Origin of the sequence: Solemya velum gill symbiont (assembly GCF_002020255.1) — a bacterium.
Taxonomy (GTDB): Bacteria; Pseudomonadota; Gammaproteobacteria; order Chromatiales; family Chromatiaceae.
Genome location: NZ_MPQG01000001.1, coordinates 57672 through 288357 on the forward strand (window position 1 = coordinate 57672; position 230686 = coordinate 288357).

General features: G+C 51.2%; 205 protein-coding genes, 4 tRNA genes, 3 rRNA genes, 1 other RNA gene, 3 pseudogenes and 2 riboswitches (2 of these 218 only partly in view). Of the genes and pseudogenes, 86 read left to right on the plus strand and 130 right to left on the minus strand.

Annotated elements, in window-relative coordinates; all coding sequences use genetic code 11:
- On the minus strand, positions 1-226 hold the start of the coding sequence (locus BOW06_RS00270; RefSeq protein WP_078454339.1) for a Re/Si-specific NAD(P)(+) transhydrogenase subunit alpha. The gene continues 863 nt to the left of window position 1, outside the view; 226 of the gene's 1089 nt are visible here — the first part of the coding sequence; it begins with the start codon at positions 224-226; its stop codon lies off the left edge, out of view.
- Positions 227-435: 209 nt separating this feature from the next.
- Here BOW06_RS00270 and BOW06_RS00275 point away from each other — a divergent pair, with 209 nt between their 5' ends.
- From BOW06_RS00275 to soxA, 8 genes are all read left to right on the plus strand, one after another.
- Positions 436-1398 carry an SLAC1 anion channel family protein gene (locus BOW06_RS00275; RefSeq protein ID WP_043118427.1) on the plus strand — a complete coding sequence of 321 codons (963 nt, stop codon included), beginning with the start codon at positions 436-438 and terminating at the stop codon, positions 1396-1398.
- An 89-nt stretch (positions 1399-1487) separates the two neighbouring features.
- Complete coding sequence (locus tag BOW06_RS00280; RefSeq protein WP_043118426.1) at positions 1488-2531, plus strand: AAA family ATPase; 1044 nt, start codon at positions 1488-1490, stop codon at positions 2529-2531.
- Positions 2532-2543: 12 nt separating this feature from the next.
- A complete protein-coding gene (locus BOW06_RS00285; RefSeq protein WP_078454340.1) occupies positions 2544-3839 on the plus strand; it encodes a vWA domain-containing protein in 1296 nt (431 codons plus the stop codon).
- 27 nt (positions 3840-3866) lie between these two features.
- A complete protein-coding gene (locus BOW06_RS00290; protein WP_043118837.1) occupies positions 3867-5309 on the plus strand; it encodes a M48 family metalloprotease in 1443 nt (480 codons plus the stop codon).
- A 215-nt stretch (positions 5310-5524) separates the two neighbouring features.
- On the plus strand, positions 5525-5896 hold the full coding sequence (gene soxX, locus BOW06_RS00295) for a sulfur oxidation c-type cytochrome SoxX (protein ID WP_078454341.1): 372 nt from the start codon (positions 5525-5527) through the stop codon (positions 5894-5896).
- A gap of 39 nt (positions 5897-5935) precedes the next feature.
- On the plus strand, positions 5936-6409 hold the full coding sequence (soxY, locus tag BOW06_RS00300; protein ID WP_043118420.1) for a thiosulfate oxidation carrier protein SoxY: 474 nt from the start codon (positions 5936-5938) through the stop codon (positions 6407-6409).
- A gap of 59 nt (positions 6410-6468) precedes the next feature.
- On the plus strand, positions 6469-6801 hold the full coding sequence (gene soxZ / locus BOW06_RS00305; protein ID WP_078454342.1) for a thiosulfate oxidation carrier complex protein SoxZ: 333 nt from the start codon (positions 6469-6471) through the stop codon (positions 6799-6801).
- Between the two features lie 89 nt (positions 6802-6890).
- Complete coding sequence (gene soxA / locus BOW06_RS00310) at positions 6891-7742, plus strand: sulfur oxidation c-type cytochrome SoxA (RefSeq protein WP_078452920.1); 852 nt, start codon at positions 6891-6893, stop codon at positions 7740-7742.
- A 232-nt stretch (positions 7743-7974) separates the two neighbouring features.
- Here soxA and BOW06_RS00315 read toward each other — a convergent pair whose 3' ends face one another.
- Positions 7975-8871, minus strand: a complete 897-nt coding sequence (locus BOW06_RS00315; RefSeq protein ID WP_078454343.1) for a lysophospholipid acyltransferase family protein — start codon at positions 8869-8871, stop codon at positions 7975-7977.
- 64 nt (positions 8872-8935) lie between these two features.
- Here BOW06_RS00315 and BOW06_RS00320 point away from each other — a divergent pair, with 64 nt between their 5' ends.
- The 3 genes from BOW06_RS00320 to BOW06_RS00330 are packed head-to-tail and all read left to right on the plus strand — an operon-like array spanning position 8936 to position 11010.
- Positions 8936-9436, plus strand: a complete 501-nt coding sequence (locus BOW06_RS00320) for a hypothetical protein (protein WP_230209633.1) — start codon at positions 8936-8938, stop codon at positions 9434-9436.
- A gap of 15 nt (positions 9437-9451) precedes the next feature.
- Entirely contained in the window at positions 9452-10288 is an 837-nt protein-coding gene (gene galU, locus BOW06_RS00325) for a UTP--glucose-1-phosphate uridylyltransferase GalU (protein WP_078452922.1), read from the plus strand.
- 35 nt (positions 10289-10323) lie between these two features.
- A complete protein-coding gene (locus BOW06_RS00330) occupies positions 10324-11010 on the plus strand; it encodes a rhodanese-like domain-containing protein (RefSeq protein ID WP_052132320.1) in 687 nt (228 codons plus the stop codon).
- Between the two features lie 105 nt (positions 11011-11115).
- Here BOW06_RS00330 and BOW06_RS13000 read toward each other — a convergent pair whose 3' ends face one another.
- From BOW06_RS13000 to BOW06_RS00345, 3 genes are all read right to left on the minus strand, one after another.
- Positions 11116-11283: a hypothetical protein gene (locus BOW06_RS13000; protein ID WP_155276173.1), complete on the minus strand. Its 168-nt coding sequence runs from the start codon at positions 11281-11283 to the stop codon at positions 11116-11118.
- Between the two features lie 297 nt (positions 11284-11580).
- On the minus strand, positions 11581-12621 hold the full coding sequence (locus BOW06_RS00340; protein WP_078454344.1) for an NADP(H)-dependent aldo-keto reductase: 1041 nt from the start codon (positions 12619-12621) through the stop codon (positions 11581-11583).
- A gap of 36 nt (positions 12622-12657) precedes the next feature.
- Positions 12658-13608 (minus strand): AEC family transporter, encoded by a 951-nt coding sequence (locus BOW06_RS00345; RefSeq protein ID WP_043118411.1) that lies wholly within the window; start codon positions 13606-13608, stop codon positions 12658-12660.
- A gap of 139 nt (positions 13609-13747) precedes the next feature.
- Here BOW06_RS00345 and BOW06_RS00350 point away from each other — a divergent pair, with 139 nt between their 5' ends.
- From BOW06_RS00350 to BOW06_RS00370, 5 genes are all read left to right on the plus strand, one after another.
- The gene (locus BOW06_RS00350) at positions 13748-14947 is read left to right on the plus strand and encodes a BaiN/RdsA family NAD(P)/FAD-dependent oxidoreductase (RefSeq protein ID WP_043118407.1); all 1200 of its coding nucleotides are present in this window, start codon (positions 13748-13750) and stop codon (positions 14945-14947) included.
- 36 nt (positions 14948-14983) lie between these two features.
- Positions 14984-15823, plus strand: coding sequence for a penicillin-insensitive murein endopeptidase (mepA, locus tag BOW06_RS00355; RefSeq protein ID WP_043118406.1), 840 nt, complete (start codon positions 14984-14986; stop codon positions 15821-15823).
- Between the two features lie 38 nt (positions 15824-15861).
- Positions 15862-16416 (plus strand): hypothetical protein, encoded by a 555-nt coding sequence (locus BOW06_RS00360; protein WP_043118403.1) that lies wholly within the window; start codon positions 15862-15864, stop codon positions 16414-16416.
- A gap of 11 nt (positions 16417-16427) precedes the next feature.
- Positions 16428-16862 (plus strand): DUF1841 family protein, encoded by a 435-nt coding sequence (locus BOW06_RS00365; protein ID WP_043118402.1) that lies wholly within the window; start codon positions 16428-16430, stop codon positions 16860-16862.
- Between the two features lie 70 nt (positions 16863-16932).
- The gene (locus tag BOW06_RS00370) at positions 16933-17727 is read left to right on the plus strand and encodes a hypothetical protein (RefSeq protein ID WP_043118400.1); all 795 of its coding nucleotides are present in this window, start codon (positions 16933-16935) and stop codon (positions 17725-17727) included.
- Here BOW06_RS00370 and dxs read toward each other — a convergent pair whose 3' ends face one another.
- Positions 17728-19593: a 1-deoxy-D-xylulose-5-phosphate synthase gene (gene dxs, locus BOW06_RS00375; protein WP_256857543.1), complete on the minus strand. Its 1866-nt coding sequence runs from the start codon at positions 19591-19593 to the stop codon at positions 17728-17730.
- An 88-nt stretch (positions 19594-19681) separates the two neighbouring features.
- Here dxs and BOW06_RS00380 point away from each other — a divergent pair, with 88 nt between their 5' ends.
- The gene (locus tag BOW06_RS00380; RefSeq protein WP_043118396.1) at positions 19682-20242 is read left to right on the plus strand and encodes a TrmH family RNA methyltransferase; all 561 of its coding nucleotides are present in this window, start codon (positions 19682-19684) and stop codon (positions 20240-20242) included.
- 193 nt (positions 20243-20435) lie between these two features.
- Here the strand turns inward: BOW06_RS00380 and BOW06_RS00385 are convergent, their stop codons facing one another.
- The 5 genes from BOW06_RS00385 to BOW06_RS00405 form a co-directional block, all read right to left on the minus strand.
- Positions 20436-21212: a tRNA threonylcarbamoyladenosine dehydratase gene (locus BOW06_RS00385; protein ID WP_043118392.1), complete on the minus strand. Its 777-nt coding sequence runs from the start codon at positions 21210-21212 to the stop codon at positions 20436-20438.
- Positions 21205-22002: a general secretion pathway protein GspB gene (locus BOW06_RS00390; RefSeq protein WP_043118390.1), complete on the minus strand. Its 798-nt coding sequence runs from the start codon at positions 22000-22002 to the stop codon at positions 21205-21207. The genes BOW06_RS00385 and BOW06_RS00390 overlap by 8 nt, the downstream gene beginning before the upstream one ends.
- On the minus strand, positions 22002-23969 hold the full coding sequence (locus BOW06_RS00395) for an ExeA family protein (RefSeq protein WP_078459459.1): 1968 nt from the start codon (positions 23967-23969) through the stop codon (positions 22002-22004). Before BOW06_RS00395 ends, BOW06_RS00390 begins: the two co-directional genes overlap by 1 nt.
- Before the next feature lie 72 nt (positions 23970-24041).
- Complete coding sequence (locus BOW06_RS00400; RefSeq protein WP_078455153.1) at positions 24042-24644, minus strand: DUF938 domain-containing protein; 603 nt, start codon at positions 24642-24644, stop codon at positions 24042-24044.
- The gene (locus BOW06_RS00405) at positions 24644-25777 is read right to left on the minus strand and encodes a GNAT family N-acetyltransferase (RefSeq protein WP_043118386.1); all 1134 of its coding nucleotides are present in this window, start codon (positions 25775-25777) and stop codon (positions 24644-24646) included. The genes BOW06_RS00400 and BOW06_RS00405 overlap by 1 nt, the downstream gene beginning before the upstream one ends.
- A 70-nt stretch (positions 25778-25847) precedes the next feature.
- On the opposite strand from BOW06_RS00405, the gene nfo reads away from it, so the two are divergent.
- Positions 25848-26690 (plus strand): deoxyribonuclease IV, encoded by an 843-nt coding sequence (gene nfo, locus BOW06_RS00410; protein ID WP_043118384.1) that lies wholly within the window; start codon positions 25848-25850, stop codon positions 26688-26690.
- Between the two features lie 6 nt (positions 26691-26696).
- Positions 26697-27293: a histidine phosphatase family protein gene (locus tag BOW06_RS00415; RefSeq protein ID WP_043118383.1), complete on the plus strand. Its 597-nt coding sequence runs from the start codon at positions 26697-26699 to the stop codon at positions 27291-27293.
- Between the two features lie 53 nt (positions 27294-27346).
- Here BOW06_RS00415 and BOW06_RS00420 read toward each other — a convergent pair whose 3' ends face one another.
- From BOW06_RS00420 to hrcA, 15 genes are all read right to left on the minus strand, one after another.
- Entirely contained in the window at positions 27347-28006 is a 660-nt protein-coding gene (locus tag BOW06_RS00420; RefSeq protein WP_143557076.1) for a tetratricopeptide repeat protein, read from the minus strand.
- A gap of 8 nt (positions 28007-28014) precedes the next feature.
- On the minus strand, positions 28015-30474 hold the full coding sequence (gene mrcB, locus BOW06_RS00425; protein ID WP_078452932.1) for a penicillin-binding protein 1B: 2460 nt from the start codon (positions 30472-30474) through the stop codon (positions 28015-28017).
- 5 nt (positions 30475-30479) lie between these two features.
- Positions 30480-31472 (minus strand): hypothetical protein, encoded by a 993-nt coding sequence (locus tag BOW06_RS00430; protein WP_078452933.1) that lies wholly within the window; start codon positions 31470-31472, stop codon positions 30480-30482.
- 24 nt (positions 31473-31496) lie between these two features.
- Complete coding sequence (locus BOW06_RS00435; protein ID WP_078454346.1) at positions 31497-32804, minus strand: homoserine dehydrogenase; 1308 nt, start codon at positions 32802-32804, stop codon at positions 31497-31499.
- Positions 32804-34003 (minus strand): alanine transaminase, encoded by a 1200-nt coding sequence (alaC, locus tag BOW06_RS00440; protein WP_043118376.1) that lies wholly within the window; start codon positions 34001-34003, stop codon positions 32804-32806. The genes BOW06_RS00435 and alaC overlap by 1 nt, the downstream gene beginning before the upstream one ends.
- 233 nt (positions 34004-34236) lie before the next feature.
- Positions 34237-36015, minus strand: coding sequence for a thiosulfohydrolase SoxB (gene soxB / locus BOW06_RS00445; protein WP_043118375.1), 1779 nt, complete (start codon positions 36013-36015; stop codon positions 34237-34239).
- A 148-nt stretch (positions 36016-36163) separates the two neighbouring features.
- Entirely contained in the window at positions 36164-36763 is a 600-nt protein-coding gene (msrQ, locus tag BOW06_RS00450; RefSeq protein WP_043118374.1) for a protein-methionine-sulfoxide reductase heme-binding subunit MsrQ, read from the minus strand.
- Between the two features lie 4 nt (positions 36764-36767).
- Positions 36768-37730, minus strand: a complete 963-nt coding sequence (gene msrP / locus BOW06_RS00455) for a protein-methionine-sulfoxide reductase catalytic subunit MsrP (RefSeq protein WP_043118372.1) — start codon at positions 37728-37730, stop codon at positions 36768-36770.
- Positions 37731-37788: 58 nt separating this feature from the next.
- Complete coding sequence (locus tag BOW06_RS00460) at positions 37789-39846, minus strand: ATP-binding protein (RefSeq protein ID WP_078454347.1); 2058 nt, start codon at positions 39844-39846, stop codon at positions 37789-37791.
- 3 nt (positions 39847-39849) lie between these two features.
- Positions 39850-40611, minus strand: a complete 762-nt coding sequence (gene modA / locus BOW06_RS00465) for a molybdate ABC transporter substrate-binding protein (RefSeq protein WP_179115100.1) — start codon at positions 40609-40611, stop codon at positions 39850-39852.
- A gap of 252 nt (positions 40612-40863) precedes the next feature.
- Complete coding sequence (gene dapB, locus BOW06_RS00470) at positions 40864-41664, minus strand: 4-hydroxy-tetrahydrodipicolinate reductase (RefSeq protein WP_043118369.1); 801 nt, start codon at positions 41662-41664, stop codon at positions 40864-40866.
- 209 nt (positions 41665-41873) lie between these two features.
- Complete coding sequence (dnaJ, locus tag BOW06_RS00475) at positions 41874-43007, minus strand: molecular chaperone DnaJ (RefSeq protein ID WP_078452939.1); 1134 nt, start codon at positions 43005-43007, stop codon at positions 41874-41876.
- Positions 43008-43168: 161 nt separating this feature from the next.
- Complete coding sequence (gene dnaK / locus BOW06_RS00480; RefSeq protein ID WP_043118366.1) at positions 43169-45103, minus strand: molecular chaperone DnaK; 1935 nt, start codon at positions 45101-45103, stop codon at positions 43169-43171.
- A 120-nt stretch (positions 45104-45223) separates the two neighbouring features.
- Entirely contained in the window at positions 45224-45811 is a 588-nt protein-coding gene (grpE, locus tag BOW06_RS00485) for a nucleotide exchange factor GrpE (protein WP_043118364.1), read from the minus strand.
- 88 nt (positions 45812-45899) lie between these two features.
- Positions 45900-46973 carry a heat-inducible transcriptional repressor HrcA gene (gene hrcA, locus BOW06_RS00490; protein WP_078459460.1) on the minus strand — a complete coding sequence of 358 codons (1074 nt, stop codon included), beginning with the start codon at positions 46971-46973 and terminating at the stop codon, positions 45900-45902.
- A gap of 141 nt (positions 46974-47114) precedes the next feature.
- Between hrcA and smpB the strand changes: the two genes are divergently transcribed.
- Positions 47115-47597: an SsrA-binding protein SmpB gene (smpB, locus tag BOW06_RS00495; RefSeq protein WP_043118362.1), complete on the plus strand. Its 483-nt coding sequence runs from the start codon at positions 47115-47117 to the stop codon at positions 47595-47597.
- Positions 47598-47659: 62 nt separating this feature from the next.
- On the opposite strand, the gene BOW06_RS00500 is transcribed toward smpB, so the two are convergent.
- Complete coding sequence (locus tag BOW06_RS00500) at positions 47660-48157, minus strand: GlcG/HbpS family heme-binding protein (RefSeq protein ID WP_043118360.1); 498 nt, start codon at positions 48155-48157, stop codon at positions 47660-47662.
- A 132-nt stretch (positions 48158-48289) separates the two neighbouring features.
- Here BOW06_RS00500 and ssrA point away from each other — a divergent pair.
- Positions 48290-48653: a transfer-messenger RNA gene (ssrA, locus tag BOW06_RS00505) on the plus strand.
- Between the two features lie 190 nt (positions 48654-48843).
- Here ssrA and BOW06_RS00510 read toward each other — a convergent pair.
- Complete coding sequence (locus BOW06_RS00510) at positions 48844-49953, minus strand: MBL fold metallo-hydrolase (RefSeq protein WP_078453348.1); 1110 nt, start codon at positions 49951-49953, stop codon at positions 48844-48846.
- Positions 49954-50083: 130 nt separating this feature from the next.
- The gene (locus BOW06_RS00515; protein WP_043118358.1) at positions 50084-50515 is read right to left on the minus strand and encodes a hypothetical protein; all 432 of its coding nucleotides are present in this window, start codon (positions 50513-50515) and stop codon (positions 50084-50086) included.
- 363 nt (positions 50516-50878) lie between these two features.
- Between BOW06_RS00515 and BOW06_RS00520 the strand changes: the two genes are divergently transcribed.
- Positions 50879-51586 (plus strand): methyltransferase family protein, encoded by a 708-nt coding sequence (locus tag BOW06_RS00520; protein WP_078454349.1) that lies wholly within the window; start codon positions 50879-50881, stop codon positions 51584-51586.
- A gap of 100 nt (positions 51587-51686) precedes the next feature.
- Here the strand turns inward: BOW06_RS00520 and BOW06_RS00525 are convergent, their stop codons facing one another.
- Positions 51687-52532 (minus strand): sulfurtransferase, encoded by an 846-nt coding sequence (locus BOW06_RS00525; RefSeq protein ID WP_043118354.1) that lies wholly within the window; start codon positions 52530-52532, stop codon positions 51687-51689.
- Between the two features lie 328 nt (positions 52533-52860).
- Between BOW06_RS00525 and BOW06_RS00530 the strand changes: the two genes are divergently transcribed.
- Positions 52861-53367 (plus strand): Hsp20/alpha crystallin family protein, encoded by a 507-nt coding sequence (locus BOW06_RS00530; protein WP_078454350.1) that lies wholly within the window; start codon positions 52861-52863, stop codon positions 53365-53367.
- Between the two features lie 261 nt (positions 53368-53628).
- On the opposite strand, the gene BOW06_RS00535 is transcribed toward BOW06_RS00530, so the two are convergent.
- Complete coding sequence (locus tag BOW06_RS00535; RefSeq protein WP_179115101.1) at positions 53629-55545, minus strand: diguanylate cyclase domain-containing protein; 1917 nt, start codon at positions 55543-55545, stop codon at positions 53629-53631.
- 439 nt (positions 55546-55984) lie between these two features.
- On the opposite strand from BOW06_RS00535, the gene BOW06_RS00540 reads away from it, so the two are divergent.
- On the plus strand, positions 55985-56956 hold the full coding sequence (locus tag BOW06_RS00540; protein WP_078454352.1) for a porin: 972 nt from the start codon (positions 55985-55987) through the stop codon (positions 56954-56956).
- 580 nt (positions 56957-57536) lie between these two features.
- Here BOW06_RS00540 and mqo read toward each other — a convergent pair.
- A complete protein-coding gene (gene mqo / locus BOW06_RS00545) occupies positions 57537-59063 on the minus strand; it encodes a malate dehydrogenase (quinone) (protein WP_078453576.1) in 1527 nt (508 codons plus the stop codon).
- A 369-nt stretch (positions 59064-59432) separates the two neighbouring features.
- Between mqo and BOW06_RS00550 the strand changes: the two genes are divergently transcribed.
- The 4 genes from BOW06_RS00550 to BOW06_RS00565 all read left to right on the plus strand — a co-directional run bounded on the left by BOW06_RS00550 (position 59433) and on the right by BOW06_RS00565 (position 62916).
- Positions 59433-61061, plus strand: a complete 1629-nt coding sequence (locus BOW06_RS00550) for a cation:proton antiporter domain-containing protein (RefSeq protein WP_078454353.1) — start codon at positions 59433-59435, stop codon at positions 61059-61061.
- A 131-nt stretch (positions 61062-61192) separates the two neighbouring features.
- Complete coding sequence (locus BOW06_RS00555) at positions 61193-61507, plus strand: superantigen-like protein SSL4 (protein ID WP_078453574.1); 315 nt, start codon at positions 61193-61195, stop codon at positions 61505-61507.
- 179 nt (positions 61508-61686) lie between these two features.
- Positions 61687-62070 carry a DUF302 domain-containing protein gene (locus tag BOW06_RS00560; RefSeq protein WP_043118344.1) on the plus strand — a complete coding sequence of 128 codons (384 nt, stop codon included), beginning with the start codon at positions 61687-61689 and terminating at the stop codon, positions 62068-62070.
- 198 nt (positions 62071-62268) lie between these two features.
- A complete protein-coding gene (locus BOW06_RS00565) occupies positions 62269-62916 on the plus strand; it encodes an iron-containing redox enzyme family protein (protein WP_043118341.1) in 648 nt (215 codons plus the stop codon).
- A 24-nt stretch (positions 62917-62940) separates the two neighbouring features.
- Here BOW06_RS00565 and BOW06_RS00570 read toward each other — a convergent pair whose 3' ends face one another.
- From BOW06_RS00570 to BOW06_RS00620, 11 genes and pseudogenes are all read right to left on the minus strand, one after another.
- The gene (locus BOW06_RS00570; protein WP_078454920.1) at positions 62941-64083 is read right to left on the minus strand and encodes an ATP-grasp domain-containing protein; all 1143 of its coding nucleotides are present in this window, start codon (positions 64081-64083) and stop codon (positions 62941-62943) included.
- 194 nt (positions 64084-64277) lie between these two features.
- On the minus strand, positions 64278-65267 hold the full coding sequence (locus tag BOW06_RS00575; RefSeq protein WP_078454355.1) for a porin: 990 nt from the start codon (positions 65265-65267) through the stop codon (positions 64278-64280).
- A 151-nt stretch (positions 65268-65418) separates the two neighbouring features.
- Positions 65419-66006 (minus strand): hypothetical protein, encoded by a 588-nt coding sequence (locus tag BOW06_RS00580; RefSeq protein WP_143555830.1) that lies wholly within the window; start codon positions 66004-66006, stop codon positions 65419-65421.
- Positions 66007-66055: 49 nt separating this feature from the next.
- Positions 66056-68905: pseudogene (locus BOW06_RS00585) on the minus strand (cation-transporting P-type ATPase).
- Between the two features lie 244 nt (positions 68906-69149).
- Positions 69150-70274 (minus strand): HD-GYP domain-containing protein, encoded by a 1125-nt coding sequence (locus tag BOW06_RS00590; protein WP_078453564.1) that lies wholly within the window; start codon positions 70272-70274, stop codon positions 69150-69152.
- 49 nt (positions 70275-70323) lie between these two features.
- The gene (locus BOW06_RS00595) at positions 70324-71850 is read right to left on the minus strand and encodes a response regulator (protein ID WP_144077470.1); all 1527 of its coding nucleotides are present in this window, start codon (positions 71848-71850) and stop codon (positions 70324-70326) included.
- Positions 71802-73364: a PAS domain-containing protein gene (locus BOW06_RS13165; protein WP_179115102.1), complete on the minus strand. Its 1563-nt coding sequence runs from the start codon at positions 73362-73364 to the stop codon at positions 71802-71804. Before BOW06_RS13165 ends, BOW06_RS00595 begins: the two co-directional genes overlap by 49 nt.
- A gap of 13 nt (positions 73365-73377) precedes the next feature.
- A complete protein-coding gene (locus BOW06_RS00605) occupies positions 73378-75069 on the minus strand; it encodes a transporter substrate-binding domain-containing protein (protein ID WP_043118326.1) in 1692 nt (563 codons plus the stop codon).
- Between the two features lie 303 nt (positions 75070-75372).
- Positions 75373-75828 carry a DUF1499 domain-containing protein gene (locus tag BOW06_RS00610; protein ID WP_078454358.1) on the minus strand — a complete coding sequence of 152 codons (456 nt, stop codon included), beginning with the start codon at positions 75826-75828 and terminating at the stop codon, positions 75373-75375.
- Positions 75829-75852: 24 nt separating this feature from the next.
- Positions 75853-76671 carry a hypothetical protein gene (locus BOW06_RS00615; protein WP_043118324.1) on the minus strand — a complete coding sequence of 273 codons (819 nt, stop codon included), beginning with the start codon at positions 76669-76671 and terminating at the stop codon, positions 75853-75855.
- A 42-nt stretch (positions 76672-76713) separates the two neighbouring features.
- The gene (locus BOW06_RS00620) at positions 76714-76974 is read right to left on the minus strand and encodes a hypothetical protein (RefSeq protein WP_078454359.1); all 261 of its coding nucleotides are present in this window, start codon (positions 76972-76974) and stop codon (positions 76714-76716) included.
- Between the two features lie 230 nt (positions 76975-77204).
- On the opposite strand from BOW06_RS00620, the gene BOW06_RS00625 reads away from it, so the two are divergent.
- Entirely contained in the window at positions 77205-79424 is a 2220-nt protein-coding gene (locus BOW06_RS00625; protein WP_078454360.1) for a carbohydrate-binding protein, read from the plus strand.
- 24 nt (positions 79425-79448) lie between these two features.
- Here the strand turns inward: BOW06_RS00625 and BOW06_RS00630 are convergent, their stop codons facing one another.
- The 4 genes from BOW06_RS00630 to BOW06_RS00645 form a co-directional block, all read right to left on the minus strand.
- A complete protein-coding gene (locus BOW06_RS00630; protein ID WP_043118318.1) occupies positions 79449-80246 on the minus strand; it encodes an ion transporter in 798 nt (265 codons plus the stop codon).
- A gap of 83 nt (positions 80247-80329) precedes the next feature.
- Positions 80330-81199 carry an ABC transporter ATP-binding protein gene (locus BOW06_RS00635; RefSeq protein WP_078454361.1) on the minus strand — a complete coding sequence of 290 codons (870 nt, stop codon included), beginning with the start codon at positions 81197-81199 and terminating at the stop codon, positions 80330-80332.
- A gap of 12 nt (positions 81200-81211) precedes the next feature.
- Entirely contained in the window at positions 81212-82216 is a 1005-nt protein-coding gene (locus BOW06_RS00640) for an ABC transporter permease (protein ID WP_043118810.1), read from the minus strand.
- Positions 82217-82282: 66 nt separating this feature from the next.
- The gene (locus BOW06_RS00645; RefSeq protein ID WP_052132305.1) at positions 82283-83689 is read right to left on the minus strand and encodes a CmpA/NrtA family ABC transporter substrate-binding protein; all 1407 of its coding nucleotides are present in this window, start codon (positions 83687-83689) and stop codon (positions 82283-82285) included.
- A 312-nt stretch (positions 83690-84001) separates the two neighbouring features.
- Between BOW06_RS00645 and BOW06_RS00650 the strand changes: the two genes are divergently transcribed.
- Positions 84002-84373, plus strand: coding sequence for a hypothetical protein (locus BOW06_RS00650; RefSeq protein ID WP_043118315.1), 372 nt, complete (start codon positions 84002-84004; stop codon positions 84371-84373).
- Between the two features lie 120 nt (positions 84374-84493).
- On the opposite strand, the gene BOW06_RS00655 is transcribed toward BOW06_RS00650, so the two are convergent.
- On the minus strand, positions 84494-85690 hold the full coding sequence (locus BOW06_RS00655; protein ID WP_043118313.1) for a tetratricopeptide repeat protein: 1197 nt from the start codon (positions 85688-85690) through the stop codon (positions 84494-84496).
- Between the two features lie 150 nt (positions 85691-85840).
- On the opposite strand from BOW06_RS00655, the gene BOW06_RS00660 reads away from it, so the two are divergent.
- The 4 genes from BOW06_RS00660 to BOW06_RS00675 are packed head-to-tail and all read left to right on the plus strand — an operon-like array spanning position 85841 to position 90173.
- A complete protein-coding gene (locus BOW06_RS00660; protein ID WP_052132304.1) occupies positions 85841-87157 on the plus strand; it encodes a glycosyltransferase in 1317 nt (438 codons plus the stop codon).
- Positions 87158-87198: 41 nt separating this feature from the next.
- Positions 87199-88125 (plus strand): glycosyltransferase family 2 protein, encoded by a 927-nt coding sequence (locus BOW06_RS00665; RefSeq protein WP_052132303.1) that lies wholly within the window; start codon positions 87199-87201, stop codon positions 88123-88125.
- A gap of 19 nt (positions 88126-88144) precedes the next feature.
- A complete protein-coding gene (locus BOW06_RS00670; protein ID WP_043118311.1) occupies positions 88145-89302 on the plus strand; it encodes a DUF2264 domain-containing protein in 1158 nt (385 codons plus the stop codon).
- The gene (locus tag BOW06_RS00675; protein ID WP_052132301.1) at positions 89295-90173 is read left to right on the plus strand and encodes an O-fucosyltransferase family protein; all 879 of its coding nucleotides are present in this window, start codon (positions 89295-89297) and stop codon (positions 90171-90173) included. Before BOW06_RS00670 ends, BOW06_RS00675 begins: the two co-directional genes overlap by 8 nt.
- A 56-nt stretch (positions 90174-90229) precedes the next feature.
- On the opposite strand, the gene BOW06_RS00680 is transcribed toward BOW06_RS00675, so the two are convergent.
- The 3 genes from BOW06_RS00680 to BOW06_RS00690 form a co-directional block, all read right to left on the minus strand.
- The gene (locus BOW06_RS00680; RefSeq protein ID WP_078454362.1) at positions 90230-92131 is read right to left on the minus strand and encodes a histidine kinase; all 1902 of its coding nucleotides are present in this window, start codon (positions 92129-92131) and stop codon (positions 90230-90232) included.
- Between the two features lie 57 nt (positions 92132-92188).
- Positions 92189-93352 (minus strand): TIGR03032 family protein, encoded by a 1164-nt coding sequence (locus BOW06_RS00685; RefSeq protein ID WP_143555828.1) that lies wholly within the window; start codon positions 93350-93352, stop codon positions 92189-92191.
- 129 nt (positions 93353-93481) lie between these two features.
- On the minus strand, positions 93482-97636 hold the full coding sequence (locus BOW06_RS00690; protein WP_078455115.1) for an autotransporter outer membrane beta-barrel domain-containing protein: 4155 nt from the start codon (positions 97634-97636) through the stop codon (positions 93482-93484).
- Between the two features lie 127 nt (positions 97637-97763).
- Between BOW06_RS00690 and BOW06_RS00695 the strand changes: the two genes are divergently transcribed.
- Complete coding sequence (locus BOW06_RS00695; RefSeq protein WP_078453554.1) at positions 97764-97952, plus strand: hypothetical protein; 189 nt, start codon at positions 97764-97766, stop codon at positions 97950-97952.
- A 56-nt stretch (positions 97953-98008) separates the two neighbouring features.
- Here BOW06_RS00695 and BOW06_RS00700 read toward each other — a convergent pair whose 3' ends face one another.
- From BOW06_RS00700 to BOW06_RS00735, 9 genes are all read right to left on the minus strand, one after another.
- Positions 98009-99355: a porin gene (locus BOW06_RS00700; protein WP_078454364.1), complete on the minus strand. Its 1347-nt coding sequence runs from the start codon at positions 99353-99355 to the stop codon at positions 98009-98011.
- A gap of 237 nt (positions 99356-99592) precedes the next feature.
- The gene (locus tag BOW06_RS13015) at positions 99593-99760 is read right to left on the minus strand and encodes a hypothetical protein (RefSeq protein WP_179115099.1); all 168 of its coding nucleotides are present in this window, start codon (positions 99758-99760) and stop codon (positions 99593-99595) included.
- Positions 99760-101496 carry a nickel-dependent hydrogenase large subunit gene (locus BOW06_RS00705; protein WP_043118301.1) on the minus strand — a complete coding sequence of 579 codons (1737 nt, stop codon included), beginning with the start codon at positions 101494-101496 and terminating at the stop codon, positions 99760-99762. Before BOW06_RS00705 ends, BOW06_RS13015 begins: the two co-directional genes overlap by 1 nt.
- Before the next feature lie 23 nt (positions 101497-101519).
- The gene (locus BOW06_RS00710; RefSeq protein ID WP_043118298.1) at positions 101520-101978 is read right to left on the minus strand and encodes a hypothetical protein; all 459 of its coding nucleotides are present in this window, start codon (positions 101976-101978) and stop codon (positions 101520-101522) included.
- A 41-nt stretch (positions 101979-102019) separates the two neighbouring features.
- Positions 102020-103282 (minus strand): (Fe-S)-binding protein, encoded by a 1263-nt coding sequence (locus BOW06_RS00715; RefSeq protein ID WP_143556053.1) that lies wholly within the window; start codon positions 103280-103282, stop codon positions 102020-102022.
- On the minus strand, positions 103276-103935 hold the full coding sequence (locus BOW06_RS00720) for a hypothetical protein (RefSeq protein WP_043118294.1): 660 nt from the start codon (positions 103933-103935) through the stop codon (positions 103276-103278). Before BOW06_RS00720 ends, BOW06_RS00715 begins: the two co-directional genes overlap by 7 nt.
- 24 nt (positions 103936-103959) lie before the next feature.
- Positions 103960-105057 (minus strand): hydrogenase small subunit, encoded by a 1098-nt coding sequence (locus tag BOW06_RS00725; protein WP_043118293.1) that lies wholly within the window; start codon positions 105055-105057, stop codon positions 103960-103962.
- A 2-nt stretch (positions 105058-105059) separates the two neighbouring features.
- On the minus strand, positions 105060-105512 hold the full coding sequence (locus BOW06_RS00730) for a hydrogenase expression/formation C-terminal domain-containing protein (protein ID WP_052132300.1): 453 nt from the start codon (positions 105510-105512) through the stop codon (positions 105060-105062).
- A gap of 66 nt (positions 105513-105578) precedes the next feature.
- Positions 105579-106088: a HyaD/HybD family hydrogenase maturation endopeptidase gene (locus BOW06_RS00735; protein WP_043118291.1), complete on the minus strand. Its 510-nt coding sequence runs from the start codon at positions 106086-106088 to the stop codon at positions 105579-105581.
- A 141-nt stretch (positions 106089-106229) separates the two neighbouring features.
- On the opposite strand from BOW06_RS00735, the gene BOW06_RS00740 reads away from it, so the two are divergent.
- The 6 genes from BOW06_RS00740 (at position 106230) to hypE (ending at position 112238) form a co-directional block, all read left to right on the plus strand.
- Entirely contained in the window at positions 106230-106457 is a 228-nt protein-coding gene (locus BOW06_RS00740) for a HypC/HybG/HupF family hydrogenase formation chaperone (RefSeq protein ID WP_043118290.1), read from the plus strand.
- A gap of 11 nt (positions 106458-106468) precedes the next feature.
- The gene (locus BOW06_RS00745) at positions 106469-106849 is read left to right on the plus strand and encodes a hydrogenase maturation nickel metallochaperone HypA/HybF (RefSeq protein WP_043118288.1); all 381 of its coding nucleotides are present in this window, start codon (positions 106469-106471) and stop codon (positions 106847-106849) included.
- A gap of 121 nt (positions 106850-106970) precedes the next feature.
- Positions 106971-107810 carry a hydrogenase nickel incorporation protein HypB gene (gene hypB, locus BOW06_RS00750; RefSeq protein WP_043118285.1) on the plus strand — a complete coding sequence of 280 codons (840 nt, stop codon included), beginning with the start codon at positions 106971-106973 and terminating at the stop codon, positions 107808-107810.
- A gap of 3 nt (positions 107811-107813) precedes the next feature.
- Positions 107814-108950 carry a hydrogenase formation protein HypD gene (gene hypD / locus BOW06_RS00755; protein ID WP_078454366.1) on the plus strand — a complete coding sequence of 379 codons (1137 nt, stop codon included), beginning with the start codon at positions 107814-107816 and terminating at the stop codon, positions 108948-108950.
- Positions 108943-111192 carry a carbamoyltransferase HypF gene (gene hypF / locus BOW06_RS00760; RefSeq protein WP_230209779.1) on the plus strand — a complete coding sequence of 750 codons (2250 nt, stop codon included), beginning with the start codon at positions 108943-108945 and terminating at the stop codon, positions 111190-111192. The genes hypD and hypF overlap by 8 nt, the downstream gene beginning before the upstream one ends.
- Before the next feature lie 44 nt (positions 111193-111236).
- Complete coding sequence (gene hypE / locus BOW06_RS00765; RefSeq protein WP_043118281.1) at positions 111237-112238, plus strand: hydrogenase expression/formation protein HypE; 1002 nt, start codon at positions 111237-111239, stop codon at positions 112236-112238.
- Positions 112239-112274: 36 nt separating this feature from the next.
- On the opposite strand, the gene BOW06_RS00770 is transcribed toward hypE, so the two are convergent.
- Positions 112275-115595: an efflux RND transporter permease subunit gene (locus BOW06_RS00770; protein ID WP_078454367.1), complete on the minus strand. Its 3321-nt coding sequence runs from the start codon at positions 115593-115595 to the stop codon at positions 112275-112277.
- An 84-nt stretch (positions 115596-115679) separates the two neighbouring features.
- Positions 115680-116474, minus strand: a complete 795-nt coding sequence (locus BOW06_RS00775) for a pentapeptide repeat-containing protein (RefSeq protein ID WP_179115103.1) — start codon at positions 116472-116474, stop codon at positions 115680-115682.
- 523 nt (positions 116475-116997) lie between these two features.
- Between BOW06_RS00775 and BOW06_RS00780 the strand changes: the two genes are divergently transcribed.
- Complete coding sequence (locus tag BOW06_RS00780; RefSeq protein ID WP_078454369.1) at positions 116998-117858, plus strand: diguanylate cyclase; 861 nt, start codon at positions 116998-117000, stop codon at positions 117856-117858.
- Between the two features lie 34 nt (positions 117859-117892).
- Here the strand turns inward: BOW06_RS00780 and BOW06_RS00785 are convergent, their stop codons facing one another.
- Positions 117893-118105 carry a hypothetical protein gene (locus BOW06_RS00785; protein WP_052132299.1) on the minus strand — a complete coding sequence of 71 codons (213 nt, stop codon included), beginning with the start codon at positions 118103-118105 and terminating at the stop codon, positions 117893-117895.
- Between the two features lie 513 nt (positions 118106-118618).
- On the opposite strand from BOW06_RS00785, the gene BOW06_RS00790 reads away from it, so the two are divergent.
- Positions 118619-122113 carry a bifunctional diguanylate cyclase/phosphodiesterase gene (locus BOW06_RS00790; protein ID WP_179116079.1) on the plus strand — a complete coding sequence of 1165 codons (3495 nt, stop codon included), beginning with the start codon at positions 118619-118621 and terminating at the stop codon, positions 122111-122113.
- 190 nt (positions 122114-122303) lie between these two features.
- On the opposite strand, the gene BOW06_RS00795 is transcribed toward BOW06_RS00790, so the two are convergent.
- From BOW06_RS00795 to BOW06_RS00810, 5 genes are all read right to left on the minus strand, one after another.
- On the minus strand, positions 122304-123584 hold the full coding sequence (locus tag BOW06_RS00795) for an FCSD flavin-binding domain-containing protein (RefSeq protein WP_043118276.1): 1281 nt from the start codon (positions 123582-123584) through the stop codon (positions 122304-122306).
- A gap of 22 nt (positions 123585-123606) precedes the next feature.
- Complete coding sequence (locus tag BOW06_RS12870; protein WP_143556045.1) at positions 123607-123795, minus strand: hypothetical protein; 189 nt, start codon at positions 123793-123795, stop codon at positions 123607-123609.
- The gene (locus BOW06_RS00800) at positions 123758-124882 is read right to left on the minus strand and encodes a DUF1501 domain-containing protein (protein ID WP_078459462.1); all 1125 of its coding nucleotides are present in this window, start codon (positions 124880-124882) and stop codon (positions 123758-123760) included. The genes BOW06_RS12870 and BOW06_RS00800 overlap by 38 nt, the downstream gene beginning before the upstream one ends.
- A gap of 36 nt (positions 124883-124918) precedes the next feature.
- Positions 124919-130207, minus strand: a complete 5289-nt coding sequence (locus BOW06_RS00805; protein ID WP_078459463.1) for a fibronectin type III domain-containing protein — start codon at positions 130205-130207, stop codon at positions 124919-124921.
- 99 nt (positions 130208-130306) lie between these two features.
- Positions 130307-130789: a hypothetical protein gene (locus BOW06_RS00810; RefSeq protein WP_078458974.1), complete on the minus strand. Its 483-nt coding sequence runs from the start codon at positions 130787-130789 to the stop codon at positions 130307-130309.
- 158 nt (positions 130790-130947) lie between these two features.
- Positions 130948-131037: riboswitch (cyclic di-GMP riboswitch) on the minus strand.
- 314 nt (positions 131038-131351) lie between these two features.
- Between BOW06_RS00810 and BOW06_RS00815 the strand changes: the two genes are divergently transcribed.
- The 3 genes from BOW06_RS00815 to BOW06_RS00825 all read left to right on the plus strand — a co-directional run bounded on the left by BOW06_RS00815 (position 131352) and on the right by BOW06_RS00825 (position 133979).
- Positions 131352-132086: a GW dipeptide domain-containing protein gene (locus tag BOW06_RS00815; protein WP_052132296.1), complete on the plus strand. Its 735-nt coding sequence runs from the start codon at positions 131352-131354 to the stop codon at positions 132084-132086.
- A 331-nt stretch (positions 132087-132417) separates the two neighbouring features.
- Positions 132418-132930, plus strand: coding sequence for a 5-(carboxyamino)imidazole ribonucleotide mutase (purE, locus tag BOW06_RS00820; RefSeq protein WP_230208773.1), 513 nt, complete (start codon positions 132418-132420; stop codon positions 132928-132930).
- Complete coding sequence (locus tag BOW06_RS00825; protein ID WP_078459464.1) at positions 132927-133979, plus strand: 5-(carboxyamino)imidazole ribonucleotide synthase; 1053 nt, start codon at positions 132927-132929, stop codon at positions 133977-133979. Before purE ends, BOW06_RS00825 begins: the two co-directional genes overlap by 4 nt.
- Before the next feature lie 106 nt (positions 133980-134085).
- Here the strand turns inward: BOW06_RS00825 and BOW06_RS00830 are convergent.
- The 15 genes from BOW06_RS00830 to leuC all read right to left on the minus strand — a co-directional run bounded on the left by BOW06_RS00830 (position 134086) and on the right by leuC (position 149601).
- Positions 134086-134162, minus strand: a tRNA-Met gene (locus BOW06_RS00830).
- A gap of 75 nt (positions 134163-134237) precedes the next feature.
- Positions 134238-135752, minus strand: coding sequence for an amidophosphoribosyltransferase (purF, locus tag BOW06_RS00835; protein WP_043118264.1), 1515 nt, complete (start codon positions 135750-135752; stop codon positions 134238-134240).
- A gap of 2 nt (positions 135753-135754) precedes the next feature.
- Entirely contained in the window at positions 135755-136312 is a 558-nt protein-coding gene (locus BOW06_RS00840) for a CvpA family protein (RefSeq protein ID WP_043118262.1), read from the minus strand.
- 123 nt (positions 136313-136435) lie between these two features.
- Positions 136436-137071 (minus strand): SPOR domain-containing protein, encoded by a 636-nt coding sequence (locus BOW06_RS00845; protein ID WP_043118260.1) that lies wholly within the window; start codon positions 137069-137071, stop codon positions 136436-136438.
- 36 nt (positions 137072-137107) lie between these two features.
- Positions 137108-138409, minus strand: coding sequence for a bifunctional tetrahydrofolate synthase/dihydrofolate synthase (gene folC / locus BOW06_RS00850; RefSeq protein WP_078455117.1), 1302 nt, complete (start codon positions 138407-138409; stop codon positions 137108-137110).
- A gap of 30 nt (positions 138410-138439) precedes the next feature.
- A complete protein-coding gene (accD, locus tag BOW06_RS00855; RefSeq protein WP_043118259.1) occupies positions 138440-139291 on the minus strand; it encodes an acetyl-CoA carboxylase, carboxyltransferase subunit beta in 852 nt (283 codons plus the stop codon).
- A gap of 6 nt (positions 139292-139297) precedes the next feature.
- On the minus strand, positions 139298-140158 hold the full coding sequence (gene trpA, locus BOW06_RS00860; RefSeq protein WP_078454421.1) for a tryptophan synthase subunit alpha: 861 nt from the start codon (positions 140156-140158) through the stop codon (positions 139298-139300).
- Positions 140159-140246: 88 nt separating this feature from the next.
- On the minus strand, positions 140247-140870 hold the full coding sequence (locus BOW06_RS00865) for a phosphoribosylanthranilate isomerase (protein ID WP_043118255.1): 624 nt from the start codon (positions 140868-140870) through the stop codon (positions 140247-140249).
- A gap of 23 nt (positions 140871-140893) precedes the next feature.
- Positions 140894-141679 carry a tRNA pseudouridine(38-40) synthase TruA gene (truA, locus tag BOW06_RS00870; RefSeq protein ID WP_078455118.1) on the minus strand — a complete coding sequence of 262 codons (786 nt, stop codon included), beginning with the start codon at positions 141677-141679 and terminating at the stop codon, positions 140894-140896.
- Between the two features lie 18 nt (positions 141680-141697).
- Positions 141698-144943 (minus strand): FimV/HubP family polar landmark protein, encoded by a 3246-nt coding sequence (locus BOW06_RS00875; RefSeq protein ID WP_078454926.1) that lies wholly within the window; start codon positions 144941-144943, stop codon positions 141698-141700.
- A 174-nt stretch (positions 144944-145117) separates the two neighbouring features.
- Positions 145118-146242, minus strand: a complete 1125-nt coding sequence (gene asd / locus BOW06_RS00880; protein ID WP_043118250.1) for an aspartate-semialdehyde dehydrogenase — start codon at positions 146240-146242, stop codon at positions 145118-145120.
- 39 nt (positions 146243-146281) lie between these two features.
- On the minus strand, positions 146282-147358 hold the full coding sequence (leuB, locus tag BOW06_RS00885) for a 3-isopropylmalate dehydrogenase (RefSeq protein WP_043118249.1): 1077 nt from the start codon (positions 147356-147358) through the stop codon (positions 146282-146284).
- A gap of 46 nt (positions 147359-147404) precedes the next feature.
- Entirely contained in the window at positions 147405-148049 is a 645-nt protein-coding gene (leuD, locus tag BOW06_RS00890) for a 3-isopropylmalate dehydratase small subunit (protein ID WP_043118248.1), read from the minus strand.
- A 2-nt stretch (positions 148050-148051) separates the two neighbouring features.
- Entirely contained in the window at positions 148052-148186 is a 135-nt protein-coding gene (locus BOW06_RS00895) for an entericidin A/B family lipoprotein (protein WP_078452840.1), read from the minus strand.
- 14 nt (positions 148187-148200) lie between these two features.
- A complete protein-coding gene (gene leuC, locus BOW06_RS00900; protein ID WP_043118246.1) occupies positions 148201-149601 on the minus strand; it encodes a 3-isopropylmalate dehydratase large subunit in 1401 nt (466 codons plus the stop codon).
- Between the two features lie 106 nt (positions 149602-149707).
- Between leuC and BOW06_RS00905 the strand changes: the two genes are divergently transcribed.
- Positions 149708-150577 (plus strand): LysR family transcriptional regulator, encoded by an 870-nt coding sequence (locus BOW06_RS00905; protein WP_043118245.1) that lies wholly within the window; start codon positions 149708-149710, stop codon positions 150575-150577.
- A 58-nt stretch (positions 150578-150635) separates the two neighbouring features.
- Here BOW06_RS00905 and murJ read toward each other — a convergent pair whose 3' ends face one another.
- Together murJ and BOW06_RS00915 are read right to left on the minus strand one after the other, a co-directional pair.
- Positions 150636-152177 carry a murein biosynthesis integral membrane protein MurJ gene (murJ, locus tag BOW06_RS00910; protein ID WP_043118243.1) on the minus strand — a complete coding sequence of 514 codons (1542 nt, stop codon included), beginning with the start codon at positions 152175-152177 and terminating at the stop codon, positions 150636-150638.
- Between the two features lie 98 nt (positions 152178-152275).
- Positions 152276-153232 carry a porin gene (locus tag BOW06_RS00915; RefSeq protein WP_179115104.1) on the minus strand — a complete coding sequence of 319 codons (957 nt, stop codon included), beginning with the start codon at positions 153230-153232 and terminating at the stop codon, positions 152276-152278.
- Between the two features lie 285 nt (positions 153233-153517).
- Here BOW06_RS00915 and rpsT point away from each other — a divergent pair, with 285 nt between their 5' ends.
- On the plus strand, positions 153518-153778 hold the full coding sequence (gene rpsT / locus BOW06_RS00920; protein WP_043118239.1) for a 30S ribosomal protein S20: 261 nt from the start codon (positions 153518-153520) through the stop codon (positions 153776-153778).
- Between the two features lie 161 nt (positions 153779-153939).
- Here rpsT and proB read toward each other — a convergent pair whose 3' ends face one another.
- The 6 genes from proB to ychF all read right to left on the minus strand — a co-directional run bounded on the left by proB (position 153940) and on the right by ychF (position 159163).
- Positions 153940-155079 (minus strand): glutamate 5-kinase, encoded by a 1140-nt coding sequence (proB, locus tag BOW06_RS00925; RefSeq protein WP_043118238.1) that lies wholly within the window; start codon positions 155077-155079, stop codon positions 153940-153942.
- Entirely contained in the window at positions 155076-156140 is a 1065-nt protein-coding gene (gene cgtA, locus BOW06_RS00930; RefSeq protein WP_043118237.1) for an Obg family GTPase CgtA, read from the minus strand. The genes proB and cgtA overlap by 4 nt, the downstream gene beginning before the upstream one ends.
- A 121-nt stretch (positions 156141-156261) precedes the next feature.
- Complete coding sequence (gene rpmA / locus BOW06_RS00935; protein ID WP_043118235.1) at positions 156262-156519, minus strand: 50S ribosomal protein L27; 258 nt, start codon at positions 156517-156519, stop codon at positions 156262-156264.
- Between the two features lie 12 nt (positions 156520-156531).
- Complete coding sequence (gene rplU, locus BOW06_RS00940; RefSeq protein WP_043118234.1) at positions 156532-156843, minus strand: 50S ribosomal protein L21; 312 nt, start codon at positions 156841-156843, stop codon at positions 156532-156534.
- A gap of 148 nt (positions 156844-156991) precedes the next feature.
- Positions 156992-157951: a DUF3179 domain-containing protein gene (locus BOW06_RS00945; protein ID WP_078452837.1), complete on the minus strand. Its 960-nt coding sequence runs from the start codon at positions 157949-157951 to the stop codon at positions 156992-156994.
- Between the two features lie 120 nt (positions 157952-158071).
- A complete protein-coding gene (gene ychF, locus BOW06_RS00950; protein WP_078454374.1) occupies positions 158072-159163 on the minus strand; it encodes a redox-regulated ATPase YchF in 1092 nt (363 codons plus the stop codon).
- 241 nt (positions 159164-159404) lie between these two features.
- Here ychF and BOW06_RS00955 point away from each other — a divergent pair, with 241 nt between their 5' ends.
- A complete protein-coding gene (locus BOW06_RS00955; protein WP_078454375.1) occupies positions 159405-159905 on the plus strand; it encodes a methyl-accepting chemotaxis protein in 501 nt (166 codons plus the stop codon).
- Positions 159906-160114: 209 nt separating this feature from the next.
- On the opposite strand, the gene BOW06_RS00960 is transcribed toward BOW06_RS00955, so the two are convergent.
- The 12 genes from BOW06_RS00960 to tyrS form a co-directional block, all read right to left on the minus strand.
- Positions 160115-160190 (minus strand) — tRNA-Thr (locus BOW06_RS00960).
- 59 nt (positions 160191-160249) lie between these two features.
- Entirely contained in the window at positions 160250-160900 is a 651-nt protein-coding gene (locus BOW06_RS00965; protein ID WP_043118230.1) for a hypothetical protein, read from the minus strand.
- Positions 160901-161620, minus strand: coding sequence for a type III pantothenate kinase (locus tag BOW06_RS00970; protein ID WP_043118228.1), 720 nt, complete (start codon positions 161618-161620; stop codon positions 160901-160903).
- Positions 161613-162611, minus strand: coding sequence for a bifunctional biotin--[acetyl-CoA-carboxylase] ligase/biotin operon repressor BirA (birA, locus tag BOW06_RS00975; RefSeq protein WP_043118227.1), 999 nt, complete (start codon positions 162609-162611; stop codon positions 161613-161615). The genes BOW06_RS00970 and birA overlap by 8 nt, the downstream gene beginning before the upstream one ends.
- Positions 162604-164448, minus strand: a complete 1845-nt coding sequence (locus BOW06_RS00980; protein ID WP_078461649.1) for a M61 family metallopeptidase — start codon at positions 164446-164448, stop codon at positions 162604-162606. The genes birA and BOW06_RS00980 overlap by 8 nt, the downstream gene beginning before the upstream one ends.
- Before the next feature lie 51 nt (positions 164449-164499).
- Entirely contained in the window at positions 164500-165162 is a 663-nt protein-coding gene (locus tag BOW06_RS00985; RefSeq protein WP_143556046.1) for a lytic transglycosylase domain-containing protein, read from the minus strand.
- A 278-nt stretch (positions 165163-165440) separates the two neighbouring features.
- Positions 165441-165556: ribosomal RNA gene (gene rrf / locus BOW06_RS00990) — 5S ribosomal RNA — on the minus strand.
- Between the two features lie 127 nt (positions 165557-165683).
- A 23S ribosomal RNA gene (locus tag BOW06_RS00995) occupies positions 165684-168570 on the minus strand.
- 187 nt (positions 168571-168757) lie between these two features.
- Positions 168758-168833 (minus strand) — tRNA-Ala (locus BOW06_RS01000).
- Positions 168834-168882: 49 nt separating this feature from the next.
- A tRNA-Ile gene (locus BOW06_RS01005) sits at positions 168883-168959 on the minus strand.
- A gap of 107 nt (positions 168960-169066) precedes the next feature.
- A 16S ribosomal RNA gene (locus tag BOW06_RS01010) occupies positions 169067-170603 on the minus strand.
- Together the 16S, 23S and 5S rRNA genes with 2 tRNA genes alongside form the textbook arrangement of a ribosomal RNA operon.
- A 548-nt stretch (positions 170604-171151) precedes the next feature.
- Complete coding sequence (gene tyrS, locus BOW06_RS01020) at positions 171152-172354, minus strand: tyrosine--tRNA ligase (RefSeq protein WP_078454422.1); 1203 nt, start codon at positions 172352-172354, stop codon at positions 171152-171154.
- 313 nt (positions 172355-172667) lie between these two features.
- Between tyrS and BOW06_RS01025 the strand changes: the two genes are divergently transcribed.
- From BOW06_RS01025 to BOW06_RS01045, 5 genes are all read left to right on the plus strand, one after another.
- Entirely contained in the window at positions 172668-174068 is a 1401-nt protein-coding gene (locus tag BOW06_RS01025; RefSeq protein ID WP_078454378.1) for an OapA family protein, read from the plus strand.
- Between the two features lie 6 nt (positions 174069-174074).
- Positions 174075-175193, plus strand: coding sequence for an anhydro-N-acetylmuramic acid kinase (locus BOW06_RS01030; RefSeq protein ID WP_043118222.1), 1119 nt, complete (start codon positions 174075-174077; stop codon positions 175191-175193).
- Positions 175194-175202: 9 nt separating this feature from the next.
- On the plus strand, positions 175203-176345 hold the full coding sequence (locus BOW06_RS01035) for a PQQ-dependent sugar dehydrogenase (protein WP_143556047.1): 1143 nt from the start codon (positions 175203-175205) through the stop codon (positions 176343-176345).
- 102 nt (positions 176346-176447) lie between these two features.
- Positions 176448-177140, plus strand: coding sequence for a c-type cytochrome (locus BOW06_RS01040; protein ID WP_052132290.1), 693 nt, complete (start codon positions 176448-176450; stop codon positions 177138-177140).
- 21 nt (positions 177141-177161) lie between these two features.
- On the plus strand, positions 177162-178511 hold the full coding sequence (locus tag BOW06_RS01045; protein WP_078454379.1) for an FAD-dependent oxidoreductase: 1350 nt from the start codon (positions 177162-177164) through the stop codon (positions 178509-178511).
- Positions 178512-178584: 73 nt separating this feature from the next.
- Here BOW06_RS01045 and erpA read toward each other — a convergent pair whose 3' ends face one another.
- The 3 genes from erpA to argC all read right to left on the minus strand — a co-directional run bounded on the left by erpA (position 178585) and on the right by argC (position 180871).
- The gene (erpA, locus tag BOW06_RS01050) at positions 178585-178941 is read right to left on the minus strand and encodes an iron-sulfur cluster insertion protein ErpA (protein ID WP_043118220.1); all 357 of its coding nucleotides are present in this window, start codon (positions 178939-178941) and stop codon (positions 178585-178587) included.
- 149 nt (positions 178942-179090) lie between these two features.
- Positions 179091-179846 carry a DUF6776 family protein gene (locus tag BOW06_RS01055; RefSeq protein ID WP_078454380.1) on the minus strand — a complete coding sequence of 252 codons (756 nt, stop codon included), beginning with the start codon at positions 179844-179846 and terminating at the stop codon, positions 179091-179093.
- Complete coding sequence (argC, locus tag BOW06_RS01060) at positions 179846-180871, minus strand: N-acetyl-gamma-glutamyl-phosphate reductase (protein ID WP_043118217.1); 1026 nt, start codon at positions 180869-180871, stop codon at positions 179846-179848. Before argC ends, BOW06_RS01055 begins: the two co-directional genes overlap by 1 nt.
- Positions 180872-181071: 200 nt before the next feature.
- Between argC and BOW06_RS01065 the strand changes: the two genes are divergently transcribed.
- The 7 genes from BOW06_RS01065 to BOW06_RS01090 all read left to right on the plus strand — a co-directional run bounded on the left by BOW06_RS01065 (position 181072) and on the right by BOW06_RS01090 (position 188884).
- Entirely contained in the window at positions 181072-181752 is a 681-nt protein-coding gene (locus BOW06_RS01065) for a DUF4126 domain-containing protein (protein ID WP_043118216.1), read from the plus strand.
- Positions 181753-181865: 113 nt separating this feature from the next.
- Positions 181866-182288 (plus strand): CopD family protein, encoded by a 423-nt coding sequence (locus tag BOW06_RS01070; RefSeq protein ID WP_043118214.1) that lies wholly within the window; start codon positions 181866-181868, stop codon positions 182286-182288.
- Between the two features lie 422 nt (positions 182289-182710).
- Positions 182711-185569, plus strand: coding sequence for a ribonucleoside-diphosphate reductase subunit alpha (locus tag BOW06_RS01075; protein ID WP_143556048.1), 2859 nt, complete (start codon positions 182711-182713; stop codon positions 185567-185569).
- Positions 185570-185587: 18 nt separating this feature from the next.
- On the plus strand, positions 185588-186781 hold the full coding sequence (locus BOW06_RS01080) for a ribonucleotide-diphosphate reductase subunit beta (protein ID WP_043118773.1): 1194 nt from the start codon (positions 185588-185590) through the stop codon (positions 186779-186781).
- Between the two features lie 50 nt (positions 186782-186831).
- The gene (locus BOW06_RS12875; protein WP_143556176.1) at positions 186832-187020 is read left to right on the plus strand and encodes a hypothetical protein; all 189 of its coding nucleotides are present in this window, start codon (positions 186832-186834) and stop codon (positions 187018-187020) included.
- A gap of 190 nt (positions 187021-187210) precedes the next feature.
- Positions 187211-187756, plus strand: coding sequence for an EF-hand domain-containing protein (locus BOW06_RS01085; RefSeq protein ID WP_043118211.1), 546 nt, complete (start codon positions 187211-187213; stop codon positions 187754-187756).
- Between the two features lie 177 nt (positions 187757-187933).
- Positions 187934-188884 (plus strand): SH3 domain-containing protein, encoded by a 951-nt coding sequence (locus tag BOW06_RS01090; RefSeq protein WP_078454381.1) that lies wholly within the window; start codon positions 187934-187936, stop codon positions 188882-188884.
- 12 nt (positions 188885-188896) lie between these two features.
- Here the strand turns inward: BOW06_RS01090 and BOW06_RS01095 are convergent, their stop codons facing one another.
- Positions 188897-189109, minus strand: coding sequence for a SlyX family protein (locus BOW06_RS01095; protein WP_043118206.1), 213 nt, complete (start codon positions 189107-189109; stop codon positions 188897-188899).
- Between the two features lie 49 nt (positions 189110-189158).
- Between BOW06_RS01095 and BOW06_RS01100 the strand changes: the two genes are divergently transcribed.
- From BOW06_RS01100 to BOW06_RS01130, 7 genes are read left to right on the plus strand one after another with little or no spacing between them, the layout of a single operon-like run.
- Positions 189159-189464 (plus strand): GIY-YIG nuclease family protein, encoded by a 306-nt coding sequence (locus tag BOW06_RS01100; RefSeq protein WP_043118204.1) that lies wholly within the window; start codon positions 189159-189161, stop codon positions 189462-189464.
- 3 nt (positions 189465-189467) lie between these two features.
- Positions 189468-190406 carry an MBL fold metallo-hydrolase gene (locus tag BOW06_RS01105; RefSeq protein WP_052132289.1) on the plus strand — a complete coding sequence of 313 codons (939 nt, stop codon included), beginning with the start codon at positions 189468-189470 and terminating at the stop codon, positions 190404-190406.
- A gap of 20 nt (positions 190407-190426) precedes the next feature.
- Positions 190427-190822, plus strand: coding sequence for a hypothetical protein (locus BOW06_RS01110; RefSeq protein WP_052132288.1), 396 nt, complete (start codon positions 190427-190429; stop codon positions 190820-190822).
- A complete protein-coding gene (locus tag BOW06_RS01115; protein WP_078454382.1) occupies positions 190810-191142 on the plus strand; it encodes a glutaredoxin family protein in 333 nt (110 codons plus the stop codon). Before BOW06_RS01110 ends, BOW06_RS01115 begins: the two co-directional genes overlap by 13 nt.
- Positions 191143-191168: 26 nt before the next feature.
- Positions 191169-191864 carry a tRNA (guanosine(46)-N7)-methyltransferase TrmB gene (gene trmB / locus BOW06_RS01120; RefSeq protein WP_043118202.1) on the plus strand — a complete coding sequence of 232 codons (696 nt, stop codon included), beginning with the start codon at positions 191169-191171 and terminating at the stop codon, positions 191862-191864.
- Positions 191857-192474 carry an ABC transporter ATP-binding protein gene (locus tag BOW06_RS01125; RefSeq protein ID WP_043118200.1) on the plus strand — a complete coding sequence of 206 codons (618 nt, stop codon included), beginning with the start codon at positions 191857-191859 and terminating at the stop codon, positions 192472-192474. The genes trmB and BOW06_RS01125 overlap by 8 nt, the downstream gene beginning before the upstream one ends.
- On the plus strand, positions 192474-193274 hold the full coding sequence (locus tag BOW06_RS01130) for an ABC transporter permease (RefSeq protein ID WP_043118768.1): 801 nt from the start codon (positions 192474-192476) through the stop codon (positions 193272-193274). Before BOW06_RS01125 ends, BOW06_RS01130 begins: the two co-directional genes overlap by 1 nt.
- Positions 193275-193299: 25 nt before the next feature.
- Here BOW06_RS01130 and trpC read toward each other — a convergent pair whose 3' ends face one another.
- The 4 genes from trpC to trpE are packed head-to-tail and all read right to left on the minus strand — an operon-like array spanning position 193300 to position 197237.
- On the minus strand, positions 193300-194097 hold the full coding sequence (gene trpC, locus BOW06_RS01135; protein ID WP_043118199.1) for an indole-3-glycerol phosphate synthase TrpC: 798 nt from the start codon (positions 194095-194097) through the stop codon (positions 193300-193302).
- A 5-nt stretch (positions 194098-194102) separates the two neighbouring features.
- Complete coding sequence (trpD, locus tag BOW06_RS01140; protein ID WP_043118197.1) at positions 194103-195125, minus strand: anthranilate phosphoribosyltransferase; 1023 nt, start codon at positions 195123-195125, stop codon at positions 194103-194105.
- A gap of 34 nt (positions 195126-195159) precedes the next feature.
- Complete coding sequence (locus tag BOW06_RS01145; protein WP_043118196.1) at positions 195160-195741, minus strand: anthranilate synthase component II; 582 nt, start codon at positions 195739-195741, stop codon at positions 195160-195162.
- Positions 195741-197237: an anthranilate synthase component I gene (gene trpE / locus BOW06_RS01150; protein ID WP_043118194.1), complete on the minus strand. Its 1497-nt coding sequence runs from the start codon at positions 197235-197237 to the stop codon at positions 195741-195743. Before trpE ends, BOW06_RS01145 begins: the two co-directional genes overlap by 1 nt.
- Positions 197238-197511: 274 nt before the next feature.
- Here trpE and lpxL point away from each other — a divergent pair, with 274 nt between their 5' ends.
- From lpxL to BOW06_RS01180, 6 genes are all read left to right on the plus strand, one after another.
- Positions 197512-198417: an LpxL/LpxP family Kdo(2)-lipid IV(A) lauroyl/palmitoleoyl acyltransferase gene (gene lpxL / locus BOW06_RS01155; RefSeq protein ID WP_043118192.1), complete on the plus strand. Its 906-nt coding sequence runs from the start codon at positions 197512-197514 to the stop codon at positions 198415-198417.
- Between the two features lie 23 nt (positions 198418-198440).
- Positions 198441-200195: a lipid A export permease/ATP-binding protein MsbA gene (gene msbA, locus BOW06_RS01160; RefSeq protein WP_043118190.1), complete on the plus strand. Its 1755-nt coding sequence runs from the start codon at positions 198441-198443 to the stop codon at positions 200193-200195.
- A 116-nt stretch (positions 200196-200311) separates the two neighbouring features.
- Complete coding sequence (locus BOW06_RS01165) at positions 200312-201391, plus strand: galactose-1-phosphate uridylyltransferase (RefSeq protein WP_043118188.1); 1080 nt, start codon at positions 200312-200314, stop codon at positions 201389-201391.
- 109 nt (positions 201392-201500) lie between these two features.
- A complete protein-coding gene (locus BOW06_RS01170) occupies positions 201501-202040 on the plus strand; it encodes a glycine cleavage system transcriptional repressor (protein WP_043118186.1) in 540 nt (179 codons plus the stop codon).
- A gap of 22 nt (positions 202041-202062) precedes the next feature.
- On the plus strand, positions 202063-202545 hold the full coding sequence (locus BOW06_RS01175; RefSeq protein WP_043118184.1) for a peroxiredoxin: 483 nt from the start codon (positions 202063-202065) through the stop codon (positions 202543-202545).
- Positions 202546-202615: 70 nt separating this feature from the next.
- Positions 202616-203980 (plus strand): PhoH family protein, encoded by a 1365-nt coding sequence (locus tag BOW06_RS01180; RefSeq protein WP_052132342.1) that lies wholly within the window; start codon positions 202616-202618, stop codon positions 203978-203980.
- A gap of 101 nt (positions 203981-204081) precedes the next feature.
- Here BOW06_RS01180 and BOW06_RS01185 read toward each other — a convergent pair whose 3' ends face one another.
- The 5 genes from BOW06_RS01185 to BOW06_RS01205 form a co-directional block, all read right to left on the minus strand.
- Positions 204082-205146 (minus strand): AI-2E family transporter, encoded by a 1065-nt coding sequence (locus BOW06_RS01185; RefSeq protein WP_078454384.1) that lies wholly within the window; start codon positions 205144-205146, stop codon positions 204082-204084.
- A complete protein-coding gene (locus BOW06_RS01190) occupies positions 205143-205541 on the minus strand; it encodes a hypothetical protein (protein ID WP_230208756.1) in 399 nt (132 codons plus the stop codon). The genes BOW06_RS01185 and BOW06_RS01190 overlap by 4 nt, the downstream gene beginning before the upstream one ends.
- Entirely contained in the window at positions 205541-206449 is a 909-nt protein-coding gene (locus tag BOW06_RS01195; protein ID WP_043118180.1) for a LysR family transcriptional regulator, read from the minus strand. The genes BOW06_RS01190 and BOW06_RS01195 overlap by 1 nt, the downstream gene beginning before the upstream one ends.
- A gap of 138 nt (positions 206450-206587) precedes the next feature.
- The gene (gene parE / locus BOW06_RS01200; protein WP_043118179.1) at positions 206588-208474 is read right to left on the minus strand and encodes a DNA topoisomerase IV subunit B; all 1887 of its coding nucleotides are present in this window, start codon (positions 208472-208474) and stop codon (positions 206588-206590) included.
- Between the two features lie 12 nt (positions 208475-208486).
- Positions 208487-209080, minus strand: a complete 594-nt coding sequence (locus tag BOW06_RS01205; protein WP_179115105.1) for a CNP1-like family protein — start codon at positions 209078-209080, stop codon at positions 208487-208489.
- A 130-nt stretch (positions 209081-209210) separates the two neighbouring features.
- On the opposite strand from BOW06_RS01205, the gene BOW06_RS01210 reads away from it, so the two are divergent.
- The 4 genes from BOW06_RS01210 (at position 209211) to BOW06_RS01225 (ending at position 212054) form a co-directional block, all read left to right on the plus strand.
- Positions 209211-209459 carry an exodeoxyribonuclease VII small subunit gene (locus tag BOW06_RS01210; protein WP_043118175.1) on the plus strand — a complete coding sequence of 83 codons (249 nt, stop codon included), beginning with the start codon at positions 209211-209213 and terminating at the stop codon, positions 209457-209459.
- Complete coding sequence (gene ispA, locus BOW06_RS01215) at positions 209460-210353, plus strand: (2E,6E)-farnesyl diphosphate synthase (protein ID WP_078452822.1); 894 nt, start codon at positions 209460-209462, stop codon at positions 210351-210353. It abuts the gene before it with no gap.
- An 87-nt stretch (positions 210354-210440) separates the two neighbouring features.
- Positions 210441-211268 (plus strand): GTP cyclohydrolase FolE2, encoded by an 828-nt coding sequence (folE2, locus tag BOW06_RS01220; protein ID WP_052132286.1) that lies wholly within the window; start codon positions 210441-210443, stop codon positions 211266-211268.
- A 15-nt stretch (positions 211269-211283) separates the two neighbouring features.
- Entirely contained in the window at positions 211284-212054 is a 771-nt protein-coding gene (locus BOW06_RS01225; protein ID WP_078452821.1) for a fumarylacetoacetate hydrolase family protein, read from the plus strand.
- Positions 212055-212062: 8 nt separating this feature from the next.
- Here the strand turns inward: BOW06_RS01225 and BOW06_RS01230 are convergent, their stop codons facing one another.
- The 8 genes and pseudogenes from BOW06_RS01230 to thiC form a co-directional block, all read right to left on the minus strand.
- Positions 212063-212551 carry a GNAT family N-acetyltransferase gene (locus BOW06_RS01230; RefSeq protein ID WP_043118173.1) on the minus strand — a complete coding sequence of 163 codons (489 nt, stop codon included), beginning with the start codon at positions 212549-212551 and terminating at the stop codon, positions 212063-212065.
- A 95-nt stretch (positions 212552-212646) separates the two neighbouring features.
- Positions 212647-213006 carry a nuclear transport factor 2 family protein gene (locus BOW06_RS01235; RefSeq protein ID WP_052132283.1) on the minus strand — a complete coding sequence of 120 codons (360 nt, stop codon included), beginning with the start codon at positions 213004-213006 and terminating at the stop codon, positions 212647-212649.
- Between the two features lie 158 nt (positions 213007-213164).
- Positions 213165-213473, minus strand: a complete 309-nt coding sequence (ppnP, locus tag BOW06_RS01240) for a pyrimidine/purine nucleoside phosphorylase (RefSeq protein WP_043118172.1) — start codon at positions 213471-213473, stop codon at positions 213165-213167.
- 108 nt (positions 213474-213581) lie between these two features.
- Positions 213582-214397, minus strand: coding sequence for a sulfotransferase family 2 domain-containing protein (locus BOW06_RS01245; protein ID WP_043118171.1), 816 nt, complete (start codon positions 214395-214397; stop codon positions 213582-213584).
- Positions 214398-214532: 135 nt separating this feature from the next.
- Entirely contained in the window at positions 214533-214949 is a 417-nt protein-coding gene (locus BOW06_RS01250) for a VOC family protein (RefSeq protein WP_078454386.1), read from the minus strand.
- 45 nt (positions 214950-214994) lie between these two features.
- Positions 214995-215342: a carboxymuconolactone decarboxylase family protein gene (locus BOW06_RS01255; protein ID WP_043118168.1), complete on the minus strand. Its 348-nt coding sequence runs from the start codon at positions 215340-215342 to the stop codon at positions 214995-214997.
- Positions 215343-215413: 71 nt separating this feature from the next.
- Positions 215414-216167 (minus strand): annotated as a pseudogene (locus BOW06_RS01260) (SDR family oxidoreductase).
- A 68-nt stretch (positions 216168-216235) separates the two neighbouring features.
- A complete protein-coding gene (gene thiC / locus BOW06_RS01265; protein ID WP_043118166.1) occupies positions 216236-218128 on the minus strand; it encodes a phosphomethylpyrimidine synthase ThiC in 1893 nt (630 codons plus the stop codon).
- A gap of 39 nt (positions 218129-218167) precedes the next feature.
- Positions 218168-218267: riboswitch (TPP riboswitch) on the minus strand.
- A gap of 158 nt (positions 218268-218425) precedes the next feature.
- Here thiC and BOW06_RS01270 point away from each other — a divergent pair.
- The 7 genes and pseudogenes from BOW06_RS01270 (at position 218426) to BOW06_RS01300 (ending at position 225043) form a co-directional block, all read left to right on the plus strand.
- Positions 218426-218830 carry a MerR family transcriptional regulator gene (locus BOW06_RS01270; RefSeq protein WP_179115106.1) on the plus strand — a complete coding sequence of 135 codons (405 nt, stop codon included), beginning with the start codon at positions 218426-218428 and terminating at the stop codon, positions 218828-218830.
- A 170-nt stretch (positions 218831-219000) separates the two neighbouring features.
- Positions 219001-220038 (plus strand): ArsJ-associated glyceraldehyde-3-phosphate dehydrogenase, encoded by a 1038-nt coding sequence (locus BOW06_RS01275; protein ID WP_078452816.1) that lies wholly within the window; start codon positions 219001-219003, stop codon positions 220036-220038.
- Positions 220016-221221, plus strand: a complete 1206-nt coding sequence (gene arsJ, locus BOW06_RS01280; protein WP_078454388.1) for an organoarsenical effux MFS transporter ArsJ — start codon at positions 220016-220018, stop codon at positions 221219-221221. The genes BOW06_RS01275 and arsJ overlap by 23 nt, the downstream gene beginning before the upstream one ends.
- Positions 221222-221308: 87 nt before the next feature.
- Positions 221309-222354: pseudogene (locus tag BOW06_RS01285) on the plus strand (TRAP transporter substrate-binding protein).
- An 8-nt stretch (positions 222355-222362) separates the two neighbouring features.
- Positions 222363-222890 carry a TRAP transporter small permease subunit gene (locus tag BOW06_RS01290; protein WP_043118158.1) on the plus strand — a complete coding sequence of 176 codons (528 nt, stop codon included), beginning with the start codon at positions 222363-222365 and terminating at the stop codon, positions 222888-222890.
- Position 222891: 1 nt separating this feature from the next.
- Positions 222892-224244, plus strand: a complete 1353-nt coding sequence (locus tag BOW06_RS01295; protein WP_370602493.1) for a TRAP transporter large permease — start codon at positions 222892-222894, stop codon at positions 224242-224244.
- A 151-nt stretch (positions 224245-224395) separates the two neighbouring features.
- Positions 224396-225043, plus strand: coding sequence for a protein-L-isoaspartate O-methyltransferase family protein (locus tag BOW06_RS01300; RefSeq protein ID WP_043118156.1), 648 nt, complete (start codon positions 224396-224398; stop codon positions 225041-225043).
- 41 nt (positions 225044-225084) lie between these two features.
- Here BOW06_RS01300 and BOW06_RS01305 read toward each other — a convergent pair whose 3' ends face one another.
- Together BOW06_RS01305 and waaA are read right to left on the minus strand one after the other, a co-directional pair.
- Entirely contained in the window at positions 225085-225735 is a 651-nt protein-coding gene (locus BOW06_RS01305) for a lysophospholipid acyltransferase family protein (RefSeq protein ID WP_078452813.1), read from the minus strand.
- Positions 225732-227051, minus strand: coding sequence for a lipid IV(A) 3-deoxy-D-manno-octulosonic acid transferase (gene waaA, locus BOW06_RS01310; protein ID WP_230209785.1), 1320 nt, complete (start codon positions 227049-227051; stop codon positions 225732-225734). Before waaA ends, BOW06_RS01305 begins: the two co-directional genes overlap by 4 nt.
- Positions 227052-227380: 329 nt before the next feature.
- On the opposite strand from waaA, the gene BOW06_RS01315 reads away from it, so the two are divergent.
- Complete coding sequence (locus BOW06_RS01315; RefSeq protein WP_043118154.1) at positions 227381-227722, plus strand: TusE/DsrC/DsvC family sulfur relay protein; 342 nt, start codon at positions 227381-227383, stop codon at positions 227720-227722.
- Positions 227723-227947: 225 nt separating this feature from the next.
- Here BOW06_RS01315 and BOW06_RS01320 read toward each other — a convergent pair whose 3' ends face one another.
- The 4 genes from BOW06_RS01320 to trkA form a co-directional block, all read right to left on the minus strand.
- Positions 227948-228193 (minus strand): hypothetical protein, encoded by a 246-nt coding sequence (locus BOW06_RS01320; RefSeq protein ID WP_078454390.1) that lies wholly within the window; start codon positions 228191-228193, stop codon positions 227948-227950.
- Between the two features lie 81 nt (positions 228194-228274).
- Positions 228275-228709 (minus strand): hypothetical protein, encoded by a 435-nt coding sequence (locus BOW06_RS01325; protein WP_043118151.1) that lies wholly within the window; start codon positions 228707-228709, stop codon positions 228275-228277.
- 116 nt (positions 228710-228825) lie between these two features.
- A complete protein-coding gene (locus BOW06_RS01330) occupies positions 228826-230274 on the minus strand; it encodes a TrkH family potassium uptake protein (protein ID WP_043118150.1) in 1449 nt (482 codons plus the stop codon).
- Positions 230274-230686 carry the final stretch of a Trk system potassium transporter TrkA gene (trkA, locus tag BOW06_RS01335; RefSeq protein WP_043118148.1) on the minus strand. 964 nt of this gene lie beyond the right edge of the window, so the window shows 413 of its 1377 coding nt (coding positions 965-1377); its start codon lies off the right edge, out of view; its stop codon occupies positions 230274-230276. The genes BOW06_RS01330 and trkA overlap by 1 nt, the downstream gene beginning before the upstream one ends.

Here is a 230686-nt window from a genome sequence, read left to right on the forward strand (position 1 = left end):
ACGGACGACGCACGGACAGAATCAGGTCAGCAGAGAGTGCGGTCTGGCGATCAACCAGTTCCACACCCGCTTCTAGGTATTCATCATTATGGAAATGTGCAGCCTCACCGGCACCTGTCTCCACTTGCACGGTGAAGCCCTTGCCAATCAGTTTTTTTGCAATTACCGGGGTTGTAGCAACACGGCTCTCGCCGCTGCGAGTCTCTTTAATTACGCCTATTTTCATCGCGCTCTTGTCTGGTTTTAATGACAGAAAATCCGATCATTATGCGGACTCACGGCGCACGGCACAAGCGATGCAGAATCAAACAGCCTCTCATGGCTCAATTAAATGGTTTTATATCTTTGCCAGAAGCGCCCTGATAGTGCTGATGATTAGCATTATGTTAAGATGTTTTGTATTGAATCACTGCCGACAAACCGTGTAATAAACCCATGTCAGAAACCAGGCGCCTACCCTATTTTCCCATCTCCTTTTTCTCAATGATTATGGGCCTTGCCGGCTACGTGCTGGTGTGGATGCAGTGCGAGGAACTCAAGCTCTACCCGATTTATCCTTCCGAGTACCTGGCTGTTCTGGCACTTGGACTGTTTCTGCTGCTGTTATCAATTTACACTGCAAAAGCAATCAAACATCCTGACAAGGTAAAAGCCGAGTTACATCACCCGGTCATGCTGAGCTTTTTCCCGACCATATCTATCAGCCTGATCCTCATCGGTACCATGCTGTCACTGTGGTTCCCGAAAACAGCTTTCTATATCTGGACGAGCGGCGCAGTGCTGCAGTTGATACTGACACTCTATATTCTCTCGAAGTGGATTCACCACGACCATTTTGAAATACACCACATCAGTCCTGCCTGGTTTATTCCCGTGGTGGGCAACATCCTCGTACCACTGGCTGGCATTCAGTATGCACCTATCGAGCTCAACTGGTTCTTCTTCAGTATCGGCCTGCTGTTCTGGATCGTGCTGTTTACAATCATTATGTACCGCATGATCTTCCACCACCCGATGCCGGAAGCGCTGTTACCTACACTATTTATTATCATCGCACCACCAGCGGTGGGCTTTGCCGCCTATCTCAACCTGAGCCCGGAACTGGATAACTTCGCACGCATTCTTTACTACAGTGCGCTATTCCTGACCATGCTGCTGTTGTCGCAGGGCCTGCGCTTTCTGCGTCTGCCGTTTACACTCTCCTGGTGGGCCTATTCATTCCCGCTCGCCGCGATCACCATCGCAACCTTTGCGATGTACGCGGAGACAGGCACACGTGCTTTCCTCGCTATTGGCTATGCGTTGCACCTGTTGCTGACCGCGGTTATCGCCACGCTCTTGCTGCGTACTTTTCTCGCTGCACGTCGCGGAGAGATCTGCCGCCCACCACAAATGTAGGAAATTCTTATCCCGGCACGGATCATGGTTGATCTTTAAGCTGCCGGGAGTGATCCTATAGACAACTTGAATTACTTCACCTACTGCACATGCGCCCAGCCCAGCTAATAACCATTCTAGAACAGGAATTCACAAGTACCAGTGAAGGCCATCACACCCCCGTCATGTTGTGGGGTCCGCCGGGTGTCGGAAAAAGCCAGATGGTGGCGCAGATTGGCGAGAGGCACCAGGTGCCCGTCGTCGATATTCGCCTCTCGCAGATGGAGCCATCCGACCTGCGTGGCATTCCATTCAGAAATGATGACATGGTCGAGTGGGCAATTCCTGCAATTCTGCCCAGTGCAGAACGCCACGGGGAGGCAGGCATCCTGTTTCTCGACGAGATCACCTCGGCACCACCAAGTGTTTCGGCAGCAGCCTATCAGCTGATTCTCGACCGGCGCCTGGGCGAATACAAGGTACCGGATGGCTGGGCAATTTTTGCTGCAGGTAACCGCCAGGGCGACAGGGGTGTTACCTATACGATGCCGGCTCCACTTGCGAATCGGTTCTCCCACTTCGAGGTTGATGTCAACCTGGATGACTGGGTGCACTGGGCCTACGAGAACAGCATGGACGAACGTGTTATCGGCTTTTTGCGTTTTCGTCCCGAACTGCTGTTCGACTTTGATCCTGCACACAACCCGGTTGCTTTCCCCTCCCCCCGTTCGTGGGAGTTTGCGCATCGCGCTCTGCAGAAATTCGACCGTCACCCGCAACTGCTGCAAGGGTCATTACAGGCCTGTGTCGGACCTGCTGCCGGCGTTGAACTCACTGCTTTCGTCAACAGCCTGGAACAGATGCCTGATCTCGACGCCATCGTCAAAGGCGAGGAGAGCAGCGTTCCTCAAGAGATCGATCTGCAATACGCGGTTGCCGCAGCGCTGGTCGGACGTGCTATCAAGGCACAAAACTCGCCTGATGCAGCGATTGTCACCGGTCATATTCTCGATTATGCGAACCGCTTTCCACAGCGGGAAATGGGCGTCATGCTGGTTTCCGATCTGCATCGCGCCATCGGCGAACCCCTTTTCCAGGTACCCCAGTTCAGCGAGTGGGCGACGGCAATTGCCGATGTCATGCTCTACCAGTAAAGGCAGCTGAGAATGCTTGATGCCCAGGCAGTCGAAACCAAGCTTGTCGCCGCACGCACAAGGCTGATTATCGATAAGCCATTCCTAGGCGCACTGGTATTGAGACTGCCATTGAAAACTGCAAACGCCTCCTGGTGCCCAACAGCGGCAACGGATGCAAAGCACTTTTACTACAACGCTGAATATATCGATAACCTCTCTATTGAACAGACGCAGTTCATCCTTGCGCACGAGGCTTTACACTGCGCGCTGCGCCATTTTGCGCGACGCGGGCATCGTGTCATCCACCGCTGGGATCTCGCCTGCGACCTCGCCATCAATCCCCTGCTGATGACTGACGGCCTGACGCCACCGCCCGAAGCACTCTACATTCCGCAATACGAGGGCATGACAGCGGAAGAGATCTATCCACTCCTTGAGGAAGATGATGACAGGGAGACGATGGATCAGCATCTTTATGACAGTAGTGAAAATGACTCGGGTGGTGACCCGGATGGAGAGGGTATGGATAGCCCTCCTCCACCATCCCAACGCCAGCAGCAACAACAGAATGGCGGCAAACAGCACGAGAGAGATGATAACGAGGCCGGTGGTTCGACGCCGTCCGGTATGGATGACCGCCCTCAGGGAGCACCGGGTGACAGTGCAGACACACCGCCACCCCCACTGACAGAACAGGAGAAAGAGACTCTTGATGTGCAGTGGCAGCAACGTACCGCAGGTGCGGCTCAGCAAGCACTGCAGGCAGGTAAACTGGGTGGAGTGCTGGCGCGCATGATCGACCACCTGCTGCAACCGCAGCTGCCATGGCGCAATCTGCTAGCGCGTTACATGTCGATGCTGGCGCGTGATGACTTCAGCTATATGCGGCCATCAAGGCGCGAAGGTGATGCAATATTGCCGTCACTGCGAAGTGCGCAGGTCGACCTGGTTGTTGCGATCGATACAAGTGGCTCGCTCAAGGCGAAAGAGATAGCAGAATTCATATCGGAAATCGACGCCCTCAAGGGACAAGTACGCGCCCGTCTGACCCTGCTGCCGTGCGATGCGACGATTGCAGAGGGTGCGCCGTGGGAATATGAACCCTGGGAGGAATTCAAACTCCCCGAGAAAATCCATGGTGGCGGCGGAACCGACTTTCGTCCTGTTTTCAATTGGCTTGAAGAGCGTGGGCGCCAACCCGATTTGCTGCTTTACTTTACTGATGCGGATGGTGATTTCCCCTCATTGCCACCTGCCTACCCGGTGATCTGGCTGGTCAAAAACAAGACCCCTGTTCCCTGGGGAGAGCGCATCCAGTTGAACTGAGTACGCCAAACACCTGTCATAGACAACATGAAAATGATTAAACCACTTCTCACCATCCTTCTGTTCAGCTGGACATTGCATCCTGCCCTGGCACTCGACTACTCCCTGCCAGACATGGGAGAGTCATCCGGCGCCTACCTGAGCACAGTACAGGAACGCAAGCTGGGGCGTGCGTTCATGCGTTACGTCCATGCCAACGCCAACGTGGTCAAGGACACCATGCTGACCGGCTACCTGCAGTCTCTCGGAGACCGGCTTGCCAGCAAGGCACAGCTGGGTGCGGGAAGCTTCAACTTCTTTCTTGTCGATGACATGCTCATCAACGCCTTTGCCGGCCCCGGAGGCTACATTGGCGTCCATACCGGGCTGATTCTCGAGGCTGAGACTGAAGATGAGCTGGCAGCGGTGGTCGCCCACGAGATTGCCCATGTCAGCCAGCGCCATATCGCGCGCATGGTGCAGGAAGCTGAACAGATGGCTATGCCGGCAGCCGGTATGCTGCTCGCCGCAATCCTGCTTGGTGCCGCAACAGGTGGAGCCGGAGCAATGGCGATGGCAGCCGGTGGGCAGGCAGCATTAATGCAGAAACAGATCAACTTCACGCGTGCCAACGAACGCGAAGCCGATAATATCGGCATTCAGATTCTGGCAAAGTCAAAACACGACACACGTGCCATGGCAACTTTCTTCCAGCGCCTCGGACGTGCCACCAACTCGGGCGGCGTGACATTACCGGAGTTTCTACTGTCGCACCCGGTGACTGCAGACCGCACCGCTGATGCACTTGCACGTGCAGAAAAATACCCGTACCAGCAACAGCATGACGACTTTGATTTCCAGCTGTTCAGGGCAGCGATCAGGGCAGATCAATTCTCTAGCGGCAAGAGTTCCGCCAAGCACTTCAAGTCGACTCTGCGCGACGGGCGCTACCGCAGCGAGGATGCTGAACGCTATGGACTGGTGCTGGGCCTGATGCGTAGCAGAAAATATTCAGAGGCGCGCAAGGAACTTGGCAAGCTACTGTCAAAACACCCGCGCAACCCGATGATTCGCGCAACCAATGCACGCCTGTGGCTCAAGCAGGGAAACAACCAGAAAGCGGTATCAACAGCAAAACAGGCACTTGCCAGCAAGCCTGGCAATCATGCTTTAACGGTACTCACAGCGGATATCATGACTCGTGCAAGACAACCCAAATCCGCCTACAAGTTACTCAAGAAGCATGCAAAATCACACTCCGACGACCCGCAGACATTCAAGTTGCTGGCGCGCGCTGCAGCTGGTAGTAAAAAGAAAGCGGATTCACATGCAGCGCTTGCTGACTACCACTTCCTGGTAGGCGAACCGGATGTCGCCGTGCAACAACTACTGATTGCACTCAAGACGCCAGGGCTGAGCTTCTATTCGAAGTCAAAACTTGAAGCGAAAAAACGCATGATGGAAGAGGAGTCAGCCGCACTGAAGCGATAGACTCTCCACCATGCAATGCCTTAATTATACTGTGGTAAATAGCTTGGCAAACCCTTTTAAAAATTAGTTGATTTATATCAATTGCCGCTTGCACATTGTTGCAATTTAGGTATTCTAGGAAAACTCGTCGGACGATATCGCAGAATATAACTGTGAATTCACCCCGGCCATACGAGTCATAACAAATATCATAAAACTGTTGAGGAGGACTCTAAATGCGGAAACCCGCTAAGTTGACCGCTATTGCTGCATCATTTGCAGCTGTGCTCGCGGTATCCCTCGTACCTGTCAGCTCTATGGCTGAAGGCGCAAAAGAAACTATCGCCATGGGTAAAAAAGTCGCCTATGACCGCAAGCTCGGCAACTGCCTTGCATGCCACATGATGGACGACGGCGTTAGCCCTGGTGACCTTGGCCCGCCACTGGTCGCAATGAAAGCACGTTTTCCCGATCCGGCGAAACTGCGTGCCCAGCTTGAAGACCCAATGGCTGCCAATGCAAACACAATGATGCCTCCCTTTGGAAAGCATAATATTCTGACTGACGATCAACTCGATGCTGTTATCGAGTATCTCTACACATTGTAAGACGTCAAACTAGTTGTTGAATTAAGGAGAATATCCAAAATGATCGATGTAAAACGCCGAGTTTTTCTGAAAGGCTCTGCTGCTGCCGGTGCTGTTGTTGCAGCTGCTGGCGCAGGACTGATCGCGCCACAGGCCGTACTTGCCGAGTGGAATGAAGCCGCTTTCAGATCAAAAACTGTTGCGGATGCCATAAAGGCACAGACCGGAACAGATGCAACTGAAGAGAGTGCAGATATCAAGATCAAGGCGCCTGAAATCGCTGAGAATGGTGCTGTTGTACCAGTTTCAGTTTCAAGTAGCATTGCCGGTGTCACAGCCATCTCGATCCTTGCTGCAAGCAACCCATCCCCGATGGTTGCAAGTTTCGCACTGGGCGAAAGCACAGTAGCTGACGTCAGCACACGTATCAAAATGGGTAAAACCGGTGACGTCATTGCCTTGGTACAGGCTGGCGATAAGGTTTATACCGCCAAGAAAGAAGTCAAAGTCACCATCGGCGGTTGTGGCGGTTAATCTCCTCGAGATTAATCATCAACCAGTTTTGTATAGAATCTGATTAGAGGTATATTTAAATGGCTAAGGGTAAAAGCTCAATCAAACTGAGAGCTAAAGAAAAGAACGGCGTCACAACCGTTAAGGCGCTGATGTCTCACCCAATGGAAACCGGCCAGCGTAAGAACAAGAAAACCGGCGAAAACATCCCTGAGCACTTCATCCAGGAAGTTGTTGGCGAGTACAACGGCAAAGTTGTCATCACCACATCATGGTCTGGTGGTGTTTCCAAGGACCCATACCTGTCATTCTCCTTCAAAGGCGGAGCGAACGGTGAAATGGTCAAGGTCTCCTGGACTGATAACAAGGGTGGCAGCGACTCGAACGAAGTCAAGATCAAGGGCAAAAAATAAGCCAGTGACACAATAATAGATGATGCCGGTCACTCCCCGATAACCTCGGGGAATACCGATATCACACCCTACCGGGAGGAGTATAAACTATGAAAAAGACAGTTGTCGCAATAGCAACACTGTGCGTCGTCGGGCTCTCCAGCACCGTTGTCGCAAAAAATGCCGCTGATACAACACCGGCACAAGATATCGAGACCTACCGCAGCTACTTCACCAAAAAATTTCCAGGTGTGCCACTGCAGGAGTTTTCCAATGGTGTTTACGCCATTGACAAGGTTTCCCGTGACAGTTGGGAAGCTATCGAGGAATTCCCGCCATACGAACCTTTCATCGAGGAAGGTGAAGAGTTGTGGAACACACCATTTGCCAACGGCAAAGGCTACGCTGACTGCTTCAAGGATGGTCCTGCACAGCGCAAGAACTATCCACACTGGGATGCGAAACGCAAAATGGTTGTTACCTTGCCGCTCGCAATTAACGAGTGTCGTGAGGCCAATGGCGAGAAACCTCTGAAATGGAAAGTAGGCGCAATCGCTTCCCTGCTCGCATACATGGGTTACGAGTCACGCGGTCAGACAACCAACGTTGTTATACCTGAAGGCGATGCGGATGCACTGGCAGCCTACAATGAAGGCAAGAGCCAGTATTTCAGCCGTCGCGGCCAGTTGAACTTCGCTTGTGCAAGTTGTCACATGCAGAGCTCTGGCATGCACGTACGTACTGATATCCTGAGCCCTGGACTAGGACACACCACTGGCTGGCCAGTGTACCGTTCAAAGTGGGGCAACCTGGGTACACTGCACCGTCGTTTCGGTGGTTGTAACAAGCAGGTTCGTGCCAAGCCATTCAAGGCGCAGAGCAAAGAGTATCGTAATCTCGAGTACTTCCTGACTCACATGAGTAATGGAATCGAGTTCAACGGACCGTCTGCACGTAAATAAAATATAACAACAATAAAGTCTTAAACCCGGCGTAAGCCGGGTTTTTTTATGTACAGGATGTACGGTATGCCGGTCGGTAAATGCTCCTGCATAACCGACAATCCTGCCGTGCAGGGATGCACAAATGCCGTGGGCGCAGGATGCACAGGAACGGCCCACATCCCTGTGGGTCACGGTGACATGGAGCGATGAATGCACAGGAGGGGCGGTATGGCCTTAGAAAGAAGAATAATTACTCTCGTAACTTCAAAACCTTGTATGGGGAACGTGTGCCTTTCGGCTGTATGGTGAAGCGCTTGTAACCCCACTGATACTGTTCAGGACATACATTAACAGATTGCTCTACAGCCGCATTGATCGCTCGCACAGACTTTGCGAGGTCCCTGTCATAAATATCTTCGTCAACCTTGTGCAGATGAATCCTGAATCCCTCACCTTTTGGCAAACGTTCCATATAGACTGAGCGGACCGCAGCACCGGTTTTTGCTGCAAATTTGGCAGCTAGCGTCATAGTATAGGCCGGTTGCCCGAAAAACGGAGAAAACACAGCTGCTGAAGCGCTTGATTTCTTTGGTGTCTGGTCAGGCAGAATTGCGACTCCTTCGCCATTTTTCAGTGCCCCCAACAACTGCTTGATTCCTGACACGTCTGTTGGTGCTGTTTTTGATCCGGTTGCCTGGCGCCCGATTGTCATAACCTCCTCGAGCCAGCGTTGTCTCGGTGGACGGTAAAAAACGGTCATTTCAATATTTTTTACTACCTCACTGAGCCCTACTTCCCAGTTACCCTGGTGTGGAACAATAAAAATCAGACCTCGACCTTCCTGTTGAAGTTGCCGGATTTCCTCCATCTCGTCACCGAAATAAAGCTTGCTGGTAAATCGCGAAGGTGGCTGCAGCCATACCAGTGGCAACTCTGCCAGGAACTTGCCATCCTCTTGCAAAGATCGTTTTGCCAGTTGTTTGCGTTCGGCAGGATCCATTTCAGGGAAACAGTGCGCCAGGTTGATCTCCGTAATTCGTCGTTCATTCGTACGCAGATACCATGCTAAAGAGCCCAACAAACTGCCTATTCTTTGCGCTGTGCGCAATGGGACATGACTGTAGAGTGTTAGAAGATATTTAAGCAAATTTGAATCTCATACCAGCTTCGTATATGTTGTCGCCTATTGTACGCTTTTCCAATCGAAAACTGTGGAAGATCAGGAATTACAGGTCGAACGCTGTCGCGACTATGACACCTCTATCAGCGCACTTTTTTCACGCTACGGACTCAATACAGTCAGTATCGCAAATGAAGAGCCGATACCAGGCAGTTTCTGGGGAGAGTCGGAGGCCGGCCTTATCGCAAATGACCTCTATATTCGTGAAGACACCCCGGTACACTCTGCATTTCACGAGGCATGTCACTACATCTGTATGGATCAGCAGCGCCGTACCGGCCTGAATACAAATACCGGTGGTGATGTACACGAGGAAAATGCTGTTTGTTATCTGCAGATACTGCTCGCTAACCAACTTGATGGCTACAGCAGCGACCGTATGATGCAGGACATGGATAGCTGGGGATACAGCTTCAGGCTAGGCTCTGCATCTGCCTGGTTTGAGAAAGATGCCGAGGATGCACGCGACTGGCTATTGCATGCTCAACTAATCACACAAGAGAACCAACCCACGTGGAAGTTCAGAACATAGGGAAAACAGAAAATCATGACAAATACAATCACAAAATGCGTCTTTCCCGCCGCAGGCTATGGCACCCGCTTTCTGCCTGCAACCAAGGCCATGCCGAAAGAGATGTTGCCCGTTCTCGACAAGCCTCTTGTGCAATATGGAGTGGAAGAAGCCCTTGCTGCCGGGATGTCCACCATCGCGATCATCACCGGACGAGGCAAGCGAGCCATTGCTGATCATTTCGATATCAGCTATGAACTAGAACACCAGATTCAGGGGTCATCAAAAGAGAACCTGCTGCACGAAATACGCAACCTGATTGACCAGTGCACCTTCCTTTTCACACGCCAACGAGAAATGCGCGGCCTCGGTGATGCCATCCTCTGTAGTGAGCCACTAACCAATCATGAGCCATTTGGCGTCATACTTGCTGACGACCTGTGCAGTAACGAAGACGATCCTGTCATGTGTCAAATGGCCAGGCTATATGAAGAGCATCAGTGCAGCATTGTTGCCGTACAAGAGGTCCCGATCGATGAGATCAGCAAGTACGGTGTCATTGCCGGTGAAGAGATCGAAGATGGAATTTACCGTGTAACCGACATGGTGGAAAAACCCCCAGCAGACAAAGCGCCGTCAAATCTTGCGATTATCGGCAGATATATACTGACACCCGATATCTATGAGATCCTGCGCAATATCGAACCAGGTAAAAATGGTGAAATCCAGCTCACCGACGCCATACTTGAACAGGCAAAACAAGGCAAGGTTATTGGCTACAGGTTCAAGGGGCAGCGATTCGACTGCGGCAGCATTCATGGTTTTGTTGACGCAGTAAATCACTTCTTTTCAAAGTTCTCGCCAGACGAATAAATGGCTGGAGCAATATCGACATAATGAGAATTTGCATGCATCCGACACACTTGCTAATCACCATACTTCTACTTATTTCTACATCGGCATATGCCGTCGACAAGCAGGATGTACAAAAGAAGTGGCATACACCATTTGATCTCTATCTGGATCCTCAAGAGGCCTTTGACATGGTGACATCCAGGCCGCAGGAGACTCTTTTCATTGATGTACGCAGCCAGCCAGAGGTCCATTACATCGGCATGGCCGAACAGGTCGATGCCAATATACCCTACATGTTCGACTCGCTGGATTGGAAGTCCAAAAGGGATGACATACACGGGACATTCAGAAAAAAACGCAATCCTGATTTCGAAGCTGCGGTTGTCAACGCATTAGCTTCAAAAGGTCTCAACAAGGAGAGTCCTGTCATTATTATCTGCACATCAGGTTCACGCGCACCTTTTGCTGCGCGGGCACTCCACAAAACCGGGTTTACAACTGTCTATACGCAAGTAGAAGGATTTGAGGGAATCAAGGCAAAGAGTGGCGAGAACGAGGGTAAGCGACTGGTTAATGGCTGGAAGAACGCCGGCCTGCCATGGAGTTATAAGCTGCAAGCGAAAAAGATGTACTTCACTTATGACCCGAAATTAAGGGAGGCAGATGAGAAATCCATCATAGACATGCCAAAGAAAATGATGGATATGTTTGATCCGAGAGGGAAAGAGGCTGGAAAATAAGCCCACTAGTAACTGTCAGCCTGTTAGTCGCAGCTAGCATTCCAATACACAGAATCCCGGGGCCCCACTTGTCCCAACCGGAATGGATCAGCTGATCATGTCGACTCAGTTGTACCCAAGGAAGGCGATATCACGGGTCTCTTCCGGAGCCAGTTCATCATCCTTCATATAACTAAACCAACGAGTCTTTTCACTCTTTTGTGTTTTTTTCTGAACGCTCTTGGGCGCTTTCTTTTTTTGCTTTTCAGCGGTGTGCCGATTCGCATCTGACATATTTAGTTCCCCAACCAAAGTAATAACGCGATGCCCCAGTCTGCATACAATCATGCAGCCTTCATTAAAATATAGACAATAAATTAGAAAGTTACAAATTTATTATGAAAAAATAGCGTTATCGAATCAAGAGCTTAACAGCATAAATGCGGGTAAATTATTTTTGCAGCGCAGCAATATGCGCACCCACAAGGCATTATATTCCTTGTTTTTTTCTATTAATTTCAATAACTTACAAGAAACAAGCATTGATCTGAAAATATCCTTTCAGATTAATGAGTTACGTCTACTTTCTGGTTATGGGGAGGGGTTTGGGTGCTCCTCGTGGATGCCATCAATCGCCTTTACTAACTCCTTGTCGAGTGAAATCCCGAAGCTGGCGATATTAGTTTCAAGCTGCTGCATGGATGTTGCACCAATAATATTTGATGTCACGAAAGGTCGGCTGGTCACATAAGCCAATGCCATTTGAGCCGGATCAATCCCCCACTCTTTCGCCAGGCCGACATAGGCTTCAATTGCCGCAACTGCGCGCGGGTTACTGTAGCGGTCAAAATGGCTAAACAGCTTCAGACGTGATCCTTCCGGCATCCTGCCTTGAAGATATTTCCCGGACAAAACACCAAATGCCATCGGTGAATAGGCAAGCAGCCCGACAGCCTCTCGATGAGAGAATTCGGCCAGACCCACTTCAAATGTTCGGTTCAAAAGGCTGTAAGGATTCTGGACAGATTGGATACGCGGTAACTCCTGTTCACGCGAAAGGCGCAGGTATTCGGCAACTCCCCACGGGGTTTCATTAGAGACACCGACATGCCGCACCTTGCCCTCACTGACAAGTTCAGCAAGGGCTTCCAGCGTCTCTGCAATCGGCACGCCCTTCTCCTGCTGCGGGTACTTGTATCCAAGCTGACCGAAAAAATTGGATGGACGATCCGGCCAGTGCACCTGGTAAAGATCGATGTAATCCGTCTGCAAGCGCCGCAGGCTATCCTCTATTGCAATCCGAATATTTTCGCGACTCAAACAGTTCCCGGCGCCGCGGATATGATCCATCCAGTCTGCACGCCCAACCACCTTGGATGCAACAATGACCTGGTCCCTGTTGCCACGGGCAGCCAGCCAGTTGCCAATCTGCTCTTCTGTTCTACCCATGGTTTCCGCCCTGCCTGGAACAGGATAGAGCTCGGCGGTATCAATGAAGTTGATACCACACGCAATCGCATAATCGAGTTGTTCGAATGCCTCATCCTGACTGTTCTGTTCACCAAAAGTCATGGTGCCGAGACAGATTGCACTAACCTGAAGATCTGTTTTCCCGAGTTGCCGGTATTCCATACTGTTTCCTGTCAATAAATCAATGCAAGCATTCGACTATATTAAACCCAACCCACGCATCGATGCGATACCAATACTCGTAAACAACAGCGAACCCAGGGTTGTCACTACGACAATATTCGCCGCCAACGCAGGATTGCCACCCATCGCTCGTACCATCACGTAACTTGCTGCTGCAGTCGGTGCTGAAGTCATCATAAAGAGTACACCGAGTTCCATACCACGCAGACCGACAAGAATTCCACCTCCAGTCAGAAGCACAGGCACGAAGATCAATTTACAGCCACTTGCAAACATCGCATTGAAGGTTTCGTATCGTAATACTCTCAGGCTCAGAGAGGCCCCTGTGACCAACAGGGCAAATGGCAGGGTCATTTGCGCAAAATAGTCGCCTGCGCGCAACAGTACAAAAGGAATTTCTACCTCCCACCAGGCAACAGGAAGCGCTAGCAATATACCGACGATCAGGGGATTCGTCCCTATATCCCTGAAGGATTGAAGCATCGAACGATGCCTGTTGAGCGACCGGTTGAGAGTAATCACTGCCAGCACATTGAACAGGATAGTGACAATTCCAAGATAGAGAGACGCCGCAGCCAAGCCGGCTTCACCATAGCCATTAACACAATAAGCCAGCCCGATAATTCCCATATTTGAACGGAATCCGCCCTGCACCACGACCCCCCTCTCCTCTGCAGGCGTCACGAGGTAATTTGCCAGTAATTCAAGCAGGAGATACACAAACAGGGTTCCAACAATTCCAACTGTAATCAGCTTGAAATTGGCAACGCCGGAAAATCCTGTTTTACTGATAGTGATAAACAGCATGGAAGGCAGAAGTACATTGAACACCAGCTTTGAACCGGAATCGATAAAAGCATCGGTCAGAATCCCTATCCTGGCGAGGAAAATACCCAGGATCAGAATAACGATGATCGGCCCTGTCACCGTTAAGGCAAACTGAATTGTCGATAAAAAGTCTGCCATCTGTTTTTTCCGGTGTGGGAATCCTCTGAATTGTCACACCATTCTACCCGCAACTTCTGATGCTCTGTCATACAGTGTTGCAACTCTGCTTAACTCAACGGAGAATGCTGATTCTGTTTATCTGCATGACACCCATACAATGACACTGGCAGAGAATGACTATGATGTCATCATCATCGGCGGCGGGGCCTCAGGGCTTTTTTGCGCCTCTCTCATCGGCCAGTGCGGATCGCGTGTTCTGGTCATAGAGCACACCTCAAAAGTCGGCAAGAAAATTCTCATGTCCGGTGGTGGCCGCTGCAATTTCACCAACCTGCAGGTTGAGGCAGATAACTACATCTGCGCAAACCCTCATTTTTGCAAATCGGCACTCAATGGCTATACCCAATGGGATTTCATTGCGCTTGTCGACAGCTACGCAATCAAATGGCACGAACGTGACCACGGACAACTCTTTTGCGACGATTCTGCACGCGAGATTCTCGACATGTTACTCAGCGAGTGTGGCAAGGCTGGAGTAAAGATTGAAACCCGCTGTGAAGTCACACAGATAACAGCTGATGAAGGCTACACAATTGAAACCGGCAAAGGCACACTGACCTCGAACAAGCTGGTTATTGCCACCGGGGGCCTCTCCATACCTACGATGAATACCACCCCTTTTGGTTACCAGGTTGCAGAACAGTTCGGCATGCGGATCAAATCGACACGGGCCGGACTCGTGCCTTTCATGTTCAGTGACTGGTTCAGGGAGATGAGTGAAGAACTCTCCGGCATTGCAATTGAGGTCACCATTTCGACAGGCAAACACGCCTTCACAGAGAACATTCTTTTTACACACCGTGGTCTGAGTGGCCCTGCTGTACTGCAACTCTCTAACTACTGGGAGCCAGGTGAACCGGTCAGAATCGACCTGCTGCCGGGAGATAATCTCGAACACTCTTTTCTGGAAGATAAGCAGACAAATCCAAAATCGAGCCTGCGCCAGTTGCTGATACAGAAACTGCCAAAAAAGCTGGTCGATCTGCTCGCGCAGAGATACTGGAAGGATGAAACAGCCCTCTCCATTACCGAGATACCGAACCGGCGGCTTGCAGAAATTGCACAGACTCTCCACCACTGGGAACTCAAGCCCGCCTCTACCGAAGGCTACAGAACAGCCGAAGTGACACTCGGTGGAGTAGATACCGATGATCTCTCATCAAAAACCATGGAGAGTAAAACACAAAGCGGTCTCTACTTCATCGGCGAGGTTGTCGATGTCACAGGACACCTTGGTGGTTATAACTTTCAATGGGCATGGTCATCTGCCTATGCGGCAGCAAAGGATCTTTGCTAGTCTTATATACATGAGCTGTTTCAAAACGAGTTACACATGATCCGCAACCTGTCCCTGCTTGCCATATTATTTTCCGGCGCGGTCTGTGCCGCCCCGAATTCATGGGAAAAGTTCCAGTCGCCGCTGGAAAGGACACCTGAACCGATCGGCAGCTATGCCAACGGCTGCCTGATTGGCGCCGAGGCCCTGTCAGCAAAAGGAAAGGGTTACCAGGTTGTACGACTCAATCGGAAACGGAATTACGGCCATCCGAACCTTGTTGATTTCCTTGAGGATCTTGGTAAGAAAGTCAAAAAAGAGAATCTTGGATTGATGCTGGTTGCCGACATGGCAATGCCACGAGGCGGGCCATTTACCAAGGGCCACACCAGTCACCAGACAGGGCTTGATGCCGATATCTGGCTGCCGCTCAACTACAAGAATGTCGATAGCCTCAAGGGCAACCTCCAATCTGTTTCCATGGTTGATAAAAAAGCGTTTGTCGTCAACAAAAGAGTCTGGACAGACAAGCAGGCACAAATGATCAAGCTCGCGGCAGATGACAAACGTGTCGCACGTATATTTGTGCACCCTGCCATCAAGAAAGCCTTGTGCGAGAAAAAATGGAGTAGTCGCAAGTGGCTGAGTAAGATACGCCCCTGGTGGAAGCATGACTCTCATTTTCATGTACGCCTGAAATGCCCGGCTGGCGCAGTCGAATGCAAACCGCAATCCCCACCCCCGGCAGGAGATGGCTGCGGTGCAGACCTGGCTGCCTGGTATCCGGAAAACCAGCCAGACAAGCCAGCCGTTAAGAAACCACGCCCAAAACGGATACTGCCTGCAACCTGCCAGGCGTTGCTGAAAGAAGCAGCCATATCCGCCTTGAAGGATTGAGATACAATCAACGCCAGATGATTACAGGAGAGAGCACGATGAGAAAAACTGTCATCCAGTCAATATCAGTAGCTGCGTTGATCATGATTTCGGGCCAGACTGCTGCTCAGCCCTACTATCAGCCGGCATACCCGACTTATGGTGAGCGACCAACTCCGGAGTATGCCTACCCTCCTGCCTATGCACAGAATCCCTATCCTCGTGAACGTCGCTGGTCGATGTGGCGCGATGGCTGGGATTTTGACCGCCGCACCAAACCATGGGAAGGCGACTACTGGGATGGCCGTGATCGGTGGGGAAATCGCAGCGACTGGGGCCCATTTGAAGGCGTTGTCGATGGCAGCGGAGCTGGCGATTTTGATTTCAATATCTCTGCAGAAATAGAGTTCGATGTCGATGCAAATGCAGATGTCGACGGTGACAGTGATGCCGGCAGCCACGTCTACCACTACAATTACAACTACTATTACCAGGAGCCGGGATATAGCGACTACCCACCTCCTCCACCGGCTTATAGCTACTACCCCCCGGCAGAATACTATCCGCCGATGGAATACTATCCACCGGAATACGGCTACCCACAGCCCAGATAAGCGCACATAAGATGTTTGGTAACGACCGCAATGCCATCAGGCAACAGTTCATCTCTGCCTGGAAGCTTTACAGAATGCCTGGAGCTCAATTGACACCGCTGCAAAAGATGATCGGTGACATCATCGCCATGCATCCGGAATATCACCCCCTGTTCGAACAGGAGGATGAAAAACTGGTTGAGAGCGAATTTGGTGCCGACGGCGGTCCAAATCCATTTTTTCATCTCGGCATGCATATCTCCCTGCATGAACAGTTGCAGACAGACAGGCCAACGGGTATCAGGGATATCTATCAGCGCCTGCAAAAAAAATCACCCGACAAGCACCATGCCGAGCACCGCATGATGGAGTGCCTGGAAAAAAGCCTTTGGGAGGCGCAGACAAAAGGCGTTTTGCCTGATGAGAAGGCCTATCTCGAATGCCTCAGGCGGCTGCCCGGAAAATAACAGAAAAGCTGTTCAGCAAGGGTTCAGCCAGGATCAACTATATTATGGTTGTAACAGGGAGGAATTTGAGATGAAAAGCAAACTGATAATGATTCTGCTGACACCTCTACTGCTGTCAGCCTGTGTCGTCGGGACCTATTATGATGATGGGCCGTATGGCTATTATTCTGGCTATCCGGGATATATCTATGGTCATGATGACTACTATTTCTATCCTGGAGTAGGTGTCTATTTCCATATCTACAGTGGTGACTACTTCTATATCCACAATGGACGCTGGATTCGAAGACATTTCCTGCCACGCCATTACCGCCTACATCACAAGCACCGCAGGCATATTGTCCATCATGGCGGCAAGCCCTACCGTGATTTTGACAAGCACAAGCGGAAGTATCGTCGTGATGACCGTCACAGGGGTGATGCGAATAGTGACCGGAGAGAGCGTGATAATCTCCACAAAGATCACGAAAACAGCCGCAAAAAGCACCGTGAACGTCAGGAAGAGCCCAGGAGAGATCATCGGGATCGTCACGATGATGGCCCAAGGGAAAGAAGGGATCGCGATGCCAGGCGTCAGAGGAATGAAGTCGATAAAGCCGTTGTTACAAAGAAACAACGACACGATCAGCAGATTTCCAAAAGCAATAAAAAGCGGAACAAGAGTAAAGAAGCTGTTGAAGAGCACTCAGACCGCTCTGGAAAAAAATATGGACACAGTGAGAATATCCGGTCAACTAAACGTAAGGATAAAGAGGCTATTGAAGAGCGCTCGGGAAAGCGGGAGAAGAGAAGCAAAGAGCATGCTGAAGAGGAAGAGAGCACCCGGCTGGGTTACCGCCACCGGGAGGAGAACCGTTCAGATTAGTTAGCTGATTGCGCTTGATAGTCCGGCATGTGCTGCAGAGACTCTTTGGCGAATTGCCTGCAGCAAGGAATCGTCATCAAGACCCGCCTCCTGTAGCTGCTCTACCTGGGTCGCCTGCTCGATATATGTGTCGGGCAGACCCAGCTGTAGCAAATCTGTCTGGATTCCCTCGCGATTCAGATACTCTGAAACAGCCGATCCGGCACCCCCCTGGATAACATTCTCTTCGAGTGTCACCAACAGTTCATGTGAAGCAGAAATCTCACGTACGGCATCTTCATCAAGAGGCTTGACGAAGCGCATGTTAACAACAGTTGCATCGAGTTCTTCAGCAATGCGCTGTGCACTCGCAACCATGGTGCCGAAGGCAAGCAATGCGATATGTGAACCCTTGCGGCGCACTTCCGATTTTGCTATCTCGAGTGTCTCCAGGTCATCCTGCTCGGTGACATCCGGACCGCCACCACGCGGATAACGCACCATTGCCGGCCCTTCGAATTCATAGGCAGTCTGTAACATCATGCGCGCCTCGCGCGCATCGGCAGGCGCCATAACCACCATGTTCGGTATTGCACGCACATAACTCAGATCAAAACTACCCGCATGGGTTGCACCATCGGCACCCACTTCGCCGGCACGGTCCACGGCAAAGGTAACATCGAGGTTCTGGAGCGCCACGTCATGGATCAACTGATCATAACCACGCTGTAAGAATGTCGAATAGATAGCAACAACCGGTTTTACATCTTCACATGCCATGCCTGCAGCGAGCGTCAGCGCATGTTGTTCAGCTATACCGACATCGTGATAACGCTCGGGAAAGCGTTCGGAGAAAGCAACCAGACCGGAACCTTCGCACATTGCCGGAGTGATCGCATTCAGGCGTGAATCCTGCTCGGCGGCATCGCAGATCCAGTCATCGAAAACCGCAGTATAGGAACGTGATCCTGCCCCTTTCTCCATTTTTCCCGTGTTGGGGTTGAATGGAGTCACACCATGGTAGGTGATCGGCTGATCCTCTGCCGGCTCGTATCCCTTGCCCTTCTGAGTCACAAGGTGCAGAAAAAGTGGACCGTGCATCTTTTTCATATTACGCAGGGTTGAGAGAACCATTGGCAAATCATGTCCATCAACCGGCCCCAGGTAGGTAAATCCCAACTCCTCCCACAGGGTTCCAGGCAGCATCATGCCCTTCATGTGCTCTTCCCAGCGATCGGCAAATTCACCGATATTCAGACGTCTGAAAACCGAGCGTCCCTTGTCCCTGACTTCGTTATAGAATCGACTAGAAAGTACCCGTGTCAGATACCTGCTGACCGCACCGACCGGTCGCGAGATCGACATATCATTGTCATTGAGTATCACGGTCAGGTTCAGATCATCAATCGAACCACCATGATTCATGGCCTCAAAGGACATTCCGCCAGACAAGGCGCCATCGCCGATAACGGCAATCACTTCGCGCTCAATACCCTGTTGCCGCGCAGCCAGCGCCATGCCAATCGCCGCACTGATAGAAGTCGAGGAGTGGCCTGTGCCGAAAGTATCAAAGGGTGATTCAGTACGGGATGGAAAGCCGGCGATGCCATCCTTCTGGCGCAGGCTGCCCATCTGCTCTCTGCGCCCGGTCAGTATCTTGTGCGGATAGGCCTGGTGGCCGACATCCCAAACCAGGCGATCATGCGGGGTCTTGTAAATTGTATGCAGGGCAACGGTCAGTTCAACAACACCAAGACCTGCTGCCAGGTGCCCACCTGTTTGCGAAACACTTTTGATCAGAAAACGGCGCAATTCATCCGCCAGCTGTGAAAGCTGGGCATCATCCAGCTTGCGCATGTCTGACGGCGTATCAATAGTCTCCAGCAATGGGAAAGTACTATATGGCACGGGCAAAAGTTAATTTATAAGACATAACGATGTATTCTATCAGCATATCTCATTAACAGAAGAAAAAATGGAGAACCAGCGACCACGCCTGTCACCCGCAAAACGCCGCGAGAAACGCCACCAGGCGATGTTACGTTATGAAAAGCAGAAACGTCGTAATGTGATGGCTGTCCCGGGTTGCCATGACATCGTCTTGGTACTCGACCATCTCAAGGGCGGATTTAACGTACCCAAGATTTTTCGCAGTGCCGAGGCCTTTGGTGCAGCAGAAGTACACCTGGTTAATGTTCCACCATTTGATCCTGCTCCCGGTAAAGGAGCTTTCAAAAAGGTTCCGGCACGCTTTTTCGAGCAGATGTCGGATAGTCTGAACTCGCTGCGTGAGGCTGGTTACAGCCTGTTTGCTCTCAGTGCCGATGCAGACACATCACTGACACAATCTGTTCTGCCGGAAAAGTCCGCTTTCATCCTCGGCCACGAGGAGTTCGGTCATAGCTTCGATCCCGCCCAACAACCGGATATCAACTTTATTTCTATCCCGCAATTTGGACAGGTCGAGAGTCTCAATGTAAGTGTCGCCGCCTCCATCGTCCTTTACGAATATGTTCGCCAGCACGAAAAGAAGTGAAATGTACTCTGGTGCTGTATGCCTTGCATTTCCCGCCGTTAACGGAGCCCGTTCAAGCCACGGAAGAAGCAGAAGGTTGTCTGAGCGATCGTTGGATCGCGAGTTCCTTGCGCGCCGTGGCTTGAACGATCAGGCGGAGGTATGGCGGGAAATGCAAGGGGTACAGCGCTTGCCCGAAAGTACAACATTCCGGTCAGTTAGGTAAAGAAAGTCGCCTCAAAACCTCGCCAACGGCAAGCAACCCGGCGGTTGCAGTGACATGGGTAACCGAGCCCAGTCCGCCACAGTTAAGATGCGACGCCTTGTCATCAATTGAACAACTCCCCGTCCCTGCTTCCGCGATACGCGGCTCCTCAGTTGAATAGATGGCAGGCACAGAGAAACGGCGTTTCGGATTACGTGGGAAGTTGTAGTCCTGTCGCAGCTGCTTACGTACGCGGGAGAGAAGCGCATCTTTCTCGGTACGACTCAGATCAGCAATCCGCAGCAGACTTGCATCGCTCTTGCCCCCGGCGCCTCCAACAGTGATCACACATTGCTTGTTACGCCTGCACCATGCAATCAAAGCTGCCTTGTCACGAAATGAATCGATACAGTCGACCACAACATCGGCATCCGCCGGAATCCACTCTCCCGGATTGTCCGCAGTAACAAACTCCTCAACCGTCTCGACATGGCAGTGGGGATTGATCTCGTCTACACGCTGCTTCAGAACCTGAACTTTCGCTGCACCGAGCGTACTCGCAAGTGCAGGTAGCTGACGATTGATATTCGACTCGGAGACATGATCCATATCGATCAGGGTGAGCCGTCCGATAGCGCTTCTCGCGAGTGACTCAACTACCCATGAACCGACCCCGCCGACACCGATGACACACACGTGCGCAGAGAGAAAACGACGATATGCGGTCTCACCATAGAGTCGCGCAATACCGCCAAAACGCCTGCTGTTATCCGTTTCTTCAGTCATTGACCGTGAGCAGAAACTGCTCCCCATTGATACGCATAACAACACCGGTTGGAACGATCTCGATCACTTCAGCACCATTTTTCAGTCTTGCTCCTTCACTGTAGAGCCTGCCACTGATATAGACGAATCGCCTGCTTTCACGACGGTCATAGACATGCACATCGAGATGCATGGGCTTGAGACTATTGCGCAGCGAAGAAGGGAGTTGCCTGAATGTCCGCAGATCACTCTTTTCAGACACCACCTCGGGCTCTTGCGGCACTGGCTCCAACTGCACAGGTGGCTCGGGGGTTTCAATCTCTTCCACTACGGGTTCAGTTAGAGGCTCAATTACTGGTTCAATGACTTGATCAGATACTGGTTCAGTTATTTGTACCTGTTGCGGCAATTTGTCGACAACCACTTCAGCAGGCTCAGCCTGTGATGGAATCTCTACTGGCAGTTGCTGTTGCTCAACCTGGGGACGCATTTCCACTTGTGGAGGCGGAAGGGCTTGAGGTGAAGATACAGACGGCGGTTCCACAACACTTGCCTGTGGCAACTGGTCCCTGTCACCTTCCCTTGCCTGATCAAGTGGACTCATGTTGCCCTGCCTTTGTGTCAGAAGCCAGGCAGCCAGAGCAGCAACAAGCAGCAGTGCAATCATTACGACCACAAGGCGACTTTGGCGCCGTCTGCGTACATTGCGTGACCCTAACGCATGGCGTGGACGCGTGACCAGGGGCACACTTGCTGCGTTACCGAGACGCTCACGTTCCGACTTTTTCAAGGCTTCAAGGATCAGCGACATCAGTCAACTCTCCCGAGACGGGGGCCGCCAGCCAGCGGAGACTGGCTCATAATATGCTGCAGGGTCTGCTCGCCCACGTAACCATCCGCGTCCAGGTGATTCGACTCCTGGAAGAGCATCACCAACTGTACGAGTGGCTGATCAAAATCTGCAAGATCAATATCTTCTCCCATCTCATAACCGGCAATGGCAGAGAGCTGCCTGCGCAGCCATAAAACATCTGCCCCGCGACTCCCCGGTACGATCATTGCGTTGCGTACCAGTTCTGGCAGCCGCCAGATATAGCGGAACTCACCAAGCCAGTAAGGTTCAATTTCACTCTTGAAGAAACGCTGTACTTCACCATCGAAACGTAGTGCAACCGACTCTTCGTCCATACCGACAATCGTAATGTGCAGATTACCAACCAGGCCGCGATTGAGGGTCAGAATCACAGGTCGATTGAGTTGTGAGATACGTGTCCAGTTACCGGTCGAAGTGACACAGCGGATCTTATTACTCTTCTTGCCATTGCAGAGTGAATCGCTGTCGGTCCCGGCAGGCAGATCCCAGCTGAATGCCAGTTCCCGCATTGCCTGTGCTTCATCCATGCTGGCGATATTCTTATCAAGCCACTCATCGAAGGTGATCTCGTCCACACTCGTCTGCTCCTGCTCAGCAGGTTGCACAGAAACAGCCACAGGCACATCCGGACCGGCTGTAATGGCCGGCTCGTCACTTAACTCCCGGGGTGGAGCATCGCTTATTTCAGCTGATGGCTGCGGTTCTTCAACTGCACCAGGAGCTGTCACGGGCATATCTTGAGTCACCTCGAGAGACGGATTACCCTGCGGTGTTTCAACAACATCCTGCGACGTCTCCTCTACATCGACAGCCGCGGGCTCGACTACTGGCGGGCTATTCTCATCAAATGGACGGGAAACCCCGTTCTCTATCAGGATCGCTGGTGCTGCCGGAGAGGAAGGCGGTGTAGATTCCTGCTCAGGAGGTGCGGTCTCCTGCGCAGGCGGCAGAGCCTGTTGAACGGTTTCGGATGACTCGCTGATTGCCGGAGCCTGTTCATCATGCCACGACAGCAGGTAGCCTGTTAATGCGGCCAACAACAAGAGTACGGCAGCGATAGCACCCCACTGAATCAGCATTGCCTGCCTCTCATCAGTTTCACCCATCACCTGCCGCGCTGCCTCGCGCACCATGGTGTGATCAACCACCGATGCCTCCTGCACGTAAGCTGCCAGCAGGGCACGGTCGGCAATTTCGTTGATCAGACGGGGAACGCCTCCACTCGCCTTGTAGAGCGCTTTCATCGCCGCAGCGGTATAGAGATTCCTGTTACTGCCTGCGATACCCACGCGGTGCGCAACATAGGAACGTACCTCGTCAGGCAGCAGCGGCTCAAGGTGATAGCGTGCGGTAATACGCTGTGCCAGCTGTCGCAGATCCTTGCGACCGAGCTTGCTGCGCAGTTCAGGCTGACCAACGAGAATGATCTGCAGCAGCTTTTCGCGGTTGGTTTCAAGGTTTGTCAGCAGGCGCACCTGTTCCAGCACATCGATTGACAGCCCCTGGGCTTCATCGATAATCAAAACAGCGCGGCGCCCGTCAGAGAAGCTTTCAAACAGGTGCGCATTCAGTGCATCAACCAGCGTCTTCAGTGTCGCCTTGTCGGCATCATACTCAATACCGAACTCGTCACAGACACTGGCAACAAATTCTAGCGGGGAGAGTTTGGGATTAAATACCAGGGCAAGATCAACATTTTCCGGCAACTGCTCAAGGAGTGTTCGCACCAGGGTTGTTTTACCCGTGCCGACTTCACCTGTCAGCTGTACGAAGCCACCGCCCTCCTGTACACCGTACAACAGGTGCGCAAGCGCCTCTTCATGGACCACGCTAAGAAAGACATAACGGGGATCAGGAGCGATCGTAAAGGGTTTTTCGCTTAATCCGAAATAGGACTCGTACATGCTTTTTCCATCGGGGTGATGAGAGCCATCCGGTAGCGGCTCATCAATGCCGTGTAGGTCGGAATCATAGCATTATTCAGCGTCCTTCACCCAAACGAGAATACGGTTATTGGCCGGCATGGCAACGTCATCTTGCAGCTTCATACCAGCCGCTCTGGCGAGACTGTTGAGCCATTCGAATGATTTGATGCCACTGTGCGGGTCGCGTGACTTGAGCCACTCATCGAAACGCGCGTTACTTTCACTCGTATAACTGCCGTCGTAATTAAAAGGACCATAGAGCGCAAACACCCCAGCATGCGGAAGGATTTCACCGACCCCTGCAAACATCGCCTCAACCATTTTCTCATCCATGATATGAGCACTGTTCGCAGAGAAAACTGCGTCTATATCTATCTGCGGCCAATCTTCCTGCATCACGTCAAGTTGAAACGGACCATGCACATTCGGCAGAGCTGCCTCCTCGACCCACATGGAGATACCGGCATGATAATCAGACTGATCACTGGCATGCCATTGCATATGGGGCAACTGCTGTGCAAAAAAGACCGCATGCTGTCCAGTTCCGCTACCGATCTCGAGAATGCTGCCAGATTCACTGAAAAGTGGACGAATCACCTCAAGTATCGGCTCACGATTCTGATCACAGGATTCCGCCCATGGCTTATTCAACATCAACTGTTTTCTTCCCGATAGGGTGAGCGCAAGCGCAACTCATCATGGTAAGCAGCAACTGCTGCCTGTTCATGCAATGTCCATTGCCTGACAGGCTCCCGGAATTCATCATCATTAATCCAGTGTGCAGATGTCGTCGCAACAGGTAAAAAGCCTCTAGGAATCTTGTGCTCACCCTGTGCTCCCGGTTCAAAACTGGTGAGACCACGTCGGATACAAAACTCGATACCCTGGTAATAGCAGGCTTCGAAATGGAGCATGTCGACCTGTTGACTGCATCCCCAGTGGCGCCCGTAAAGCGTCGTATTGCTGCAATACATCAGGGAGCCTGCGATGCATTCACCATCCAGATCTGCAAGCACCAGGATAATATTGTCTGGCATTTTTTGTGCGACCTCTTCAAAGAAACCGAGATTAAAGGTTGCAAGCCCCCACTTCTCATCAAAGGTCTTTTCATAAAAACGCGTAAAAGCCTGCCAGTCGGCATGGCTGGCTGAGTGGCCATCAAGTTGTCGCAGGTTGACACCTGATTTGACTACCGTCTCACGCTCCTTGCGAATCATCTTGCGCTTGCGTGCCGTGAGACGACTCAGAAAATCATCGAAATCTGCGTATGCATGATTGTGCCAATGGAACTGCACATCGTGCCGACTCAACCAGCCAATAGAGTCCAGTTGCTGTTGCTGATTTTCTGTCGGGAAGAGTATGTGCACACCACTTGCATTGATACTGACGGCAAGGGCCACGGCTGTGTCAGTCAGCATTCTCTGGCTCTCCTGATCACCCGAATGAAACAGCATGCGCTGACCGGTTGCAGGGGTATAGGGTACGGCAGAGACCAATTTCGGAAAGTAGTTTCGCCCGCTACTCTCCCACGCGCTTTCCCACTGGTGATCAAAGACAAACTCGCCGTAGGAGTTGTGTTTCTCATACAAGGGCATAGCTGCCACCAGTTCATCCGCATCATAGAGTGCGATGTGACGTGGCAACCAGCCGAAACGCTCACCAACACAGCTGTGATGCTCCATAGCTGCGAGAAACTCGTGCCGGATCAACGGGTTGTTATCGTCTACCAGACGGTTCCACTGCTGCGGCTCTATCTCGTCGATTGATGTGTGAATTTCTGCTTTCAAATGCCGGGTTTTGCCTGTTCGAGTCTGCTATTCTAACCGCTGATTTGAACAATACAGCCTGTGAAAAACGATGAAATATGTCGGTGCACATGTCAGTGCCCAGGGCGGTGTCGAAAACGCCCCGCTGAATGCCATGGAGATCGGTGCAAAAGCATTTGCACTGTTTACAAAAAACCAGCGCCAGTGGAAAGCCAAGCCACTCACGCAGGAGAGTATCGATGCATTCAAAAAGAATCTGAAGTTGGCGGATATCAAGCCGGAGCACGTGCTTCCGCACGACAGTTACCTGATCAACCTCGGTCATCCTGAACAGGAGGCTCTACAGAAATCACGCGATGCCTTTGTCGACGAAATGGAGCGCTGCATGCAACTGGGCCTGCCACTGCTTAATTTCCATCCCGGCAGCCATCTGAAAAAAATCAGCGAGGATGAGAGCCTTGCGCGCGTCGCAGAGTCCATCAATATCGCACTCGAAACAACATCCGGTGTGACAGCCGTTATCGAAACGACTGCCGGACAGGGAACCAACCTGGGATACAGCTTTGAACACCTGGGGACGATCATCGAACAAATCGATGACAAGAGCCGTGTCGGTGTCTGTATCGATACCTGCCACATCTTTACTGCAGGCTATGACCTGCGTACGACTGAAGCATGCGATGAGACCTTCTCGCAATTTGATGAGATAGTCGGTTTTAATTACCTGCTTGGCATGCACCTCAATGACTCCAAACCTGATCTTGGCGCCCGTGTCGACCGCCATCAGTCATTAGGTGCCGGCAAGATCGGCTGGACTGCTTTTGAATACATCATGCAGGATGCACGTTTTGATGACATCCCGCTGGTACTTGAAACTATCGACCCGAGTATCTGGAAAGATGAAATCCTCGCCCTGTACCAGTTTGCCGCATAAAACAGTATGAAAGAGACAGTCATAGAGATGATCCGGCATGGCGAGCCTGTCGGTGGCAGCCGTTATCGTGGCCACGGTATCGACGATCCCCTTTCGGAAAAGGGCTGGCGACAGATGTGGGAGAGTGTCGGTGAACATTCCGGTTGGTCACGCATCATCTCTTCACCACTGACCAGGTGCGCAGCCTTCGCAAATGAACTGGGCAAAAACCGGCAGCTCCCGGTGACGATCCATGACGACCTCAAAGAGATCGGTTTTGGCGCATGGGAAGGTAAAACAAAGGCTCAGCTACGCGAGGAGAGACTGGAGGAATTTGACGCCTTCTACCGCGATCCTGTTGCTAACACACCTGAAAATGCAGAAAAAGTGATGAATTTCCACGCGCGCATAGGCACCGTATTTGAACATCTCAGGGAGAGATACCAGGGGGAACAGCTACTGGTTGTAGCCCATGCCGGTGTTATACGCGCCATGATAACTTATGCAGTCGGTGCCCCGGCAGATTGCATGTACAGGCTGACCATAACCAATGGCGGTATCAGTCGGCTGCGCCTGGCGCCACAGGGTGTGCTGCTCGATAAACTCAACGGGACAGCCGGATAGGTTTTTATCGCGGCGAAGGCAAACCTCCTGCAAAAAAACAGATGGGCAACCGGTTAATTACCTATCTTGGCGCGTGCGCTAGCTGCACCCGCTGAATCACCCATCGCCGCCTTGGCCTGCGCAATCACCTCGTAGTTATTACGCTTGAGAGCATAATCGCCGGAAGCGAGTGCATTTGACTTCGAAGCAAGGTCACTTGCGAGTGAATAACGTTTCTGCTGCAGACGAATGTTTGCAAGACGGTTCCACAGCAACGGATGATTTTCGATACGCAGAGCCCTTTCCAGAGTTGAAGCTGCACCGGTCAGGTTGCCTGTGGACTGCTCTCTGTCAGCCTTGAAAAGCAGTGATTTTGTCGCGGCACTCATAGAGGTAGAAGAGGTGGCAGCAGGCACCGGGGTGACCCGACTGGGCTGGTAAGTTGTAGTATCCGCATATGCAATAGTCTCAGCTGCAGGTGCCTGGGTCGGTGATGTTGCCGCCGGTACGGGCCTGCTGACATCCGGTTCATAATACTGGTCCGCAGTTGCCAGTTCCGGTGAATCAACACCGGCAGTCTCTCCGGGTGCCAGCCCTCCCCATGCCGAAGAGACACGAGAGCCCCTCTCATAGACGGGCGCGTTGGGTTCAGAGCGCGGCTTGTAGGATGAACAGCCACTCAGAAATGCACCCAGCATGAGTGCAACAAGCAGGGAGTGAGAACTGTTTCGCATCATTTTATTCAATCGAAAATACTCCTGAGAAAATCGCCAAGACCATCGCCGGACTTCCGCGGTTGCCGTTCAGACCCCGTATTATCCCACGATTCGAAATCAGGATGTCCATCTTTATCGAGCACACCCCCGTTACCACCATTCAAAAAGTCGAACAGGCCGTCGATCGACCCACCTGCGCATGGTGCCAGCCCCATTGGAGCATATCCGCGCAGAAACGGCCTGGTTTCCACCTCGTAGCAGTCATGATTAGCGAGCAGACCTGTCTCCTTGTCGACAGTAACCATTTCGATCGTTTCCGGAGGATGAAGTTCCAGCGGTCTCGGATTGAGCGGTTTCATAATATCGCCCCATACCCGCAAGGCTCCGCTCGCTCCTGTCAGACCAGCCGGGGTATTGTCGTCACGACCGACCCAGACAACTGTCACGTAATCGGAAGAGAAACCGGCAAACCAGCTATCGCGCAGATTATCTGTTGTACCTGTTTTACCTGCCAGGTTCAGATGTGCAGGCATAATGGTGTTGAGATAACGCGAGGTGCCTTCGCTGACCACCTTTTGCATTGCAGTTGTCAACAAGTAGACAGGGCCCGGCTGGCTGGCACGATTCACGGTCAACGGGTACCGCTGTACAGGGTTGCCATGTTGATCGAGCACATCGCGGATCGCTCTCAGTGGTGAGCGGAAACCTCCTGATGCAATCGACTGGTACATTTGCGCCACTTCCAGGGGCGTTAACTCAACCGCACCCAGTAGCAGTGACGGAAATGCATTCAGTTTCTGACTAACGCCGAGCGCATGCAGCTTGTCTATAACGCGGTTCAGGCCCAGTTCAAGGCCAAGATGCACGGTCGCCAGGTTATAGGACTTTGCCAGGGCTGTCTCAAGCGCTACAGCACCATGCTCCTCCTTGTCGTAATTATCCGGCTCCCATATCTTGCCATTCTGTTCGAGAGTGAGCCTGGTATCACTCAGGCGCGTGACCAACGAGAACAGTTGCGGTTTCTCCAGCGCTGTCAGATAGACCGCCGGTTTCACCAGGGAACCAATCGGCCTGGTCGCATCCAGGGCACGGTTGAAGCCTGCATACGCCGGCTGCCTGTCACCGGAGAGAGCCAGCACCTCACCATCCTGCGGGGTGACGACGACAGCCGCGGACTGTAGTTTGCCCTTGGGCAGCTTTTTCTGCTTCTCCAACCCCTGCAGGCGCTTGTCAGTTGCAGATTCAACTTGCTGCTGCACCCATGGATCGAAAGTGGTGAAGATGCGCAATCCATCTGAATTGAGGTCTTCAGGTTGGTAATCGCGGCGTAACTGGCGACGTACCAGGTCCATGAATGCAGGATAGCGACCGCTGTCGCCACCACCCTTGGCCGCAGTCACACCGAGCGGCGCCGCAGCTGCTGAACGGTACTGGCTCTCGCTGATTAACCCGGCATCGAGCAGGACTGAAAGCACCACGTTGCGGCGCTTTGTTGCAGCCTTGGGATTACGCCGCGGATTGTACTGCGAAGGCCCCTTGAGCATACCGACAAGTAGTGCTGTTCTGGGCAGGTCCAGCTCAGAAACAGGTGCTCCAAAATAGAAATAACTCGCCAGGCCAAATCCATGAATACCGCGATTGCCGTCCTGACCCAGGTAGATTTCGTTGACGTAAGCTGTGAGGATGTCCTCTTTTTCGAACTTGGCATCAAGGATCAACGCCATCACCGCTTCCTTGAGCTTGCGTTTCATGTCACGCCGCGGTGTCAGATACATGTTCTTGATCAGCTGCTGGGTAATGGTACTGCCGCCCTGCCGGTTGCCCATGAGTGTCTGAACAACCGCACGGGTAAGGCCGATCGGATCAACCCCGTGATGCTGGTAGAAGCGCTTATCCTCAACTGCCAGCAGGGTGCCGGAGAGCAGCTTGGGAATTTCACCACTCGACAGGATGACACGATCTTCGCTATGGGATGGATAGATACTGCCAATCTCCATCGGCTCAAGACGCACAATCGCCAGGTCCTTGCCGCTGGTTTTCTCCTTTAACCTGGAGATCCCTGATGATCCGAAATGCACATCAAGGTATTGTTCCGGTTCATCACCGTCCCAGAAATGGAATCCCCGGCTTCGCACCAGCAAGCGCCCGCCATTGATTGCCCATTCACCTGTGCGCCTGGGATTATCGACCTTGCGATAACCGAGTCGCGTCAATTCAGCTGTCAGTTGCTGCCTGGTAACAGGTGCGCCTACATAAAGCTCCAGGGAGCGTGAATAGACACGTGCAGGCACTCGCCAACGCTGTCCTTCGAACTGATCGGTAACAGTCGGGTAGAGATACGCCATGTAGCCGGCGAGCAGAAGTACACCAACAAGGCCGAGAGAGAATGCCAGCTTGAAAAGCGCACCGAAAAAGGAGCCACGCTTCTTTTTGCTGCGACGCTTCTTTCGTTTCGTTACGGTACGTTTTCTAACTTTTTTTGCCATCTCGGTTACATCATATCCTGTTCATTCAGCAGCCCGGCTGCAATTTCAGCCTCAAGCAGGCTGCGCCATCCGTCCTTACGCCAGAAAGGGTACACAAGCGGGCGCTTGTATACCAGTGAATCCCCTGACTCATCCGCAATCACAAGCTTGCGAACCTTACCTGCAAGCAGGTGCCCGAAAAGGGTTTCAGCTTCCGCAATGGCAGTTTCTTCAGGACTCTCAGTAAAGACAACAGCGGGGCGTGACAATTCAATCTCCTGCATGGAAACTGGCGCCTGCCCCATAAGCTGTCGCAAACCATCCAGCAGTGGCGAATCACCAACCAGCTGCAACTGATTTTGAAGAGCACCAATTGACTCAAGTGAGCCGAGACCTGAAATCCAGAAACCGTTAAACAGAGCCTGCTGCTGCCCGGGAAGCACCATTTGTGCCAGCAACATCTGCATTTCGGTGAGCAGCCGCTTCAACAACCTGGCGTCCTCACCATGCGGCATCGCCTCCTCTACACCTTTGCGGCGAGCCTCCGAGAGACTGGAGGTAACAGCGGAAAGCGGAGAATCAAAACGTACGAACCACTCACCATTGAGAGAGACAAAGTGACACCCGTCTTCTGCAAAATGGCTATTGAGGTGATCAAGCAAGCCTTGCGGCGGAATTGCTGATGCTCCTTCCAGCGGAAAAACCAGCAGGCGGTCCCGATCAGGACGAAAGTGAACCGGTTGCAGTTGAGCCCACACAGCACGCCCCGGATCACCGCCGAGCCCGGCATAGCGCAATGCACCTGACGGGAAATCATTTTTCTGATCTAAACCCAGTGCCTGCTGCAGCACCTGTCCAATACTGAGTGGCGGAGACTCCAGCCGGCGGCAAGAGCGCGCCAGCTGGTCCAGGTTAGGTGTCTGTGCTGAAGAGCTTGATATCGCCTCTACATTAAACAGGGAAGGCAGAAGACAATAGACAGAGCGAACGAAATCGACGCTGTTGCTAGCGGACGTCATACACTGTCAGCTTTGCCAGCTCTGTTAATCGAGATGTTCCATACGGATACGTGCGACTTCACCCTTGATGGTCTCGAGCGCCTCGATGCGGGCGATGGTTTCATTCATCACCTGCTCTTTGACCCTGTGCGTCAGCATCACCAGTGGTACGCAGCCATCCTCGGTATGAGACTCGTACTGGTGCATCGCTTCGATGCTGATACCTGCTTCTGCCAGCAAGCTTGAGACTTCTGCCATGACACCCGCGATATCACGTGCATACATGCGCAAGTAGAATGAAGTTGTTATCTCTTCAATCGGCAGTACTGGCAGATCCTCGATTTTTCCATCCTGGTAACCCTGGCATGGCACTGCGGTATCAATGTGATCGATAGAGCGTGCGACGTCGATGATATCTGCAACCACGGCAGATGCTGTCGGCAGGGAACCGGCACCGGCACCGTAGTAGAGTGTTGGTCCTACCATGTCACCCTTAATCAGCACAGCGTTCATGACACCGTCAACATTGGCAATTAAGCGGCCCTTGGGAACCAGTGTCGGATGCACGCGCAGCTCGACGCCCTCGTCAGTGTTGCGGGCGATACCGAGATGCTTGATGTTGTAACCCAGCTCGGATACATAAGTCACATCCCGGGGTTCGATCTTTGTGATCCCTTCAGTATAGGTTTTCTCGAAATGCAGTGGCATGCCGAATGACAGGGAGGCAAGTATTGCCAGCTTGTGCGCAGCATCGATGCCCTCGACATCAAATGTCGGATCAGCTTCCGCGTAGCCAAGTTCCTGTGCCTCTTTCAGCACATCAGCAAAGTCCCTGCCCTTGTCACGCATCTCGGTGAGAATGAAGTTTCCGGTACCGTTAATGATTCCGGCAACCCACTCGATCCTGTTACCTGCGAGACCTTCACGGATCGCCTTGAGAATCGGGATGCCGCCTGCAACAGCCGCCTCGTAGGCGAGTGTGACACCAGCCTCTCTCGCTGCCGCAAACAGCTCTTCGCCATGCATGGCAATCAATGCCTTGTTGGCAGTTACAACATGTTTGCCGTTGGCAAGCGCCTCGAGAACAAACTCACGCGCAGGTGAATATCCGCCAATCAGTTCGACGACAATATGAATATCCGGGTCACTGATGACATCAGCGGCATCATTAGACACTCTCACCTGGTCGATACCATCAAGACCTTCCGGGTCATACTCCCTGGCTGCCGCGGCAACCACCTTTATTTCACGACCAAGACGACGTGAAATCTCCTCGGCATTACGTACCAGCACATTGAGTGTGCCCCCACCGACAGTACCAAGACCCAGCAGGCCAACATTGACCGGATTCACTATTTATCTCCTTCTTTTAAAACACCATCACGACGGAACATGTCGCGAATACCCCGGACCGCCTGGCGTGTCCGGTGTTCATTTTCAATCAGTCCAAAACGCACATAGCCTTCACCATCGGCACCAAAGCCGATTCCGGGAGAGACAGCCACTCTCGCATCGGCGACAAGCTTCTTGGCAAATTCGAGCGAGTCATACTCTTTGTACGCTTCAGGTATCGGCGCCCACACAAACATGGTCGCCTTGGGTTTTTCTATTTCCCAGCCGATCGCACTGAGTCCGTCACACAGCACATCGCGACGACTCTGGTACATATCTCGAATCTCGGAAACACACTCCTGTGGTCCTTCAAGGGCAGCAATCGCAGCAACCTGGATCGGCGTGAAGGTGCCGTAGTCGAGGTAGGATTTGATTCGCGCGAGCGCACCAATCAGAGTCTTGTTGCCGCACAGGAAACCAACACGCCAACCGGGCATATTGTAGCTTTTTGAAAGCGAAAATGCCTCGACCGCGATATCCTTCGCGCCCGGCACCTGCAGGATGGACGGCGCCTGGTAGCCATCGAAGACAATATCGGCATAGGCGAGATCCTGAACAACCCAGATATTCTCTTCCTTGGCAATGGCGACGACTTTCTCAAAAAATTCGAGGTCAACACAGTGCCCTGTCGGATTTGCCGGGAAATTCAGTACCAGCATCTTCGGTTTGGGCCATGACTCGCGGATCGCCTTCTCAAGTTCCTCGAAAAAACCATCGTCAGAATTGATCGGCACGTGACGCACATCGGCACCTGCAATCACAAAACCCCACGGGTGAATCGGGTAGGCAGGGTTTGGCACCAGTACGGTGTCGCCCGGTCCGAGACAGGCAAGTGCGAGGTGCGCGAGCCCCTCTTTTGAACCGATAGTGACGATCGCCTCTTCTTCAGGATCGAGGTCAACGTCGTAGCGCTCCTTGTACCAGTTACACATCGCACGGCGCAGGCGCGGAATTCCCTTTGACTGGGAATAACGGTGCGTATCCTTGCGGTTCGCGGCCTCGGTCAGCTTATCGACAATATGTTGCGGTGTGGGCTGATCAGGATTGCCCATGCCGAAGTCGATAATATCTTCGCCGCGTGCTCGTGCCGCCATCTTCAGTTCATTGACGATGGCAAAAACATAGGGTGGCAGGCGCTTGATGCGGCGGAAATCTTCCATTTCTGGAGTTGACACTGACGACCTCGGAAAATGAGAGTATGAAAGGGGACTAAAATTACCCGACTGGTGCGAAAACTGCAATAAAAACCGCCCCGAAAGGCGGTATTTTCATCGTATTGCAGTGTATTGGAAGAGTTCCTTTTCCGTCATGCCGAATTTGAACCGGCATCCATGGGTGCGTGCACTGTTCCTGATGGACCCCGGATCAAGCCCGGAGTGACGAAATCGTATAATCAGCCGTGGACGTACTCCTCGATCCCGGGGTTGCCCTTGACGTTGACCAGTTTCGGCGTATTGAGCTTGTCGATCTTGACGGTTTTCTGATCTCTCAGGTACTCGGCCACAACTTCCCAGATCGGTTCGCCGGGCGATTGTGATCCAACCGTTGCCCAGCCGGCAACCATGTACTTCTTGGCCGCTTCGATCTTGGTTCCGTCATTCAGTGTCATATCCTGGATACGCTCACCCATTCCGGCGGTCGGATCACAGACGTAATCCATACCACCCAGACGCACCATGTCACCACCCTGCTGGTAGTAGGCGTCCTCGTTGAAAAGATTGTCACACACATCCTCGAGGATCAGCTTGATCTCTTCACCGCTCATTTCACGACGGTAGGTTTCAGGATAGGTGATACAGGTCTGATCCATGACATTGTCCATGGTGATCTTCTGACCCGGCAGTACCGTGGTACCCCAGCGGAAACCCGGTGACAGTGAAATCTGCGCATCCTTAACCGTGGTCAATGCGTCACAAATAACCTGGTCGAAGGTACCGTTGAAGTTGCCGCGACGATAGAGTGTCTCTTCTGCTGTTGCGAGTTCCTCTTCGAGTTCCTTCTTGTATGGCGCACGGACATCGTCGATGTACGTTTGCATCTCTGCGTTTGCTTCAAGCAGGTTGGAGAAGACCGGCAACAGGCGGTAGCGGAAATCCTGTACCTTGCCATTTCTGACATCGAAATCCATCACACCGAGGAACTTGCCGTTTGAACCAGCATTTGTAACCAGGGTTTTACCGGCTGCATTTTTGACCGGAATCGCAGCAGGCACGCCATCATGGGTGTGGCCACCGAAGATTGCATCGATACCTGTGACACGCGACGCCATCTTGAGGTCAACATCCATGCCGTTATGTGAGATCACGACAACCACGTCGGGGTTCTCGTTTTCACGTACGCTGTCGACAACCCCCTGCATGTGCTCATCCTGGATACCGAAAGTCCAGTCCGGGATAAAGCGCGATGGATTCGCGATTGGCGTATAGGGGAAAGCCTGGCCGATGACGGCAACACGGGCACCGCCGACATTTTTGATGGTGTATGGCTTAAAGGCCGTGCCTTCATCTTCATCAAAACCCTCAAAATCGGCAAATTTGTAATCAAACAGTGCGTCATCTGTGACCGCAACGTTCTGCGCAACAAAGTCACCTTTGAAATCATTGACGTTGGAGATAACCTCTTCATCGAGATAGGTAAACTCCCAGTGACCCGTCATGACATCGACGCCAAGCAGGTTACAGGCGCCGACCATATCCTTACCGCGTGTGTAATAAGCAGTTCCTGAACCCTGCCAGGTATCACCACCATCGAGCAGCAGGCTGTTGCCCGGGCCGCGAGAGTCGCGGATGTTGTTGACCAACGTTTTGAGATGCGCAAAACCACCGACCATGCCGTAATTGTGTGCTGCCTCGTCATAACCGAGATAGGTGAAGGCGTGTGCTTCAATACTGCCGGGCTCAAGGTTGAAATGCTTGAGAAGTGAGTTTCCTACCAGGTGTGGTGCCTTGCCATGAGCAGGGCCGAGGCCAAGATTGACATTCGGCTCACGGAAATAGATAGGATTGAGCTGTGCATGACAGTCAGTCATATGCATCAGGGTTACGTTGCCGAACTTCGGCACTTCGTACAGATCGGAAGGTTGACGGGCAGCAGCAAAAACAGAGCTTGGCATCATGCCAGCAGCTCCGGCGAGCCCCATCAGACGGATAAATTCTCGGCGTGAAATTGACATTGGGTTTTCTCCTCCAACCAGTCTTTTGTCGCAGCCAGTCGCTGCATTTTTATTTGGATTCCAACTGTCAGCAATATACTTGAAAAGCACGATAACTCAAGCCGTTCTATCACGGGCAGCTTCATAACCTGATCATTATGCCAGCAGCTCAGCGCCTTAAAAACCCTGGAATTTGTTCTCTTTTCAAACGCAGCAGCATCAAAACAACGAAAACAGCGATATAGATATAGGGTTCCAGCGTATCGGCACGTGTCAACCATAGAAAATGGAGGCAACCCAACGCAGCAGCTATGTAGGCGCCCTTATGCAGGCTTTTCCAGCGCTTGCCGAGACGCCGCTGCATCCCGCGCGTTGAAGTGACTGCCAACGGCAACAGAATCATCAGCGCTGTAAAGCCGACGGTGATATAGGAGCGCTTGATGATATCCTCAACAATCTCATCCCACAGAAATACCTGGTCAATCCATACGTAGATTGTCAGGTGAACAACTGCATAGAAAAAGCTGAACAGCCCCAGCATGCGCCTGTGACGCAGCAAGCTGTAACCGGTAGTACGACGCAAGGGTGTCACGGCGAGCGTAACCAGCAACATACGCAGCGTCCAGTCACCGCTTCGATGTGTCAGTGCCTCAACCGGGTTTGCACCAAGATTGCCATTGAATGCATCCCATAACAGGTAGAGGAAGGGCAGCAGACAGAGCAGGAACAGCAGCAGCTTGATGCCTGCCGCACGCCATCGATTACTCACGGGATCAGAAATTCTTCCTCAGGTCCATGCCGGTATAGAGTGAGGCGACTTCATCCGCATACCCATTGAACATCTCTGTTTTAACCTTGCTGGAGAAAATACCACCACCAATGACACGGTGATACTTCTGGCTCCAGCGCGGATGTTCGACGCGCGGATTCACATTGGAATAGAAGCCATACTCACGTGGGTTATTCATATTCCAGGTTGCCTGGGGCTGCTCTTCGCTAAAACGTATGCGCACGATCCCCTTGATACTCTTGAAGCCGTATTTCCACGGCACCACAAGACGCAACGGGGCACCATTCTGGTTTGGCAAAAGTTCACCATAAAGCCCGGTTGCCAGAATTGTCAGCGGATGCATTGCCTCGTCGATACGCAAGCCTTCACGATAGGGCCAGTCAAGTACAGCGCGTTTTTGACCAGGCATTCGTTCAGCGTCATGCAGGGTCTCAAATGACACGTATTTCGCCTTGGCTGTGGGTTTGAAGCGTTTCAGCAAGGTTGAAAGGGGGAAGCCAACCCAGGGAACCACCATCGACCAGGCCTCAACACAGCGTAGTCGGTAGATACGCTCCTCCTGCGTGATGCCGGTGAGAATATCCTCGATATCAATCTCACCGGGCTCTTCACACTCTCCGTCAACAACAACGTGCCAGGGACGGGACTCAAAAGCCTTCGAGTTTTCGACCGGATCACTCTTGCCGGTACCGAATTCATAGTAGTTGTTGTAACTGGTGACCAGGTCGTAAGGAGTGAGGTCCTCGTCAACACTGAAGCCTGCATCGGCAAGATTGGCGATTGCGGGATTCTTGCCGGGCGCTTTTACCAGTGCCTCTGCAATACCTGACAATCCAAGACCGGCAAAGGCATATAAACCCTTCTTGAGGAAATCCCTGCGGCGCAGGTAATCACTCTGGGTGGTGATTTCTGAAAATTTGATGTGATCCGGTTTTTTTATCAGCATGTTCAATCCTGTGTGCTGTGGCCAATATCAGTATGACACTGGAAATCGGTTTTTTCTTTCAGGATTTCTTATTTATCCACCTGGCCATGGTACTGAATAAGGCGTCATGATTGATCGGCTTGGTGATAAAACCATTCATTCCGCTGGCCAGTGCTCTCTCCCTGTCCCCTTTCATGGCATTCGCTGTCAATGCAATGATAGGCAAATCTCTGAATCGTTCCTGCTCTCGAATTCTTCGAGTTGCATCGTAACCATCCATCACCGGCATCTGGCAATCCATTAATATGCCATCAAAGGATTCTTTTCTCAGCATATCCAGCGCTTCCTGGCCATTATCCGCCACCTCGACATCAATACCGTTCATGGTGAGAATCATTGTTGCCAGCTCCTGGTTAACCTCGTTGTCTTCAACCAGCAGCAGCCGCACTCCCTTCAACTGCTCTTTCCATTCGGCAATATTTCCACCTTCATCATCACCCGGCTGGACGACTGCCACTGTTTGCTGCAGCTTGCCGAGGCGTACAGTAAAGTGAAAATCACTCCCTTTCCCAAGCTCACTATCGACCTGTAATTCACCACCCATCGCCTTGACAATCTGGCTGCAAATAACCAGGCCCAGTCCTGTACCACCATATTTTCGCGTCGTCGAACTATCTGCCTGGGTAAAGGGCTGAAACAGTTTCTCCTGTTGCTCCGTCGAAATGCCAATTCCATTATCCTTGATCGAACAGCGTATGACGCAATCCCTGTCACTCTCCGCCTGCAACGACACATCCACCTCTATCTTGCCTCCCTCACTGGTAAATTTGACCGCATTGTTAATGAGGTTCAGTAGCACCTGGCCAAGACGCATCGGGTCACCGATCAATGCATCCGGAACCTCAGCGGAAATTTTCGTTGAATAGGAAACACCTCGCTCTTCGGCGCTGCTGTGAATCATGTGGCAGGTATTGTCGAAAACCCTTTTGAGGCTGAAGTCGGTGCTTTCCATCTCAAGCTTGCCGGCTTCTATCTTTGAAAAATCGAGTATGTCATTGAGAATATGCAGTAGGGCCTCTGCCGACATATGGGCCTTGCTGATGAAATTTCTTTGCGTCTCATCAAGATCAGTATTCAAGGCCAGGTTTGTCATGCCGATGACAGCATTCATCGGGGTGCGGATTTCGTGACTCATGTTCGCGAGGAATTCCGACTTGCTGTTATTTGCCTGTACAGCAAGCTGACGCTGATGCTCAACTTCTTTAGTACGCTCAACAACCAGCTTTTCGAGGTTTTTGCGGTGTTCACTCAGCTCGTTAGTCAGATCCTGATTTTCATCCAGCTCATTTTCCAGGTCCAGGTTCAGATTCATCAGATTATTACGCATGGTCAGCAAATTGCTGGTCATGTCATTGAATGCTTCTGATAACTGACCGATCTCATCTTTTGAAGTGACCGGAATTTCAATATCCAACTGACCTGACCCAATCTTTCTTGCCGCCTCTGTCATTGATGCCAGCGGCCTGGCAAACATGGTTGCAATGAAGGCGCTGAAAAAGATTGCAAGCAACATGATGATGAGGGCGGAAATTAGCAGGACGTTGCGTGAATCCCGGTTGATATCATCAATCTGATTGATTTTTACGTAGCCTTCCCTTACATCTTCATGAAGATGAGGAATAATATCCTGCCGGTACCTGTCAAGCAGGCTGTCAATTCTGTTCCGCGCAACTTCAATCTCACCGGCAGACTTCCCTCGCTGTAGCAGCAAAATATATCCGGCCGTTGCACGGCTGAACTCCCTGACAAAAGTTTCTACGAAAGCTATAAACGACTCTCCGTCATGGTAGAGGGTATGCCCGGTTTGATGGGAACCTAATGAGGCGAGTGAGCGCTCTATATCCTCCCTGATCGAAATTTCCCGATCAGACTCGTAGCGCTCAAGAAGAAAAAGCACTTGGTAGAGGTCGGCCTCCATGCGCGATAATGCAATGACTCCCGGCAGTTTCTTGCCACCAACATCACTGATCAAGCTAGCGACTTTCTGCTGTACAGTAAGGCTGATTCCGAGGCTCACCCCCAGTGTAAGCAGGGAGACAAGCAGAAAACCTGCAAGCAGTTTGAGCCTGATCGACATCGGTTAGATTCCAAACCCATACATCTTGAAAATCGCCTGCCCCTGTTCCGAAACAACAAACTTCGCAAATGCTTTGGCCTCTTCTGGTCGCGAGCTGTCAGACAACTCCGCTATCCAGATCTCCTTGGGTTTATTTACCGTTTCGGGAATAGTAATTTCAACCAATCCAGCTGCTGCCTCCCAGGTCAGCATGTCAGTCCATACCAATGCAGCATCGACCTCCCTATCGACCACAAGGCTTAATATTTCATTCACGGTAGAACCGACAATCGCAATATTCTTCCTGAAACTCTTCTCTTCAGAGCCCCCATTCATGATCGCTTCCGCAACATTGCCGATTGCAGCCATCTCCTTGTTGGCGATAGCGATTTGAACACCATCCTCAATCAGGTCAGCATAATTCTTCAGGCCCTTTTTATTATCTTTCCTGACAGCAAAGGTGGGTACATGTTTGGCAACATAGTATGAGTTTGCGATCAGGGTACCAGCTTTTTTGATATACGACCTGGAGCCGGGAAGGAAAATATCTCCCACCCCGGTTTCCTCGATCGTTCCCAGCAGGGTATTGGAACCGGCATAAATGATTGACACCTTGACACCATGCAGCTTCTCATAAAGCCGAACAATCTCATCCATGGCTTTTTTCATGCCTTTTCCTGAATAGACAATCAGTGGATCTTTAGTTTGTACACATCCGCTTAAAACGAAGGAGATTGCCAGCAACAAGGAGAGGAGGAGCTTGAGTTGTGGAAACGGCTTGATCATACATACCTCTGAGAACACAATTTTATTATTGTTTGTACTCGGTACCATGGATTAGATACTAGCATGCACTCGAATAGTGCAACAATGAACTTATTCTTAATGAACAAGGTTGGTGAAATGGAGTTGTGAGGCGTATGACACGGAGATATCAGGGGGATAGCAGTTCAGTGCTGAAGTATGAAGGAATGCCGGCTCAAGGCCGGCATGACAATAGATCTGAACAGGAAGAAAAGTGACGCAGCGAGAAAGCCTCTACAGGCCTAGTACATCCTGCATATCATAGAGACCGGCTGGCTGTTGCATCAGCCAATCTGCAGCACGGACAGCACCACGGGCAAATGTCATACGACTGGATGCCTTGTGGACAATTTCAACACGCTCACCCTCAGTTGCAAACCAGACGCTGTGTTCGCCAACCACATCACCGGCACGAATCGTTTCAAAACCGATGGTTTTAGGATCGCGTTCACCTGTGATGCCTTCGCGCCCGTAAACTGCAACCTCCTTGAGGTCGCGTCCGAGTGCCTTGGCCACCACCTCTCCCATACCCAGTGCGGTACCGGATGGCGCATCAACCTTGTGCTTGTGATGTGCCTCGACGATTTCTATATCGGCATCATCACCCATGACGCGCGCAGCCATATCGAGCAGCTTGAAACAGAGATTAACGCCAACACTCATGTTTGGCGCAAAGACAATACCACCGGCTGAAGCGACCTCGGCAATACGTGCCTTGCCATCATCATCAAACCCGGTCGTACCGATCACCATGCGCTTGTTGTTGGCCTCGCAGACATCGAGATGAGCCAGCGTTGCATCGGGGCGGGTGAAATCAATAACAACATCAAAGTCATCAACCACGCTGGCAAGGTCGTCGACCAGGGTAACGCCCAGTTTGCCCACACCGGCAAGTTCACCGGCATCTGTACCAACCAGTGAACTGCCTGCACGTTCGGTTGCGGCCCCCAGTGTCAAACCGGGATGATTGACGACTGCCTCGATGAGGGTTTTGCCCATTCTTCCTGCGGCACCCACGACTGCGATTCTTGTCATTGTTTTATACCTGTCTGTTCGCCCCGAGGACGGGGCTCCTACAATTTAGTTTTGCCCTGCAAGAGCGGTGTCCCGCGACAGCCACGGATGGCGAGAGTGCCGGTTTTGCAGGAGCAAATAACCGGCCCGCGATCATCGCCACGAGTTCGGAGCTCCCACGTTCATTCTAAGCGAGTTTTTACTCTGACCCCAATTAGCTGTGACCCCAATTAGCTGCTTCCCATCTCGGAGAAGAATTTCTTCACCCCGTCCAGCCACGAATGCGATTGCGGACTGTGCTTTGAGCCACTATCCGACATGCTTTCGTCTAGCTCATTAAGCAACTCTTTCTGACGAGATGTCAGGTTAACCGGGGTTTCTACTATCACACGGCAAATGAGATCACCCTGCGCACCACCACGAACCGGCTTGACGCCCTTGCCGCGAACACGGAACATTTTTCCAGTCTGGGTTCCGGCAGGAATTTTCAGTTTTACCTTACCACCAAGAGTCGGCACTTCCATCTCACCGCCAAGTGCAGCACGTGTAAAACTGATCGGCATCTCGCAGTAGAGGTGCGCACCCTCGCGCTCGAAGATCAGATGCTCCTTGACCTGCACCTCGACGTAGAGATCACCCGGAGGAGCACCGTGCTCCCCGGCTTCGCCCTCACCAGAGAGACGAATGCGGTCACCATTATCAACACCTGCTGGCACCTTGACCGAGAGTGTCTTCTGTTCCTGAACACGGCCCTGGCCGCGGCAATCACCACATGGATCATCGATAACTGTTCCGCGTCCCTGGCATGCGGGACAGGTCTGTTGCACAGAGAAAAAACCCTGCTGCATACGCACCTGTCCCTGTCCATGACAGGTACCACAAGTCTTGGGGCTTGAGCCTTTCTTGGCGCCACTGCCGTTACAGGTATCACAGGCCACCCAGGTCGGCACACGAATTTTTACCTCGGTACCGTTGACTGCATCCTCAAGTGAGATCTGCAGTCCATAACGCAGGTCAGCACCGCGACTGGCACGCTGGCCGCCACCACGGCCGCCACCGAAGATATCGCCGAACACGTCACCAAAGATGTCGCTGAAATTGCCACCTTCGAAACCACCCCCGCCGCCACCCATGGACTGGTCGACACCGGCATGTCCAAACTGGTCATAGGCAGCTCGTTTCTGCTGGTCGGAGAGTATCTCGTAGGCCTCCTTGGCCTCCTTGAACCGGGTCTCTGCCTGTGCATCATCTCCGGCACGATCGGGATGATATTTCATCGCAAGACGACGATATGCCTTCTTGATATCGGCATCGCTTGCATTGCGTTCAACACCCAGTACTTCGTAATAATCGCTCTTCGACATGCTTGGTCTCGGTTGTTATTCCGTTGTCATGCAAATCCGCAACTCAACGGTTTCGCACTATCTTTTATACGGCCAAAGGGGCGTGTGAATCCACCCGCCCCCGGCCTCTGCTGTTTCAGTCTGGCATGACGGGATAATTTCCCGTCATGCCTGCGCGCTAATTACGCTTTTTTGTCGTCATCATTGACCTCTTCGAACTCGGCATCGACAACATCGTCGTCTGCCGCCTGTTCGCCGCCGGCCTGCTCACCGGCATCGCCAGCTGCACCGGCAGCACCCTGCTCTGCGTAAAGCTTCTCGGCCATCTTCGCAGATGCATCGGTGAGTGCCTTGGTCTTGGTCTCGATGAGTTCCTTGTCATCCTTGTCCATGACACCTTCAAGATCACTGATGGCAGCCTCGATATTGCCCCGCTCTGCGGCATCGAGTTTGTCACCGAGCTCTTCCATGCTCTTCTTGGTTGCATGGATCATGGTGTCAGCCGTGTTACGTGCTGCAACCAGTTCATGGAACTTCTTGTCCTCTTCCGAATGCGCTTCGGCATCCTGTACCATGCGATCGATCTCTTCATCCGACAGACCACTTGATGCAGTAATACGGATTGACTGCTCCTTGCCGGATGCCTTGTCCTTTGCAGAAACGTGCAGGATACCGTTCGAGTCAATATCGAAGGTCACCTCGACCTGTGGTACACCGCGCGGTGCTGGCGGAATATCACCGAGATCAAATCGACCCAGCGACTTGTTCGCGCCTGCCTGCTCACGCTCACCCTGGAGGACGTGAACTGTTACTGCAGTCTGGTTGTCTTCCGCAGTTGAGAAGACCTGCTCCGCCTTGGTCGGAATAGTCGTGTTCTTGTCGATCAGCTTGGTCATGACACCACCGAGTGTCTCGATACCGAGCGACAGTGGAGTAACGTCGAGCAACAGGATGTCCTTAACATCACCGCCAAGTACACCACCCTGAACCGCGGCACCTACAGCAACTGCCTCGTCAGGATTGACGTCCTTGCGTGGCGCCTTACCGAAGAACTCTTCAACTGTTGACTGAACCAGCGGCATACGTGTCTGGCCACCAACGAGAATAACGTCGTCCAGATCGCTATTTGAAAGACCGGCATCGCTCATCGCAATTTTGCATGGCTCAAGCGTACGCTTGACCAGCGACTCAACCAGGGATTCGAGCTTGGCACGAGTCAGTTTCAGCGCCAGGTGCTTGGGACCTGAGGCATCTGCCGTAACGTATGGCAGGTTGATATCTGTCTGCTGGCTTGAAGAGAGCTCGATCTTGGCTTTCTCTGCTGCTTCCTTGAGACGCTGCAGTGCAAGCGGGTCGTTCCGCAGATCAACGCCCTGCTCCTTCTGGAATTCATTGACGATGTAATCAATGATCAGCATGTCGAAATCTTCACCACCGAGGAATGTGTCACCGTTGGTCGACAGCACTTCGAACTGGTGCTCGCCGTCGATCTCGGCAATCTCGATAATGGATACGTCAAAAGTACCGCCACCGAGGTCATAAACAACAATCTTGCGATCGCCGCCTTTCTTGTCCATACCGTAGGCAAGTGCAGCTGCGGTCGGCTCGTTGATAATGCGCTTGACATCAAGACCGGCAATTCTGCCTGCGTCCTTGGTTGCCTGGCGCTGCGAGTCATTAAAGTAGGCAGGTACAGTGATAACTGCCTCGGTAACAGCTTCACCAAGATAATCTTCAGCGGTCTTCTTCATCTTCTGAAGAATCTTTGCCGAGATTTCAGGTGGCGCCATTTTCTCGCCATTGATCTCAACCCAGGCATCACCGTTGTCAGCCTTGACGATCTTGTAAGGCACGATGTCCTGGTCACGCTTGACCACGTCGTCTTCAAAACGACGGCCAATCAGGCGCTTGATTGCGAACAGTGTGTTCTGAGGATTGGTGACAGCCTGGCGCTTGGCCGACTGGCCTACCAGTACTTCGTTATCCTTGGTGTAGGCGATAATCGAGGGGGTTGTGCGATCACCCTCGGAATTTTCAATCACTTTCGGCTCACCATCTTCCATGACTGCAACGCAGGAGTTGGTGGTGCCGAGGTCGATACCGATAATCTTACCCATAATTCAATACTCTCCAGAAAACTTGTTCAATATCTAAAATTCTTTATCTAACACCCAAAATTGGGTCTTCAGGCCCATTTTCAAGCTAAAAACGGTGTTTTTTTCAAATTTTTCGGGTTTTTACTCGCCCTGCGAAACCACGACCATCGCGGGACGTACAAGACGACCGTTCAGAAGGTAGCCCTTCTGGAAAACATCGATGACGGTATTGGGTTCAATATCAGCGCTCGGCACCATGGTCATGGCTTGGTGCTGCTCGGGATCAAATGGCTGCTCACGCGGGTCGATCTGTTCAACACCAAACTTGTTCATGGCATCCGACAGCAGCTTGAGCGTCAGCTCGCTGCCCTCGCGCAGCTTATCGACATCAGCACCCTCGTCCATTGATGCCTTGACGCCCAGTTCGAGGCTGTCCCATACCTGCAGGAGCTCATTGACAAAACCTTCAAGAGCGAATTTACGTGCCTTTTCGAGCTCTTGTGCCTGGCGACGCTTCTGGTTCTCCATGTCGGCGACAGTTCTGAGAAGCTGTTCGTGTGCCTCGTCTGCCTTGGCAGTAGCTGCCTCGAGTTCCTCTTTGATGGAATCGATATCGTGCAGTGTCTCGGCAACTGATTCCTCGACTGTCTCTCCGGTCACTTCCCCGGATGGCTGCAACTCATGCGCTGCTTCTGTTTCATTCAGCGTGGGTTCCGCCTTGTCTGACATTTCATACTCTCCAAAAAATCTGTAAAAACTGCTTCATGGCCCGTTTTCGCGGACCAGTTAAATCCTGTGCGTGTGGAATTGGGGCCGATTACTCCGATTTCAAGGCGACTGACAGCAGTTTTGCGGTCACGTCTACAATCGGGATCACCTTGTCGTACGCCATGCGCGTGGGGCCGATGACCCCCAGTACACCAGCGACGGCGCCATCTACCTCATATGCTGAAGTCACCAGGCTACAGGTTTCAAGCGGGTCGTAGTGCGACTCTTCGCCGATAAAAATCTGAACGCCGTCTGCCTCCATACAACGGTCCAGCAAGTGCAGTATCTGGCGCTTCTCTGCGAAAGAGTCGAACAGCAACTTGAGGCGTTCAACGTCCGTGAGGTCGTTGTAGCCCATCAGGTTGGTTTGCCCCGAGACAACATAGTCGCCCTCTTTCTGTTCACCGCCCAATACCTCGCCTGCAAGCGACAGTGCCTTTTTCATGACGGCATCCATCTCGCTGCGTGTATTCTCCAGCTCGTTGATGAGCTGGTCCCGCATCACCTCGAGCTCTTCACCTGCGTAGTGGCGGTTGAGAAAATTTGCCGACTCGACCAATTCACTCTGACTGAATTTCTGGCTGGTCTCGATCACCCGGTTGTGCACTTCGCCGTCACTGCTGATGAGTATCACCAACACCCGGTTTGCTGACAGTGGCAGAAACTCGATTTGCCTGAAAAACAGGCTCTCGCGCTTCGGGATCATGACTAGCCCGGCCATGTGGGTCAGCTCGGAGAGTGCATTGGATGCAGTCTCGGCAATCTGCTTCTGCCCCATCTGCCCCATCTGCCCCATCTGCCCCATCTGCCCCTTCAGCTGCTCCTGCACCTGGGTCAGCAGGGTTTGTCCCGGCTGTTTCAGGGTGACTAGAAAGTCGAGGAAGAAGCGGTAACCTGAGACCGTGGGAATACGCCCTGACGACGTGTGCGGCGAGGTGATCAGGCCCATCTCTTCCAGATCTGACATCACGTTGCGGATCGTTGCCGGACTCAGGTTCATACCGCTGTCACGTGCCAGTGTGCGCGAGCCGACAGGCGTTCCATCCTGGATATAACGTTCGATCAACACTTTAAGAAAGTGCTGCGCGCGTTCATTGATTACAGATTCAGATGCTGAAGCCACACATTATCCCGGAATTATCCACTTCTCGATCGACTTGGCACTCTCAAAGCCCAAGTGCCAAAGGCGAATTATGCGCAGTTGACCCTGCCGATGCAAGGTTTCCATTTCGCAAGCGCGCGCAAGACTGTAGAATCACCCCCCATGAGCGGCAAGAGCAAGAAAAAGAAAGGTACGGACAGCAACACCATTGTGCTGAACCGCAAGGCGAGGCACGAGTTCACCATCGAGGAGAAATTCGAGGCGGGAATGCTGCTCGAGGGCTGGGAAGTCAAGGCGTTACGCGCCGGGCGCGTCAATATTGCCGAGAGCTATGTGACCGTCAAGAACGGCGAGGCATTCATATTCAACTGCACCATCAACCCGCTGCAGACTGCTTCAACCCATATCGATCCCGAACCCAAGCGAATCCGCAAACTGTTGCTCAACCGAAACGAACTGGACAAGCTGACAGGCCTGATCGAACGAAAGGGCTACACCCTCGTGGCGACTGCCATGTACTGGAAAAAAGGGCGTGCCAAGCTGGAAATTGGCGTTGCCAAGGGTAAAAAGCTGCACGACAAACGCGCTGATGAGAAAGATCGTGACTGGAAGCGAGACCAGGCACGGATAATGAAAAACCGTTAACTCCAGTCGTTGGTCGTTAGTCAGTCACTAGCCTGACAACAACCAACGACCAAATGCCCTGTTTACATCATCTCAAGGTCATCTTTGACTGCATCCAGACCCGCCTGCGCACAAGCTTCATCGGTTTCACCGGAAGGTGCACCACTGACACCCACGGCACCATAGACACTTCCACCAGCCTCTATCAGCACTGCCCCGGCTGACATCACCACACCAGGAACACGTCCGATTGGACCATCTGCACGCTCTGCCAAACCTGACGAGTTCACCATGAAATTGGCTGCAGCATAGGCTTTACCCTTGCTGATACCCAGGGTAATTACCGGTGCAACCGTATCACGTGCCTGAAACTGCACAACTCCGTTTCGATCAACAACGGTAACGCCAGCCTGAATACCCTGCTCCCTGCATGCCTCGATCGTGGCCATACCGACTCTTGCTGCAGTATCCAGTGTCAGGCGCTTGACGCTAACGACAAGATCATCATCCTGCGCCATCGCAGGCATTGATACCGCCAATGCAATAGCCGCTGCCGAAACTGTTTTTGCCAGTTTTTTCATCTCAAACCTCCACTCTTTGTTGTATTTGTCATTTCTGACCTTATTTATGTTGCATAGCAAAGTGTAATCTTACTAGTAATAAGTTCAAGTGACTTGGAACTTTTAAGCATAAGAACTACACTAACAGCTACTGGGGGCGACCTGGCTTCGACGTGGGTTGCAAAACTTCAGATGCATGTCGTGGGGCGAATACCACGTAAATACAGTCGCATAAATATAGTTGCAAACGACAACAACTACGCTCTCGCCGCTTAATACCCGGTAGGGAGCCGTCTGACTGGAGCCGTGTCTGTGCGTCCAGGTTTCAGGCGTCATATCTCACAGAATCGTGTTGAAGCTTGCCCGGGGCCGATACATTAAACCTTAACCGGAATCGTCGTATGTACAGGCCCTGATTGCCGGGTAGTCTGCGATTAAATTTAATAGGTAATCTAAACATGTAGATTCTGTAGCGGAGGACTTGCGGACGCGGGTTCGATTCCCGCCGCCTCCACCAACCATCAATGATAATGCACTGTTAATTCAGTGCTTTTTCATTTTATATGTTAGTTAATGTACGGGTTGATGTACGGCCCGACATTGAAACGTCGCTTTTTTCTATCGGCAACCCACATTATCAACGTCCGCTTTCGGCCAAAAGCGGACATTCAATATTAGTCATCAATCGTGCCTTTTGTTGAGTTTATTTATTTATCTTTTCCTTTTATAAATGGCTTCCACCATGCTTCACGGCCACCTATCTTCCCAGGAATGACGATCTCTCCAATTTTTGGAGTAAGATAATCGACACGACTTTGTTTAGCTGCAATCAAAAGCCGCTCGACTGGTTCTGACCAGGGGAACATCCCAAGATCAAAGGTAGCCCAGCCACTGGGCACCATCAGTTTACCCCTTACGGCCTGATGTGCTTTTACCGCCTCCTCAGGAGTGTAATGGATCTCCTTCCATCCTCTTATTTCACCATAAGCCCCAATCTCAAAAAAAGTCACATCGAAAGGTCCTAGTCGTTTACCAATCTCGTAGAGCCCCTTAAACCAACCCGAGTCTCCGCTAAGGTATATGTTCTGTTGGTTTCCCTGAATACCATATGAGGCCCAAAGCGTCTTGTTTTTGTCAAAAATGCCTCGCTCGGAAGTGTGCTTGGCCGGTGCTGCGGTAATCGTCAAACCATCAATGGATTTTTTCTGCCACCAGTCAAGTTCGGTTATCTTTTTATGCGATACACCCCACTCTTCCAATAATTTCCCCACGGCTAGGGGCGCGATGAAATGCCTTGTCTTAGGAATAAGCGCCTTAATAGAATCTTCGTCCAGATGGTCGGAATGATTATGAGTAATCAATACCACATCGACCACAGGCAAGCTATTCGTTGATGCAAGAGTTTTAGAATATCGTATAGGACTAAACGGTCCATAGCTGCCTGCTTGTTGTGAGAACATGGGATCGGTCAGGATCACTTTGTCATCAATCTTAATAAGGAAAGTTGTGTGCCCCAGCCAGGTGAATTGTAAATCACGCAGTTCATTCCACTGGGAAATATCAAATGGCTCCACAGGCAGTGGAGGGCTAGGTGTATATTCTTCCGGTTTATTGAAGAAATAATCCCAGAAGGTCGTCAGACTTTTTCCCCATTCAGTAGCTGGAACTCGTTCCGGATTCTGGAATTTTTCCCCATTCCATTGTGGACTTTTTGCAATGCGTTGTTGTCGGTTTAAATCTGTTGCATTTGAAACCGTCACACAACCGAACAAGGCAAGTTGTGCAAGAAGGAAACCAATAAGAAAGGTGTTTTGCATTTTATACCACCAAGATGGTTACCCTAGTAATTCTCAATGTCCGCTTTGGGTTGGTAGCAGTTATTCAGGAATCCAGCCAATTCTGAAGCACATCAAACAAATATATTTGTCTATGCCGACATCAATGAGTTCAACGTGTGACGTGCCACAACCCCCAAGCCCCTCCAAGGGTGATCAGAGGCAAGACGATCCAATAAGGTGTCTCATTAACCAGGTTCCATCCTGGAGCACTTCTTGCCGCAACAATAGCCGCTAGACACACAATAGGCCAGTATGCCGTGATTCCAAGTGCAGCACTGAGCAGGATACGCCCCCATCCCTTCCCTAACCAGTATCCAACTAATCCGGCAGCTAGAAGAGGGATATAGACCAATAGATCACCCAGTGCGAAGCCATACCAAAATGCAGTTCCGACTTCGGTAATCACATCGGCTGATTCCTGTGTACCCATTGCGACGCCCATATCATAATCAAATGCAGGAATGGCCTGAGCATAAACAAGGTAAGAAAGTAAAAGCCAGCCGAACCCTTGTAGCATCCAGAAGCCGCTGTCTCGTTTCATCGCTGATACCCTCGTAATAGAAAAATCATAGCTATCTCAGATAATCTTACAATATCACTCAGAATACTCTTTGGCAGGACATCTAGTCGGACAAAAAGTAATCACTCCAGCACACAAGGGAAATAAGTACCTCTGAATGTCCGCTGTGGGCCGTTAGCAGTCATTTAGCTTGGCTGAAGTGGTATATTCCCCAGATTTTCCGTTATCGGCCAGAAACAGACATTTAGTCTGACTACATCTCACTATCGCACCCGGTTTTCTATACTTGTAGTTACCAGTAAATTGTTGATATTTATAGTGGAGTGATAATGAGAATCACACGCGATCTCTACAATGCATTTTTGATTGAGTCTGGTGACGGGTATGGCTAAGGAGCAACAAGCAGGCATTAAGATAGGAACCTGGATTAGTCTTGTGGTGCGAACGGTACTGTTTCCGGTGTTTGTGTTGTTGCCAGCAGGCACTTGGCAATGGTGGGACACCTGGGTATTAATAGGCTTGTGGTTGATCTTCTTTGCTGTACTGACGCCATTACTTGTTATACATGATCCTGAGCTGCTTGCAGAGCGAATGAAAGTCAGCCCAGTACAGGAGGGGCAAAAAGGCTGGGATAAAGTGATTATGGTACTGATTGTTATCGTTGGTATCAGTCTCTACATAGTTCCCGGATTTGATGTAATTCGTTATGAATGGAGTGAACCATTGCCTCGCTGGATACAGATCATTGCACTGGTTGCGCATGTTCCACTGTTTTTATTACTTGGATGGGTAATGTTGGCAAATACATACCTGTCTCAAGTAGTGAAAATCGATCATCATCGCGAGCATACGGTAATAACCGGAGGGCCATATAAAATTGTCAGGCATCCAATGTACACGGTCGTGATCGTATTGTTCCTCGCTTTCCCGGTTGCGCTTGGCTCTCGAATTGGATTAATACCAGCATCACTTCTTGCAGTATTGCTGATTATTCGCACAGTACTTGAAGACAGAACCTTGCATGCAGAACTGTCAGGTTACCCTGAATATGCCAGTGTCACTCGCTACAAATTATTACCGGGTATATGGTGATTCACCTCTAAGAGGTCTGTTATTGGCTAATTGCGGTCATTAAGAACATTAGCACTATCGCTGATCATTATTATTTTTGACGGATGTTTTGGATCTGAGGTTAACCAATCTCCATTGGGTTGCTGGGATCTGTTGTCCATTCCTCCAACGAAGCCATATAAACCGCTACATTGTTATATCCCAGTCGAGTGAGAACAAATGCATCTGTCGATGCAACAATACCACCACCACAATAGGTAATTATTCGTGCATTATGATCAAATCCATGCATTGCAGCTAACTCATCTTGTGAAAGCAAGTGACCTTTGTTATCGAGTAATGACAATCCGTCAATATTCACAGCCCCCATAATATGACCAGCTCGTGGATAGATACTCATTTCACCACGATAAAATTCCTCTGGCAGCGTATCAATAAGAATAACGGTGTCATCATTAACACTGGCAGCCACTTCATCGTGATCCGCAATCACCTCAGGGCGTGGTTTGGGCGTTAATGTGTTAACAGCTCGAAGAACAGGCTCCAGGGAAAGTTCGTTGCCATTTGATGTCCATGCAGCAAGTCCGCCATCTAAAATTGCAGCATTATCGAAGCCTACCCAGCGTAGCATCCACCAGACTCGTGCTGCCCAACCGGTATAGTTCGCATCGTATAGTACGACTCTAGAATCATCTCCCACACCCAGTTCACCCATCGCAGCGCAAAATTGTTCAGGGCTCAATAAATCAAACTCTACTGGGCCATTAGCCTTGCACAACTCATTTTTAAGATCCGCAAAACCTGCATTGGGTATATGGCCAAGTTCATAATCCGGGCGGCCACTGACATTATGTAATCCGCGTGGGTCATCCGCATTTGGCATTGTGACAACCGTGCAATCTAACAACACCAGATCTTGATCATTAATATGCTGTTTTAGCCATTCTGCACTTACTAAGGTGTCCATAATGAAATCACCATATGTGAAAAAGAATTATTAATATGGTTTCACTATGTTAAATAGTAATTCAAATGATTCCGTATCAGATAACTTTTTTGGATTTGCGCAAAATATCAATGACCGCTTTGGGTCGGAGTCGGTCATTTAGTTGTCTAGGTGACCAAGAATCCATGAAGGGCTGCTTTCGGCCAGAAGCGGTCATTCGATTTTTTTCTATTATCAAGCATAACTCCCAAATTAATGCTATAGATAAAGTATAAGAGCACCTCAAGAGAGGGGCTCAACATCGCCTGATCTCTCTTGTGAAGAGTGCTCTGATATATGGAGAAAGATCATGGCTAATAAGCAAGTAACGAAGGCTCCTGAGAAGAAAACTCAGATAAGCCAACCGGCTCGCTCTTTAAGCCTTTTTGAAGAGATGGATCGTTGGTTTGATGAGGCATTTCCTAATCATTGGATGCAGCGATTCAATACGAGTTGGCCATTTCCAGAAGAAATTGACATGAAGTTACAGCGCCGCGTTCCCAAGGTTGATGTGATTGATAAGAAGAAGAAAATCGTAGTTCGGGCTGAACTGCCAGGCATTGAAAAAGACGATCTGGAGATTACTGTTTCTGACAATGCTGTCACACTTAAGGGTGAGACCAAGCATGAGAAGACTGAAGGTGAAAAGGGCGATTACTACCGAAGCGAAATTTCTCAAAGCTCCTTTATGCGCAGAGTGAGTCTGCCGTACGAGGTTGAATCGGGGGGCGCTAAAGCCAAATTCAAAAATGGTGTGCTCGAATTAAGCTTGCCGAAAGCAAAAAAGAGAAAACGTAAGACAATTAAAGTCGAATGATAAGGATTAGGTAGCGCATGTAGTCGGTGCGCTGCCTTGTTGTTACCAATATCCGCTTTGGATCGTTAGTGGTCATTTAGCCTGATTGGAGCATTTCCTTCCCCTAAGGTCTGCTTTCGGCCAGAAGCGGTCATTTAGTTACTTGAATCTCCGCCAATAAAAATCGACTAGAAATGGTAGTCATTCATCGATCTTAGCTGGAGTTATCTCAAGGATTTCAGCGTTTAATCTCTCAAGATGGATGATCGTTAACCATCTAGCTCAGAGTTCCCTCTCGGAATAGAATTCGTAACAGTTCCGCCCTCGTTGTTTTGCACGATACATGGCCTCATCTGCATTTTTAACAAGACTTGTCATATTTTCTCCATCCTCTGGGTATATGCTGATTCCGATACTCACACCGATATTGAGGGTGTTCCCCTTAATCTCAAATGGCCTGCCCAGACTTTCAATGATGTTAGAAGCTACCTTTACGGCATCTTTGGGGTGGGTTATTTTTTCAAGAATCACAGAGAATTCATCACCACCTAACCTTGCAATCGTGTCTGATTCCCGGATGTTTTCTTTTAATCGTGACGAAATCGACTGCAACATTTCATCGCCCACTGAATGTCCAAATTTATCGTTTACAGGCTTGAATTGATCGAGGTCAAGATACATTACCGCCATGATATTCTTTTCCCGCTTTGCATGTTCCAAAGCACGCTCGCAAAGTTCAGATAATAACAGCCGATTAGGTAAATCAGTTAGTGCGTCATGATTGGCGAGGTGGCGGGTACGTTCCTCTGCGTGAACTTTCTCCGAAATATCGGAAAAAATGGCGATGTACTGTGTAAGTTCACCTTTCCCATTTTTCACAGCAGTGATGCTCTCCCAGACTGGAAAGATTTCTCCGTTCTTGTGCCGATTCCAGATTTCTCCCCGCCACTGTCCTTCCTCCTCCAATGTCTGATACAAGTTGTCATAAAATGCATCATCATGTTGTCCTGAGCGAATGATGCGCGGAGACCCCCCGATAGCTTCTTGTGCCGAGTAACCAGTCATGTCGGTGAATGCTTGGTTAACTTCCTGAATTCTTCGATTAACATCCGTAATAACAACGGCCTCTTTTACCGACTCGAAAACAACAGCGTGCTGACCAAGAATCTTCTCAGTCCTCTTCATTTCGCTAATGTCCCAGTTGACACCGACCATGCGTACCGGCTGATTTAATTTATTGCGCTCTACTATGCCAGCTGCCTTTACATGGCGAACCCCTCCATCTGGTAGCACTATGCGGAACTCCATACTAAATTTGTTCTGGTTTTCCAGAGCCTCTTGCAAATGCCTCTCAGCCACAAGAATGTCATCAGGATGGACTGCAGACCTCCAAGTCTCATAAGTCACTTTTCTGTCATGTGGAATTCCATAGAGATCATAATGGAGGTCATTCCAATTCAATTTGTTCGTGGGTATATTCCATATCCAAATAGCAATATTTCCTGCTTCTGTAGCTAGGTTCAGCTGTGAATTAATCTCATTCAACTGGTCGCGAACCACCAACAACGATTTATTTGCTGAATAGGCACTGATAATTACAACCAGAAAGGCGAGTAGACCAACAATCCCACCAACTGTGAAATAAGGGGTGCTGACTTCTGAAAAATCGATCTTGGCTACTATGCCCCACCCCAAGTCAGGTAATGGATAGTAAGCAGCAAATACTCTCTTCCCCCGATAGTCAACACCCTCTAATACCCCTTTCTTTCCTTGAAGAGCGCGACGCATAGGCTCAGCCAATTTGCCGTCCATGGGTACTCGAGTAGGATCGGTGTCATTATCGTGTTGGTTACGGTGATGTAAAAGGAAGGTGATCTTCTCATCAACTATATGAGCGAGAGAGATTTCTCCTGTTTCACCTATCCCTGGAAAACTCTCTTGAGCATCACGTAACTGATCCAAGATATTTGCTTTGTTAATAGTTAAGTAATGATGCTCAGCATGTGATGCCATAGCTCTGATTAGCGCTGATTGGCCCTTGACCACATCAGCCAGCTGATGCTTTTGTTTATTTATTCCCGCGTAGTAAAAAATCCAGACTGTAATAATTGTGAACAGGGCTATAGAAAGGGCGCGGGTGCTAATGTCCCATAAAAAAAGGCGACGAAGATTCTGATGCGGCTGAAATGCAAGTGTCATTATGATTATTGTCATTTTGGACAAGAGAAACAATATAGACCAATTATTGATGCTGTCTAATATGCAGTCCTTGTATGTAATAGGGTATTTAGAAATATCAGGGAGTTCATACCGATTCCAGAAGGAAATAGTGTAGGTGTAGACATTTGTTTACACTCTGGTAAAAAACTGGAATTAGGGTCAAACTCTACAATTCTGAACGTCCGCTTTGGGTCGAAAGTGGTCATTCAGCAGAATACGGCACTATCACGTCTGCCCTCTGAAATAGCTGATCTTGCGCAGCACATGGTTGCATAAATACAGCAGCTCCTAGCTACTGTCGATAAAAAGCATATATTTCTTGACTATAAGCCCTGTCAAAGGTTAAATGTGACTGAGTAAATGGTATTTCTATTGCTAGGGAATGGCAGTTTTATAACAATTGAGGGGATTCAGTATCATGAAAAAAGCAATTCTCGCAGCAACGATCGCAACTCTGGTTGCAGCGCCTGCAGCAAGCGCGAACGTTACCATTTACGGCCAGGTCCACGTAGCGATCGAGAAATACGATGGCTTTCAGGACGCATGGGAAGTGATTCAGGATGACGTATGGGCAGTCAAGTCAATCGCTTCACGGATCGGCTTTAAGGGCACCGAGGATCTCGGTAACGGCCTGAGCGTCATCTGGAAAGCTGAAACCACTTATGACTTCGCTGACGGCAGCGCATGGGGTTCTGGTCGTAACGCCTACATCGGCCTGGCCGGTGACTGGGGTACTTTCCTTTACGGTCGTCACGACTCACCATACAAGATGGCATACTACTCTACCGGCATTGAGATGATGGGCGATACCATCCTCGATTTCAAAAGGATGGGAGACAATATGCACAACGGTAGTGATCTTGAAGATATTGAATTCTGGCGCGGCGACCGATACAATGGCGCAATTGCATATATTTCTCCCAACATGAACGGACTGACTATTGCCGGTGCAATTGTACCTGGCGCCAACTCTGGCGGCCCTGGTGGCGACGGCCTCGCTGATGCAGTCTCTCTTGCTGCCATGTATGCAAATAATGGCCTCAAGCTCGCCATGGCCTATGAGTCAAACGAAGACGGTGATGATGATTCATGGCTCGTAGGCGCAAGCTACACCATGAACAACATGACTCTTGCTGTAACCTACAATGAAGATAGTGGAATGGACGACGGCGGCGGCGATCATGAAGCACTTCTCGTTGCCGGCTCATACAGGGCAGGAAACAACAACTTTGTTGTTAAATATGGTGATGATCTGGATAGTGACTCCGACTGGGTCTGGGGAATTGGCGTAGAGCACGCGCTAAGCAAACGCTCAATGGCATATGTTGCATATGCTGATAGTCAAGACGATGACAGTGCTTTGTCTGTCGGTATGATCCACAAATTCTAATTCGACTAATACTCATTGGATCATTCAGGGGGGGGGCTTCGGCTCCCCTTTTTTATTGAAGAAAATTGAAAACATTTTCCACGTTCTTGCGGTAATTTATTGATGCACATTTCTACAAGTGGAGAGCTGGTCACGCCCCTGTAATTTACAAATCTCACCGACTGCTATAGTCGAGTAGCAGTCGTTCACAGGCAGTACCTTGATAGCCCGCTACTAGCCGAAAACCGACATACTGATGAATTCCCATTAAAGTCCCTTTTGTTTCTTATGGAGCGACTGTTGCAGGTTCCCTCTGATAATCGTCAAGTCCCTCCTTTGCCCCCGGATAGGGAAGGCTTGTAAGAATCCTTTTACACATGGCCTAAGCCATCTGGAATGTCTATGACTTCCTTTCGGTACAAAACTTTGGTACAAATACAGTACAAATCGACACAAGAAGCTTGATTCCACCTAAGTAAATCAAGCATTTGGGAGAGGAATAGGAAACGGGTTCGATTCCCGCCGCCTCCACCAATGAAATGTAAAAGGCCACCTTCGGGTGGCCTTTTTGTATTCTGCCGGGCTTCTCTCCCGAACCGGTTCAAGTACCTGTTTGCAACAACTCTTCCTGCTCCGGAACTTCTGCGAGTTTTCTATCATCCAGAGCCAGGGTTTCCAGGGTATATCGTCGTACAGAATGAACCAGGTCGAGATCATCATCCAGAGAGTGACCATAGGAAGGGATCAAAGTCTCCAGGCGCTGCCTTGCCTCACCTTCAACCAGGTCAGGCAAGCAGTTTTCTATAACTTCCAACATGGCAGACACACTGACTGAAGCTCCGGGGGAGGCGCCCAGCAAGCCCGCCAGAGAGCGATCAGCTGTCTTGATTACCTCGGTACCAAACTGCAACTTGCCACGCCCCTTCTTATCCAGCTTGATGATCTGCACTCGCTGGCCCGCGCGGCGAAGATGCCATTCACCGGGCTGCACCGAAGGGAGAAAGTCACGCAGCTGTTCGACCCGCTGGTCGCCGGAGCTCATGGCCTCTTTGATGAGATAACGCGTTAACGCCCAATGTTCTCTTGCAACTTCCAACATGGGTTTGAGATTGTGAGATCGAATCGAATTGATCAAGTCAAAAAGACTGCTCTTCTTCAGAAAGCGCGTGGTGAAACCTGCAAAGGGGCCGAAGAGTAACGCGGGCCGCCCATCGATCACGCGGGTATCGAGATGTGGTACAGACATTGGAGGTGCACCAACAGGTGGCATGCCATAAACCTTGGCATTATGTGTCGCTGCTGCTTTCATGTTTTCACTGGCAAGCCAGATGCCTGAAACAGGAAAACCGCCATAACCCCGAACCTCTTCCACGCCTGCCTTTTGCAGTAGAGGCAAAGCACATCCACCAGCGCCAACAAATACAAAACGCGCCTCGATGGTTCGCGTACCTGCAAGCGCGTGCTTGGTTGTCACATGCCAACGATCGCCAACCTTTTTTAAATCGGAAACCCATGTTGAAAGCCAATAGTCAACTGAGTCCTCATGTGACAAATGCTCCCCCATCGCACGAGTTAATTCGCCGAAGTTGATATCTGTTCCGTGTGCCACACGCGTTGCGGCCATCGGCTGTTCCATATCACGCCCAGCCATCATCAGTGGCAGCCATTCGTTGAGTGAGGCAGGATCATCCGCATATTCCATCTCTTCGAACAGGGGATGCATCACTAATGCTTTTTGACGACTCTTCAGGTAATTGACGTTTTCCTTGCCCTGAACCCAGCTCATATGCGGTACTGGATTGATAAAGTCGGTAGGTTCCGACAGTGCACCTTTATGAACCAAACCGCTCCAGAATTGCAGGGACTCCTCAAAACGGGCGTTTATCCCCAAGGCTCTTTCGATCTCGATTTCACCATTACTTTGCTGCGGGGTGTAATTAAGTTCGCAGTAACCAGCATGTCCTGTGCCTGCATTATTCCAGGCATGTGTACTCTCTGTGCCCAGCTTTGCCGCTTGCTCAACCAGGGTGACATGGCGAGAGGGATCAAGCTGCGTCACCAGCATTGCCAGTGTCTTGCTCATGATACCGCCACCAATCAACAGAACATCTGTTTTATGCATCGTCATACGGCTGCCTCCAGATCAATCAGAATCGGGTATATTGTAGAGTACATATGTTGCACTGCAATAAAAATATGAGAAATTATCGGGTTTATTCGAATTTTTCGGACTAAAGTGTCGATTTTTTTGCTTATATTCAGATGCTTACCGATTTTCAGCCATAATCTCGATGCCAGACTGCCTGTTTAGGTTGATCTCGATTGTTTAGTAATCCCGGTTCATCACACATCCACGAAGGAGCGCTTTCGTCCGGAAGCGGATAAAAAAGTGATCTGCTACCCCTGGTTATTGAAATTCCTTCCTCTGTCGTTATTCGCTTACAATATTCAAAACAGTGGGTGAGACGGGCGGACAGCCAACCGGGGTATTCAGTCTATGGATTTTCAGTGGGTAGCTATAGCACTAGGTGATGTTGCCTGGATTTCCCTGGCCTTTGTACTGGGATTTGGCTCCCGTCTGATCGGCCTGCCGCCCCTGGTGGGCTTTCTTGCCACCGGCTTCGTGCTGAACTATTTGGGCATCACCAGCGGTGAGATGCTGCAGAAACTCGCCGACCTGGGTATAACCCTGTTGTTGTTTGCAGTAGGCCTGAAGCTGAACCTGAAAATGCTGCTACGGCCCCAGGTGTGGGCAGTCACCAGCATCCATATTGGCCTGGTGATCGCAATCTTTGGCATGGGAATCTTTTCTCTCGCCCTGGTCGGCCTGCCCCTGTTCACCGGCCTGGATTTCAAGATGGCCCTGATGCTGGCGTTCGCCCTGAGCTTTTCCAGTACCGTGTTTGTGGTCAAGGCCTTGGAAGAAAAGGGTGAGATGAAGGCCCTGCATGGCCGTATTGCCATTGGCATCTTGGTCATGCAGGACCTGGCCGCAGTGGTCTTTCTGGCCGCATCCACTGGCGAGTTACCTTCTCCCTGGGCGTTACTGCTGTTCCTGTTGATCCCAATGCGTCCCCTGTTCCACCTGTTGTTACAGCGTACCGGCCACGGAGAGTTGCTGATTCTCTACGGCCTGGTGCTCGCCTTGGGCGGTGCGGAGCTGTTCGAACTCGGTGGTGTGAAGGATGACCTCGGTGCACTGATCATGGGTTTGTTGATTTCCACTCACCCGAAAGCCGCCGAGATGTCGAAAACCATGCTGGGCTTCAAAGACTTGTTCCTTGTGGGCTTCTTCCTCTCGATCGGTATGACTGGGCAACTCTCCCTGGAGGCCCTGATGATAGGTCTTCTGCTGGTGCCCTTCGTGCTCTTCAAGTCGGTACTCTTCTATGCGCTGATGACCCGCTTCAAACTGCGTGCGCGAACTTCTCTGCTGGCGACTCTGAATCTCAGCAATTACAGTGAATTTGGCCTGATTGTGGCAGCGATCGGCGTGTCCAATGGATGGATTGATGCGGAATGGCTTGTCGTCATTGCAATTGCGCTTTCACTATCGTTCGTCATTGCTGCACGCCTCAGTAGCCGGGACGACACAATCTACAGCTCCTACCGGCTTTTCTGGCTTAAGTTTCAGCGCAAGGAACGCCTCCCCGACGATCAGCAGTTGGATACCCTCAACGCAAAGATTGCCATCTTCGGAATGGGCCGGGTAGGTACTGGCGCTTATGACAAGATGCGTGAGCTCTACGGTGATACCGTCGTGGGCGTAGATTTCGATACCGAGCGAGTCCGACGACACCAGGAGGCCAGGCGCAACGTAATGCGTGGTGATCCCAGTGATGCTGACTTCTGGGATAATATCCACAAGGATCACGGCATCGTATTAGTGATGCTGGCACTACCTAACCTGGAAGCCAACATTGATGCCCTGGCACAGCTACGTGAGACTGCCTTCGAAGGCAGGGTTGCCGCTATAGCACGCTATCCGGATGAGGATTTACTCTTAAGCGAGGCCGGTGCAACCTGTGTGTTCAACATCTACGCCGAGGCTGGTGCCGGTTTTGCCGGTCACATTCAGGAGAATCTGCAAAAAAAGGGATATTGCCCTTTGCCGGAGCATGACTAAAGTTCCGCTTTGTACTGAAAACGATGTTTCACAACAGATCATCATTTCTTTGATTATCATCAAGAAAACCGGGGCATTTCTTACTAACCTTCTATTAGAGGCCATACATAAATGGTCAGGAGGTTACCGCCATGATGAAGGCAAGACAGTTTACCAAGTTAGCGGCATTTCTTATGGCAATCGCATTACTGTTTACGGCGTCATCAGCTTTTGGTGCTACTCCTATAGAAATTCCAAAAGTCGCTGAGCCTCAGAACCCGCCAGGATCACCTGTTGGAGGCCTACCTATCCCCTTACCGGAAACGACTCCACCAGAGGCAGGCCTGCCAGTACCTATTCCAAAAGTGGATGAACCTCAATCTTCTCCAGAGGAAGAGAAAGGGATTATTCTGCAAAGAAAAGCTGATGAGAGAGGCATTATTCTTCAGAGAGAAGGTGGCAGGTAAAGATTGGGTTTGGGACTTCCATGCAACCTACGGGGTCAGACTCGATTGATCCCTTGTATATAATGCCGATCGAGATCAATTCTGAATTTCAGGATAGAATAATTTGCGGACTGGATTCAGCAGCATTCGTTATAAACAATTTCTCAATTTATTATTTAACTAACTCAAGGTGATTGATGATGTATGGATTCTCAACAAAGACAAATGTTGGCTTCGAAGAGTCGATTGAGCGCACAAAAGCAGCGCTTGCTGAAGAAGGTTTTGGCGTGCTGACAACTATTGATGTCCAGGCAACGATGAAAGCCAAGCTTGATATTGATGGCAAACCTTACACAATTCTCGGGGCATGTAATCCCAAGCTGGCGCATCAGGCCATCTCAGCAGAACCGGATATTGGTCTTCTACTTCCATGCAATGTACTCGTGCGAGAAGAGGAAGATGGATCAGTCACCGTTGCCTTCATGGATCCGGTAGCCGTTCTTGGCATGGTCGATAAACCGGGTATCGAGGAGCTTGCCGGGCAAGTTCGTGCAAAGCTAATGAATGTGAGAGACTCTTTATAAGCCATTTCCGCTGACACCGCACCACCAGGTTAGTGCAGAATTTCACCTCCTGGTGGTCATTTTTCATTGTTGCTACCCTAGCTTCAAAGCTGACCGGTCGGAAGAGGAGTTCTCACGGCTGATTATGAATACCCGCTAATGATACATAGCGAATTCTTGATATAATTACATCGTTGATGGCCTCCAAGTAAAGCCCATATGAATAAAGACCAGATTACCAGTGCGATAGATGATTTTCAGCAGGATGTTGACCAGTTAGTAGAGCAAGCTTTGCTTACAGATAATCCTGATGAAATGAGGGACGTTATCAGGCGATGCGCATTAGTTCTTGAATCTAACTTCATCCCACAGATATCCGCTGCAATGATTACTGTCAAATCGAAGACGGCCAAACAGCTTCTGGAACACAACCTGGTTGAAGAGATTGGTGGTGGCCACCAGGATTTACTCGCAGACTTCCTGCGCTCTGCAGATGCTTTTCCAAGTGAAAAAACCTACGAGGAAACCAGTGCGATAGTGCGAAAAATTCGACACTATTTCAGCAATGCCATAGAGAACAATGATGCAATGAGAAGTCTCACCTTCATCACCTTTGCAGAGAATATGGCAGGCAACATCCGCTTGATGCATGAACTATCCAAGCGCCTGGGAAGCGAAGACCTGCAGTACACTGAGGTACACGCAGAAGTCGATATTGATCACGGCGAAGAGATGATTGAAGCCTTCGTTGAAGAGATGAAGCTTCATGAAGAGACCGATATCGACCAGATCATTAACGAAGTAGCGAATCTGTTACATGAAAGAAACGAGGTCTCATTTGGCGTCAAGAGAGAGAGGTTGCACTAGCAGAAGCTGCACATAAGCAATCTCTCAGTTCGTGGGGGTAGACTGACTTCCGACACCGAGAGCTGCCGCTTCTCTTAACATGGAAACTTTGGCTTTCTCCTGCTCCTGCCAATAGGCATTCTGGTAATCAAAAACATCACCGATAAGGGACTCTTTGTGGAGTGCCGTTGGATCTGTCGAAACTGCATTCATAGCGGCATTCGCCTCGAATATAACGAGATCCCCGTTTGGAAGAATGCTGAAATCCATACCACAGTAATCCAGACCAATACCTGTAAAAATCTTGTGTACTAATGCGTAGTTCCTGGCGCCTAGTGAAGATTCAGGATCTTTGTAAAAGGCAATCTCTTCGTTACGCAGTTGTTCATTATCCACCATGTGATTTTCACGGTTCTTCCCGTGAATATTCCACTTGCGGTCAAGAATCAGGTGACGGGGATAAGCTTTACCATTAATCCACATCATGCGGTACTTTCGGTAAAAGCCATCGGCGCCGCAGTAATCCTGGAACTCAATCAGGAAATAGTCGCTGCCATTAAAGGCAAAACTCTGAAGTTCGCGGATATCGTCCAGTGACTCCACTAGCAGCATGTTCTTGCCATCATGCCCTCCAGCCGGGCGCACAATCATTGGCAGAGAGATGTCACCAGCTTCTACCATCTCCCGGATATCGCTGTCGTAACGGGGCGAAACACGCAAGGTTTTAGGAATGACAACTCCCTCCAACTCTCCAAATTGCTGGTAGAGCCCATCCCGGGTCATACGTTTTACCTTGGCGGGGTGATTCAAGCAGTGGATTTGATTCTTTTCAACGAAGTCGATTGCATCATCGAGTGCCTTGCTGTTTTGATCAGGGTCACTGATGAAGTTGAATGCAAAATCCCCAGGATTGATCTCTGCAGGTTTAGGACTCAGCCCCCCAAGGATAAGGCTTGAGTGATCCAGCCCATCGAGGCGCTCATTGTCCAACAGTTTGACATTTCCGGAGCGAGCATAGATAAAAGCGCCGATATCATGATCGAAGTGCTTTACCTCGATAGTGTTACTGTCGGGAATCGCCTTGATATGCAGCATGACTGGCTTTCTCTGCACACTCTTAGGCGGCGCCTTGTTTGCAGATTTCATACTGAAATTGAGTGTCGGGAGCCCCGGTATCTTGTCGCTCATGGTGAATATCTAACCTGTTTCTGTGTCTATATACGACGTGTTCTGATTTTATCGGAATAATAGCAGTTTCGGAGAAAGTGACGTTACTCATAATTTCCTGGAGAACACCCAAACTGTTTTCAGATTTCTGGCACTCAAATGAAAAAACGGGATCCGAAGATCCCGTTTCTATAACACACAAGTTTCTAAAAAACTTAGAAGTTGTGAATCATACCGACTGAGAATCCATCCATTGAATCATCTTGATAGTTTTCGTCTGCATTGGTGTAGCCGACATAGACGCTGGAGCGCTTGCTCAGTTTGTGCTCTGCACCTAGGCTCCAGACTGTTGCTCGAGTACCATCTCTATAGCTGTCTTTTGTTCTTCCCCACTTGGCCACGAAGGTGTTATTGCCCATTGAATAACTACCAGCGAGCAGAACGGTATCAATATCCTGATCTTCAAAATCAGCATTCTGGTAGAGAGCAGCGATAGTGAAATTGTTCATTGTGTAACCGGCGGTAACAAGGAACTTGTTGTCATCGTCGCCCAGGTCTTCATAGCCTGCAGCCAGCTTCAGGCCATTGTTGCTGTACATACCAGAAATAGAAACTGCATCAGCAAGACCGGTTCCTTTGTCGAAGTTGTTGCCTTCGCCAGGAACGATAGCAGCGGCAATGGTCAGACCATTCATGTTTGGAGAAACATAGGCGATTGCGTTGCTTGCACGGACGCGAGAGTACGTGGAATCAAGATAGCCAGTTTCACCAAAATCGATAATGGTATCACCCATCATCTCAACGCCGCCGGCGTAGTAAGCCATTTTGTAAGGGGTGTCGTGACGACCATAGAGGAAAGTACCCCAGTCGCCGGTCAAACCGATATAAGCATTACGACCAGAACCCCAGGCACTGCCGTCAGCGAAATCATAAGTGGTTTCAGCTTTCCAGATCAGGCTCAGACCGTTACCGAGGTCTTCGGTGCCATTGAAACCGATGCGTGAAGCGCGTGACTTGACCTGCCATTGATCGAGATCACTTATAGAATCATCATGTCTGTAGCCGTCTTCGTCAGGCCAGTTGTACATATCACCGTCAATATTATCAACAGAGACGTGAACCTTGCCGTAAATGGTGACGTTTGCATTAACTGCCGGTGCAGCTACTGCAGCAGCGATTGCTGCAGCCAGAATACTTTTTTTCATGGTATCTCCCTTTGATCCAAGAATTGTGAATTTGTATGAGCCTGTCGAGACTTGCTCATAAGTGCACAGTTTAGATGTGTTGGCTTTATAGCACAATAGTTTTCCCCACCCAATTTGTTGCAGAAATAACACAAATCAAGCCTAAACACGCTTATTTCTGGTTACAATCCGCCTCGGTAACCTTCAATAAACCTCCAACTGTACGAAGTTTTTTGAATTTCCTATCAGTGATACGACAGCCAACGCGCTCCTCAAGATAGCCGCGTAGCGCAAGGATTCGAAAATCCATGCTTAACCTGACGGGGTCGGCAGGCTTTTTATACAGACGAGTAGATTCCTGAATCGTCTCGAGCGGGAGGGAATATATTCTGGAAACGGAGCTGAATATGATCTGGCGAAACAAGGCCTTATCGACAGGCAGGTGTGCAACAGGATCACAATCGGGTTCCCCTGCGAGTTCAACATTGAATTTCTGCGGTCCAACCCAGCCAAAGAGTCCAAGCCAGTTTTTCTTATACTCGACCAGGAATCTGTATGTGCAGTCGGCCTCTACGATATAGAGTCTTGCTGTATCAAGCTCTTCCATTCTGACACTGTAAACAACCTTCCCTTTGAGCACTTCGCTTTCTAAAACACGATTTTCTTCGCGATGCGCTTGAGCTTCAGGTGACAAAGCGGCATGAGAAACCTGCACTGAAACCAAACAGGCCAATAAAAATAGCCATGCAGTTAGAAACAATGGTGCTTTCGAATAAACCCGGCTAGATGCCTGCTTAGAACAGCATTCTTCAGCCTGTCCGTTTTTTATACATGTAGCGCACAATAGATTTCTCCAACTCGACCAGAAACAATACAGATGATGAGACTAACAGAATACGTAACCAGATATTCAGGTCGATTGCTGCTGTACCGAACAGTGACTGCATCGGTCCCAAGTAGGTAAATGCCAGCTGAAACAGGATGAGTACACCAATTGCCATCAAAACATATCGATTGCCTGACAAGCCCTCCCAGTTAAATACCGAGGCAGTGATATAGCGGGAGTTGAAGAGGTAAAATATCTCGAACATGACCAGTGTATTCACTGCGACTGTTCGCGCATACTCGACACTGGCACCTCGCTCTATTTCCAGGATAAAAAGACCGAATGTTCCTGCCATCAAAATGATGGAGACAAATGCAATACGCCAGATAAGACGACAGCATTGGTTCAGAGGCATCACGCGGTTCACGCTGCATGACATTCCGCTCAGGCGGTTCAAACGCAAGGGACAACGCCAGCGTAACCGCCGTGATCATGTTGACCCAGAGTATCTGAACCGGTGTCAGGGGCAACTGGTGAAAGCCAAACAGAATCGCGGCAAATATCACCAGCGCTTCACCACCGTTGGTCGGCAGAATAAACAGGATGGCTTTTTTAAGATTGTCGTAAACAGTGCGCCCCTCTTCCACGGCATGAATGATTGATGCGAAATTGTCATCGGCCAGTACCATTTCAGATGCTTCCTTGGCCGCCTCTGTTCCATTGCGGCCCATGGCTGTTCCAACATCAGCTCGCTTCAATGCAGGCGCATCATTCACGCCATCACCAGTCATTGCAACAATCAAACCCTCTTCCTGGAACAATCTGACCAACAACAGCTTGTGCTCAGGATTGACACGCGCATACACATCAACATCATGCACACGTTGACGCAGTTCATCTTCACTCATTGATTCAAGGTCTTCCCCGGTGAGCACATCATCGGCATTAGCGAGGCTCAGTTGTTGGGCAATGGAGCGTGCAGTAGCGCCGTGGTCGCCCGTGATCATCTTCACCTTGATACCTGCAACAGAACAGGCCTTTACTGCGTCAATTGCTTCCTCACGAGGAGGGTCAATCAAGCCGAACATGCCAAGCATGACCAGCTCATCTTCTACATCACTGAACTTTATCTCTGTCTGTTCGTAACCCACCTGCTTGGTTGCAATCGCCAAAACCCGCTGGCCTTGCTGTGCAATCTCTTCAATGCGATCCAACCAGTAAGTTTTATCCAGCGGCTGAGCTTCATCACCGGTTCTTTGGTGAGTACACATCTCAAGGACGCGCTCGGGAGCCCCTTTCAGAAAGATGAAAACTTCATCGCTGTAGCTACGATGAAGTGTCGCCATAAAACGATGTTCTGATTCAAAAGGGATATGATCGGTGCGCGGAAACTGTTTACCCTCCTCTTTTATATCTATACCGGCCTTTAAACCGGCCACCAGCAGCGCCCCTTCCATCGGGTCACCGCTAACGAACCACTCCCTCTCTCCTTGCTCCAGCGATGCATCATTACAAAGCACCGCAGCGCGAACCATCTCCTGCAAGAGCGACTGCTCATGCACAGGCATGCCCTCCCGTGCACGTGTAAATGTCTCATGAACGCCATCACCGGAGTCTTCCAGTTCAATCAGGTTACCGGCAGTTGCAATCGTACGTACAGTCATTTCATTACGCGTCAGGGTGCCTGTCTTGTCTGAACAGATAACTGTTACTGCTCCCAGCGTCTCTACTGCCGGCAGTTTACGAATAATGGCATTGCGCTTGGCCATACGCTGCACACCGATAGCCAGCGTGATTGTCATAATCGCAGGCAGCCCCTCCGGGATTGCTGCGACTGCCAGGCTGACAGCTGCAAGAAACATATCTGTGGCTGCGTAACCCCTGATCAACAAGCCAAAAGCGAAAGTAATAGCAGCAATACCCAGTATTGCCAGGGTGAGCCAGCCACCAAACTGTGCCATCTGACGTAACAGGGGCGTCGTCACAGATTCAACTTCAGATACCAGCGTGCTGATACGACCTATCTCGGTTTGCGCGCCCGTAGAAACCACCACACCACCGCCCTGCCCGTGGGTAACGAGTGTGCCCGAATAGGCCATGCAGCGTCGATCACCGATAACAGATTCGAAAGCAACAGGATCAATGGTCTTTTCTACCGCCATTGATTCACCTGTCAAGATCGACTCCTGAACCTGGAGCCCCTTCACACGAAACAAACGCAGGTCTGCCGGCACCTTATCGCCTGATTGCAACTGTACGATATCACCGGGTACGAGTTCCTCGGCGGAAATAGTCGTTTGTTGTCCGTCCCGTACAACGACGGCATTCTGGGAAAGCATCTGTCGGATTGCTTTCAGCGCATTCTCGGCCTTGCCTTCCTGGATAAATCCAATGATGGCGTTAAGGACAACAACGCCAAGTATCACGATGGAATCGACCCAGTGTCCGAGTATGGCCGTGATAACACATGCAACAAGCAGTACGTAGATCAGTACATTATGGAATTGGAAGAAAAATCGCACCAACGGGCCGTGCGCTTCTGCCTCTGGAAGCCGGTTTGGGCCGTGCTTGAGCAGCCTGTCTGCCGCCTCTTCCCTGGAGAGACCTTCTTTTTTGAGAGGAGTCGTTGTATGACTTCTGCTGCAGTTTCGGCATGCCAGCTTTCAGATACTGAATCCGGCTCACTTGCTGGAGCTGTTGGCTTACTGGATATTTTGAGTGACAGGCGCCTGGTTACCACACCACCCGCAACAGCAAGAATGGCCAGCAAAGCAAGGACAATTAACCACTCTGAAAGCGATGCCTCAAAGCCCCATGTCAGACCTTCATTCATAAGAGTTCTTCGCAAATGCAGCCATATTGTATCTTGCTGTACAACCAAGATGAAACAATAGCAATGATTGCTTCGGCTAAAAACATGATTGTTTCTCCCACGCCAAATGACAGGCTAGAAGTTACGAAGCCTCTTATTAAAAAATATACGCTTTAGACACAACCTCAGGAAGTAATAATTATTTATATTTGCTATTAACGCGTTCTTTATTCCAATGAAGGTGGCAGATTACTTTTCATCAGTTTCAGGAAAGCCCGGCCTTGGCAATAACCTCTTCCTCGGAATCTGCGTACTTCCTGGAAATTTCATAATACTGACCGGCTACTTCCATAAAGGCATCAACCATGTCGGGATCAAAATGACTGCCCTTTCCATCCTGGATGAACGCAACGGCTTTATCATGCGGATATGGTGATTTATACACTCGCCTGCTGATCATTGCATCATAAACATCTGCAATCGCCATCAATCGTGCAGAGACAGGAATATCATCCCCGGACAAGCCTTCCGGATAGCCGGAGCCATCCCATTTCTCATGGTGGTAGTATGCAATCTCCTTGGCAAAAACAAGAAAATTATCGGCCCGGCTAATAGTCAACTCTGCTGCTTCAATTGAATTCCGGCCGTATGTTGTATGTTTTTTCATCACCTCAAACTCTTCGGGCGTCAACTTGCCCGGCTTAAGGAGAATATAATCTGGAACACCAACCTTACCGATATCATGAAGTGGAGCTGATTTATAAAGTGACGTGATATTTTCAGGGGTTAGCAAGTCACTAAAGCGAGGGTTATCCTTTAGTTGTAATGCCAGCAATTTCACATATCGTTGCGTACGACGAATATGGTTGCCGGTTTCCGGATCCCGTGTCTCAGCCAGTGAACCCAATGCCACCATGGCAACATCCTGTATCTCTTCCAACTGTTGCGTGCGTTTTATCACCTTCTCTTCCAGAATTTCATTCTGCTTTTCCAGGGAATCACGTGCGAGCTTCAATTCAAGATGTGTTTTAACGCGCTCTTTCAGAATAGGAGGGCTGATTGGCTTTGCGATGAAATCTACTGCTCCTAACTCCAAGCCCCTGGCCTCATCATCAACTTCAACCTTTGCAGTTAAAAAGATGATGGGTATATCATGTGTTTCCTGATTGTCTTTGAGTCGTCGACAGACTTCATAACCATCCATATCAGGCATCATGATATCCAGCAGGATCAGATCCGGCTTTTTCCTGGCGATGATTTGCAGTGCCATTTTTCCACTGACGGCAGCTTGTACAAAATAACTCTCCGCCAGAATCCCCTTGACCACATCTATATTCGTTGGTGTGTCATCCACCACGAGAACTGTTATTTCAGAAACATCCTGCTTCATTAGTATTACTCCCTAAATCAAAAATAACATCTGACAATACCATCAGAGTCTAGCTATCGGAAAGATCCTCCACAATTTTGGTCAGCAAGGAATCAGTCACATCAAAATCATATTTACCAAGAGAATATTGTAGCTTACCAAGAGATGCGCTCAATTTTGGCTCATCGACTCTCGATATCAATTTCTCGACAGCATCTTCAACAGTGGAGTCAAACTCTTCAATTCGCTTTGCAATGCCTCTCAATTCACCCAGAAGCTCTGCCTTTGAAATCACTTCTTCATCTATCGTAATGTCTTCATCCACTTTTATACTCAATGCAGTTTTAACGATCTCCAGCGTGTTGTTATAGGTTTGCCTGACACGTGCTATTAAATCATCCGGTACAGTCTCTACTCCGGCTAAGAGCGCCTTTTCCAATTCACCCGCATCAGAACTTAAAGTGGTAGCACCAACCATAGCGGCAACACCTTTCATCGTATGTGCACCACGCATGGCATCATTGACATTTCCCTCACGCATATCGAGCAGGATTTTCTCAAATGCCCCCTCCTCGGACTCCACAAACTTTGCCAGAATCTTACGGTAAACATCATGACTACCTCCCATTCGTGCCAAGGTGTTTTCAACATCAAAACCGGGTAGTTCCAGAGGGGTTCCTGTAACAGGTTCTTCCATACCAGGGATCTCCTCATCAATAATTTTGGGAACTTCGCGCTCACCTGGCGCAATCCATCGTGCCAATGCGCCAAACAACTCTCTTGGGACAATGGGCTTGGATACATGATCAGTCATACCGGCTTGCAGACTTTTCTCACGGTCACCCATCATGGCATTAGCAGTCATGGCAATAATGGGAAGCTCTTTAAACTGTGGCTCTTTGCGGATCTCACGAGTTGCAGCGTAGCCATCCATCACCGGCATCTGCACATCCATCAATACAGCATCAAAAGCTTCTTTTTTCACTTTTTCAGCCGCAACCTGGCCATTGTCAGCGACCGTGACATTCAACCTGGCATGCTCTAACAACTCAGTGGCGACCTGCTGGTTTACGATGTTGTCCTCAACGAGAAGGATATTTGCACCGCGGATCGCTTTAACCATCTCCAGTCCAGGATCACGCTTACTAGTAATCGGTTTCTGTTCTTTGTGGCCCAAGGCCGCCATGGTTACATCCCGCAGGCCTGCAAATAAAACAGGTTTAGGTAAATGACCATCTAACTGAACATTGCCGATATGATTTAACATATCATTATCATAGGCCGTGACGATAACCACTTTCGGAGGAGTATTGAGGCTGGTATCAGACTTGATCTGTCGACACAGATCAATACCGTTCATATTCGGCATTTTCCAATCTGTGAACACAATTCTGTAGGGAGTCCCAGCTTGATCAGCATGGCGCACCTTGTCCAGCGCCTCTACGCCATCTTCAGCCAGTTCCACCTCGAGGCCGAGGCTCTCCGCCATATTCTGCATGATTTTCAATGACGCAAGACTGTCATCCACAACCAGTACCGAAAGACCGCTTAAATCCGACACCAATGATTGACTCTTGACCTCATCAGGTTTTGACAAACCGAAGTTTGCGGTAAAGGAAAAAGTACTGCCCTCTCCATGGGTGCTTTCCACCCAGATTTCCCCCCCATCATTTCTACCAGTGTTTTACTTATCGTCAGACCGAGACCTGTGCCACCATACTTTCGCGTAGTTGAAGCATCTGCCTGGCTGAATGACTGAAACAGTTTTTTCATCTGTTTATCAGTCATACCAATTCCGCTATCAATGACAGAAAATTGAACTGTGACCTTATCTTCAGTTTCCTTTACCATCTCGATGCGTAAAATGATTTCACCCTGCTCGGTGAATTTGACTGCGTTGTTCGCCAGGTTAGTCAGGACCTGGCCAAGACGAAGAGGGTCACCAACCAGTCCGTGCGGCACATCAGGATCAATGTCAATGAGCAACTCCAGTCCTTTCTCCACCGTTTTGACAGAAATCAGAGTTGCACACTTTTCCAGCGTGTCGTCTAGGCTGAAGGGAATCGTTTCCATATCAAGCTTGCCGGCTTCTATCTTGGAAAAATCGAGAATGTCATTAATCAGCCCGAGAAGAGAATCAGCAGCATGATGTATCTTGTTGACATAATCACGCTGCTTGGAATCCATGTCAGTTTGTATCGCAAGGTGACTCATGCCGATAATGGCATTCATTGGCGTGCGTATCTCATGAGACATGTTGGCGAGAAAGTCTGATTTGGCCCCGGTGGCCTCTTCCGCAGCAGTTCTTGCTTCCGATATCGCCTGGTTCGCCCGCTGCTGTTCTGTAATATCACGGAACAGCACCACGACACCTGATAACTTGCCGCCTTTAACAATCGGGACACTGGTGTATTGAGCCGGAAAACAGGAACCATCTTTTCGCCAAAGCAACTCATCCTCAACCTTGTGAAAGCTCCCTTCAGTCGCCGACTTATGCATAGGGCACTCTTCTATGGGGTAATGACTGCCATCTGCATGAGTATGGTGAATAATCGGATGAATCTTTTGGCCTATAAGCTCATCCGCTTCATAACCGAGTAACTTCAACGCCTCCTGATTAATAAAATCCACCAAACCATCTTCACCGATCCCGAAAATCCCCTCTCCAACCGACTCCAACAGCAAGCGACTACGCTCCTCCGCTGCACGCAGGGCCTCTTCTGCCCTCTTACGCTCTGTGATATCAGTACGGATGGAAATATAACGCTCCGGGCCAGAGTCGCCCATAAATGGAACAATGGATGCATTCACCCAATATAAAGTGCCATCCTTTGCCTTATTGCAGACCTCCCCGCGCCAGGTTAAACCTTTACTGATCGTGTCCCATATTTCATTGTAATAGCTTTCAGGGTGAACGCCGGATTTAAGAATGCGATGATTATTACCCAGCAGTTCTTTTTCGGAGTAGCCACTGATTTTACAAAAACGGCCATTGGTATAAGTGATCTTGCCGTCGCTGTCAGTCATGCTGACGATAGAGTGTTGGTCAAGTGCAAACTGTTGGAAATTCAACTCACGCAGCAGTTCAGCCTGCCGACGTTGAGCTTCCATACGCTCAATTACCTCAGTTTTCAACTTCCGGTTCCAGATCACGATGAAAGTAATAAACACGAGGGCAATGAGAGCAATCGGAACGGTCCATTTCACTATGGTTCCAATCTGTGTACCAAGAGTAAATGTAATCCCTATCCAGGTTTTTTTTGATCGCAGTCTTTTCCCGATCAGTAATTGAATCAAGAACTTTATTGATCATTGAAACCAGTTCGGGCCAATCTTTACGAATTCCAAAACTCAGATTATCGACAAAGGGTGTAGGTGCAGCGACCTTGATGTTATCCAGTCCCAGTCGACTACGTTCATACTCAATCACACCGAGGCTAGCAGCAAAAGCGTCTATCTCTCCTCCATCCACAGCTTCCAATCCTTCAGAAACACTTCCGTATAGAACCACTTCAATGGCCGGATACCCCACTTTCAGTCTCTTATCATTGAGATAACCATCCACTACACCCACACGTTTCCCGGAAAGATCATCCAGACTATCGATAAATGAACTATCGTTACGAGTGGCAAGTACTAGAGGAAATGAGATGACGGGCTTGGTGAAGGATAAAAATGTTTCACGCTCCTTGGTAGGAATCAGCAACGGAACCGTATCGCTTTGACGCGATTTAACTTCATCAAGAGCCTGGTCCCAGCTACGCCCAAATTTTGGCCGGAACTCGACACCAAGTCTCTCGCCAAACAGGCGAATATAGCTGGAAGCAAGACCGGCCATGTTGCCGTCCTCATCCAGAAATGTGAATGGTGGCCATGCAAAGTCATCAACAACTGAAATTACCGAATGTTGTTTTAACCATTGTTTCTCAGCCTCACTCAAGTCAATCGTCTGATCAACAGAGTCAACCTTGTCTTCCTCGGTAACCCACAGCCTGTGTATCGCCTGTTTTTCATCTTCACTGACAGCAGCCATACCTTTTCTCAGGATAGATGCAAGGTGTGGCAGCTCTTTACGTGTCGCAATGTGCAATAGAGCCAACTCCGGATCACCCATTTTCAATTCACCTGAAATCACCAAGCCGGTGGTCAGATGTTTTTTCATTAAATGTCTGATTGCAGCTGTCTCACCAAAAGCGGCATCGGCATTCAGAAAACTGACTGCTTTGATCGTTTCGAATGTGTCTGCGACTCCAAGGATATTTATCTGGGGATAATCTCTTTCAAGAACCTCCTCGTAGAACGAACCTGCTGTTACTGCAACAGTCTTGCCAAAGAGCTCTTCCACGCTCTTGTAGGCTGACGCGCTGCGACTGAGAATAACATTCGGATTGCTGACATACGGCGGCGTGTAGAGAAGATACTCTTGTCGCTCAGGTGTTTTGACGATATCGAGCATGACATCGAGCGTTCCCGCCTTCATCATCTCGAGAAATTCATTCCAGACCGGGCCAGTCACATATTTTACATTTAGCCCGACTTTTTTCGCCAACATCTCTATATAGCCGATCGAATAGCCTTGAGGGACTCCATCTTCAGAGAAATTGAATGGTGGCCATTGAATATCACCTGCAACCCTGATTTCAGGGTTGGCTTCGAGCCAGGCTGCTTCTTCTGGCGTCAGTTGGATTGAGCTATTCTTGTTGCTAGCTGAATAACCAGAAACAGGCCACAGTGATATCAGGCCCAGGCAGAGAATCGCAAGTAGCAAGAATAACTTGCCGGCAAGGAGTTTACTCTTCGAGTAGATTGGCATCATGCATACATTCCATTGGCAGCCGCTCGAGTTACGTCAATACTGGATTATGAAAACCCATATAGAGCAACTAGTGTTTATTCCTTAAACAAATGATATAAATACTCTATCAGTTCATATGCTTATAGAAAAGCGGAAATTGCTACAACGATATTATTCTTATTCCAACTGATAATGGTTAGACCTATTCCTTGCTCTATGGATAATGATTCCTATACGTCCTATAAAGATATTCAAGATACGATGATTTTATGTTTTCGCTATCGTTGGATACATCGAAATAGAGGGCTTTACTTAGTTCAAATTTTACATATCGGAAAGCAGTAGCTTCAGCTTTTCAACGCGTTGACGATTCACACCTAAATCGTTCCTTCCCACCCTGGATGAAGAGCGAAAGTGCATCATCTCCTGCTGCCTGTCAATCCTGACCTCCAGGTCATCTGTAAAACCAAACAGGCTGGATTCAAAAGTTGAAGAGAGATAGTCTTCGGTCTGCTCTTGGAGAGTTCCACCCATGCTTTGCACAATCAGTGCAATATCCGAAATATCTCTCCCTGCCAATTCAAGGTAGCCCATAGGTTCAATATAATTTGGCCCCTGGTTATATTCACTGCAAACACAATTCGAAGTGCCCGGGCATATGGCAAGTTTCCCATCAATAACTCCTGCCGGAGCGCCTGACCTCGATGACTTGCCCAGAAAGTGAAGGGCTACCACTACTGCGATTGCAAGCAATATGAGAATAATGAAGGCAGCTTTCATAACTCTGGCTAAAAATACTGCAAGTTATGTTTTTATAAGCGACTGACGCAGCATCTGTCCAATGGGAATCATTCGTGCAATCACCGTATCGGTGAACTCAAATACAGTGCTGCGAACCTGATCTGCCACGGCTCCATCAGGGCGCGGACCAAGATCAGCCGCAAGAAAAGTTGCATGCAGACGGGCAGCCTGCTGTGTCTCTTCGATCAGTTTTAGCAGAGACCCATCGCTGTGCATCTCGGCGAGTTGCACCCAGCTCAGGGAGAGATAGCCTGGCCACAGGGCAATATGTTTATAGATACTGGCAACAACGCGATTTGGACCGGGTTTGGCACCGAGATCATTCAGCACCAGCACTTGCTCACTCACTTCTCCCGAAAGGTCAACAACCTCTGGAATCGGCGGCAAAGCAATATCAGTGAATGGCAAATCAACGCGTGAACGATTCCCGACAGGCGGCATCTCAGGCTCGGCAAGCAGTGCGGAGAGGGAAACCATGTTGAGCAGGTTGCCGCGGTTATAGGTATCGAGAATCGCACCAATCATATTTCGGCCGTCATCTTCAACACCCACGAGAGAGAGTGTCGTATCACTCAAGGCGGGCAGTTTCGGGTAAGACAACTGCGCCTGCAGGTGTTCACATTCACTCTCCACCCTTCCCGAGACGAACATAGGCTTTGCCACATCCCAAGCCCAGCGCAGGCCGCCGTCTATGGTGGCAATATGCCTCCAGACATAGTTAATAGCAGTAACATTCAGCGTTTCACGAATATCGTCATAAAGCTCGGCAATCTCACCACTGGCTTCAGCTTCGCCGATCGCGGGCAGGGTATCTTTGGCCATGGAATGAACTCCTGGTGTTGCAGGCGGTAAAGAAAAACAGCTTTAGCGTAAACTGATCAGGTTGCCAAACAGGGCGTGTTTCTTTCTCTCCACCTCTTCCTTGATTTTATGAGCCATATCCGCTTCCGGGCCACAGCATAACGATGCTGCATCAACATAGTGTTTGGTCACTCCGGTGACTGCCTTGATTAATGTCTTTTCGACAATTTTCGAGACTTTCTCGGTCTCCTGGGCAGTGAGTTTCTTTGAAAACACCTCTTCAATCTGACCTACTGCGTCATTAGTCAAGCTCTCTAATGTCATTTTCAGTACCCGCTAAGTAATTAATCTATAAGGGACCATCTGAATATAGCACATGTTATCCGGCAAAATTCAGACGGATTAAACAGAGGAAATCTCCTCATACACTCATCTTTTCCCGGCAGGAAATGTATATTGGCACAGCACCAAAATCTATACTATTACTTAGTGTGTAGAGGTCATCGTTACGCAGTTACCTCATATTCGCTTCATTCATGACGGAGACCGTAACCATGAATGTTCAGGATTCCATCATTACCATAGGCTCTTGCTGCTCACCGAAACAGGATCCTGGCTTGACCAAATCCCGGCGACGCAAGCTCAAAAACTCCATCTCTCAATTCCTGCGCATCACGATTACGGCGACATTACTCCTTTTCGCAGGACCAGCCAGTGCAAAAGACCTGCTTGACTGGGTCATTGAGGCAGTCGATCCGACACTCTTGCCCGCACGTCCACTGATTGAGTGCCTGGCCGGCGGTGGCAGTGCTGCAGCCTGTGCAACCGAGGCAGCAGAGAAACAGGTCCCGGGGGTGATTCCGATTGGTCCGGAAGATGACCGCATCAAGAAGGCCGTGGCAGTTTTTGATGCTGCCCGCAAAGAACACTGGATGGATGTTGTCACAATCGGTGGTGAAGTTGTAGCCAAAACAGTTTCTTGCGCGGTACTGCCGGTACAGGGACCTGCAAAACAGCCTGCCTGCAATATAATCGGCTGGGTCATAGCCAACAACGTCAGCGTAATCGACAAGGCGTATGGGGTTCTCAAAGGCCCTGACTGGTGGGGTGTGGTAGAACTACTTGGCCCCGGGGTGTGTACATTCATCCCCGGTGATGGAGTCGCAGGTACCGCAAAAGATCTTGTTTGTGGAACATTCGGCCAGATACTGCGTGGTGCCAAGGAGATGGCAGACAAGGTGGCACAGGGCGTCGTCGCCGGTGTTGATGCACTTGAGAACCTAATCTTCGGTGATGACAGTCACATGCCGTACGACACCTACTACGCCCTTTACTGGCAACCCTGGTATCACTATGCCACGGCACTGGTACTGGTACTGAATGGGCAGAGCCTGGGACCAATATCAAGCAAAATCTGGCATCCCTGCGTTGACTATTTCGATTCTCATAACCAGTATCGTTCAACTGCACGCAAAACCTGTGATGACATGCGTGACAAGCGTTTCAATCCGGAAGTTCATGCCTTCGCAAGGGCATTGCCAATCGCAGTCGACGGCTATTTCGATACGGTCGCCCGCCCGGCCATTCGTGCCGCCGTACTGGCATCCTTCGGCAAACCGTCGGCACAGGACCTGCCTGGACAGAAGTTCTTCGTGCAAAACTGTGCTTTCCAGGTACGCAAACGCTTCCCGTTCCCGGAGCCCACTGATGCCCGCTGCAGGCTTCTGCGTGACAAGGGAAAACAAATTCCGCATTTCAAAGCGCTATTCGACCAACTCGCAGACGAGTGTTACGCCGACATCAAGACACAGGATGTTCAGCCAACTGTCTGGACTCGTGCCTGCGAGGGAATGGAGCCCCGCTATGCACAGGAGTTTGCCAGCGAGTCACTCAGGCTGATTATTCAGCTCGGCGACCTGAAAAACAGGGGCTGCGTGTCACCCGGCAAGGAAGAAGCTGCCAAGAGTGGCCTGGCGGTCACTTGTGACAACTTCCCGGGTCATACACATTGCCTCTCTATTTTCCGCAGAGATGGAAGGAAATATTGCAGGGTCGATGTGCCGCCTATCACTGTTCCCTCTTTCCCGAAGGGACCATCACAAACGATCCCCATGCCGGGTAATAAGACACCGATTACGATACCGAAACCGGGAAAGGAATTTGGCGGAAGCATCATTCCTGGTGGCAAAAAGCAACAACAGCCGCAGCAGACAATTCCGCTGCCGGCCAAACCTCCAGCCAGCATCATCCCGGTACCTGCTGCCAAACCTGAGGCAATTAAAGCCCCCAAAATTATAAAACCGGTATTTACCGGCAAACAGATTCCAAAACGGGCTACAGCAGTAACAATCGAGGCCGAGACGCTAACCATGCTTAACAAGAGCTTTTTACGCGGCGGAAAGGTCGTGGTGCAGTACATGAAAAGGTTTGGTAATAGCTGGAGTGGCGGGAAGCAACTTTTCTGGTCTGGTGGAAAAAAGAAATCAACACTTGATCTGAATGTAACAGTTCCACAAGCAGGTAAATGGAAAGTTGAGATTTACCTGACAAAGGCGCCTGACTACGGAAAACTGAAGTTTAATGTGAATGGGAAGTCTGCCAAAGTGAAATTTGATGGTTATGCCAGGCGGGTATCCGGCCCTGTCAAACTAGATCTCGGGGCATTTACACTCAAGGCAGGCAGTAATCAGATACGCTTGACGATCTCGGGTAAAAATAAGGCATCGACAGGCTATCTTGCGGGTATCGACTGGATCAGGCTTGTACAAAAATAGGGGGTTGGCCGCCAAGCATTACTGCTAATGCAGGTCTTTGCCACAGTGCGGGCATTTTGATTCAGCAGATTTAGCGTGGCTCTTGTTAATTGCCTCGACAAATCCCGCACTCAGAATACCGGTTGGCAAGGCAACAATACCTATGCCAATAACTGCGATCACTCCACCAAAAAACTTCCCCATCGCAGTTAGTGGGTAGACGTCTCCATAACCGACTGTTGTCAAGGTTACAACCGACCACCAGATTGCAGCAGGAATACTCGAAAAGACCTCTGGCTGTACTTCATGTTCGGCGTGATACATTAGTGCTGCCGATACAATCAGCATAAACATCAGCAAGATCGTTGACAGGGCCAACTCTTCTGTCTTGTCCTTGAATACCCCGCCAATGAGTGAAGAAGCACGCGAATACCGAACCAGCTTGAAGATACGGAGTATCCGCAGCAATCGGAATATACGAACAATAAGCAGATCTGCGCCAAGCAGTGGAAGGAAAAACGGAAGGATTGCGATCAAGTCGATCAGAGGCAAGGGATGAGCTGCAAATCTCAACCTGCCGAAAAATGGCTTTGCATAGCGTTCACTGACGTTGCACGACCAGATTCTTGCAATATACTCAACTGTGAAAATCGCGACAGAGAATGCCTCGAACCAGAAAAACAGATCACCGTATTTGCTGTGAATTGAGGGGACACTATCTAATATCACCATAGTCACATTGGTGATAATCAATACCATGAGGCAGATATCAAACACCCTGCTGACATGATCACCAGGCTTGGCGGACTCGACTATCTCCCAGGTGCGTTTTTTTAATTCCATACCCTTCTATTCCCACGTGCAAGTATTCATCTGCAATGAATAATGTTGCACATCTGGGAGATAGTGTCGAGTGCCACGAAGAATCAGGCAGCGTCTTCCTTGCCAACCAGTTCCAGTTCCGGGCCCTTGTCAGGCTTCTCTTCAGCAACTTCAGGTTCAACATCTGCAGGATTACGCTGACGCTCATAAAGAAACTTGAGAACTTCATGGCGGTAATGGTTGTACTCTTCCGATTCGGACATGGAGACACGTTCACGCGGTCTCTCCAGTTCAATCTTCAGGATATCGCCAATGGTCGCAGCAGGTCCGTTGGTCATCATGACGATCCGATCTGACAACAGTACTGCCTCATCGACATCATGCGTAATCATAATGACCGTGTTACCAAGATCCGCATGAATCTCCATGAGGGAGTCCTGCAGATGCGCACGCGTCAGTGCATCAAGCGCACCGAAAGGCTCATCCATTAACAGAACCTTTGGTTCCATCGCCAGTGCACGTGCGATTCCGACACGCTGCTTCATGCCTCCGGAGATTTCACCAGGGCGCTTGTCCATCGCATGTTCCATGTGAACAAGTTGCATGTTGTGTTCGATCCATTCCCGCATCTCCGCTTTTATCTTGCTTCTTTTAAAAACCTGCTTGACGGCAAGCTCGACGTTTTCATAAGCGCTCAACCATGGCAGCAGTGAATGGTTCTGAAATACAACGGCACGTTCCGGTCCCGGCTGATCAACTTCCTTTCCATCCAGCACGACACCGCCCTGGGTCGCCTGATGAAGACCGGCAACAATATTCAGCACAGTTGATTTGCCGCAGCCGGAGTGGCCGATAAGTGAAATGAATTCACCCTTATCAACATTCAGATTGACGTGATTAAGAGCACGAAAGGGACCGTTTGGTGTCGGGAAATCGATACAGACATCGGTTAGTTCCAGGTGTGAAATAGTCATGATAATTTCCTGTTAGCGCAGTACTGCAGACTTGTCCCATGAAGCGCCTTTCTGCAGCGACAACATGATGCGATCAAGAATGAAACCGATAAATCCAATCACCAGTACGGCGACCATGATGCGGCCAAGTGAATTTGAACTGCCGTTCTGGAATTCATCCCAGACGAACTTTCCGAGCCCCGGATTCTGAGCCAGCATTTCGGCTGCGATCAAAACCATCCACGCAATACCCAGCGACAGGCGCAGGCCAGTAAACATCATCGGTATTGCCGATGGCAGTACGATTTTGAATATGTGCGTCCACCAGCCAAGGCTCAGCACCTTGCTGACATTGAGAAGATCCTTGCTGATACCGGCGACGCCGACAGCAGTATTGATCATGGTGGGCCACAGGCAGCACAGCAGCACTGTCAGCATTGAAGTAATAAATGATTTTGAGAACATCGGATCACTGCTGACATAGACAGCACTGACCACCATGGTCACCAGGGGCAGCCATGCAAGCGGAGAGACCGGTTTGAACAACTGGATGAGCGGATTGATTGCACCATACAGCGTCGGACTCAGACCAATCAGAATGCCAACCGGTATCGCGATTGCCGAGGCAAGAAGAAAGCCTGTCATTACCGTGACAAGGCTTGTCACTATCTGGTCAAGAAATGTCGGCTTGCCAGTGTAAGAGCGAATCTTGACTTTCGCATCCGGGTTTTTGGCCAGCTTCTTTTCGTTACGCAGTCGCTGACGCTCGTAGAATGCCTCGGCTTTTTCCCGCTCTTCGTTATGTTCTGCAACGAGGTTGACGGATTGCTCCCAAACCTGCACAGGACCGGGAAAAGCACCCAGCGAGGTAACGATTCGTGGTGCTGTGCCTTGCCAGATCGCCAGGAACACGGCGATGCCTATCAGCGGCACAATCAGGCTGCGGCCAATAATCGTCAGCTGCTGTTTCGGGTTTTCGCCCTTGAGCAGCTTGATGACAGGTTCCAGCCAGCCGGTTGTTAATTTCAGGAGTTTCATTGTAGCCCCGTTAATCTCTTTTAAACTGTTGTGTGACTGCTCCATCCATGGAGCATGGATTTCCTTTTACTTGATGACTTCTTCGCCCTTCAGGCCAATGCTGAATTTCTCCAGGTATTCATTCGGCTTGGTTCCGTCGAATGTCACCTCGTCGATGAATTCACTCTGTGGAGCACGAAAACCGGTTTCAGTAGCAAAGTCGGGGAACTCGTCTGCAGACAGAGTGCCTTCTTCGATCAGCGCTTCAGCCGCTTTCTGGTAGATGTCTGGACGGTAAACACTCTTCGCAGTCTCCATGTACCAGTCGTCGCTCTTTGGCTCGGCAATCTGTCCCCAGCGACGCATCTGGCTGAGATACCAGACAGCATCAGAGTAGTACGGATATGTTGCGAAGTAGCGGAAGAAGACATTGAAGTCAGGCACTTCACGCTTGTCGCCCTTCTCATACTCGAATGTGCCGGTCATTGAGTTCGCGATAACATCTGCATCCGCACCAACATATTGAGATTTGGAAAGGATCTTCACAGCCTCCATACGATTGGCATTGTCGTTCTCATCAAGCCACTTGGCTGCACGCAGCATCGCCTTGACTACACGAACAGTGGTGTTCGGGTATGTCTCGGTAAACTCTTTTGTCATACCGAAAACTTTTTCAGGATTGTCTTTCCAGATTTCGTAGTCGGTGATGACAGGAACGCCGATACCCTTGAAGACAGCCTGCTGGTTCCAGGGCTCTCCAACACAATATCCGTAGATGGTTCCTGCTTCGAGTGTTGCAGGCATCTGTGGAGGTGGAGTGACCGATAGCAGTGCATCCGCATCGATCTGACCGGTGATGTCGCCTTTTGCAGGTGCATAGTAACCGGGGTGAATACCACCAGCCGCCAGCCAGTAACGCAGTTCGTAGTTATGCGTCGAAACAGGAAAAACCATACCCATGTTGAATGGCTTGCCTTCCTTTTTGTACTCCTCGACAACAGGCTTGAGGTAATCCGCCTTGATCGGATGGACAGGCTTGCCGTCCTCTCCCATCGGAACATGCGCCTTCATCTTTTCCCAGATCTCGTTTGAGACCGTGATGCCGTTACCGTTCAGATCCATCGATAGTGGCGTGACAATGTGTGCCTTGGTGCCAAAGCCGATTGTGGCAGCAAGGGGTTGACCGGCGAGCATGTGCGCACCATCGAGTTGCCCGTCAATCACGCCGTCGAGCAGGACTTTCCAGTTTGCCTGTGCTTCCAGCGTGACATAGAGGCCCTCATCCTCGAAATACCCTTTTTCATAGGCGATTGCCAACGGCGCCATGTCCGTCAGCTTGATGAAACCGAATTTCAGTTCCTCTTTTTCAGGCTCCCCTAATTCCGCCATAACACTGGCAGGAAGCAGGCTGCCGCCAAGCAACAGGGCTGAGCCCACTGCGAGTGCTGCCTTCTTAATAAAGTGCCTGCGGTTGGATTTATTACTGATAACCATGTACTGATCTCCAATATTGTGAAAATAAACTCTGTTAGAGATCTCTAATGCATGTAGCGTGCCAACATGGAAATTAACCGCTATACAAGGCTTTCTGCTGGAGTTGACAATGACTTGAGGATGGTGCGCCGCACCAGAATAAACACTGCCCATACCTGGGGCGCACACAAATTGTGCACCCACTGGAGGTATAAGTAATCGTTCCCGATTGGCCTGTGATTAGCCTGAACAAGTCATATTTCTGTCAACGCCTCGTGCGTGCTGGTGTATATTCGGCAGACACTGCCAATCAATTCTTATGGAGAGCAGCAGATGCGTTTCTTACATAAACCCATTGCGACTGCGATCATTCTGATCATGATGATGACTGCAACCGAGGCCGGGGAAGCGGACGTTGTTGATGTAAACGTCTACAAGACACCAGGCGGCTTATACACTTTCCATGTCAGCCTGCTGCACGGGGATACAGGCTGGGATCATTATGCAAACAAGTGGGATGTTATCGATAGTGACGGCAATGTTCTGGGCACCAGGGTACTGCACCATCCGCATGAGAATGAGCAGCCATTTACCCGTAGCCTGGCAGGCGTCGCGATTCCGGAAGGTGTCCGTTCGGTCACCATTCGTGGCTATGATTCAGTTCATGCTGACGGCGGCGTAACAATGAGCGTAAAACTACCATAATCTTTTTTTACTCATCATCCCGCGAATGCGGGGATCTGAATATACATAATTTACAGCACCAGGGACTCCACCAAGTTCCGTGACCGCCATGGATGGCCGAAAAATAGTGAACTCATCGAATCAATTCTTGGCTTTCCTCTCCTCAAGAATTCTCGACACCCGCAATTCAACCTCTTGCGCGGCTTTCTCTTTGCCCATCTCACGGTAAAGATCAGCCATCCCTTCCAGCGTTGAGGTAATCTCGTCATGTTGGGGTCCGAATGATGATTCGAAAATAGCCAGTGAGCGTTCGAAAAGTGGTTCCGCCCGTTTATGCTTGCCCTGGTCGACATAGAGAACGCCGAGGTTATGCAGTGTTATGGCAACCGAGGGGTGTGACTTACCGAGCTTCTTTTCCTGAATTCTCAGTGCACTTTTATATTGCGACTCCGCCTTGCGATATTTGCCTTGTTTACGATAGACAGAAGCCAGGTTACTCATAGCTGTCGCTACATCCGGGTGATTCCTGCCAAGTGCTTTTTTTCTGGTCTGCAACGCTTTTCGGAACAGCGGTTCAGCCATATCGTAACGTTCCTGGCTGAAATAGAAGAAGGCCAGGTTGCTCTGACTCGCGGCAACTGAGAGATGATTTTTACCAAGCACTTTCTGACGGATATCAAGCGCGCGTCTGAACATGGGCTCAGCCTGATCGTGCAATCCCTGGGCCTCGTAGGCAACCGCAAGGCTATTCATACTACTGGCGACTTCTGCGTGTTCAGGTCCATACGCCTTCCGATAGATCTGAAGCGCTCGCAGAGAGAGCGGCTCCGCCTTTTTAAATCGGCTCTGTTCATTGTAGAGCGCTGCGAGACTGTCCAGGGCAATCGCCACCGAAGGGTTATCAGGACCGAATAGCTTCTCTCTCATTTTGAGAGAACGCTTGCCAAACTTCTCTGCACGCTTGTAACGCCCCATGGTGCGGTAGAGACTCGATAGATTAGCGAGGCTGTTAGCTACGTCCCTGTTTTCATCATACAACTGCTTACGTAGTGACAAGGCACGCTTGAAGGCAGCTTCCGACTCACTGTATTGGCCAAGGGATTTGTGTATAAGACCGATATTGGTATGAGCACTGGCGACAGCAGGATGCTTCTTTCCCAGTTCATCTTTAGCAACAGACAAGGCTGTTTTGGCAACTGACAGGGCCTTCGGGTAATTGCCCTGGCTGTAGAGCGTGGTGACCACCTTGTTGAGTTGCTGCCACTTACCCTGCTGTGCATGGACTGCAACAGATGCAACCAGCAACATAGCGGCCACGATCATTCTGGTCATCGTCATCAAATTCTCCTGGAGAAGCCTCTCTTGAATTCTGCACAGGGTGAATCCCGTGCAGGCCACCCGTCAGGCTGAATAACAGGATTATATCACCCGTGTTTGATAGAATCCGAAGCATAAAATGATGCCCGAATGCCAAAACCGGTGAGATTGATGAATACATCAACAGATGAAAAAACTCCAACACGTAAACCGAGAATTCTTTGGGCAAATTTCTATTGCCTGATGGACAGTTCGAGCGGGGCCTCCATGGCCGTACGTGAAATGTTAATTCAGTTGGCAAAACGCGGGTATGAAATAGCCATTCTCGGCGCGACTGTTTTCGATGCAGACAAGGGCAAAAGCAAGCTTGCAAAACACGGCGTCTTCAACAAGGACAACCAGGGTAAATTTACCACCATTAGTGACGGAGATCTCAAGCATACATTGCTGATCACCCGCTCGATCGTACGGGGCCAACTTGGCACTGATGAGACCTTCAAGTGGATTTCCCGGTATACCACTGCACTGCACGAATTCAAGCCTGACCTGGTCTACTTATATGGCGGCATGATCAGCGACTGGGATATTGCGGATGAGGCACGCGCACGAGGCATCCCGGTGGCCTTCTATCTTGCCAATGGCAATTACCATGGTACACGCTGGAATCGGGATATCGACCTGATACTGACGGACAGCCGGGCGACAGCTGACATGTACCTTGAGCGCAGCGGTATTCCCGTCACACCGATAGGTGCATTTATCGATCCTGAACCCGTGATTGCGACACAACACGAACGCAAGCATGTCTTGTTCATCAATCCCTCGTGGGCCAAGGGTGTCAGCATCGTCATAATGCTTGCACTGCTGCTCGAAAAGAGTCGACCGGACATCATTTTCGAAGTGGTGGAGTCTCGCGGTAACTGGCAACTCATATTCGATGCCGTTTTAAAGGAGCTTGGCCAGGATCGCAAGAGCCTGGACAACATCGTCATTACATCTCACACGACCGACATGCGTCCCGTCTATGGCCGCGCCAGGCTGCTACTGGCACCCAGCCTGTGGTGGGAAAGTTCAGGACGCATTCTTGCCGAAGCGATGCTCAACGGTATCCCTGCGCTGATTACCGACCGTGGTGGTATGCCCGAGATGATTGATGACGCAGGCTATCAACTTCACCTGCATGACCTGATGCATGAGAAACCTTACACGCGTCTGCCTAGAAAAGAGAAGCTCGATGAAGCTGCCGACTGGATTACCAGCATGTTTGATAATGAACAGCTTTACCAGGAAGAGGTCAAAAAGGCGTATGCAGTAGGAAAACGCCTGCACAGCCTCGAGGCAAGTACAGCAAGATTCGAAGCGGCCCTGCAACCACTGCTCGAGCAGAAAGCAGGGGATGCAGATCTTGTTGAGAATCTGAAATCAACGCACCGACACGGTCTTGCTGATGTACCGGAGTCTCATCAGCAGACATCAGACCCGGCTTAACAGCTAGAATAGATGAAACACTCATAATATCCCGGATAATTATGTCAAAAGTCTCTGTTGTCATGCCAGTCTACAATCGCCAGTCAATGGTGAGTGAGGCGATTGATTCAATTCTGAAACAGGATTACGGCAATTTCGAATTCATCATAGTCAACGATGGTTCAACCGACTCCACCGCCGCGATACTCGCAAACTACAATGATCCTCGCCTGCGAGTCGTAGAGCTCCCTGTAAACAGCGGCGTATCCATCTCACGTAATATCGGAATGAATTGTGCCACCGGCGATTACATCGCGGTGATGGATTCGGATGACATCGCATTTCCAGGCCGCCTTACGGCACAGGTCTCATTCATGGAGGCGCATCCGGATGTACATATTCTTGGTACAGATGCCGTCAAAATCGTAGCCGGGGAAGAGGGCAGAATGAATCATCCGCAGGAGGATGCCGTGATCAAGTCACGCCTGCTTGCGATGGACGGCTCTTCGATGATTCATCCCACGACCATGATGCGTACCGGCTTTCTCAGAATGAACTCCATTCAATACCCCCTGTCCCGCACCGACAGCGATCATGGCCTCTGGATCGAAGCGATGGCTGCAGGTGCAAAGTTTCATCTATTGAAACAGCATCTGCTCACATACAGGCGCCATGACACCAACATCACGGCAGAAACCAATACAAACCTGCGCAGACTCCACTCTGACAAGCTGCAATATCGAATCAAACTCCTGGGGCTATTCTTCCCGGATCTGACACATGCGGAAATGACCGCCATTGCACGCCTTATGGAAAGTGGAAGGTCACTGCAAATTACCGATGCTTGTGCCGGCATAGCTGCAGCCAACAAGGCACAAAAATATACAGTTTCCCGGTATGGGGAATCACGCGAAGTTCTCAGCAATTTGATTCGGCATTTTGCTTCCGCGGGGATACAGGCACTATCCGCTATCGGACAGCGCTCGTGAACGGAAAGAAAAATTCTCTATGAACCAATCCCCCCCTCAACAACAAACACGAAATGAGTGGCTCTCCTTTTTGATCAGGATTGCATCTCCGGTCCTGGAGAATGGTGCCAACGGAACCTTGAAGAAAAATATGCCGGTCGAGGGGCCAGAGCGAGAAAAACGCATAAAGGTCTCGCACCTGGAAGCTGTCGGCAGAACACTTTCTGGTATTGCTCCCTGGCTTGAACTGAGCGGCCTGCAGGGCGACGAGGCCCTGTTACAGTCAAATGCGCGCCAACAGGCACGTTCGACAATCATCTCAATTACCGACAGGAACTCACCGGATTTTTTACCTTTCGATGTCGGGGCGCAATCACTGGTTGATGCAGCCCTTATCGCTTTGGCTATACTGCGTGCCCCACAGTCACTGTGGCTGGAACTGCCTGAAGCGAACAAAAAAAATATTATCGAGGCACTCCTTTCATCACGAAAAATAACACCCGTTTTCAATAACTGGCTGCTGTTCTCTGCAATAATCGAGGCCCTCTTCTGCAAAGCAGGTATCACGTATGATTCCATGCGCATCGAATACGCTTTCAGGCAGATGCTACAGTGGTATGTTGGAGATGGACACTACTCTGACGGTCCGGTTTTCCATGCCGATTATTACAACTCTTACGTAATACATCCGTTTTTACTCGCCACTCTCAATGCAACCTCGCATACAAGGAAGTGGAACAGTCTCGTACCGTTACAACTCAAACGTTCGCAACGCTACTGTGAATTGCTGGAACGCTCAATCTCCCCGGAGGGCGCCATGCCGGCTATGGGCAGATCTCTCTCCTATCGCTGTGGCAACCTGCATGCACTTGGAGATCTCGCATTAGCCGGTCAACTCCCCTCCAGCCTTCCCCCGGAGCAAGTACGATGTGCAATGACTTCGGTCATTAAACGCACCCTCGGGGCAGAAAACACCTTTGATAAACACGGCTGGCTTAATATCGGTTTTTGTGGACAACAGCCCAGTCTTGCAGAATTCTACATTACGACAGGCAGCCTATACTGGTCGACTCTCGCCTTTCTTCCTCTTGGCATCTCCCCGGAATCAACATTCTGGAGCAATCCTGATGTGCAGTTTACAAGCCAGAAACTCTATAGCGGGATAGATATACCCCTGGACAAGGCTGACGATGAGTAAAAAAATCATTGCCATCAGGAGTGATGGCAGGCTTGCAAACCAGATGTTCCAGCTCATGCTCGCATTTGAGCTGAAACAGCTCGTACCGGAAGCGCAAATAATGGGGTTCTCCCTGCCTGAGTGGGGTCTGGCGAGTCAGCCTTTAAAACCGCGTACAATCCAGGGCAACGCACTGCTATTACCCAGGCATCGCTTTGACTTTCACCAGGCTGCAAAAGCCCTGGCAGAAGGATTGGTCAACTCTATTGTTATCGAAGGCTGGGGAATGCGCCTTGAATATTTCGGCTCTCCTTCCCGCTACCAGCAGTTGTTTCAGACGAATACTGACTTCCAGCCACTCTCCGACAAGCAGTTACTCATCAACATCAGGGGAGAAGATATTCTGACCGGGTGGCACCCAAGCTACTACCCACTGGCATATCCATTTTATGAGCAGATAATCGATTCAACCGGCCTTGAACCTGTTTTCATGGGTCAAATCGGTCCGGACAATTACTCATTAGCGCTCAAAAAGAGATTTCGCGGTGCCCGCTTTCTCCGTCAGGGATCAGCAATTTCGGACTTTCAGACGATACGCCACTCAAAACATGTCGTTTTAGGCATCAGCTCCTTTTCATGGCTCGCTTCATGGCTGTCAGAAACAGCGATCAATATTCACCTTCCCGTGGCGGGCTTGTTTGATCCGCGTAGCGGTGAAACAGACATGTTGCCAGTAACAGACTCCCGTTATCATTTCTACGCGGTTGATTTTCCCGATATGCAACAGCGACAGTCACTTGATCTTGAAACATGGGCAAATAGTGCTGATTCAAATCGACTCCTTGCTGTGGATGAAATTAACAGGATGCACCAACTGACTCCGGGTGAATAGAACAACCAGAAGCCTGGTGGTTTTACTCCATCGTCATCAGGCTACACCGGGGCCCGTTATTCTCCTTGCCCACTCATTGCATGAAAGTTGAGCTTGACGACTGTTCCACCATGCGTTGAACGACCGACATCCAGCACCCCGTCCAGCCCACGGGCACGTTCCCGCATAATCGCCAGTCCATGATGATGTTCCAGTTGTTCAACACCGGGCATGCCGACACCGTCGTCTTCGATCAGCAGGGTGACACGGCCTTCATGATCACAATCGATCGACACACAAGCCTCGTTGGCATCAGAATGTCGCACAACGTTGGAAAGCGCCTCTCGAATGATCTGCACCAGGTTGATCTCGGCATTCGGGCTCAGGCGGCAGTTCCCGATCCGGTTTTCAAGTACCAGGTTGATTTCACCACGTTTACGGAAATCCTCTACTGTCTGCTCCAGTGCAGCCTCAAAACCACCCTCACCGAGGCGCAGGCGAAACGTGGTGAGAAGTTCACGCAACTCACCGTAGGCGCTATTAAGTCCGCTGTGCAAACGCTCAAGAATCTCGATACTCTTTTCATCGCCGGCCTGCGGCAATGCATTGCGAAGCAAACTCACCTGTATTTTCAGATATGAGAGTGTCTGTGCCAGTGAGTCGTGCAATTCGCGTGCAATGACACTGCGCTCTTCCATCAGTGCAAGTTTGCGGTTCTGCGACAGTTGCTGCTCACGCTGAATTGCGAGGCTGATATGGTATGCCACCGTATCCAGCAGGCGCTTGTGCCACTCCTCAAGCGACGAGGCCTCATCAATGTCCATCAACAGGACACCATACTGCTCTCCCTTGTCGGCTACCGGCGTAGAATAACGGTAGGCACCGTTTTCTGATTGCGGCTTTATCATGTGTGCATTGCCATCACCGAAACAGCGAACGCAATCACTGCTCTCAATGCACAGGTCATCCGCGGGAAGATCACTCAATGCAGTCGTTGCAAGCCTGAAGGCCTGCTCATCGCCCGGCTGACCCAGGCAGATAGCACCACCCCTCGCACCGATCAGGCGTCCAACCTCATCAACCAGTTGACTCAATACCTTTTCATCGAATGTCTCCACCGACAGACGCCTGCTGACGGTATAGAGCAGTTCCAGTGAACGGTTGCTTCTCTCAAGGTCGGCTGTCTTTCTGGCGACGCGCTCCTCCAACTCTTCGTAGGTATGAGACAGGTCGGCAGCCATCAGGTTGAATGCAGCGCCAAGCTGTCCCAGCTCATCATCGCGCGGGTGACTGCACCTGACAGAAAAATCACCGTGCCTCACTGCACCTGCAGTGGCCAGCAGTTCGCGCATCGGCCTATGCAGATCACGCCTGACAAACAGGAGTACGACGACGACAACCAGCGTCAGGATGAGAACAATCAACTGGATCAGTTGCAATCTCTCGATTTTTGACTCTGCCTCAACTTCCAGTGCGCGCACAAATTGGTGGATAACGTCAACAAAAGGGTCAACTTCTGCAATGTAGGCCTGGCGCAGGTTGGTTAGCCTGTCGGGCGACAGGCGGGATGGCTCGGCAGCCAGCGCCTGGCTGATATACTCGCTTATTAGCGGAGCCAGCACACTCTCCCAACGCTCTACAAGTAATCGATAGGAATCCTGAACCGGTAACGAGGGATTCTTCTGCATCACAGATTGAATTCGGTCACTCGCGAGGCGGTCGCGGAATTCCGATACCAGTGACCGGGTGCGCACACCAGGTGAGAGTACCTCCTCACCGGCAGCAGGTACAAGGCTTGCCACGATACGGTAGGACTGCATGCGTAGTGTACCGGCCTGGTTGATTGCCGCAGCAAATCCTTTCGCGGTCTGCGTTATGATGACCGAGCTACCGATGCTGACTATAGCCAGCGCCAGGATAGCTGCCATGGCAAGACCAAGTCGTGCCTGGAGAGAGTGAATCAGTTTCGAATTGAACATGGCATCAGCTTACCCGATTTGGGGCTAACTGGCATCGGCTGCAACTCCAGGTCCGGTTCAGGCAGTCTCTGGCTCAGGCTCGATTGTAATCAGGGCAAGGGCCTCGGCTGTTCCCGGCCCCACTGACTTGGCACAGATCACATCTGGCATCACTGCAACGTCATACATCTCTGCTACAGGACCATCAATGCGGAACCAGTGCACTACAGCCCCGGTATTCAGGTCAATCACCTGCACACCCGTCCATGGCTCGGAATCTGCTTCCTTCAAACGCCTGTCAAGATCCAGACCTTCAAATCGATCATAACGGGGGCGTGAAAGGCCGACAAAAGCGAAATGGCTGTGAAATGCCAGTCCGCGCACAAATCCAGGGCAGAACGCCAGGGGTTCAAAACTTTTTCTTTCAAGGTTGACGCTGCCCAGTTCACCCGTGCCGGAATTAAGCACCCAAAGCTTGCCATTGTAGAGGCGCGGTGAATGCGGCATGGACAAGCCTTCACAAACAGTCTCGTTTGTCGCCAGATCCATGACGATACCGCCATCTGCACGGCGATCACGCCAGCCATCGATGGTATCTGATTTGCATACAGCCGTGACATAACGCGCTTCGCCATTTTCCATTGCCAGTCCGTTGAGATGGCAGCGGTCTTCGGGGACCAGCTTGGAGATGAATGGTGGGCGCCACTCCTCTTTGAAGCTATGCACATCACTCACGGATGCGAGACAGTTGTACTTGGTATTGATAAACAGAATTCGTCCGTCAGCAGCAAGGCCAACATCATGCGCGTCTAGACTACCGATAAAATAATCCGTACGTGGCACAAAACACTGGGTAAAGGTTTCGTTGATCCACTGACCTTCCTGCAGGATATTCTCCATACGGAAGATATGCCCTACTCCAGCCATGTAGAGACTCTTCTCATGAACGTGCAGACCCATGGCGCGCTTGAAAAACTGCTCATTCACCATCAGGCCACCCTTGGGATTACGTCCGAGCAGGTAAAGACGGCCCGACTGATAGGATGTCATTGCAACGCTGATTTTATGTGACAAAAGGAAATCGGCAAACCCGCCGGACATTGAGTACTTGACCGGCTCCTGTTGCTGTTTTGCATTCTCATCAGCGGCTTGCGCTTTAGCATCTGCCGGTTGTTTCACTTGCTGGTACTCTGATTCCGCACCAGTCTCTTCAGCGACGCCCTCTTTGATCTCTTCAGCCATGCTCTTTATCTCTTAACCTGGTTACTACAGACAATATTCCGATTACAGGATTCTACCCGAATTCTCTCAATAAAAAGAGCGGCACATTTGCATGCGCCGCTCTCTTGCCAGTCAGTTACTGATACAGGATCAGAACTTCATATTGACACTGGCGCTTGCGCTAGCTGCATCAATATCGTCACCAACAGTGACGCTGGCATTCAGCTTCAGGGTAGTTGCCTCGTTCATCTTGTAGGCGAAACTGATACCACCATATGCCGCATCTACATCAGAGTAGTTGAATCCGACATCGTTATTATCGAGAATCATGGTGATATTCACGCTGTCATCTCCGCTTCCACTACGACTCATGTAGCCGATGGTTCCAGTCAGGGCCATTACCGAGGTCCTGTGTGTTACATCCAGGCCACCTCTCAGTTCCGTCACACCGATATCAATGTCATCGACAGTCGCATTGCTGTTCGAATCTTTTTCGGTGTAACCGTCGATTGACTGAGAAACGTAACGTGCACGCAAGTTAGGTGTAACAGTCAGGGTATCGCTCACCATGATCGGCAGCATTACACCGATCTCAGGACTGAACCAGAAACTGTCATAACTGGCATTCGCGAAATCCGTACCGTCATTCTGCAGGTTATCATTGACGAGGCGTGCCTGGTCATGTGACTGCCAGCCTGCATTGAGTGCAAGGTCAAGATAGATTGAACCCAGCTTGGCTCGTCCGTAGATACCACCGAAGATACCATCCTGTTCACTCTCGTAGGACTTGACGGTTGCGATGCCGATATTACTATCGACCTCAAGTTCAGACTTGCCATACCCGAGCATAGCGCCGACTCGCGTCTCTGGATTGAGTTTCGCAGAATAACCTGCAGCAATTCCAGTCAGGGTTGTTTCCTGGTCAAGGGTTGTCACACCGTCACCATCGTAATCGCTTTCGCCTGCTTCAATCGCCAACCAGAGACCACCATCATCCATCGAGGTCATCGGGTCACCGGAAGCCATTCCGGAATCATCTTGCCCCATGCTACCGAATTGCATGCCTGATGCCATGCCGGTAAGATCAGCAACCTGGTTGTGAGCAGCTGCGAAAGCTGTCGGATCAATGGTCGCCCATGTTGAACCACCGCTGTTGGAGTCAGTGAACCATGGTAACGGGCCGTCTGTCATCACGGGGAGGCTTGGGCCATTACTACCACTATCATCAAACGTCCATGCCACAGAGTTGCCTGCGCCTGATGTCAGTGTGACATCCACGTTGGCGTCTCCATCAAGGATGATGTCACCAGCGATGAATCCTGGTGCGCCCAGAATGAGCGTGTTGCTGCCACTGCTGCCGCTGCCACCGCTGCCATAATATTCAGCATCGCCGTAGATACCAATCGCCGTGTCTTCACCAGCAAGGATTGTACCCGTGTTGTTGATCGTGTTATCCCAGGTGTAACTGCCAGAGCCGGATGGAGCTGCTTCACCTACAATAATACCTGAGCCATTGTAGACTTCCATGGAACCTGAGTTGTCGACCGAGTTACCATGGGTGAATATAGTGTTAATAACAGAACCGCTAGCTTCACCCCTGATTGCGATACCGACATTGTCAGCAATGATCGTACCGCTGTTGGTAATCGTGTTATCAGTCAGGTATGCCTCACCACTTGGAGCGTAATTGTCTGCAAAGGCTGATGCCCTGGCTTCCAGCACGATACCTTCCCAGGCATCGATGACTCCGCTGTTATCGACACTGTTGCCAGTGATCTCTGCAATACCTGCTCGTGCTACGTCAGAACCATCAGTATCATCACTAAATCTTTCCGCCCACGCACTCGCATCGGCGTAGAGCAGAATGCCTGTCGAACTTGCACCTCGTCCACCTGCGGTAGTGATGTCACCGCTATTAGTGATGGTATTGTTGGCCACGCTGGCAAAACCGCCAGATGCAGTTGTGCCATCAGAATCTGTAGTAGAGCTACCTGAGAGATCTACATCCGCATCTGCCCATGCAAAAGCTGACAGTTCGATGCCTGATGAGTCCTCGCCATCGGTGCTAATCGTTCCGCTGTTCACAACGTTATTGTTATGCACCTCTGCGGTTCCAGCCATTGCTGTTGCACCGCCACTGGCATCTCCATTACCACCTCCAGATACTGCTGTAGCTTCAGAGTACGCAAAAGCTGAAGCGCTACTGGTCAGGAGGATACCCTGCATATACTGGCTCGGGAAATCTTCACCACTGGTCAGTATATCGCCGCTGTTAATGACGTCGTTGTTATTCACACGTGCAGTACCGCCACTGGCCATACCGAACGAATCCGCACTTGAGCTGCCGCTGGATTGCGCCGTTACGTCACTGTTTGCATATGCCCAGGCGTCAGCTGCGAGAACGATACCCTGCGAGTCTTCACCCATGTAACCGGTGACTTCTATTGAGCCACTATTTTCAACCTGGTTATTATTGACATCGGCATCGCCAGCAAAGGCTAAGCTGTCAGCACTACCTGAAGCATCGCTGAATCCGCCACTTATATCGATATAAGTCTCAGCAGAAGCACTTGCATCCGCATTCAGCTCAATTCCATCAGCGTCAAACAGTACATAACCACCGACGGCAATTGTGTCAGAGCTCGTGTTGGAAACGGTATTGTTATTGACATCAGCAGTTCCAGCAGATACGCCAATTCGCTCTTCATGATCTATGAAGCCACCACTACTAATATAATCATATTCATAAGCATCACCACCGGCATCTGCAGTAAGTTCGATACCGCCGCCAAAGTTATACTGTGCAAATGAACCGATAAAGCCGTGATTTTCTATCGAGTTTGAGTTGACTTCAGCTGATGAACTGCCGCTGAATGGTGTGTAATACCGATCACCGGTACTGGAATCAGCACGCAGGCTGACAGCTGAATCTCTAACCATCCATGCAGAGTTCACCATATCACCGGTACTACTATTAGTTATAGTGTTGCTGTTGACTTCAGTGTCATTCGCGAAAGGTAATCCGTAGCCATCATATTTGCTGAACATGTTGGCCAGGTTGCCATATGAAGCAAGCTTCACTGCACTATCTGCGAACTGATCTTCGCTAGCAAAAACCGTTCCGTCATTGGAGATCATGTTGCTATTAACAGCTACATCACCGGCATATTTAATATCTTCGCCCGCAGCACGCAGTGCGATACCGTTGTATTTGCCTTCAATATTGGCATTTTCGGCATTTGTGATCTCGTTGCTGTTCACCTCGGCATCTGCTCTGGCAAATGGCATATAACCTGAAGCCGCGATGGCATTCATTGATGCGCCACTCAGAAGAGAGTCGCCAGCATAATCATCATTGGTAATACTGTTGCCCTCAACAGACGCGTCTGCATTACCTTGTGGACCACAGCAGCTACTAGAAGTAGCAGCTATGGCTGTCATGTCAATACCGCTGAGCATTCCTCCATTAATATCGCCATCATATGCATTGCTGACGACATTATCATTGACAGTGGCTTCAGCATGAGTGCCTGAAAAGCCTCCCGCGATAGAGAGAAATTGTACGCCGGTATAGTCGGATACAATTCCACCTGAGTTATTGACGCTGTTATTGCCGACTTCAGCTGTAGCTTTGTGAGCGCTACTTCCAGAGACATATGCGAATGAGCCCAGGTGGACAGCTAATGTCCCATCGCCTGAGATAGTTCCGGAGTTTTCTATCAGGTTGTTATCAACTTCTGCATCTGCATCAGTATTATATTCAGCGGCAAATGCTGTGATATGGACAGTACCTTCATATTGAAGGTATGTTCCAGGGGGAGTAATGACACCGGCAGGTGCAACGCCGGTGCGTGCAGTCGGTACTGCTCCGCCGCCACTGCCTTCCATTCTACCGCTGTTTGTAATTGTGTTGTTATGCGCCCTTACATCATCAGGGCCTGGAATGTAACCAACTTCGATGGCTGCTGCCGAACCGGAGACATCGGCATCGTAGCCATTATTAGTGATGGTGTTGCTACTGGCTCCAGAATCACCCCAGAGAAGAACGCCGTATGAGCCGCTGATGTCATCAGCGAAGTACGCATTCACATTGACAAGATCAGAACCATCGTAGTTGTGTGCGTCGACTGGGCCAGTAATCGCAATGGTATCTCCACTACCGTAGCTGAATCCTGCGGTAGCCTGAGGGAGTGTTGCAACTGAAAGAACTGATGCAACAGCTATGGCTGTTGCAGTGCGACGCATACCCTGCAAAGAGTTCGGTTCCACTGATTTATTCTGATTCAACGAAGCTTTATGATTCATACTGACCCTCCGGAGGTCTTGACTCAACTCGTAACTTATTGATTATTCCAAATTAAATGCTTGCACGCATTCCTACCGCAAATACAGCGGCACAATTACATTCAATTTAAGCAGTACCGAACCCTAAATGCAACTACAAATTCATGAAAATCACGTGATAAAATTTGGCCCGTATTCCACCCATGAAGTGATCGAAACCAGTGACAAGCATGGTGCAGGGCAACAACTCAAACAGAAGACCGTTATCATCTTCATCCAGCGCAACGGCCGGAACCGTACTGATAGACCAAGAGAAGCAATACACACGCTGACGTAAAACAAAAACGGGACCCGAAGGTCCCGTTGATTCTTCATCAGGTTGTAAAAAACAACTTAGAAGGAGTGAATCATACCCATTGAGAAGGTATCGTTTTCAGCAGTCAAATGGGCGTCGCCACCGACATCGAAGGGGCCTGCACCATCATCAGTTCCTTGTGCAGAGCCTTTATTTCCAAGATCAGCCTCTTGCATGGTATAGAGCGCATAGACCTTGGTACGCTTGCTGAAGTTGTGCTCCAGGCCGACCGAGATCACTTCCTGCTCGCCATAACGCTCTAGTTTGGCAGCGTCGAGATCACCTGTATAACCGAACGCAGAATAAGTCTCACCAAGATTACTCTCACTCATAGCCAAGGACATATCGCCCTGGCCATAAGCCAGTTTCAGTGCACTATTGCCGAACGTATAAACAGCAGATACCTGCCAGATGTCGATATCAGCTTCCAGTTTCTGGTCATACTCGAAAATTGAGATTGAACCAAAATCCCTTGTACGGTTTTCATAGACACCATTAATGGTCAGATTGTTCATGGTGTAGCCGGCGCCCAAGCGATACTTGTCTTGCTGTCCGGAGGGCAATGTGAAAGAGGAACCATCAAATCCCCAGTTTGTTGAGTGAGTTGGGAGAGACTCATAAGCAGCGGAGAAATAGAGGCCGTTGTTTTCATACATGGCAGCAACAGAATAGGCATCTGCAAGACCATCATGGATATCTTCGTCGATATCAAAACATAAATCGTGGTCTATTATGCAATCGCTATCATCACCCGGAAAAGCACTTGGAACAAATGCAGAATATGACGCTGCACCTTCTCCAGGCACAATTGCAGCTGCGAATGTCAGGCCATTCATGTTGGGACTGACATAAGCAATCGCGTTTTCAGCACGCACATCCTGAAACGAGAACATGTTGGTGGTAAACATGCCGAAATCAGTCGGCGCATTGAAGTCTGCCGCAGTATCAGCAAATGGGTCAAGGCGACCGGTTGACATTTTGTATGGCGTGTCGTGAATACCGTAAAGGAATGTACCCCAGTCACCGGCAAGACCGATGTAGGCGTTGCGTGCACCGCCCCATGCTCCGCCGTCTGCGATGTCATAACCGGTTTCAGCTTTCCAGACCAGGCTCAGGCCGTTTCCAAGATCCTCGGTACCCTTGAAGCCAATGCGCGAGGCGCGGCTATTGACGCCCCACATCTGCTCGTCACCGAGTGGGCCAGAGTAATTATCATCATCGACACGAGTGCCATCTAAATCGACATAATAAGAAACTCCGTAACCCAGGGCTACGTCAGTGTAATCAATCGATGCATGCATCTTGCCGTAGATAGTGACACCGGCATGTGCTGCAGGAATGACCATTGCAGCAGCGATTGATGCAGCCATAATAATTTTTTTCATTTATTTTCCCCTTTGAATACAAACTTCCAAAGACACGGTCAATAAAACCGAATCTGAATAAACCTATTCACATGTGCAAGTATATGCTTAATTCATCGATTCAGTCAACATGAATTTCCCTGTTGTAATAAAACTACAAAAATCTCGGGGTCTAAGCGCTGACAAGCTTTAGATGTAAAAAAAACGGGCGCGACTGATTCAGCCGCACCCGTTTTTATCGTGTTATACGCGAATTTTTCAGCGCTTGTGCCAGGCTACCAGGCCAGCAACGACTGCAATCGCCAGCAACAGCAGAATGTGCTCTGCATGCCAGAAACCATGCATCGCTTCACCCAGGGCATGACCGGGATGCGCCATGGCAGCGCTGCTTCCAAGAGTGGATGCAAGTGTCAGAAGTTTTTTCATCATTTCACCTTTACATTAATCAGTTCATTACCATCCGAGTCACTCACGTGCACTGCGCAGGCAATGCAGGGATCGAAACTGTGAATTGTGCGCAGGATTTCAATCGGCTGCTCCGGATCGTGCAGTTCATGGTTGTCTTCCAGCGCTGCCTCGTAGGCACCAGGCTGTCCTTTTGAGTCGCGCGGGCCGGCATTCCATGTACTGGGAACAACCGCCTGGTAGTTCTTGATGGTCTCGTCCTCAATAACAATCCAGTGAGCAAGGCCACCGCGAGGCGCCTCCATGAAACCGACGCCCTGTGCGCTCTTCGGCCAGGATGAAGGCTCCCACAACACCTCGTTGAAGGTTTTTGTGTCGCCAGCCTTGATATTGGCAACCAGGTCATCGAACCAGCCCTGCATGGCATCGGCGAAGATTTTGGTCTCCAGCGTGCGTGCCGCAGTACGGCCAAGTGTTGAAAAGAGCGCTTCAACCGGCACATCGAGCTTGCTGAGCGTCATGCCGACCAGGTCCTTGGTCTGTTCATGACCTGTTGCATAGAGCATCAGGACGCGTGCCAGCGGTCCGACCTCCATTGAATGGCCTTTCCAACGCGGTGACTTGAGCCACGAGTATGCCTGGTCAACATCGAGGTGTTTATAAGGCGGTTTTGGCCCGGTGTAGTTGAAGGTGGTTTCACCATCATACGGATGCAGCCCGGTATCCTTGCCACCCTCGTAGTCATACCAGGAGTGAGAGACGTATTCATGAATCTCATCGGGGGCGTGCATATCGACCTCGTGGATTTTACTCAGGTCGCGATTGAGAATTGCTCCTGCCGGAAGCATGAAGCCGGAAGGATCTTCCATACCGTTGGACGGGAAGTCACCATAGGTCATGAAGTTGCCCAGGCCCTCGCCACGGCTGCCCCAGTCCTTGTAAAAACCGGCAATCGCCAGCGTATCAGGAATATAGACCTGCTCGACGAAGACCTTCATCTTGTTGATGATCTCCTGCACCTGCGCAAGCTTCTTGGCATTGATGGCAGAATCGGAGTTCAAATCAATCGCACAGGGCACACCGCCGACAACAAAATTGGGATGCGGATTCTTGCCGCCAAAGATCGTGTGCAGGCGTGCCACATCACGCTGCCACTCGAGTGCATCGAGGTAGTGGGAAACTGCCATCAGGTTCGCTTCAGGTGGCAACTTGTAGGCCGGGTGGCCCCAGTATGCCTTGGCAAAAATGCCCAGCTGCCCTGCCTCGACAAAGCCTTTCAGCTTCTTCTTCATATCGGAGAAGTAGCCGGGAGAGGATCGCGGGTAGTTGCTGAGTGACTGTGCCAGTTCGGAAGTCGCCTTCGGATCGGCATCCAGCGCTGATACCACGTCAACCCAGTCGAGTGCATGGAGGTGGTAGAAGTGCATGACATGGTCATGGATGTATTGCGCGCCGCTCATCAGGTTGCGGATCAGATCCGCATTCTTCGGAACCTTGTAACTCAGCGCATTCTCGACCGAACGGATCGATGCAAGCCCGTGTACCAGCGTGCACACACCACAGATACGCTGTGCAAATGCCCAGGCATCTCGCGGATCGCGTCCCTTCAGGATTGTCTCGATACCACGCACCATTGTTCCTGACGAGTAGGCGCTGCCAATCTTGTTGCCATCCATCTCCGCTTCAATGCGCAGATGGCCTTCGATTCGGGTAATCGGGTCAACTACAATTCTTTCGTTTCCGCCGGATGTACTCATGATATGTCTCTCTACTTATTCGCTTATGACTGTAAATATTCAGACAGGGTGTCGTACTGCCACTCATTTTCAGAGTGCGTTTTTCCTGCACTTTGCTCATCATCTATTAACATACTGGTGCGGGCCATGCGACTGCTCATCGCCGCACTCCATACCGGGTTCTTTTTTGCCTGTGCCTGCGGCGTAACCGCAGCAACTGCTGCGCGTGCAACAAAATAACCGGCCTGTTCGGTCCAGTCGCCTTCAGAACCACAACGCGTATGGCTTTCGATGGCTGCTGCCTTTGCTGATTTCAGTGCAGCTGCAAGCTCATCCTGCGAGGCACTTTCATCAGCAGCAACTTTTACCACGCGACCGACTCGCTCGTCAGTTGACAACGACAGAACATGCTCCACAAATTTGGCAGCAATGACTCTCTGCTGTGTTTCGTTCAGATCTTGCAAAGCCTTCCTGAACTCTTCGTCACTGGTTATTTGGTTCATTTTATCTTGCTCCAGAGTATTCGTTTTCAGCAATTAAACCGTTAATCATCGGCCAGGTGTTCAGCCAGCGTCTCTGTCAGACTCATTAACGGAATATCCATTCCATACTCCTCGAGTCCATCTTCAATATGGATACGGCAGTTGGAACAGGCACTGATAATCGCATCAGGCTGGACTTCTTCGAGCTGCGCTTTCTTGCGCTTGAATACCTGTAAACGAACTTCGTCTGCACGCTCGTTGGAACTGACGCCACCGCCAGCGCCGCAACACCAGTTCATCTTTCCGGCATCCGGCATCTCGACAAAATCATCAGCAAACAGGTCAATCAACCTGCGTGGCTGATCAATCACACCCCCACGACGTGAAATCTGACATGGGTCGTGATAGGTAACCTTCTCACTAATCTTGTCTTTAAGCTTGAGGCGTCCTTCCTCGCGAAAGGTATCAAGTACCTCGAGAATATGACGCACCTTGAAACTAAAGGCCTTACCGACCAGGTTTGGTCCATCCCAGCGAATCGCCATGTAGGCATGTCCGCATTCAGGACTGATAACAGTCTTCACTTTCAGCTTCTCGGCCGCATCAACAACTCGCTGTACCAATTCGGCAGCGAGATCACTGACACCGATTTGAATACCTGAATTGGTCGCCTCGAACGCTTCCGAAGAGATTGTCCATGTAGCACCAGCCTTGTCGAAAATTCTTGCAATCGCCTCCATGAATTCCGGGAAATTCATAATTTCCATCGACGAGAGCAGTAGCATGTATTCCGCACCCTCGACATCAACAGGAACCTTCAAACCGGTATCTTCTTCCAGGTGACGAATCTGAGCCAGCAGTGCCGGCAGTTTGACGCCCATGGGGCTGCCGATCTTGATCGAACGGTTGGTTGCACCAATCAGCCCTTCCGGCGCATGACCGGCTGCTGCCATGCCTTCACGGGTCTTACGAATCATTAACGCAATATCGTTACCCACCGGGCAGACCATTGAGCAACGGCCACACAGGGTGCAGTTGTCATACACCATGGTTTCCCACTCTGTCAGCAACTTCTCATCGACCTTCTTGCTAAGCCCGAACATTTTTCCAATGCGGCCCAGCAGGGTGTATTCCGATTTCCATACACGACGCAATGGCTCGGCCTTGGCAATTGGCGTGCTTGCCGGGTTACCGGTTTCCGTCTGGAAGAGACAGGCATCCGCACACATGCCACAGTGCACACAACTGCTGAAAAATGCTGCAACGGATGAATCGACCTGCTGCTTCAGGGCGTTGACTCCCTTCTCAAGTGATGCACTCATGATTGAACCCCCCGATAACCTGAAATGGCGCCGTTGTACCACCTTGCCATAAAGATTGTAAAAACGTGTGTGAGCTTGCTGAATGGCAACACGACCATCAACAGCTCGACACTAAGAATATGGACAGCCAGCAACATTGGACCGCTCATACCGATACGGTGAAAAGCGATGTAACCGGTAATCAGTGGCGCGATGGTCACAAACCAGATGAACAGGTCACCTGGTGTTGTCAGGTAACGCAATATCTTGTTATTGAACCTGTGAACCAGGATTGCGAGCAAGGCGATGATACTGAGAACTGCGACGGCATCAACAATCGGAGTCGGCAAAGCCGGCCAGCCAAGACCTGTCAACTCGCTAATTAACAGGATGTGTGGAGCAAACAGGAAAATAGTCACGAAGAGTCCGATATGGAATATGTATCCGGCAACAATTGTGAATGCCGAACGTTTGAAAGAATCAGACTCAGGTACAGATCGTGACACGATCGTTCGCATACCACTGGAAAATTCACTTCCCTTGGCTTCAGCAAGATTTTTCTTGCGCCCCAACATGAGGATTTCGAATATACGGATTATCACGCCCGCGACAAGAACCACTGTCGCAATCTGAAAACCAGTACCACGTACCCATTCAAGTAATGCTATTTCGTTCATGATTTCTTCTCTTCAGTAGAACCGTTATTTTTCCAGATCTTCAAGAGTAACTTTTTCGTGCGCCTTGTTCGCACTTCCCTTCGTTGCGCGGTTCAATGCACCAAGTGCTACACCTGCTGCTGCCGCACCTGCAGCCGTATAAAGCACGGTCTCTCCAACATCAGCTGTCGGAATCGAGAGTGCCTTGTAGAAACCGCCACCGTCCCAGAACTCGGGCTCAGAACAGCCAAGGCATGGGTGTCCGGACTCGATCGGGAAGCTGGTGCCGTTATTCCACTTGGTGGTTGCGCAAGCGTTGTAAGTTGTTGGCCCCCTGCAGCCCAGCTTGTAGAGACACCATCCCGCTTTCGCACCTTCATCGTCAAAAGTCTCGGCAAAGAGGCCCTTGTCGTAGAAAGGACGGCGATAGCAGCGGTCGTGGATACTCTGCCCATAAAAAGCCTTGGGGCGACCGAGATCGTCGAGTTCCGGCAGGGCTCCAAAAGTCAGGAAGTGGGTCAACACACCGGTGATAACGACCGGAATCGGCGGGCAGCCGGGTACATTGATAATCGGCTTGTCCTTGATCAGATCACTGACGGAGACTGCGCCTGTCGGATTCGGGCTCGCCTTGGGAAGACCACCGTAGGTGGCACAGGTGCCAACTGCGATAATTGCAGCAGCACCCTCGGCCGCTTCCATCAGCATGTCGTAGTTGCTGATGCCTGCAATGGTTGAATAACCGGGATTATCCATCGGGATTGAACCATCAACCACCAGCAGGTATTTACCGTGATTCTCGTGCATCGCCTCTTCTTTTGCCTCTTCAGCCCTGTGGCCCGAGGCTGCCTGCAAGGTATGGTGATAATCGAGCGAGATACTGTCGAAAATGAGGTTTTCTACAGTTGATGCTCCGGCCCTGGTCAGGGATTCTGTACAACCGGTGCACTCCTGAAACGAAAGCCAGATGACCGAGGGCTTTTTCGCATTCTCAAGTGCCTCGGCGATCATCGGAATCATTGCCGGCGACATCGCCATCATTGATGCCGTGGTCGCACAATATTTCATAAAGCTGCGTCGCGATACACCATGACTGCGCAGAACATCACCAAGGGTCTTCTCTTTATCGCTATGACTTGCCATGCTTATTTCTCCACCGCTAGCTTGTTACTTGTCTGTTTTTCCTGCTGTTCATCCTCAAGGCGAAGAGCGAGACGCTCACTTGCCTCGGCTACATCTTCTGCCTGTGAACGAAGGATTTCTGGCATCCTGGTCACTTCAATGAATCGACCGATAGTCTCCTCATTTTCGTTGTAATGGGTGACTACCCATACTCCGCTGTATTCTGTTTCGACCACATCGCTTGAACCCAGCACATTGAGTCTTGCCACCACTTCACCAAGACCGAGGATTTCCAGGATTCGATCCTCTTCACCTGGTGCAAGGGGAATGCTGCGCAGATCAATCACCGAGGTTTCATCCTCAGTCGCGAGACGCTCCAACGCATGTTTCACTTCGTGCAGCAAGGGCTCGACATTCCACGTCAGCTGATCACTGGCCTGGATGTTGAAATGAATAACTGAATCTGTTTGGTCCATTACAATTTTATCCTTGCACTGAAATCGTTATATCTATCTGTCGGAACAATCCTGATGAAAGATTCTTTAGGCAACTGTCGCCACTCTCTCTTCGCCTGATGGATGCCACTGCTCTATCAGAGTGACCGCTTCGTCCCGGGCCTTGTCGATTCCCGCGCGTACAACATCTGATGGTTCCATGCCCCATTCGATCGTCTCAGGCTGGATTCCAATCAATGCGCGATGCTCAGGCATGTGTCCGGTGAGTCGTGCGATATCAATCAGGTCAAGCAGGGCCACCTCGTGTGCACTGCGTCTCGCACGGCCCAGAAACTCATCCATCTCCTCACCGACGAAAGCGCTCACACTGCCGGCAGGCTGATGAAGTTCAGCGGCGTCAAAAACGATAAGGTTGTTGCACTCTTCTATATAGGCAGCCAGCGTGAAGCTGAGTGTTCCGCCATCAAGGAAGGTTAGATGTGGTGTATCGGGATAGAGTGATTCAAGATGGTTAAGGGCGTGGATACCTGCACCCTCATCAGTAAGGAGGGTATTGCCGACTCCGAGTATCAAGGTAGTTTCTTTGTCAATAGACATGAATTCAACTCTTGCCCTTAACTTATAGTTATATGATACTTGACTAAGCCTAATCAGCTTGTTGATAAATATCAACAAGCAATTAGCTTTTCCCTGACTGACTGAATATAAGTTCAATTATTTAACCGGATATTCCTCATTATGTGTCTTGGCATCCCAATGCAGATCAAATCGATCGAGAATTACACCGCCCGTTGTGAAGCAAAAGGGGTGAGCCGCGATGTCAGCCTTTTCATGATGCAGGAGGAAGAACTCAATGTAGATGACTTCGTTGTCGTACATGTCGGCTACGCCATCCAGAAAATTTCTGAACAAGAGGCGCAAACTGCCTGGGAACTGTACGACCAGATGCTCGCAGCAGACAGCTGAAGGAGTCTTTAGTGCATGAACTTGCAATATGCCAGTCACTGATTGACCAGGTCGAAGCGATTGCGCATGAACGGCAAGCTGAATCTGTTGTATCCATCACGATCGGGCTTGGCGCACTGTCTGGTGTTGAACCCCAGCTGCTGAAACACGCCTACCCCGTTGCCAGTGCAGGCACCGTTGCCAGGGATGCTGAATTAATGATTGACGAACTACCCACCCGCATCAGGTGTAACGCCTGCGAAACTGAAAGCGATGTCCCACCGAACAAGCTGGTTTGCCCGGCGTGTGGTGAATGGCGCACCACACTGATCAGCGGTGATGAGCTATTATTAATGAGCGTGGAACTGCAGACGGCTGAGAATCGCGGCGGGGACGCCCCTCCTACAAGCTAGGGAGAAAATCGCGGCGAAGGCGCCGCTCCTACAGGACAAGGCATGACTGATATAATAGTACTGAATTCTGTTACGCCAACTTGAAGTCATAGTGACAGGTCGAATTATTACGGAGAACACCATGTGTAACACCTGCGGTTGTAATATCACACCCGGCAATGAAGAACTGATCAGACCCGGTGGCAAGCTTGCCAAGACCGAGAGCGGCAACGAGGCAGTGACCGTACTGCACAGCCTGTTACACGAGAATGACCACACGGCCAGCCACAACCGTGAGCACTTCGACTCACACAACGTCCTCGCGATCAACCTGATGTCCTCACCCGGTGCAGGAAAGACTGCCCTGCTTGAAGCATCAATCAAGCAACTCGATCCGAAGCTGAGAATCGCAGTTATCGAGGGTGACCTGGAAACAGAGAATGATGCCGAGCGTATTCGCAAGCACGGTGTTAAAGCGATCCAGATTGCAACCGGCAGTGCCTGCCACCTTGATGCTCACATGATCCACGATGCACTGCATAATCTCGACCTCTCGGAATACGACGTTGTTTTTATCGAAAATGTCGGCAACCTTGTGTGCCCGGCGAGCTTCGATCTCGGGCAGCATCAGAATGTTGCCCTGCTGTCAGTGCCCGAAGGTGACGACAAACCGGCCAAATACCCGGTCATGTTCCGCAGCGCCGACCTTGTCATGATCAGTAAAACGGATCTGCTACCTTACCTCGACGACTTCAAAACCGAGCGTACCAGGCGCTACCTGCAGGATATCGCCAGCACTGCACCCATCATCGAACTCTCGTCAAAAAGTGGTGAGGGCATGTCTGACTGGGCCGATTGGGTCGCACAACAGGCGGCAGAGAGAAGAAGTTATCTTGAAGCACACCCGGTCGCATCAGAACACAAGCACCACACACACGAGCACGAACATCAGCACACGCACAGTCACGCCCACAGTTCATAACAGATGAGCGCAAGCGCAAAAACCTGGCTTGAGCGTATTCGTGCCCTGCCACTTGATAAAGCTGATGGACGGCCGATAAAGATCATGAACGTCTGTGGCGGTCATGAACGCTCCATCACCATGGCCGGTCTGCGCAAGGCGCTTCCCGATACAATTGAACTGGTACCGGGACCCGGCTGTCCCGTCTGCATCTGTCCGGAAGAGGATATCTTCGAGGCCATTCAGCTCGCACTGCATGAAGAGATTATCCTGGTTGCCTTTGGCGACATGCTGCGCGTCCCTGTGAATGTTGCCAAGGCCGAAGCACGCACGCTTGAACAGGCAAAGGCACAGGGCGCAGACATTCGCCCTATCGCCTCACCCACGGAAGCAATCTCCATCGCACGGGACAATCCTGGTACACAGGTGGTCTTTTTCGCTGCAGGTTTTGAAACCACCACGGCGCCGGTTGCCGCCATGCTCGCCGAAGGCGTACCTGACAACCTTTCCATCCTTCTCTCGGGCCGCCTGACATGGCCCGCTGTTGCCATGCTGCTCGATTCCGGCACGCCCGGTTTCGATGCACTGATCGCCCCAGGTCATGTCTCTACCGTAATGGGACCCGAGGAGTGGGAGTTTGTGGTCAAGGATCACAAGATTCCTGCCGCTGTTGCCGGTTTCACCCCTGAGAGCCTGCTGGCAGCCATGTACTCAACTCTGCGCCAGCTCATTGAGGGACGCTGTTTTCTCGACAACTGTTACCCGCAACTGGTACGAGCGGGAGGCAACAAGTCTGCCCAGGCGCATCTTGCTACTACCATGCAGGTCGTCGATGCCAACTGGCGCGGTATCGGCATCATCCCTGCATCCGGCTACCAGTTGGCTGAAGCCTATCGATCACACGATGCAAGAGAGAGATTTCCGACCTATGCAGATGATGCACACAAGCGCGCCGGTGAAATGCCACCGGGCTGTGACTGCGCCCAGGTCGTACTCGGCAAGCTCTATCCCAACCAGTGCCGCCTCTTCGGCACGGCGTGTAAGCCACGCAACCCGATTGGACCCTGCATGGTCTCCGACGAGGGCGCCTGTCGCATCTGGTGGTCTGCCGGCATTCGAGAACCAGCAGCACAAGAAGAGAGAGAAGAGACGCTTGCCTGATAACCGCCCTGCTGCAGGTCCTGTTGATATCTCAGCCAGGAAAATCACTCTTTCGGGCAAGGTACAGGGGGTTGGCTTTCGCCCCTTTATCTATCGACTTGCAACTCAACACCGCCTCACCGGCTGGGTCAGAAATTGTGTCGGGATAGTCGAAATCCATGTGCAGGGTCCGGTCAGTGCACAGAATGATTTCCTCAGTGCTGTTTTCACAGAACACCCACCGCTGGCGAAGCCGAAACTGGAGTCAGATACAGCTGTCGCTTGTGAACAAACAGAAAGCTTTGAAATTCTGAACAGTCTGGATGCAGGGCATCCCGAGATCAGCCTGCCAACAGACCTCTATCTGTGTGACGACTGCCTTGCAGAGATGCAAAATCCGTCTGATCTGCGCTATCGCTACCCTTTCATCAACTGCACCCAGTGCGGACCCCGCTATACCCTGATCGAAGCCCTTCCCTACGACAGGCCCAACACCACGATGAAAACGTTCCCCTTGTGTGAATCGTGCAAGGAGGAGTACGAGAATCCGAATAGTAGGCGTTTCCACGCTGAACCGATCGCCTGCCCGGTGTGCGGCCCATCTCTTCAGTTTTGCCGTGCCGGACAAACCATCGAGGGGAATGATGAGGCGATTACTGCGACAGTCGAGGCTTTAAAATCCGGAGCCGTTGTTGCAGTCAAGGGCATCGGCGGTTACCACCTGGTTTGTGATGCAACCAATGATGATGTGATCAAGCAACTGCGTAGAAACAAGCCGCGCCCAGACAAGCCACTGGCGGTCATGCTCCCTGCCGAAACCAATGGCCTGGCACTGGAACAAGATGAATCAGATTTTCTCAACCAGCCCAGTCGCCCGATCCTGCTGATCGACAAACACAAGTTACCGGCACTTTCTCCACAACTTGCACCCGGACTTGGGGAAATCGGCGTTATGCTTCCCTACAGTCCGCTGCATCACTTGTTGCTGGACAGCTTTGCTTCACCACTGGTTGCAACCTCTGCCAACATCAGTGGTGAACCGGTACTCACAGATGGTATCGAGGTCGAACGCCGCCTTGCCCATATCACTGATCGCTTCCTGCATCACAATCGCCCCATCGCACGTCCGGCGGACGACCCCGTGTTTCGCATCAGCGAGGGCATGCCAAGACCCATCCGCCTTGGCCGTGGAACCGCACCCTTTGAACTCGCCTTGCCATTCACCCTTGAACACCCCGTACTGGCAGTTGGTACGCAAATGAAGAATGTCATTACACTGGCATGGGGCAAGCGAGCTGTACTTTCACCGCACATTGGTGAGATGAATACTGCACGTGCACTGCAGGTGTTCGAAGAGACCATTGCCGATTTACAGCAACTTTACCAGGTGAAGGCAGAGGTGCTCATTTGTGATACGCATCCGGGTTACACCGCATCACGCTGGGCAGAAAAGCAAAATCTGCCTGTTCATACTGTTCTGCATCACCACGCCCATGCTGCCTCGGCCAGTTATGAATTTTACTGCCATGAGGAGGTGATCGCCTTTACATGGGATGGTATCGGTTTAGGCGCTGACGAGACGCTGTGGGGTGGTGAAACTTTTCTCGGCAAACCAGGCTCCTGGAAGCGCGTGGCAAGCTTCAGACCGTTTCGCCTGCCCGGCGGTGACAAGGCCGCCCGGGAACCATGGCGCAGCGCTGCTGCACTGTGCTGGCAATCCGGCCACCCATACCCGCAGATACCCGAGAAGGATCCATTGCTCAGAAAGGCCTGGGAACAGGGCATCAATGCACCAAGCAGCAGTTCAGTTGGCCGCCTCTTCGATGCCGCCGCTGCACTAAGTGGTGTTTGCAGCGTGGCAAGCTACGAGGGACAGGGAGCGATGCTGCTGGAGGCCCTTGCCAATCACAAGGCAACGCATGTGCCCCTTGATATCAGCGAATCAAACGATATGCTTGTTGCTGACTGGCAGCCGCTGCTTGCAGTGATGACGGACAGCTCGACTGAACAGGCACAGCGCGCCGCCACTTTTCATGCATCGCTGGCACATACCCTGCTGCGCAAGGCACAACTGATCCGTCAGCGTCATGGCGTGAGTCATGTTACCCTCAGCGGCGGCGTTTTTCAGAACCGCGTACTGACCGAACTGGCAGCCTCCCTGCTGAGAGAAGAGAACTTCACTGTTCACCTGCCGGTACGTATACCCGTCAACGATGCGGGCATCAGCTTCGGACAGGTTATCGAGTATGGATGCGGTAGATAGTTACAAGTTATAAACAGAGTGCAGCCGGACATAAGGAACAGATAATGCAGGACACCCACATCTCACTGGCACACGGCAACGGTGGCCGATACATGCGCGAACTGATCGAGGAGCTGTTTGCAAAATATCTTGCCAATCCGGATCTTGATGTAGAAGCCGATGCTGCTTCCATTACTGTTGAAAACAATGAACTGCTTTTCACAACTGACGGTTTTACCGTACAGCCACTGGAGTTTCCCGGTGGCAATATCGGCTCACTCGCAGTCCATGGCACGACCAATGATCTCGCCGTCTCCGGTGCCACACCCAAGTACCTGAGTCTCAACGCCTTCATAGAAGAGGGAACGGAAGTCGCATTACTGGAGCGCATTATCAAATCAATGGCTGAGGCAGCCGCAGAAATCGATGTGAAAATTGTAGCTGGTGATACCAAGGTATTGCGCCGAGGTGAAGGTGGTGGTGTCTACCTGGCAACAACCGGTATCGGCATCCGTAATGGCCACCTGCTATCGATGAAAAACATTCATGACGGAGATGCCATTCTTGTCAGCGGCCCGGTTGGCGATCACGGTATTGCCGTGATGCTGGCAAGGGAGGAGTTTGGCCTGCACGGAGAGATACTCTCCGATGCTGCCAGTGTTCTGAATCTCACCCGTGCAGCCCACGAGTTTCCCGGCCTACGCTTCATGCGTGACCCTACTCGTGGTGGTCTCGCTACTGTCTGTACAGAATTAAACCGGGCGACAGGCATGGGCGTAAGGCTTATAGAGACCGATATTCCTGTACGCGACCCTGTCCATGCCGTGTGTGACATGCTGGGCTATGATCCGCTTTACCTCGCCTGCGAGGGGCGCGTGGTCGCGATCATTAATCCGGAGAGTGCCGACACACTGCTGCAGACATGGCGAAATATAAAGGGCGGAGAAGAGTCTGCAATCATCGGTCACATCAGTACAGCAACTCGGCAAGTCATTATCGAAACCGAGATCGGTGGAGAACGCATACTTGAAGAACTGGAAGACGATCCACTACCGAGAATCTGCTAGGCAATATAGAGAGTCACGGTCAAAACGCTGTCAAATTCATTCTCCGTCGTTTTCCACCTCACAGATATATCCGTTATTATCATCTTCGGCTGGCCTGTCTGCTTTAAATGCATTGCAGGCCGAAATACAGCCAAGCGGAACAACAATCATGGTCAGTGGCACTGCCACGATAGGACCAAAGAGCAGTGATATCGCCATGCCTTCAAAAATTGGATCGAGAATAATCGCAGCCGCTCCTGCCATCATGGTCAAATCCGTAACCCAGATTGGCCGCATACGAATCTGCCCAGCAGTGACCACAGCCTCAACATGATGCGTACCACGATGCACCTCGTTACGTGCAAAATCGACCAACAGGATTGAATTACGCACCTCGATTCCCGCAAGCGCGATAAATCCGATCATTGATGTCGCGGTAAATTCAGCATCCATTATCCAGTGCCCCGGGATGATACCGATGAGCGTTAATGGAATCGGTGCCATAATAATGGCCGGGTGTATAAAATTGCCGAACTCCCATACCAACAGTATAATAATCAGCACAAGGGCAGCTGCAAAGGCAAGCCCCATATCTCGAAATGTTTCGTAGGTGACAACCCATTCGCCACTCCACTCGAAGCCAGACGTCATATCATCAGCAGGTGGACCCATCATGGTGCCGCTGATCGAAACACCATCCGGAGCGGTGTAATGATCCAGCAGATCCTCCACCGCCATGATGCCGTAGATCGGCGCGCCAAGCTTGCCTTCCATCTCTCCCACGACATACTCCATTGGACGCAGGTCCTTGTGATAGAGAATGGGGTCTTCGGGCAAACTGACGAAATGTCCAAGTTCAGTTAAAGGGACGGTACCACCTGCACTGGTTGGAATAGGCAGGTTGTGCAATCGGGGTAGCTGGGAACGTACGTGCAGCGGCAGTTCAATCACCAGGTGAGTCGGCTCAAGCCCTCGTCCCCGCTTGGCATCACCAAGAATGTAACCACCCATCGCCATATCAAGATTTCTGTTAATGGTTTCTACATCAACGCCCAGGCGCGTGACCTTTTCAGTATCAACCTCGAAATGCCAGCGTTCATTTGCATCCGCCATGTAGGTATCAACATCAACGAGTCCTGGCGCCTCGATAAACATCTGTTCCATATCGTGTGCAACCTGGCGCCTTGTCTCCTCATCCGGGCCATAGACCTCGGCTACCATGGTTTGCAGCACGGGTGGTCCCGGCGGCATTTCGACAACGGCGATTTTCGCACCCGCCTTCTCGGCAATAGGTGTTAACAGGGCGCGTGCAGATTCAGCAATCTCGTGGCTGCTACGTTCACGATCTCCCTTATCAAGAAGCATGACCTGTATGTCAGACTGCCATGGCTGCATGCGCAAGTAGTAGTGCCTGACCATGCCATTGAAATTGAATGGTGAAACAGTACCGACGTAGCTCTGCATCGCGGTGATTTCTTCCACGCCCTTCAGCGCATCGACCAGCTTGAAGGTAAAGCTTGCAGTAGTTGGTAGTGGCGTTCCTTCAGGAAGATTGATCACCACGTTAAATTCCGGCTTGTTATCAAATGGCAGCATCTTGACTGCCACGGCCTTTGTATAAAACATCGAGCAGGCCGCAAAAAACAGAACAACAATGACAGCCAGGAAGACGCGGCCTTTGAACTTGCTCTGGATAAGCGGCTCGATCACCGGACGAAAGATGTTACCGATCAGATCCTGAGTTTTTTCTTCACGAATAGCAGCCTTGTTCAGGGCATTCATTTTCGGGCGCAGCTTGTAGGCAAACCACGGCGTAAAAACAAAGGCAGCAAAGAGTGAAAAGGCCATCGCAACAGAACCGAACAAAGGTATAGGGAACATGTAGGGCCCCATCATGCCACTGACAAAACCCATTGGCAGCAGTGCCGAAAGGACTGTCAGTGTTGCAATAATCGTGGGGTTTCCGACTTCTCGAACCGCATCCACTGCCGTGTCTATACGAGTCTCGCCATCATGCAGCCAACGCCGGAATATATTCTCCACCACAACGGTTGCATCATCGACAAGAATACCGATGGAGAAAATCAGTGCGAACAGGCTGACACGGTTAATTGTGTAGCCCATAACCCAGGCAGACCAGATGGTGATAAGGATAACAATCGGAATGATCGTTATAACAACAACTGCAGGCCTCCTGCCGATTGTGATCCAGGACAATAGTGACACGGCAATAGCGGCACCAAGCAGTGAGGTCAGAAGTTCATTAACCTTGTCATTGGCTGTCTTACCGTAGTTGCGGGTAATTTCCACGTTGATATTATCCGGAACGAGACGCCCTTTGAGCGATTCCAGTTTCGCGAGGATATCCTCTGCTACCGTGACACCATTTGTGCCCTCTTTTTTTGCAATCGCAATTGTGACAGCCGGTGCTACCCCGGTCAGCTTATCGCTGCTACCTGCCGGGCCACTGAAGTAGTTAACCATCCTGGTCGGCACTTCTTCCCCGTCGACTACGTTTGCAATATCTGCAACATAAATGGGGGCACCATCATGCGTACCTATCACGAGTCGACCGACCTCCTCTCCACTCTTCAGGAAATGGCCTGAGGTAATAGTGAAATGCGAAGTGTTTTTTTCAATCGTACCTACTCTTTTCTCTTCATTGGCTGCACGAATGGTTCTGGCTATCTGGTCAAGACTGATGTTATATCCTGCCAGGCGCTCAGGCAGTACTTCGATACGAATCTGCTGACTTCTCCCTCCTGCGACAAATCCCTGACCAGTATTCGGTACTTCCTTGAGACGCTGCAAAACATCTGTGGCCAGCACTCTGAGCGTTGAATCATCAACCTCTTCAGACCAGAGCGTGACTGTCACCACTGGAACATCATCAATTCCCTTGGGCTTCACCAGTGGCATCGATACCCCGGGGGGAATCCTGTCAAGGTTTGACTGGAGCTTGTCATGAACCTTGACGATCGAAGGACCGAGTTTTTCTCCGACTTTAAAACGTACTGTAACCATGCCCTGGCCACGCTCGGATGCAGAGTAGACATGCTTGACCCCGGGAATATCACTCATGATGCGTTCAAGCGGATCAATAGCGAGGCTGGCGACCTGCTGAGGGGAAACCCCGGGATATGAAATAAATATATCGATCATTGGGACCGATATTTCCGGATCTTCCTGTCGTGGCGTAAACAGCAGTCCCAATATACCAATGAAGAGGCTGGCAATAAGCAGCATCGGTGACAATGGAGAAGTGATAAATGTACGCGCAAGATTTCCAGCCAGCCCGAGAGAGACCTTCTCTTCATGAGGCTGTGGCGGATGGCCGGGTGCAGGCCGTCGTGTTCGGACCTTCTCAGGGAGTTTCATTACGAACCTCCTTTATACGAACTAAATCTGTAACGATTGCTCGACTTTTGTAATTCTAACTATACGCGACGGGCATTTTGCCCATTATCGTAAATCGCGTACGTAGGATGGAATATCTGCATTCAGTGCTTGTGAAAAATTGGCGAATGTCATTGTGACAGTGGCCAATTCGACATCATCAAAATTTGCGTTTGTAACAATAGCGCGCCTGAGAATAGAGCCACTCATGACGGCATGGCTTAAATCTGCATCAGTCAGGTTGGTTCCTCGCATTCTGCAGTCCTCAGCCAGCACATTACGCATTTTTGCACCCTTCATATTTGCATCATCGAAATTGGCAAGATTAATCACGCTGAAACCGTCATTGCGGACACTTTCCAGGTTGATATTACTGAGATCGGACTCTAAAAACATTGCTCCATTCAGATGGCTGTCACGGAAGTCACTATCATTCAGTTTTGAGTTTGAAAGATTGGACTTGATCATCCTGCAGCCCTGTGCAAAAACATTGGTGAGATCACTTGAGTGCATATCTGTATAACTCAAGTTAGTTCCCTCAAGCCTCGAATTGGACAGATTTGAATTGCTCATCATGACGCGTCTGAAATCTGCATGGCTCAGGTTCGCATTAGCGAGATTACAGGACTCAAGGTTTGCCGCGGTCGAACGCAACTCGCTGCCGAACTGTGCAGCAGTCATGTTGGCGCCTTCCAGGTTTGAATGACCCAGGTTTGCCTCGCGCAGGATCGTCCTGGAGAGATTAGCGCCACGCAGGTCTGAACCACCAAGATTTGCGCCTGTTAGATTGGCACCGGTTAAATCAGCATCCCTTAGATCTGCCCCCCTGTAATTCCATTTCCCTGAGATCAGCCCCTGCAAGAGAGTCAGAATCGACGCTAGCGAGGACCTCGTTCGTGTCCAGTTTAGTGATTTCGACCATCTGAAGGTTCCTTGTGTGTAAGTAAATAGTACGCCCCGTACTTTCAGTATAGCCATCTGGCCAGACTCGGCAACAGAGAACAAAACACTCGCCCGTACCAACTGGCACGGGAAATATCCTGTCCCTCTGCCTTTTACTTTAATACTGGTTAATGATACAGCGTTGATATAAATCAACTAGATTCCAATTCGACCAGATCAACAAGGTCTTACAAAAGCCTTCTTTTATTATGCCCGATAAGCTCTATATAGGTAAGTAACTGCCTTTTGTTGTTATCGATCAGGCTTGTGCGGCACCTGCAGCGTATTCAATATAACTGCTATCACTGACAACCGTTTTGGTTGATAATGATACAAGCTTACGTGAAATTTCGCGCCCGGGGAGATTCGTACAATAGCACGAGACTAGTCAAAGCCGTAGGCAGGAATTTATAATCAGGCAAAGAAAACAGCAGGACTTCGAGTGGCCAATATTCTGATAATTGATGACTCATCCAGTAACCGGGAGTTTATTTCCTCCGTTCTGGAGTTTGAAGGACACAAGATTCTTCAGGCATCAAATGGTATTGACGGAATTGAAATGGCCGAAATCCATGACCCGGACGTCATCATCCTGGATATCATGATGCCTGACATGGATGGCTATGAAACCTGCCGTATCATCCGTTCACACCCGCTTGCCGCCTTGACTTATATTATATTCCTCTCGGCCAAGGGCGAGATAACCGACAGGGTCACCGGGCTTGATACAGGCGCAGACGCCTATCTCTCAAAACCCTTCGCGCCTGAAGAACTCAAGGCTGTTGTTCGTACAGGCGTACGCACAACAAGGGAATGCCGCAATGCCATGAAAGACGGCCTCACAGGGCTCTGGAATCGGCGCGCTTTCGACAGCATGTTAAACCACGAGTTCGAGTCTGCCATACGTTACGACTATCCTGTTTCACTCGCGATCATGGATATCGATCATTTCAAGTCCGTGAATGACAACTTTTGCCATGATGAGGGCGACCTTGTTCTTGCAATTATTGCAGCCATGCTGAACAAGATTGCCCGCCCAAGTGACCTGACGTTTAGATGGGGTGGAGAAGAATTTGTCTGGCTGTTGCCTCACACAAGCCTGGAGAATGCAACTATCGCAGCCGAGCGCTTGAGATCAACGATCGAATCACATCATTTTGAAGACGTAGGATCTTTGACTGTCAGTTTCGGAATTACAGACGTGAAGAAAGACGACACAACCGAAACACTGTGGAAACGTGCTGATGAAGCCCTTTATCGAGCTAAAGATAACGGCCGCAATCGCATAGAAGTGGCTCAATGACCACACTGGATTCCGGTCTCGCGGCATCAGCAAGTCACAGATCAATAAAACCCCTTAGCACCTGCATACTGGCAAGCGCACTTGCTGCATCAATTTGCGCTATATCTGCCTCGGGATAAAAGACTTCCGCAAACAGGAAGTTTCCAGCATCGCTTAACACAGGGGGCATTCCAAATTTGACGACAACATGATTCTGATAAGTGAGGTAACGAACAAAAAGGCGATCGCCAATCGCAGGTCCAGCCATTATGCACAGGGCTTTACGACTCTCCTGCCGTATTCCCTTTGTAAAGTGCTCATAACTGAAGCCACGCCGCTGATTGTTGAGCCGTTATAAAAGCTTCCCGGGAACCTTTACCTGTTTGCCGTTATGCTCAAGGTGCAGACGACCGTAAGCATGCTCAATACCTCCCGGCAACATACTTATACAATCCATAAGAAAACGTTATATATGATATTGTAATTATGTCTATTATTAGACAATACGGGCCTGAAAAATATCCTTTTCTAATTGGGTATAAAGGTCAAGAATGTATATAAAAAATAAACAATAAAAATAACAATCAAATCACCATCATGTCGCACCTATGGGATTGAGAAATTGTTAGATTTAAGCAGCCTCTTTGACTCACATCCTGATGACGGGCTTATCTATGCCTACTCATATGACCCAATGTGGCTTGCCATCTCAGTTGTTATTGTTGTAATTACCTCTTACATCGCATTTAAACTTGGCGCGAAAATATTTCTTACAGACACAGTGAAGAAAAAAAATATTCTGTCACTAGTCAGCGCGCTTACGATGGGACTCGGCATATGGTCAATGCATTTTGTCGGCATGCTGGCCATTAACATACCAGGTACAGTCCACTTACACCCATTCACCACCTTGCTCTCAATATTCCCTGGTATTCTGGGCTCTTTCATTGCCCTGTGTCTTCTCTGGCGCCTTGGTGTCCGCTTGCCACTGCCTCTTAGAGGCACCATGTTCGGCGCATGCATTCTGGTCATGAACTATATCGGTATGACGGGTATGAATTTCGATGGTTATCTGAGCTATAGCCCTGCCTTATTTGTACTATCAATCATAATCGCCGTAATTCTCTCTTACCTGGCACTCTACATTTATGACCGGCTTCAAAATCGGCTTCCAATTGTCGCCGCACTGGGAATTGGACTGGCAGTATCCGTTACTCACTACACCGGGATAGAAGCTGCTTATTTTATCAAGGAAGATGCGGCCTTACAGCCCACCGCTCTGCTTCTTGAGGACATGTCTGCGGTTAAGGTCTCGGCATCATTACTTTTTCTGACGCTCGGAATAGCAGTGTATCTCCTGGTCTCCAAAATGACATCGGCCACCAATCAATTACGTGATACTGAAAGGCGATGGAAATTTGCAATCGATGCTGCGGGTGATGGTGTGTGGGACTGGAATCCCCAAACTGACAAGGCCATGTTCTCAAGGCGATGGAATGAAATATTAGGCTATGCAGAGAATGAGTTCACCCCCACGGGGGCAGCCGTATTCAAGGCGATACATCCTGACGACGTGAGATACGTGAAGAAGGGCGTTCTGGAACACGTAAGAAAAGGCGGAGAGTCGCCCTATAAAAGAGAGTTCAGGATGCAAACCAGGGATGGCGACTGGAAATGGGTCATTGCCCGCGGAAAGGTTCTTGAGCGTGATACCCATGGCAGTCCGGTCAGGATGATTGGCACACTGACCGATATCACCGAACGCAAGCAATCCGAGATAGATCTTCTCTCGAGCAAGAGATTGCTTCAGTCAATCATCGACAGAGCTCCCATACGTGTATTCTGGAAAGATCGCGAGTCGCGTTTTCTGGGGTGCAATATCTTGTTTGCAAAGGATGCAGGCTTTACCCATCCTGACCAGTTAATCGGCAAAACAGATGATGAGATGGGCTGGAAAGAACAGGCCGAACTTTATCGGGCAGATGACATCAAGGTGATTGAGACGGGCGAAGCGAAACTGGATTTCGAAGAGCCCCAAACCACACCGGACGGACGTCAAATCTGGCTGCGTACCTCCAAGGTGCCGCTACTGAATCCGACAACGGAAGAAATTATCGGCGTCTTGGGCCTCTACGAAGATATCACCAAACGCAAACAGGCCGAGAATGAGCTCCGGTTGAGTAAAGCGCAGTTAAGTGAGGCTCAGCGTATTGCAAAGACAGGAAGCTGGACACTTGACCTGTCCAACAACCACCTTGATTGGTCGGATGAGGTATACAGGCTATTTGAAATCGACAAGACACAATTTAACTCGTCATACGAGGCATTCCTTGATGCCGTCCACCCAGATGACAGGGAGATGGTCAATCAAGCTTATCTCGATTCACTGAATAGCCATAAGCCATACGAAATGACCCATCGCATACTAGTCGGTGATGGCCATATCAAATATGTACACGAGACTTGTGAAACCCTGTTTGATAAAGATGGTAAGGCACTGCTTTCCAGGGGAACGGTGCAGGACATTACCGAACGAAAGCAGGCTGAGGATCAGATGCGAATCGCAGCCGTAGCTTTTGAGTCACAGCAGGGGATCATGGTCACCGATGCAGTTGGAATAATATTACAGGTCAATAGTGCTTTCATGGAGATGTCGGGGTATACAGCCGATGAAATCATTGGCAATACACCTAAAATGTTCCAGTCTGGACGCCACGGCCCTGCTTTTTATGAGGAGATGTGGCAGACCATCAACAGCGATGGTTTCTGGCAGGGAGAGATATGGGACCGGCGTAAGAACGGAGAAGTGTACCCCAAGTTGCTGAGCATCTCGGCGGTAACCGATACAGACGGTAAAATAAGCCACTATGTCGGTTCACATGCTGACATCACCGAAAAAAAGAGCGCTGAGAAAAAGATCGATAAGCTGGCTTACTATGATCAACTGACTGGTCTGCCAAACAAAGTTCAATTCATGAATCGCCTTGAGCAGACCCTTGAGGCTTGCGTTCGCGATAATCAATACAGCGCTATCCTTATGATTGACCTTGATCACTTCCAGAAACTCAACGATACACTTGGTCATGTCATAGGTGACCAATTGCTTGTCCAGGTAGCAAGTTTACTTGAGGAGTCCACGAGCTCAGTCGATACCGTGGCACGTTTTGGTGGAGACAAGTTTGTTGTAATACTTCCGGAACTCGCTTCAGACAAAATCAAAGCAGCCCGCACTGCGGAAAAAGTCACGCGGAATATTCTTCACACACTCAATAAGGAATACCAACTTGGACGTTCCTCTCATCACAGCACGGTCAGTATCGGTGTCAACCTGTTTGGTAGTGAAACACTCACTATCGATGTACTTCTGAAGCAGGCTGAACTGGCCATGTATGAATCCAAGTCAGCAGGTCGCAACACAATGACCTGTTATGACCCTAAAATGCAGTCATCTGTTTCCAAGCTGGTCACCATGGAAAAGGAGTTGCGCTCTGCTCTTGAGAATGAAGAGTTCTTCTTGGATTACCAGCCACAGGCCAGTTTACAGAATGATCGCATCATAAGTGTGGAAGCACTGATTCGCTGGAACAGCCCTAAGCTCGGCCTGGTTTCCCCAGACGAATTCATTCCCGTACTGGAGGAAATGGAGCTTATCGTCGATGTTGGCAACTGGGTATTGGGAGAAAGCTGCGAGTGTTTGAAAAGATGGCATCAGTCAGGCTTTGATTATATTCGGATAGGCATTAACGTATCTCCTGCACAATTTAAAAATAAGAATTTTCTGGATACTGTCAGAGACATATTAAAGAAAACCAAAGTGCCGCCAGGTTATGTTGAATTGGAAATTACCGAGGGAGTTGTAATGGATGACCCTCAGTATGCGGAATCTTTACTGAATGATCTGCACAAGCTTGGATTAAAGATTGCCATTGATGATTTTGGAACAGGTTATTCTTCTCTTTCAAACCTGATGCACCTCCCGTTTGACACTCTTAAAATAGACCGCGCCTTCGTCAAGGAGCTTCCTGGCAATGCAGATAGTGTCTCATTCTGCAATGCGATCCTGGCACTGGCCAAGGCTTTGAAACTGCACACCATTGCAGAGGGTGTTGAAAATGTTTCTCAATTGCGATTTCTGAACCGTATTGACTGCACTATTATCCAGGGCTTTTATTTCAGCAAGCCGCTTCCACCACAGGAAATCGAGAAGATGTTGTCAGATGACGTGCGTTTATCAGTCTCTGACAGGCGGTCAGATTTTTCCTCACATGAAGCCTGAATGCCCGTAGAATGACAAAACCCGGTACTATCAATGCACTTGTAACAGCAACCTTCACAAACTGGTTCTGACACGCCTCATAAAAAAACAACCCGGCAAGACCGGGTTGAAATACTGCTACCTAGGGAGGGGATCTCCTGAGCGTCCTTCAATACACTGCGCGAGTGTCTGAAAGTTTTATATGACACCTTTATCCAAAGACATCATCAACAAAATTGTTATACCAGCTGTGTGCGTGACCAACTTCCCTCTGCAGGTCTGTTGCTGAAGCTTCAAGCGGTGTGACACCACCCGAATTCGGAACCTTCTCAATCGCCTTGCCATCAGCCGAGAGCCTGTACATAGCAACCACGGAGATTGCATAGTCTGTTCCAACAACGCTATAGCAGGTATTTGTAAAAGCCGGGGTCTCAGGTGATTGCCCGCCCAGTAGCGCCACGACAGCCCTTGCACACACTTTTGCCTCGGCATTGGCAGCAAAGCCCGATTTCGGCAATGCACTGCCGATACAGGCATCACCAATGACATGAATTCCGGGATAGCGTGTCGATTCAAAAGTACGCAAATCAACTGGGCACCACTCACCTTCTGTCAGGTCCAGATCAAACGCAAGGCGACCTGCTTTCTGGTTTGGGATCAGGTTAATGACATCCCCCTGGTAGCTGAAACCATTGCGAGTCGTAACCGTACCGGAAGTCTCATCCAGTGCGGTGACCGGGTCACCCGGAAGCCAATCGATCATGCTGTTATCACTGCCATATCCATACAACCTTTCCCAGCCAAGCTCAAAAGCTGCCTTCTTTGCGAAACTGGTCTTGGCATCAAGCACCAGGATTTTTGAAGTCGGATTATGCGTTTTCAGATAGTGGGCAATCTGACTTATCCGCTCGTAGGGTCCAGGAGGACAGCGGAAGGGGTTGTCAGGCGGGGCTATGATCACTGTACCGCCGTCATCCATTGCTTCAAGCTGTGACCTCAGGGCAGATGTCTGGTTACCCGCCTTCCAGGCATGGGGAATACGTTCGGCGACACCCTCATCGTAACCCTCGATAGTCTCCCACTTGAAATCAATCCCGGGGCTCACAACACAGCGGTCATAAGGCAGCTGTTCACCACTCGCGGTAGTAACACTCTTTGCCTCCGGATCAATGCTGACAACAAAATCATGCACAACATTGATTCCCTGCGCCTCAAGTCCCTCGTAGCCGGCCTGGATATGACTGATATCACGATCGCCACTCAGTACTTCATTGCTCATGTAACAGGTGTGGTAGATCGCATTCGGTTCAATCAGCGTCACATCAATGGTTGCATTTGCCCGCTTGATATAGCGGGCCACACTCGCCCCGCCCGTTCCCCCGCCGACAACAACCACCCTGGCTGCCACGGTACCGAGTACCAGCCCGGGAAATCCGGCCACACCGAGCCCGACTCCGGCAGCCTTCAGAAAATCACGTCTTTTCATATTCATGTTTCCACTACTCCAAATCGCTTTAGACGATTACCGGGTTCGAATAGGCGGGGTTAAGCAGGTCAATATCCGGCACGTCGATACTGAACTCCTGGCAAAGGGGATCATTTTCAATACCCAGTATGCGTCGCAAAGTCTGCTGTACGTGAGCAGTTCGTAGCTGCACACCCAGCTCATCCTGCTCTAGTGTTACCGGGTTGATGGTTAGCATCTGTCATCCCGACGCTCCTGTTTGTCCATGGCTGGTTTTTCATCATGACAATGCTGCTACCAACTGACCAGTGATCCTTGCCGTTATTACTATTGTAATGCGGTGTCCGACCAACATCGGATGTCAGGTGCAGAACAATACGGTCAGCAATACCCAACTCTTCGGCCTTTTCCCAGAGGTAATCGACACTCCGGGTGAAACGCGTCAAAGCTGTTGTATGTCCCGCATCGTGGTTGCCGTGGGTGTCAAAACCACCGCTGCTGGCACTTGCTGTGACACAAATACCCGCCTGTATTGCAACGAGCATGCGATGAATCCTGCTGATCATGCTGTTTGATTCACCTTTCAGGTCAAGCGAATCGATCGTTTCAGGAAATACATCATCCAGCCTGTGCATTAATCCACGATTAATACGAGCATCAAGCTGTGACGCCACCTGGGAATCACGATAGGGCATGCCATTCTCCTGCAGCAGTGCCTGGAGCCTTTCCTGGCGATACTGCTCAATGATCGCTATGTCAGCCGTGCGCAAAAACTGGCGCGTACCATCGCGACGATTCGGATTGGCAAGGCTGCGCATCAGGTCGGTTGCAGGCAAACGGGTCACCGGCTGGAGACCAAGATCCTGGCTGGGTGTAGATGAACCGTCTATCAGCCAGGGCATGGGCAGGCCAGCGTTATGTATTGCACCATAGATCGCATTCAGTACCGGGTACCCTGAAAGGGCTCCGCTGGCCTGGGTGAGGCGCGCCGCGCTGTGACCGTTAGTTTGCAGATCAATCCCATTGATGACGAGCATACGGTCAAAATACTTGTCAAAGAACTCTGCATTCTCTGCGAAAGGTGCATATCGCAGGTTGCCTGCCGTTCCGGCTGGCATAGTATCAGCCCAGTGATTGATCGCCGGATTCTCTCTTGGATCGCAAAGACTGCTGTGGTCCCATCCACCATTGGCAACCAGTGTAACCAGGACCATGCCTTCAAATGGCTCTACTTCTGCTGCTGATGCACTTCTCAGCGACACCCCCGGTAAAGCTCCCGCGGCACCGGCTGCACCCAGCAACTTGACGAAATCACGACGTTTCATGTTTGTATCTCCAGTATTCCTTGTTGGCGGCCATGCTTATTCATGCAGAAAGTAGAAGTCACTCATCAGGTATGCCAGCACAGCATTCCATGCCCGCCGCATCGATTGTGAGCCATTCCTGGTCTCGCAATAGACTTCCAGTCCGGAATCTTCCGGGGTGTTGTTGTGGTACACGCTCCTGAACAGCTGGAATGTACGCTCAACTTCCGGGTCACTGATTGAGAGCTTCTCACCCAGCAGTCTTTCGTGCAGGTAGACGATATTCTCCTTGATCAGGGTGACAACCCAGTCTGACTGCGGGCTCACCGGATCAGCGACAGCACGCAGATGTTCTGCGCTCATGAGTTGTTGTGTAAAGCCAGGCCCACTCCAGGCAACGCTCAAGTGGTCTCCACCCGTTCTTTCAATACCTACTGCCTCTACCAGGTAAGCCTGACCAGCCAGCAGCTCAATGCCTGCAGACGCCTGCTCAGGGTACTTGTCCCACTGCTGGTGATTTGTCCAGCCAGGTACAGAAGCAACCTGCACAAGATTTGAGACATCCTCACCATCGGCAATGAAGAGTGATGCCTGGTCATCACCTGCAATCCAGAAATTGTAGGTGCCGCTGGCCGGCGCAACCAGGACTGCACGCAAGCGTTGACCAATGTAACTTCCAACATTGACCGGCACATCCATGGCATCGGTCCAGCCAGCAAAGCCGGGAGTGTTTCCGTCTGTGCCGAGACTGCCAAACTGATCGAGTGTCTTGTCTTCGGTGTTGAGCCAGCCTGCATGCTCGATGACAAAACTGCCCGTGGCAGGCGCACCCAATGCATCTTTGAAAGGTATCTCCTCAACAAAGGGCATCAGAATGCGTTCTCCCGGCAAGCGATTTAAATCGTTAAGTAACAGCCTTCCGTCGCACATCCCCCTGTACAACCGGCTCTCGTAGGTAGAGAGCATAGAGGTCGTCAGATCCTCATTCGGATCCAGTGCATCACGGCCACCATCAAACCCGCCATAGAGCAAACCATAACTCGAGACAGGGTTATTGAAGAAGGTGGTATTGGCAGTTGCTTCTCCCTTGGCATCCAGCTCTTCCGGTCCAAGCAGGCGTTGCATACCGACTTCAGCCAGTTCAGCTCTCTGCTCTGGTGTCACCGCACTGTCGGTGGTTGCCGCGCGAAAGAGGTCACTCATGATTAGTTCAACCAGCAGATCCCTGATTATCAGGTCGGAGGATGCAATGCCTGTGGCGATGCTCTCCAGAATATTCTCCTGGAGTTGATAAGCCGCCAGTGCCTGATCATATCCGGGCGCGTTCGGGTCAACAGGACTACTCAGAGGTTTACGTCCAAACAGACCGCGGTACCACAAGTTAACAGCACCCTTGGTAAAACGCGGGTCCTGAACCACCTCGCGGGCAAGCCACTGCAAGGCATCAATTCCGCCATTATGGTTTTCTGCAAAGGGAACAGTCGGGTCTGCGGCTGGCGCCAATGCATTCAGGTCCTGGATATTGGCGCTGTCACCCCTGCCGACACTGTAGACAGAGACTTTAAAGTGGCGTGTTGTCACCGGGTCAAACTCAATCACCTTGAGACCATGCCCGGGATCCAGGGGGTAGATACCGCGTTCAATTTCTGTCCAGGTGATCGCATCATCCGACACAGAGATTCCGTACTCACCAATGTGCCTGTAGTTGCGTGGCAGGTAGGTAATAGCGGAAATCTCCTGCTCGGCACCCATATCAATCATGATTTCCTGCGGTACTTCCTGCGGTTCCGTGTCAGTGCCGAATGCTCCTTCCCACCGAGTATTTACTGAAGCATCGATGGCGGAACTGGCGCCGTAGTAATCACTTCTCTGGGACGTGGCTGTCGCAACCCAGTTAGTACGATCAACCAGGCGATCTGATAGCGGCGCGAGTCCAAAACCGTGATGCATGCCCGGCATCTCTTTGCCATCGAATCCGGGTGCCAGCATATCGAGGTACCACTTGTCTCCCAGCTCATACCAGGGCATGCCATAGTGATCAAGCGCGTAGCCAGTTCCCTTGTAATCCCTGGCTAGGGAATCAAAACCTTCCTGCGCGTACTGGTTCCTGTTGCCCCAGTTCTGGAAAGCACCGGCAATCGGTTCCATTGTGGTATGGCACAGCAAGCAGGCCGGATTCTCCATGGTCGGGACAAGATAGTCACCGTTCTCCGAGTCATCCAGAGGCCGTTGACCGAGGGTCTCCAGGTCGACACCCAGGAACTGTCTGAGCATCATGCTGGCGCGATGACGGTTGCGGTTGGTATCGGTTGTCGGAAATCGTGACAGCCATGAGTAGGTCGTCAGGACGCCGGCATGCGGGAAAGGCTGAACTGCAAGTTCAGGGGTGCGGTGAGAGACAACCGGTATCCGGCCCGGCTTGTACTCCCCATCGTTAACATCCTGCGTGCCTGTAAAGGGCTCCAGCGGTTCAGCGCCGTAGATTTGTGCCGACCTTGGCGTAATCATGGTGTAGTCGGCCGTCAGGATTTCACTGTATGGCAAATCATTCTCAACGATATACCTGGTGAGAGCCAGCGGTTCGTACCTGATGTCTCCCAGGGCCCGGTAGCGAAGCGTATTGTCGAGAGATGCATAGACAGGAAAATCTTCATCTATGTCGCGAATATCCGCTCCACCGGAAAGAAAGGTCAGCGCGGCAGTTTTATAAATGAATTCGCCGAAACGCTCTCCCTGCATCAGGTTACGCAGGGTTATCCGCAGTCCTGCTTCATCCTGGCTTGCAACAACTTCATCAGTGCTGGGTAAGCGTCCTGCCAACAGGATGGCAGCCTTGCGCAGCGTGGCCTCGTTATTCATCAAGTTGACACCGGCAAGGGAACTGCCACCACCACCGGGCTCACCCGGGTCACGCTCATCCTGGATATAGGCAACGATATCGGCGAGATCCTGCGCGCTCAGATGTGCAAACTGCGCCATGCCACCCCTGTTCGTCTCAATGGCATTCATCAGTACCGCAAGGCTCTCACCTGCGGCAAAATTGGCCGCAACACCGTGACAAGTCTGGCAGCCGTTGGCCTGCCAAAGATCATGACCACGGGATATCTGCGGATCACCGATGACAGGTTCACCCTCTGTGCGTACTGCAAGCGTTGGCGTAGGCAGGGAGCTATTGCCGGCAACATCCACAGCAAACACTCTGTATCCATAAATCTCACCGGGTGCCAGGCCAGTGTCTGTAAATACAGATTGCCCAACACTGCCGACGATAGTGCCATCACGCTCGATGTCATAACGCACAACCTCGGCATTATCATCAGCATCGATCCACGTCAGGGTCACTGTGTTTTCAGTCACTTCCGTCGCAGCCAATGACTCGGGTGCAAGCGGGGCCTGGGTATCGGAACCAAGACTTGCATAGAAATGGGCAAGCGAGAGTCGATCATCCGCAGAGAGGAGCATCAGGCGATCGAGCATGGCTGAAGGGACACCGGCACTTCGCTCTTCGGCAAAATCGTCAAGTGTATGATTCAAATAATCGAGCCACTGTCCTGCAAGTATGCCGTTGCCACGATCCCTGCCCTCATCACCGTGACAACTGCCGCATTCCGATACGTGCAGCGCCTGACCCACGAGCACCCTTTCGAGGTTGACTGTCTGTGGTGCCGGCTGAAAAGGCAGTAAGGAGTAGTACTCACCCATGCGAATCAACTCATCATCCGTGTAGGCCTTGCTGATCCTTCCCATCATGGTGGAGTGGCGTACGCCGTTACGAAAATCCTGCATAACACTGACAAAGTAGTCCTTGTCCATTCCGGCCAGGGTTGGTATGACCGGTCCCTTGCTGAGCCCGTCGTTACCATGACAGCCACTACAGGTTTCTGCCAGCATGGCACCGCTTACCGGCGGCTCAGTGACCGTGGCCTCTTTAATTTCACTCGGTCCGGAACTGTTGTCGGAAGTATCGAATGCCTCGACCGTGTACTCGTAGGTCTGGCCCACTGAAACGTCATGATCGATGTAACCCGTGTAGGCAGTTGTCGCAATCAGCACACCATTCCTGAGAACCCTGTAACCCGCTACTGCAACATTGTCATTTGATGGATCCCAGCTCAGGCGGACGACACGATGATCGCCAATTGCACTGAACCCACCCGGAATCCCGGGGGCAGTGACATCCGGCGTCTTGACTTCAATTGCAGCACTGCTGGGAGACTGGTTACCCGCAACATCTACTGCAATCACCGAATAGCTGTAACTCTTTGCCTCTTCAACACCCGTATCGAGAAAGCTCGTCTCGGCAGTTTCACCGATCATCTCTCCATCCCGGAAGACTTTATACAACGCCACTCCGGTATTGTCAGTTGATGCCTGCCAGCCAAGCCTGACCTGTGTCGCACTAACTTCAAGTGCTGACAGCCACTGGGGAGCAGTCGGCGGAGAAGTGTCAGGCAGGGGAAGCGTTGACACGGATAGTTCAGCACCCTCGCTGGACTCTCCGCCAGCACCTGAAGCGGTGACAAAGTAGCGATAGCCGGTTTCCGGCTTGAGATTAGTATCGGTAAAACCCGGATTGGTCACAGTGGCGATCAGGTCACCATTCCGATAGACGGTATAGTGCGTTACTTCTCCCTCGGCAGGTGGTTGCCATTTGAGCGTAATACTGGAAAAAGTCACATTTGTTGCTTCCAGACCGGTGGGTTTACCGGGTGGCAGCTGCTCTGATTCTGTAACCGCCTCTACGGTGCTGCTCGTCGCAAGCAACTCGCCATTCAGGTCAAGTGCCTGAATAGCGAACCCATAGCGAGTAGCAGGTTCCAGTCCGGCTGAAATATGTGAAAGCCCCGCGATAGTTTCTACTGGCACGCCATCGCGCAAAACACGATAACTTGCCACGTTCCCTGCACCCGCTCCCGATGCAGCTTGCCAGGCAAGAGAGACTGTAGTGGTACTGAAAGCTGTTACATCCGGTTTGCCCAGGTAGACAGTGTCAGGCGTATCCCGGCGCGGCGTAGAGGTATTCATTCCTTTGGTAGTCACATCCTGTGCAAAGAAGAGACCATCCAGAACGAGCAAGTCGTAGCGCTCCTTTCCGTGCTTGAGCTCCTCATCAAGCGACTGCTCTTCCTGAACCCAGATATTGTGACCAAACGTTTTCTTAATGCGGTGATTTAACTTGGTACTTGCCAATGAGAATGGCACTCCATGCAAATTACCCCTGTTCCTCCGCTTGTAGATGGCCAGGTAACCGACTGTTTCCTCGGCATGACTGTCGTTTTTCGCCTCTTCCTCGAAAAGTGCTGCCTGGAAACCGCGCCTGCTTTTATTCCTGGCGCGCGCAATCACTGTGTCCTGTTCGTTGAAGCTCTGAACGGAGAGGAAGAGTTTGGGATTGCGGCGAAAAGGTGTTGTGAATTGGTAGTCCTGCCAGACCTTGTTATCTGACTAGGGGAATGTCCCAACTTCAAACATGGTGCCATCGTCGAGCTCATAACTACCGCTCTCAAACACCATCCAGTCAATTGACTCAGGGGGGTGTGCCTGGTCCAGATACATCCACTCCTGAAACTTCAGCTCGAAACTGCCCGGTTCCAGGTGACGCATGCGGGCAACACCCGGCTCAATGCTGTTATCACCCGGCACACCAAGAATGACAACTGGGTTTACAAAGGTCTGTTCAAGCTCAACAACCTGCCATTCGTTGTCAGCAAATGCGGATCCCATTTCGACCTGCAAAGCCTGCTGTACAGATTCATCCACACTTGATGTGGTATATGCTTCAGCCACCTGCCCTTCGACAGGAGCAAATCGTGTCCAATCAGGTATCGAAGAAGGTGTTGTGGTTTGCGTCATAGCCAGCGCAGGCCAGACGACAAAATTGACGATGAGTGCAGCGAGAATTACCGACCTGAGTTTTATGGCCGCCACTGACGCAATTTCCACCAACACCTTTTGTCTCATGATTCAAGCCCTTATCTGTAGTTCTACTTGCACGAGACACAGGCGCACTTTTGCCATGTACTCGATCTACCGGCTTAATAACTAAAGGGAGGCACTACAGACATCGGCATGATCATGCTGATGATTTGTGCAACCCCGCTACCTTTAACAAATGAATGTCAGTCAGGCCGGTGGCTTTGCGTCCCTCTCTTTCAAGAGGTTTGCCTTTTACATAGCTACAATCTAGAGAGACTAAACCAGTTTGTCAATCACCAAGGGTGGTTTTTATATCGGATAATTTCGAAAAGAGAGTGACAATTCTGAGAACCGTGCGGCTTCTGAGCGCTTGAAACCTCACCACCGGGGCCCAGCAAGAGACTGAAATACACATACATGCTGATGTGGATCATTCACTTTAACCACGTTACTGATTATGATCATGCCTAATGTATTTTTTTAAAGCACAGCCAGGCATGAAGAGTCAGATTCATTCTCTTCAAAAGTCCTGTGCGTTCTTTTCCTACTACATTCAACATGGATAAAAAGCAATATGAATACTTCAAGACTGACTTACTGGATTTTGCCCATACTTCTCGCCTTCAGCGCCACGCAAGCATGGGCTTACGGCACAAGCATACCCGCCTCTAATTCTGAAGCGATCGCCCACACTGGCAAAGTAATTGAGACCATGTCCAGCGCTGGCTATACCTATATTCGAGTAGAAGAGAAGGGAAAAACTTTCTGGATTGCACTCCCTGAATTCCAGGTGAGTGTTGGTGAAACGATCAGCTTTTATGAACAAATGCTCATGGAAAATTTTACTAGCAAAACACTGAACCGAACCTTTGACAGGATTCTTTTTGTCGAAGGGATTAGCAAGGGAACAGAGTTGCCTGCAAAAGCAGAAGTCAAACCTTCTCCAAATAAAGAAGCACCAAAACAAGTTGGCGAATCACAAAAACTGAAAGAATTGGGGAGCCCTGTTGGACGTTTCAGCGTAGAAGAGCTGTTTCAGAAAAAAGATGAACTGAATGGAAAAGTTGTTGAGGTAAAAGGAAATATATCAAAACTATCCCGGCAGATAATGGGAACAGACTGGGCTCACATTGAAGACGGTACAGGGAAAAAAGAGGATTTAAATAACAAGATCATCTTCCGCTCGACTCAAGGTGGCGTAGCCGTTGGTGATGAAGTGGTCGCTAAAGGTGTGTTGTATCTTAACAAGGATTATGGCTCTGGTTACTTCTACCCGGTCATCGTGGAAAATGCTGTTTTCAATAAATAGCCTTCCACTCTGTCGAACCTTCTTCTGATCTACCCCTGAAAAACAAAACCCGGCAATAGCCGGGTTTTGATATTTACTGGCAATGGGTGGATATTATCGAGCCTTGTTCTCGTCCACCAGCCTCAGCATAATGATATAATCCATTGTTTAATCAGGGTGCTCTTCAAATAATACCTGGTATCAGTACACCGCATCTCTGGTAATTTTTGTGCGAAGGATTGAGCGCATAAGCGGCAAATCCGTCTAGCATGTTTCTGTTGCCAGATAGAGAGGCAGACACCAAAGCATCCTGATCGCATATTTTTCATATATTAATAAAGTGAACAGTTTTATGAGTACACAAGGCGAAAGCATGCCACGGGTTGGTGTGATCATGGGATCAAGCTCCGACTGGGAGACAATGCAGCATACCGCTGACACCCTGGAAAAGCTGGGCGTCCCGTATGAGGTCGAGGTTGTCTCTGCACACCGCACACCCGACAAGCTATTCAGCTATGCCGAAAATGCCACGCAAAGAGGGCTGGAAGTCATTATTGCCGGTGCAGGTGGAGCGGCTCATCTTCCCGGCATGGTTGCCGCCAAGACACCTATCCCGGTACTGGGCATTCCTGTTCAGTCAAAGGCCCTGAACGGCATGGACTCCCTGCTGTCGATCGTTCAGATGCCTGCCGGCATCCCTGTTGGTACACTTGCCATTGGCCGTGCAGGTGCGGTAAACGCCGCACTCCTGGCTGCAAGTATTGTTGCCAACCATGATGAAAAGATACGCAATGCTCTGAACGACTTTCGGAAAAATCAAACCGAAACCGTCCTGAATCACCCTGACCCGAAGAACCCGGCATGATCATAGGCATCATCGGCGGTGGCCAGCTTGCCCGGATGATGGCCCTGGCCGGAATCCCGCTGGGTATGCGTTTCATCTTTCTTGATCCTGCGGAAGATGCCTGTGCATCTGCCCTCGGTGAACACCTCTGCGGTGAATATGATGATCGGGAGTTGTTGAACTACATGGCTGAAAAGGCCGATGTGGTCACCTACGAATTCGAGAATGTACCTGCCTCCGCGATCGAATATCTCAACGACAAGGTTGGTGTCGCGCCTTCTGCAGAGGCGCTGGCAACAGCCCGTGACCGTTTAAACGAAAAAAACCTCTTCAGGGAACTCGGTATTCCCACGGTTCCATTTGCGACCGTCGATTCCTTTGGAGATCTGCAGCTGGCTGTTGAAGAGATTGGTCTGCCGGCCATTCTCAAAACGAGAGTGTTTGGATATGACGGAAAAGGCCAGGTCCTGCTGCGAGATGAAGCTGATCTGCAACAAGCCTGGGACAAGCTGAAAGCAATCCCGTTGATTCTTGAAGGGTTTGCCAGCTTTCAACGTGAAATCTCGATTGTCAGCGTACGTGGGCATGATGGAGAAATTCGTTTTTACCCGCTCTCCGAAAATGTTCATCGAGACGGGATTTTGAACACATCAGAGAGTCTTCCTGATGATCCCAAGCAATCCGTGGCTGAAGAGTACGCAAGACGAACGCTTGAGCGCCTTGACTATGTTGGTGTTTTGGCAATCGAGTTTTTCGATATTGGTAAAGGCCTCATTGTCAACGAAATGGCTCCGCGTGTTCACAATTCCGGGCACTGGACAATCGAGGGTGCCCTGACCAGTCAGTTCGAAAATCACATTCGTGCTGTCGCCAAACTCCCCTTGGGCAGCACAGATGCGGACGGTTATGCCAGGATGATCAATTTTATTGGTGAGATACCCGAGATTCATGATCTGCTCTCCAACGAAACCTTGCATCTGCATCACTATGACAAAAAGCCCAAGCCAGGCAGAAAGGTTGGCCATGCAACCTACTGGTCAACCACCAAAATCGAGCACGACAGCACTTAGCATATTGATAGCGCTGCGCGATCAAAATTGCTCCCGGCAATTTTGTCGAACCCTGTTCTCATCCACCCTGAAAAGACAAAACCCGGCAGAGCCGGGTTTTGGGATATGGTAGCAACGGGTGGATTCGAACCACCGACCCCAGCATTATGAGTGCTGTGCTCTAACCAACTGAGCTACGTTGCCTTGAAGGCGCCAGATTATAAGTGACTCTCCGCACCTTGTCTATGCCCTTGTGGCACCAAGTTCAATCCGGGCGTTTCAAGCCTGGTTGTGCAGGTCGATAACATTGCCCTTATTGTTGTCACGCTCCTGCTTGGCCTCGTCGTTGCGGCTGGCCTCAAGGTTATCGAGATAGGCGGCATCCACATCGCCAGTGACATAGTCACCGCTGAAGACCGAGGTATCAAAATGTAGCGCCTTGCTGCGGGTCTTTTTCTGCACAGCATCGATGAGATCATCCAATTCCTGGTAGATTAGGCGATCTGCACCGATATATTCTCCAATCTCCTCTTCTGTGCGGCCAAAGGCGACCAGTTCACTGGCTGCCGGCATATCGATACCGTAAACATTGGGATAGCGCACTGGAGGCGCTGCAGAGGCGAAATAGACCTTTTTGGATCCAACATCACGTGCCATTTGCACAATCTGCTTCGACGTTGTGCCACGCACGATTGAATCATCAACCAGAAGAACATTCTTGCCTTTGAATTCGAAATCGATGGCATTAAGCTTTTGCCTGACTGATTTTTTGCGCGCTTTTTGCCCGGGCATGATGAATGTGCGGCCAATATAGCGGTTCTTGATAAACCCCTCGGCATATTCAATCCCGAGCCTCTGTGCAAGTGCGAGTGCGGCGGTGCGACTCGTATCGGGGATCGGGATCACCACGTCGATATCGTGATCTTCCCACTCTTTCTTGATTTTCGCAGCGAGGCGCTTGCCCATGCGCTGACGCGCCTTGTGGACAAAGATCTCGTCGATGATGGAATCTGGGCGGGCAAAGTAGACGAATTCGAAAATACAGGGGTTCCAGACCGGTTTTTCTGCACACTGGCGAGTAAAAAGTTCTCCGCTGGCACTCACCATCACAGCCTCACCCGGCTCGATATCGCGGACGCGCTCAAAACCGCCTGCATCCAGTGCCACGCTTTCGGAAGCGATCATGTACTCGGTACCAGCTTCTGTTTCGCGCTTGCCGAAGCAGATGGGACGAATACCGTGCGGGTCACGAAAACCGATGACACCAAAACCCGGAATCATGGCGACTGCTGCGTAACCGCCACGACAGCGTTTATGCAGCGCTTCGATTGCCTGGAAAACATCTTCCGGGCCAATACGCAGTTTGCCCTGGCGTGAAAGCTCGTGGGCAAAGATATTCAGCAGTATTTCGGAATCGGAGTCGGTATTGATGTGACGCAGATCGGAGGCAAACAGCGCCTCTTTCAACTCGTCTGCATTGGTCAGGTTGCCGTTATGGGCAAGCGTGATGCCATATGGGGAGTTGACATAGAAAGGTTGCGCTTCGGCGGAAGAGGAGCATCCTGCCGTCGGGTAACGTACGTGGGCCACGCCCATGTTACCCTTGAGGTTGAGCATGTGTTCCGCTTCGAAAACATCACGAGCAAGGCCGTTATCCTTACGCAGGTGCAGCTTGTCTCCCTCGCAGGTGACGATACCCGCCGCATCCTGTCCACGGTGCTGCAGTACCAGCAATGCGTCATAAAGTGACTGGTTAACTGGCTGGGTCGCTACAATTCCAACAATACCGCACATGATCAGACGCCTCTTCTCTCAACCGGTGCCAACGGCTCTGCCGGCGCCTCGGTTGCAGGTGTATTTTCAGGTGAGAACTCCAGATACTCGCCGATATCCTGTGGCAGCATCTCCTTGAGGGTGATGGCAACACGTTCGAAATGAGGAATCAGTTTAGACTCCTTCCACCATGGATCCTGTGGGAACGGGGTGACGCCTGCGAGCATGACGACGACCGCGATAATAATTGCGCCGCGAATCGCACCAAACAACAGGCCGACAACACGATCGGTGCCAGTCAGTCCTGTTTTGTCGATCAACATGCCGACCAGCCATGTCACCACTGCACCGAGAATCAGCATGGTGATGACAATCACGGTGAATGCCAACGCCAATTGCAGCGACGGGGCTGAAACCCACTGCGCAAACACGGGCGCCAGATCACGGAAGAAAATCCAGGCGATCCAGAAAGCGATGACCCATACAAGGAGCGACAGAGCTTCCAGCAGGAAGCCCCGGAAAAAACTGATGATCACGGAAATACCGATGACCGAAAGAATTGCGATATCTGCCCAGTTCACGGCGAATTGAAATCCGGTTACGGGAAAGTGGGTATTCTAGCAGAACAGAATCCGGGGAAAAGGAAAAATGGAGAGATTCATCTCCTTTCTGGTCACACCGGGGGTTCTAGATGATTCCGGGATTCAGGGAAACGAGATGACTTTACCCTTGAGCTGGAACTCTTTTTCGATAATCGCCAACTGACGGTCAGCCTCCGTACGCTTCTCGAGAGGCCCGACTCGCACCCGGTAGAGCGTCTTCCCTTTCACTTCGATTGGCTCAATGAAGGCAGATCTACCAGTCTGGATGAGGCGTTTTTTGAGCTTGTCCGCGTTACTGCTTTGTCCAAAGCTGCCCGCCTGGATCACCCAGCCCTGGGTGACGACCTTGCCCTGCAAGGGGGTCTTGGCCGACTGGGTCGATGTTGATGCAGCCTGTTGGGGCTGTTTTTCAGCGGCTGGTTCCTGCACAGGAGCACTATCATTCATCTTGACGACTTCTGTCGGAACCATGATTTCGTCAGTTGGGGCTGCATTGGCTGGCTGCTCCATCACCTCGCCAACCGGTAACTCGTAACGCTGCACTTCCGCAGGCGCAACCGGTTCGGCAATCGTCGAGGCACTCTCTTCCGGTATCAGGTCAGTAGAGAAATTCTCCTGCGGCTGCTCAGGAATCAGCGGCCCCAGCTCAATTCTGGAAGTTTTCTCCTCGAGCAGCATGGGCACAAAAATCACCACAAAAGCCACCAGTACAATTGCACCCGTCAAACGTTTCTTCATATTGACAACTTACCCAGTTGAAAACTATTAAACCGATTATAGCGTTTTGGAAGAAAAATATTCCAACGCCGCCCCCGCCACCTCGAATGAGCCGAAAATGACTAAACCTCCATCTGCACCTGCCGCAGATCGCGCTGACTCGACAGCCTGTTTGAAACTGCCGTAGGCATCGATGCTGCCCTCCACTCCACCTTGCCTGATTTTTTCTTGCAAGATTTCAGATGATGCAGCACGCGCATCCTTAAGTACATAGATATGCCAGCGCGAGATTAGTTCACGTAACTCTTCAGCAATCGTCTCAATAGGCTTGTCTGCGTAAAAGGAGGCAACTGCATGCCACTCCTTGACTTCATCATGGGTACGCATGGCATCAGCGAGTACCGCTGCAGCCTCCCTGTTATGTGCTACATCTACAAACACCAATGGATTACTGCCAACCTGCTGGAAACGCCCTGCCAGCGATACAGTTTTCAGCCCTGTGGCAATTGCTGCCTTATTGACTGGCAGAGACTCGCGCATGGAATCGAGCAGGGCAATCACTGCTGCCGCATTGTCGAGCTGGTGCTTACCTGGCATTAGGGGGAGTGGCAACGCATGATGTGCTGTCTCATTCCCCTGCCAATGCCACTCATCACCACTGACAGATAAATTATAATCGTGTCCGCGAACAAGCGCTTTCGCACCCACTTGCCCTGCCACACTGTGCAAGCTTGCCGGCATATCCGGACGCGCAATAACGGCAGGTCGGCCGGCCCGCATCACACCCGCCTTTTCTACAGCAATCTGCTCCAGGTCATCGCCCAGCCAGTCCGTGTGATCAAGGCCAATCGAGGTAATGATCACACCATCGGCATCAAACAGGTTTGCAGCATCCAGGCGCCCGCCAAGCCCGACTTCGAGCACAATGACATCCACCCCGCTCTGCACAAACAGCAGCATGGCAGCGAGAGTCCCGAATTCAAAGTAGGTAAGAGGTGTGTCACCGCGCGCATTTTCGATCTGTTCGAATGCAGAACAGATATCCGTATCGGAGGCCTCGTTGCCATCGATACGAATGCGCTCGTTGTAACGCACGAGGTGTGGAGAGGTATATGCTCCGACGTGAAAGTCCGCGGCAATCAGGATAGCTTCGAGAAAAGCGACACAGGAGCCCTTACCGTTGGTACCGGCAACGGTGATGATACGTGCATCAGGCGCACCCGGGTGCAGTAGCTTCCACACCCTGCCGATGCGCTCAAGTCCGAGGTCAATCTCTGATGTATGAAGTTGCAGCTGATAGTTCAGCCAGTCGTCAAGCGATGCGCCGACCGACGGCTTGTCGCCACAAGAGGCTGTCATTTAACCGGGATATTTCATGAAGGATTCGGGTTAGCGTTGCGTCATCATCTGCAATAGCCGGTGCAGCCTGTCGCGCATCTCTTCACGTGGAATAATCATGTCGATGGCACCATGCTCAAGCAGGAATTCACTGCGCTGAAAACCGTCAGGCAGGGTTTCGCGTACAGTCTGCTCAATAACACGTGGACCGGCGAAACCGATCAATGCGCCCGGTTCTGCAACATTGATATCACCAAGCATGGCAAGACTTGCCGAAACGCCACCCATGGTGGGATCTGTCATTACCGAAACAAAAGGAACACCCTGCTCTCGCATTTTTGCCAGTACAGCACTGGTTTTTGCCATCTGCATGAGTGAAAAGAGTGATTCCTGCATGCGCGCGCCACCACTTGCAGAGAAGCAGATCAGTGGAGATTTTTTTTCCAGTGCAATATTGGCCGCACGTACGAAACGCTCACCAACGACTGAACCCATGGAGCCACCCATGTAGGAGAATTCGAAAGCAACCGCAACCACGGGCATTTTCTTGAGAGTGCCATGCATGGCAACCAGGGCATCCTTCTCACTTGTTGCTTTCTGTGCAGCGGTAATGCGGTCACGATATTTTTTACTGTCTTTGAACTTCAGTGGATCGGTAGGCTCGAGAGTGGCACCGATCTCTTCACGCTCACCACTGTCGAGAAACAGATCAAGGCGACGGCGGGCATTGATACGATTATGATGGCCGCACTTGGGGCAGACATCATAATTTCGCTCGGTTTCCGAACGGTAGAGGATCGCACCACAGCCGTGGCATTTTTCCCACAGGCCTTCAGGAACCACCTTCTTGCTGCTACCTTCCGTACGAATACGACTAGGCAATAATTTTTCGAACCAGCTCATATTTTTCTATTCCCGGGTTTGAAGTGCACTACTCAACTCTGTCACGAATTCGCCGACGACGCGATCGACTGCATCCAGTGATGCTGCCTCGGCCTCGATGCGGCTTACAATCGCACTGCCAACAACCACGGCATCGGCAATTTCAGCCATTTTCGCTGCCGTCTCTGCATCCTTGATACCAAAACCGACGCCAACTGGCAAATCGGACAATGCACGAATCTCTTCAACTTTCTCTTTTACCGAGCCGATATCCAGGTGGCCTGCACCTGTAATACCCTTCAGTGAAACATAGTAGACATAACCACTCGACGCATCACAGATGCGCTTGATACGTGAAGCATCACTAGTTGGCGCAATCAGGAATACCGGATCAAGCTGATTTGCCTTGAGTGCCTGCAGGAACTCGCTGCCCTCTTCCGGCGGCAGATCCACGGTCAGCACTCCATCAACACCCGCCTTGCTTGCTGCCTCGGCAAAGGCCTCGTAGCCCATCACCTCGATCGGATTGAGATAACCCATCAGCACCACTGGCGTGTTGGCATCGCTGTTGCGAAACTCCCTGACCATATCAAGTACATCATGCAGGCTGACATCATGTTCCAGCGCGCGCTCGGCAGCACGCTGAATCACCGGACCATCCGCCATCGGATCGGAAAAAGGAATGCCCAGTTCAATAATATCCGCACCGGATTTAACCAGCGTGTGCATCAGGCGCAGAGTTGCTTGCGGCTGCGGGTCACCTGCGGCGATGTAGGGAATCAGCGCGCTGCGCCCTTCCATTTTCAGGGCGGCAAAACGTTCGGCAAGAAACTCATCATCGGCAAGATATTTCTCATACGCCAGACGTAGTTCATCGAGTGCGCCCATCAGGGTCTCTGAAACGAATATGCCGCCGTAGGGCCCAAAGTGCCCTCTCTCATCGGGCATTTCATCCCATTTAATCTGCTTGTTTGTACTATTGCTTTGCAACTTCAACTCCCTGCATAAAACTCTCTATCGCCGCGTGGCTCTTCACCCCCGGCGACTCTTCAACTCCACCACTGACATCAACAGCCCACGGGTGTACCTGTGTTATTGCATCACCGACATTGTCGGGCGTCAGGCCACCAGCGAGGATAATATCTCCAGCCAGTTCCTCCGGAATCAGCGACCAGTCAAAACTCTCCCCTGTACCACCCGGCACACCAGCCTTGTATGCATCGACCAGCAGGGCAGACGCAGAAGCGAAGTTTTCACGCTCCTTGTGCAGATCGGTATCTTCGCGCATCCTGATCGCCTTGATGTACGGTAGTCCATGCTTCTGGCAGTAGTCGGGGCACTCATTGCCATGAAACTGGATGATGTCGATTGGTACTGCCTCGCGCACCTCCCTGATCAATACCGCTTCTGCATTAACGAACAGCGCCACCTTGCTGACAAAAGGCGGCAGAGCATCACAGATCTCCCGTGCCTGGGCAATATCAACATTGCGCGGACTCGGCGGATAGAACACCAGGCCAATCGCATCGGCACCGGCTTTTGCTGCCGCAACACCGTCCTGTGGCCGTGTAATGCCGCAAATTTTAACCCGCGTTCTCATTGAATAAAAGGAGCCTCTGAAACTCAGTCCGTAAATGGATGCCGCTCTGCGATATGTGGCAGAACGAACTGATCCGGGTAGTTTACACGGTTAAAGTAAAGTCCGTCAGGTGGTGCTGTCACACCTCCGCGGGTCCTGTCTTTCATTTCAAGAATATCCTGCGCCCATCCCGTGTCGGCATCACCCTTGCCGATAGCAATCAGCACACCTGCAAGGTTCCGCACCATACGGTGCAGGAAGGCATTTGCCTCCACGCGCAGTTCAATAAGATCGCCTCGCCTGCTGACATCAAGCCGGTGCAGCGTACGCACGGGGCTCTTTGCCTGGCAACCGAGCGCACGATAGCTACTGAAGTCATGTGTACCCAGTAGCGCATTGGCTGCAATCTGCATTGGCTCTACATCAAGTGGACGATGCACCCAGGTAGCACGACCAGCAAGCAGTGCCGAGCGGCTGTTACGATTGAGAATGAAATAGCGGTAGCAGCGTCCGATTGCCGAGAAACGCGCATGGAAGCTGTCATCCGGCATCTCCTGCGCCCACAGGATATTGACGTCGTCAGGAAGGTTTGCGTTGCTACCCAGCACCCACGCCTTGGGAAGACGTTGACTGTGCGTATCAAAGTGAATGACCTGTTCGACGGCATGGACACCCGCATCCGTCCGTCCGGCGCAGTGCACGCGAAGCGGGTGGTCAGCAACGCTGGCAAGCGCTTTTTCAACGACACCCTGTACCGTGCGCACCCCGTCCTGCAGCTGCCAGCCGTGAAAGCGGGTACCGTCGTACTCAACGCCTAGCGCGATACGCACGCCGTCTCGCGACCTTGTCTAGCCGAGCTGTTCTATCAGCTCATTAATCACGCTCTTCTGCGTCGCATTGCCCTTCTCGAGAGCCTCTTCGAGCATACCTCTTGCACCATCGGTGTCACCCATGGTGATAAAGACTTTCGCAAGGTCAATCATGGTATCCACGTCATCAGAAGATGGCTCTGCGGCTGACTCAACGGCTTCCGCCTGGGAGTCAGCGTCGAAGTCGGCAAGCAGATCATCACTCTCTTCAACTGCGGGCGCATCGCTTACGCCGGCGAGCAAGTCAACACCTTCTACCTCTGCAGGCTCGTCACTGGTACCAGCCAGCAGATCAATATCCTCTTCCGAAGCCTCTGTGAAGTCATCCAGTATGGAGTCCAGGTCTTCCTCTGCACTCTCAACAGCAGCCTCAAGTGGCTCCTCTTCAGCTGAAGTATCGGTATCGGAAAAGATTTCAAAATCGATGGTATTCGAATCATGCTCTACAGTAGCCGACTGCTCTTCCTGGCCGCCAATGTCAGTGCGACCACCCTCATCACGCGGCATGAGCAACTCATCGACATCAAAATCGAGCAGATCGTCCTGACCGGACTCTTCTGCCTGCAATTCATCATCAGGCTCAGCTTCAAGTTCTGGTGTCTTGAAGGATTCTTCAGCTGCCGTATCATCTACTAGCGGCTGGGATTCTTCTTCGACTTGCCTCTCTTCTTCCCTCAGATTCCAGTGGTCATTCTCCATTTCACGAACTTTGTCGACAACCTTGCCGGGACCTTTGGCTGCAGGGATAGTAGCACCATCAATGATTTCACCTGTGAAAAGATCATCGTCCTCATCTCCGAGCCCCTCAAAGTCACGATCAAAGTCGAGATTGTCGAGCGATGGTTCACCATCATCTACGGACAGGTTTTCGACATCCTCATCGAACACGTCCTGCTGAGCCGCTTCCTGATCTGTAGCATCGTCGGTTTCCGCTTCGAAGACATCCTCGCTGGTGTGATCAGCTTCGTCGGATTGCTCTTCTTGCGACTCATCTGATTGATCGCCAGCGTAACGACTCTCAAAATCGTCGAGCACCGCCTCGAGTTCAGCGAGCTTGGTCGATTCATCAATGTTGAGCTCCTCTACCGGCTCCACATCAAAATTACGACCGAGATCGAAATCCACCTCGTCATCGACATCATGAAGTATTTCTTCCACTTCATCGTCGAATTCGTCTTCAATAGCAGCTGCATCGACAAATTTTCTGTCTGCACTTCTCTCTTCAGTTTCTGCCTCATCAAATCCTTCTGGCAACGGCTCGTCAGAACGCGTGCCACGTGCTATCAGCGCAAGCAGGAAGAGCAGAATCGCAACGATAGCTCCAACACCTGCATACTGATAAGTCACCGGCAGTGCATGCATCTGTTCCAGATAACGACCTTCATCCACGTCAAAATCCATCCGCTGCATGGAGTCCTTGATAAATCCGCCCGCATCTTCCATAAAAGCAAATGATTTTTCTATGAAGCCAGACTCCTCAATGTAGTCCATGGACTTTTCGACATAACCTTCCACAAATACCAGCAGAGGCGTACCATCAGCAGCACCGCCTGATGGCGTCTTATTGGCCTGAGGTTCTTCTGCCAGTGCTGCTGGCTCGACGACCTTTGGCTCTGTTGCAATTGGTGCTGGCTCAATTGCCTGCGGTTCAGCTGCTGGTGCAGGCGTTTCTGTCACCGCGACTGGCTGCTGGGGGCTTTCTACAGCTTCTGCCTGCGCAGGCTGCTCTTCCTGCTGCATCGGCTCTGCTGGTGCTGCCGTTTCTACGGGTGTTACAGGCTCTGCAGGTGCGGCTGATTCTGGCACCGCTACAACCCAAGGCACCTCTTCAACCCCAGGTACCTCTTCAACCTCTGGCACCTCTTCAACCTCAGGTGCAGCTACGATCTCCGGCACCTCTACAACTCCTGGTACAGCTACAATCTCGCCGGGCATGAATGTCTCTTCTTCAGGCTCTGCTTGTGTAGCCGCGGGTATTTCCGGTGCAACCTGCGGAGTAGGCTCCTCTGCTACAACTGCCGCTTCCTCCTCAACTGGTGCAACCGGGACTTCAGGCACCGGCTGACCTTCGGCCAGGCCCTGTTCATTCAGACGACGATAGAACGCCTGCATTTGAGCAAGCTGCTCATTTTTCAGTGCGATCAGCTCCTGGCTCAGCTTGAGCTGCTCCTCAAGCTTGTTGAGTCGCATGCGTAAATCATCCGTCTCTTTTTTCGCAGAGGCGAGTTGCTCTCGCAGCAGTGCTGATTCGTTCGAACCCTGTGTCGCTGCACCACTCTCCTGGGCTCCTTGTGTTGATGCTGACGTGGCCGCCTCAGTCGCGGATGCCAGTTTCAGCCTGCCACCTTGCTGTTGTGGAGCAGTGACTGTTCCAGGCTCCACGTAGGAGATATCCTGTGAACCTGGCATGAGTGGATCAGCCGAAGCAATGGCCGTACCAGCCTTCCACGCCTTTTCATGTGCAAGAATGCGCTTGTTCGCATCGGCTTGCGGAATTGCGGCCATCAGTTCTGCAGGCGGCACCCTCAGAACCTGCCCACTTTTCATCAGGTGCATGTTGCCGCCGTAGAAGGCGTTCGGATTCGCTTCCAGCAAGCCAACCACTGTCTGTTGAACGGTTACACCGTCAGGCTTGACGAAAGTTGCATAGGTCCACAGGTGGTCACCTTTACGGGTACGCGCCAGCATCAAGGCGCCAACAGCCGGACTGGCAGGTTGTGTTCTGACAGGAGGCTTTGCAGAGACACTCGGCACACTTGGCTGTTTCGCTACTGGCAGCCTTGCCTTCTCAGGCACAGGCAGAACAATCGGATCGACCGGGGCTACCCGGCTCATTGCATAAGTTGGCGGATCCAGCAGGATGGTGTAGTCACGCAGCGTCTTGCCTGTTGACCAACTCGCTTCAACGACAAAGCTGAGGAAAGGATCTGATACGGATGTGGCTGTTGTGACCAGGATGCGTGGGTTTTTGCTGTTTCTGTCGAATTGAACCTGTAATGCATCGGTCTGTGCATCCCATTCGAGACTCGCACGGGCAAACTCCGCCTTTGAAGCGAGTTGCGCCTTGAGAGTGGCCAACTCTGAAGCTTTGGCCTGCTTGATCTCGATCGCGGCTTTCAGAGGCTCGTTGATGTAAGAATCAACATGTACTTGCCCGAGGGTTAACGCGTAGCTGGCTGCAGACTGTAAAAATACAAACAAGCCGAGAAGAAACGGGTGTCTCATCTAAATTCTCTCCGCACCATCTGAGATGCCTTGGTCAGTTCAAATCGAATCAATGTTAATCCGTCGGCTACACCTTGGGCGCAGCTAAAGAAATATCGTTATCTATATTAATATGAATAGTAGCGATATATTCCCCAGACTGCACCCATTTTCTGAGAAAAACAACAGCAAAAATCAGCTGCTCAGAAGAATATTCAACATCCTGCGCAGTGGCTCGGCAGCGCCCCACAATAACTGGTCGCCGGCAGTAAAAGCAGAGAGGTAATCGGGCCCCATGCTCATCTTACGCAGACGCCCAACCGGTACCTGCAGTGTGCCTGTGATTGCAGCGGGACTGAGATCACTGATCGAGATGTCACGATCATTTGGCAAGACACGCACCCAGTCATTTGCAGAAGCAAGGATAGCCTCGACTTCATCTATCGGAACATCCTTTCTCAGCTTGATGGTCAGCGCCTGGCTGTGGGAGCGCATCGCACCGACACGTACGCACAAGCCATCGATCGGAACCGGGTTGTCACCGCGTCCGAGAATCTTGTTGGTTTCAACACCGCCTTTCCACTCTTCCTTGCTCTGGCCGTTCTCCAGCTGCACATCGATCCACGGGATCAGGCTGCCTGCAAGCGGCACACCGAACTGGTCAGTCGGAAAGGCATCACTGCGCATGGCAGCCGAGACCTTGCGATCAATCTCGAGGATAGCCGAGGCAGGGTTAGCAAGCTCCTCTTCAACAGAGGCATGAATGGCGCCCATCTGGCTGATCAGTTCACGCATGTTACGCGCACCGGCACCCGAGGCTGCCTGGTATGTCATGGCGGTTGTCCACTCGACAAGATCTTCACGAAACAGGCCACCAAGCGCCATCAGCATCAGGCTGACAGTACAGTTGCCGCCGATAAAGTCTTTCTTGCCGTCAACCAGCGCCTGGTCGATAACCTCGCGATTAACCGGATCGAGCACGATAACACTGTCATCGGTCATGCGCAGGCTTGATGCCGCATCGATCCAGTAACCTTTCCAGCCACTGTTACGCAGGTCTGCATAAACGGACTTGGTGTAATCACCACCCTGGCAACTGACGACTGCATCCATCTGCTTCAGCTCTTTGATATCCGAAGCATCCTTGAGCGCAGGAATCGCCTTGCCGATATCAGGACCGGCCTGTCCAGCCTGGGAAGTTGTAAAAAAGACCGGCTCATCAATCTGCGCAAAATCATTCTCTTCGCGCATACGATCCATCAGCACGGATCCAACCATGCCACGCCAACCTACAAATCCAACCCGCTTTAGTTCACTCATTGTGATTCAAACCTGCAATCAAAAATTTCCAACTTCAATTCAATTTAGCGCTGCAACAACTGCATCGCCCATCGCTTCACAGCTGACCTGCTGCATGCCTTCAGACATGATATCTGCCGTGCGCAAGCCATCGTCCAGCACCTTGTTGACAGCCGTCTCAATGGTGTCAGCCATTTGTGGCTCGTCGAGGGTATAACGCAGCATCATGGCAACCGAGAGAATGGTTGCGAGCGGATTAGCCATATTCTGTCCTGCAATATCCGGTGCCGAGCCGTGAATCGGTTCATACATACCCTTGCTGTTCTCATCCAGCGAGGCAGAAGGAAGCATGCCGATTGAACCCGTCAGCATTGCTGCAGCATCGGATAGGATGTCACCAAACATGTTGGTGGTCACCATCACGTCAAACTGTTTTGGTGCACGAACCAGCTGCATGGCGGCATTGTCGACATACATGTGGCTGAGTTCCACGTCATCGTAGTCCTTGCCCGCCACGGTGACGATCTCGCGCCATAGCTCGGTACACTCGAGAACATTGGCCTTATCTACCGAGCAGAGTCGCTTGCCGCGCTTCATTGCAATGTCGAATGCCACGCGTGCGATGCGGTCGATCTCGACTTCCGAATAGACCAGGGTGTTGTAGCCTTCACGCTGCCCGTCGTCACGTGTGTGTACACCACGTGGCTTGCCGAAATAGATACCGCCGGTCAGTTCGCGCACGATCATGATGTCCAGTCCGGATACAATCTCGGGCTTGAGTGACGATGCATCTGCGAGCTGCGGATAGAGAATCGCGGGGCGCAGATTCGCGAACAGGTTGAGTTCAGAACGCAGTCCGAGCAAACCTTTCTCGGGACGGATCGCTATGTCCAGTGATTCCCACTTGTGGCCGCCCACAGCGCCGAGCAGGATCGCATCTGCCTCGCGTGCAATTTCGAGCGTTGCATCGGGCAGTGGTCCGCCGGTTGCATCGATGGCAGCACCACCAACCAGCGCCTCATCCATCTCGATATCGAGACCATGCTCGTCGCGCAAGCGCGCAAGCACCTTGACTGCCTCGGTAACAATCTCGGGACCTATGCCGTCTCCCGGCAAAATAAGAATTTTCCTGGACATGATTTTATATCTCTAAAGCTTGTTGAATTCAGTAATGGGATTCCGTTCAGGATCCGCTAAACAACCACGGTGCCTGTGCAGCGCGCTGCTTCTCGTAACTGCGAATCTCGTCGACGTGCTGCAGTGTCAGGCCGATATCATCGAGCCCTTCAAGCAGACAGTGCTTGCGAAACGGATCAACATCGAAGCTGACAGCATCACCACCAGCCGGGGTGATGGTCTGCGACTCGAGATCGACATCAATCGTCAGAGCCTCTTCAGCACTGGCCATGGCAAACAGCGCATCTACCTGTTCAGCAGAGAGTGCAATCGGCAACAAACCGTTCTTGAAGCTGTTATTAAAGAAGATATCGGCAAAACTCGGAGCGATAATCACGCGGAAGCCGTAATCCTCAAGCGCCCATGGCGCATGCTCACGCGATGATCCACAACCAAAATTGTCACGCGCAAGCAGAATTTGCGCACCCCTGTAACGCGGATCGTTGAGTACAAAATCCGGATTCAGGGGGCGGCTGCTATTATCCATGCCCGGCTCGCCGCGATCGAGGTAACGCCATTCGTCAAACAAGTTAGGTCCGAAACCGCTGCGCTTGATCGATTTCAGGAACTGCTTCGGAATAATGGCGTCCGTATCCACGTTGGCACGGTCGAGCGGGCATACAACGCCCGAAAAAGCGTTAAATTTCTGCATGATTATTTTGCTGCTTCCTTCTCAATTGCCGAACCTGCTTTCTGGACATCCTTGCCGACGCCCTTGACGGTTTCACAGCCGCCCAACAGTACCAATGTGACTAAAGCAATAAACAGAACAGATAACTTTTTCATCATTAATCTCCTAAATACTACGAACGAATATCTACAAAATGTCCGTGGATGGCAGCAGCTGCAGCCATCGCCGGACTCACGAGGTGGGTGCGTCCACCGGGACCCTGGCGCCCTTCAAAGTTACGGTTGGAAGTTGATGCGCATCGCTCACCTGCTTCCAGCCGATCTGCGTTCATGGCAAGACACATTGAACAACCTGGTTCACGCCATTCAAATCCGGCCTCGATAAATATCTTGTCGAGCCCCTCTTCCTCGGCCTGCGCCTTGACCAGTCCTGATCCGGGTACCACCAGTGCCAACTTGATATTGTCCGCCACCTTTGAGCCCTTGGCAATCGCCGCCGCAGCTCGCAAATCCTCGATACGCGAGTTGGTGCAGGAGCCGATAAATACCTTATCGACAGCAATATCAGTGATAGGAATACCAGCCTCAAGCCCCATGTAATCGAGTGCTCGCTGCATACCCTCTGCCTTGACGCTATCACTCTCTTGCGCCGGATCTGGTACCTGTCCACAGACGCCAACCACCATTTCAGGAGAAGTACCCCAGGTCACCTGTGGCTCAATCGATACAGCATCAATATGTACAACCGTGTCAAACTCTGCACCCTCATCCGAGTGCAGCGTGTTCCAGTAACCAACCGCCTGCGCCCACTGCTCACCCTTAGGTGCATATGGACGTCCTTCGACGTATTCAACAGTTTTCTCGTCTACTGCAACAAAACCGGCCCGGGCACCGCCCTCGATCGCCATGTTACACAGCGTCATGCGTCCCTCGATGGAGAGATCACGAATCGCCTCACCACCGAATTCAATTGCATGACCGGTACCACCGGCAGTGCCGATTTTGCCGATCACGGCAAGAATAATATCCTTGGCAGTCACGCCCTCGCCAACCTTGCCGTCGACACTCACCAGCATCGCTTTCGACTTGCGCTGGATCAGGCACTGGGTAGCCAGCACGTGCTCAACTTCCGATGTACCGATGCCAAAAGCCAATGCACCAAAGGCACCATGTGTGGCAGTGTGTGAATCTCCGCAGACGACTGTCATACCAGGCAATGTCGCTCCCTGCTCGGGACCCACGACATGCACGATACCCTGGCGGATGTCATCCATCTTGAATTCTGTGATACCGAATGCATCACAGTTATCATCGAGGGTATCGACCTGAAGTTTCGATACAGGATCTGCAATGCCCTGGTCACGGTCCGTGGTCGGCACATTGTGATCCGGCGTCGCGAGATTGGCATCGATTCGCCACGGAGAACGTCCTGCAATCCTCAAACCTTCAAATGCCTGCGGCGAAGTCACCTCGTGTACCAACTGGCGATCGATGTAAAGCAACGCAGTGCCGTCATCGTCATATCGCACCACGTGGTCATTCCAGAGTTTGTCGTAGAGTGTTTGCGCCTGCATTTGCAACCTGCCTTTCAATCAATTAACGATAATGAGCATAGTTCCCAACCAACCATAAAACAAATTCATATTTTTCATTACAACCATTCCAATATAGAATAGATGTATGGATATTCACACTCTCTCGGTTTTCATTGAAGTTGCACGCAGCGGCTCCTTTTCACGCGCTGCAGAAAACCTCTATCTGACCCAGCCGGCGGTCTCCAAGAGAATCGCGGCGCTCGAGAACGAACTCTCGGCTCCGCTTTTCAACCGTATTGGCAGGCATATCTCGCTAACAGAGGCGGGAGAGATCCTGCTTCCCAAAGCACTACAGATGATTGCCGATGCCGACGAGATGCAGCGTGCCGTCAACAGCCTGTCAGACCATGTCGGCGGTAAGCTGTTAATGGCGACCAGTCACCATATTGGTTTGCACCGGTTGCCGGGTATCCTGCGTAATTTCAGCCAGAGCTATCCTGATGTTGAGCTGGATATTCGCTTCATGGATTCTGAAGTCGCCTGCCAACTGGTTGAACAGGGTGAACTCGAGATGGCAATCGTCACCCTGCCGACAGACAAGCCTGAAAAACTGCAGCTGGAACACCTCTGGACAGATCAGTTGAAAGTCGTCGCCGCGACTGACCATCCACTACCGTCAGAACGCCATGTGCCACTCGATGAGTTGACTGCCTATCCGGCCGTATTGCCCGGACCGACGACCTACACAAGACAGATTCTCGAGAAGGCATTTTCCCGGCTCGGCTTACAGCTCACAGTCAACATGTCGACCAACTACCTTGAAACTCTGAAAATGCTCGCAGAAACCGGGCTTGGCTGGAGCGTGATTCCGCACACCATGCTGAGCAGTGAACTCAAGATCATCGACTGCGAAATGAAGTTGACTCGTCATTTAGGCGCAGTCACACATCGTATGCGCACGTTATCGAATGCAGCCAAGGCGATGTTGGCGATGGCGAATCAATCGAGGGATTAAGAGATTACAGACAGAATCGCCATAGTGGCAGGGCTCCTACAATTTGAATCTGATTATCTTAAGCTGCTTTACCGCTGAAATCCCCCTTCCTGACACCCAGCGCCAACAGCACACCAAAATAGACCAGCACCCCTGTTACTATCCATAACAGCAGCTGCCATACTTTCCAGCCTTGCGCTGCCTGTAGCCAGGTCTCAAGCATTGGCATCTGCCACCAAAGCAACAATCCCATGACGAAAGAGGCTGTGACAGTTTTAAACAGCAACATGCGCCATCCTGCGGGTGGCATGTAGATATCAAGACTACGAAGGCGCAGATACAGGAGACTCGCATTGACTGTGGCCGAGATAGTCGTTGCCAATGCCAGGCCAACATGCCCCATCGGGCTGAACAGAATCAGGCTCACCGAAACATTGACAAGGATGGCGATAATTGCAAATCGAACAGGTGTCTTCGTATCCTGTCGCGCATAGAAGCCCGGCGCAAACACCTTCACAAGTAGGAAAGGCAGCAGGCCAAATCCGTATGCCATCAGGCTCAGGCGAGACATCATCACATCATTACTATCGAACACAGTGGACTGGAACAGTGTACTGATCAGCGGCCCTGCCATGACAAAGAGACCGACTGCAGCAGGCAGGCCGAGCAAAATTGACCAGCGAAGCCCCCAATCGAGCAGACGTGAAAACTCGGCAGGCGTAGACGAGTTATGCGTTCTCGACAGTGATGGCAAAATCACCGTGGCAAGTGCTGCTCCCAGAATCCCGACCGGAAACTCCATCAAGCGATCCGAGTAATAGAGCCAGGAGATACTGCCCTCGACCAGCAGCGAGGCGATCAGGGTATTCAACAATAGACCGATCTGTGTCGCAGAGGCACCAAATACGGCAGGCCCCATAAGACGAAGAACCTTGAGTACACCCTCATCCTTTTTACTTGGCTTGAATTTTGGCAATAGCCGCAAGCGATGCAAAAACGGCAACTGGAAAGCGAACTGCGCAATACCGGCAATCAGCACACCCCATGCCAACCCCATGATCGGAGGATCGAAAAAGGGAGTTAAAAAGTATGCTGCGGCAATCAGGCAGAGATTCAGCAGTACTGGTGTAAATGCCGGTATACCAAACTGCCCGTGCGTATTGAGAATACCTCCGGCAAAGGCCGTTAGTGAAATAAACAGCAGATAGGGAAAAGTCAGGCGCAGCATATCGCCGGCAAGTTGAGCCTCGCCGGTTTCACCGAAATACCAGCCCGGTGCGACCACGGCGATTAACAGGGGTGCGCCGAGGACACCAAGCAAAGAAATCAGCAGCAAAAACAATCCGAGTGTTCCCGCAACGTGATCAATGAAGCTCTTCAGGTCATCGAAACTTCGCGTCTCCTTGTATTCGCTAAGCACGGGCACAAAAGCCGCGGCAAAGGCACCCTCGGCAAAGAGGCGACGAAACAGGTTGGGTATCTTGAAGGCAACAAAGAATGCATCGGTGTGTGCATCAGCACCGAACAGGCGAGCGAAGACCAGGTCACGGATAAAACCGAGTATGCGTGACAGGCCGGTATTACCGCCGACCTTGGTAAGAGCACTGACGAGTCTGGACATCGATGACGCCAACAGTTAAAAGCTAAAGAGTAAAGGAGAAAGCAGAAAAAAGAAAGCCCGGCAGTGCCGGGTTTTCAGGTTTCTGAACAGAAGCCGAATCAGAATTTATGGATCATACCAACTGAAAAGCCTTTCTGATCATCACCAGAGAGATCATGGTTCTTGATGTCATTGTCGGTATCTACATAGACTGCATAGACCTTGCTGCGCTTGCTCAGCATGTGGTCAAAGCCGACTGCCCATCCCGACTCGTCATTATCACCGTCATCCAGAACTTCTGCGCCATACATTGCCTTCACAACATTGTTACCGAAAGTGTAGGAGCCAGAGAGCTGCCACAGGTAGCCATCACTGGAATTGTCACTCTCTTGATCAGTATCTTCGTAAACGAAACCGACATGAACATTGTTCATATCGTAACCTGCACCAAGACGCCAGTTTGTTTCATCATCATCGGAGTCACTGTCATCTTCAAATTCGTATGCAGCAGAGAGATAGAGACCATTATTGCTATACATGGCTGCAAGTGAATACGACTGAAAGAGATCCTCTTCAGGTCCATCACCTGCGTGAACCGCACCATTCACTGCAAATGTCAGTCCGTTCATATTGGGACTGATGTACATAATGTTTTGGCCCCAGCGCTCGTCATCGAAATCAATTGATTCATCATAATCAGCAATGGTGTCAGAAAAGATATCAAGCTTGGCAGTTGACATCTTCAGTGCAGTGTCATGGTTACCGTAAAGGAAGGTACCCCAGTCACCAGTCAGGCCGATATATGCGTTACGACCACTAGAGCTCCACGCACCACCATCAGCAAAATCATAACCGGTCTCTGCCTTCCAAATCAGGCTAAGGCCGTTGCCCAGGTCTTCAGTTCCCTTGAAACCGATACGTGACGAATTGCTGCTGACTGCCCAGCGTGCATCACTGCTCTCACTCTCGACGTGATCGAAAGAAACGTGCACTTTTCCGTAAATTACTACATTAGCATTGGCTGCTGGTGCCGCGATAGCTGCGGCCATGGCCATAGCAATTAAACTCTTTTTCATTTCTACTCCCCTCAGAGATAGTAATAACATATTGAGTCATGAGTCTTGACCATGCCTATACTACACATTCGAATAGTAGTTTAGCGATGAAACAGCTTCGGAGCAACAGTCTTCACAACAAAAACTGACTGCGTAACATATTTGCAACAAATATGACCACTTTCGCAAGCATTAAAGCCAGATCCCATGCTTGGGCAGTAATGAATATTACTATTGACATACGATGGAAAAGCGGTCAGAATTGCGCGCCTTATTTAGCAAACTAACGAATTTAGGAGAAACTCTGTGGCAAATTCAGCGCAAGCTCGCAAGCGTGTTCGCCAGGCGGAGAAAAGTCGCGGTCGCAATGCATCACATCGCAGCATGATGCGTACGCAGATCAAGAAGACCTTGAAAGCGATCGATGCTGGTGACAAAGACGCAGCGACCGAAGCGTACAAGTCCGCAGTGCCCGTGATTGACCGTATGGCAGGCAAAGGCCTGATTCATGCGAACAAGGCAGCACGCCATAAATCACGCCTGAACGCAGCAATTCGCGCCATGTAACTTCGGTTGCAGCGTAATTGCAAAAAACCGGCCTGTTGGCCGGTTTTTTTTGCTCCCAATATAATCGTGGAACTTACCGCCTGACACTTTTAACTTCGTCATTCCAGGCGCAACACAGTGAAGACCAGGAGCCTGAATTACACGCAAAATTCAGGCCCTCTCTAAAGGAGAACCAGGTTGTCCCTGTGGATCACTTCCTCGTCATCGAGATAGCCGAGAATTTCACCAATCTCGGTTGATGCCTTACCCTTGATCTGGCGCAGTTCGTCTGCATTAAAGTTAACCAGGCCGCGCGCAAACTCCTCGCCGGAGTCGGTGACGCAGGCCACCACCTCTCCGCGTCGGAAATTACCCTTAACTGTAGTGACACCAATTGCCAGGAGACTACAGCCCCTCTCCTTCAGCACCTTGCGCGCACCATCATCAAGTACCAGTTTTCCGGCAACCTGCAGATGCCCCGCGAGCCAGCGCTTGCGCGCAGCTGTTGGTTTGCGTGTTGCCAGCAGCAGGGTTCCAACCTCCTCACCATGTGCAATCCTGCTGAGTACGTCAGGCTCGGTTCCACCGGCAATGATGGTCGCGGTACCAGAGCGTGCTGCAACGCGCGCAGCACGCACCTTGGTGACCATACCGCCGCGTCCGAGACCACTGGCGCTGTCACCGGCGATCTCGTCTAGCCACTCATCCTCGGCATTTGCCTCTGCAACCAGCTCTGCATCGGAATAAAACCCGGGGTCCTTGTCGTAAAGACCTGATTTATCCGTCAGAAGTACCAGTAGATCGGCTTCAATAAGGTTGGCAACTAGAGCTGCAAGCGTGTCATTGTCGCCAAAACGCAGTTCATCGTTTGCGACCGTGTCGTTCTCGTTGACGACAGGAATAACACCAAAGCTGTTCAATGAACGCAGCGTGCTGCGCGCGTTGAGATAACGCTTCCTGCCTGTCAGGTCATCGTGCGTTAAAAGCACTTGTGCGGTACGTAGCCCACGGCGAGCAAAGCAGCTCTCCCACGCCTGCACCAGTCCCATTTGACCGATTGCGGCTGCTGCCTGCTGCTCGTGCAATGCTTCAGGACGTTTTGTCCAACCCATACGGGACATGCCCTCGGCAACAGCACCGGATGAAACCAGCACCAGCTCGTTGCCTTCCTGCATCCAGTCCGCCATCTGGTCAACCCACAGGCGCAGGCGATCACGATCGAGACCACGACCTTCTGCGGTCAGCAGCGCACTGCCAATCTTGACAACCCAGCGCTTCGACCCGGACAGGCGTTTGCGGTGGTCGACTCCATTAGAATTCATGCCAGTGGATCCCATGGCTCCTCACTCTCTTCCTCAACAGGCTGCGACTCAGCTTTCTTCAATTCAATGTGGCGCATCAGCGCGGCGACCAGTTCATCGGTACCATCACCACTGATGGCAGATATTTCGTAGACAGGACCACTCCATTCAAGATCGGCAATCAGTTTTTCACGGCGCTCGGCAAAATCCTCGGCAGGTAGCAGGTCTTTCTTGTTCAAAACCAGCCAGCGCTCACGTGAAGCGAGATCGCCACCAAACTTCTCGACCTCTTTGATAATCTTTTTTGCGTCCTCGCTGATCTGATCAGGCTCCCACGTGGAGAGATCGATCATGTGCAGCAGCAGGCGCGTGCGTGACAGGTGCTTGAGAAACTGGATGCCAAGCCCCGCCCCTTCTGCAGCTCCCTCGATGACACCGGGAATATCTGCAATAACAAAGCTGCGATCCTCTCCGGCACGCACCACACCGAGATTCGGGTAGAGTGTCGTGAAAGGATAGTCAGCAACCTTGGGGCGTGCGCTGGACACCTTGGTAATCAGGCTGGACTTGCCCGCATTGGGCATTCCGAGAAGACCGACGTCAGCCAGTACAATCAGCTCCAGCTTGAGTACACGCCGGTCACCCTCTGTACCATGGGTGAACTGGCGAGGAGCACGGTTGGTGCTGCTTTTGAAGTGGATATTGCCAATCCCATGGGTGCCGCCCTGGCACACCAGCAGCTGCTGCCCATCCTCTAGCACCTCGCCGATCATCTCCTCGCTCTCGGTGTCTGTCACACGCGTACCAACAGGCACTTTAATATAGAGATTCTCTCCCTTGTGACCAGTCATCTGGCGTCCCATGCCATTCTGGCCACGCTCTGCACGATGATGACGCTTGTGGCGGAAGTCGACCAGTGTATTCAGACCCGAGTCGGCAACCAGGTAGACACTGCCGCCGTCACCGCCGTCACCGCCGTCGGGACCGCCACGCGGGATATATTTCTCACGACGAAAGCTTGCACAGCCGTTGCCGCCGTCACCTGCTTCGGCCTTGATGATTGCTTCGTCGACGAATTTCATTGAATCAGTTTACCAAAATAGTTTGTATGAGAGCGCATTAGGCTGCTCCATGACATCCTGTACATGAAAAAGCCCCGACACGTTGAACGCGGCGGGGCTTTTAAGTCTTTATACGTCTGGCTTAAGCCGGAACCACGCTCACGAACTGCCTGTTCTTCGGGCCCTTGATCTCAAACTTGACGACACCGTCCGCTTTTGCGAACAGGGTATGATCACGTCCACAGCCAACATTCACACCTGCGTGTACCTTGGTACCGCGCTGACGAATGATGATGCTACCAGCCGAAATTGCCTCACCGCCATAAATTTTGACGCCAAGACGTTTGGATTCTGAATCGCGACCGTTGCGCGAACTACCGCCTGCTTTTTTATGTGCCATTGTACGTCTCCCTTAGCCGGCGATGCCGGTAATCTCGAGTTCAGTATAGGACTGACGATGTCCCTGGCGCTTCATGTGATGCTTGCGGCGCTTGAACTTGATGATGTTGACTTTCTTGCCACGACCGTGCGCTTTAACGGTTGCAGTTACCTTGCCGCCATCGACGTAAGGTGAACCGATTTTGACGCTGTCGCCTTCACCAACCATCAGCACCTTATCGATTTCGATAGAAGCGCCTTCGTCGGCCTTGATTTTTTCTACGCGGAGGGTAGCTCCTTCGCTGACGCGATACTGCTTCCCACCTGTCTGGATCACGGCGTACATACCCTGAATCTCCGAATACTTTGAATCTTTCGCCGGCGCACTCTTGGCCCCGACAATGAAGAGGCAGAATTCTAGTGAGTTATGCGGCCTGCGTCAAGCACAAAATCACCGTAAAGTGGTGTCTATTCCGGCATTTTTTACCGAAAAATCACTCTTGATCGCACTGATATAGCTCACTGTCAGGATAAAAGGCGATCCATGCGAACCAGTAGGCCCTGGTCGCATCCAGTAATTTGCCCTGTTTGTCGGTTATCCTGGCGTGATCAGCCGTCTCGTCAAAATTGATTGTGACAGGCTCGCCATTAAAATGGTCCCTGATGGGTGAATCACATTTCCTGATTTCGCTGACCGGCCAGACCCTGGATTGACCATTCCGCACCAGCCCAATCACACTCTCCTTGTTGGTATAGCGGTTATCACGGTTATTGACCGGAAAATAGAGCCGTTCGCTGCTGCTGTAACCCAGGTAAGGGGACTTGTCATAGTCTCGCTGATGGCCGGTATCACGTGACAAGACCAGTGAGTCAGGGTATTCGGACGCCCATGCACTCCATTTCATGTGGCTTACCGGTAGCCGGTTGAGTTCTTCACCCTTGCGCGATCCACTGATCGCCTGGCTCTTTATTTGTGACCAGAGGGATTCGGTGGCCCTGTCGTAAAGCAGCATATCGCTGTTGTAGAGCAACCCGGAGACACCGTACCCTTCCCGTTCGTCAACAAGATAGACCATGCCGGTACCGCACAGGGGACAAAAGCTCACGACCACGGACTGCGCCTGAATACGGTCGTTAATAATCTCATGCCAGTTAAGAATCGAAATGGGATACGCACGCGCTTCGCCGTTGAACTCAATACCCAACACAATTTCGTCACTTTTTACGTGACTCGCATCGGCCGCCTTGACGAAACGTGGTTGATCGATGGCTGGAATGCCATCCCTTGGCGGCCCACCCTGGTGGATTTCATCTGCGGGAATCAGGCTGTTGCTGACATCAAAGCCGTTGAATTCATCGCTACCGAGTAGTGCCGGCGAATATTCCGCGAGAAGCAGAATCACAAGACCACCGTAAATCAGCAGCCTGACAAAATTGTTGTATGAAATCGTCATCCCGAGCCCTTTTTACCTGATCTCTATAGAATAGATGACCCGGCAACCCGCTGCTTTCTTTCACAGCCTATTCAGGTTTGGAGCGGAAATTGAAACAATCGCCCCGGGCATCTCAGGCAATCAGACGTTGAAGCGGAAGTGAACCACGTCACCATCCTGGACGATGTAATCCTTACCCTCAAGACGCAGTTTTCCGGCCTCTTTTGCACCCTGCTCTCCACCATTTTCGATGAAATCGTCGTAGCTGGTCACTTCTGCGCGAATAAAGCCACGCTCGAAATCCGTATGGATAACACCGGCCGCCTGTGGTGCAGTCGCTCCAACCGGTACAGTCCAGGCACGCACTTCCTTGACGCCTGCGGTGAAGTAGGTCTGCAGGCCAAGTAACTTGTAACCGGCACGGATGACACGATTGAGCCCCGGCTCCTCGAGACCGAGGTCATCAAGGAATTCCTGCAGATCCTCTGCATCAAGCTCAGCCATTTCCATTTCAATGGCGGCACACACGGGTACGACTTCCGAGTTTTCATTGTGTGCAAATTGTTCAACCTGGTCGAGGTAGGGATTGTTGTCGAAGCCGTCCTCGGAGACATTGGCAATGTAGAGCGTCGGCTTGATAGTTAGCAGATGCAGATCTCGAAGTTCGAGAAGTGCATCCTCATCGAGACCCATCGAACGTACCGGGGCACCGCTATCGAGGTGATCGCGTACTTTCTCGAAACGCTCTTTCTGAGCGATGACCTTCTTGTCGCCGGTTTTGGCCTGGCGCGTAATTTTGTCGAGAGCCTTCTCGACCGACTCGAGATCAGCCAGTGCGAGTTCAGTATTAATGACTTCGATATCGGATAACGGCTCAACCTTGCCTGAAACGTGTACAACATCGTCATTTTCGAAACAGCGCACCACGTGGCAGATCGCATCAGTCTCACGGATATTGGCGAGGAATTTATTGCCAAGCCCCTCACCTTTCGATGCGCCTTCGACCAATCCGGCAATATCGACAAATTGCATGGTAGTCGGAACAACATTCTGAGGATTGACGATCTCTGCGATGCGATCCTGGCGCGGGTCTGCAACTGGCACAACACCGACATTGGGGTCGATCGTACAGAAAGGATAGTTTTCCGCGGCAATGGTCGCCTTGGTCAGTGCATTGAAGAGCGTAGATTTACCGACGTTAGGCAACCCGACGATACCGCATTTAAAACCCATGATGAGATTCCCGAAACTGAAGGTCTGAAATTGAAAGATTCTGAAACCGGTGGCAGAACTGGATTCTGCGACTTACCAGGTGCGCACCATCTGCCGAATCCGCGTTAGCGCTTTATACAGAAAGGAGTTGTTGTTTGCAACTTCGCCACTCCGCCCTCAGAAGAAGCGGGAGCGTTTTTCGGTATCTATATATAGTTCCTGCAAGCCGGGTATAGGTTAAACTGACGCAAAAGGGGAATTCATGAATAACAAATCCGAAAAGAGCAGCAACAGCAGTCACTCCATGCTGATTTTGCTTGCTGCGGCTCTTGCCGGAGTCGCTTTCATCGGCATGGGGATGTTCATGTACAACATGGGCAATAATATGTCCACGATGACCAAAGCAGTCATACGCATGAGTGATGATGTCCATTCGATGCGCAATGACATGTCCGGCATGTCGGGACGCATTACTGAAATGGCGACGAGCATGGACAGTGGCCAGAACAGCATGGGAGAAGACCTGGATAGCCTGGCAAATAACATAGAGGTGATGACTGGCAGCATGCTTCAAATGGGTGATTCGATGCAGGGACTCGGCTCCAATATCGGCACCATGAATACCAACATGGCAGCGATGACATCTTCCATGGAACAGATGAGCAATAATATGTCGATCATGAACCAGTCCATGGGACGCATGAGCTATGACATCAACAAGTTCACTGAGCCTGAGAAGCTTATGGTGCCCTTCATACGTTGACAGGAGAGGCAAGCTTCCCGGGGAGTGAGATACCCCCGAAAATTCTTGGAGAATTGGAGCCGGCGACAGGAATTGAAACCGCACCCCATCTATATTACATAGCCGACCAGATCTCTGCAGGCAATTACTATTCAGACAGGGCAATCAAAGCAATAAGAAAAGCATGTACAAGTAAAAAGGGTTAGCGATTGCTAACCCTTTCTTTTATATGGAGCCGGCGACAGGAATTGAACCCGCGACCTACTGATTACAAGTCAGTTGCTCTACCTACTGAGCTACACCGGCGAAATCTATTGCTGGCGGTACAGGAGACCGCCTTCACAAGGATGCATATTCTATTAGTTTCAGTTGCCGGAGACAATCTCTGCGCATGGAAAAGATGAAAACATCTGGCCGTCGTACAATATGTCTTTTTTATTCAATAGCTTATGGAACGCATCCTGCTCAAGTTCCGTGCTCACATGGACACTATAGAGGAGTAAATCACCACTTTTCTTCAAAACACGGGGTGCAAACCCAGCTGACTCGACCTCAACGATGCGATCAGCCATGTTACTTTCGACAAGAAATATATCAAGCAGGATTGTCTGCTGACCATCAGCTGCCGTGATAATCTCCGCACCCTCAATACCGGCATCTCGCAACTGTTTCTGAATTATTCCGACTGATGCGCTGGGTGCTGGCAGAATCAAATGGTACTCGGGTGGCTGAACCAGGCTCTCCTTGTGGAGAGATGTTCCCAGCCCCTCGGCTGCGAGGGTCGAAATGATGTCGTCTGCGACCAGTTTGTTACTGAATGGCAGCGAAGCATAGCAGTAGCGCACTGCTTGTTCCGCGTCAGGCACTTCCTGCTCCTCAGGATCATCCCTGATGACGCGTAAATCACCCTCCTCCTGCTGGACCACCATGGGTATACGGTTATCAGGCCCCAGACCAAGCCATAAAAAAATCACCAGGTTGGCTGTCACCAATATGTAGATCAACCAGCGCAACATTCAGGCCACCTCCGCATAACGTGCAATACCCTGTAAAACCAGTCCTTCTACCAACTCGTACTCACGATCAAGCATAGCGGCAATCCAGTGGGCGTCTCCCCCCGTAAGGAACAGGCATGTATCTCCGGGGACCTGTTGGTTGATAAGACCTGCAATAGCTGCAGCACAACCGCCCAGCATGGCCTGTTGTGTATTGTTCTCCAGCATTACCTGTTGCGGTGGCGCCCATTCATCTGTGGAGAGACTTGTATTGTGCACAAGTGCATTCATCATGTTTTTGAATCCAGGCGCAATCAATCCCCCGAGGTGCTGGCCTTGCGCATCGACTGCATCAATAGTTACCGCACTTCCTGCATCGATCACGTAGAAAGCCCGCCGATAAAGGCTCCTGGCGGCGACCATGGCCAGCCAACGATCGACACCAAGTCGTTGTGGCTCGTCGTAGGCGTTAGTCAAGCCGAATGCCTGTACCTGCGTACGTATAAACACGGGATCAGAAATACCTGATTGCATTGCTATCGAATGCATACGCCGCTCTGTCTCCGTACCGGCGACATTGGCGACGTAAAGTTGCTCACAGCCCGACCCGGCGATAATTTCAGCAATGGCATCATCGCTCGCTGCATCATGCGACAGACCCTGCTGCTGTTGCATAACACCATCCTTGAGAAGCGCCCATTTCAGACGTGTGTTACCTATATCAAAAAGCAGCTTATGCATTCCCGTCTCCTGCCGACCCTGTACCCCTGAGACTGACCTCACCGGAGTAGTAGCGTCTCTTCTCTCCATTATTTTCCAGCACAAGCGCACCATCTGTCGATATACCTGCATGAATACCCTGGATACGATTATCTCCCATGACAACGGTAACAGGGGAGCCAAGCAAGGTATCGAAACGACGCCAGTCATCCACAAAAGCATGAAAACCCGAGTGCGCATACTCAGGCAGGCCGCTTGTCAGAGCATGCACAAGGTCACTGGCAATACGGTTGCGTGACAACTCACCCATACCGAGTGATTCCAGGTCGGTCCACGGCTGGTCAATCAGCTCATCGGCGTTACCCGGCATGGAGAAATTTAGTCCGATGCCGATGACGGCATCAACTGGTCCCTCGCTGGAACCGAGCAGGTCAACAAGGATGCCTGCCAGCTTACGCCGTTCGACAAGAATATCATTCGGCCATTTAAGCCCGACATCGGCCACACCGTATTCATCAAGCAGGCGACATAATATAGCGCCAACAGCGAGACTCAAGGCGCCCAACTCAGCAAAACCACAGTCGAAACGCCAGTGAATGGAACAATAGATGTTACTGGCAAATGGCGAAATCCATTCGCGCCCACGCCGTCCCCTGCCTGCCGACTGGTGTTCAGCAAAGACACTGGCTCCATTTTCAAGGCCACCCTGTTGCAACTGTTCCAGCAGGCTGGCACTCGTCGACGGCAGGGAAAGATGAACCTGCGGGGCTACATTGGTATCCGGATGTTCCGTGGCAAGTATCTCCTCTTCGAGGAGTTCAATTGCGCGCGATAGGCGGTAACCTTTGCCACGCACTGAATGAATATCCAGGCCCCAGCGCTGATTAAAGTTCTGCAGCCGCTTCCACACGGCCGTGCGACTGATGCCACACTGGTGGGCCAACTGTTCACCTGAAATAAAGTGACCACCGGAAAGCGCGTGCAACAGGGCACGGTCGGTCGTATCAGTCATTCAGGGAACCGGCCATGTTCGCTGCAAGGGATGCCTGCCACTGTTGACGGCGCTGGCGAATCTCATCACTCAACTGCTCTTCAGCAGTTGGCCAGAGATCACATGTTGACAGCTGCGTCTCCTCGGTAACAACATCCAGTTCAAGCATGACACCATCACGAAACGCATGCAGTTTTACGGTCTGTTGCAGTGGTAATGCAGAAACAATTGCATCAACATTCTTTTTGTTAACCTGGTAACCGTCGACAGCAACCAGCAGATCCCTGGCAGCGAGCCCTGCCCTTTGTGCAAGGCCATCCTGGTAGAGCACACTCAACAATACACCAGCAGGATGCTCGGCAACGACAGCATCAAGTGATACTTTTGCTTCGGCCGCTTCGTCAGGTTGTGATGCAGAAGCACTGCCGTCATCACCATCACCACTTTTCGGACGTATTCTCGAACTGATACCAACAGCAGCAAACCAGCGTTCCAGTGGCAGCTCAGCTGTTCCTCGTACATACAGATCAAAGAAGCTTGCTATACCGTCACCAACCAGGGAGATGCAGATCTCCTCAATGCTGTCATCATCAGTACCACGTCCCTTGCTGCCATACTCCTGCCACAAACGCCGCATGACATCATCGAGTGAAAAGCTGTCTTCACTCTGCTGGCGCAATTCCATATCCAGGCCAAAGGCGACGAGTGATCCTTTTGTGTAATAGCTGACGATTGCGTTTGGCGCATTTTCATCCTGCTTGTAGAACTTGGTCCATGCATCAAAACTCGATTCGGCAATCGATTGTAGTTCTCTACCTGTTCCACGAGTAACGCGCGTAACAACCTTTGCGATTTGTTTGAGATAAGCGACAATTTCTATACTTCCGGAACGCAACAGTGCGAGTTTATCGTAATAGGAAGTGATGCCCTCGTATGACCACAACTGTGGCGTGTATACCTCGTTTCCAAGATCAGGCTCCTGCATGATAGATGGCTTGATACGCTTAACGTTCCAAAGATGGAAATATTCATGGCTGCAAAGACCGAGATAGCGCTGGTAGTCCTCGCTGACAGATTCGTTGCCGTAAGCAGGCAACTCCTTTCGCGAACAGATTAATGCCGTAGAGTCTGCATGCTCGAGGCCACCATATCCATTTCCGGTCACCATCGTCATGAAAAGGTACTGCTGAACCGGTAATTCTCCGAAAAGCGCAATATGCTCTTCCAGTATTGGTGTTATATCTCTCCCGACGCGTTCAAGGTCGCCAGTGTGGCGACCACAAAAAACCATTCGGTGAGGCACGCCCGCAACCGTCAATTCACAACTATCATAATCAGCTGCTATCAATGGGGTATCAATTAACTGTTCATAAGAATTAACCTGATATTCACCATATCCGTCACTATCAGTTGCTATTTTCGGTAATGTTGTCGCTATTTTCCAATTAGTACAACAACTCTCCTGGAGCCTGCTGATGTGCACACGGTAGCTCTCAACATCACATTCGATAGGACGAAGAAAGAGTGAAGTTCCATTAAAAAAGAGTAGTGAACTATCTATAAATGCGCTGCGAACAGAGAGATCATTTGCATAGATTGAATACTCTATGACCAGCTCGCCTTCTGTGCAATCAACCTGCCAGTTATGCTTGTCCAGCTTTGTCACTGACAACTGTTTGTCTGCAGCATCGTAAGCTTTAAGAGAGGTGATATTGCGTGCAAAATCACGAATCATATAGCTGCCGGGAATCCATGCAGGCAGAGTGAGGCGCATTGCGGGGCGACAGGCGGACAATTCCATCCGCACCTGAATTGTTTTGCTGGCGAGGTGGAAACCAAGCCTGTAGAGAATATTCACTAATTCGCAATAATCAATTGAGAGATGGTTGATTATCGCGCATTTTCAAGGCTAGTTCATACTGATCTTCACTGATTTTGTCTTATGAGTCTCTGCGGTCAGGTTACGTCGATAAAGGCTAAAGACGCGTTTGACATAATTTTGTGTTTCACGATATGGAGGAATCGTTTTTCCATACTTGTCTACAGCACCTTCGCCGGCATTATAGGCAGCCACGGCCAGCTTAAGATTATTCTTATAATAGCCAAGCAGGTATTTGAGGTATTCAGCACCGCCCATAACATTCTGATTCGGATTATTGGAATCGGATACATTAAATCGTGCAGCCGTACCTGGCATTATTTGCATCAGGCCGATAGCACCAGCACGCGAAATAACATCTGGCTGGTAAGCGGATTCTGCTTCAATAACTGCATGTATCAATGCGGCATCTATTTCATGCTTTTTGACCGCTGCATCGACAGCTGAAATGAAATTCACTCTACGCAGGGCAATTGACTCTTTCATTGGTTTGGCAACAGAGCCCTTCATGCTGAAATCTGCATAATTTGTATGCAGTTTTTGCTCAACCAATTTGAAAGGAAATCCAAGCAATGAGTCAGAGTGAATCACAGATCCATCAGGAGCTTGGTACTTATAAGCAAGAGACTTGGCATCAAGCTGTGTTGTTAACACAAGCATGAGAGTAGTCAGAATGGTGAGAAGCTTTCGCATACGATCAAGTCCGTTTGAAGGTGAAAGTTGTGTTGAGATGCCAAATTGTATCAGAAACAACAGGCTAGCTACAAATAGTGGAAATCCACTTATTTTCAGATTCCAGGAACGCTCCCGACTGCAAAGAAAAACTCTTTGCTTTGTCTGTTCCGGCCTCACTCTTCGGTCATGTGAGCATGGATGCTTCAATGCCACGAAGCACAGGGATGTGCGAGAGCGGCCTGCCGTTCAAAGTAAAAACCCCGACCGCTTACGCGATCGGGGTTCTTGGTATTAAAGCCCGGCAGTGACCTACTCTCACATGGGGAAACCCCACACTACCATCGGCGATACATCGTTTCACTTCTGAGTTCGGTATGGGATCAGGTGGTTCCAATGTTCTATTGCCGCCGGGCAAACTGGCTCGTATATCCGACTTGGTCGTCTATACAAATTCGGTTTAATCGATCAAACAAACGCTCGTTTCAAGCTTTCGCTTCACCCATTCAGGCTGCTGTTACGCCTGAATATTTGGGTGTTATATGGTCAAGCCTCACGGGCAATTAGTATCGGTTAGCTTCACGCATTACTGCGCTTCCACACCCGACCTATCAACGTTGTAGTCTTCAACGACCCTTCAGGGACCTTAAAGGTCCAGTGAGACCTAATCTTGGGAGGGGCTTCCCGCTTAGATGCTTTCAGCGGTTATCCCTTCCGAACATAGCTACCCGGCAATGCCACTGGCGTGACAACCGGAACACCAGAGGTTCGTCCACTCCGGTCCTCTCGTACTAGGAGCAGCTTCCCTCAAGTCTCAAACGCCTACGGCAGATAGGGACCGAACTGTCTCACGACGTTCTAAACCCAGCTCGCGTACCACTTTAAATGGCGAACAGCCATACCCTTGGGACCGACTTCAGCCCCAGGATGTGATGAGCCGACATCGAGGTGCCAAACACCGCCGTCGATATGAACTCTTGGGCGGTATCAGCCTGTTATCCCCGGCGTACCTTTTATCCGTTGAGCGATGGCCCTTCCATACAGAACCACCGGATCACTATAGCCTACTTTCGTACCTGATCGACGTGTCTGTCTCTCAGTCAAGCACCCTTATGCTATTGCACTCATTGCGCGATGTCCGACCGCGCTGAGGGTACCTTCGCGCTCCTCCGTTACTCTTTGGGAGGAGACCGCCCCAGTCAAACTACCCACCATACACTGTCCCTAACCCGGATAACGGGTCGAGGTTAGAACTTCAAACATACCAGGCTGGTATTTCAAGGTTGGCTCCACCGAATCTAGCGATCCGGTTTCAAAGCCTCCCAGCTATCCTACACAAGTAGGCTCAAAGTCCAGTGCAAAGCTGTAGTAAAGGTGCACGGGGTCTTTCCGTCTAGCCGCAGGTAAACTGCATCTTAACAGCTATTTCAATTTCACTGAGTCTCGGGTGGAGACAGTGTGGCCATCATTACGCCATTCGTGCAGGTCGGAACTTACCCGACAAGGAATTTCGCTACCTTAGGACCGTTATAGTTACGGCCGCCGTTTACCGGGGCTTCGATCAGGAGCTTCGCCGAAGCTAACCCCATCAATTAACCTTCCGGCACCGGGCAGGCGTCACACCCTATACGTCCACTTTCGTGTTTGCAGAGTGCTATGTTTTTAATAAACAGTTGCAGCCACCATTTTAATGCTACCCCCACCAGCTTACGGAGCAAGTCCGATCACCGGCAAGGGCGTACCTTCTCCCGAAGTTACGGTACCATTTTGCCTAGTTCCTTCACCCGAGTTCTCTCAAGCGCCTTGGGATTCTCACCCTACCCACGTGTGTCCGTTTAGAGTACGGTCACTTATCATCTGAAGCTTAGAAGATTTTCCTGGAAGTATGGCATTGACCACTCCGGTTCCGTAGAACCGTCGCCATCAGCTCTCAGCATTGACCTTCCGGATTTACCTAAAAGATCTGCCTACTGCCTTAGATACACAAAACCGTCTGTGTTCTGGTCTAGCCTTCTCCGTCCCTCCATCGCAATGATAAGTGGTACAGGAATATTAACCTGTTTCCCATCGACTACGCATTTCTGCCTCGCCTTAGGGGCCGACTAACCCTGCTCCGATTAGCGTTGAGCAGGAAACCTTGGGTTTTCGGCGAGGGGGCCTCTCACCCCCTTTATCGTTACTCATGTCAGCATTCGCACTTCTGATACGTCCAGCATGCCTTACAGCACACCTTCAACCGCTTACAGAACGCTCCTCTACCATGCATGTAAACATGCATCCGCAGCTTCGGTACATATCTTAAGCCCCGTTAAATCTTCCGCGCAGGCCGACTCGACCAGTGAGCTATTACGCTTTCTTTAAAGGATGGCTGCTTCTAAGCCAACCTCCTGGCTGTCTGGGCCTTCCCACATCGTTTCCCACTGAGATATGATTTTGGGACCTTAGCTGGCGGTCTGGGTTGTTTCCCTTTCCACGACGGACGTTAGCACCCGCCGTGTGTCTCCCGTGATTGCACTCTATGGTATTCGGAGTTTGCATCGGTTTGGTAAGTCGGGATGACCCCCTAGCCGAAACAGTGCTCTACCCCCATAGGTGATACACGAGGCGCTACCTAAATAGCTTTCGAGGAGAACCAGCTATCTCCGGGCTTGATTAGCCTTTCACTCCGATCCACAGCTCATCCCCTCATTTTTCAACATAAGTGGGTTCGGGCCTCCAGTGAATGTTACTTCACCTTCACCCTGGCCATGGATAGATCGCCCGGTTTCGGGTCTACTCCCAGCAACTAAACGCCCTATTAAGACTCGGTTTCCCTACGCCTCCCCTATTCGGTTAAGCTTGCTACTGAGAAGTAAGTCGCTGACCCATTATACAAAAGGTACGCAGTCACCCCGAAGGGCTCCTACTGCTTGTACGTACACGGTTTCAGGTTCTATTTCACTCCCCTCAACGGGGTTCTTTTCGCCTTTCCCTCACGGTACTAGTTCACTATCGGTCGGTAAGTAGTATTTAGCCTTGGAGGATGGTCCCCCCATATTCAGACAGGATATCACGTGTCCCGTCCTACTCGATTTCATTCAAAGTTAGATTTAGTGTACGGGGCTATCACCCTGTATCGCCAGACTTTCCAGACTGTTCCACTATCACACCAAGAACTTAAGGGCTGGTCCCCGTTCGCTCGCCGCTACTTAGGGAATCTCAATTGATTTCTTTTCCTCCGGGTACTTAGATGTTTCAGTTCCCCGGGTTCGCCTCATATACCTATGTATTCAGTATAAGATACCTGTCTTATGACAGGTGGGTTTCCCCATTCGGAAATCTCCGGATCAAAGCTTGTTTATCAGCTCCCCGAAGCTTATCGCAGATTACAACGTCCTTCATCGCCTCTTACCGCCTAGGCATCCACCGTGTACGCTTATTCACTTGACCATATAACCCCAAATACTCAGGATAAACCCAATTATTTCGAGTTATTAAGTTAAGCGAATGCTTGTAACGTTTTTTGGTAATTACACCAAAGCGCTTGTTTTCTCGATTAAACCTAATTTTTAAAGAGCAAACACTTCACTAATGTAAAGTGACAAGCATTGCTGCTTGCCAGTTGACACTAAGAAAATGGTGGAGCCAGGCGGGATCGAACCGCCGACCTCCTGCGTGCAAGGCAGGCGCTCTCCCAGCTGAGCTATGGCCCCAAAACCTGCTCCCCACTATCCGGCCTTTCTACGCCGAGCAGTGCAAAATTGGTGGGTCTAGGTGGATTTGAACCACCGACCTCACCCTTATCAGGGGTGCGCTCTAACCAACTGAGCTATAGACCCAATTTGCCAGGGCCTGTAGAACATTCGAATCTGAACGCGAGACCCGTGTCTGCATGATTCAAGTAACTTGTGTGGGTACTCCATCGACGTCGTAGATGACTTTCATTTAAGGAGGTGATCCAGCCGCAGGTTCCCCTACGGCTACCTTGTTACGACTTCACCCCAGTCATGAATCACACCGTGGTAACCGACCTCCTGAAGGTTAGTCTAGCTACTTCTGGTGCAACCCACTCCCATGGTGTGACGGGCGGTGTGTACAAGGCCCGGGAACGTATTCACCGCGACATTCTGATTCGCGATTACTAGCGATTCCGACTTCATGGAGTCGAGTTGCAGACTCCAATCCGGACTACGACCGGTTTTCTGGGATTAGCTCCCCCTCGCGGGTTTGCAACCCTCTGTACCGACCATTGTAGCACGTGTGTAGCCCAGCTCGTAAGGGCCATGATGACTTGACGTCGTCCCCACCTTCCTCCGGTTTGTCACCGGCAGTCTCCCTAGAGTTCCCACCATTATGTGCTGGCAACTAGGGACAAGGGTTGCGCTCGTTACGGGACTTAACCCAACATCTCACGACACGAGCTGACGACAGCCATGCAGCACCTGTCACTCAGTTCCCGAAGGCACCAAGTCATTTCTGACAAGTTCTGAGGATGTCAAGAGCTGGTAAGGTTCTTCGCGTTGCATCGAATTAAACCACATGCTCCACCGCTTGTGCGGGCCCCCGTCAATTCCTTTGAGTTTTAATCTTGCGACCGTACTCCCCAGGCGGTCAACTTATCGCGTTAGCTGCGCCACTAAGTCCATAAAAGAACCCAACGGCTAGTTGACATCGTTTACGGCGTGGACTACCGGGGTATCTAATCCCGTTTGCTCCCCACGCTTTCGTACCTCAGCGTCAATCTTGGTCCAGGTAGCCGCCTTCGCCACTGATGTTCCTCCACATATCTACGCATTTCACTGCTACACGTGGAATTCCGCTACCCTCTACCAGATTCTAGCCAGGCAGTATCAAATGCAGTTCCCAGGTTGAGCCCAGGGCTTTCACATCTGACTTACCTAACAGCCTACGTACGCTTTACGCCCAGTAATTCCGATTAACGCTTGCACCCTCCGTATTACCGCGGCTGCTGGCACGGAGTTAGCCGGTGCTTCTTCTGTAGGTTACGTCAAGACCCAAAGTTATTAACTTTAGGCTTTTCCTTCCTACTGAAAGTGCTTTACAACCCGCAGGCCTTCTTCACACACGCGGTATTGCTGGATCAGGCTTTCGCCCATTGTCCAATATTCCCCACTGCTGCCTCCCGTAGGAGTTTGGGCCGTGTCTCAGTCCCAATGTGGCTGATCATCCTCTCAGACCAGCTACGGATCGTCGCCTTGGTAGGCCATTACCCTACCAACTAGCTAATCCGACGCAGGCTCATCTAATAGCGCGAGGTCCGAAGATCCCCCGCTTTCCCCCGTAGGGCGTATGCGGTATTAGCTACCGTTTCCGGTAGTTGTCCCCCACTACTAGGTAGATTCCTACGCGTTACTCACCCGTCCGCCACTCTACTCATACCCGAAGGTATTTTCGCGTTCGACTTGCATGTGTTAAGCATACCGCCAGCGTTCAATCTGAGCCAGGATCAAACTCTTCAGTTTAAGTTTGATAGTAAGCTTAGGGCTTACCAAATCCTTGCTCGATTAAGCGTTAACTTCAATCTAGAATTAACTTCTGTTTTGTAGTTGCCCAATCGAATATTTTGGTCATCGCAGACTTTCGACGGAGCACCCACACAAGTTACTTGATTCAATTTTTAAAGAGCGCTTGCACTTCCGTGCAAGTTAGAAGAGGAATCGTAATTCATCTCCCTGTTGCCGTCAACCTAGTTGGCGTCAACGAGGCGCGTATTCTACATGCCTCAAACTTGCTGTCAACCTCTTTTTTCACCGTTTTCACGTTGCCAAAGAGGCGTCGAGCGAGGCGCGCATTCTACAGCGTGCCATGTTTCTGTCAACAACTATTTTCAACCAAATTGGTGAAGATTTTTTATTAACAGAGGAGCTCATTCATACTGAGAATTTCGCCCCTTCCTTTCGCTTTCCAGAAGCTGTTTTGCATGCCTCTGTGCTGCTAGGGAGGGCGCATTATAGGGCCTGCAGAAAGAAGGTCAACACTTTTGTGAAACTTTTTTTGCAGTCCCTGTAAATCAGCCGATTGTAACGCGTGCAAAACGACGTTTTCCGACCTGGAAAACATGGCAGTCGCCTGCACTGTATTGCTTGTTGCGGTCATCCAGTTTCTGACCGTCAACTTTGACCGCGCCCTGCTTGATCATTCTGTAAGCCTCTGATGTACTGGATACCAGGCCAGCCTCCTTGAGCAGGTTGGCTATCGGCATACTGTCTCCTTCCACAGGCTGCAGGCTCTTCTCTTCTATCTCATCGGGCATCGCCCCCTTCTGGAAACGTGCAATAAAGGCTTCACGTGCTGCCACGGCACTCTGCTCATCGTGAAAACGGCCAATCAGCTCCTCGGCGAGGAGGAACTTGATATCCCTTGGATTCTTTCCATCCGCTATCTGCTGCTGAAACTCTCCGATTTCACTCATGGGGCGAAAGCTCAACAGTTCGAAGTAGCGCCACATCAGGTCGTCGGAGATCGACATGATCTTGCCAAACATCTCCTCTGGCGCATCGGTGATCCCTATATAGTTATTCAGCGACTTGGACATCTTCTGCACACCGTCGAGCCCCTCGAGAATCGGCATGGTCAGGACGACTTGTGGCTCCTGGCCATAGACCTCCTGCAGTTGGCGCCCCATCAGCAGGTTGAATTTCTGGTCGGTACCGCCGAGTTCAACGTCCGCTTTCAGCTCCACGGAGTCGTACCCCTGCACCAGGGGATAGAGAAACTCGTGAATAGCAATTGGCTGCCCGCCCTTATAGCGCTTGCTGAAATCATCGCGTTCGAGCATGCGCGCCACGGTGTTTTTCGCTGCCAGTTGCACCAGGTCGGCGGCACCCATCTTGCCCATCCACTCGGAATTGAACACCACGGTAGTTTTTGCCGGGTCAAGAATCTTGAAAACCTGCTCCTTGTAGGTTTCCGCATTGCGCAATACATCATCCCTGCTGAGCGGCTTGCGCGTAACATTTTTTCCGGTAGGGTCGCCGATCATGCCGGTAAAGTCGCCAATCAGGAAAAGAATCTCGTGGCCGAGGTCCTGAAACTGGCGCAGCTTGTTAATCAGCACCGTGTGTCCCAGGTGAAGATCTGGTGCTGTCGGATCAAATCCCGCCTTGATACGTAGCGGCCTTCCCTGCTCCAGTTTTTTCTGCAGCTGCTCAACGAGGAGAATTTCATCCGCCCCCCTCGAAATCAGCTCAATTGCCTCACTTACCCCTGTCATCTCTTGCTCCGGCCGCTTTTCAGCTTCATCTATATAGTAATAATCGAAAAAGAGCTCGGAATTTACAGCATGCATGCGATGATTTCCAGCCGTTCTGGGCCAGATTCACACCCAGCCAGGTAAAATAGTTGCGCCTCCCTATACACGGGAGAAGACAACAACCGCAGGGAATGTGTATGATATGCATCTGCTCAGCAGAGCCAGAAAGCACGGAATGCTTGCAACTTAAGCGTCATAGTTGTGAACCTCGGCAGCGACTGCATGTCATATACAGCTGACATTGATTAATAAAACCCCAGATAACTGGCCAGAGATGAAATCACTCTACAATAAAATTATCCTGCTCCTGTTTCTTGCATTCCTGCTGGCACCGCTGGCTTTCTGGCAAATCACCAACCTCCCGACAAAAACAGGGCCGGTAGAGATCACGATTGAACCAAAAACAATCACGGCAATTGAAGAGCCGGCTGAAGAACTCCCGGCCCTGATACCACCCATCATTGAGCCCACTGTCACTCCCGAAGAGACGATCACCCTGGAAGAGCTGGCCTCGCCAGAAGAGACCGTCACACCGGAAGAACCAGCCCAGGCGGAGCCAGCTTTTATAGAGGAACGCTGGGTTATTCACGAAGTTAAACCAGGTGACACACTGTCGACAATTTTTTCATCCCAGGAAATCGGCACTACTGCTCTCTACGCTGTCATCAACAGCGGAAAGGAAGGCAAACAGATCGAAAGAACCCTGAAGCCCGGACAGAAACTGCTGCTGCGCTTCAAGGAAGGCACAGGCGAACTCGACCTGCTGATTCACGAGGTCAACCTGGTCAAGAGTGTGCAATTCGATATCAACGCAGGTAGCGCAATTACCACGGTACTGGAGAAGGATGTCGAAAAGCGTATCGTAACCGCCTCCGGCACCATCACATCATCACTCTTTCTTGACGGCCAGAAAGCCGGACTGAGTGACCGCACTATCGTCGAGATGGCCGGTCTGTTCAATTTCGATATCGATTTTGCCAGGGAGATTCAGCCGGGTGATTACTTCTCAGTGATCTACGAAGCAAAATATATCGACGGCGAATTTTTCGGTAACGGCAGCATTCTCGCGGCCGAGTTCATCAATACCGGCAAGAGCTTCCGCGTCGTGCGTTTCGAAAGAGACGGAGCAGTCGACTACTACAACGAAAAGGGCCAGAGCCGTAAAAAGACCTTTACCCGCACGCCGGTCAACTTCGCCCGCATCAGCTCGAAATTCACCAAGTCAAGATACCACCCGGTACTGAAACGCTGGCGCTCTCACAAGGGTGTCGATTACGCCGCAAAGACCGGCACACCGGTTCTGGCAACCGGCAACGGCTCTGTCAAGATCATCCAGAAACAGAGAGGCTACGGCAAGGTCATCTACCTCCAGCACGGTAAAAAATACACCACCGTCTATGCCCACCTGTCTCGCTTCAAGTCCGGCCTGAAAAAAGGCCACAAGGTAAAACAGGGCGAGGTCATCGGCTATGTCGGATCAACCGGACTGGCGACCGGCCCGCACCTCCATTACGAGTTCCGCATCAACGACAAGCACGTCGATCCGCTCTCTCACAAGCTGCCGGCAGCTGACCCTATCAAGGGCGACAAAATGGCGCAGTTCAAGAAAGTAGCCGCACCCCTGCTCCAGCAACTGGACCAGTTGAAAGCGCCCGTAATTGCCGGGCAACCATAAGGACCAATGCCGGCATCACTCTATATAGGCCTGATGTCCGGCACCAGCATGGACGGCATCGATGCCGCACTTGTCAGCATCGATGAGAATGAGGATCTTGAGCTCCTCAAGACCCACAGCCACGAGTGGCCCACACCATTGCACCAGCAGCTGGAAGCGCTTGCCCTGCCCGGTGAGAATGAAATCGACCGACTTGGTGAGGCTGATGCCTGGGCAGGAGACGTACTCGCCGAATCAGTCATTGCACTTCTCAACAAGGCGAACATTCCAACAGAACAGATCAGGGCAATTGGCTCTCACGGGCAGACCGTGCGCCACCGCCCGCACAACCAGCACCCCTTTACGCTGCAGATTGGTGACGCAAACCGTATTGCAGCCAAGACCGGCATCACTACCGTTGCCGATTTCCGACGCCGTGACATGGCCGTCGGGGGACAGGGAGCCCCTCTTGCACCGGCATTCCACAAGGCTGTATTGAGCTCACCTGATGAAACGCGTGTTATCGTCAACATAGGCGGAATCGCCAACCTGACAATACTGCCAAAGGACGCCTCTATACCCGTGACCGGATTCGATTCAGGACCCGGCAACAGGCTAATGGATGACTGGATCTTTCGCACCAGGATGGAACCCTACGATAACAATGGCGACTGGGCAGCAAGTGGAAATCCGTCAGAAAAACTCCTCTCCATGCTGGCCGACGAGCCATACTTCAACCAGGCACCCCCGAAAAGCACCGGTACCGAAGAGTTTAACCTCACGTGGCTGGAGCAACGAGGCGACGACCTGGTCAAGGAACTCTCACCTGAAGATATCCAGGCTACCCTGCTGGAACTCACTCTTGTCACAATCACGCAGGCAGTCACTGCACATGCCCCCACTGCAGAACGCCTGCTTGTGTGTGGTGGAGGTGCTCATAACAACACACTGATGCAGCGTCTCCAGGCAAGGCTCCCGGAATTGAAAACAGGCACAACAGCGGAACTCGGAATCGATCCTGACTGGGTTGAGGCTGCCGCCTTCGCGTGGCTCGCCCATCGAACAGTCAACGGACTCAACGGCAACCTCACCGAAGTCACCGGAGCCAGCAAGTCCGTTCCACTGGGTTGCATTTACCCTGTATGAGGCTAACGCATGAGGAAATCCATTACGACTGCCTTGACCACCTCACTGGCAGTTTTACTCGCATCTGCCTGCACGGCTGAGTCGACTTCAAATCAGAACGGCGATATCCAGCAGACTTCCGCTGGAAAGGTGCGTGTTGAACGCATCACAGGTCCCTTTTCGCATCCTTGGGCTGTCACCTTTCTGCCCGGAGGCGCAAAACTGGTGACTGAAAGGGGTGGAACCCTGTGGCATCTCCTCAGCGATGGCGCCCGAATCAAGGTCATGGGCGTACCCGGTGTACATGCCCGCGGTCAGGGGGGGCTGCTCGATGTCGTGGCAGCACGCAATTTCAGCACCAGCCGGGAAGTATTCCTGAGTTATTCCGAACCGGTCAACGGAAAAAGCCGCACTGCTGTCGCTGTCGCCCGTCTTGACGAACAGGGTGATCGTCTCGAGAATCTACGCGTCATCTTCCGCCAGGCTCCGGCTGAAAGCACCAGTCATCACTATGGCTCACGTATCGTTGAAGCAGAGGATGGCAATTTGTGGATCACGCTGGGCGATCGCGGTAAAGCAAACAAGGCCCAGAACATCAATAACAATATCGGCAAGGTGATTCGCATCGCACGCGACGGAACAACCCCTGGTGATAACCCCTGGAGCAACAAGCCTGGCGCTGCAGAAAATTGGTCCTATGGACATCGCAATCCGCAGGGAGCAGCACTAGACCCGCAAACCGGCGCCCTGTGGACCGTAGAGCATGGCGCAAAAGGAGGTGACGAAATCAATCGTCCCGAGGCAGGGAAAAACTACGGCTGGCCCATCATCTCCTACGGCACCCACTACACCGGACTGAAGATTGGCGAAGGTACACACAAGCCGGGCATGCAACAGCCGGCCCACTACTGGGACCCTTCGATTGCTCCGTCAGGCATGATGATCTACTCAGGCAGGCTCTGGCCTGAGTGGAAAGGAGACATCTTTGTTGGCGCACTCAAGTATCAACTCATCAGCCGACTCAAGCGCGACAACGACAGCATCACGGCTGAAGAGAGAATACTGAAAGGTGCATACGGCCGTATTCGCGATGTTCGCGAAGGGCCTGAGGGTGCCATCTGGTTCCTGACCGATGCAGGCGACGGAGGCCTCTATCGTATGACTCCCGAATAAAAGAGCGCAAAACATCAGATTCAGCACTGGCAACTCCGACACCTGAAGACAAAATAATTGTATGCTGACGGGGTGCACCCGGATTTATTGAGGATTAACAAGATGTGGCTATTTCATAGGGGTGCGGTTCTGTTAGCGACCGCCCTGTTCTCGTCTGGCTTGATTGCTGAAGAGACGATGACTGTCGAACTGACATTCACTCCCGATCTGAATAATGGACGGAATGTCTATGAAACCTGCGCGTCATGTCATTTACCGGAAGGCTGGGGTAGTAGCGACGGTGCTTATCCCCAGATTGCCGGGCAGCATCAGCAAGTATTGCTCAAGCAGCTGCTCGATATTCGTGATGGCCACAGGGAGAACTCCATCATGTACCCCTTTGTGCAGGAACGCACCATCGGCGGTTACCAGTCACTGGTCGATGTCGTCACCTACATCACCAGGATGCCAATGCATCCGCGGCACAAGCAGGGGCCTTTCAGTGATTTCTCCGATGAATACAAGCAGGGAGAGCAACTCTACCAGAAACACTGTGCTTCTTGTCATGGTGCTGAAGGAGGAGGGAATGACAAAACCAGAACCCCAAAGCTTTACGGGCAACATTACCCCTATGTACTGCGTCAGATCGACCTGATCAGGAAAGAGCTGCGTAGCGTTGACCCTGTAATGAAAGGGGGCGTCGACCAGTTAAGCCCGGAAGAGCTGATGATGATTGTCAATTATGTTTCCTGGATCGAGGTTCCCGAGGGGGAAAAGGCACCTTCAGCCAATTGGCGCAACACAGATTTCTATTGATAGCAGGGGTGAGATTGGAACATGAGTCAAAAAATCAACCGGCGTAAATTTTTACAAACATCGGCCGCATTGGCTGCAGCCTCGGTTGCTGCTCCTGGCAGCCATGCCAGCGAGATGGACCAGGCTATTAAAGCACCGGCTATCGGAAGCAATCTCTCTTCTCCTGCTTCCTTGCCAGCCAAAAAAGGACCACGCGTGGTGATCGTTGGCGCAGGCTGGTCGGGATTGACCATGGCCAAATACCTGAAGAAATTCGCCAGCGATTTTGACGTGGTGTTACTGGACAAGAGAGAGCAGTTTGTCTCCTGCCCTATCAGCAACGCATGGATTGCAAACCAGGTTAACCTCGAATTCCTCACGCATAGCTATGTCGATGCAGCGAAGAACAACGGCTATATCTTCATCAGCGCCACGGCCATCGATCTCGACCGGGCAGGCAAGACACTGTACACCACCGAGGGTGCTATCGCTTACGATTACCTCGTTATGGCACCCGGTATCGACTATGACTATGCACACATCGGGGTTGAAGATCCCGAGGTCGAACAGCAACTGCGCATGCACTACCCGGCTGGTTTCAACAGCGCATCCGAAGTCATGGCAATCAAGCACAAGATTGAAAATTTCAACGGCGGGACACTGTTGATGACTGTTCCCACCGGCAACTATCGTTGCATGGCGGCCCCCTACGAGAGGGCTTGCATGGCAGCAGCCATGATGAAACAGCGCGGGGTCAAGGGAAAGATCCTCCTGCTCGACGGCAATAACGATATTCGTATCAAGAGCGAAGGCTTCAGGCGCGCATTCTCGGAATACTATGCGGACATTATCGAGTATGAATCCAGTGCTGGCATAACAGACATTCTCCTCGAAGATCATGAAATCGAAACAGAATTTGATAACTACCAGTTCGACGACGCCGTGATCTACCCGCCGATCAGGGCTTCCAGGGTGCTGGAAAATTTCGGGCTTGCCGACCCCGCATCACCTCAGAAAGAGGCTGCTATCGATCCTTACAAGTACCACCTGCTGGATGATGAACACGTCTATGTCACAGGGGATTCACGTTCGCAGCCGTTTTCCAAGAGCGGTAACACTGCCCACTCCGAGGCCAAGTATGTCGCGGAGGTGATTGTCGCGCATGCCAGGGGTGAGGAGATCGCCTGGCGCAGCCCGCAAACCATGTGCTTCTCCGGCGTCAAAACAGACCCGCTAGAGTCCATGAGTATCATCGCGTTTTACAAGTTCGACGAACATGAGAAAAGCTTTGCGTTTGACCGTGTTCACCTAATGGAGAAATGGAGTGAGCGCTCGGGACAGGCCGGTCTTGCGTGGGCGGAAGGGATGTTCAGGGATATGTTCTACAGTTAGTGACCCCCGAAGGCCCCACAAAAAATACGCCGGTCACAACCGGCGTTTTTCTATTCGGGACGAAGCGTCCGGCTCAGGTCGAAAACGAGGAGCCGCAGCCACAGGTTGTGGTTGCATTCGGATTACGGATAACAAACTGTGCACCCTGAAGCCCTTCGGTGTAATCAACCTCGGCACCCATCAGGTACTGCAGGCTCATCGGGTCAATCAGAAGTTTGACGCCATCTGTTTCAACTGCTGTATCGCCTTCGTTGACGGTCTCATCAAAAGTAAAACCGTACTGAAAACCGGAACAACCGCCGCCCTGCACATAGATGCGCAGCATCAGCTCGGCATTACCCTCTTCCTCTATCAACTGGGCCACCTTGCTTGCCGCCGCCGAAGTAAATTCGAGCGGAGCCTCTTCTGCCTGTACTTCCACTTGTGACATTGTTACTACACCTTAAATCATTGTATGAAAAGCTGCTTCCGGTAATAGACCGGGGCATACGATAGCGCCAATATGGCTTTTCCTACTATTTTAGTCAAGATTTTTCTATAAATCGCTTTCTAACTCTACGGGTATTGACGCAAATGCCGTCAATTCATCGCAGTCTCTGCCACTGTCGGCACAAAATCCTTTTCAGCACCCTGTATTTTATCGCCCTTGCCCTCGATAAAAAAGCGGATCTTCTCCAACTCAAATGCTGGGGGGTGCATAAAATGGCCCTGCACCCGCTCAAGAGTGCGAAATTCCAGCTGGTAGCCCTCTTTTGCCTTGAGATCGACATCGCTCGACAGGTAGCGCCTCTCGAGACCGGACTCATTTCCAATCAATTCGTAGTGCAGCTCGGCCTTGACCGGTTTGTCGGAATCAGGAAGACGGCTGACAGCAATCTCGAAATGGTATTCACCAATAATCTCGCTGGGCACAACCTCAATTGACTTGATGTCCAGCGCAGTATCAATCGTATTGTCGCTCAACAACTTTTTGACCAGGGCCGTCTCTTCTGTCCATTTATGCCGTTCAGACTGAAGCGCCTTGAGCTCCTCGCGCAAGGTTTTTGCGACTTCACGATCAATCTGGAACGAACGCTCCATCATGATGACCTGCTGACGATAGGTGTCACGCTCCCTGGTAACCTGTTCGAGAGTTTTCTGCAGTTCGCCAACAACTTCCACGGCCTGCGCACGGTCACGGATAACAATATCCTTTCCGCCGACATTCACCTCTTCACCCATGGACCAGAAAAGCCACACAATCGCGACAAATGCGACTGAAATAGCAATTTTCGAGATCATGTTGGCACTCGGCATGGATACCCGTCTTGCCTTTTTCTTAACCGGTTTTTCCATCAGGGTGCCAGCGCAACATGGTCAAGCCCCATGCTCTCATCCAGTCCGAACATCAGGTTCATATTATGCACAGCCTGACCGGCAGCACCCTTGACCAGGTTATCTATCACCGAGAGCGCAACCACTGTATCACCACCCTGTGGACGATGAACCGCAATCTGGCAGCGATTTACACCTCTCACACTGCGCGTCTCCGGATGACAGCCATAGGGCAGAACGTCGACGAAAGGCTCGTCCGCATAGAAATCCTCGTAGAGCGCCTGAAGATCAGTATCTGACGTTACCTGGCTGTAGAGCGTGGCATGTATTCCGCGAATCATCGGCAGCAAATGGGGGGTAAACGTCATGGCGGGCTCACCACCCATGATGCTTCCGAGTACCTGCCGAATTTCGGGAAGATGACGGTGACCAGCAACCGCATACGCCTTGAAGCTCTCACCGCATTCCGCCATCAGGGTGCCGACATTGGCACCACGGCCGGCGCCACTGACGCCCGATTTGCAGTCTGCAATCAACGGGCCTTCAATCAGCCCTTTCTGTGCAAGAGGCAGATAGCCAAGGATGGTAGCAGTTGGATAACAGCCGGGATTGGCAACCAGCATGGCACCACGAATCGACTCACGATTAATCTCCGGTAAACCATAAACTGCATCTGGCAGTAGTTCGGGAGATGCATGCGTCATGCCGTACCACTGTTCCCACACTGCCTGATCGCTAATACGAAAATCGGCTGCCAGGTCAATGACACGGGTATTGGCTGCAAGCAGGACTGGTGCTGACTTCATCGCCGTACCGTTTGGAGTGGCGAAAAAAACCAGGTCGCATGCCTTCAGGGCATCATCATCCGGCTCACTGAACGCGAGATCGATATGCCCGCGCAGGCTGGGAAATAGATCAGCCACGGGGCGGCCAGCCTCACCTCTTGAAGTAATGACCTGCAAATCCGCCTGCGGATGCATGGCCAACAAGCGCAACAACTCAACGCCTGTGTAACCTGTGCCACCAACTATACCTATCTTGATCATGTTTCCTGTCTTGTACTTACCTGCAAGCGGCTAATAATACACCAAACCGCCTGAAAAGCATTGGTAAAAGGATTCATACAACATCCTCCCACTTCGCAGCAGAACTTGTAACTTGCCTCAGTCGGCTGCAAACTGATTGCATGATGAACTCACCATCGCATATAGAAGTCAGATAAAGTGATACCCGAAGAGAAAATCACATGGAAATCATTGACGCCATAGCGCTGATGCTCGGCGCTGCCTGGGCCTCCGGCATTAACCTCTACGCCGCAGTTCTTGTACTGGGATACATGGGCTCGACCGGCTATACGACGCTGCCACCTGCCCTCGAGGTGCTGCAGGATCCGCTTGTCATGGGCATTGCCGCACTGATGTATTTCGTCGAATTCGTTGCAGACAAGACACCAGGCGTCGATAGCGGCTGGGATGCGATACACACTTTCATCCGTATCCCGGCAGGTGCAATGATTGCCGCAGGTGCGGCCGGTGGTCTCGATATGAACCAGGCTGCCGAGTTCGGCGCCCTGCTGCTTGGCGGCAGCGTTGCCGCAACCAGCCACTTCACCAAGGCCGGTTCGCGCCTGGTTATCAATACGTCACCTGAACCCGTTACCAACTGGACCGCCTCGGTGACCGAAGATATCGCCGTGGTTGGTGGACTCTGGACAGCGCTTAATTACCCCGTGCTGTTTATTGCCGCACTGATTCTGTTCATACTGCTGGCAATCTGGCTGTTGCCGAAAATCTGGCGTGCGATCAAGCGTATAGCTGCCAAAATCCGTGGCTGGTTCAAAAACAAGGAGGCTCCTGAACCTGAATCAGCACCCGGCAACGAGGAGATCGCCAGGCGACTTGAGTCAAAAAGTGCAGATGAACCCTGACCGGGATCAGTCATATTTGAAAGGAGATTTAAAATTATCTCCCTCCACTTTACTCAACGCCCATTTACGCCGATACTTTCAGCCAGTTCCAAACTACTCTGAATAAATGACCCATGTTGTGGCTTAAATCTTTCCATCTCTTTTTCATGGTCGCCTGGTTTGCAGGGCTTTTTTACCTGCCACGTATTTTTGTCAATCACGCCATGATCGAAGATCGGGCCACCAGCGAGCAGTTCAAGCTGATGGAACGCAAACTCTACAAATTCATCACACCCTGGATGATTCTCAATATCGCCTTTGGTATCTGGATGCTGGTTGATTATGCCTGGGCTGCCTATTCATCCATGGGATGGTTGCACCTCAAGCTGGTCTTGATAGCAGGCCTGGTCGGTTATCACTTCTGGTGTGGACAAATCGTCAAGCAATTTGCCGAAGACAACAACAGTCGCAGCCATACCTGGTACCGCTGGTTTAATGAAATCCCGGTCATTTTCCTGCTCGCTATCGTTCTGCTGGCTGGTCTAAAACCTTTCTGATTCCCTCTCGTTTCAGTGAACTAAAGGAAAAATATTTTTTCCTTTTTATCCCCCGCTCAGGCGCTTCAGTTCATGCACAGCGACAAGCGCGCAACCACGCGCTTTTGCGCCTTTTCTGCACCAGTTTATCCACAAGCTTTCCACACCTCATTCACCAGTAAATCACCACCCAAACACAAGATGTTGTGGTTGACACTCAGGAAAATGCGTATATATTGTTTTTAGTGCATTCCACTGATCGCCCAGACGCCAAGCTTTCCACAGGGATCCACAAGATGCTGCAAATCCTTCACCGGCAAGCGGCACAGGACAATAAAGGCGCCTGATCAGCTCGAGATCGAAAACCGCACAATAGCGGTTCGCACAAGATTGTGCCACTGGATAACAAAACAGACAACTTTTCCTGACTGGAGAGAGAAATAATGGCATCGACCATGTCAGCCGACACGGCTTCCAAGACGACTGCAACCGCGCCAGTCGCAGATTTAGCAGAACCAGAACAGATTTCACAAGATAACGGACTCTACGTCATTCGACGTAACAGAAAACAGACCAGTTTCGACCCGTCAAAAATCACTGTTGCAATGACCAAGGCATTCCTTGCCGTCGAAGGCGGCAATGCGGCAACTTCTTCGCGTATCCACCAGACAGTTGCAGAACTGACTGACCAGGTCGTCGAAGTCCTGACCCGTCGCAGTGACAGCGATACCCTGCATATCGAAGATATCCAGGATCAGGTCGAACTGGCATTGATGCGCAGCGGCGAACACAAGGTCGCACGCGCCTACGTCCTCTATCGTGAAGAGCAGAAGAAAAAACGTGCAGAGGATGATAGTGAAGAAGGCCTCATCGATGATAAACACATCGTTGATGTGACGCTCGCGGACGGCACCAAGGCACCGATCGACCATGTCCGGCTGACAGCGCTGGTCAACGAGGCATGCAAGGGCCTTGAGGATGTTGACAGCCAGAAAATCATCGACGGAACCTGTCGCAACCTTTTCGATGGTGTAAAGGAAAAAGACGTTGGAACAACCCTGGTCATGACCGCACGCACCTTGATCGAAAGTGAACCGAATTACTCCAAGGTCGCCGCACGCCTGCTGCTCGACAACATGCGCCGTGAAGCACTTGGCTTCCTCGAGATGAACACGGCCATCGCAACCCAGGAAGAGATGGCGGATGTCTACGGCGACTATTTCAAAAGCTATCTCAACAAGGCTATTGAGCTTGAGCTGATCGATCCGCGTCTGAACCAGTATGACCTGGAAAAAATTACCGCCGCACTGGATGCGACCCGCGACCTGCAGTTCACTTATCTCGGCCTGCAGACGCTCTTCGACCGCTACTTCATCCATGACGAAGACGGCACACGTTTTGAATTGCCACAGGCATTCTTTATGCGTGTTGCGATGGGGCTTGCGATCAACGAAATTGACCGTGAAGAGCGTGCAATAGAATTCTACAGACTGCTTTCCAGCTTCGATTTCATGAGTTCGACGCCAACACTGTTCAACTCCGGCACCCTGCGTCCACAGCTCTCCAGCTGCTACCTGACAACGGTTCCAGACCATCTCGATGGAATCTACGGCTCGATCAAGGACAACGCCCTGCTGTCGAAATTTGCCGGCGGACTCGGCAACGACTGGAGCCGCGTACGTGGTCTTGGTTCCCATATCAAGGGCACTAATGGCAAATCCCAGGGCGTTGTGCCCTTTCTCAAGGTAACCAACGACACTGCCGTCGCAGTTAACCAGGGCGGCAAGCGCAAAGGCGCCGTATGTGCCTACCTGGAGACCTGGCACATCGATATCGAGGACTTCCTCGAGCTGCGTAAAAATACCGGTGACGAACGTCGCCGTACGCACGACATGAACACTGCCAACTGGATTCCTGATCTTTTCATGAAGCGTGTTGCCGAAGATGGCGACTGGACACTCTTCTCCCCGAATGAAACGCCCGATCTGCATGACCTTACCGGTCTCGAATTCGAACAGGCCTACACCGCTTACGAAGAGAAAGCAGCGAATGGCGAGATCAAGATCTCGCGCACTCTCAAGGCCAATGACCTGTGGCGCAAGATGCTCGGCATGCTGTTCGAGACAGGCCATCCATGGGTCACTTTCAAGGACCCGTGCAACCTGCGTTATACCAACCAGCATGCAGGCATGGTGCACAGCTCAAATCTCTGCACAGAGATCACGCTGCACACCAATGACCAGGAAATTGCCGTGTGCAACCTGGGTTCCGTCAACCTGACCCAGCACACCACTGATACAGGTCTCGACATGGCAAAGCTGGAGAAAACCATCACCACCGCGATGCGCATGCTAGACAACGTCATCGAGTACAACTACTACTCGGTTCCGCAGGCACGCAACTCAAACCTGCGTCATCGTCCTGTCGGTATGGGCATCATGGGATTCCAGGATGCACTCTACAAAATGCGTATCCCCTACTCGTCGGATGATGCAGTCCAGTTCGCAGACACCTCGATGGAAGCTGTCTCCTACTATGCCATCAAGGCATCCAGTGATCTTGCTGCAGAGCGCGGCAAGTACAACAGCTTTGAAGGCTCACTGTGGAGCCAGGGCATACTGCCGTATGATTCACTGATCGCAATGAAAAAGCACCGTGGCGAACAGTACCTGCAGGTGGATGAAGGCACCACGCTGGACTGGGACAGCCTGCGTGAGCAGGTCAAGCGTGTCGGCATGCGCAACTCCAACACCATGGCGATCGCACCGACCGCGACCATTTCAAACATCTGCGGTGTCAGCCAGTCGATCGAGCCGACCTACCAGAACCTGTTCGTTAAATCGAACCTCTCTGGTGAGTTCACCGTTATCAATCCCTACATGGTCAAGGATCTCAAGGAGCTTGGTTTGTGGGATGAAGTAATGGTTAACGACCTCAAGTACTACGATGGCTCAACCCAGGAGATTGACCGCATTCCGGATGACGTCAAGGCCCTCTATGCCACGGCTTTCGAAATGGATGCACGCTGGCTGATCGAGGCGGGTTCACGTCGCCAGAAGTGGATTGACCAGGCACAGAGCCTCAATCTCTACATGGCGGAACCGTCCGGCAAAAAGCTCGACAACCTCTACAAGCTGGCATGGGTTCGTGGCTTGAAAACCACCTACTACCTGCGTTCCATGGGCGCCACCGGTGTCGAAAAGACCTCGGATGCAGGCAGGGATGGCGAAACCCAGGCGAGCCCACAGGAAGCGCCGAAAGTGTGTTCGATTCTCGATCCAGATTGTGAAGCCTGCCAATAACAATAAAGGAGATAGATGATGCTTAACTGGGATGATCCACTCTCGACGCAAAAGCCGGTAGTTACCGAAACACAAAAAACAGCGCCTGCTGTTGATAACAAACCGGAGGCTGCAGTTGGCTCTGCAGCAGAAACTGCCAAACCAGCGGGAAAGCCGAAGGCCAGTGCGACAGACACACTCGACCCGAGCGCCAATATCGCCCTCGGGCAAAAACCGGTGCGTGCGGAAGACAAGCGCGTCATCAATGGTGAAGGTGACGTCAACCAGCTGGCACCCTTCAAGTACCCATGGGCCTGGGACTACTTTCTCAACGCCAACAAGAACCACTGGACGCCACTCGACATCAACATGGCGCAGGATGTGCACGATTACCATCACAAGCTGACGCTCGAGGAGCGCCATGTTTTCGAGAACGTGCTCTCCTACCTGACCACCTCCGACATTCTCGCGATGCGCAACATCGGCCTCGCGGTAATGGAGAAGATGACCGCCCCCGAACTGCAGATCTACCAGGCACGCCAGGTCTATGAAGAGTCACTGCATACCTGGACCTACCAGCACTGTATCGAGACCATCGGGCTCGACCAGGGCGAGATCTACAACCGCTATCGCGTCGTGCCGGAAATCAATGCCAAGATCCAGGTCGCCAACCGTCGCCTCGATTCTGTGCTGCGCGCCGACATCGATCTGCGTGATCCCGATGAGCTACATAACTTCGTCATGGCGTACATCTTTTTTGCAGGTATCTTCGAAGGCTGCTGGTTCTACAACGGCTTCAGCCCGATATTTGCACTGCAGCGCCGTGGCCTGATGAAGGGCACTGCCGAACAGCTGCAGTACATCATGCGTGACGAGGTGATGCATGCCTCGTTCGGTATCCGTGTCGCCAAGACCATCATCAAGGAAGAGAATCTGACACTGGATAAAAACGCCATCAGGGAGATGTGGGAAGAGGCGGAAGCGTGCGAGCAGGGCTATGCAAACTACCTGCTGCCTGATCCGATCCTCGGCTACTCGTCTGAAGATCATATCGCCCAGTTCCGTTTTATCGCCAACCGCCGTGCACGCTCACTGCAACTCGACGAACCCTTTCCGGGCGCAGAGAACACCCTGCCGTGGCTCGACGAACAGGCGAATATGCGCAAGGAGAAAAATTTCTTCGAGACACGTGTTACCGAGTACCAGACCGGTGGCGCTCTGAACTGGGATTAATACACCACGCGGGCCGGGGATAACCCTGCCCGGATAACGGGAGAGCAGTTATGCACTGTACACATTGCCACAACGCCATGCTGATTGCGGAATCTATCCAGGAACACAACACGGAACAGGTTCGCTACCAGTGCCCGGTTTGCGGGCAAAGGCAGATGGTAACAAGACTCCGGATGATTACCAGTCGATCGATGCATCAGTCACTGATGACCACCGGTAAGTCGCGCGTTTACAGGTAGGCCGTGGGGATTGGGCGGGGCCGGAGTCACCCGGGGCCCCGTCATTTTTTTCCGCTCATACTCAAACGAAAACAGTCCACCTGTTCCGCATTATCTTCCCGCAATCTCACCAGTTCAGTTTGAATTGAACTGTTGAGCCAGCGAACACTCAAAATTGCTGAACCCTTTTACATCTATCCAGGAGAAAAAGATGAAAAAAAGCCTGATTACCCTTCTTGTCACCTCGGCAATCGTGGCCTCCGGCGCAACATTTGCGTGCAAGGGCCCCATGGGCGAGAAAATGAACATGATAGAAAAGTTCGACACAGATAAGAGTGGAACCATCTCGGAAGAAGAGTTCGACACCGGCCGTGCAGCTCGCATTGAAAAGATGGTGAGCATGGGCCGTCGTATGAAAAATATGGGGCAAGCACCGATGTTCGCTGACATGGACACCGACTCCGATGGAGAACTCAGTTCTGATGAAATGAAAGCCGCAATGGAAGCACACCGTGCGAAAAGACGCGCCATGCACGAGGCCATGCGTGAGGAGAGACGTGCCATGCGCGAGAGCAGGCGTGCGATGCGCGGCCCAATGATGGGACAGGGCTCCGGACGTCATCCCTACTGCAAGCATCACAAGGGCAAAGGCAGGCACATGCAACCGCCTGCATTCGAGGATATCGATACCAACAAGGATGGCATGATCAGCCCCGAGGAATTTGCACAGCACAAGGCTGAACGACACGCTAAATAGCCAGAACCTGCAGTTAGCAACAAGGATGTTGCGATCCCCGCAGGTTGCGGGACTTTCACCAACAGACGGAATTGTTTACACTGAGCGCCGTTTCCCCGACAACACCTCTTGTCGGCACTATGACATATCTTGCCGGAACGGCGATAGAGACTGATTATCAATAAGCCACACAAAGCAATGAGAAGCCTCACACTCATTCTGACAATTCTGCTGCTAACCACTTCCACGGTTATGGCTGAAGCCTATTACCGTGTCACGGGAATTGCGCTCACCGACACCCTCAATGTCCGCAAAACAGCGAGTACCAGTGCAGAGAAGGCAGGTGTACTTGCTGCCGACACCAAGTGCATCAGGGCTGAAAGCTGTTCAAAAGGCTGGTGCAAAATCGATTTCGAGGATGGCAGTGCCTACGTGTATGACCGCTATCTCGAAAAGATGAAAGAGAGTTCGGCATGCAAGGCAAAAGACAACGGCTTGCCAACCCTCGAAGAGATTGCAGCAATCAGGGCGACTCTTGATGCAGAAACACCTCCGGATACAATCAATAAAACCAGGACAAACCTGGCCGCCCTCTCCACTCCTGACTACCTGGTTGAAATAACCAAAAACCTGTGCACCAAAGCACTACTGGAAGAGAAGCAGGCAGCAGGAAAATTTGTTTCGGCTGCACATATCATGTTTGCCTCCTACCAGACCGCGATAGCCGAAAAAGTGAATTCGGGCTCCATCCCGCTGGTTCGTATCACGACAAACAGCGCCAATGGGCAAGTAATCGCCGACTATTTCGGTGAACAGGAAAAAGTCACCTCCTGCCGCGTGGTATTGAGACATGCCAGCGGTGTAGAACCGGATATTTCACAGAGTATCGATTCAACTGTTGCACGTTTTATGCGCATGGGGGGAAGACTTCTCGTTGCTTCCGAAACACACAACCAGGAAGCGTTGTCAGATGAGGAGCCGTATGAAATCGATCTGCACTACTATGGCAACAAGTGCGACGATATCTACCTCAAAACCATCACGGCAAGGCAGGGAAGCAACATTCAGAGTTCTGCTCTCGAAATCGCTCTTGCCGGCAGCCTGCAGGCACCAGACTACGCCTGCCTGCCACTCGACGAGATAAAGTAACAGATTGAAGGATCAGTAATGCGGTGGAAGCTCAACCCCTGCGCCTGCTGTATCGCTCTTTTCCGCAAGTGACTCCACCTGCTCTATCAACTGCTTCTGTCTCGACAACAGCATATCGATCAGTCCCTGCTGCTCGATCAGCCTTGTGCTCAGGGTATTGATCTCTGCTTCGTTAAAAGCAACCTGCGTCTCCAGCTGCTCCATTCTCTCCTCAACACTTTGCATACCTGTTATCCCTGCGTGACCGACTCGTATAAACATATTATGATACCGAATGTCTGACTGGTTTCTCTATCTGATTCGATGTGGTGACAACAGCCTCTACACAGGCATCACCACCGACATCGACAATCGCCTCGATAAACACAAGAACAACAAGGGCGCAAAATACCTGCGCGGGCGTGGCCCGTTTGAACTGGCATGGTCCAGTCACGTTGGTGAGCATGGCCTCGCGCTCAAGCTGGAATACAGGGTCAAGCAACTGAGCAGAAAAGAGAAACTGGAACTAATCGATGGAACTATCCAGCTCCACGAACTGATGCCGGACAGCGAACCGGGTACACTTGCCGCAAAGGAATAAATTATGAAACTACGCAGCCTTTTTCTCTCCGCCATCGTTGCCCTCGCAACGACATCCCTGTCATGGGCCGAAGAACCTCTGGAGCTGAAACTGCAGACAGTGAAAGTCACCGATAACATTTATGCGATCATCGGGCCGACAACTAACAGGGATAAAGAGAATCTTGGCAACAACGCCAATTTCGGCCTCATCCTCACCGACGAAGGTGCCATCCTGATCGATTCCGGCGGCACGTACAAGGGAGCAGAAATGCTCCACCACAGTATCAAGAGCATCACCGACAAACCGGTCAAGATCGTCATCAACAGCGGCGGACAGGATCACCGCTGGATGGGCAACAGCTACTTCAAGGCACTCGGCGCCCGCCTGATCGCCAGCAGCGCAGCGGTTGAAGATCAGAATGCGCGCTCGACAGATCAGCTCATCGGACTAGGTATCCTGGTTGGTGACGAGGGTATCGAAGGCACCGAGACAGTCTACGCCGATGAAACCTTTGATGAGCAGATGACACTGGAACTGGGCGGGGAGAAAATCGAGATCTACCACGCAGGCGCTGCACACACACCGGGTGATGCCTTCATCTGGGTACCATCACAACAGGTCGTCTTCAGTGGAGATATCATCTACGTACAGCGCATGCTGGGAGTGGGATCGATGTCGACCAGCAGCAGTTGGCTCGAGGTGTTCGATGCACTCGCCGCACTCGAACCAAAGCACATCGTGCCCGGACATGGCCCGGTCACAACGCTTGAGCGCGCCACAAAAGAGACTCGTGGATACCTCGAATACGTGCGTACCGCGGTGTCTGAATTCATGGAGAACGGCGGCACCATGGATGCCATCAGTGAAGTTGACCTGAGTGCGTACAGTTACCTGGAAAACCACGAGACCCTGAATGGTCGAAATGCCCAGCAGGTCTACTCCGAACTGGAGTGGGAGTAATAGAACAGACGGACAAGACAATGCCCTGCCAGCTGCTCTCGGTTATAGAATCGCCCCGCCATCCCAATTTCACGGCGATGTATCAACGCCTGGGCATTGAGCAGGAGATTGCAACTTCTATCCGCAAAGCGCTCAAACTGGTCAAAAAAGCGCCACCGGATATTCTTGTCGCCGAATTTATCTACGGCTATGGGAACAACTATGCAGGTGTCAATATCAGCAATCTCGATGTTCTGCTTATCGCTCTGCAGCGACATCAAAAGGAGACCAGGGTGATTCTGTTTGCCGACAAGTCGGAAATCGATCAAGCCCCCAGGCTGAAGGAGATCCATCCACTCTATACTGTGCTGAAGTTACCAATTAATCCGACTGAATTTGAGAAAACACTGGAGGAGATCATCTCATGTCAAAAATGATCGTCGCCACCTTGCTCCTGCTGCTGACCACAGCAGTGAGTGCACAAGTCACACCCACTCCGACAGCCGGAGGAACAATAAAACAACCAGAGGTTATTTTTTACTGCGCCAGCTGGTGCGGTATTTGTAAAAGGGCAAGAAACTACTTCAACAGCCATCAAATCCCGTTTACCGAGTATGACGTGGAGAAAACACGTGAGGGAATGGAGGGATTCAGGCGTTACAGGGCACGAGGTGTACCGTTGATCTTTGTAGACGGACAACGCATGGACGGTTTCAGCGTGGCGCGCTTTCGCCAGCTTTACAGACCTGTGCAATAAGACCGTTTTAGGTCTATCATGCGCCCATGTCTGAAGAGCAAAAACATCACAGGGCCATTCGCAGCTACGTGCTACGCGAGGGACGCCTGACCACAGGTCAGCAGCACGCCTTCGATACCTTGTGGCCGCAATGGGGAATCGACTTCAATCCCGCACAGCCTTTCATCCCACAACAGATTTTCGGCAACGACAATCCGGTGGTAATGGAGATCGGTTTTGGCAATGGCGAGTCACTCGCCCACTATGCGCAACATCACCCGCAAATCAATTATCTCGGTGTCGAGGTACATGGCCCAGGTGTTGGCCACCTGCTTCTCAGGATCGATGAACTCGGCCTCACCAACCTGCGCCTGATCAAGCATGATGCTGTCGAGGTGATGCACACCATGCCTGATGCATGCCTGCAGGGTGTGATGCTCTTTTTTCCCGATCCCTGGCACAAGAAACGCCATCACAAGCGTCGTATTCTCAAACCGGAATTCGTCTCGGAATTGGCACGCGTAATCAGACCCGATGGTTTTTTTCACGCCGCAACCGACTGGGAAAACTATTCCGAGCAGATGATGGAGGTGCTGTCAGCATCGCCCGATTTCAGCAACAGTGCCGGTGAAGGTAAATTCTCTGCGCGCCCTGATGAACGTCCGCTGACCAAGTTTGAACAGCGTGGCCAGCGACTTGGCCATGGTGTCTGGGACCTGGTTTTTAACCGCAAGCATGCCTGAACTTCGACTCGAAGAAATTTCAAGCGGTTTACAGTCGCCATGGAGCATGGCACTTGCCAGCTCGGAAACAATCACTCTCAGCGGCCCTTCGGGTAGCGGTAAGAGCCGCTTGCTGCGTGCAATCATCGATCTCGATCCGGATACCTCCGGCGATGCCTGGATCAATGACACACAACGCTCGCTGACACCCGCCTTTGAATGGCGACGCTTGGCCGGATACCTGCCTGCAGTCAGTCACTGGTGGGAAGATCACGTCGGTGAACATTTCCCATTAAGCTCACCTGTCGAGCTCTCCTCGCTGGGACTGGATGCCGCCCTGTTTGAATCACCGGTATCACACCTCTCTTCCGGGGAAAAACAGCGCCTTGCAATAATCAGGCTGCTCGCCAATCAACCTCGCGCACTGCTTCTCGATGAACCGACAGCCAACCTCGATGCCCAGCACACCCTGGTTGTCGAAAAACTGATCAGTGAATATCAGCAGACGCATGCAACACCCGTTATCTGGGTTACGCACGACAAGTCACAACAGCAGCGTGTTGGTGATCGTCATTTCGAAATCAGAAATGGAGAAATCCTTCTCGCAGCAAGCCTGCAGGAGGAGAAATGATAAGCCTGATTATCCTGACTCCATTTGACCTGGCCATCACCTCGGCATTGATTCTGCTGATGGCATTTCTCTCCTGGCGCCTGCATCTTGGCGTTGGCCGCCAGTTTCTTATCGCTGCACTGCGCAGCGCGGTACAGTTGATCCTGCTCGGCTATGTGCTGAAAATCATCTTTGCAGAACAGGCGTTCTGGATGGTATTACTGCTTGGCAGCATTATGCTCGGCGTTGCGGGATACGAGGTACTATCGCGTCAACGCCGGCGTTTCAGCGGCTGGTGGGGCTACGGCATTGGCGCCACTGCGATGTCGATCTCGTCATTCAGTGTCACCCTGATCGCGTTGCTGATCGTGATCCAGCCAACCCCCTGGTACCAGCCACAATATGCAATTCCGTTACTTGGTATGCTGCTCGGCAACACCATGACAGGCATAGCCGTTGGCCTCGATAACCTGACCCGTAGTGCGTGGGAAAAACGTGAACTGATCGAGGCCCAGTTGATTCTTGGTCGACGTGGAATAGAGGCGATCCGTACAATACGTCGTGATGCCCTGCGCTCAGGCATGATCCCTATCATCAATACCATGGCAGCCGCGGGGCTTGTCAGCTTGCCGGGTATGATGACAGGACAGATACTTGCCGGTGTCGAACCGCTGGAAGCGGCGAAGTACCAGCTGCTGATTATGTACCTGATTGCCGGCGGCACCGGGCTCGGCAGCCTTGCAGCCATCTGGCTGGGATCAGAGAGACTCTTCGATGATCGTCATCGACTGCGCCTCGACCGACTGACAACATCCAAATGAGGTTTTATCCGGATTCCGCCTGATATCAGGAGAAGAGCTCGGCCAGGGTTTTGCCCGGATTAGGCGTACGCATGAAGGCCTCGCCGACAAGAAATGCATTGATGCTGTTGTCACGCATCAGTTTGACATCTTCCCTGCTGTGAATACCACTCTCGGTCACCACGATACGATCATCCGGAATCATCTCAAGCAGATCGATGGTTGTCTGCAGGGAGACATCAAAAGTTCGCAGGTTGCGATTATTGATACCGATGAGGCGGTTGTTCAGTGGCAATGCGCGCTCAAGCTCTTCAGCATCATGCACCTCGATGAGTACATCCATACCCAACTGGTGCGCAAGCGTGTTGAGATTGCGCATCTGCGCATCTTCAAGACAGGCGGCAATCAGAAGAATACAATCTGCACCGATCGCGCGCGCTTCGTAGACCTGGTAGGGATCGATAATAAAATCCTTGCGGATCACAGGCAGTGAACAGGCCGCACTCGCCTCGACAAGATACTCTTCAGCACCTTGGAAAAAATCCTTGTCAGTGAGGATAGAAAGACAGGCAGCACCACCCCATTCATAACTGCGGGCGATTTCAGCCGGATCAAAATCCTCACGCAAAACACCTTTCGACGGTGATGCCTTCTTGATCTCGGCTATCACTCCAGCCTTGCCAGCGTTAATTTTCTCCTCGATCGCCCTGCTAAAGCCACGTGGCACTTCAGCCTCTTTCGCTTTTGCGATAATCGCATCCAGATCGACTACCGCAATGCGCTCGGCAATCTCCTCGAGTTTACGCGCAACGATTTTTTTCAGGATATCAGGTGTATCTTGCATCGAAATCAGCTCTCAAGGCTCTGTGTCAGGACAATAAGCTGATCCAGTTTCTTGTGCGCGTCACCACTACTGATCGCCTTGTCCGCGCGTTCAACACCGTCCTCCAACGAAGATGCGATACCTGCAGCATAGATAGCTGCACCTGCATTGATGCAGACAATATCTCTCGCAGGCCCTGCAGTATCTTCAAGCACACTGCGAATAATCGCGAGGCTCTGCTGTGCATCTTCAGCTTTGAGTGTATCAAGTGAATTACGCTTCAGCCCGAACATCTCAGGCGAGACAGAAAAATGCCTGACCTGGCCATCCTTGAGTTCGGCCACATCAGTTTCAGCGGCGATACTGATCTCATCGAGACCATCACGTGCATGCACGACCAATACATGTCGACTGCCAAGTTTGTGCAGAACTTCAGCCATTGGCTCAAGTAAATCCTTGCTGAACACACCCAGCACCTGGTTGGGGGCACCGGCAGGGTTGGTCAGGGGACCGAGGACATTGAAAACCGTACGCGCACCAAGTTCGCGTCGCGGGCCGATCGCATGCTTCATCGCGCTGTGATGTGCCGGTGCAAACATAAAGCCGATACCCACCTCGTCAAGACAGCGACGTACCTGCTCCGGATTCAGATCAAGTCTGACGCCGGCCGCTTCAAGCACATCTGCACTACCGGACTTTGAGGAGATTGAACGATTGCCATGCTTGGCAACACGTGCACCTGCAGCTGCAGCAACAAAAGCACCGGCTGTCGAGATGTTAAAAGTACCTGAGGAGTCACCACCGGTGCCACAGGTATCAACAAGATTCTTCGCTTCAATATCGACTCTCTGTGCCAACTCACGCATAACAGTCGCTGCAGCAGCAATCTCGGTGACTGTCTCGCCTTTCATGCGCAAGCCAACGAGGAAGGCACCGATCTGTGCCGGGGTTGCTCCGCCGGTCATGATGGTGTGCATCACCTCGACCATCTCCTCGCTGGAGAGATCCGTATGGCTGATGACCTGGTTAATTGCATTCTGTATTGACATAAGTTTTTACTCCCGGGGTCAAAACCCGAATGGCCTACTTTTGCTCAAGAAAATTTTGCAGCATATCGTGTCCGTGGCGCGTCAGGATCGATTCAGGATGAAATTGCACACCCTGTATTGGCAGTTCTTTATGACGCACGCCCATGATTTCGTCGACCTTGCCGTCGCTGGTCTGGGTCCAGGCTGTCATCTCAAGGCAATCGGGCAGGCTCTCCTTCTCGATCACCAGTGAGTGATAACGGGTTGCCTCGAACGGATTCTGCAAACCACTGAAAACACCTGTATCTGCATGATAGATTGGTGAGGTCTTGCCATGCATGACATTCTGCGCACGAATGATCTTTCCACCGTATGCCTGACCAATCGACTGGTGGCCAAGACAAACACCGAGAATCGGTATCTCGCCGGCAAAACGCTTGATCGCCTCGACCGAGATACCTGCCTCGTTCGGGGTACAAGGGCCCGGAGAGATGACGAGATGTGCGGGTTTGAAGGCAGCTATCTCATCGAGTGTTATTTCATCGTTTCGATGAACGTGCACATCAGCTCCCAACTCACCAAAGTATTGCACCAGGTTAAAGGTGAAGGAGTCGTAATTATCTATCATCATTAACATTACTCTTCTCCCTCTTGCCCGATGCGGTCAAGACCGGCTTCAGCCATCTCGACGGCACGAAAAACTGCACGACCTTTGTTCATGGTCTCCTGCCACTCAAGCTCGGGGAGCGAGTCAGCCACAACACCTGCGCCCGCCTGAATATGCAGCGTCTTATCCTTGATGACCGCGGTTCTGATTGCAATCGCAGTATCCATATTGCCATTCCATGCGAGGTAGCCGACAGCACCGGAATAGACACCGCGCTTGACCGGCTCGAGTTCATCAATGATCTCCATTGCACGGATTTTCGGTGCACCGGAAACGGTCCCGGCAGGGAAAGTCGCACGAATCACATCCATGGCACTCATGTCTGGTTTCAGTCTGCCGATAACGTTTGAGACAATATGCATGACGTGTGAATAGCGTTCAACCACCATCTTCTCTGTCAGTTCCACACTGCCAATCTCTGCGACACGGCCCGCATCATTGCGTCCGAGGTCAATCAGCATCAGGTGTTCGGCCAACTCTTTTGGATCGGCCAGCAACTCATCCTCAAGTGCGCGATCCTCTTCTTCTGTGTAACCACGTCGGCGCGTACCGGCAATCGGCCTGACGGTAACGACTCCATCCTCAAGACGGGTGAGAATCTCCGGTGATGAACCGACAACGTGAAAATCGTCCAGGTCGAGATGGTACATGTAGGGTGACGGATTGAGACCACGCAACGCCCGATAGAGATCAAGCGGTTCAGCAGTAAAAGGAATTGAGAGTCGCTGGGAGATAACAACCTGCATGCAGTCACCATCAAGAATGTACTCCTTGATGCGCTCAACCGCACTCTTGAAACCCTCCTCCGTGAAGCCGGACTCGAAATCACTCTCACTGACCTTACGCGGTGTCTCATGCTGCTTGCGTGGTGCGCCCTGCTGCATGGCAGCTACCAGTCCATCAATACGCCGGTTAGCCTCCTCGAGTGTGCCACCCTGCATCGGATCGACGTGCACGATAATAAACATGCGGCCACTGAGATTATCGAAGACCACCAACTCGTCAGAGATCATCAGCAGGATATCAGGGCTGTTTAAATGATCCGGGTTCGGGCACTGTGCCAACCGCGGTTCGATATAACGCACAGTGTCATAACCGAAGTAACCAACCAGTCCACCGGCAAAACGCGGTAGACCATCAATCTCTGCTGCCTTGAAACCGGCCTGGAAATCACTGATCCATTCGAGTGGATCAGGGTGTGTTTCACTCTTGAGTACGGTGTCCCCGTCAAAACGCGTTATCTCGTGATCACGCACCTCGATACGTTCCCGGCAAGGCAGGCCGATAATCGAGTATCGCCCCCATTTCTCACCGCCATGAACAGATTCGAACAGATAGCTATAAGGCTTGTTCGCCAGCTTGAGATAAACACTCAGAGGCGTATCAAGATCTGCAAGCACTTCTCGTGCGACGGGAATTCGGTTGTAGCCCTGCCCGGCAAGGGCAGTAAAGGTTTCGGGTTTCATAGTGCACTCCACACAAAAGGTATTTTCAAAACAGGATCAGGTACGACTGGTGAAGCTTCACCATCGTTTTCCTGTTTCATTCACCCTGATGCGTGAGAGATGAGTCATAGCTGTACTTTATCAGAACGGTTGCGGAAAATTCCTCGCATCACAATATCAAAATTCCGCACGGAATCAAGCAGACAGTAGCTTTCAGGACAAAATAGGGAGCTTTCAGGGCAAAATATCGCGTGCTATTGTAAACTGGCGCACACTTGATGAAAACAGACATGCAATGATTCCATCCCACCTGCACCCGAAAACCTGGCCGACCTGGACCGGTCTTGGTATTTTCAGGCTGTTGATCCTGCTTCCTTACCCGCTCATGATGCGTGCGGGAGGCTTGATCGGGCACCTGACATGGTTGCTGCTGTCTGAAAAACGACGCCTTGTATTGAAGAAAAACCTCGAGCTCTGCTTTCCTGAACTCGATATAACAGAGCGTGAAGCGCTGGCGCGTCAGCATATCGAATCAGCGGGCAAGGGTTTCCTCGAAGTAGCGTTGGCTTGGTGGGGAAAGAGTGAAGATCTCTCAAAACTGGTCAATTACACTGGCCTGGAACATCTCGAGAAGGCACGCGCCGCCGGCAAAGGCGTCATCCTGCTATCGGCACACTTCAGTTCTCTTGAGATCGGTGGGCGCCTGCTGGCAATGAAGGTGCCCTTTGAGGCACTATACCGTCCCAGTGACAACCCCGCTGTCGAATACCTGATGCAAAAGAATCGTACGCGTCATACAGAGGGAGCAATCAGTAAAAATGATATCAAGAGAATGATCCGCAGCCTGCGCAATGGCAAGACCATCTGGTATGCACCCGACCAGAGTCCGAGCCGAAATAATGCTGTTTTCGCCCCTTTCTTTGGTATCGAAACACTGAGTAGTACAGCAACAGCCCGCCTGACAAAAATGACTGGTGCCGCTGTTGTCCCTTTTCTGCCACTTCGCCGCAATGATGGAACAGGGTATGATCTGCAACTCTTCGCTGCGCTGGACGACTTTCCTGGCGATGATGAAACAATTGATGCAACACGAATTAACCAGCTGTTCGAGTCATGGGTCAGGAAACGGCCTGAAGAGTATTTCTGGTTTCATCGTCGTTTCAAACGACAATCGGACGGCAAATCCGATTATTACAGCTAAACCGGTACGGACCAACAGAGAATATGAGCAAACCGACCGCCGATTCGCGCCAGGTATACATGAGGCTGCTACGTTATGTACGCCCTTACCTGACTGCATTAATTGTATCGATCATTTTCATGGTAATCCTGGGGCTTTCCGATGCGGCAGTACCTGCACTGCTGAAACCCCTGTTCGACGGCGGCTTCATCGAAAAAGATCTAGACAGCCTCCAGCAGACACTGATATTACTGGTTCTGCTGTTCCTGGTTCGAGGTACTGCACACGTCATCTCTACCGGTGCGATGGGCTGGGTATCCGGAAAGATCGTACTCGATATTCGCAAACAGATGTTTGCCCACCTGCTAGACCTGCCAACACGTTATTACGATAACAATGCGACAGGTAACACTCTTTCCAAGTTGACCTTCAACGTCAACCAGGTGACATCTGCAGCAACGCGCACCCTGACAATTCTTGTTCGCGATACCGTGACAACACTAGGCCTGCTGGCTGTCGCCCTGTACCTTAACTGGCAGTTGACGATCATCATTCTTATCGCCTTTCCACCAGTCGTGATCGTTGCCCAGATTTTTTCGCGCCGCATGCGCAGCTTCAGCCACGCACATCAGAACAGCATCGGAGACATGACCCATGTACTCGAAGAGAGCATGCGTGGTCACAAGGTAGTCAAGGTATTTGGTGGAAAAGAATACGAGAGCACGCGTTTCTTTAAAATTGCCAACCGGGTGCGTCTCTATTCACAAAAAGTTTTGCTTGCCGGTGCCGCTAATGTCGCCGTTGTAGAACTGATCTCCTCCGTTGTGTTGTGCTCAATCGTCTACCTGGGAACCCTGCAGGCAATCGACCAGGGACTGACTGCTGGTCACCTGATCTCGTTCTTTGCCGCTCTTGGCCTGATGATCTCACCAATCAAGCGCCTTGCATCTGCAATGCAGCCACTTCAGCGTGGCTTGGCCGCAGCAGAATCGATTTTCCAGCTACTCGATGAAGAGATAGAAAAAAATTCCGGAAAAAAGAGCCTCGACCAACCTGAAGGGGTTCTGAAACTTGAAAACGTCTGTTTCAGTTACAGCAGCGACAAAGCCCCTGCATTGCACCAGATCAGCTTTACTGCAGCAGCCGGAGAGACGATTGCACTGGTCGGCCAGTCTGGTAGCGGTAAATCGACCATTGCCAGTCTGCTACCGCGTTTCTACGATCCAGCCAGTGGGCACATCACGCTCGACGGACACGATCTGCGTGACCTGAGCCTGGCTAACCTGCGCAAGCAGATCTCCTACGTCAGCCAGGACGTGGTGCTGTTTAACGACACCATCCGTGCAAACATCGCCTATGGCCAAGACACCGACTTTGACGAGGCACAGATCATTGCCGCTGCAAAGGCTGCACATGCCTGGGAGTTCATCAAGGAGATGCCGCATCAACTCGATACCCTTGTTGGTGAAAATGGCATCCAGCTTTCCGGTGGCCAACGCCAGCGGATAGCGATTGCACGTGCATTGCTGAAAAATGCCCCGCTGCTGATTCTGGATGAAGCCACATCTGCCCTGGATTCACGCTCAGAGTCACTGGTGAAAGATGCGATCGACACCCTGCGCCAGGGCCGCACCACGATCATCATTGCACACAGGCTTTCCACTGTTGAAAACGCTGATCGCATACTGCTTCTGGAGCAGGGTCGCCTGCTGGAACAGGGTAATCACTCCGAGCTACTTGCCCTAAACGGCCGTTATGCCAATCTTTACGGCAAACTGGAATACACAGATAAGGCATAGCCACCACCTCCTGATGGCTCAGGTTATATCGCCATATAAGCATTTTGCTTGTACCTGGCCCCCGAATCGACGACAACTCCATCATCAAGAGTAATAATCAGCAATGTGGAGTAAAAATGAGCAGCGACGACACACCGACACGTGAAATCCGCATCAATCCGATCGTACCGACCGAGTCAGTACTTGTTTCGACAGCACGCGGCATGCGTCCGCGCAAAGCTGAAGAGAAAATTGAGCGCGACAACCGCAAACATGTCGAGACCTGCCCCTTTTGCAAGGGTAATGAGGAGAAAACTCCGCCGACAATAAAATCATGGCCAAATGATGAAGAGTGGCAGATGCGTATCGTCCCCAATCTCTATCCCGTGCTTGGTGACGACAGGGAGCAGACCAGTCTGACCCTCGGTCTGCAGCAGGTGATTGACGGCTATGGTCGTCACGAGGTTGTCATCGATAATCCCGCTCACGGCATCGCAATGCACGAAATGGATGTGGCGCATCTGCAGCAGCTATTCATTCTCTATCACCAGCGCATGAAAGAGCTTTACACCTCTGATCCGCGCCTCAAGTACGTGCTGGTATTCAAGAATTTCGGTCCTGCGGCTGGCGCAAGCATCCCGCACACCCACAGCCAGATCATCGCCATGCCGGTGGTTCCGCAGAATGTTGAGGACGAGGTCACCAACAGCCGCAACTATTACAACAAGCATAACCAGTGCGTTTTCTGCTCTCTGATTGACGAGGCGCTGACCTACGAGGCGACCATCTACGATCGCGAGTCAGGCGAGATACGCAGAAAAATCGATGTTGGTCAGTATGTTATCGAGAAGGGCAAGCGTTTTATTGCCATCAAGCCATTTGCCAGCCGCTTTGAATGGGAAGTTCATATCCTGCCACTACATCATGAAGCAGATTTCATGGATGCGAATGAAGAAGAGCTGGAGGAGTTTGCTGGCATGCTGAAACGTACCATGCAGCGTCTAGATCATGTTATCGGTGGTGCGCAGTACAACTTCTTCATGCACTCGATCCCGCATGGCAAGGACTACGACGACTGTCAAAACAGCTATCACTGGCACCTCGAAATCTGCCCAAGAACCAGCATCCCGACGGGCTTTGAGCTCGGCTCCGGACTGTTTGTCTCGACCATCAGTCCAGAAGATGCGGCAAAACAGCTTCGCGAAGTCGAACTCTAGGGTATTTCTGCGGTAATTGCAGAAAAGAGATAAAAGCGGCAAAACAGGCTTTTTTGAGTGATCCATAAAGGATACACTTTGATTTACAAATGCAGCAGACAGGGCTCACATGCAAGATAAACAACAGCAACTTGTCATCTCCGCCATCGGCAGTGACCGCCCTGGTATCGGTGAACAACTGACTGATCGGATCGCCAAGCTCGACCTGAATATTACAGATAGTCGTATGACGGTTCTTGGTGGCGAATTTGCCATACAGATGCTGATCAAGGGCGCATGGAACCAGCTCTCGAAACTGGAGCAGGCGCTTCCCGCAATCGCGGAATCTCTTGGGCTCCAGGCTCAGTGCAAGCGTACCGAGTCAAGACAGTCTGCAGACATGCTGGTGCCCTACGCCGTTAACGTCGTTGCCCTCGACCACCCTGGCATCGTGCACAAGCTATCAGATTTTTTCGCCCAGCGACAAATCAATATCCAGGATCTAAGTACCAGCAGCTATTCCGCAGCACACACGGGAACACCCATGTTCGCCGTTAACCTGCTCATAGGCATCCCGTCGCAAGTACAGATTCCGGCACTGCGTACCGAGTTTATGGAGTACTGTGACTCACTCAACCTGGATGCTGTACTGGAACCCGTCACCCACTAAATAAAACAGGAAGAAATTGCGCATGGCAGATCAGCAGGTCGCACTCAACAAAAAAGTACCAGATATCAAACTTCTGCTGACAGGAGACAAGGAAACCCACCTCTCCGATTACGCAGGGAAAAACATCGTCATTTACTTCTATCCCAAGGCCAGTACACCGGGATGCACACAGGAAGGCCTCGATTTCAAAGAGGCAATCAACAAGTTCCGGCGCCAGTCATGCGTCATTCTCGGTGCATCACGCGATAGCCTCAAGGCGCAGGAAAAATTCAAAACCAAACAGGAATTCCCGTTTGAACTGATCTCTGATACAGAAGAAGCGCTCTGCAACCTGTTCGGTGTCATGAAAATGAAAAACATGTACGGCAAACAGGTGCGCGGTATCGAACGCAGCACTTTTATTATCGACAAGAAGGGAAAGCTCCACCATGAGTGGCGCGGCGTCAAGGTCAAAGGCCACGTCGATGAAGTCCTCGAAGTAGTCAAGCAGCTGAACAAGCAGTAATCCACTAATCCACTCCGGAGCCCGTATCGTGCCTGTCAAACGACTTTTTGTACTCGACACCAACGTGCTGATGCATGACCCGACGTCAATCTTCCGCTTCAAGGAGCATGACATCTTTATCCCGATGATTGTTCTCGAGGAACTCGACCGGGCCAAAAAAGGCACATCCGAAGTCGCGCGCAACGTGCGCCAGGCAAGTCGCTTTCTCGATGACCTGATGAGCAACATGGACAAGGCAGGAATCGACAAGGGACTTGCACTACCGGCCTGGTCAGGCATCTCTGAAGAGTCAGATGAAGAACCCCAGCAGGGAAGGCTCTATTTCCAGACAGAACACTTGCCACAGTCACTGCCAGAATCACTGCCGGGTAACACCCCAGACAATGACATCCTCGGCACGGCCCTGGCACTCAAGGAGATTCACCCACACCAGCCCGTCACCCTGGTCTCGAAAGATATCAACCTGCGCATCAAGGCAGCCGTGGTAGGCCTCAGCGCCGAGGATTACAGCAACGACCAGGTGCTCGACGATGTCGACCTGCTTTACAAGGGACACCAGGAGTTGCCGAACGACTTCTGGGAATCCCACAGCAAGGATGTCGAATCCTGGCAGGAAGAGGGACACACCTACTACCGTGTCAGCGGCCCCGATGCCAAGCAATGGCATATCAACCAGTGTCTATACATGGATGATGGCAGTGGTTTCGAGGCGATCGTACGCATGAAGGATGGCGAAGACGCCATCATCGAAATCGTCAACGACTACCACTCCTCCAAGCACAGCGTATGGGGCATCATGTCACGCAACCGCGAGCAGAATTTTGCGCTGAACATGCTGATGGATCCCGATCTGGATTTTGTCTCCCTGCTAGGCGTTGCCGGTACCGGTAAAACGTTGCTTACGCTTGCCGCGGGACTCGCACAGGTTCTCGATGAAAATCGCTACACGGAAATCATCATGACCCGTGTCACCGTGCCTGTCGGTGATGACATCGGCTTCCTGCCCGGCACGGAAGAAGAGAAAATGACACCCTGGATGGGCGCACTGATGGACAACCTCGAAGTACTCACACGTACCGAGGGCGGTGGCGACTGGGGACGCGCAGCAACTGACGACCTGTTGCGTTCACGTATCCGCATTCACTCGATCAACTTCATGCGGGGCCGTACTTTCCTCAACAAGTACCTGATCATCGACGAAGCGCAGAACCTCACCGCGAAACAGATGAAGACCCTCATCACGCGTGCGGGGCCAGGCACCAAGATCGTCTGCCTCGGCAACGTCGCACAGATCGACACGCCGTACCTGACCGAAACCAGCTCCGGTCTCACATACGTGGTCGACAAGTTCAAGAACTGGGAGCATGCAGGCCACATCACCCTGATGCGTGGCGAACGCTCAAGGCTGGCAGAATACGCTTCCGATTATCTGTAACTGACCGCTCCAAGCAGTACTACAAAAAAGCCCAGCAATGCGGGGCTTTTCAATACCTGAAGCAAGCTATTGGAACAGTGCTGTCAGCAAAATAATCAAGACTATGTCACCGCTTCCCTGTCAGGCCGTTTTGGCCATGCTGTGAGTACCGCCTTGACAAGGGTACCGAGTGGAATTGCAAAGAACACACCCCAGAAACCCCACAGTCCACCAAACAGCAGAATCGATACGATGATGGCGACAGGATGCAGATTGACGACCTCGGAGAAGAGCAAGGGCACAAGCGCGTTGCCATCGAGTGCCTGGATGATGAGATAAGCGATCGTCAGGTAGATAAATTCACCGCCCCAGCCCCACTGGAACCAGGCAACGATAAGGACAGGAACCGTCACCACAGCAGCGCCAATATAGGGAATGATAACCGACAGACCGACTAGCACCGCCAGCAGCAGTGCGTAGTTGAGACCAAAGAAGGTAAAAGTGATATAGCTCACCACGCCGACAATCGTGATCTCCCAGAATTTGCCGCGCACATAGTTTGCAATTTGTACATCAACATCCTTCCACACCTGGTCGACAATGCCACGATTGCTGGGGAAAAACTGTAGCAACCAGTTGATAATGAGACTCTTGTCCTTGAGAAAGAAAAAGACCAGCAGGGGTACCAGGATAAAATAGACGAGGATGGTGATAAGGCCAACCACCGACGAGGCTGAAAGCGACAGAACACGTTGCGCAAAGCTCGCCATCTCTGCCTTGATAACATTGATCAAATCAGTGATCTGGTTTGAGTCAACCAGGTCCGGATAGAGTTCCGGCAGGCGCATCAGGCTTTTTTGCCCGGCTGCCAGCATAGCCGGTGTCTGTTGCACCAGTTCTGTCAGCTGTTGGAACGCAAGCGGCATGACGCCAAATATAATCAGGGTGACAAACATGATAAACAGCAGGAAGACGATAACCACTGCAACCAGCCTCGGCATGCCAGAGCCCTCGCCCAGCAACACGAGCCCCTCCAGCAGGTAGGCAATCACCAAGCTTGCAAGCACGGGGGCCAGCATGGCGCCAAAAAAGAAGACAACGGCAAAACCTACCAACAGCGCAAGTGTTAATGCAATCACCTGCGGATCTGAGAAGGTACGTTTAAACCAAGCTGTTATCAGGTTCATTCAGAATTTTCCTTCATGGAGTCGGTATAGTCCTTGTATTTCGAGTCAAACAGCTGCTCAAGATCGTCAATCACATCAGCTGCGGGACGTCCTTTCAGCATATGCGACTGCATGAGTTCAGAAGTTTCGTGCAAGAGCGTGTCAGGGTCAACCATAAAGTAGTTCTCCCTGAGGCGTTTGACGGCACCGATTACAGACTCCTCCACGGGACGTTCAATTCCTTTCGGCTGCTGCTCCTCTTTCGGGGCATCCTGTATTTCATCAGTAGAACGTGCAAGCAGAAATTCAGCGAATGCAAAGAGGGATTCCCTGTCCGCCGATGACAGCTGTTTGAGAATTTTTTCGAGGCGCCTGGCATCTGCGCCGGCCCCGGCAACTGGCATCCCCGGAAACACTAGCTCTCCTCTTCGCCATCACAGTAGTCGCCGGCAAATTCAAGCAGTGTCTCCATCAGGCGCTTGCGAAACTTCTGTTTCTTGTGGACGAAGGAGAAAGGGCGTTCCAGTATCGGTTTGATAGGAATGGAAACCAGGGTGCCCAGTTGGAGCTCTTTCTGTATGGTCGCGCGCGACACGATGGAAACGCCCATACCCGCTTCGACTGCTCCCTTGACCGCTTCAGGGCTACCGAGCTCCATACCCACCGTCATTTCGATGTGATGATCCTTGTCGCGTTCCTCGAGAAACTCGGCAATCACTTCCCGCGTACCCGAACCCTCTTCACGACAGATAAAAGGATGGCCGAGTACCTCTTCGATCGTGGTATCTTTTTTCTCCGAGAGAGGATGTTTGGGCGGTACGATGGCAACCAGCTGGTCGTTGCGACAGTGCTCGACAACCAGGTTCTTGTTGCTTACCGGCGCTTCGACAACACCTAGATCAATGACGTTGCTCTCCACCATGTGCACAATACCGTCTGTATTGGCGACCTTGAGATGAATGTCGACATCAGGATACTGCTCTTTGAAGTCACCCAGAAGTGGTGGAAGCATATACTCGGCGATGGTGGTACTCGCACCAATGATGAGATCACCACTCACCTCACCGGTCATTTCTCGTACCGCGTTCTCCATTTGCCCATAGAGGTCAAAAATCTGCTCGGCAAATCCATACACACGCTCGCCAGCCTCGGTAAGGCTGATCTTGTTGTGGGTACGGTCAAACAGTCGTGTATTGAAATACTCCTCAAGCTGCCTGACCTGGAAGGTCACGGCCGGTTGAGTCATGTGTAAGGTCTCTGCTGCCTTGGTAAAACTGAGAAGCCGAGCTACTGTATGGAATACCTGAAGCCTGCGATCGGCCATAAAACCCTCTTGCCCTTTTATTGCGATAAGCGCAGTTTATACCAAACCGGTGTAATAGGCACTACTAATACCCCAAAAGAAAGAATCAATAGCCTTCTCTATCCCTAGCGGGATAGAGAAGGAAAAGATCAGGTTTTTCTAGGCAATATCCGCCAGGTCACCCTTCTCCTGGAGCCAACTCTTGCGATCTGCAGCACGTTTTTTTGCCAACAACATGTCGAGCATCTGGTGGGTATTGTCATCAGCCTCCAGGGTCAACTGCACAAGTCGGCGCGTATCCGGATGAATAGTCGTCTCGCGTAGTTGCAGCGGATTCATCTCGCCGAGCCCTTTGAAGCGCTGAATGGCGATTTTCCCCTTGAGTTTCTCGGCAGCAATACGGTCGAGCACGCCCTGCTTTTCAGACTCGTCGAGTGCGTAGAAAACCTGCTTGCCAACATCAATTCGAAACAGTGGCGGCATGGCAACATAGACGTGCCCCTCGCTTACCAGGCGTGGAAAGTGACGTACGAACAGGGCACAAAGCAGAGTGGCAATATGCATACCGTCAGAATCAGCATCGGCGAGGATACAGATTTTACCGAAGCGCAGCCTGGAGAGATCTTCGCTGCCAGGATCAACGCCGATTGCGACAGAGATATCGTGAACTTCCTGCGATGCCAGCACCTCGGCGGGATCAACCTCCCAGGTATTGAGGATTTTTCCACGCAACGGCATGATTGCCTGGAACTCCTTGTCACGTGCCTGCTTGGCAGAACCGCCAGCAGAGTCACCCTCAACAAGGAAGAGCTCGGTCTGGCGCGGGTCTGTTGATGAGCAATCGGCCAGTTTTCCTGGCAGCGCCGGTCCCTGTGTGACCTTTTTACGCGCTACTTTTCGACCGGCTCGCTGACGTGCCTGCGCCGAGTTAACTGCCAACTCGGCAATCGCCTCACCAGCCTCGGTATGCTGATTCAGCCACAGGCTGAAACTGTCCTTGACGATTCCGGAAACAAAGGCAGCGCATTCACGTGAGGAGAGCCTCTCCTTGGTCTGCCCCGAGAATTGTGGGTCGGCAAGTTTGACTGAAAGAACATAACTGACCTGGTTCCAGACATCGTCCGGCGTCAGCTTAATACCACGCGGCAGCAGGTTACGAAACTCACAGAATTCCCGAACCGCGTCTGTGAGCCCGCTACGCAAGCCATTCACATGGGTACCGCCCTGGGCTGTAGGGATCAGGTTAACGTAGCTCTCGGTAACAGCATCGCCACCTGTCGGCAGCCATACCACCGCCCAGTCGGCAGCCTCTTTGTCACCTTTCATCGTGCCGATAAAGGGTTCCTGCGGCAGCGTTTCCACACCCTGCAGTTCGTCTACCAGGTAATCACGCAAACCATCGTCGTAGCACCACTCTTTTTTCTCCCCGCTCTTCTCATCGAGAAAGGAAACATTCAATCCGGGGCAAAGAACTGCCTTGGCTCTGAGTACGTGTTCAAGTTGCCTGACAGAGAATTTCGAACTGTCGAAATAGGAAGGATCCGGCCAGAATTTCAGCGTGGTGCCGGTATTCCGCTTGCCGACACTGCCGATCTCCTCGAGATCACTGCGCTTTACACCACCGCCAAATGCAATGTTGTACTCCTTGCCATCGCGCCTTACCCACACCTCGAGGTGTTTAGACAATGCGTTGACAACAGAGACGCCGACACCGTGTAAACCACCTGAAAACTGGTAGCTCTTGTTGGAAAACTTGCCGCCGGCATGCAGCTTTGTGAGGATTACCTCGACACCGGGAATGCCTTGCTGCGGATGAACATCCACCGGCATGCCACGCCCGTCATCACTGACCTGCAGGGAGCCATCCTTGTAGAGAATGACATCGATCGACTTGGCAAAACCGGCGATCGCCTCGTCAACGCTGTTATCTATAACTTCCTGTGCAAGGTGGTTGGGGCGCGTGGTATCCGTATACATGCCGGGGCGCTTGCGCACCGGCTCGAGGCCACTGAGGACCTCGATCGCTGAAGCATCGTACTCTCTCATAAATTCCCTGGTTTAGCGCTTGAGCAGGTCGGCCGAAGTATCTTCCCATGGTGCGACATGGCCCCGGACCGCCTTGATCACGCCAGCCTGCGTCCTCGGAATAACACCTGCACAAAAGTAGTCACGCGCCATCTCATGGCGGGGGTCACGCGTATTCTGGCGTATTTCACGCCACTTGGGTGACTTGATCGGCCTGATATTGTCAGGATCGCGCGCACTTGTATACGCATAGTTTTTATATTGCCCGGTCCCGCAGCGAATCCCCTCGTAGCTCATGCTGCCATAACGACCACTGCCTGTTTTCATCACCATCCAGTAACGCACCATGCGGTCTTTTTCATTGACGGTGAGGCTGCTTTCATCCACGTAGACAGCAGCACCGACAGGTCCATGATCGATATCCAGTTCACGTGATTTCTTGAGATTGAGCTTTGGCACATCTTTAACCTGCTCTTTCCACTGCTCCACAAGAGATTCGTCGAATTCAAACTCATAGCGTTCATTTTCGGAACGAAACTGCTCGTAGGGATCTGTTCTATCCCGGGATTGCGCCTCTCCAGCCAGGAATAGTGCTACCACTGTCAAAATCACCACTCTTGTGAACATCGTATAATTCCCATCAATTGAATCTTCAATAATGCGACAATATACCTTGAAAAGAACATCTGCGACAGCATTGCCCTCCCGGCGACTCTGCGTTAGGTTATTTGCACAATTTTGAGGAAGGAAATTACCCTTGGCCAAAAAAACAACACAAGCAACCGGATTCGAAGAGGCTCTGAACGAACTCGAGAAGCTCGTTGAGACCATGGAGAGCGGCGAATTGACACTTGAGGAGTCGCTGAAAACATTTGAAAAGGGTGTTGCGCTGACGCGCCAGTGTGAAACTGCGCTGCGTGAAGCCGAACAGAAGATAGAGATGCTCTCGCAGGCCAGTGAAGATGCAGAACTTGAACAGGTATCAGCCGATAGCGTGAGTAACTAGATGTCACCTGAATTACAAACATTTATCAGCAGTTGCCAGGTGCGCGTTGAGAAGCACATGACGCGGATGCTCCCTGCGGACGATCGTAACCCCGTGCATCTGCACCAGGCGATGCGTTACTCGGCACTTGCCGGAGGCAAACGCATTCGCCCCATACTGACCTATGCAACTGCCGCTCTCTTCGACCGGCCTGCAGAGATTGTCGATACACCAGCCGCTGTACTTGAATTGATACATGCATACTCCCTGATTCACGATGACCTGCCCGCCATGGATGACGACGACTTGCGTCGCGGACAACCCACATGTCACGTCAAATTTGATGAGGCTACCGCGATTCTCGCAGGAGATGCACTGCAGGCCTTGGCTTTCGGGGCGCTTGCGGCAAACATAGACGGCATCACCCCGGCAAATCGTCTCGGCATGATCGAGCTTCTTGCGCGTTCCTCCGGTTCACTCGGCATGGCCGGTGGCCAGGCTCTTGACCTGGAGGCAACCGGAAAAGAGTTGCAACTGGGAGAACTGGAGAACATCCATATTCACAAAACAGGCGCCCTTATCCGTACCAGCGTCATGTTTGGTGCCCTTTGTGCCGATAAAATCAAAAAAGAAGAGCATAAACGTCTCGATCATTTCGCCAAGTGCATCGGTCTCGCCTTCCAGATCGTCGATGACATTCTTGATGTTGTGAGTGACACTTCTACCCTTGGCAAAACCCAGGGCAAGGATGCGCTGCAGCTGAAAACCACCTATCCCGACCTGCTTGGACTACAAGGTGCGCGCGACCGCGTGGACGAACTAATCGAAGAATCTATCGCCTCATTGAAGATTTTCGACTCAAAAGCCGACATGTTAAGGGAGATTGCTGTCTACATAGCAAGCAGAAGTCACTGACGATAGACACATATAGTATCGCCAACTGGCACAAGTACATAAAAAAACGGTAGAATGTCCGGCTCAAATCCAACAGCAGACGCACAAATGAGCTCAGCCACAGACATCGCGAAACCAACAACTGCAGCCGACATCGAGGATGTTCAGGGCAGCGCAGACACGCGCCAGATCGCTATCAACAAGGTTGGTATCAAGGATATCCGCCACCCGGTCAAGGTTGCAGACCGCAGTGGTAACGAGCAGCACACGGTTGCCAACTTCAACATGTCCGTCTATCTGCCGCACAACTTCAAAGGCACGCACATGTCGCGCTTTGTCGGCATTCTCAACAATCATGAACGCGAAATTACCGTCGCCTCGTTCAAGGACATGCTCAGCGAGATGGCGCAACTGCTGGAGTCGGAAGTGGGCCATATTGAAATGAGCTTCCCCTTCTTCGTCAACAAGAAGGCGCCGGTCAGCGGCGTCGAGAGCCTGATGGATTATGAGGTCACACTCATCGGTGAAATTCGGGACAGCATTCCGGAAATGTCTACTCGCGTACTGGTTCCGGCAACAAGCCTGTGTCCCTGCTCAAAGAGCATTTCAGAACGCGGTGCGCACAACCAGCGTTCACATGTCACCGTCACCGTTTGCGCGGAAGATTTTTTCTGGATAGAGGATCTGATTGACCTGGTCGAGAGAGAGGCCTCCAGCGAACTCTATGGCTTGCTCAAGCGTCCAGACGAAAAGTTTGTAACCGAACGTGCCTATGACAATCCCAAGTTTGTTGAAGACATGGTGCGTGATGTTGCACAGCGACTCAACGAGGATGAGCGCATCTGCGCCTACACGGTTGAAGCCGAGAATTTCGAGTCTATTCACAATCACTCTGCCTACGCCATGATCGAACATGACAAGCGCGAAGCCTCCTGAAAGGATTAAACAGTCATGACTAAATGGGTACGTATAGAACACGAGGGCAAAGCAACCTACGGCCAACTCAAAGGTGACACGATTAATCTCTGTACCGGATCACCTTTCGAGAACAACACGATGAATGGTGAGTCAGTCAGACTTGACCATGCAAAACTGCTATCCCCAGTCGAACCACGTCAATTTCTTGGCCTGTGGAACAACTTCCATGAGCGTCGTGTTGCCGATGACCTCTTCATGCCGAAATCACCGCTCTTCTTCGTCAAGCTGGCAAGTTGCGTTTCGGCGAATGACGACACGATCAGCAGACCGACTGGTTACACCAACGACCTCAAGTTCGAAGCCGAACTGGGCATTGTCATCGGCAAGCCAACATTTCAGATCACTTCTGCAGATGCTGATGACCACATCTTTGGCTATACCTGCGTGAATGACGTCACTGCACCGACCACTCTTTTCGAAGAGTCCGGCTTCACCCACTGGTGCCGCGCCAAGAGCTTCCCGACCTTTGGTCCGATTGGCCCCGTGATCGAAACAGATATCGAAGCGGACGGACTCACCGTCAAGGCCATTGTGAATGGCACAGAGAAACAGAACTATCCGGTCTCCGACATGATCTTCAAACCACGTGAAATTGTCAGCATGATTTCACAGGAAATCCAACTGCTGCCAGGTGATGTGATTGCCTGCGGCACTTCAACCGGTGCCGATATCATGCAACCCGGTGAGACTGTTGAAATTGTCATTGATGGTATTGGCAGACTCTCAAACCGCTACGACGGGTAAACCTTTACCTAACTAGTGAGTTTTTTCTGCCAGAACAGCGCACTGCCCGTTTTCGGATCCAACTCATAGTCGCAAAAACCAAACTTCCTGTAGGCAGCTTTGGCAGTCGTATTATTAGCCAACACCTCAAGCGTCAGCTTGCAGCAACCTTTCGAAATTGCGATCTCCTCGACCTTCTCAAGCATGACCTGGCTAATACCAAGCCCCCTGTATCCATCAAGAACCATGACGTCATGAATATTGATCAGGGGCTTACAGGCAAAGGTGGAAAATGCCTCAAAGCAGTTAATCAATCCTGCCGCGCAATCATCGACATACGCAATCACAGAAAATGCATGTGGAAGCCCGGACAATTCACGCACAAGGCTCGCTTTAACGTCACCATCAAGTGAGACACCTCCTCCCATCGGACCAGATGCATAAGCATCCAGCAACATCGGTATATCACTTTGATGCCTGGGATTCGAATAGTCGGCCTTAACGACTTCTACTTTCATCTGCTTCCTGTTTTTTTAAATAACTGAAGACAAGATTAGCTGTTACTACATGCTTAAACCAGGTGATAGATTCGATTCAGCTTCTGAAAAATGGACTATGAGTATAACTCTGATGTATCAGCAAAAATCAGGTACTCGCTGATCTTGTCGCCATCAACTTTGAATACTGTCGAGAAGGGGACAGATAGAACCGACTTGTCGTGGCGGACATACGAAACCGTACCGTGACAAACCGTGCCGCCCGGAACCGGCCAAATTTCGGAGAGCTCATGATTTAGTGAAGCTATAGAATCAAAAAAACCGCCAACAAACTCGCTAATTGCATTCACACCATGTACAACAGGTAAATTCCCAAATCGGAATGAACAATTCCGGGTAAGAAACATCACAAACTTCTCTCTGTTTTTCTCATCAATTGATGCGAACAATTCAATAATTTGGCTTCTGGATAACATTCACTTCACCCCTTCCGGTTTCGAATCTTTCTCATATGAATCTTGATGCATCTATCAACTTGTCATGACCAATATGACTGCAACCTGGTGTACGCACCATGACACCGATCCATGTGAAGCAATGCTTTACCGAGCTGAATCTCTGGTACTTCTTATCACTACAGATAACTGCAACAGTAATCAGTAACTTCCACCACCTTCAGGTGGAATTTTGAATCCGCCGGCACCTCAAAGCTCTCCCCTCCCCTGATACTTTTCCATTCAGCGTCTGGCAAAAGGACCTCAAGAATCCCTGAACTGATTTCCATCAGCTCTTTTTCATCTGTACTGAATTCATACTCGCCTGGAAGCATGATGCCAAGTGTTTTTCGGGTTCCGTCCTGGAAAAGCACTACACGACTGGTAACCTTTCCATCAAAATAAATATTCGCTTCCCGTACAATCGATACATTATCAAACTGTGACATATTTGAATTCCTGTTGTTGAACACTTGCATATTGAAGACATCAATGATGCGTAAGACTCACCTGTGCAATACGGTTGCTGCACATGGTAAAGGCAGGCTAGAAATACCCTACTGAAACATAAGCGCAGTGTCGCCGAAAATATCTTTATATAAATCCAGGTCTTGTTTGTAAACAGACCTTACTATCTCTACCAGCTCTTCGGTGTAAAAATCCCGGTATGCCGGAAGGGTGCCCTGTAATTTCATCTCATGCAACTTGTCTGGTGCGAGAACAGAAAAGCCACTTCCTTCCGTATGATATTGATTACTTACACCGTGCCTGGTAAGCGGTCGAGCATCAATAATGGATAGATTGATTTTATTCTTCAGCGTCTCTACTGCTACCTGGAAATCTTCGAGGCAAAAGTAATCGTCATACTCATCGTAGACAAGAAAATCACTTTGTGGTCTCCAGTGAATATTTCCCTTGAGAATATCTGGTTCACTCAGACTTCTGACAAAATAATCGAAAGTGACATTATCCAAACCATTCAATTGCTTCCACGCTTTTCCTCTGCGATGTAACTCAATGTATCTTTTTGACGCATATGTCTCTCCAATCATTTTATCCAAATAGGCGCTGGCTAATCGGGAGAAAGGGCAACGCAAAATAACAAACGTGTACTTGGCGGTTACAAGATCCCTTAATCCACACGAGAAAGTATCATTGTTTTTATGTATCCAGTCGTGCTCCGATGCGTCCTTTATACAGCCATTTGCTATCGCCAATGACACACGCATGGATGAGCAGCCATTCTTGGGAATGAAACTGTATACCGCATTTTCATCATAAACATTCAAAGCGTGACGCGCGGAAAAGAGATGCTCGGCGTTCTTATCCAGACTGTGATTACTCGATCTGCTGTAGCGTAACAAGCGTGCCATTTTTATTTCCTTATATCCCATTCAACTAGTAAAACCGGGAAAGCATCAAGTTAAGGCATTCCGAATTTTCTGTACAAGAATAATCAAGATGTAGCACAGATTCTTGCCGAGTACCCTTATGACTTGCCGGGCTCTTTAATCAGCCCCGTCTTTTGGCCCAATCCATGTGTACGGATTGTAAGCCACTTCCCACAAATGGCCATCCGGATCAGCGAAATAACCACTATAGCCACCCCAAAAGACAGCCTGGGGTTTCTTCACCAGGGTTGCACCAGCTTTCACTGCTTGCGCGACTACCTCATCTACCTGCGCCTCAGACTCAACGTTATGTGCAAGCGTAAATGAATTAAAGCCGTCACCTTTTACAGGGACGGTCGCATCCTCTGCCAATGCGTCGCGGCCATACAAACCGAGCCAGGTGCCATTCAGTGTAAAAAAGGCAACTTCCGGAGGGGATTCCATGCGGGGAAAACCCAGTCCATTTTCATAGAATTTGATTGATGCCGAAAGGTCGCGCACACCCAGTGTAATCATGCTGATGCGAGGCTTCATTGAAATGACTCTTCTTTTACTATTGAAGTGATTATTGCGCATCGATTATGCGCCAAAAACGGCATCCATAACCTGCAGGGCAAAACGGGCAGATACGGTCGCAGGCCCTCCCCCCATTTCTATTCCAATCTCGACAGCTTCCAGCACTTCATCATATGCTGCCCCGGCTTCTGCAGCCTGTTCGATATGCCACTGCATGCAGGATTCACAATCAATCCGTACCGATATTCCTATCGCGATTAATTCCTTATTTTTCTTCGACAAGGCACCATCTTTAAACGCCGCAGACTCCATCTCGACAAAAGCCCGGTAAGTTGCCGAACCCTTGTCAGTCAGTTTCTTGTGCGCCCATTGCCTTGTCTGCTTCAACCTCTCCAGGTCTTTCTCGGACATTTCGACACCTTTAACTGTTACGCAATGTAAATGTATTGAACCAGCAAGCAGTCAGCACTGCTAATAATCTGTTACAGGCCACCCGTAAGATCAATAGAAGGTACCGGTTGCATATGAAGAGCTATCAGACGCCAGCCAGTAGATTGCCTCGGCAACCTCAGTGGGTTGACCGCCTCTTTGCATCGGTATTTTCGATTTCAGCCTGTCGACACGGTTTGGCTCACCCCCCGATGCATGCATATCAGTATAGATAAAACCGGGCCGGACACCGTTGACTCGAATGCCTTCTGCAGCAACCTCTAGGGACAAACCTCGCGTCAAGGTATCGACAGCGCCCTTGGAGGCTGCATAATCAATATATTCATTCGGTGAACCGCTTCTTGCCGCGCCTGAAGAGACATTGACTATCGTTCCGCCTGCCCCGTTATATTTTGTAGACATTCGTTTCACTGCTTCCTTACAACAGAGAAAACAGCTCATAACATTGGTCTTTAAAACGAGATCAAATCTCTCTTCGCTAATCTCTTCCAGGCGGCATTGATTTTTCAGGATCGCTGCGTTATTGACCAGTACCGAAAGACAACCTAACTCCTGGTCAACGGTTTCAAACAGATGGATGACTTCACTTGCAACTGAAACATCTGCTTTTACTGTTATGCAACGACCACCATCTTTCAGAATTTCACTCTTGATGTTCTCAGCTGCCTGTTCATTCGAGAGGTAATTTATGCATACAGCATAACCATTCCTTGCAAACAGCTTTGCCGTCTCAGCTCCAATGCCCCTGCTCGCTCCGGTGATTACTGCAATCTTATTGGAATTCATTGATCCATCCGTATTGCATGACAACGCCATCAAGAGGCAAGCGCACAGGGCGTGCGCTATGCCGCTTCCTACACCTCTTTGTAGATCTCCGCACCCTGCTGCTTGAACTCTTCTGCCTTCTCTTTCATTCCCTCTTCGACCGCCACAGCAACGTCACCGATTTTCAGGGACTCTGCGTAATCACGTACGTCCTGGGTAATTTTCATGGAGCAGAAGTGCGGGCCACACATGGAACAGAAATGCGCCACTTTATGTGCCTGTGCAGGCATGGTTTCGTCGTGGTATTCACGTGCACGCTCTGGGTCAAGCGAGAGGTTGAACTGATCTTCCCAGCGGAACTCGAAACGTGCCTTTGACAGCGCGTTGTCCCTGACCTGCGCACCCGGCAGTCCCTTGGCAACATCAGCCGCGTGGGCAGCCAGTTTGTAGGCAATGATGCCGTCGCGCACATCGTTCTTGTCGGGCAGACCAAGATGCTCCTTGGGTGTAACGTAGCAAAGCATGGCAGTCCCATACCAGCCAATCTGGGCCGCACCGATTGCCGAGGTGATGTGGTCATAGCCAGGGGCGATGTCAGTCGTCAGTGGCCCAAGCGTGTAAAAAGGCGCCTCGTGACAATCTTCCAGCTCTTTCTCCATGTTCTCCTTGATCATCTGCATCGGTACATGACCAGGTCCCTCAATCATCACCTGCACATCGTGCTCCCAGGCAATTTTTGTCAGCTCACCAAGGGTTTCCAACTCACCGTACTGGGCGGCGTCATTGGCATCGGCAAGACAGCCGGGACGTAACCCGTCACCGAGTGAGAAAGAGACGTCGTAGGCTTTCATGATCTCGCAGATCTCTTCGAAATGCGTGTAGAGGAAATTCTCCTGGTGATGCGCAAGACACCACTTGGCCATGATGGAACCACCGCGCGAAACAATACCGGTCACCCTCTCTGCCGTCAGTGGCACATAGCGCAGCAATACGCCGGCATGAATCGTGAAGTAATCAACGCCCTGCTCCGCCTGCTCGATCAGGGTATCGCGGAACATCTCCCAGGTGAGGTCCTCGGACTTGCCGTTGACCTTTTCCAGCGCCTGGTAGATTGGTACAGTACCAATCGGCATCGGCGAGTTGCGCAGAATCCACTCACGCGTCTCGTGAATATTCTTTCCGGTGGAGAGATCCATCAGCGTATCGCCACCCCAGCGTGCTGACCAGACCATTTTCTCAACCTCTTCCTCGATAGAAGAAGAGACTGCCGAATTACCGATGTTGGTATTGATCTTGACGCGGAAATTGCGCCCGATAATCATCGGCTCAACTTCGGGGTGGTTGATATTGGCAGGAATGATCGCGCGCCCGGAAGCAATCTCTTCACGCACGAATTCAGGAGTAATGGTATCCGGCAGGTTGGCACCGAAATTCTCTCCGGGATGCTGCTTCAGCAGTGCCTTGTATTCAGGATTGGTACGCAATTCGTCAAGCCGCTGATTCTCACGGATTGCGACGAACTCCATTTCAGGTGTAATCATTCCCTGGCGTGCATAATTCATCTGGGTGACACATTTTCCTGCCTTGGCACGGCGCGGGGCGCGGATATGTTCGAAACGCAGCTTATCCAGCTCAGGATCATTATAACGCTCGGTGCCATATTCAGAGCTTGGACCATCGAGCTGTTCAGTATCATCACGTTCATCGATCCAGGCGCTGCGCAGGTCAGACAACCCTTTCAGAAGATCAATTGAGACAGATGGATCCGAATAGGGACCCGAGGTGTCGTAAACATAGATAGGAGGATTAGGCTCATTGGCACCGTTGGTGGTGGTCGGTGTCTGTGACACTTCACGCATCGGCACCCGGATATCAGGACGCGAACCCTCGACGTAAATTTTGCGTGAATTGGCAAACGGGCGTGTTACCTCGTCTGACAGGGCTGTGGTCTTCTTGATGAACTCTTCTGGTATGGCGCTCATAACTTATCTCTCTGTGTGAATAGTGAAGGAGACAGTGGGCTATGCGCCTGTCAGCCTTCCCTACGCCAGCATGAACTGGATCAGGTTCCAAGGGACTCTCTCAGCCTCTCCACAAGGAGAAACACCCCCGGCTTTTCAATGAAATTCAGTATAGCAATGATCCGATTAAGAAGCATTGCCCTTTTCACAAGAATCGGGCTATACTTCGTGGGTATGGAGCAAGGGTTGCTCCTCGCAGGCTGCTTTCTGCAGCTCGCATGCAATTTGCAATTTGCAATTTATTACAAGGAGAGAATTATGCGAATTGGTCAACTTGAAAAAGAGACAAACATACCCGTTGAGACCCTGCGATTCTGGGAACGCCAGGGACTTCTGACACCTGCTCGTAGCGGGCCGGGTAAATACCGAAACTACAGCGAGGAAGATGTCCGACGCATCAGGTTCATCCTGAACGCCAAGTCTGTCGGCTTCACCCTTTCTGAAATCTCGCAACTGCTACAGATGAAACGCCCTGAAGCCAGCCACACAGCAGACGATATTCTGCAGTTCGCCAAGACAAAGCTGAATGCCATCCAGACAAAACTATCGGAATTGGGCACGATGCAGAACAACTTGTCACGTCTCATTGAAGAGTGCAGCTACAACTCGGGCAGCAGTGATTCCTGCACCATATTCGATAAACTGGATGACGGCATCGGATAAGGCATCTACAACCAGCCAAACATCAATCCCCGCTATTGCGGGGATTTTTTGTTTATCCAGTGATATATTTCGGCTATAACTTCGATCGGCAAAGCCGTCATCTCCCTGTAACAATTGCGGAGTACACTCTCGCGGCTTAACATAAAGATCTGAAATAAGAGAGAGAAACAATGGCTGTCAAAGTTGCCATCAATGGATTCGGACGCATGGGCAAACTGGCATTTCGTGCCGGCTGGCGTCACGATGAATACCGCCTCGTACACATTAACGAGATCAAGGGCGATGCAGCCTGCCACGCGCACCTGCTGGAATTTGATTCAGTGCACGGCCACTGGAAACACGATATCGCCTCCAGGGAGAACAAACTTCTGGTTGATGGGCGTAAGGTACGCTTTACCTCGGAAGCCAATCCGGCGGATGTCGACTGGCAGAAGAAAGATGTCGACATCGTTATTGACTGTACAGGCAAACACAAAACCGTCGAGAGCCTGCAGCCATACTTTGATCAGGGCATCAAAAAAGTTATAGTTTCCGCACCCTGTCCAGCACCTGCGCGTAACATCGTTTATGGCGTCAATCACGACACCTACAACGTCGAAACAGATTCCATTATTACAGCTGCCTCATGCACTACCAACTGCCTGGCGCCTGTAGTCAAGGTGATGAAAGAGCAACTTGGTATCGCACATGCCAGCATGACGACGATTCACAACATCACCAATACACAGACCATTGTCGACAAGGGCCACAAGGATTTACGCCGTGCACGTGCCTGCGGCATGTCACTGATCCCGACATCGACCGGGTCAGCCAAGGCAATCACGCAGATATTCCCGGACCTTGAAGGCAAAATCAATGGCATCGCGGTACGTGTACCACTGACCAATGCATCGATCACGGATTGTGTTTTCGAAGTGGAGCGCTCCACCTCGGCAGAAGAGGTCAACCAACTGATGGAGGATGCCGCAACAAACGAGCTGAAAGGCATTCTCGGCTACGAGGAACGTCCACTGGTCTCTGTCGACTACCAGGGCGACCCGCGCTCATCGATTATCGATGCCGACTCAACCATGGTTATCGATGGCACACAGGTCAAACTGCTTGCCTGGTATGACAACGAATGGGGCTATGTCAATCGCATGATGAACATCACGCAGATGGTTGCAGAATCGATCAGCCCAAAAGATGACAAGCCAAAGCGTCGCTGAACACAGTCTGCGTGACTACCTGACTGTCACAGGGGGCTATTGGGCCTTCACACTGACTGACGGTGCTATACGTATGCTGGTGGTACTCTATTTCCACCAGCTTGGTTATTCACCACTGGCTATTGCCTCGCTATTTCTCTTTTACGAATTCTTCGGCATAGTCACCAACCTGGTTGGTGGATGGCTTGGCGCACGCATTGGCCTCAATACCACCATGCATATCGGCATGGCTTTACAGATCGTCGCACTCGGCATGCTGGCCGTCGATGCAAGCTGGCTCACGATCCCCTACGTGATGGCAGCGCAGGCACTCTCAGGTATTGCCAAGGACCTCAACAAGATGAGTGCCAAGGCAAGTGTCAAGTTGATGCTACCGGATGATGCCCAGGGCAAACTGTTCAAATGGGTTGCCGTGCTTACCGGCTCGAAGAACACCCTCAAGGGCGCCGGTTTCTTTCTTGGCGCGTTACTGCTGCAACTGGTCGGTTTCAGTGGCGCACTGCTGATGATGTCAGGCGGACTGCTGCTCACCCTGGCAATCACTTGGGTCCTGTTGCCACGCGAGACCGGCAAGATGAAAAGCAAGCCGAAATTCAGCCAGCTGCTGTCGAAATCAGAGGCAATCAACTGGCTCTCGGCAGCACGCTTCTTCCTGTTTGGCGCGCGTGACGTGTGGTTCGTCGTCGGCCTGCCCGTCTACCTTGCAGTGGCCGGATGGGAGCATATGCAGGTTGGTGGATTTCTCGCACTCTGGGTGATCGGTTACGGATTTATCCAGGCTACTTCTCCGCGCCTGCTGAAACGTTTTCACAGCAATGGTACGACTGCCCGCTGGCTGGTACTAGCGCTCTCCTTTATACCTGCAGCAATGGCGTTGCTGCTCACTCAGGGCGTCGATGGCGTATCGGTGGTTGTCATCGGCCTGGTGCTGTTCGGCATTCTGTTTGCAATCAACTCCGCCCTTCACTCATACTTGATTGTCGCCTGGTCGGATCGCGACAAGGTCTCACTCAACGTTGGTTTTTATTACATGGCAAACGCCGGCGGCCGCCTAACAGGCACCATTCTTTCCGGTCTCACATTTCAACTGTGGGGCCTGATTGGCTGCCTGCTATTCTCCTTTCTCTTTCTTCTCGCAGCTTGGCTCATCTCCTGGCGTCTACCGGACGGGCTTTCAGCCTAGAGCAGGCTTTGCTATTCTCATCGCCTGACCAAAATAGTAAAAAATAGTTCGAGGAACCTTATGCGCCCGATCTCTTCAAGGCTGAGCATGATACTTGGCTGCCTGTTGCTTGCCGTCTCTTTACCGCTTGTAGCGGCCGAAAAAGTCTACCGTCTCAAGCTCGCCGAGACCTGGCCGCCAAACTACCCGATCCTGGTTACACGACCAAGAACCTCGCAGCCATCGTCGAAAAGATGTCGAATGGACGACTCATTATCCGCATCGACTCTAAAAACAAGCACAAGGCACCACTCGGCATTTTCGATATGGTCAAGGCCGGTCAATATGACATCGGACACTCCGCTTCCTACTACTGGAAAGGCAAGGATCCAAACGCCCTCATTTTCACTACCATGCCGTTTGGTATGACAACACCGGAGCAATATGGCTGGTTCTATTACGGCGGTGGACTGGAACTGATGGAGAAGGTCTATGCAAGGCATGGCATGCTCTCGTTCCCGGGCGGCAATACCGGTAACCAGATGGGAGGGTGGTTCCGTAAGGAGATTAAATCCCTTGATGACCTGCAGGGTCTTAAAATGCGTATACCAGGATTTGCCGGCGAGGTTTTTGCTCGTCTTGGCGCAAGCCCGACCAACATTCCGGCAGGTGAACTCTATACATCACTGGAACGTAATACCATCGATGCACTTGAATGGGTTGGCCCTGCGCTAGATCTGCGCATGGGATTCCACAAGATCGCACCCTACTATTACACTGGCTGGCATGAGCCTGCTGCAGAACTTCACTTCCTGATAAATAAAAAATCATGGGACAAACTGCCGTCCGACTTGCAGGAGATATTACGCGTGGCAATGCGCTCTGTTGCCTATGACATGTACGCCCAGTCTTATCATGAAAACAGTGAAAGCTGGAGCAAGATTCGTACAGAGTTCCCGGACATCAAGGTCAAAAGCTTCACCGGCGAGGTACTCGATGCAATGCAAAAAGCAAACATGGAATTGTTAGCTGAACGCGCAGCAAAGGATCCACTGGCAAAAGAGATTATCGACTCCCAGGCAGCCTACCTTGAGAAAGCACGTGCATGGACAAGTATCTCTGACAAAGCCTATCTCAACAGCCTGGACGACTGATCACTGGCATGCTGCAGAAACTGGAACGCTTGTGCAACCGATTTAGCGATCTGCTTGGACGCATCGCGGCGTTGCTGTTTCTGCTGTTAGTACTGAATGTCTTCTACGACGTCGTCGCCCGCTATCTTTTCAACAGTGTCTCGATCGGCCTGCAGGAGCTTGAGTGGCACCTCTATGCCAGCATTTTTCTGCTTGGCATTCCCTACGCCATCCGGACCGACTCCCACGTGCGTGTCGACATCATCTATGACCGACTCGGTGCAAGGCGCAAGGCACTCATCGACCTGTGCGGTGTGATCTTTCTGTTACTGCCATTCGTGTTGCTGGTTGCCTGGTATGGCAGCAGTTTCGCATTCGAATCCTGGTCACTTGGCGAACGTTCCGGTGACCCGGGTGGGTTGCCATACCGCTGGGTGATCAAGGCCGTCATCCCGTTTGCCTGCCTGAGTATGGCAGTTGCCGGAGTCGGCATGCTGCTGCGCTCGCTCAATACTCTGCGCGACATGATGCCTCCTGACGAAACGGGTGCCGCCTGAAATGATGGAATATATCGGCATCATCATGTTCGGCGTTGCCCTGCTCGCCCTGCTATTCGGCTTTCCGGTCGGATTCACTTTTGGCGGTGTAGCAATGATCTTCGTCTGTATCGCAAAACTCCCTGATATCCAGCACATGCTGCAGGATGGCGCCGGTTTTTCCGATATCTTTGCGGACATAACCAGAACCTTTGCCTTCATGCCCTACCGGATCCAGAGCATCATGGAAAACAGCGTACTGATGGCAGTGCCACTATTTATTTTCATGGGCGTTGTGTTGGAAAAAACCCGCCTTGCAGAGCGACTGCTCGAATCGATGGGTGAACTCTTCGGACGAGTACGTGGCGGACTGGCAATCTCGACAGTCCTGGTTGGCGCCCTGCTTGCCGCATCCACCGGGATTGTCGGCGCCTCGGTCGTTGCGATGGGACTGATCTCCCTGCCGGTAATGCTCAAGCACGGCTATGACAAGCGCCTCGGCTGCGGCACCATTTGTGCTTCGGGCACCCTCGGGCAGATTATCCCGCCATCGATCGTCCTGATCATCCTCGGTGACGTGATGGGCATTCCGGTCGGAGACCTCTTCAGGGCAGCGGTTGCGCCGGGAGTCGTGCTCGTCGGCCTCTATATTCTCTATATCCTCTATACCAGCTGGCGCAATCCGCAGGCAGCACCAAGCCTGTCTACAGAGACCACTGACAGGCGAAAACTCTACACCAGCGCCATACTGCATGTTCTGCCGCCACTGGCACTGATTCTGATCGTGCTCGGCTCAATTTTTGCCGGTATCGCCACGCCGACGGAGTCGTCGGCACTCGGTTCTGTCGGCGCACTCCTCCTGGCAGTCATTTATCGTCATTTCAGCTGGAAATTGCTCTATGAAGCGGCCCTCGACAGTGTCCGGGTCACCGCCATGGTATTCGCCATCCTGCTCGGTGCAACTGCCTTCTCGATGGCGTTCAGCTACACAGGTGGTGACATACTGGTTGAGGATGCGCTTCTCGACCTGCCAGGTGATGAAATCGGGTTCCTCGCATTGTCGATGCTGACCATCCTGCTACTCGGTTTTTTCATCGACTTTGTCGAAATCAGCTTCATCATCGTTCCCATTCTCGCGCCTGCCGCAGAAGCCCTGGGTATCGCCCCCCTGTGGTTTGCCATCCTCATCGCCATGAACCTGCAAAGCTCCTTCCTGACACCACCCTTCGGATTCAGCCTCTTCTATCTCAAGGGAGTCGCACCGCCAGGGGTCACAACCACGGATATCTACCGTGGCGTGGTGCCTTTCATACTGATACAGGTAGCTGTGCTCGTTTCAATCCTGGTTTTTCCAGGCTGGTATGGACTCGCTTGAAGTCGCCATAAATTTTTCACTGGTTGACCTCGATCGGCTGTTAAGCGTAGTCTTCACATCGTAAGAGAATATTAAGGAATCTCTGATCAAGTCATGATTTATGACCTTGCCGATCTGAGAGCCCTTAAAAAGCCTGTAACCGGAGTCAGAAATGCAGAGTGAAGAAGCACGCCACAACATGATTGAGTGCCAGATCCGTCCATGGAATGTCGTCAGCGACGATGTGCTCACCCTGTTGCAACAGATTCCTCGCGAGTTTTTTGTGCCCAGTGACTACAAGGAGCTCTCTTTCGCCGATATTGAGGTCCCCCTGGGCCATGGCGAGAGCATGATGGCACCCAAAATCGAAGCGCACGTATTGCAGTCTCTCGATATTCATCCTGGTGAGAGGGTTCTGGAAGTCGGTACTGGCAGTGGTTATCTCACCGCATGTCTTGCCTGGCTGAGCGGTGACGTGACAAGCATTGAGCAGCATGCCGATCTCGCTGATTCAGCTGCGGAAAAGCTGGCAGCTCTCGATTTTGAAGCCAAAATCATTACCGGCGATGCATTTGACCTCGATGAAATAGAGATTTTTGACATTATCGTCGTCACCGGCAGCCTGCCGCAAAGAACCGATTTCTTTGAACAGCACCTTGCTGATGATGGACGCCTGTTCCAGGTTGTCGGTAAGGGATCCTCAGCTACGGCTGAACTGGTCACCGCAGTCGGAGATAACTCCTTCAAGCGCAAGGCTCTTCTGGAAACAGCCCTCAAACCACTGACAAATGCACCTGAAGTGAGTGAATTCAGCTTCTGAGCCGAAGCAAAAGAGCCACAAGGCACAAGGCCAGGTTCAATTCAGGCGGAAATAGCCTCTTCCGCCCTCTCCACATTTTGCTGCATCGCCTCTTCTACTTCAACAATCAGGCCTGCTTCGTCCTGTTTGAACCTCTGCTTGTCAATCCGCAATGGCTCTCCGATACAGATAATCACCCGGCTGAAAGGTTTCGGAATGCGCTGCTTGTCCCACGAGGTCAGGCTCCAGTAGCGATCAGAAACAACATGATATGGAATAATCGGACAGTTCGATACTGCACTGATAAAAAGCATGCCGGGCTTCGCTTTGCGTGCCGGACCACGCGGGCCATCCGGTGTCATCCCGGCACTTGAGCCCGACTTCAATGCCTGAATCACCGCCCTGGCTGCTTTCATGCCGCCGTGTGAGGATGATCCACGAACCGGGAAATTTCCCATACGCACCATGACGCGGGCACTGAACTCGCCATCCTTGCTGTCACTCGACATCATGACAAGACCCTGATTTCGCTCGGCCCACTGGCTCACCACGACGTTCTCGTGCCAGCTGGAATAGATCCATCCCTCTGCATTGGACTTCAGCCTGTCAACCTGCTCACGGCCTATATATTCGACACGATAAGTCGCCATCAGCAACATCACGACCCACTTGTAGAGGATGGGATAGAACCAGAATTTAAAATCCTGCATCATGAACGCATCTCCAGCAGATGCTCAATCGCCTGACGGGTACACTCGAGTGCCCCCTGGTTTGATTCGACGACTTCCTGGCCATGCTGACCAATCTCTTCACGCTGTACCGGGTCACCCAGTAGTGCCAGCACAACCTCTGCGAGTTGCTCCTCACTGGTCTGCAGCGCAGCACCGGCTTCGAGCATCATCCTGCTGATTTCGAGAAAGTTCTGCATATGCGGGCCAAAAACAACGACAACGCCCAGTGCTGCAGGCTCGAGGATATTGTGCCCGCCAATCGGTGCGATGCTGCCGCCCACAAAAGCGACATCTGCAGCACCATAAAAAATCGGTAATTCACCCATCACGTCTCCGAGATAGACTGCCACATCCGTTACAGGCAGGTGTACACCCGTCCTGCGCACGCAACTGAGTCCGCTGGACTCGATCAATCCGGCCACCGTGTCGAATCGCTCCGGGTGTCGTGGCACGATGATCAACAAGGCATCAGGATAGCGCTCAAGCACTCGCCTGTGTGCATCGAGAACAACTGCCTCCTCATTCTCATGGGTACTCGCGGCTATCCATACCGGCCTGTCCGCACCCAGTGCAGCACGCAGCAACTCACCCTGCTCACGCACACTCTGTGGCACCTTGACCTCGAACTTGATACTGCCGCAGACATGCATAACCTCTTGCCGCACGCCCGAATCGAGCAGGCGTTGAGCATCCGCGCCGGCTTGCGCAATAACAAGATCAAAACAGCGAAATGCTGCAGCAGTGATAAAGGAAAACTTATGGTAACCCTGAGCCGACTTTTCCGACAGGCGTGCATTCGCGAGGGCAACCGGGACGCTGTTTTGACGGCAATAGTGCAGCATGTTGGGCCACACCTCGGTCTCCATGATAATAACCGCAACCGGTTTCAGGGCTTCGAAATAGCGCTTCATGATTGCCGGTGAATCATAGGGAAAATAGAGATGGCGTATACGATCGCCGTAGAGCTGGGTAACCCGCTGTCCACCGGTTGGTGTTGTGGTTGTCATCACCACGGGCATGCCGGGGTGCGCTTCCATAAGCCACTGCACCATCGGCTGGGTCGCCTGCGACTCACCCACTGAGACAGCGTGAATCCACAAGCACCCTTGCGGTACATCATCCGGAAGGTAGCCAAAACGCTCACCAAGGCGCTCCCGGTATGCCGGATTTCTGCGCCCGCGCAACCACAGGCGAACCAGAATGACCGGCATCAACATATAGACCAGGAATGTATAGAGGTATCGCACAGCAGTAAGCAGCCAATCGGGCATCAGTTTGAATGAATTGAATGTTACCACGCTCAACTCGCGAGCTTTGTGTAGATATCCGATATTTTCAGTGGCAGATCAGCAACATCATCCAGCACCATGTCACTTACCAGTCCCTACAAGTGCGACGGGTATCCCTTGCCTTCAGCATCAATCGCGATGCAGTAGAAATGGATCCCACACAATCAATCCACCTATTGAAAACTGATATATATCAATCATGTTGCATTCTTCCGTTTCAATGCCTTGTAGAAGCGCCCACACCATCTAACCTTACATTTAATAAGGGTTCTTTTTGCACCAATCACAAGAATTGACAACAAGAATGATCACAAAAACCACTATAGGAGGAATTAAATATGCACGCACTCGCAATAAACGGTAGGGAGATACCACTGAACGCCAAGGGATTGCTGCAAAATTTTGAAGACTGGGATGAGGATGTAGCTCGGGCAATGGCTGATGAAGATGGAATTGAATTATCAGACTGCCACTGGACCGCAATTCGTTTTATGCGCGAATATTACCAGGAATTTGAAATCCCGCCTTCACCTAAAACCATGGTCAGGGAAGTCGGCCATAAATTGGTCGAATATGGGAAATGTAACGGAAAAAAACTACAGGAACTTTTCCCCAAGGGGGGATGCAAACATGCATGCAGAATTGCCGGTTTGCCTATGGAGTATTGCCACTCCTGCTAGATTGATCAAAGCAGGCAATCAAAGAAAAAGGCGCCGATTGGCGCCTTTCTCATTCAGCTCTGTCAGCAATTACTGCTGAGGTGCTGCCGGAGCCTGCGGTACCGGAGCCTGCTGAGGGTACTGGTACGGCTGTGGCTGCTGTGGGTAGCCGTATCCATAGCCACGTGGTGGATAAGGACGCGGTGCATAACCACCACCATAGTATGGACGAGGACCGTAACCACCCTAGTAAGGAGGACGCGGGCCGTAGCCACCGTAGTAAGGACGTGGACCGTAACGATAGTAGTCGTCATCGTCATCATCCATTTCGTCGGCAAACTCTTCCATCCAGTACATTGGAGTGAATTCTGGCCAATCGTTATCGTCCCATGGATCATCCCAGTCGTCATCATCCCAGAAGAATGCTGATGCAGACGTACTGAATGCCAGCATTGCTGCGGTCAAAACCGCCAGTAAAATATTTTTGTTCATAAGGTTCTCCCACTATTTACAAATAAATTAAAACAATCACGCTTTCTTTCTGTAACCTTCCTGCCGTTGAATCGACCAGGTTCAGTGCCACTCATCAATATTACTTTCGAAAAGATACCACCTCGTCTTTTCGCCTTCTCTCTTTTGTGCCTTGAACAGCAAGCTGTCATTCAGTTCCGAATCATAGCCAATATCAGAATGCACATCGCACGGCTGATCAGGTGGACTGCTCAGGTGATCGAGTCTGTCAATATCACCGGTTAAAATGTAGCCCAATCCTGCAAGCACTTCCCTGAACTTCTGTGCAGAACTCATTGATCTTGCTTCCGGCGCATATTCCGGTTGTAAATTAATCAACTGGCCTGCATGTATATCGCTGTACAACTCGAGTTGTGATGGTAGCGTCAGATCACATTCACTATCGACCGGGTCAGCGGCAAACGTCAATTCCCAAACCAACAACATCCCCAGCAGGTAGTAGATAGCAACACTGCCACTGCTGTTCGAACAGATCATGAGTTATCACTCTTCAGAAAAAGTATAGCCGGAGAAGCAGGATAAACCATGGCCTATATCAGTATCTTAGCAAATACCAATGCAATTGCAAGGCGTATATTAGAATAATTCCCTGTTTACCGTCGCCAGAAACCAGGACTCAGCAGTACAAGTAAGGTGAATATTTCGAGACGCCCAAGCAGCATGCCAAAGCAGAGAATCCACTTTGCAGGATCATTGATGGCAGCATAATTGCTCGACACGCTTCCCAATCCGGGACCCAGGTTGTTCATTGCTGCAGCAACTGCTGAGAAAGCCGTCATTAAATCCAGCCCGGTGGCTGCGAGAGCAAGATACATGACAGTGTAGCTTGCAACATAGAGAGCAAAAAAACCCCACACGGCGTCGATGACCCTTGGAGAAATCACCTTGTCGCCAACACGCACAGGGATTTGCGCAGAGGGGTGTATCAAACGTTTTACTTCGCGGGCACCCTGCTTGATGAGTAGTAACACTCGAATAACCTTGATGCCGCCACCGGTTGAACCGGCACATGCACCAATAAAACTTGTAAACAGCAGGAGAATTGCAACAAAACCCGGCCACTGGTTGAAGTCTGCCGTGGTAAATCCCGATGTCGTGGCAAAGGAGACCAGCTGAAATACTCCCTTTATGACCGACTCCCTGCCGTTGTAAATGCCGGAAAAATAGAGAAAGGCAACTACCGCGATACTCGCAAAAAGCAGGATACCCGAGTAAAACCTGAACTCACTGTCATGCCAGTAGTCACGCAGCGTCTTGCCCCTGTATGCCATGAAATGAAGTGCAAAGTTAATCCCGGCAATGAACATAAAGACGATGGCAATCAGGTGAATGAGCGGGTTTTCGAAAAAGCCCATACTTGCATCATGAGTTGAAAATCCACCAATAGCGATAGTGGAAAAGGCATGACCGATAGCATCGAACAGCGTCATTCCCGCAAGCCAGTAAGCCAGAGCACAGACGATTGTCAAGGAAAGATAGATAATCCAAAGCGCCTTGGCCGTCTCGGTAATGCGTGGTGTCAGCTTGGTATCCTTCATCGGGCCCGGGGTCTCGGCCTTGTACAACTGCATACCACCAATACGCAGCATCGGCAGGACGGCAACAGCAAGTACGATGATTCCCATGCCCCCCAACCACTGCAGCTGCTGGCGGTAGAAAAGAATCGCTTTCGGCATTTCGTCGAGGTTGGTTATGACGGTTGCGCCGGTCGTGGTCAGTCCCGAGATGGACTCAAAGAAAGAATCCGTCAGTGACATGTGCGGCTGTTCCGAGAGCATGAAAGGCAACGAACCAATCAGACTAAGTACGCCCCAGAAGAGGGCCACGATGACAAATCCGTCCTGAAGACGCAGTTCGTGGCGGATATTCCGCACCGGCAACCAGGCCAGCAGACCAATAGTTACAGTGACAAAAAAGGCGATAAGAAAGCCCTCTGCAGCATGATCCTGGTATATCAGGGAAACCAACACCGGCGGCAACAGGGTAAAACTGAAGATCATCATCAGTATACCGAGAATGCGCTGAATACTACTGAACCTCATCAGATAAAACCGATGCCAACCTGGAAAAGGCGTTCAACCTCTTTTACCTGGCCCTTGTCCATGAGGAAGATGATGACATGGTCATTCGCCTCGATGACCGTATCGTGGTGCGCCATCAGTACATCATCTCCACGCACGATTGCACCGATATTCGCACCCTCTGGCAGCTTGATCTCATCAACTTGTCGCCCGACCACTTTCGATGAGTTCTTGTCGCCATGAGCAACAGCCTCTATCGCCTCTGCAGCACCATGACGCAGCGCATGCACCACGGCAACATCACCACGGCGGATATAGGTCAGCAGTGAGCCGATAGTCGCCTGCTGAGGGGAAATAGCAATATCAATCGGACCGCTCTGCACAAGGTCAACATAGGATGCGCGATTGATCAACGCCATCACCTTGCGCGCAC

Excerpts from the sequence above, each read along its gene's own strand:
- BOW06_RS00275 (WP_043118427.1), top strand. The coding sequence starts at position 436 with ATGTCAGAAACCAGGCGCCTACCCTATTTTCCCATCTCCTTTTTCTCA.
- BOW06_RS00280 (WP_043118426.1), top strand. The coding sequence starts at position 1,488 with ATGCGCCCAGCCCAGCTAATAACCATTCTAGAACAGGAATTCACAAGT.
- BOW06_RS00285 (WP_078454340.1), top strand. The coding sequence starts at position 2,544 with ATGCTTGATGCCCAGGCAGTCGAAACCAAGCTTGTCGCCGCACGCACA.
- BOW06_RS00290 (WP_043118837.1), top strand. The coding sequence starts at position 3,867 with ATGAAAATGATTAAACCACTTCTCACCATCCTTCTGTTCAGCTGGACA.
- soxX (WP_078454341.1), top strand. The coding sequence starts at position 5,525 with ATGCGGAAACCCGCTAAGTTGACCGCTATTGCTGCATCATTTGCAGCT.
- soxY (WP_043118420.1), top strand. The coding sequence starts at position 5,936 with ATGATCGATGTAAAACGCCGAGTTTTTCTGAAAGGCTCTGCTGCTGCC.
- soxZ (WP_078454342.1), top strand. The coding sequence starts at position 6,469 with ATGGCTAAGGGTAAAAGCTCAATCAAACTGAGAGCTAAAGAAAAGAAC.
- soxA (WP_078452920.1), top strand. The coding sequence starts at position 6,891 with ATGAAAAAGACAGTTGTCGCAATAGCAACACTGTGCGTCGTCGGGCTC.
- galU (WP_078452922.1), top strand. The coding sequence starts at position 9,452 with ATGACAAATACAATCACAAAATGCGTCTTTCCCGCCGCAGGCTATGGC.
- BOW06_RS00330 (WP_052132320.1), top strand. The coding sequence starts at position 10,324 with ATGCATCCGACACACTTGCTAATCACCATACTTCTACTTATTTCTACA.
- BOW06_RS13000 (WP_155276173.1), bottom strand. The coding sequence starts at position 11,283 with ATGTCAGATGCGAATCGGCACACCGCTGAAAAGCAAAAAAAGAAAGCG.
- BOW06_RS00340 (WP_078454344.1), bottom strand. The coding sequence starts at position 12,621 with ATGGAATACCGGCAACTCGGGAAAACAGATCTTCAGGTTAGTGCAATC.
- BOW06_RS00345 (WP_043118411.1), bottom strand. The coding sequence starts at position 13,608 with ATGGCAGACTTTTTATCGACAATTCAGTTTGCCTTAACGGTGACAGGG.
- BOW06_RS00350 (WP_043118407.1), top strand. The coding sequence starts at position 13,748 with ATGACACTGGCAGAGAATGACTATGATGTCATCATCATCGGCGGCGGG.
- mepA (WP_043118406.1), top strand. The coding sequence starts at position 14,984 with ATGATCCGCAACCTGTCCCTGCTTGCCATATTATTTTCCGGCGCGGTC.
- BOW06_RS00360 (WP_043118403.1), top strand. The coding sequence starts at position 15,862 with ATGAGAAAAACTGTCATCCAGTCAATATCAGTAGCTGCGTTGATCATG.
- BOW06_RS00365 (WP_043118402.1), top strand. The coding sequence starts at position 16,428 with ATGTTTGGTAACGACCGCAATGCCATCAGGCAACAGTTCATCTCTGCC.
- BOW06_RS00370 (WP_043118400.1), top strand. The coding sequence starts at position 16,933 with ATGAAAAGCAAACTGATAATGATTCTGCTGACACCTCTACTGCTGTCA.
- BOW06_RS00380 (WP_043118396.1), top strand. The coding sequence starts at position 19,682 with ATGGAGAACCAGCGACCACGCCTGTCACCCGCAAAACGCCGCGAGAAA.
- BOW06_RS00385 (WP_043118392.1), bottom strand. The coding sequence starts at position 21,212 with ATGACTGAAGAAACGGATAACAGCAGGCGTTTTGGCGGTATTGCGCGA.
- BOW06_RS00390 (WP_043118390.1), bottom strand. The coding sequence starts at position 22,002 with ATGTCGCTGATCCTTGAAGCCTTGAAAAAGTCGGAACGTGAGCGTCTC.
- BOW06_RS00395 (WP_078459459.1), bottom strand. The coding sequence starts at position 23,969 with ATGTACGAGTCCTATTTCGGATTAAGCGAAAAACCCTTTACGATCGCT.
- BOW06_RS00400 (WP_078455153.1), bottom strand. The coding sequence starts at position 24,644 with ATGTTGAATAAGCCATGGGCGGAATCCTGTGATCAGAATCGTGAGCCG.
- nfo (WP_043118384.1), top strand. The coding sequence starts at position 25,848 with ATGAAATATGTCGGTGCACATGTCAGTGCCCAGGGCGGTGTCGAAAAC.
- BOW06_RS00415 (WP_043118383.1), top strand. The coding sequence starts at position 26,697 with ATGAAAGAGACAGTCATAGAGATGATCCGGCATGGCGAGCCTGTCGGT.
- BOW06_RS00420 (WP_143557076.1), bottom strand. The coding sequence starts at position 28,006 with ATGCGAAACAGTTCTCACTCCCTGCTTGTTGCACTCATGCTGGGTGCA.
- mrcB (WP_078452932.1), bottom strand. The coding sequence starts at position 30,474 with ATGGCAAAAAAAGTTAGAAAACGTACCGTAACGAAACGAAAGAAGCGT.
- BOW06_RS00430 (WP_078452933.1), bottom strand. The coding sequence starts at position 31,472 with ATGACGTCCGCTAGCAACAGCGTCGATTTCGTTCGCTCTGTCTATTGT.
- alaC (WP_043118376.1), bottom strand. The coding sequence starts at position 34,003 with ATGGAAGATTTCCGCCGCATCAAGCGCCTGCCACCCTATGTTTTTGCC.
- soxB (WP_043118375.1), bottom strand. The coding sequence starts at position 36,015 with ATGTCAATTTCACGCCGAGAATTTATCCGTCTGATGGGGCTCGCCGGA.
- msrP (WP_043118372.1), bottom strand. The coding sequence starts at position 37,730 with ATGCTGATAAAAAAACCGGATCACATCAAATTTTCAGAAATCACCACC.
- BOW06_RS00460 (WP_078454347.1), bottom strand. The coding sequence starts at position 39,846 with ATGTCGATCAGGCTCAAACTGCTTGCAGGTTTTCTGCTTGTCTCCCTG.
- modA (WP_179115100.1), bottom strand. The coding sequence starts at position 40,611 with ATGATCAAGCCGTTTCCACAACTCAAGCTCCTCCTCTCCTTGTTGCTG.
- dapB (WP_043118369.1), bottom strand. The coding sequence starts at position 41,664 with ATGACAAGAATCGCAGTCGTGGGTGCCGCAGGAAGAATGGGCAAAACC.
- dnaJ (WP_078452939.1), bottom strand. The coding sequence starts at position 43,007 with ATGTCGAAGAGCGATTATTACGAAGTACTGGGTGTTGAACGCAATGCA.
- dnaK (WP_043118366.1), bottom strand. The coding sequence starts at position 45,103 with ATGGGTAAGATTATCGGTATCGACCTCGGCACCACCAACTCCTGCGTT.
- grpE (WP_043118364.1), bottom strand. The coding sequence starts at position 45,811 with ATGTCAGACAAGGCGGAACCCACGCTGAATGAAACAGAAGCAGCGCAT.
- smpB (WP_043118362.1), top strand. The coding sequence starts at position 47,115 with ATGAGCGGCAAGAGCAAGAAAAAGAAAGGTACGGACAGCAACACCATT.
- BOW06_RS00500 (WP_043118360.1), bottom strand. The coding sequence starts at position 48,157 with ATGAAAAAACTGGCAAAAACAGTTTCGGCAGCGGCTATTGCATTGGCG.
- BOW06_RS00510 (WP_078453348.1), bottom strand. The coding sequence starts at position 49,953 with ATGCAAAACACCTTTCTTATTGGTTTCCTTCTTGCACAACTTGCCTTG.
- BOW06_RS00515 (WP_043118358.1), bottom strand. The coding sequence starts at position 50,515 with ATGAAACGAGACAGCGGCTTCTGGATGCTACAAGGGTTCGGCTGGCTT.
- BOW06_RS00520 (WP_078454349.1), top strand. The coding sequence starts at position 50,879 with ATGGCTAAGGAGCAACAAGCAGGCATTAAGATAGGAACCTGGATTAGT.
- BOW06_RS00525 (WP_043118354.1), bottom strand. The coding sequence starts at position 52,532 with ATGGACACCTTAGTAAGTGCAGAATGGCTAAAACAGCATATTAATGAT.
- BOW06_RS00530 (WP_078454350.1), top strand. The coding sequence starts at position 52,861 with ATGGCTAATAAGCAAGTAACGAAGGCTCCTGAGAAGAAAACTCAGATA.
- BOW06_RS00535 (WP_179115101.1), bottom strand. The coding sequence starts at position 55,545 with ATGACACTTGCATTTCAGCCGCATCAGAATCTTCGTCGCCTTTTTTTA.
- BOW06_RS00540 (WP_078454352.1), top strand. The coding sequence starts at position 55,985 with ATGAAAAAAGCAATTCTCGCAGCAACGATCGCAACTCTGGTTGCAGCG.
- mqo (WP_078453576.1), bottom strand. The coding sequence starts at position 59,063 with ATGACGATGCATAAAACAGATGTTCTGTTGATTGGTGGCGGTATCATG.
- BOW06_RS00550 (WP_078454353.1), top strand. The coding sequence starts at position 59,433 with ATGGATTTTCAGTGGGTAGCTATAGCACTAGGTGATGTTGCCTGGATT.
- BOW06_RS00555 (WP_078453574.1), top strand. The coding sequence starts at position 61,193 with ATGATGAAGGCAAGACAGTTTACCAAGTTAGCGGCATTTCTTATGGCA.
- BOW06_RS00560 (WP_043118344.1), top strand. The coding sequence starts at position 61,687 with ATGTATGGATTCTCAACAAAGACAAATGTTGGCTTCGAAGAGTCGATT.
- BOW06_RS00565 (WP_043118341.1), top strand. The coding sequence starts at position 62,269 with ATGAATAAAGACCAGATTACCAGTGCGATAGATGATTTTCAGCAGGAT.
- BOW06_RS00570 (WP_078454920.1), bottom strand. The coding sequence starts at position 64,083 with ATGAGCGACAAGATACCGGGGCTCCCGACACTCAATTTCAGTATGAAA.
- BOW06_RS00575 (WP_078454355.1), bottom strand. The coding sequence starts at position 65,267 with ATGAAAAAAAGTATTCTGGCTGCAGCAATCGCTGCTGCAGTAGCTGCA.
- BOW06_RS00590 (WP_078453564.1), bottom strand. The coding sequence starts at position 70,274 with ATGAAGCAGGATGTTTCTGAAATAACAGTTCTCGTGGTGGATGACACA.
- BOW06_RS13165 (WP_179115102.1), bottom strand. The coding sequence starts at position 73,364 with ATGGAAGCTCAACGTCGGCAGGCTGAACTGCTGCGTGAGTTGAATTTC.
- BOW06_RS00605 (WP_043118326.1), bottom strand. The coding sequence starts at position 75,069 with ATGATGCCAATCTACTCGAAGAGTAAACTCCTTGCCGGCAAGTTATTC.
- BOW06_RS00610 (WP_078454358.1), bottom strand. The coding sequence starts at position 75,828 with ATGAAAGCTGCCTTCATTATTCTCATATTGCTTGCAATCGCAGTAGTG.
- BOW06_RS00615 (WP_043118324.1), bottom strand. The coding sequence starts at position 76,671 with ATGGCCAAAGATACCCTGCCCGCGATCGGCGAAGCTGAAGCCAGTGGT.
- BOW06_RS00620 (WP_078454359.1), bottom strand. The coding sequence starts at position 76,974 with ATGACATTAGAGAGCTTGACTAATGACGCAGTAGGTCAGATTGAAGAG.
- BOW06_RS00625 (WP_078454360.1), top strand. The coding sequence starts at position 77,205 with ATGAATGTTCAGGATTCCATCATTACCATAGGCTCTTGCTGCTCACCG.
- BOW06_RS00630 (WP_043118318.1), bottom strand. The coding sequence starts at position 80,246 with ATGGAATTAAAAAAACGCACCTGGGAGATAGTCGAGTCCGCCAAGCCT.
- BOW06_RS00635 (WP_078454361.1), bottom strand. The coding sequence starts at position 81,199 with ATGACTATTTCACACCTGGAACTAACCGATGTCTGTATCGATTTCCCG.
- BOW06_RS00640 (WP_043118810.1), bottom strand. The coding sequence starts at position 82,216 with ATGAAACTCCTGAAATTAACAACCGGCTGGCTGGAACCTGTCATCAAG.
- BOW06_RS00645 (WP_052132305.1), bottom strand. The coding sequence starts at position 83,689 with ATGGTTATCAGTAATAAATCCAACCGCAGGCACTTTATTAAGAAGGCA.
- BOW06_RS00650 (WP_043118315.1), top strand. The coding sequence starts at position 84,002 with ATGCGTTTCTTACATAAACCCATTGCGACTGCGATCATTCTGATCATG.
- BOW06_RS00655 (WP_043118313.1), bottom strand. The coding sequence starts at position 85,690 with ATGACGATGACCAGAATGATCGTGGCCGCTATGTTGCTGGTTGCATCT.
- BOW06_RS00660 (WP_052132304.1), top strand. The coding sequence starts at position 85,841 with ATGAATACATCAACAGATGAAAAAACTCCAACACGTAAACCGAGAATT.
- BOW06_RS00665 (WP_052132303.1), top strand. The coding sequence starts at position 87,199 with ATGTCAAAAGTCTCTGTTGTCATGCCAGTCTACAATCGCCAGTCAATG.
- BOW06_RS00670 (WP_043118311.1), top strand. The coding sequence starts at position 88,145 with ATGAACCAATCCCCCCCTCAACAACAAACACGAAATGAGTGGCTCTCC.
- BOW06_RS00675 (WP_052132301.1), top strand. The coding sequence starts at position 89,295 with ATGAGTAAAAAAATCATTGCCATCAGGAGTGATGGCAGGCTTGCAAAC.
- BOW06_RS00680 (WP_078454362.1), bottom strand. The coding sequence starts at position 92,131 with ATGTTCAATTCGAAACTGATTCACTCTCTCCAGGCACGACTTGGTCTT.
- BOW06_RS00685 (WP_143555828.1), bottom strand. The coding sequence starts at position 93,352 with ATGGCTGAAGAGATCAAAGAGGGCGTCGCTGAAGAGACTGGTGCGGAA.
- BOW06_RS00690 (WP_078455115.1), bottom strand. The coding sequence starts at position 97,636 with ATGAATCATAAAGCTTCGTTGAATCAGAATAAATCAGTGGAACCGAAC.
- BOW06_RS00695 (WP_078453554.1), top strand. The coding sequence starts at position 97,764 with ATGCAACTACAAATTCATGAAAATCACGTGATAAAATTTGGCCCGTAT.
- BOW06_RS00700 (WP_078454364.1), bottom strand. The coding sequence starts at position 99,355 with ATGAAAAAAATTATTATGGCTGCATCAATCGCTGCTGCAATGGTCATT.
- BOW06_RS13015 (WP_179115099.1), bottom strand. The coding sequence starts at position 99,760 with ATGAAAAAACTTCTGACACTTGCATCCACTCTTGGAAGCAGCGCTGCC.
- BOW06_RS00705 (WP_043118301.1), bottom strand. The coding sequence starts at position 101,496 with ATGAGTACATCCGGCGGAAACGAAAGAATTGTAGTTGACCCGATTACC.
- BOW06_RS00710 (WP_043118298.1), bottom strand. The coding sequence starts at position 101,978 with ATGAACCAAATAACCAGTGACGAAGAGTTCAGGAAGGCTTTGCAAGAT.
- BOW06_RS00720 (WP_043118294.1), bottom strand. The coding sequence starts at position 103,935 with ATGAACGAAATAGCATTACTTGAATGGGTACGTGGTACTGGTTTTCAG.
- BOW06_RS00725 (WP_043118293.1), bottom strand. The coding sequence starts at position 105,057 with ATGGCAAGTCATAGCGATAAAGAGAAGACCCTTGGTGATGTTCTGCGC.
- BOW06_RS00730 (WP_052132300.1), bottom strand. The coding sequence starts at position 105,512 with ATGGACCAAACAGATTCAGTTATTCATTTCAACATCCAGGCCAGTGAT.
- BOW06_RS00735 (WP_043118291.1), bottom strand. The coding sequence starts at position 106,088 with ATGTCTATTGACAAAGAAACTACCTTGATACTCGGAGTCGGCAATACC.
- BOW06_RS00740 (WP_043118290.1), top strand. The coding sequence starts at position 106,230 with ATGTGTCTTGGCATCCCAATGCAGATCAAATCGATCGAGAATTACACC.
- hypB (WP_043118285.1), top strand. The coding sequence starts at position 106,971 with ATGTGTAACACCTGCGGTTGTAATATCACACCCGGCAATGAAGAACTG.
- hypD (WP_078454366.1), top strand. The coding sequence starts at position 107,814 with ATGAGCGCAAGCGCAAAAACCTGGCTTGAGCGTATTCGTGCCCTGCCA.
- hypE (WP_043118281.1), top strand. The coding sequence starts at position 111,237 with ATGCAGGACACCCACATCTCACTGGCACACGGCAACGGTGGCCGATAC.
- BOW06_RS00770 (WP_078454367.1), bottom strand. The coding sequence starts at position 115,595 with ATGAAACTCCCTGAGAAGGTCCGAACACGACGGCCTGCACCCGGCCAT.
- BOW06_RS00785 (WP_052132299.1), bottom strand. The coding sequence starts at position 118,105 with ATGGCTGGACCTGCGATTGGCGATCGCCTTTTTGTTCGTTACCTCACT.
- BOW06_RS00795 (WP_043118276.1), bottom strand. The coding sequence starts at position 123,584 with ATGAATATGAAAAGACGTGATTTTCTGAAGGCTGCCGGAGTCGGGCTC.
- BOW06_RS12870 (WP_143556045.1), bottom strand. The coding sequence starts at position 123,795 with ATGCTAACCATCAACCCGGTAACACTAGAGCAGGATGAGCTGGGTGTG.
- BOW06_RS00800 (WP_078459462.1), bottom strand. The coding sequence starts at position 124,882 with ATGAAACGTCGTGATTTCGTCAAGTTGCTGGGTGCAGCCGGTGCCGCG.
- BOW06_RS00815 (WP_052132296.1), top strand. The coding sequence starts at position 131,352 with ATGAATACTTCAAGACTGACTTACTGGATTTTGCCCATACTTCTCGCC.
- purE (WP_230208773.1), top strand. The coding sequence starts at position 132,418 with ATGAGTACACAAGGCGAAAGCATGCCACGGGTTGGTGTGATCATGGGA.
- BOW06_RS00825 (WP_078459464.1), top strand. The coding sequence starts at position 132,927 with ATGATCATAGGCATCATCGGCGGTGGCCAGCTTGCCCGGATGATGGCC.
- purF (WP_043118264.1), bottom strand. The coding sequence starts at position 135,752 with ATGTGCGGTATTGTTGGAATTGTAGCGACCCAGCCAGTTAACCAGTCA.
- BOW06_RS00845 (WP_043118260.1), bottom strand. The coding sequence starts at position 137,071 with ATGAAGAAACGTTTGACGGGTGCAATTGTACTGGTGGCTTTTGTGGTG.
- folC (WP_078455117.1), bottom strand. The coding sequence starts at position 138,409 with ATGACAGCCTCTTGTGGCGACAAGCCGTCGGTCGGCGCATCGCTTGAC.
- accD (WP_043118259.1), bottom strand. The coding sequence starts at position 139,291 with ATGAGCTGGTTCGAAAAATTATTGCCTAGTCGTATTCGTACGGAAGGT.
- trpA (WP_078454421.1), bottom strand. The coding sequence starts at position 140,158 with ATGGGCGCACTCGATGAACTACGTCTGGCGTATGAGAAATATCTTGCC.
- BOW06_RS00865 (WP_043118255.1), bottom strand. The coding sequence starts at position 140,870 with ATGAGAACGCGGGTTAAAATTTGCGGCATTACACGGCCACAGGACGGT.
- BOW06_RS00875 (WP_078454926.1), bottom strand. The coding sequence starts at position 144,943 with ATGAGACACCCGTTTCTTCTCGGCTTGTTTGTATTTTTACAGTCTGCA.
- asd (WP_043118250.1), bottom strand. The coding sequence starts at position 146,242 with ATGAGTGAACTAAAGCGGGTTGGATTTGTAGGTTGGCGTGGCATGGTT.
- leuB (WP_043118249.1), bottom strand. The coding sequence starts at position 147,358 with ATGTCCAGGAAAATTCTTATTTTGCCGGGAGACGGCATAGGTCCCGAG.
- leuD (WP_043118248.1), bottom strand. The coding sequence starts at position 148,049 with ATGCAGAAATTTAACGCTTTTTCGGGCGTTGTATGCCCGCTCGACCGT.
- BOW06_RS00895 (WP_078452840.1), bottom strand. The coding sequence starts at position 148,186 with ATGATGAAAAAGTTATCTGTTCTGTTTATTGCTTTAGTCACATTGGTA.
- leuC (WP_043118246.1), bottom strand. The coding sequence starts at position 149,601 with ATGCAGGCGCAAACACTCTACGACAAACTCTGGAATGACCACGTGGTG.
- BOW06_RS00905 (WP_043118245.1), top strand. The coding sequence starts at position 149,708 with ATGGATATTCACACTCTCTCGGTTTTCATTGAAGTTGCACGCAGCGGC.
- murJ (WP_043118243.1), bottom strand. The coding sequence starts at position 152,177 with ATGTCCAGACTCGTCAGTGCTCTTACCAAGGTCGGCGGTAATACCGGC.
- BOW06_RS00915 (WP_179115104.1), bottom strand. The coding sequence starts at position 153,232 with ATGAAAAAGAGTTTAATTGCTATGGCCATGGCCGCAGCTATCGCGGCA.
- proB (WP_043118238.1), bottom strand. The coding sequence starts at position 155,079 with ATGAATTCTAATGGAGTCGACCACCGCAAACGCCTGTCCGGGTCGAAG.
- cgtA (WP_043118237.1), bottom strand. The coding sequence starts at position 156,140 with ATGAAATTCGTCGACGAAGCAATCATCAAGGCCGAAGCAGGTGACGGC.
- rpmA (WP_043118235.1), bottom strand. The coding sequence starts at position 156,519 with ATGGCACATAAAAAAGCAGGCGGTAGTTCGCGCAACGGTCGCGATTCA.
- rplU (WP_043118234.1), bottom strand. The coding sequence starts at position 156,843 with ATGTACGCCGTGATCCAGACAGGTGGGAAGCAGTATCGCGTCAGCGAA.
- BOW06_RS00945 (WP_078452837.1), bottom strand. The coding sequence starts at position 157,951 with ATGACGATTTCATACAACAATTTTGTCAGGCTGCTGATTTACGGTGGT.
- ychF (WP_078454374.1), bottom strand. The coding sequence starts at position 159,163 with ATGGGTTTTAAATGCGGTATCGTCGGGTTGCCTAACGTCGGTAAATCT.
- BOW06_RS00955 (WP_078454375.1), top strand. The coding sequence starts at position 159,405 with ATGAATAACAAATCCGAAAAGAGCAGCAACAGCAGTCACTCCATGCTG.
- BOW06_RS00965 (WP_043118230.1), bottom strand. The coding sequence starts at position 160,900 with ATGTTGCGCTGGTTGATCTACATATTGGTGACAGCCAACCTGGTGATT.
- BOW06_RS00970 (WP_043118228.1), bottom strand. The coding sequence starts at position 161,620 with ATGCATAAGCTGCTTTTTGATATAGGTAACACACGTCTGAAATGGGCG.
- birA (WP_043118227.1), bottom strand. The coding sequence starts at position 162,611 with ATGACTGATACGACCGACCGTGCCCTGTTGCACGCGCTTTCCGGTGGT.
- BOW06_RS00985 (WP_143556046.1), bottom strand. The coding sequence starts at position 165,162 with ATGCGAAAGCTTCTCACCATTCTGACTACTCTCATGCTTGTGTTAACA.
- tyrS (WP_078454422.1), bottom strand. The coding sequence starts at position 172,354 with ATGACAGGGGTAAGTGAGGCAATTGAGCTGATTTCGAGGGGGGCGGAT.
- BOW06_RS01025 (WP_078454378.1), top strand. The coding sequence starts at position 172,668 with ATGAAATCACTCTACAATAAAATTATCCTGCTCCTGTTTCTTGCATTC.
- BOW06_RS01030 (WP_043118222.1), top strand. The coding sequence starts at position 174,075 with ATGCCGGCATCACTCTATATAGGCCTGATGTCCGGCACCAGCATGGAC.
- BOW06_RS01035 (WP_143556047.1), top strand. The coding sequence starts at position 175,203 with ATGAGGAAATCCATTACGACTGCCTTGACCACCTCACTGGCAGTTTTA.
- BOW06_RS01040 (WP_052132290.1), top strand. The coding sequence starts at position 176,448 with ATGTGGCTATTTCATAGGGGTGCGGTTCTGTTAGCGACCGCCCTGTTC.
- BOW06_RS01045 (WP_078454379.1), top strand. The coding sequence starts at position 177,162 with ATGAGTCAAAAAATCAACCGGCGTAAATTTTTACAAACATCGGCCGCA.
- erpA (WP_043118220.1), bottom strand. The coding sequence starts at position 178,941 with ATGTCACAAGTGGAAGTACAGGCAGAAGAGGCTCCGCTCGAATTTACT.
- BOW06_RS01055 (WP_078454380.1), bottom strand. The coding sequence starts at position 179,846 with ATGGAAAAACCGGTTAAGAAAAAGGCAAGACGGGTATCCATGCCGAGT.
- argC (WP_043118217.1), bottom strand. The coding sequence starts at position 180,871 with ATGATCAAGATAGGTATAGTTGGTGGCACAGGTTACACAGGCGTTGAG.
- BOW06_RS01065 (WP_043118216.1), top strand. The coding sequence starts at position 181,072 with ATGGAAATCATTGACGCCATAGCGCTGATGCTCGGCGCTGCCTGGGCC.
- BOW06_RS01070 (WP_043118214.1), top strand. The coding sequence starts at position 181,866 with ATGTTGTGGCTTAAATCTTTCCATCTCTTTTTCATGGTCGCCTGGTTT.
- BOW06_RS01075 (WP_143556048.1), top strand. The coding sequence starts at position 182,711 with ATGGCATCGACCATGTCAGCCGACACGGCTTCCAAGACGACTGCAACC.
- BOW06_RS01080 (WP_043118773.1), top strand. The coding sequence starts at position 185,588 with ATGCTTAACTGGGATGATCCACTCTCGACGCAAAAGCCGGTAGTTACC.
- BOW06_RS12875 (WP_143556176.1), top strand. The coding sequence starts at position 186,832 with ATGCACTGTACACATTGCCACAACGCCATGCTGATTGCGGAATCTATC.
- BOW06_RS01085 (WP_043118211.1), top strand. The coding sequence starts at position 187,211 with ATGAAAAAAAGCCTGATTACCCTTCTTGTCACCTCGGCAATCGTGGCC.
- BOW06_RS01090 (WP_078454381.1), top strand. The coding sequence starts at position 187,934 with ATGAGAAGCCTCACACTCATTCTGACAATTCTGCTGCTAACCACTTCC.
- BOW06_RS01095 (WP_043118206.1), bottom strand. The coding sequence starts at position 189,109 with ATGCAAAGTGTTGAGGAGAGAATGGAGCAGCTGGAGACGCAGGTTGCT.
- BOW06_RS01100 (WP_043118204.1), top strand. The coding sequence starts at position 189,159 with ATGTCTGACTGGTTTCTCTATCTGATTCGATGTGGTGACAACAGCCTC.
- BOW06_RS01105 (WP_052132289.1), top strand. The coding sequence starts at position 189,468 with ATGAAACTACGCAGCCTTTTTCTCTCCGCCATCGTTGCCCTCGCAACG.
- BOW06_RS01110 (WP_052132288.1), top strand. The coding sequence starts at position 190,427 with ATGCCCTGCCAGCTGCTCTCGGTTATAGAATCGCCCCGCCATCCCAAT.
- BOW06_RS01115 (WP_078454382.1), top strand. The coding sequence starts at position 190,810 with ATGTCAAAAATGATCGTCGCCACCTTGCTCCTGCTGCTGACCACAGCA.
- trmB (WP_043118202.1), top strand. The coding sequence starts at position 191,169 with ATGTCTGAAGAGCAAAAACATCACAGGGCCATTCGCAGCTACGTGCTA.
- BOW06_RS01125 (WP_043118200.1), top strand. The coding sequence starts at position 191,857 with ATGCCTGAACTTCGACTCGAAGAAATTTCAAGCGGTTTACAGTCGCCA.
- trpC (WP_043118199.1), bottom strand. The coding sequence starts at position 194,097 with ATGCAAGATACACCTGATATCCTGAAAAAAATCGTTGCGCGTAAACTC.
- trpD (WP_043118197.1), bottom strand. The coding sequence starts at position 195,125 with ATGTCAATACAGAATGCAATTAACCAGGTCATCAGCCATACGGATCTC.
- BOW06_RS01145 (WP_043118196.1), bottom strand. The coding sequence starts at position 195,741 with ATGTTAATGATGATAGATAATTACGACTCCTTCACCTTTAACCTGGTG.
- trpE (WP_043118194.1), bottom strand. The coding sequence starts at position 197,237 with ATGAAACCCGAAACCTTTACTGCCCTTGCCGGGCAGGGCTACAACCGA.
- lpxL (WP_043118192.1), top strand. The coding sequence starts at position 197,512 with ATGATTCCATCCCACCTGCACCCGAAAACCTGGCCGACCTGGACCGGT.
- msbA (WP_043118190.1), top strand. The coding sequence starts at position 198,441 with ATGAGCAAACCGACCGCCGATTCGCGCCAGGTATACATGAGGCTGCTA.
- BOW06_RS01165 (WP_043118188.1), top strand. The coding sequence starts at position 200,312 with ATGAGCAGCGACGACACACCGACACGTGAAATCCGCATCAATCCGATC.
- BOW06_RS01170 (WP_043118186.1), top strand. The coding sequence starts at position 201,501 with ATGCAAGATAAACAACAGCAACTTGTCATCTCCGCCATCGGCAGTGAC.
- BOW06_RS01175 (WP_043118184.1), top strand. The coding sequence starts at position 202,063 with ATGGCAGATCAGCAGGTCGCACTCAACAAAAAAGTACCAGATATCAAA.
- BOW06_RS01180 (WP_052132342.1), top strand. The coding sequence starts at position 202,616 with ATGCATGACCCGACGTCAATCTTCCGCTTCAAGGAGCATGACATCTTT.
- BOW06_RS01185 (WP_078454384.1), bottom strand. The coding sequence starts at position 205,146 with ATGAACCTGATAACAGCTTGGTTTAAACGTACCTTCTCAGATCCGCAG.
- BOW06_RS01195 (WP_043118180.1), bottom strand. The coding sequence starts at position 206,449 with ATGGCCGATCGCAGGCTTCAGGTATTCCATACAGTAGCTCGGCTTCTC.
- parE (WP_043118179.1), bottom strand. The coding sequence starts at position 208,474 with ATGAGAGAGTACGATGCTTCAGCGATCGAGGTCCTCAGTGGCCTCGAG.
- BOW06_RS01205 (WP_179115105.1), bottom strand. The coding sequence starts at position 209,080 with ATGTTCACAAGAGTGGTGATTTTGACAGTGGTAGCACTATTCCTGGCT.
- ispA (WP_078452822.1), top strand. The coding sequence starts at position 209,460 with ATGTCACCTGAATTACAAACATTTATCAGCAGTTGCCAGGTGCGCGTT.
- folE2 (WP_052132286.1), top strand. The coding sequence starts at position 210,441 with ATGAGCTCAGCCACAGACATCGCGAAACCAACAACTGCAGCCGACATC.
- BOW06_RS01225 (WP_078452821.1), top strand. The coding sequence starts at position 211,284 with ATGACTAAATGGGTACGTATAGAACACGAGGGCAAAGCAACCTACGGC.
- BOW06_RS01230 (WP_043118173.1), bottom strand. The coding sequence starts at position 212,551 with ATGAAAGTAGAAGTCGTTAAGGCCGACTATTCGAATCCCAGGCATCAA.
- BOW06_RS01235 (WP_052132283.1), bottom strand. The coding sequence starts at position 213,006 with ATGTTATCCAGAAGCCAAATTATTGAATTGTTCGCATCAATTGATGAG.
- ppnP (WP_043118172.1), bottom strand. The coding sequence starts at position 213,473 with ATGTCACAGTTTGATAATGTATCGATTGTACGGGAAGCGAATATTTAT.
- BOW06_RS01245 (WP_043118171.1), bottom strand. The coding sequence starts at position 214,397 with ATGGCACGCTTGTTACGCTACAGCAGATCGAGTAATCACAGTCTGGAT.
- BOW06_RS01250 (WP_078454386.1), bottom strand. The coding sequence starts at position 214,949 with ATGAAGCCTCGCATCAGCATGATTACACTGGGTGTGCGCGACCTTTCG.
- BOW06_RS01255 (WP_043118168.1), bottom strand. The coding sequence starts at position 215,342 with ATGTCCGAGAAAGACCTGGAGAGGTTGAAGCAGACAAGGCAATGGGCG.
- thiC (WP_043118166.1), bottom strand. The coding sequence starts at position 218,128 with ATGAGCGCCATACCAGAAGAGTTCATCAAGAAGACCACAGCCCTGTCA.
- BOW06_RS01270 (WP_179115106.1), top strand. The coding sequence starts at position 218,426 with ATGCGAATTGGTCAACTTGAAAAAGAGACAAACATACCCGTTGAGACC.
- BOW06_RS01275 (WP_078452816.1), top strand. The coding sequence starts at position 219,001 with ATGGCTGTCAAAGTTGCCATCAATGGATTCGGACGCATGGGCAAACTG.
- arsJ (WP_078454388.1), top strand. The coding sequence starts at position 220,016 with ATGACAAGCCAAAGCGTCGCTGAACACAGTCTGCGTGACTACCTGACT.
- BOW06_RS01290 (WP_043118158.1), top strand. The coding sequence starts at position 222,363 with ATGCTGCAGAAACTGGAACGCTTGTGCAACCGATTTAGCGATCTGCTT.
- BOW06_RS01295 (WP_370602493.1), top strand. The coding sequence starts at position 222,892 with ATGATGGAATATATCGGCATCATCATGTTCGGCGTTGCCCTGCTCGCC.
- BOW06_RS01300 (WP_043118156.1), top strand. The coding sequence starts at position 224,396 with ATGCAGAGTGAAGAAGCACGCCACAACATGATTGAGTGCCAGATCCGT.
- BOW06_RS01305 (WP_078452813.1), bottom strand. The coding sequence starts at position 225,735 with ATGATGCAGGATTTTAAATTCTGGTTCTATCCCATCCTCTACAAGTGG.
- BOW06_RS01315 (WP_043118154.1), top strand. The coding sequence starts at position 227,381 with ATGCACGCACTCGCAATAAACGGTAGGGAGATACCACTGAACGCCAAG.
- BOW06_RS01320 (WP_078454390.1), bottom strand. The coding sequence starts at position 228,193 with ATGAACAAAAATATTTTACTGGCGGTTTTGACCGCAGCAATGCTGGCA.
- BOW06_RS01325 (WP_043118151.1), bottom strand. The coding sequence starts at position 228,709 with ATGATCTGTTCGAACAGCAGTGGCAGTGTTGCTATCTACTACCTGCTG.
- BOW06_RS01330 (WP_043118150.1), bottom strand. The coding sequence starts at position 230,274 with ATGAGGTTCAGTAGTATTCAGCGCATTCTCGGTATACTGATGATGATC.